219 protein-coding genes, 2 tRNA genes, 1 pseudogene and 2 riboswitches (2 of these 224 running past the window's edge) are annotated in these 226,172 nt (G+C 63.6%); of the genes and pseudogenes, 118 read left to right on the top strand and 104 right to left on the bottom strand.

The genetic code is table 11. The features are described 5' to 3' along the window. The 3 genes from J2X19_RS15350 to J2X19_RS15340 all read right to left on the bottom strand — a co-directional run. A protein-coding gene (locus tag J2X19_RS15350; protein WP_116608522.1) for a flavodoxin family protein crosses the window boundary here: on the bottom strand, positions 1–397 show its 5' portion. 158 nt of this gene lie to the left of the window's left edge; the window shows 397 of its 555 coding nt (coding positions 1–397); it begins with the start codon at positions 395–397; its stop codon lies off the left edge, out of view. Between the two features lie 64 nt (positions 398–461). Continuing rightward, a complete protein-coding gene (locus J2X19_RS15345; protein ID WP_116608523.1) occupies positions 462–866 on the bottom strand; it encodes a DoxX family protein in 405 nt (134 codons plus the stop codon). A 51-nt stretch (positions 867–917) separates the two neighbouring features. After that, positions 918–1,619 (bottom strand): pirin family protein, encoded by a 702-nt coding sequence (locus J2X19_RS15340; RefSeq protein WP_310374432.1) that lies wholly within the window; start codon positions 1,617–1,619, stop codon positions 918–920. A gap of 130 nt (positions 1,620–1,749) precedes the next feature. Between J2X19_RS15340 and J2X19_RS15335 the strand changes: the two genes are divergently transcribed. The 5 genes from J2X19_RS15335 (at position 1,750) to J2X19_RS15315 (ending at position 6,487) form a co-directional block, all read left to right on the top strand. Continuing rightward, positions 1,750–2,691, top strand: coding sequence for a LysR family transcriptional regulator (locus J2X19_RS15335; RefSeq protein WP_116608525.1), 942 nt, complete (start codon positions 1,750–1,752; stop codon positions 2,689–2,691). 118 nt (positions 2,692–2,809) lie between these two features. Beyond that, positions 2,810–3,880, top strand: a complete 1,071-nt coding sequence (locus J2X19_RS15330) for an NAD(P)/FAD-dependent oxidoreductase (protein WP_116608526.1) — start codon at positions 2,810–2,812, stop codon at positions 3,878–3,880. Between the two features lie 6 nt (positions 3,881–3,886). After that, positions 3,887–4,837 carry a tRNA glutamyl-Q(34) synthetase GluQRS gene (gene gluQRS, locus J2X19_RS15325; RefSeq protein ID WP_310374427.1) on the top strand — a complete coding sequence of 317 codons (951 nt, stop codon included), beginning with the start codon at positions 3,887–3,889 and terminating at the stop codon, positions 4,835–4,837. A 52-nt stretch (positions 4,838–4,889) separates the two neighbouring features. Further along, positions 4,890–5,615, top strand: a complete 726-nt coding sequence (gene trmB / locus J2X19_RS15320; protein WP_310374425.1) for a tRNA (guanosine(46)-N7)-methyltransferase TrmB — start codon at positions 4,890–4,892, stop codon at positions 5,613–5,615. Further along, positions 5,612–6,487 (top strand): RluA family pseudouridine synthase, encoded by an 876-nt coding sequence (locus tag J2X19_RS15315; RefSeq protein ID WP_310374423.1) that lies wholly within the window; start codon positions 5,612–5,614, stop codon positions 6,485–6,487. Before trmB ends, J2X19_RS15315 begins: the two co-directional genes overlap by 4 nt. On the opposite strand, the gene J2X19_RS15310 is transcribed toward J2X19_RS15315, so the two are convergent. The 3 genes from J2X19_RS15310 to J2X19_RS15300 all read right to left on the bottom strand — a co-directional run bounded on the left by J2X19_RS15310 (position 6,477) and on the right by J2X19_RS15300 (position 8,085). Further along, positions 6,477–6,773: a hypothetical protein gene (locus J2X19_RS15310; protein WP_310374421.1), complete on the bottom strand. Its 297-nt coding sequence runs from the start codon at positions 6,771–6,773 to the stop codon at positions 6,477–6,479. The two genes, J2X19_RS15315 and J2X19_RS15310, sit on opposite strands and share 11 nt — an antisense overlap. 77 nt (positions 6,774–6,850) lie before the next feature. Continuing rightward, positions 6,851–7,567, bottom strand: a complete 717-nt coding sequence (locus J2X19_RS15305) for a response regulator (protein ID WP_310374419.1) — start codon at positions 7,565–7,567, stop codon at positions 6,851–6,853. A gap of 173 nt (positions 7,568–7,740) precedes the next feature. Further along, positions 7,741–8,085: a hypothetical protein gene (locus tag J2X19_RS15300; protein ID WP_310374417.1), complete on the bottom strand. Its 345-nt coding sequence runs from the start codon at positions 8,083–8,085 to the stop codon at positions 7,741–7,743. Between the two features lie 239 nt (positions 8,086–8,324). On the opposite strand from J2X19_RS15300, the gene J2X19_RS15295 reads away from it, so the two are divergent. Continuing rightward, positions 8,325–10,859 (top strand): ATP-binding protein, encoded by a 2,535-nt coding sequence (locus J2X19_RS15295; RefSeq protein ID WP_310374415.1) that lies wholly within the window; start codon positions 8,325–8,327, stop codon positions 10,857–10,859. A 176-nt stretch (positions 10,860–11,035) separates the two neighbouring features. After that, positions 11,036–12,550, top strand: coding sequence for a methyl-accepting chemotaxis protein (locus J2X19_RS15290; protein ID WP_116608533.1), 1,515 nt, complete (start codon positions 11,036–11,038; stop codon positions 12,548–12,550). Positions 12,551–12,605: 55 nt separating this feature from the next. Here the strand turns inward: J2X19_RS15290 and J2X19_RS15285 are convergent, their stop codons facing one another. The 4 genes from J2X19_RS15285 to J2X19_RS15270 all read right to left on the bottom strand — a co-directional run bounded on the left by J2X19_RS15285 (position 12,606) and on the right by J2X19_RS15270 (position 19,612). Further along, complete coding sequence (locus J2X19_RS15285; RefSeq protein WP_116608534.1) at positions 12,606–13,853, bottom strand: GGDEF domain-containing protein; 1,248 nt, start codon at positions 13,851–13,853, stop codon at positions 12,606–12,608. 15 nt (positions 13,854–13,868) lie between these two features. Then, positions 13,869–14,972, bottom strand: a complete 1,104-nt coding sequence (locus J2X19_RS15280; protein ID WP_310374412.1) for an ABC transporter substrate-binding protein — start codon at positions 14,970–14,972, stop codon at positions 13,869–13,871. Positions 14,973–15,048: 76 nt separating this feature from the next. Then, positions 15,049–17,676 (bottom strand): alanine--tRNA ligase, encoded by a 2,628-nt coding sequence (gene alaS / locus J2X19_RS15275; protein WP_310374410.1) that lies wholly within the window; start codon positions 17,674–17,676, stop codon positions 15,049–15,051. 253 nt (positions 17,677–17,929) lie between these two features. After that, positions 17,930–19,612, bottom strand: a complete 1,683-nt coding sequence (locus J2X19_RS15270; protein WP_310374408.1) for a diguanylate cyclase — start codon at positions 19,610–19,612, stop codon at positions 17,930–17,932. A 230-nt stretch (positions 19,613–19,842) separates the two neighbouring features. Between J2X19_RS15270 and J2X19_RS15265 the strand changes: the two genes are divergently transcribed. Then, a tRNA-Gly gene (locus J2X19_RS15265) sits at positions 19,843–19,916 on the top strand. Positions 19,917–19,934: 18 nt separating this feature from the next. Here the strand turns inward: J2X19_RS15265 and J2X19_RS15260 are convergent. Beyond that, positions 19,935–20,093, bottom strand: coding sequence for a hypothetical protein (locus tag J2X19_RS15260; RefSeq protein ID WP_310374406.1), 159 nt, complete (start codon positions 20,091–20,093; stop codon positions 19,935–19,937). A gap of 552 nt (positions 20,094–20,645) precedes the next feature. Between J2X19_RS15260 and J2X19_RS15255 the strand changes: the two genes are divergently transcribed. Further along, entirely contained in the window at positions 20,646–21,821 is a 1,176-nt protein-coding gene (locus J2X19_RS15255) for a PQQ-dependent sugar dehydrogenase (RefSeq protein WP_310374404.1), read from the top strand. Positions 21,822–21,839: 18 nt separating this feature from the next. Here the strand turns inward: J2X19_RS15255 and J2X19_RS15250 are convergent, their stop codons facing one another. Next, the gene (locus tag J2X19_RS15250) at positions 21,840–22,478 is read right to left on the bottom strand and encodes a CoA transferase subunit B (RefSeq protein ID WP_092754520.1); all 639 of its coding nucleotides are present in this window, start codon (positions 22,476–22,478) and stop codon (positions 21,840–21,842) included. A gap of 1 nt (position 22,479) precedes the next feature. Continuing rightward, a complete protein-coding gene (locus J2X19_RS15245) occupies positions 22,480–23,310 on the bottom strand; it encodes a CoA transferase subunit A (protein WP_310374401.1) in 831 nt (276 codons plus the stop codon). Between the two features lie 77 nt (positions 23,311–23,387). Here J2X19_RS15245 and J2X19_RS15240 point away from each other — a divergent pair, with 77 nt between their 5' ends. Continuing rightward, a complete protein-coding gene (locus J2X19_RS15240; protein WP_116608541.1) occupies positions 23,388–23,954 on the top strand; it encodes a PAS and helix-turn-helix domain-containing protein in 567 nt (188 codons plus the stop codon). Positions 23,955–24,097: 143 nt separating this feature from the next. On the opposite strand, the gene ilvC is transcribed toward J2X19_RS15240, so the two are convergent. The 3 genes from ilvC to J2X19_RS15225 form a co-directional block, all read right to left on the bottom strand. Further along, positions 24,098–25,114 (bottom strand): ketol-acid reductoisomerase, encoded by a 1,017-nt coding sequence (gene ilvC / locus J2X19_RS15235; protein WP_116608542.1) that lies wholly within the window; start codon positions 25,112–25,114, stop codon positions 24,098–24,100. 130 nt (positions 25,115–25,244) lie between these two features. Further along, on the bottom strand, positions 25,245–25,736 hold the full coding sequence (gene ilvN, locus J2X19_RS15230) for an acetolactate synthase small subunit (protein ID WP_092754532.1): 492 nt from the start codon (positions 25,734–25,736) through the stop codon (positions 25,245–25,247). A 154-nt stretch (positions 25,737–25,890) separates the two neighbouring features. Beyond that, on the bottom strand, positions 25,891–27,687 hold the full coding sequence (locus J2X19_RS15225; protein ID WP_310374396.1) for an acetolactate synthase 3 catalytic subunit: 1,797 nt from the start codon (positions 27,685–27,687) through the stop codon (positions 25,891–25,893). 304 nt (positions 27,688–27,991) lie between these two features. Between J2X19_RS15225 and J2X19_RS15220 the strand changes: the two genes are divergently transcribed. The 5 genes from J2X19_RS15220 to J2X19_RS15200 are packed head-to-tail and all read left to right on the top strand — an operon-like array spanning position 27,992 to position 30,613. Beyond that, positions 27,992–28,555 (top strand): RNA polymerase sigma factor, encoded by a 564-nt coding sequence (locus J2X19_RS15220; protein WP_116608544.1) that lies wholly within the window; start codon positions 27,992–27,994, stop codon positions 28,553–28,555. Then, positions 28,552–28,989 carry a DUF3619 family protein gene (locus tag J2X19_RS15215; RefSeq protein ID WP_310374393.1) on the top strand — a complete coding sequence of 146 codons (438 nt, stop codon included), beginning with the start codon at positions 28,552–28,554 and terminating at the stop codon, positions 28,987–28,989. The genes J2X19_RS15220 and J2X19_RS15215 overlap by 4 nt, the downstream gene beginning before the upstream one ends. Positions 28,990–29,049: 60 nt before the next feature. Then, positions 29,050–29,691 (top strand): DUF3106 domain-containing protein, encoded by a 642-nt coding sequence (locus J2X19_RS15210; protein ID WP_310374391.1) that lies wholly within the window; start codon positions 29,050–29,052, stop codon positions 29,689–29,691. Then, positions 29,691–30,212: an RDD family protein gene (locus tag J2X19_RS15205; RefSeq protein WP_310374555.1), complete on the top strand. Its 522-nt coding sequence runs from the start codon at positions 29,691–29,693 to the stop codon at positions 30,210–30,212. Before J2X19_RS15210 ends, J2X19_RS15205 begins: the two co-directional genes overlap by 1 nt. Positions 30,213–30,220: 8 nt before the next feature. Further along, positions 30,221–30,613 carry a diacylglycerol kinase gene (locus tag J2X19_RS15200; protein WP_165830902.1) on the top strand — a complete coding sequence of 131 codons (393 nt, stop codon included), beginning with the start codon at positions 30,221–30,223 and terminating at the stop codon, positions 30,611–30,613. A gap of 1 nt (position 30,614) precedes the next feature. Here the strand turns inward: J2X19_RS15200 and J2X19_RS15195 are convergent, their stop codons facing one another. Together J2X19_RS15195 and J2X19_RS15190 are read right to left on the bottom strand one after the other, a co-directional pair. Further along, complete coding sequence (locus tag J2X19_RS15195; protein ID WP_116608549.1) at positions 30,615–30,953, bottom strand: P-II family nitrogen regulator; 339 nt, start codon at positions 30,951–30,953, stop codon at positions 30,615–30,617. Positions 30,954–30,971: 18 nt separating this feature from the next. Next, positions 30,972–32,636: an NAD+ synthase gene (locus J2X19_RS15190; RefSeq protein WP_310374387.1), complete on the bottom strand. Its 1,665-nt coding sequence runs from the start codon at positions 32,634–32,636 to the stop codon at positions 30,972–30,974. A gap of 48 nt (positions 32,637–32,684) precedes the next feature. Here J2X19_RS15190 and J2X19_RS15185 point away from each other — a divergent pair, with 48 nt between their 5' ends. Next, positions 32,685–33,905 (top strand): GNAT family N-acetyltransferase, encoded by a 1,221-nt coding sequence (locus J2X19_RS15185; protein ID WP_310374386.1) that lies wholly within the window; start codon positions 32,685–32,687, stop codon positions 33,903–33,905. Here the strand turns inward: J2X19_RS15185 and J2X19_RS15180 are convergent. Beyond that, complete coding sequence (locus J2X19_RS15180) at positions 33,883–34,266, bottom strand: cupin domain-containing protein (protein ID WP_310374385.1); 384 nt, start codon at positions 34,264–34,266, stop codon at positions 33,883–33,885. The two genes, J2X19_RS15185 and J2X19_RS15180, sit on opposite strands and share 23 nt — an antisense overlap. Before the next feature lie 70 nt (positions 34,267–34,336). Between J2X19_RS15180 and dapC the strand changes: the two genes are divergently transcribed. From dapC to prmB, 5 genes are read left to right on the top strand one after another with little or no spacing between them, the layout of a single operon-like run. Further along, positions 34,337–35,551 (top strand): succinyldiaminopimelate transaminase, encoded by a 1,215-nt coding sequence (dapC, locus tag J2X19_RS15175; protein ID WP_310374383.1) that lies wholly within the window; start codon positions 34,337–34,339, stop codon positions 35,549–35,551. Positions 35,552–35,564: 13 nt separating this feature from the next. Next, on the top strand, positions 35,565–36,389 hold the full coding sequence (gene dapD, locus J2X19_RS15170) for a 2,3,4,5-tetrahydropyridine-2,6-dicarboxylate N-succinyltransferase (protein ID WP_310374381.1): 825 nt from the start codon (positions 35,565–35,567) through the stop codon (positions 36,387–36,389). Between the two features lie 45 nt (positions 36,390–36,434). Beyond that, complete coding sequence (locus tag J2X19_RS15165) at positions 36,435–37,589, top strand: PilT/PilU family type 4a pilus ATPase (protein ID WP_116608555.1); 1,155 nt, start codon at positions 36,435–36,437, stop codon at positions 37,587–37,589. After that, positions 37,589–38,782, top strand: coding sequence for a succinyl-diaminopimelate desuccinylase (dapE, locus tag J2X19_RS15160; RefSeq protein WP_310374378.1), 1,194 nt, complete (start codon positions 37,589–37,591; stop codon positions 38,780–38,782). The genes J2X19_RS15165 and dapE overlap by 1 nt, the downstream gene beginning before the upstream one ends. Continuing rightward, a complete protein-coding gene (prmB, locus tag J2X19_RS15155) occupies positions 38,779–39,645 on the top strand; it encodes a 50S ribosomal protein L3 N(5)-glutamine methyltransferase (RefSeq protein WP_310374376.1) in 867 nt (288 codons plus the stop codon). Before dapE ends, prmB begins: the two co-directional genes overlap by 4 nt. 7 nt (positions 39,646–39,652) lie before the next feature. Here the strand turns inward: prmB and gnd are convergent, their stop codons facing one another. Beyond that, on the bottom strand, positions 39,653–41,077 hold the full coding sequence (gene gnd, locus J2X19_RS15150; protein ID WP_310374374.1) for a decarboxylating NADP(+)-dependent phosphogluconate dehydrogenase: 1,425 nt from the start codon (positions 41,075–41,077) through the stop codon (positions 39,653–39,655). Between the two features lie 337 nt (positions 41,078–41,414). Here gnd and J2X19_RS15145 point away from each other — a divergent pair, with 337 nt between their 5' ends. Together J2X19_RS15145 and J2X19_RS15140 are read left to right on the top strand one after the other, a co-directional pair. Then, positions 41,415–43,361 (top strand): ABC-F family ATP-binding cassette domain-containing protein, encoded by a 1,947-nt coding sequence (locus J2X19_RS15145; RefSeq protein WP_116608558.1) that lies wholly within the window; start codon positions 41,415–41,417, stop codon positions 43,359–43,361. Positions 43,362–43,412: 51 nt separating this feature from the next. Further along, positions 43,413–43,661, top strand: coding sequence for a GlsB/YeaQ/YmgE family stress response membrane protein (locus J2X19_RS15140; protein WP_116608559.1), 249 nt, complete (start codon positions 43,413–43,415; stop codon positions 43,659–43,661). A gap of 87 nt (positions 43,662–43,748) precedes the next feature. Here the strand turns inward: J2X19_RS15140 and J2X19_RS15135 are convergent, their stop codons facing one another. The 8 genes from J2X19_RS15135 to J2X19_RS15100 all read right to left on the bottom strand — a co-directional run bounded on the left by J2X19_RS15135 (position 43,749) and on the right by J2X19_RS15100 (position 49,978). Further along, on the bottom strand, positions 43,749–44,645 hold the full coding sequence (locus J2X19_RS15135) for a polysaccharide deacetylase family protein (RefSeq protein ID WP_310374369.1): 897 nt from the start codon (positions 44,643–44,645) through the stop codon (positions 43,749–43,751). A gap of 65 nt (positions 44,646–44,710) precedes the next feature. Then, positions 44,711–44,786 (bottom strand) — tRNA-Lys (locus J2X19_RS15130). Between the two features lie 36 nt (positions 44,787–44,822). Continuing rightward, complete coding sequence (locus J2X19_RS15125; RefSeq protein ID WP_310374368.1) at positions 44,823–45,629, bottom strand: tRNA threonylcarbamoyladenosine dehydratase; 807 nt, start codon at positions 45,627–45,629, stop codon at positions 44,823–44,825. 70 nt (positions 45,630–45,699) lie between these two features. Beyond that, the gene (ybgF, locus tag J2X19_RS15120; RefSeq protein WP_310374366.1) at positions 45,700–46,476 is read right to left on the bottom strand and encodes a tol-pal system protein YbgF; all 777 of its coding nucleotides are present in this window, start codon (positions 46,474–46,476) and stop codon (positions 45,700–45,702) included. Then, positions 46,473–47,015, bottom strand: coding sequence for a peptidoglycan-associated lipoprotein Pal (gene pal, locus J2X19_RS15115; RefSeq protein ID WP_116608571.1), 543 nt, complete (start codon positions 47,013–47,015; stop codon positions 46,473–46,475). The genes ybgF and pal overlap by 4 nt, the downstream gene beginning before the upstream one ends. 29 nt (positions 47,016–47,044) lie before the next feature. After that, a complete protein-coding gene (gene tolB / locus J2X19_RS15110) occupies positions 47,045–48,298 on the bottom strand; it encodes a Tol-Pal system beta propeller repeat protein TolB (protein WP_310374362.1) in 1,254 nt (417 codons plus the stop codon). Between the two features lie 67 nt (positions 48,299–48,365). After that, positions 48,366–49,214 (bottom strand): glycosyltransferase, encoded by an 849-nt coding sequence (locus tag J2X19_RS15105; protein WP_310374360.1) that lies wholly within the window; start codon positions 49,212–49,214, stop codon positions 48,366–48,368. After that, a complete protein-coding gene (locus J2X19_RS15100) occupies positions 49,214–49,978 on the bottom strand; it encodes a glycosyltransferase family 2 protein (protein WP_116608574.1) in 765 nt (254 codons plus the stop codon). Before J2X19_RS15100 ends, J2X19_RS15105 begins: the two co-directional genes overlap by 1 nt. A gap of 257 nt (positions 49,979–50,235) precedes the next feature. Between J2X19_RS15100 and msbA the strand changes: the two genes are divergently transcribed. Together msbA and J2X19_RS15090 are read left to right on the top strand one after the other, a co-directional pair. After that, positions 50,236–52,008: a lipid A export permease/ATP-binding protein MsbA gene (gene msbA, locus J2X19_RS15095; RefSeq protein ID WP_310374358.1), complete on the top strand. Its 1,773-nt coding sequence runs from the start codon at positions 50,236–50,238 to the stop codon at positions 52,006–52,008. Positions 52,009–52,050: 42 nt separating this feature from the next. After that, entirely contained in the window at positions 52,051–53,121 is a 1,071-nt protein-coding gene (locus J2X19_RS15090) for a glycosyltransferase family 9 protein (protein ID WP_310374356.1), read from the top strand. Here the strand turns inward: J2X19_RS15090 and J2X19_RS15085 are convergent. Next, positions 53,113–54,126: a hypothetical protein gene (locus J2X19_RS15085; protein ID WP_310374353.1), complete on the bottom strand. Its 1,014-nt coding sequence runs from the start codon at positions 54,124–54,126 to the stop codon at positions 53,113–53,115. The genes J2X19_RS15090 and J2X19_RS15085 overlap by 9 nt on opposite strands. A gap of 37 nt (positions 54,127–54,163) precedes the next feature. On the opposite strand from J2X19_RS15085, the gene J2X19_RS15080 reads away from it, so the two are divergent. Both J2X19_RS15080 and J2X19_RS15075 read left to right on the top strand, forming a co-directional pair. Then, complete coding sequence (locus J2X19_RS15080) at positions 54,164–55,465, top strand: O-antigen ligase family protein (protein ID WP_310374352.1); 1,302 nt, start codon at positions 54,164–54,166, stop codon at positions 55,463–55,465. A 1-nt stretch (position 55,466) separates the two neighbouring features. Further along, positions 55,467–56,291: a glycosyltransferase family 2 protein gene (locus J2X19_RS15075; RefSeq protein ID WP_310374350.1), complete on the top strand. Its 825-nt coding sequence runs from the start codon at positions 55,467–55,469 to the stop codon at positions 56,289–56,291. A gap of 7 nt (positions 56,292–56,298) precedes the next feature. Here J2X19_RS15075 and rng read toward each other — a convergent pair whose 3' ends face one another. From rng to J2X19_RS15015, 12 genes are all read right to left on the bottom strand, one after another. Next, the gene (rng, locus tag J2X19_RS15070; RefSeq protein WP_310374348.1) at positions 56,299–57,801 is read right to left on the bottom strand and encodes a ribonuclease G; all 1,503 of its coding nucleotides are present in this window, start codon (positions 57,799–57,801) and stop codon (positions 56,299–56,301) included. An 11-nt stretch (positions 57,802–57,812) separates the two neighbouring features. Then, entirely contained in the window at positions 57,813–58,415 is a 603-nt protein-coding gene (locus tag J2X19_RS15065; protein ID WP_310374346.1) for a Maf family protein, read from the bottom strand. Between the two features lie 86 nt (positions 58,416–58,501). Then, positions 58,502–59,077 carry a YceI family protein gene (locus J2X19_RS15060; protein WP_116608581.1) on the bottom strand — a complete coding sequence of 192 codons (576 nt, stop codon included), beginning with the start codon at positions 59,075–59,077 and terminating at the stop codon, positions 58,502–58,504. A gap of 61 nt (positions 59,078–59,138) precedes the next feature. Further along, positions 59,139–59,705: a YceI family protein gene (locus J2X19_RS15055; RefSeq protein ID WP_116608582.1), complete on the bottom strand. Its 567-nt coding sequence runs from the start codon at positions 59,703–59,705 to the stop codon at positions 59,139–59,141. Positions 59,706–59,734: 29 nt separating this feature from the next. After that, entirely contained in the window at positions 59,735–60,307 is a 573-nt protein-coding gene (locus J2X19_RS15050) for a cytochrome b (RefSeq protein ID WP_310374343.1), read from the bottom strand. A 144-nt stretch (positions 60,308–60,451) separates the two neighbouring features. Next, complete coding sequence (locus tag J2X19_RS15045; RefSeq protein WP_116608584.1) at positions 60,452–62,320, bottom strand: ABC transporter ATP-binding protein; 1,869 nt, start codon at positions 62,318–62,320, stop codon at positions 60,452–60,454. Positions 62,321–62,335: 15 nt separating this feature from the next. Further along, on the bottom strand, positions 62,336–62,815 hold the full coding sequence (gene rlmH, locus J2X19_RS15040; protein WP_092754661.1) for a 23S rRNA (pseudouridine(1915)-N(3))-methyltransferase RlmH: 480 nt from the start codon (positions 62,813–62,815) through the stop codon (positions 62,336–62,338). Then, on the bottom strand, positions 62,816–63,601 hold the full coding sequence (rsfS, locus tag J2X19_RS15035) for a ribosome silencing factor (protein ID WP_310374339.1): 786 nt from the start codon (positions 63,599–63,601) through the stop codon (positions 62,816–62,818). Further along, positions 63,598–64,215, bottom strand: coding sequence for a nicotinate (nicotinamide) nucleotide adenylyltransferase (nadD, locus tag J2X19_RS15030; RefSeq protein WP_310374337.1), 618 nt, complete (start codon positions 64,213–64,215; stop codon positions 63,598–63,600). Before nadD ends, rsfS begins: the two co-directional genes overlap by 4 nt. Continuing rightward, complete coding sequence (gene hemF / locus J2X19_RS15025) at positions 64,206–65,099, bottom strand: oxygen-dependent coproporphyrinogen oxidase (RefSeq protein ID WP_310374554.1); 894 nt, start codon at positions 65,097–65,099, stop codon at positions 64,206–64,208. Before hemF ends, nadD begins: the two co-directional genes overlap by 10 nt. A gap of 20 nt (positions 65,100–65,119) precedes the next feature. Beyond that, positions 65,120–66,412: a phosphoribosylamine--glycine ligase gene (gene purD / locus J2X19_RS15020; RefSeq protein WP_310374335.1), complete on the bottom strand. Its 1,293-nt coding sequence runs from the start codon at positions 66,410–66,412 to the stop codon at positions 65,120–65,122. After that, positions 66,409–67,128: a YebC/PmpR family DNA-binding transcriptional regulator gene (locus J2X19_RS15015; RefSeq protein ID WP_116608588.1), complete on the bottom strand. Its 720-nt coding sequence runs from the start codon at positions 67,126–67,128 to the stop codon at positions 66,409–66,411. The genes purD and J2X19_RS15015 overlap by 4 nt, the downstream gene beginning before the upstream one ends. A gap of 70 nt (positions 67,129–67,198) precedes the next feature. Here J2X19_RS15015 and J2X19_RS15010 point away from each other — a divergent pair, with 70 nt between their 5' ends. Both J2X19_RS15010 and J2X19_RS15005 read left to right on the top strand, forming a co-directional pair. Beyond that, complete coding sequence (locus J2X19_RS15010; RefSeq protein ID WP_310374332.1) at positions 67,199–68,731, top strand: helicase HerA-like domain-containing protein; 1,533 nt, start codon at positions 67,199–67,201, stop codon at positions 68,729–68,731. An 82-nt stretch (positions 68,732–68,813) separates the two neighbouring features. Next, entirely contained in the window at positions 68,814–69,782 is a 969-nt protein-coding gene (locus J2X19_RS15005; RefSeq protein WP_310374331.1) for a threo-3-hydroxy-L-aspartate ammonia-lyase, read from the top strand. Here the strand turns inward: J2X19_RS15005 and J2X19_RS15000 are convergent. After that, complete coding sequence (locus tag J2X19_RS15000) at positions 69,779–70,042, bottom strand: DUF2798 domain-containing protein (RefSeq protein ID WP_116608591.1); 264 nt, start codon at positions 70,040–70,042, stop codon at positions 69,779–69,781. The two genes, J2X19_RS15005 and J2X19_RS15000, sit on opposite strands and share 4 nt — an antisense overlap. 131 nt (positions 70,043–70,173) lie before the next feature. On the opposite strand from J2X19_RS15000, the gene J2X19_RS14995 reads away from it, so the two are divergent. The 12 genes from J2X19_RS14995 (at position 70,174) to J2X19_RS14940 (ending at position 87,083) form a co-directional block, all read left to right on the top strand. Beyond that, the gene (locus J2X19_RS14995; RefSeq protein WP_310374327.1) at positions 70,174–71,127 is read left to right on the top strand and encodes a LysR family transcriptional regulator; all 954 of its coding nucleotides are present in this window, start codon (positions 70,174–70,176) and stop codon (positions 71,125–71,127) included. A 92-nt stretch (positions 71,128–71,219) separates the two neighbouring features. Continuing rightward, a complete protein-coding gene (locus J2X19_RS14990) occupies positions 71,220–72,500 on the top strand; it encodes a GTP cyclohydrolase II (protein WP_310374326.1) in 1,281 nt (426 codons plus the stop codon). 50 nt (positions 72,501–72,550) lie between these two features. Next, positions 72,551–73,774, top strand: a complete 1,224-nt coding sequence (locus tag J2X19_RS14985) for a URC4/urg3 family protein (RefSeq protein WP_405048660.1) — start codon at positions 72,551–72,553, stop codon at positions 73,772–73,774. Between the two features lie 18 nt (positions 73,775–73,792). Next, positions 73,793–74,422, top strand: coding sequence for a uracil phosphoribosyltransferase (gene upp, locus J2X19_RS14980; protein WP_116608594.1), 630 nt, complete (start codon positions 73,793–73,795; stop codon positions 74,420–74,422). Between the two features lie 183 nt (positions 74,423–74,605). Continuing rightward, positions 74,606–79,054, top strand: coding sequence for an EAL domain-containing protein (locus J2X19_RS14975; protein ID WP_310374324.1), 4,449 nt, complete (start codon positions 74,606–74,608; stop codon positions 79,052–79,054). A 62-nt stretch (positions 79,055–79,116) separates the two neighbouring features. Further along, positions 79,117–80,406 carry an amidohydrolase family protein gene (locus J2X19_RS14970; protein ID WP_310374322.1) on the top strand — a complete coding sequence of 430 codons (1,290 nt, stop codon included), beginning with the start codon at positions 79,117–79,119 and terminating at the stop codon, positions 80,404–80,406. Between the two features lie 15 nt (positions 80,407–80,421). Then, positions 80,422–81,225 carry a Cof-type HAD-IIB family hydrolase gene (locus J2X19_RS14965; protein WP_310374320.1) on the top strand — a complete coding sequence of 268 codons (804 nt, stop codon included), beginning with the start codon at positions 80,422–80,424 and terminating at the stop codon, positions 81,223–81,225. Positions 81,226–81,413: 188 nt separating this feature from the next. Continuing rightward, positions 81,414–81,514, top strand: a riboswitch (glycine riboswitch). A gap of 7 nt (positions 81,515–81,521) precedes the next feature. After that, a riboswitch (glycine riboswitch) is annotated at positions 81,522–81,645 on the top strand. Positions 81,646–81,693: 48 nt separating this feature from the next. Further along, positions 81,694–82,815 (top strand): glycine cleavage system aminomethyltransferase GcvT, encoded by a 1,122-nt coding sequence (gcvT, locus tag J2X19_RS14960; RefSeq protein ID WP_310374318.1) that lies wholly within the window; start codon positions 81,694–81,696, stop codon positions 82,813–82,815. A 25-nt stretch (positions 82,816–82,840) separates the two neighbouring features. After that, positions 82,841–83,212 (top strand): glycine cleavage system protein GcvH, encoded by a 372-nt coding sequence (gene gcvH, locus J2X19_RS14955; protein WP_310374316.1) that lies wholly within the window; start codon positions 82,841–82,843, stop codon positions 83,210–83,212. 18 nt (positions 83,213–83,230) lie between these two features. Continuing rightward, entirely contained in the window at positions 83,231–86,110 is a 2,880-nt protein-coding gene (gene gcvP, locus J2X19_RS14950; RefSeq protein WP_310374314.1) for an aminomethyl-transferring glycine dehydrogenase, read from the top strand. Between the two features lie 115 nt (positions 86,111–86,225). Continuing rightward, positions 86,226–86,837: a DUF6198 family protein gene (locus tag J2X19_RS14945; RefSeq protein WP_092756957.1), complete on the top strand. Its 612-nt coding sequence runs from the start codon at positions 86,226–86,228 to the stop codon at positions 86,835–86,837. A 105-nt stretch (positions 86,838–86,942) separates the two neighbouring features. After that, positions 86,943–87,083 carry a hypothetical protein gene (locus J2X19_RS14940; RefSeq protein WP_165830905.1) on the top strand — a complete coding sequence of 47 codons (141 nt, stop codon included), beginning with the start codon at positions 86,943–86,945 and terminating at the stop codon, positions 87,081–87,083. 66 nt (positions 87,084–87,149) lie between these two features. On the opposite strand, the gene J2X19_RS14935 is transcribed toward J2X19_RS14940, so the two are convergent. Continuing rightward, complete coding sequence (locus J2X19_RS14935; RefSeq protein WP_310374312.1) at positions 87,150–89,444, bottom strand: putative bifunctional diguanylate cyclase/phosphodiesterase; 2,295 nt, start codon at positions 89,442–89,444, stop codon at positions 87,150–87,152. Positions 89,445–89,622: 178 nt separating this feature from the next. Between J2X19_RS14935 and J2X19_RS14930 the strand changes: the two genes are divergently transcribed. From J2X19_RS14930 to J2X19_RS14900, 7 genes are all read left to right on the top strand, one after another. Next, the gene (locus tag J2X19_RS14930) at positions 89,623–91,749 is read left to right on the top strand and encodes a PAS domain-containing hybrid sensor histidine kinase/response regulator (protein ID WP_116608603.1); all 2,127 of its coding nucleotides are present in this window, start codon (positions 89,623–89,625) and stop codon (positions 91,747–91,749) included. After that, positions 91,746–92,024, top strand: a complete 279-nt coding sequence (locus J2X19_RS14925) for a VF530 family protein (protein ID WP_310374309.1) — start codon at positions 91,746–91,748, stop codon at positions 92,022–92,024. The genes J2X19_RS14930 and J2X19_RS14925 overlap by 4 nt, the downstream gene beginning before the upstream one ends. After that, the gene (locus J2X19_RS14920; RefSeq protein ID WP_310374307.1) at positions 92,011–92,670 is read left to right on the top strand and encodes an RluA family pseudouridine synthase; all 660 of its coding nucleotides are present in this window, start codon (positions 92,011–92,013) and stop codon (positions 92,668–92,670) included. Before J2X19_RS14925 ends, J2X19_RS14920 begins: the two co-directional genes overlap by 14 nt. Positions 92,671–92,772: 102 nt before the next feature. Continuing rightward, positions 92,773–93,210, top strand: coding sequence for a RidA family protein (locus tag J2X19_RS14915; protein ID WP_310374305.1), 438 nt, complete (start codon positions 92,773–92,775; stop codon positions 93,208–93,210). Positions 93,211–93,336: 126 nt separating this feature from the next. Further along, positions 93,337–94,050, top strand: coding sequence for a YebC/PmpR family DNA-binding transcriptional regulator (locus tag J2X19_RS14910; protein ID WP_310374303.1), 714 nt, complete (start codon positions 93,337–93,339; stop codon positions 94,048–94,050). Between the two features lie 65 nt (positions 94,051–94,115). Continuing rightward, positions 94,116–95,366 (top strand): serine hydrolase domain-containing protein, encoded by a 1,251-nt coding sequence (locus tag J2X19_RS14905; RefSeq protein WP_310374301.1) that lies wholly within the window; start codon positions 94,116–94,118, stop codon positions 95,364–95,366. A gap of 67 nt (positions 95,367–95,433) precedes the next feature. Continuing rightward, on the top strand, positions 95,434–96,192 hold the full coding sequence (locus tag J2X19_RS14900) for an SDR family NAD(P)-dependent oxidoreductase (protein ID WP_310374299.1): 759 nt from the start codon (positions 95,434–95,436) through the stop codon (positions 96,190–96,192). A 189-nt stretch (positions 96,193–96,381) separates the two neighbouring features. On the opposite strand, the gene ppk2 is transcribed toward J2X19_RS14900, so the two are convergent. After that, positions 96,382–97,275 carry a polyphosphate kinase 2 gene (ppk2, locus tag J2X19_RS14895; protein WP_310374549.1) on the bottom strand — a complete coding sequence of 298 codons (894 nt, stop codon included), beginning with the start codon at positions 97,273–97,275 and terminating at the stop codon, positions 96,382–96,384. Between the two features lie 160 nt (positions 97,276–97,435). Here ppk2 and bktB point away from each other — a divergent pair, with 160 nt between their 5' ends. From bktB to J2X19_RS14860, 7 genes are all read left to right on the top strand, one after another. Beyond that, positions 97,436–98,620, top strand: coding sequence for a beta-ketothiolase BktB (gene bktB / locus J2X19_RS14890; protein WP_310374296.1), 1,185 nt, complete (start codon positions 97,436–97,438; stop codon positions 98,618–98,620). A gap of 150 nt (positions 98,621–98,770) precedes the next feature. After that, entirely contained in the window at positions 98,771–99,973 is a 1,203-nt protein-coding gene (locus J2X19_RS14885; protein WP_310374293.1) for an ROK family transcriptional regulator, read from the top strand. Then, positions 99,970–101,457, top strand: coding sequence for a sugar ABC transporter ATP-binding protein (locus J2X19_RS14880; protein WP_310374291.1), 1,488 nt, complete (start codon positions 99,970–99,972; stop codon positions 101,455–101,457). The genes J2X19_RS14885 and J2X19_RS14880 overlap by 4 nt, the downstream gene beginning before the upstream one ends. Then, positions 101,438–102,433 (top strand): ABC transporter permease, encoded by a 996-nt coding sequence (locus J2X19_RS14875; protein WP_310374290.1) that lies wholly within the window; start codon positions 101,438–101,440, stop codon positions 102,431–102,433. The genes J2X19_RS14880 and J2X19_RS14875 overlap by 20 nt, the downstream gene beginning before the upstream one ends. 56 nt (positions 102,434–102,489) lie before the next feature. Next, positions 102,490–103,449, top strand: a complete 960-nt coding sequence (locus J2X19_RS14870; protein ID WP_116606546.1) for a substrate-binding domain-containing protein — start codon at positions 102,490–102,492, stop codon at positions 103,447–103,449. An 81-nt stretch (positions 103,450–103,530) separates the two neighbouring features. Beyond that, a complete protein-coding gene (locus J2X19_RS14865; RefSeq protein ID WP_310374287.1) occupies positions 103,531–104,538 on the top strand; it encodes a sugar phosphate isomerase/epimerase family protein in 1,008 nt (335 codons plus the stop codon). Beyond that, positions 104,535–105,695 (top strand): Gfo/Idh/MocA family protein, encoded by a 1,161-nt coding sequence (locus tag J2X19_RS14860; protein ID WP_310374285.1) that lies wholly within the window; start codon positions 104,535–104,537, stop codon positions 105,693–105,695. Before J2X19_RS14865 ends, J2X19_RS14860 begins: the two co-directional genes overlap by 4 nt. A 106-nt stretch (positions 105,696–105,801) precedes the next feature. On the opposite strand, the gene J2X19_RS14855 is transcribed toward J2X19_RS14860, so the two are convergent. The 4 genes from J2X19_RS14855 to J2X19_RS14840 all read right to left on the bottom strand — a co-directional run bounded on the left by J2X19_RS14855 (position 105,802) and on the right by J2X19_RS14840 (position 107,583). Continuing rightward, a complete protein-coding gene (locus J2X19_RS14855) occupies positions 105,802–106,206 on the bottom strand; it encodes a hypothetical protein (RefSeq protein ID WP_310374282.1) in 405 nt (134 codons plus the stop codon). A 46-nt stretch (positions 106,207–106,252) separates the two neighbouring features. Continuing rightward, entirely contained in the window at positions 106,253–106,492 is a 240-nt protein-coding gene (locus J2X19_RS14850; protein WP_116606542.1) for an HP1242/YdcH family protein, read from the bottom strand. Positions 106,493–106,555: 63 nt separating this feature from the next. Beyond that, positions 106,556–107,305, bottom strand: coding sequence for a 2OG-Fe dioxygenase family protein (locus J2X19_RS14845; protein ID WP_310374280.1), 750 nt, complete (start codon positions 107,303–107,305; stop codon positions 106,556–106,558). Then, positions 107,302–107,583, bottom strand: coding sequence for a DUF427 domain-containing protein (locus tag J2X19_RS14840; protein WP_116606540.1), 282 nt, complete (start codon positions 107,581–107,583; stop codon positions 107,302–107,304). Before J2X19_RS14840 ends, J2X19_RS14845 begins: the two co-directional genes overlap by 4 nt. A gap of 127 nt (positions 107,584–107,710) precedes the next feature. On the opposite strand from J2X19_RS14840, the gene J2X19_RS14835 reads away from it, so the two are divergent. The 14 genes and pseudogenes from J2X19_RS14835 (at position 107,711) to J2X19_RS14765 (ending at position 116,560) form a co-directional block, all read left to right on the top strand. Next, a complete protein-coding gene (locus tag J2X19_RS14835; RefSeq protein ID WP_310374277.1) occupies positions 107,711–108,754 on the top strand; it encodes an NADP-dependent oxidoreductase in 1,044 nt (347 codons plus the stop codon). Between the two features lie 29 nt (positions 108,755–108,783). Then, positions 108,784–109,169 (top strand): annotated as a pseudogene (locus J2X19_RS14830) (DUF1801 domain-containing protein). A gap of 283 nt (positions 109,170–109,452) precedes the next feature. Next, complete coding sequence (locus J2X19_RS14825) at positions 109,453–110,031, top strand: dihydrofolate reductase family protein (RefSeq protein ID WP_310374275.1); 579 nt, start codon at positions 109,453–109,455, stop codon at positions 110,029–110,031. A gap of 230 nt (positions 110,032–110,261) precedes the next feature. Further along, positions 110,262–110,675, top strand: a complete 414-nt coding sequence (locus J2X19_RS14820) for a hypothetical protein (RefSeq protein ID WP_310374272.1) — start codon at positions 110,262–110,264, stop codon at positions 110,673–110,675. An 8-nt stretch (positions 110,676–110,683) separates the two neighbouring features. Further along, a complete protein-coding gene (locus tag J2X19_RS14815; protein ID WP_310374270.1) occupies positions 110,684–110,893 on the top strand; it encodes a hypothetical protein in 210 nt (69 codons plus the stop codon). 400 nt (positions 110,894–111,293) lie between these two features. Further along, positions 111,294–111,524 carry a hypothetical protein gene (locus J2X19_RS14805; RefSeq protein WP_310374268.1) on the top strand — a complete coding sequence of 77 codons (231 nt, stop codon included), beginning with the start codon at positions 111,294–111,296 and terminating at the stop codon, positions 111,522–111,524. Between the two features lie 196 nt (positions 111,525–111,720). Next, the gene (locus J2X19_RS14800; RefSeq protein WP_310370390.1) at positions 111,721–111,987 is read left to right on the top strand and encodes a hypothetical protein; all 267 of its coding nucleotides are present in this window, start codon (positions 111,721–111,723) and stop codon (positions 111,985–111,987) included. A 57-nt stretch (positions 111,988–112,044) separates the two neighbouring features. Beyond that, positions 112,045–112,314 carry a hypothetical protein gene (locus J2X19_RS14795; RefSeq protein ID WP_310374265.1) on the top strand — a complete coding sequence of 90 codons (270 nt, stop codon included), beginning with the start codon at positions 112,045–112,047 and terminating at the stop codon, positions 112,312–112,314. Between the two features lie 401 nt (positions 112,315–112,715). Next, positions 112,716–113,027, top strand: coding sequence for a hypothetical protein (locus J2X19_RS14790; protein WP_310374263.1), 312 nt, complete (start codon positions 112,716–112,718; stop codon positions 113,025–113,027). Positions 113,028–113,242: 215 nt separating this feature from the next. Then, positions 113,243–113,701 (top strand): hypothetical protein, encoded by a 459-nt coding sequence (locus J2X19_RS14785; protein ID WP_310374261.1) that lies wholly within the window; start codon positions 113,243–113,245, stop codon positions 113,699–113,701. Positions 113,702–114,118: 417 nt separating this feature from the next. Then, a complete protein-coding gene (locus J2X19_RS14780; protein WP_310374259.1) occupies positions 114,119–115,189 on the top strand; it encodes a serine hydrolase domain-containing protein in 1,071 nt (356 codons plus the stop codon). Positions 115,190–115,238: 49 nt separating this feature from the next. Further along, positions 115,239–115,613 carry an SCO4402 family protein gene (locus J2X19_RS14775; protein WP_310374257.1) on the top strand — a complete coding sequence of 125 codons (375 nt, stop codon included), beginning with the start codon at positions 115,239–115,241 and terminating at the stop codon, positions 115,611–115,613. A gap of 53 nt (positions 115,614–115,666) precedes the next feature. Beyond that, entirely contained in the window at positions 115,667–115,909 is a 243-nt protein-coding gene (locus tag J2X19_RS14770) for a hypothetical protein (RefSeq protein WP_310374254.1), read from the top strand. 225 nt (positions 115,910–116,134) lie between these two features. Next, positions 116,135–116,560, top strand: a complete 426-nt coding sequence (locus tag J2X19_RS14765) for a hypothetical protein (RefSeq protein WP_310374252.1) — start codon at positions 116,135–116,137, stop codon at positions 116,558–116,560. A 142-nt stretch (positions 116,561–116,702) separates the two neighbouring features. Here the strand turns inward: J2X19_RS14765 and J2X19_RS14760 are convergent, their stop codons facing one another. Further along, positions 116,703–116,843, bottom strand: coding sequence for a hypothetical protein (locus tag J2X19_RS14760; RefSeq protein WP_310374250.1), 141 nt, complete (start codon positions 116,841–116,843; stop codon positions 116,703–116,705). 1,127 nt (positions 116,844–117,970) lie between these two features. Between J2X19_RS14760 and J2X19_RS14755 the strand changes: the two genes are divergently transcribed. The 18 genes from J2X19_RS14755 to J2X19_RS14670 all read left to right on the top strand — a co-directional run bounded on the left by J2X19_RS14755 (position 117,971) and on the right by J2X19_RS14670 (position 136,490). Continuing rightward, positions 117,971–120,646, top strand: a complete 2,676-nt coding sequence (locus tag J2X19_RS14755) for a bifunctional acetate--CoA ligase family protein/GNAT family N-acetyltransferase (RefSeq protein ID WP_310374248.1) — start codon at positions 117,971–117,973, stop codon at positions 120,644–120,646. A 4-nt stretch (positions 120,647–120,650) separates the two neighbouring features. Beyond that, entirely contained in the window at positions 120,651–121,535 is an 885-nt protein-coding gene (locus J2X19_RS14750) for a LysR family transcriptional regulator (protein WP_310374246.1), read from the top strand. 205 nt (positions 121,536–121,740) lie between these two features. Further along, a complete protein-coding gene (locus tag J2X19_RS14745) occupies positions 121,741–122,019 on the top strand; it encodes a DnaJ domain-containing protein (protein WP_116606531.1) in 279 nt (92 codons plus the stop codon). Next, positions 122,016–122,552: a hypothetical protein gene (locus J2X19_RS14740; RefSeq protein ID WP_310374244.1), complete on the top strand. Its 537-nt coding sequence runs from the start codon at positions 122,016–122,018 to the stop codon at positions 122,550–122,552. The genes J2X19_RS14745 and J2X19_RS14740 overlap by 4 nt, the downstream gene beginning before the upstream one ends. Before the next feature lie 14 nt (positions 122,553–122,566). Continuing rightward, entirely contained in the window at positions 122,567–123,319 is a 753-nt protein-coding gene (locus J2X19_RS14735) for a hypothetical protein (RefSeq protein ID WP_310374241.1), read from the top strand. Positions 123,320–123,323: 4 nt separating this feature from the next. Further along, the gene (locus J2X19_RS14730) at positions 123,324–124,577 is read left to right on the top strand and encodes a hypothetical protein (RefSeq protein WP_310374240.1); all 1,254 of its coding nucleotides are present in this window, start codon (positions 123,324–123,326) and stop codon (positions 124,575–124,577) included. A gap of 63 nt (positions 124,578–124,640) precedes the next feature. Next, positions 124,641–126,266 (top strand): sensor domain-containing diguanylate cyclase, encoded by a 1,626-nt coding sequence (locus J2X19_RS14725; RefSeq protein WP_310374238.1) that lies wholly within the window; start codon positions 124,641–124,643, stop codon positions 126,264–126,266. A 2-nt stretch (positions 126,267–126,268) separates the two neighbouring features. After that, positions 126,269–127,555: a hypothetical protein gene (locus tag J2X19_RS14720; protein WP_310374236.1), complete on the top strand. Its 1,287-nt coding sequence runs from the start codon at positions 126,269–126,271 to the stop codon at positions 127,553–127,555. 257 nt (positions 127,556–127,812) lie between these two features. Continuing rightward, positions 127,813–128,196 carry a hypothetical protein gene (locus J2X19_RS14715; protein ID WP_310374235.1) on the top strand — a complete coding sequence of 128 codons (384 nt, stop codon included), beginning with the start codon at positions 127,813–127,815 and terminating at the stop codon, positions 128,194–128,196. A 5-nt stretch (positions 128,197–128,201) separates the two neighbouring features. Next, positions 128,202–129,446, top strand: coding sequence for a sigma-70 family RNA polymerase sigma factor (locus tag J2X19_RS14710; RefSeq protein ID WP_310374232.1), 1,245 nt, complete (start codon positions 128,202–128,204; stop codon positions 129,444–129,446). 79 nt (positions 129,447–129,525) lie between these two features. Then, positions 129,526–131,880: a TonB-dependent siderophore receptor gene (locus tag J2X19_RS14705; RefSeq protein WP_310374230.1), complete on the top strand. Its 2,355-nt coding sequence runs from the start codon at positions 129,526–129,528 to the stop codon at positions 131,878–131,880. 132 nt (positions 131,881–132,012) lie between these two features. Next, positions 132,013–132,330 carry an HNH endonuclease gene (locus J2X19_RS14700; RefSeq protein WP_310374228.1) on the top strand — a complete coding sequence of 106 codons (318 nt, stop codon included), beginning with the start codon at positions 132,013–132,015 and terminating at the stop codon, positions 132,328–132,330. Continuing rightward, entirely contained in the window at positions 132,320–132,682 is a 363-nt protein-coding gene (locus J2X19_RS14695; protein WP_116606521.1) for a PilZ domain-containing protein, read from the top strand. The genes J2X19_RS14700 and J2X19_RS14695 overlap by 11 nt, the downstream gene beginning before the upstream one ends. Before the next feature lie 116 nt (positions 132,683–132,798). Beyond that, positions 132,799–133,578: a GntR family transcriptional regulator gene (locus J2X19_RS14690; RefSeq protein ID WP_116606520.1), complete on the top strand. Its 780-nt coding sequence runs from the start codon at positions 132,799–132,801 to the stop codon at positions 133,576–133,578. Continuing rightward, positions 133,575–134,366: a transporter substrate-binding domain-containing protein gene (locus tag J2X19_RS14685; RefSeq protein WP_116606519.1), complete on the top strand. Its 792-nt coding sequence runs from the start codon at positions 133,575–133,577 to the stop codon at positions 134,364–134,366. Before J2X19_RS14690 ends, J2X19_RS14685 begins: the two co-directional genes overlap by 4 nt. Positions 134,367–134,408: 42 nt before the next feature. Next, on the top strand, positions 134,409–135,080 hold the full coding sequence (locus J2X19_RS14680) for an amino acid ABC transporter permease (protein WP_092754821.1): 672 nt from the start codon (positions 134,409–134,411) through the stop codon (positions 135,078–135,080). A gap of 11 nt (positions 135,081–135,091) precedes the next feature. Continuing rightward, the gene (locus J2X19_RS14675) at positions 135,092–135,745 is read left to right on the top strand and encodes an amino acid ABC transporter permease (protein ID WP_116606518.1); all 654 of its coding nucleotides are present in this window, start codon (positions 135,092–135,094) and stop codon (positions 135,743–135,745) included. Further along, positions 135,729–136,490 (top strand): amino acid ABC transporter ATP-binding protein, encoded by a 762-nt coding sequence (locus tag J2X19_RS14670; RefSeq protein WP_310374221.1) that lies wholly within the window; start codon positions 135,729–135,731, stop codon positions 136,488–136,490. The genes J2X19_RS14675 and J2X19_RS14670 overlap by 17 nt, the downstream gene beginning before the upstream one ends. Positions 136,491–136,560: 70 nt before the next feature. Here J2X19_RS14670 and J2X19_RS14665 read toward each other — a convergent pair whose 3' ends face one another. Continuing rightward, entirely contained in the window at positions 136,561–136,761 is a 201-nt protein-coding gene (locus J2X19_RS14665) for a hypothetical protein (protein WP_116606516.1), read from the bottom strand. 122 nt (positions 136,762–136,883) lie between these two features. On the opposite strand from J2X19_RS14665, the gene J2X19_RS14660 reads away from it, so the two are divergent. Next, complete coding sequence (locus tag J2X19_RS14660) at positions 136,884–138,281, top strand: phospholipase D-like domain-containing protein (protein ID WP_310374218.1); 1,398 nt, start codon at positions 136,884–136,886, stop codon at positions 138,279–138,281. Positions 138,282–138,341: 60 nt separating this feature from the next. On the opposite strand, the gene J2X19_RS14655 is transcribed toward J2X19_RS14660, so the two are convergent. From J2X19_RS14655 to cysS, 3 genes are all read right to left on the bottom strand, one after another. Further along, positions 138,342–139,319 (bottom strand): acetyl-CoA carboxylase carboxyltransferase subunit alpha, encoded by a 978-nt coding sequence (locus J2X19_RS14655; RefSeq protein WP_092754833.1) that lies wholly within the window; start codon positions 139,317–139,319, stop codon positions 138,342–138,344. Positions 139,320–139,352: 33 nt separating this feature from the next. Continuing rightward, positions 139,353–139,922: a DNA-3-methyladenine glycosylase family protein gene (locus J2X19_RS14650; protein WP_405048670.1), complete on the bottom strand. Its 570-nt coding sequence runs from the start codon at positions 139,920–139,922 to the stop codon at positions 139,353–139,355. 145 nt (positions 139,923–140,067) lie between these two features. Further along, the gene (gene cysS / locus J2X19_RS14645) at positions 140,068–141,444 is read right to left on the bottom strand and encodes a cysteine--tRNA ligase (RefSeq protein ID WP_310374215.1); all 1,377 of its coding nucleotides are present in this window, start codon (positions 141,442–141,444) and stop codon (positions 140,068–140,070) included. Between the two features lie 192 nt (positions 141,445–141,636). Here cysS and J2X19_RS14640 point away from each other — a divergent pair, with 192 nt between their 5' ends. The 5 genes from J2X19_RS14640 to J2X19_RS14620 all read left to right on the top strand — a co-directional run bounded on the left by J2X19_RS14640 (position 141,637) and on the right by J2X19_RS14620 (position 144,962). Then, positions 141,637–142,164, top strand: coding sequence for a tetratricopeptide repeat protein (locus J2X19_RS14640; protein ID WP_310374213.1), 528 nt, complete (start codon positions 141,637–141,639; stop codon positions 142,162–142,164). A gap of 71 nt (positions 142,165–142,235) precedes the next feature. Next, the gene (locus tag J2X19_RS14635; protein WP_116606512.1) at positions 142,236–142,811 is read left to right on the top strand and encodes a peptidylprolyl isomerase; all 576 of its coding nucleotides are present in this window, start codon (positions 142,236–142,238) and stop codon (positions 142,809–142,811) included. 12 nt (positions 142,812–142,823) lie between these two features. Then, complete coding sequence (locus tag J2X19_RS14630) at positions 142,824–143,330, top strand: peptidylprolyl isomerase (protein ID WP_310374210.1); 507 nt, start codon at positions 142,824–142,826, stop codon at positions 143,328–143,330. A gap of 13 nt (positions 143,331–143,343) precedes the next feature. Continuing rightward, the gene (locus J2X19_RS14625) at positions 143,344–144,120 is read left to right on the top strand and encodes a UDP-2,3-diacylglucosamine diphosphatase (RefSeq protein WP_310374209.1); all 777 of its coding nucleotides are present in this window, start codon (positions 143,344–143,346) and stop codon (positions 144,118–144,120) included. A gap of 5 nt (positions 144,121–144,125) precedes the next feature. Beyond that, a complete protein-coding gene (locus J2X19_RS14620; protein WP_310374208.1) occupies positions 144,126–144,962 on the top strand; it encodes a M90 family metallopeptidase in 837 nt (278 codons plus the stop codon). 3 nt (positions 144,963–144,965) lie between these two features. Here the strand turns inward: J2X19_RS14620 and J2X19_RS14615 are convergent, their stop codons facing one another. From J2X19_RS14615 to J2X19_RS14605, 3 genes are all read right to left on the bottom strand, one after another. After that, positions 144,966–145,919 carry a LysR family transcriptional regulator gene (locus J2X19_RS14615; RefSeq protein WP_310374206.1) on the bottom strand — a complete coding sequence of 318 codons (954 nt, stop codon included), beginning with the start codon at positions 145,917–145,919 and terminating at the stop codon, positions 144,966–144,968. Between the two features lie 186 nt (positions 145,920–146,105). After that, the gene (gene arfB, locus J2X19_RS14610) at positions 146,106–146,516 is read right to left on the bottom strand and encodes an alternative ribosome rescue aminoacyl-tRNA hydrolase ArfB (RefSeq protein WP_092754857.1); all 411 of its coding nucleotides are present in this window, start codon (positions 146,514–146,516) and stop codon (positions 146,106–146,108) included. After that, the gene (locus J2X19_RS14605) at positions 146,513–147,244 is read right to left on the bottom strand and encodes an SIMPL domain-containing protein (RefSeq protein ID WP_310374203.1); all 732 of its coding nucleotides are present in this window, start codon (positions 147,242–147,244) and stop codon (positions 146,513–146,515) included. Before J2X19_RS14605 ends, arfB begins: the two co-directional genes overlap by 4 nt. Before the next feature lie 239 nt (positions 147,245–147,483). On the opposite strand from J2X19_RS14605, the gene ompR reads away from it, so the two are divergent. Both ompR and J2X19_RS14595 read left to right on the top strand, forming a co-directional pair. Continuing rightward, entirely contained in the window at positions 147,484–148,215 is a 732-nt protein-coding gene (gene ompR, locus J2X19_RS14600) for an osmolarity response regulator transcription factor OmpR (RefSeq protein ID WP_116606507.1), read from the top strand. A gap of 87 nt (positions 148,216–148,302) precedes the next feature. Next, positions 148,303–149,661, top strand: a complete 1,359-nt coding sequence (locus J2X19_RS14595; RefSeq protein WP_116606506.1) for an ATP-binding protein — start codon at positions 148,303–148,305, stop codon at positions 149,659–149,661. Positions 149,662–149,672: 11 nt separating this feature from the next. On the opposite strand, the gene J2X19_RS14590 is transcribed toward J2X19_RS14595, so the two are convergent. From J2X19_RS14590 to ispD, 21 genes are all read right to left on the bottom strand, one after another. After that, a complete protein-coding gene (locus tag J2X19_RS14590; protein WP_310374200.1) occupies positions 149,673–150,332 on the bottom strand; it encodes a 4'-phosphopantetheinyl transferase family protein in 660 nt (219 codons plus the stop codon). A 14-nt stretch (positions 150,333–150,346) separates the two neighbouring features. Beyond that, positions 150,347–150,799, bottom strand: coding sequence for an excinuclease ATPase subunit (locus J2X19_RS14585; RefSeq protein WP_310374198.1), 453 nt, complete (start codon positions 150,797–150,799; stop codon positions 150,347–150,349). A 38-nt stretch (positions 150,800–150,837) separates the two neighbouring features. Continuing rightward, positions 150,838–152,070: a beta-ketoacyl-ACP synthase gene (locus J2X19_RS14580; protein WP_310374196.1), complete on the bottom strand. Its 1,233-nt coding sequence runs from the start codon at positions 152,068–152,070 to the stop codon at positions 150,838–150,840. Next, positions 152,067–152,798, bottom strand: coding sequence for a 3-ketoacyl-ACP reductase FabG2 (locus J2X19_RS14575; RefSeq protein ID WP_310374194.1), 732 nt, complete (start codon positions 152,796–152,798; stop codon positions 152,067–152,069). Before J2X19_RS14575 ends, J2X19_RS14580 begins: the two co-directional genes overlap by 4 nt. Next, a complete protein-coding gene (locus J2X19_RS14570; RefSeq protein WP_310374191.1) occupies positions 152,795–153,262 on the bottom strand; it encodes a hotdog family protein in 468 nt (155 codons plus the stop codon). The genes J2X19_RS14575 and J2X19_RS14570 overlap by 4 nt, the downstream gene beginning before the upstream one ends. 1 nt (position 153,263) lies before the next feature. Next, entirely contained in the window at positions 153,264–154,445 is a 1,182-nt protein-coding gene (locus J2X19_RS14565; RefSeq protein ID WP_310374190.1) for a beta-ketoacyl-ACP synthase, read from the bottom strand. Next, positions 154,442–154,987, bottom strand: coding sequence for a DUF3261 domain-containing protein (locus J2X19_RS14560; RefSeq protein ID WP_310374188.1), 546 nt, complete (start codon positions 154,985–154,987; stop codon positions 154,442–154,444). The genes J2X19_RS14565 and J2X19_RS14560 overlap by 4 nt, the downstream gene beginning before the upstream one ends. Beyond that, positions 154,984–157,311 carry an MMPL family transporter gene (locus J2X19_RS14555; RefSeq protein WP_310374186.1) on the bottom strand — a complete coding sequence of 776 codons (2,328 nt, stop codon included), beginning with the start codon at positions 157,309–157,311 and terminating at the stop codon, positions 154,984–154,986. Before J2X19_RS14555 ends, J2X19_RS14560 begins: the two co-directional genes overlap by 4 nt. After that, complete coding sequence (locus J2X19_RS14550; protein WP_310374183.1) at positions 157,304–157,924, bottom strand: outer membrane lipoprotein carrier protein LolA; 621 nt, start codon at positions 157,922–157,924, stop codon at positions 157,304–157,306. Before J2X19_RS14550 ends, J2X19_RS14555 begins: the two co-directional genes overlap by 8 nt. After that, complete coding sequence (locus tag J2X19_RS14545; RefSeq protein ID WP_310374181.1) at positions 157,918–158,334, bottom strand: acyl-CoA thioesterase; 417 nt, start codon at positions 158,332–158,334, stop codon at positions 157,918–157,920. Before J2X19_RS14545 ends, J2X19_RS14550 begins: the two co-directional genes overlap by 7 nt. Position 158,335: 1 nt before the next feature. Next, positions 158,336–159,889: an HAL/PAL/TAL family ammonia-lyase gene (locus J2X19_RS14540; RefSeq protein WP_310374179.1), complete on the bottom strand. Its 1,554-nt coding sequence runs from the start codon at positions 159,887–159,889 to the stop codon at positions 158,336–158,338. Between the two features lie 8 nt (positions 159,890–159,897). Then, positions 159,898–160,857, bottom strand: a complete 960-nt coding sequence (locus J2X19_RS14535) for an LpxL/LpxP family acyltransferase (protein WP_310374177.1) — start codon at positions 160,855–160,857, stop codon at positions 159,898–159,900. Beyond that, entirely contained in the window at positions 160,854–161,600 is a 747-nt protein-coding gene (locus J2X19_RS14530; protein ID WP_310374175.1) for a glycosyltransferase family 2 protein, read from the bottom strand. The genes J2X19_RS14535 and J2X19_RS14530 overlap by 4 nt, the downstream gene beginning before the upstream one ends. Further along, positions 161,593–163,281 carry an ApeI family dehydratase gene (locus J2X19_RS14525; RefSeq protein WP_310374173.1) on the bottom strand — a complete coding sequence of 563 codons (1,689 nt, stop codon included), beginning with the start codon at positions 163,279–163,281 and terminating at the stop codon, positions 161,593–161,595. Before J2X19_RS14525 ends, J2X19_RS14530 begins: the two co-directional genes overlap by 8 nt. Further along, a complete protein-coding gene (locus tag J2X19_RS14520; RefSeq protein WP_310374171.1) occupies positions 163,274–163,846 on the bottom strand; it encodes a COG4648 family protein in 573 nt (190 codons plus the stop codon). The genes J2X19_RS14525 and J2X19_RS14520 overlap by 8 nt, the downstream gene beginning before the upstream one ends. Further along, positions 163,827–164,084 (bottom strand): acyl carrier protein, encoded by a 258-nt coding sequence (locus J2X19_RS14515; protein ID WP_092754907.1) that lies wholly within the window; start codon positions 164,082–164,084, stop codon positions 163,827–163,829. The genes J2X19_RS14520 and J2X19_RS14515 overlap by 20 nt, the downstream gene beginning before the upstream one ends. Positions 164,085–164,098: 14 nt before the next feature. After that, on the bottom strand, positions 164,099–164,359 hold the full coding sequence (locus tag J2X19_RS14510) for a phosphopantetheine-binding protein (RefSeq protein ID WP_310374168.1): 261 nt from the start codon (positions 164,357–164,359) through the stop codon (positions 164,099–164,101). Then, positions 164,340–165,119 carry a lysophospholipid acyltransferase family protein gene (locus tag J2X19_RS14505; protein WP_310374166.1) on the bottom strand — a complete coding sequence of 260 codons (780 nt, stop codon included), beginning with the start codon at positions 165,117–165,119 and terminating at the stop codon, positions 164,340–164,342. Before J2X19_RS14505 ends, J2X19_RS14510 begins: the two co-directional genes overlap by 20 nt. After that, complete coding sequence (locus tag J2X19_RS14500) at positions 165,112–165,777, bottom strand: beta-ketoacyl synthase chain length factor (RefSeq protein ID WP_310374165.1); 666 nt, start codon at positions 165,775–165,777, stop codon at positions 165,112–165,114. The genes J2X19_RS14505 and J2X19_RS14500 overlap by 8 nt, the downstream gene beginning before the upstream one ends. 301 nt (positions 165,778–166,078) lie before the next feature. Continuing rightward, a complete protein-coding gene (gene ispF / locus J2X19_RS14495; protein WP_405048656.1) occupies positions 166,079–166,567 on the bottom strand; it encodes a 2-C-methyl-D-erythritol 2,4-cyclodiphosphate synthase in 489 nt (162 codons plus the stop codon). After that, positions 166,567–167,292: a 2-C-methyl-D-erythritol 4-phosphate cytidylyltransferase gene (ispD, locus tag J2X19_RS14490; protein WP_310374163.1), complete on the bottom strand. Its 726-nt coding sequence runs from the start codon at positions 167,290–167,292 to the stop codon at positions 166,567–166,569. The genes ispF and ispD overlap by 1 nt, the downstream gene beginning before the upstream one ends. 96 nt (positions 167,293–167,388) lie before the next feature. On the opposite strand from ispD, the gene mfd reads away from it, so the two are divergent. Then, on the top strand, positions 167,389–170,868 hold the full coding sequence (mfd, locus tag J2X19_RS14485) for a transcription-repair coupling factor (RefSeq protein WP_310374161.1): 3,480 nt from the start codon (positions 167,389–167,391) through the stop codon (positions 170,866–170,868). A 367-nt stretch (positions 170,869–171,235) separates the two neighbouring features. Next, the gene (locus J2X19_RS14480; protein ID WP_310374159.1) at positions 171,236–173,887 is read left to right on the top strand and encodes a chemotaxis protein CheW; all 2,652 of its coding nucleotides are present in this window, start codon (positions 171,236–171,238) and stop codon (positions 173,885–173,887) included. 90 nt (positions 173,888–173,977) lie between these two features. Here J2X19_RS14480 and J2X19_RS14475 read toward each other — a convergent pair whose 3' ends face one another. Then, positions 173,978–174,166 carry a hypothetical protein gene (locus J2X19_RS14475; protein WP_310374157.1) on the bottom strand — a complete coding sequence of 63 codons (189 nt, stop codon included), beginning with the start codon at positions 174,164–174,166 and terminating at the stop codon, positions 173,978–173,980. On the opposite strand from J2X19_RS14475, the gene J2X19_RS14470 reads away from it, so the two are divergent. Next, positions 174,153–175,262 carry an MFS transporter gene (locus J2X19_RS14470; RefSeq protein WP_310374155.1) on the top strand — a complete coding sequence of 370 codons (1,110 nt, stop codon included), beginning with the start codon at positions 174,153–174,155 and terminating at the stop codon, positions 175,260–175,262. The genes J2X19_RS14475 and J2X19_RS14470 overlap by 14 nt on opposite strands. Positions 175,263–175,346: 84 nt before the next feature. On the opposite strand, the gene J2X19_RS14465 is transcribed toward J2X19_RS14470, so the two are convergent. Then, positions 175,347–176,330 carry an alpha/beta fold hydrolase gene (locus J2X19_RS14465; protein WP_310374153.1) on the bottom strand — a complete coding sequence of 328 codons (984 nt, stop codon included), beginning with the start codon at positions 176,328–176,330 and terminating at the stop codon, positions 175,347–175,349. A gap of 245 nt (positions 176,331–176,575) precedes the next feature. On the opposite strand from J2X19_RS14465, the gene dnaG reads away from it, so the two are divergent. Together dnaG and rpoD are read left to right on the top strand one after the other, a co-directional pair. Further along, positions 176,576–178,444 (top strand): DNA primase, encoded by a 1,869-nt coding sequence (gene dnaG, locus J2X19_RS14460; RefSeq protein WP_310374151.1) that lies wholly within the window; start codon positions 176,576–176,578, stop codon positions 178,442–178,444. A gap of 283 nt (positions 178,445–178,727) precedes the next feature. Further along, the gene (gene rpoD / locus J2X19_RS14455) at positions 178,728–181,085 is read left to right on the top strand and encodes an RNA polymerase sigma factor RpoD (protein ID WP_116606485.1); all 2,358 of its coding nucleotides are present in this window, start codon (positions 178,728–178,730) and stop codon (positions 181,083–181,085) included. Between the two features lie 67 nt (positions 181,086–181,152). Here the strand turns inward: rpoD and J2X19_RS14450 are convergent, their stop codons facing one another. Together J2X19_RS14450 and J2X19_RS14445 are read right to left on the bottom strand one after the other, a co-directional pair. Then, a complete protein-coding gene (locus J2X19_RS14450) occupies positions 181,153–182,004 on the bottom strand; it encodes a class III extradiol dioxygenase family protein (RefSeq protein ID WP_310374149.1) in 852 nt (283 codons plus the stop codon). Positions 182,005–182,006: 2 nt separating this feature from the next. Then, the gene (locus J2X19_RS14445; protein WP_116606483.1) at positions 182,007–182,348 is read right to left on the bottom strand and encodes a protocatechuate 4,5-dioxygenase subunit alpha; all 342 of its coding nucleotides are present in this window, start codon (positions 182,346–182,348) and stop codon (positions 182,007–182,009) included. A gap of 79 nt (positions 182,349–182,427) precedes the next feature. Between J2X19_RS14445 and J2X19_RS14440 the strand changes: the two genes are divergently transcribed. Together J2X19_RS14440 and J2X19_RS14435 are read left to right on the top strand one after the other, a co-directional pair. After that, complete coding sequence (locus tag J2X19_RS14440; protein ID WP_405048655.1) at positions 182,428–183,366, top strand: LysR family transcriptional regulator; 939 nt, start codon at positions 182,428–182,430, stop codon at positions 183,364–183,366. Between the two features lie 40 nt (positions 183,367–183,406). Beyond that, positions 183,407–183,778: a thioredoxin family protein gene (locus tag J2X19_RS14435; RefSeq protein WP_310374147.1), complete on the top strand. Its 372-nt coding sequence runs from the start codon at positions 183,407–183,409 to the stop codon at positions 183,776–183,778. An 8-nt stretch (positions 183,779–183,786) separates the two neighbouring features. Here the strand turns inward: J2X19_RS14435 and J2X19_RS14430 are convergent, their stop codons facing one another. The 7 genes from J2X19_RS14430 to J2X19_RS14400 all read right to left on the bottom strand — a co-directional run bounded on the left by J2X19_RS14430 (position 183,787) and on the right by J2X19_RS14400 (position 187,828). Continuing rightward, positions 183,787–184,374, bottom strand: a complete 588-nt coding sequence (locus J2X19_RS14430; RefSeq protein ID WP_405048654.1) for a DUF2242 domain-containing protein — start codon at positions 184,372–184,374, stop codon at positions 183,787–183,789. Positions 184,375–184,376: 2 nt separating this feature from the next. Next, positions 184,377–184,745, bottom strand: coding sequence for a DOPA 4,5-dioxygenase family protein (locus J2X19_RS14425; RefSeq protein ID WP_310374145.1), 369 nt, complete (start codon positions 184,743–184,745; stop codon positions 184,377–184,379). Continuing rightward, complete coding sequence (locus tag J2X19_RS14420) at positions 184,742–184,981, bottom strand: hypothetical protein (RefSeq protein WP_092754959.1); 240 nt, start codon at positions 184,979–184,981, stop codon at positions 184,742–184,744. The genes J2X19_RS14425 and J2X19_RS14420 overlap by 4 nt, the downstream gene beginning before the upstream one ends. A 113-nt stretch (positions 184,982–185,094) precedes the next feature. Beyond that, complete coding sequence (locus J2X19_RS14415; RefSeq protein WP_165830827.1) at positions 185,095–185,262, bottom strand: hypothetical protein; 168 nt, start codon at positions 185,260–185,262, stop codon at positions 185,095–185,097. 78 nt (positions 185,263–185,340) lie between these two features. Beyond that, complete coding sequence (locus J2X19_RS14410; RefSeq protein ID WP_092754962.1) at positions 185,341–185,571, bottom strand: hypothetical protein; 231 nt, start codon at positions 185,569–185,571, stop codon at positions 185,341–185,343. Between the two features lie 194 nt (positions 185,572–185,765). Continuing rightward, a complete protein-coding gene (locus J2X19_RS14405; RefSeq protein ID WP_310374140.1) occupies positions 185,766–187,160 on the bottom strand; it encodes an MATE family efflux transporter in 1,395 nt (464 codons plus the stop codon). A gap of 14 nt (positions 187,161–187,174) precedes the next feature. Then, a complete protein-coding gene (locus tag J2X19_RS14400; protein ID WP_310374138.1) occupies positions 187,175–187,828 on the bottom strand; it encodes a DUF2239 family protein in 654 nt (217 codons plus the stop codon). Between the two features lie 133 nt (positions 187,829–187,961). Here J2X19_RS14400 and J2X19_RS14395 point away from each other — a divergent pair, with 133 nt between their 5' ends. The 4 genes from J2X19_RS14395 (at position 187,962) to pyk (ending at position 193,090) form a co-directional block, all read left to right on the top strand. Continuing rightward, complete coding sequence (locus J2X19_RS14395; protein WP_310374136.1) at positions 187,962–188,855, top strand: LysR family transcriptional regulator; 894 nt, start codon at positions 187,962–187,964, stop codon at positions 188,853–188,855. A 169-nt stretch (positions 188,856–189,024) separates the two neighbouring features. Further along, positions 189,025–190,347, top strand: coding sequence for an MFS transporter (locus J2X19_RS14390; RefSeq protein WP_310374134.1), 1,323 nt, complete (start codon positions 189,025–189,027; stop codon positions 190,345–190,347). A gap of 26 nt (positions 190,348–190,373) precedes the next feature. Next, positions 190,374–191,672, top strand: a complete 1,299-nt coding sequence (locus tag J2X19_RS14385; protein WP_310374132.1) for a glycerate kinase type-2 family protein — start codon at positions 190,374–190,376, stop codon at positions 191,670–191,672. Further along, on the top strand, positions 191,672–193,090 hold the full coding sequence (pyk, locus tag J2X19_RS14380; RefSeq protein ID WP_310374130.1) for a pyruvate kinase: 1,419 nt from the start codon (positions 191,672–191,674) through the stop codon (positions 193,088–193,090). The genes J2X19_RS14385 and pyk overlap by 1 nt, the downstream gene beginning before the upstream one ends. Before the next feature lie 13 nt (positions 193,091–193,103). Here the strand turns inward: pyk and hrpA are convergent, their stop codons facing one another. The 3 genes from hrpA to J2X19_RS14365 all read right to left on the bottom strand — a co-directional run bounded on the left by hrpA (position 193,104) and on the right by J2X19_RS14365 (position 200,105). Continuing rightward, a complete protein-coding gene (gene hrpA / locus J2X19_RS14375; protein ID WP_310374129.1) occupies positions 193,104–196,994 on the bottom strand; it encodes an ATP-dependent RNA helicase HrpA in 3,891 nt (1,296 codons plus the stop codon). A gap of 65 nt (positions 196,995–197,059) precedes the next feature. Next, entirely contained in the window at positions 197,060–198,211 is a 1,152-nt protein-coding gene (locus J2X19_RS14370) for an outer membrane beta-barrel protein (RefSeq protein WP_310374127.1), read from the bottom strand. Between the two features lie 34 nt (positions 198,212–198,245). Further along, positions 198,246–200,105 (bottom strand): Ig-like domain-containing protein, encoded by a 1,860-nt coding sequence (locus tag J2X19_RS14365; RefSeq protein ID WP_310374125.1) that lies wholly within the window; start codon positions 200,103–200,105, stop codon positions 198,246–198,248. A 453-nt stretch (positions 200,106–200,558) separates the two neighbouring features. On the opposite strand from J2X19_RS14365, the gene J2X19_RS14360 reads away from it, so the two are divergent. Both J2X19_RS14360 and J2X19_RS14355 read left to right on the top strand, forming a co-directional pair. Beyond that, entirely contained in the window at positions 200,559–201,134 is a 576-nt protein-coding gene (locus J2X19_RS14360; protein WP_310374123.1) for a hypothetical protein, read from the top strand. A 45-nt stretch (positions 201,135–201,179) separates the two neighbouring features. Next, positions 201,180–201,644, top strand: a complete 465-nt coding sequence (locus J2X19_RS14355) for a hypothetical protein (protein WP_310374120.1) — start codon at positions 201,180–201,182, stop codon at positions 201,642–201,644. Positions 201,645–201,694: 50 nt separating this feature from the next. Here the strand turns inward: J2X19_RS14355 and J2X19_RS14350 are convergent, their stop codons facing one another. Beyond that, positions 201,695–202,096 carry a nuclear transport factor 2 family protein gene (locus J2X19_RS14350; protein WP_310374118.1) on the bottom strand — a complete coding sequence of 134 codons (402 nt, stop codon included), beginning with the start codon at positions 202,094–202,096 and terminating at the stop codon, positions 201,695–201,697. Between the two features lie 89 nt (positions 202,097–202,185). After that, positions 202,186–203,436, bottom strand: coding sequence for a winged helix-turn-helix domain-containing protein (locus J2X19_RS14345; protein ID WP_310374116.1), 1,251 nt, complete (start codon positions 203,434–203,436; stop codon positions 202,186–202,188). A gap of 222 nt (positions 203,437–203,658) precedes the next feature. Here J2X19_RS14345 and J2X19_RS14340 point away from each other — a divergent pair, with 222 nt between their 5' ends. The 6 genes from J2X19_RS14340 (at position 203,659) to argA (ending at position 212,420) form a co-directional block, all read left to right on the top strand. Then, entirely contained in the window at positions 203,659–205,083 is a 1,425-nt protein-coding gene (locus J2X19_RS14340; RefSeq protein WP_116606468.1) for a sensor histidine kinase, read from the top strand. Further along, positions 205,076–205,675: a hypothetical protein gene (locus tag J2X19_RS14335; RefSeq protein WP_310374113.1), complete on the top strand. Its 600-nt coding sequence runs from the start codon at positions 205,076–205,078 to the stop codon at positions 205,673–205,675. The genes J2X19_RS14340 and J2X19_RS14335 overlap by 8 nt, the downstream gene beginning before the upstream one ends. Then, positions 205,672–207,114, top strand: a complete 1,443-nt coding sequence (locus J2X19_RS14330) for a sigma 54-interacting transcriptional regulator (protein WP_310374111.1) — start codon at positions 205,672–205,674, stop codon at positions 207,112–207,114. The genes J2X19_RS14335 and J2X19_RS14330 overlap by 4 nt, the downstream gene beginning before the upstream one ends. Positions 207,115–207,299: 185 nt before the next feature. Then, positions 207,300–208,835, top strand: a complete 1,536-nt coding sequence (locus tag J2X19_RS14325) for a glucan biosynthesis protein G (protein WP_310374109.1) — start codon at positions 207,300–207,302, stop codon at positions 208,833–208,835. Next, positions 208,832–210,976: a glucans biosynthesis glucosyltransferase MdoH gene (gene mdoH, locus J2X19_RS14320; RefSeq protein WP_310374107.1), complete on the top strand. Its 2,145-nt coding sequence runs from the start codon at positions 208,832–208,834 to the stop codon at positions 210,974–210,976. Before J2X19_RS14325 ends, mdoH begins: the two co-directional genes overlap by 4 nt. A gap of 94 nt (positions 210,977–211,070) precedes the next feature. Further along, a complete protein-coding gene (gene argA, locus J2X19_RS14315; protein WP_310374105.1) occupies positions 211,071–212,420 on the top strand; it encodes an amino-acid N-acetyltransferase in 1,350 nt (449 codons plus the stop codon). On the opposite strand, the gene J2X19_RS14310 is transcribed toward argA, so the two are convergent. Next, complete coding sequence (locus J2X19_RS14310) at positions 212,404–214,050, bottom strand: HD domain-containing phosphohydrolase (RefSeq protein ID WP_310374103.1); 1,647 nt, start codon at positions 214,048–214,050, stop codon at positions 212,404–212,406. The two genes, argA and J2X19_RS14310, sit on opposite strands and share 17 nt — an antisense overlap. Positions 214,051–214,329: 279 nt before the next feature. Between J2X19_RS14310 and J2X19_RS14305 the strand changes: the two genes are divergently transcribed. Further along, a complete protein-coding gene (locus J2X19_RS14305) occupies positions 214,330–215,226 on the top strand; it encodes an aldose 1-epimerase (protein WP_310374101.1) in 897 nt (298 codons plus the stop codon). A gap of 55 nt (positions 215,227–215,281) precedes the next feature. Here the strand turns inward: J2X19_RS14305 and J2X19_RS14300 are convergent, their stop codons facing one another. From J2X19_RS14300 to J2X19_RS14265, 8 genes are all read right to left on the bottom strand, one after another. Next, a complete protein-coding gene (locus tag J2X19_RS14300; protein WP_310374100.1) occupies positions 215,282–216,205 on the bottom strand; it encodes an SDR family oxidoreductase in 924 nt (307 codons plus the stop codon). A gap of 72 nt (positions 216,206–216,277) precedes the next feature. Beyond that, positions 216,278–216,856, bottom strand: coding sequence for a TetR/AcrR family transcriptional regulator (locus J2X19_RS14295; RefSeq protein ID WP_310374098.1), 579 nt, complete (start codon positions 216,854–216,856; stop codon positions 216,278–216,280). 44 nt (positions 216,857–216,900) lie between these two features. Next, a complete protein-coding gene (locus J2X19_RS14290) occupies positions 216,901–217,407 on the bottom strand; it encodes a disulfide bond formation protein B (protein ID WP_116606459.1) in 507 nt (168 codons plus the stop codon). Positions 217,408–217,457: 50 nt separating this feature from the next. After that, entirely contained in the window at positions 217,458–218,576 is a 1,119-nt protein-coding gene (locus J2X19_RS14285) for a sulfate/molybdate ABC transporter ATP-binding protein (protein WP_116606458.1), read from the bottom strand. 14 nt (positions 218,577–218,590) lie between these two features. Further along, a complete protein-coding gene (cysW, locus tag J2X19_RS14280; RefSeq protein ID WP_310374095.1) occupies positions 218,591–219,529 on the bottom strand; it encodes a sulfate ABC transporter permease subunit CysW in 939 nt (312 codons plus the stop codon). Next, positions 219,526–220,395, bottom strand: a complete 870-nt coding sequence (gene cysT / locus J2X19_RS14275) for a sulfate ABC transporter permease subunit CysT (RefSeq protein ID WP_092755017.1) — start codon at positions 220,393–220,395, stop codon at positions 219,526–219,528. The genes cysW and cysT overlap by 4 nt, the downstream gene beginning before the upstream one ends. Then, positions 220,392–221,432, bottom strand: coding sequence for a sulfate ABC transporter substrate-binding protein (locus J2X19_RS14270; RefSeq protein WP_310374093.1), 1,041 nt, complete (start codon positions 221,430–221,432; stop codon positions 220,392–220,394). The genes cysT and J2X19_RS14270 overlap by 4 nt, the downstream gene beginning before the upstream one ends. 116 nt (positions 221,433–221,548) lie before the next feature. Then, entirely contained in the window at positions 221,549–222,448 is a 900-nt protein-coding gene (locus J2X19_RS14265; RefSeq protein ID WP_310374091.1) for a LysR family transcriptional regulator, read from the bottom strand. Positions 222,449–222,563: 115 nt separating this feature from the next. On the opposite strand from J2X19_RS14265, the gene J2X19_RS14260 reads away from it, so the two are divergent. Next, positions 222,564–222,971, top strand: a complete 408-nt coding sequence (locus J2X19_RS14260; RefSeq protein WP_310374089.1) for a tautomerase family protein — start codon at positions 222,564–222,566, stop codon at positions 222,969–222,971. A gap of 172 nt (positions 222,972–223,143) precedes the next feature. On the opposite strand, the gene J2X19_RS14255 is transcribed toward J2X19_RS14260, so the two are convergent. Further along, the gene (locus J2X19_RS14255) at positions 223,144–223,356 is read right to left on the bottom strand and encodes a hypothetical protein (protein ID WP_310374086.1); all 213 of its coding nucleotides are present in this window, start codon (positions 223,354–223,356) and stop codon (positions 223,144–223,146) included. A 206-nt stretch (positions 223,357–223,562) separates the two neighbouring features. Here J2X19_RS14255 and J2X19_RS14250 point away from each other — a divergent pair, with 206 nt between their 5' ends. Together J2X19_RS14250 and mnmC2 are read left to right on the top strand one after the other, a co-directional pair. Beyond that, entirely contained in the window at positions 223,563–223,835 is a 273-nt protein-coding gene (locus J2X19_RS14250; protein ID WP_092755032.1) for an oxidative damage protection protein, read from the top strand. 2 nt (positions 223,836–223,837) lie between these two features. Further along, positions 223,838–225,571, top strand: a complete 1,734-nt coding sequence (gene mnmC2 / locus J2X19_RS14245) for a tRNA (5-methylaminomethyl-2-thiouridine)(34)-methyltransferase MnmC2 (RefSeq protein WP_310374085.1) — start codon at positions 223,838–223,840, stop codon at positions 225,569–225,571. Here mnmC2 and J2X19_RS14240 read toward each other — a convergent pair. After that, on the bottom strand, positions 225,568–226,172 hold the 3' portion of the coding sequence (locus J2X19_RS14240) for a DMT family transporter (protein WP_310374082.1). 286 nt of this gene lie beyond the right edge of the window; 605 of the gene's 891 nt are visible here — the last part of the coding sequence; its start codon lies off the right edge, out of view; its stop codon occupies positions 225,568–225,570. The genes mnmC2 and J2X19_RS14240 overlap by 4 nt on opposite strands.

Here is a 226,172-nt window from a genome sequence, read left to right as displayed (position 1 = left end):
CAGCCTTGGTGTTGGCCGGCATTTGCGCCGTGCCGACCCACACGCCACCGTGTTGCATGGCCAGGGTGATCAGGTACTGGATGGTCGACAGCTTGTCGCCGTTCATCGAGGCGCTGTTGGTAAAGCCGGCAAAGATCTTGTCCTTCCAGGCCTGGCCAAACCAGGGCTTGCTGGAGGCGTCGGCAAACTTTTTGAACTGCCAGCTGACCATGCCCATGTAGGTGGGCGAGCCCATGATGATGGCGTCGGCCGCGGCCAGGGTTTCCCAGGCGCCTTCGGCCAGGTTGCCGTCGGCATCGATGGGCACCAGGGTGGCGCCAGCGCCTTCGGCAACCGATTGCGCCATGCGCAGGGTGTGGCCGTAGCCAGAGTGGAATACAACAGCGATTTTTGCCATACAAACTTTCAAAAAAGTGGAGAAAAGTTAAACAAACGACACACGGGAAATACTGTAGCCAAACTTATTTACGGCCATCCAGGCTCCAGGCACCGGGGCCCCAGGCAGCCAGGGTCAGCAAGCCGCCGATGACGGCAATGTTCTTGATGAACAGCAGCTGGGTCACCATGGCAGCTTCGGCGGGCACAGCCCAGAACGCGTGGAAGAAGATGCTGGCTGCCAGGGTGAAGGCCGCCAGAACCAGCGCCGCCCAGCGGGTGCCCAGACCGAAGATCAATGCCAGGCCGCCGCCGACTTCGACCACGATGGCCAGCGCCGCGCCCAGCGTGGGAAACGGCAGTCCGACCGAGCCGATATAGCCCACGGTACCGGCAAAGCCGGTGATCTTGCTGATGCCCGCAGGCAGGAACAGCACGGCCAGCAACAGACGGCCCAGCAGGCTCAGAGGATTTTGGAGAGATGCAAACATGGAATTTCCTTCGGTTAAAAGTGGGTTAAGAGTTGAAACGGTTCAAAAAATTCAGGCAGCCAGGTCAAACACCAGAACCTCGGCTTGTTTGCCGTGGCGCAGTGTCAACGCAGACTCGTTTTCGATCAAGGCCGCATCGCCGGTAGATAGTGCCGTCCCATTGACTTCCAGCGCACCGCTGACCAGGTGCACATAGCTCTTGCGGGCCGGGTTCAGCGCCAGAGTCGCCGACTCGTCGCCATCCAGCAAACCCGCATATAGCGCCGCATCGGCGTGGATGGTCACCGAATCCTGGGCACCATCGGGTGATGCCACCAGCCGCAACGTGCCACGCTTTTCGCTCTCGGCAAAGCTCTTTTGCTCGTAGCTGGGCTGGATGCCTTTCACGTTTGGTTCGATCCAGATCTGCAGGAAATGCGTGGTCGCATTGTCGGCATGGTTGAACTCGCTGTGCTGCACACCGCGGCCGGCGCTCATGCGCTGCACGTCACCGGGCGGAATGGCTTTGACATTGCCCATGGTGTCGCGGTGCGCCAGCTCGCCTTGCAGCACATAGCTGATGATTTCCATGTCGCGGTGGCCATGGGTGCCGAAGCCGGCGCCAGGGGTGATGGTGTCTTCGTTGATCACCCGCAAATTGCCCCATCCCATGTGCTTGGGGTCCATGTAGCCGGCAAACGAAAAGCTGTGGTGTGACTTGAGCCAACCATGGTCAGCGTGGCCGCGGTCCTGGGATTTACGAATGGTCAACATAAAAGCTCCTTGGTTTGGTGAGGATCCGCTTGCCGAATCCATGGCCTGAACTTTAGGCCTGGGGTGCGCTCCTGCAGTCCACTGCATTTGATGGCATCATTCGAATAATTTCAACGGAAGTAGACTGACCATGCAAACAGCCCGCGATGTACTGACGCCCGACGCCCTCTCCATGCTGGTCACCATCCACACTCAGGGCAGCTTTGCCGCCGCCGCCCGCAGCCTGGGCATGGTGCCCAGCGCGCTCACCTACCGGGTGCGCAATATCGAAGACGCGCTGGACGTGCTGCTGTTCGACCGCAGCTCGCGCCAGGCCAAGCTCACCGTGGCCGGAGCCGAGCTGCTGCGCGAAGGCCAGCGCCTGCTGGAAGAAATCGACGCGGTGGCCAACCGGGTCAAGCGCGTGGCCACTGGCTGGGAGCCGCAGTTGACGATTGCAGTGGACAGCGTGATCTCGCGCTCCACGGTGATGGAGCTGTGCGAAGCCTTTTTTGCCATGAGCCCGCCGACCCGCGTCAAGCTGCGCGAAGAGGTGCTGCACGGCACGCTGGACGCGCTGGTCACCGGCCAGGCCGATCTGTCTATCGGGGTGGCGATGGAGATGAATTCAAACAGCAATATCCTGGGCGAGGTGCTGGGCACGATGCCCTTCATCTTCGCCGTGGCGCCGCACCACCCGCTGGCCAGCATGCCCGAGCCGCTGAGCGATACCTTGATCGAGAAACACCGGGCTGTAGCCGTGGCCGACTCAACCCAGCGCGGCAATGCGCTCACCTTCGGCCTGCTGGGTGGCCAGGATGTGCTGACCGTCCCCAGCATGCGCGCCAAACTGGAGGCCCAGCTGCGCGGCCTGGGCTGCGGCTTCTTGCCCGAGGGACTGGCGCGCCCTTACCTGGAGACCGGTCGCCTGGTCAGCCGCACGGTGGAGCGGCCGTCGCGCATCCTCAGCATCAGCTACGCCTGGCGTGCCGAAGCCGGCAGCACCCATGGCCGGGCCTTGCAATGGTGGTTGCAGCAGCTGAAAAGCCCGGCCACCCGCACCGCGCTGCTGGAGCGCCAGCAAAGCAATTAGGGATGTGCCATGCGCGCTAATTGGCTGCGTATGCGTGCCCGCCCCATTCCGGGTGCCGACTGCGTGTAGAGTGTGTCTGGTCGATTACCTGTAGCCACTTCATAGAAAACCAAAACATATGACATCCAAAACCAGTGCTACCGCTCCCCGCCAAATCGCCGTGATCGGTGCCGGCATGGCTGGCATCGCCTGCGCCCGCACGCTGGCACAGGCCGGGCACAACGTATCGGTGTTTGACAAGAGCCGCGGCGTGGCCGGGCGCATGGCCACCCGCAGCACCAGCTTTGGCACGTTTGACCACGGCGCCCAGTACTTCACCGTGCGCGATCCGCGCTTTGCGCTGGCCCTGGAAACCGCCAAAGGCGTGAGCAAGCCCTGGAGCGCCAACTCGGTCCGCGTGCTCGACACCTTTGGCCGCGTGGCCGCCGCCGCCCTGCCCTCGCGCGAACCGCACTGGGTGCCGGCACCCGGTATGAGCGCACTGGTCAAGCATTGGGCCAAGCCCTTGGTGGAGGACGGCCGGGTCGAACTGGAAACCCAGGTTACCCGCATCGAACGCGACCCCTTGAACAAAAAACAGTGGCAACTGCGCACCACCGGCATGCCCGGCGCCCCCGACGCGCAGCATGTGTTCTCCGGCTTTGACGCCGTGATCCTGGCCATGCCGCATCCACAGGTGCAAAACCTGCTGCAGAACTCGGCCCAGGCGGCCCGGTTGGTGCGCGACATCCACCACGTGCAGGTCGCCCCCTGCTGGACGCTGATGCTGGCGTTTCCGCAGGCCATCCAGCCCAACATGGCGCACCTGGGTCCGCAGTGGAACGCCGCCCGCAGCACCCACCACCGCATCTCCTGGCTGGCGCGCGAATCCAGCAAGCCCGGCCGCGGCGGGGTGGAGCGCTGGACGGTGCAGGCCGGCGTGGCCTGGTCACTGGAACACCTGGAAGACGATGCCGCCCGCGTGCAATCCAAGCTGCTGAAAGCCTTCACCGAAGTCACGGGCATCCGCGCTGAACCCGCCCATGCCGCAGTGCACCGCTGGCGCTATGCGCAGACCGTGCAGCCCCTGGGCCGTAGCCATCTGTGGGACGAAAAGTCCAACATCGGCGCCTGCGGCGACTGGTGCATAGGGCACCGGGTGGAAGATGCGTTCATCTCCGGCCTGGAGATGGCGCTGGCGATTGCCTGAGCGGACTTGGCGGTGCTCCCCGGGCGCTACATAGGCCGGTTCGCGCCCTCGCCCACCGGCCCCTTGCATGCCGGATCTTTGGTGGCTGCGCTGGCCAGCTGGCTGGACGCGCGTGCGCATGGCGGCCAATGGCTGGTGCGCATCGAAGACGTGGACACGCCACGCTGCGTACCGGGTGCCGATGCGCTGATCCTGCACCAGTTGGCCGCCTGCGGCCTGCTGCCCGATGCGCCGCCCACGGTCCAGTCGCAGCGCAGCGCCTTGTACCAGCAGGCGCTGGACCAGCTGGTCGTCGCGGGCTGGGCCTACCCCTGCGGCTGTTCGCGTAAAGACGTGGAAGCCGCCTGCGCCGCCCGCGGCCAGCTGCGCCAGCGCAATACCGAGCTGGTCTACCCCGGCACCTGCCGCAATGGCCTGCAGGGCCGGCCGGCCCGGGCCTGGCGTTTGCGTACCGATAAATTTATAAGAAACAAGGCGTTGGCGCATATTCCACCGGCGCAAGCTGCTATCAATTCAGTAGTGAGCGATGTACTGCACTGGAGCGACCGGCTGCTCGGCCCGCAGCAGCAGGACCTGGCGGCTGCGGTGGGCGACTTCGTGCTGCGCCGCGCCGACGGCCTGTGGGCCTACCAGTTGGCGGTGGTGGTGGACGATGCAGCCCAGGGTATCAGCCATGTGGTGCGCGGCCAGGACCTGGCCGACAACACGCCGCGCCAGATCCGCTTGCAGCAGGCGCTGGGCCTGCCCACACCGCAGTACCTGCATACGCCGCTGGTGCTGGGCGCCAATGGCGAAAAGCTGTCCAAGCAAAACGGTGCCCAGGCGCTGGACACGCGTGCGCCGCTGGCCACCCTGAACGCTGCAGCCCAGGTGCTGGGCCTGCCGCCGCAGAGCGACATCCCTGCCATGGCGCTGGCGCACTGGGTCAACATTTGGCGCAGCCGTTACGCAGCCTGAACCGGCCGGCTCTGTGCGGGGCGTGGCAGAAATGGAATATCCTCTGCCATCCATGCATAACGAACCCTCCCCCCTCAGCGTGGCGACCGACGGTGCTCCCGCTGCCGTGTCCCACCCCAAAACCATCAAGAGCTTTGTGCTGCGCGCCGGCCGTACCACCAGCGGGCAAGCCAAGGCCTTTGAAACCCTGGGTCCGCAATTCCTGCTGCCCTACCGCGCTGCGCCGCTGGACCTGGACGCCGCCTTCGGCCGCAGCGCGCCGAACATCCTGGAAATCGGTTTCGGCATGGGCGAAGCCACGGCCTCGATCGCCGCGCTGCTGCCCGAAAAGAACTTTCTGTGCTGCGAAGTGCACCAGCCCGGCGTGGGCGCACTGCTCAAACGCGTAGGCGAGCAAGGCCAGACGAATATCCGCATCTGCTCGCACGACGCCGTGGAGGTGATAGACCACATGCTGCCGCTGGCCAGCCTAGACGGCATCCACGTGTTCTTCCCCGACCCATGGCATAAAAAGAAACACAACAAACGCCGCCTGCTGCAAGCCCCGCTGGTGGCCAAGCTGGCGGCCCGCCTCAAGCCGGGCGGCTATCTGCACTGCGCCACCGACTGGCAGAACTATGCCGAGCAGATGCTGGAAGTGCTGGGCGCCGAGCCCTTGCTGAAGAACACCGCTGCCGACTATGCGCCCAAGCCCGACTACCGGCCACTGACCAAGTTCGAAAACCGCGGCATCAAGCTCGGCCACGGCGTGTGGGATCTGGTCTTCACACGGGTGTGATCCCCACGCGCGACGGCGTGGGCCCCAGCACCGTCGGCCTGCCCGGCGGCAGCTGGGCCACCGTCATCGATTTCTTTCTGCAGCGCTTCCCCACGGTAGACCGCGAAGTCTGGCTGCAGCGCATGCGTGACGGCCTGGTGCTGGACGAGCAGGCCCAGCCGGTGCCGCCGGACGCCGCCTACCGCCCCCATACCCGGCTCTACTACTACCGCCATCTGCCGCAGGAGCCGCGGATTCCCTTCGAAGCCCAAGTGCTGTTCCAGGACGCGCATCTGGTGGTGGTCGACAAGCCGCATTTCCTGCCCACCGTGCCCGCCGGCCGCTTTGTGCAGGAAAGCCTGCTGGTGCGGCTCAAGCAAAGCCTGGGCATAGACAGCCTCGCGCCCCTGCACCGGCTGGACCGCGAAACCGCCGGCGTCACCCTGTTTGCCATCCAGCCAGCCGAACGCGGGCTGTACCACGCGCTGTTCAAGCAGCGCGACGTGCACAAACACTACGAAGCAATTGCGCCCTGGCGCGACGGGCTGCCGGCGGTCTACCGCAGCCAGATCGTGCCGGGTGAGCCGTTTTTTCGCTACCGCGAGGCACCGGGCGAGCCGAATTCCGAAACCCATATTGCGCTGCTGGAGCGGCACGGCGACTGGGCGCGCTACCAGCTATCGCCGGTGACCGGCCGTACCCACCAGTTGCGGGTGCACATGGCGGCGCTGGGGGTACCGATATGTAACGACCGCTTCTACCCCGAGGTGGTGAACATTGCCGACGACGACTACAGCGCGCCGCTGCAGCTGCTGGCCCGCTCCATCGCCTTCGCCGACCCGATTTCCGGCCAGCCGCGCGCCTTCCAGAGTCGCTACACGCTCACGGTGTAGACGCCGCCGCGGGCGCATCCAGGCGCTCGTTGGGGTACAGCACGGTGGCCGCCATCGGCACGGCGGAGTCCACCATATCCGACACCAGGGTGGCGCCAGACGCATGGGCGGTGCTGGGGATGACCAGGTCTTCGGCCGCGTAGGCGGCGCCGATCTTGGGGGTCAAGAATATGCCCACCGCCACCATGGCAATGCAGAACACCAGCCAGGCCAGGGCCGACCACCAGGATTCTCGCCCGCTGCGGCGCCGGGGCATGGGTTTAGGGCGTACCGTTGTTGTGCGCATAAAGACTCCTGATTCCAAAATTTGCCTGGCCAGGGCGCCATGCCCCAGCGCATCAGATGCGATAGTTCCGTCTTGGTTCATTGAATTTGTGGCATATTGCCGGGTGCGGGTACGTAGGCGCCGGGGTCCAGTTCGCTGGTGTCGTAAACCATTTCGCCGCGCGCATGGGCCGCCAGCTTGCGGTAGATCTGCTTCACATGGACCAGCACCGAGGGCTGCGGACTGGCCGCCAGCTCGCCAATTTGCTCCAGAGTCATACCCCGGGCGATCCAGCGCAGGATGCCGGCCTCGCTGGCGGACAAGGGGTGGGTCGATTCGCGCAGCGGAAACGCCCAGGCCGAACCACTGCTGACGCCCGGCCGCAGCCGGAAGCGCCCCAGCACCCGGCGCGCCATGCCCGGGCTGATCGGCGCACAGCCTTCGCGCCAGGCGTGGATGTTGTCGGCCAGGCTGTCGGCCGCCGTTTCCTTGAACAAATAGGCGGTGGCACCGGCTTCGATGCAGGACAACACCTGTTCGTCATTGCCAAACTGGGTCATCACCACGATGTCCGACTCCGGAAAATGCCAGGCCGCATGGCGTATCACTTCGATTGCCGGCATGTCCTTGAGCTGCAGATCCACCAGCACCACATCGGGCGCGCACTGGTCCATCATGGCGATCGCGGCGGCGGCGGTGGATACGGCAGCCGCCAAGCTGAGTTCGGCATCCTGGTGCACGGCTTCGGCGCAGCGCAGCAAGCACTCGGACTGGCTTTCAGCGATCAGAACACTGGTGGATTTTTTGCGAAACATTGTTATTTTCCTGAACTCCCAAACACTGGCGGATGCCCACTGCAAAGGTTGCAGGAGCTGTGGCAAAAGACGTTGCAGGGCTGGCGGAGACGGATCTGCAGAGCTGCTTATCCGACGTATGGATCGGCGGGTTGATCGGTGCATCTTATGAAGGCTGTCCATTGCGCGCATCCTCAAAATTGACGAAGAACAATCGGGGGGTTGGGGGTTTCACCTTGCGAGTCGGAAACCGCTCGTGTAGGCTGCTGGCGCTGGCTTTTGGCCCCCTCCTGGGGTTGCTGCGGCAGGCTGGCAACCGCCGTTGAATGCTTGTCGAACAGGCCTATGGAAGCCAGGCTCTGGCGCACACCGTCGGGCTCGGCAAGCACCGGTATCAGGTGGCCGGCGACGGTGGCAAACAGCAGGCTGGCGGCGATCCACAGCAGCCCTGGGCGATCAAAATAATGTGGCTCGGCCTGGGCTGCCGGGGCGACCAACGGTTCGGATGGCTCGAAGGGTTCAAAAGGTTCGAAGTTCATAGGTTTTGTCCTTGACAATCGGTATGGCGGGGTGGCAGGTGCCAACAAACTGGACTTTCCTCTCATCGCGTTTCGCCGTCCTTAGGACACCTGAAGCCCGCCTGAAAACTTCTGAAACCGTGCGCTATCGCACATATCCGTCAAAATTCAGCATTTGCGCCAGATTGACAAAGCCGTTACGCAGCAGCAATGCGCCGCCTGCATAAACCATCATTTGCTATTGGGATAAGGGAGTTTTGTTGTTACACAGCTATCGTTTTGGCCGCTTTGAAGTGCGCCCCGCCCAGCGCGTGGTGCTGGTAGACGGCAAAAGCACCAACCCCGGCGCCCGGGCTTTCGATGTGCTGATGGCCTTGCTGCACCACCGCGACCGCGTGGTCTCCAAAGACGAGCTGCTGGACCTGGCCTGGCCCGGCCTGGTGGTCGAGGAAAACAACCTCCAGGCCCAGGTGTCGGCGCTGCGCAAGCTGCTCGGGCCGCAGGCCATCGTCACGATCCCCGGGCGTGGCTACCGGTTTGCGCTGGAAGCCAGCGACGCGGCGCCAGACATCGCCCAGCCGCCCTTGCCGCCACCGCCCAGCGCCCCCCAGCCCAACAACACCCACCTGCCCCTGGTGCTCACGCCGCTGATTGGCCGCACCCACGATGTATCCAACCTCGGCAACCTGATGGGCCAGCACCGCTTGCTGACCATCGTCGGAGCCGGTGGCATCGGCAAGTCGCTGCTGGCCCAGTGGCTGCTGCACGAGCGCCGCGGCGCCCACCAGCATGGCGTGGCCTGGGTTGATCTGGCATCGCAGACCTCGCCCGAGTTCGTCGCCAGCACGGTGGCCGGTGCTCTGGGCCTGCAGTCCGGCCACGGCGACCCGCTGAAGGGCCTGATGGAGGCCGTGCGCCCGCTGTCCATGCTGATCGCTATCGACAACGCCGAGCACCTGCTGGACGAGGTCGCGCGCATCCTGCAAGCCCTGCACCAGGCCGCTCCCCAGCTGCAGGTACTGGTGACCAGCCAGGCACCGCTGAAGCTGGCCAATGAATGGGTGTACCGGCTGGATGCGCTGGCCCTGCCCGAGCGCGCCACCACGCTGGACGAAGCACGCAACTTCGGCGCTGTCGCCCTGTTCGCCCAGCGCGCTCAGGCCGCCGACCGGCGCTTCGAACTGGGCCCGCAGAACCTGGCCACCGTGGTGGAGATCTGCCGCCGCCTGGACGGCCTGCCGCTGGCCATCGAGCTGGCCGCCGCCCGCGTGCCCTTGCTGGGCCTGGTGCCGCTGGCGAATTCGCTGAACGAGCGCCTGCGCCTGCTCAATGGCGGTGGCCGCGGTGCGCCGGCGCGGCAGAAGACCCTGCGCGCCGCGCTGGAGTGGAGCTATGGCCTGCTGGATGCCAGCGAGCAAACCGTGTTTCGCCGCCTGGGGGTGTTCGTAGGCGGCTTCTCGCTGGAAATGGCCCAGCAGGTGGTGGCCGACAAAGATCTCGACGCCTGGGCCGTGGTCGACGTACTGGGTGCCCTGGTCGATCGCTCCCTGGTGATTGCCGACGGTGGCGACACCCCGCGCTACCGCCTGCTCGACACGCCGCGCAGCTACGCACTGGAGCAGCTGGCGGCCGCCGGCGAAGATACTGCGCTGCGCCAGCGCCACGCCCAGGCCATGCGCCATTTGTTCGAACAGGCAGACCGCGATTTCTTCAGCGGCAAGCAGCGCATCGACGACTGGTATGTATCGCTGGCGCCGGACCTCAGCAATGGCCACGAGGCGCTGTCCTGGGCCATCCAGCACGATCCGCATACCGCCGTTGCCATCGCCCCCGGCCTGGCCGAGGCCCTGACCAGCGACCGCCGGCGCGAACGCCGCTTTGTCTGGCAAGCCACCGCCCTGCTGGTCACCGACCAGTTGCCGGCGGATTTACAAGCCCGCTGGTCGAGCCGGGCCGCATATTTCTGGGCCTACCGCCAGCCAGCGCTGGCCTGTCGCCTGGCGCGCCGCGCCGCCACGCTGTACCGGGCCCAGCCCGGCGAACAGCGCAACCTGTACCACGCGCTGGCGGCCCTGGTCTACGCACTGACCTACGGACCCGAACAGCGCCAGGAGCAGCGCGAGGTGCTGGCCGAGATGTGGGCATTGGAAGACCCGGCGTGGCCGCCCATCGTGCGCAGCTACGGCTTGTTTGCCTCGTTGACCTGCAACTTCATCGAAGGCCGGTTCGACCAGGCCATCGAGCAGCTGCTGCAAAAAGCCACGCTGGACGCGCTGGCCGGCTATTCCGAAGCCCTGCTGCGCGGCGAGGACATCATTGCCTACATGGAGCTGGCCGCGGGCCGCGTCGACGCCTCCATCAGCCGTTATTTGGCGCTGCAGGCGCGGCTGGCCGGCACCCGCCACATGGCCACCCTGCTGCTGGTGCAGCTGCACCTGACCGGCGCCTGGCTGGCCAAGGGCGATACCCAGCAGGCCCGCGCCCTGCTGGAAACCTGTTGGCCGCAGGTGCTGCACTTTGACGCCCAGGTCTACGCCGCCGACAACCTGGCCCTGCTGGCCGCGCTGGAGAGCCGGCCGCACACCGCCAGCCGCCTGCTCGGCTATGCCGACACGGTGCATGCCGCCCATGGCAAGTCGCGCGAGGTCAACGAAGCCCGCTGCGCCGAATGCGCCGAGCACCTGGTGCGCCAGCAGCTGGACGCCGCCAGCTTCGAGCGCCTGAAGACCCTGGGCACCGGCCTGCGGCATGACGATATTGCGGCCCTGGCCCTGGGCCGTGTCGACGCTGTCTGAATTTATAGAAAATCGGGCTCTGGCGCAGTAACAGTCTGCGCCAGACGCTACTTTATTGGTAGCAGATCATGCGCGCGACCCGGTACCGTGGCGTTGACAGTTTGCTGTAAGCACGTTCAGATACAAGCGCTGGGCGGCAAGACACCAGCAGTGCAATTACAAAGAGAGACAAACGCATGATTTTCGAAACCCTGTTTTCCCCGGGTCTGTGGCTGATGCGCAGCATGCGCCTGGGCGCCAAGCTGCTATTACTGGCGCTGGTGCTGCTGGCTACGCCGTTGGTGGTGCTGCTGCAGTACGTGTTCTCGGGCGGCGGCTCGACCGCTGTGGCCTGGCTCAGCGGCATCTGCGTGCTGCTGGCGCTGTACGGCCTGCTGGCATTCTTCATGAGCTTTACCCAGGACCTGGGCCAGGTGCGCCAGGCCATGGAGCAGCTGGTTAAGGGCGATCTGCGGCTGCGCCTGGTACTGCGCGGCAGTGACGAACTAGCCGGCCTGGCCGCCGCCACCCAGCACATGGGCGCCACCGTATCGGCCATGGTGGCCAATGTGCGCAGCAATGCGGCCTTCGTCGCCCATGCGGGCACCAGCCTGGCGAATGGCAACCGCGCCCTGTCCGACCGCACCGAGCAGCAGGCCGCCAACCTCGAACAAACCGCGGCCAGCGTGGAGCAGCTGTCCAGCACCGTGCAGGACACGGCCCAGACCGCCGGCCAGGCCAATACCCAGGCGGCCCGGGTGCGCGACGCGGCCAACCAGGGCGCGAGCAGCATGGCCGAAGCGATTGCCTCGGTCGAAGCCATCCAGAGCAGCGCCCAGCGCATGGACGAGATCGTCGGCGTGATCGACGGCCTAGCCTTCCAGACCAATATCCTGGCGCTGAACGCCGCGGTCGAGGCGGCCCGCGCGGGTGAATCGGGCCGCGGCTTCGCCGTGGTGGCCAGCGAGGTGCGTTCGCTGGCCCAGCGCTCGGCCGAAGCCGCCAAAGAGATCCGCCAGCTGATCGGCGCGTCCAGCAGCCAGGTGGGCTCCAGCGTGCAGAAGATCCGCACTGCCGGCAGCAATATGGACGCCATCGTCACCGGCATCCGCGACGTGGCCAGCAATATGGCGCAGATTTCCAACTCCAGCGCCGAGCAGAGCACCGGCCTGAGCGAGATCACCTCGGCCGTGCGCCAGCTCGACGAAATCACCCAGCAGAACGCCCAGATGGTCGACCACGCCGTCACCCAGGCCTCGACCCTGGAAAGCCGGGCCTCGACCCTGGTGGAAGCGGTGGCGCTGTTCAAGCTGCAGCAGGGCTCGGCCGAAGAAGCCCGCGCGCTGGTCGAAAAAGCCTTGGCGCACCGCCGGCGCGGCTCCCGCGACAGCTTTCTGCGCGAGCTGACGAATCCGGCCCAGGGCTTCCACGACCGCGACATGTATGTGTTCGTGCTGGACCGCAACGGCACCTATGTGGCGTTTGGCGGCAACCCGGCCAAGGTCGGTACCCGGGTGCAGGACATCGCCGGTATCGACGGCTCTGGCCTGCTGCAGTCCATCTACAACCAGGCCGAGCACGAACCGGGCTGGGTCGAATACGACATCACCAACCCGACCACCGGCCGGGTCCAGACCAAGATGTCGTTCGTACAGCTGGTGGACGATCTGGCCGTTGGCTGCGGGGTCTACAAGAACCTGGTGGTCAGCTAAGCCAATTTAAAGAAAATCGGGCTCTGGCGCTGATAGATATTGCGCCAGCAGCTATCTATTCAATAGCAGGCAGCTGCGGGAATATGCAGTTCCGGCCCGCGGCCTTGGCCTGGTAGAGCAGGCTATCGGCCAGTTGCACCAGCTCGGCCGATGCCTGGTCGTACTGCCACTGGGCCACGCCAAAACTGGCCGTCAGGTCGATGCGCTGGCCTTCGAACCACACAGGTTCGGCCTGCAGCAGTTGGCGCAGGCGTTCGGCGTTTTGCAGCGCGGTAGCCAGCACGGTTTCGGGCAGCACGATCAAAAACTCCTCGCCGCCCAGGCGCACCGTCCAGTCGAGCCGGAAGCGCGTGGCATTGCGCAGGTGGTCGGCGGTGGCACACAGCACGGCATCGCCGGCCGCATGGCCGTAGCTGTCGTTGATCTGCTTGAAGTGGTCCAGGTCCAGGCAGATCACCGAGAACGGCCGCTGGTAGCGGTGGGCGCGTTCGATTTCTTCCAGCAGCCGCGGCTCCAGCGTGCGGCGGTTGAAGCAGCCGGTCAGCGGGTCGGTGATGGACAGCACGTGGTTGGCCTCGGCCAGCGCTTCCAGCTGCTGGGTGCGCTCGGCCACCATCTTGTCCAGGTTGGCTATATGGGTGCGCAAGCCGTTCTGCAGCTTGGAAAAGCCGTGCGCCACCAGGTCGATCTCGTCGGTGTGGATGCGCCGCGGCCGGTCCAGCGCCAGGGGTTGCACCAGGGTTTGCGGCGTCAGCTCGCTGGCGAACTGGGCCAGGCGCTGCAGCGGTATCTGCAGCTCACGGCGCAGCAGGTAGGCGATCAGGCTGCAGATCAGCACGGTGAACACACCGTAGCCGGCCAGCACGGTCCAGGCGGTGTGCACCATTTCGTCGATAGCGAACTGCGGATTCGGCCACAGCCGCAGCTCGGCAATCACGCTCTTGCCTTGCGGCGCGGGAATAGCAATCCGTAGGCTGCTCGACTCGGGCTGTAGCGCCGCATTGCCCGCCTGGAACTGCTGGCCGGTGCCCACCGTGAGCATCACATAGCCAACCTCCGGGCGCTCGGCCATCATCGCCACCTGCTGCTGCACGGCCCGCAGCTCGATGTCCCACAGGCTGACCGATAGCAGCGGCACGCTGGTCTTGGCGATCTCGTCGGCCAGCCGTTCAAACTCTTTGCGCTGGTGCTGCAGCATGATGCCCACTTGCACCACAAACACCGCCACCATGCAGCACAGGGCCAGGCCCAGGGTGCGGCGTATCAAATGCCCGGCGAGCGATCGGAAAGGAAGGTTCGGCATGGGCGCAGTGTGCAATCAGCGCAGCAGTTGGGCAAACCCAAAGCTGTAGCGTGCCAGCTTGGGATTCAGCACCTTGCTGTAGCGGCGAAAGTCGATGCTGTCGTAGCGCTGGCCAAAGCGGGCTTCGAACTTGCGCGCCATGGCCGGGTCGAACAGCACGAACATCGAGGCTTCGAGCTGCAGGCCTTCGTCGGCAAAGTCGCGGCCGTGGTGGTAGTCGTAGAGCATCACCAGCGCCCAGGCGCCGGCGATGAAATGGCCACCGGCCAGCGCCGCCAGCCGGCCGGACTGGATGGCCTGCATACCGTCTGCCGAGGCGTTGATGCCGCTGAACCACATGTTCTTGCCCGGCGTGCCGCCGCGTTTTTCCAGCGCCTGCATCGCGCCAAAGGCCATCAGGTCGTTACCGGCCCAGACCAACCGGGCGGTGGGGTAGCGTTCGTACAGCCAGTCGGCTTGCTCGGCCGCCTTGTCGCGGGTCCAGCCCGCGTAAATGGTTTGCTCCAGCACCACGTCCTGGGCCTCGGCCACGGCGCGCTGCAGGCCTTCGTTGCGCCGCACCGAGCTGGGGGTGGAACGGTCGCCGGCGATCGCCAGCAGATGCAGCTTGCCGTCGGCCGCCTGGGCGCGGGCGCTACGCCCCTGCTGGATCAAGGCCTTGGCCGTCAGATAGCCGGCCTCCTCGGCCAAAGGCTCCAGCGAACCTATCCAGTCCTTGTGGCGCTGGCGTGGCCCGCCCAGTTGGGCTTCGTCGGCGGCAGACAGCCGGCTGAAGGCCATGAAGCATTTGATGCCCGAGCCGTCAAACAGCCGCAACAGCTCGGCACCGGTGGCGTTGTCGTTGGACAGGATCACGTAGTCGGGCCGCTGGGCCGGTGGCCGCGCCACCATGCTGCGGGCCAGGTCCAGCACCCGCAGGTGGTCGCGCTCGGCGTACTGCACCTCCAACTGCCAGTCCAGGCTGCGGGCTGCGACCTGCATGGCCTGCGTTGCGGCGACCCAGTAGGCTTCGTTCGATTTGCCGGGGTTGATGAAGGCCACCGTCACCGCATGGGCCGACCCGACCGCCAGCAGCGCCCAGCAAAGAAGCACGTAACGGATCAAGGTGTAGCGCTGCAAGCAAGGGCTCCCAGAAATTGAAAATGCGCAGCGGTCGGGCCGCCGCAGCGCCCGCCGGGTGCGCGGGCTGCCGGGCTCAGACCCGTTCTGCCACCCAGGCCTGCACGGATGCCAGCGCTGCTGGCAGCTTGGCCGGTTCGGTGCCGCCGGCCATGGCCATGTCAGGCTTGCCGCCGCCCTTGCCACCGAGCTGGCTGGCGACAAAGTTGGCCAGTGCGCCGGCCTGCACCTTGTCCACGCTGTCCTTGGTCACGCCGACAGCGATCTGCACCTTGTCGCCATCCACGGCGGCCAGCACGATCACGGCGGTTTTCAGCTTGTCCTTGAGCTTGTCCATGGTCTCGCGCAGGGTCTTGGTGTCGGCGCCTTCGAGCTTGGCGGCCAGCAGCTTGATGCCCTTGATGTCCAGCGCGCTGTTGACCAGCTCGTCGCCCTGGCTGGAGGCCAGCTTGCCCTTGAGCTGGGCGACTTCTTTTTCCAGCGCCTTGATGTTCTCCAAGGCCAGCGTGACGCGGGCTTGCAGCTCGGCCGGCTGCACCTTGAAGCTGCCTGCGGCTTGCGTCACGGTGCGCTCCAGGTCTTGCAGGTAGGCCAGGGCGCCCTCGCCGGTCACGGCTTCGATACGGCGCACGCCAGCGGCCACGCCGCCCTCGCCCACCACCTTGAACAGGCCGATGTCGCCGGTGCGCTGCACATGGGTGCCGCCGCAGAGTTCTTGGGTGCTGCCGATGCTCAGCACGCGCACGATTTCGCCGTACTTCTCGCCGAACAGCATCATGGCGCCGGTCTTCTGCGCCGATTCGATATCCATCAGCTCGGCCTTGGTGGGCGCGTTGGCCAGGATCTCGGCATTCACCAGGGCTTCGATCTGGACGATCTGCGCATCGGTGACCGGGGCGTTGTGGGTGAAGTCGAAGCGAGTCCGTTCGGCGTTCACCAGGCTGCCCTTTTGCTGTACATGGCCGCCCAGCACGGTGTGCAAGGCCTTGTGCATCAAATGGGTGACCGAGTGGTTGCGCTGGGTGGCAGCACGCAGTGCGGTGTTGACGCTGGCGGTGACGGTGTCGCCCACATTCAGCGTCCCGGCTTCCAAGGTGCCCTGGTGGCCAAACACATCGGCCTTGACCTTTTGCGTATCGCCCACGGCAAAGCGGGCCGAGCCGCTGGTGATCAGGCCTTCGTCGCCGACCTGGCCACCGCTTTCGGCGTAGAAAGGCGTGGTGTCCAGCACCACGGTGCCGGTTTGACCCACTTTTAATGCTGCAACGCTGGAACCATCTGCGTAGAGTGCTACGATTTTTGCAGTAGCCTCGAGCTTTTCATAACCCACGAATTGGTTGCCGGCGCCGGTGTATTCCAGGGCCCGGTCCATCTTGAACTTGCCAGCCGCGCGGCCCTTGGCTTTTTGCGCTTCCATGGCTGCGGTGAAGCCGGCTTCGTCTACCGACAGGCCGCGTTCGCGGCAGACATCGGCCGACAGATCGAGCGGGAAGCCGTAGGTGTCGTGCAGCTTGAAGGCCACGTCGCCGGGTAGCACCTGCACACCGCCTTCGAGGGCGGCGTTGAGGATTTCCATGCCCATTGCCAGGGTTTCGAAGAAGCGTTCTTCTTCGGCCTTCAGCACTTCGGCGATGCGCTCTTGCTGGGCGGCCATGGCTGGGTAGGCAGCACCCATCAGCGCCACCAGATCGGGCACCAGCTTGTGGAAGAAAGGCTTGGTCTGGCCCAGCAAGTAGCCGTGGCGGATGGCGCGGCGGATGATGCGGCGCTGCACATAGCCGCGGCCTTCGTTGCCGGGGATCACGCCGTCGCTGACCAGGAAGGAGGTGGCGCGGATGTGGTCGGCGATGACGCGCAGGCTCTTGTGGCCCAGGTCCTGTTCGCCGGTTTCACGGGCGGCGGCCTTGATCAGGGCGTCAAAAATATCGATTTCGTAGTTGCTGTGCACATGCTGCAGGATGGCGGCCAGGCGCTCCAGGCCCATGCCGGTATCGACGCAGGGCGCGGGCAGCGGCGTGACCGAGCCGTCTTCCGCCATGTTGAACTGCATGAACACGTTGTTCCAGATCTCGATGAAGCGGTCGCCGTCTTCACCGGGGCTGCCCGGGGGGCCGCCTTCGATGTGGTCGCCGTGGTCGTAGAAGATTTCCGAGCACGGGCCACAAGGACCTGTGTCGGCCATCATCCAGAAGTTGTCGGACTTGTAGCGGCCGCCCTTGTTGTCGCCGATGCGGATCACGCGCTCGGGCGGCAGACCGATTTCCTTGGTCCAGATGTCATAGGCTTCGTCGTCTTCTTCGTACACCGTGGCCAGCAGGCGGTCGGCGGGCAGCTTGTAGACCTCGGTCAGCAGCTCCCAGGCCCACTTTAGCGACTCGCGCTTGAAGTAGTCACCGAAACTCCAGTTGCCCAGCATTTCAAAGAAGGTGTGGTGGCGCGCGGTGTAGCCCACGTTTTCCAGATCGTTGTGCTTGCCGCCGGCACGCAGGCAAGCCTGCACCGAGGCCGCACGCACATAGGGGCGCTTGTCGGTGCCCAGGAACACGTCCTTGAACTGCACCATGCCGGAGTTGGTGAACATCAGCGTCGGGTCGTTGCCGGGCACAAGCGAGCTGCTGGCTACCACGGTATGGCCCTTGGAGGCAAAGAAGTCGAGGAAGGTCTTGCGGATGTCGGCAACGGTGATGGAGGCAGGGGTGCTCATAAGCGTGGGGTCTCGTTCAAATCGTTCTACGCCGCCAGCACAAAGCCAGGGCACACACAGGGGTGAATAGGGTCAATGGATTGAAATCAAGCCGGGAGCCGCGCAGGCCAACCCGAAGCGCGCAAATTTTAACAGCCGGGCGGCGCCGGCCATGGCGGCCAGGCCACCGCTGTTTGCTATGTTAAATATAGCTGCTTGCGCTGAAGGAATAAGCGCCAGCGGCCTGAATCTCTTATATCCCCGGCCCAGTCACTCAGGGCTTGGCCTCCACCACCCGGTTGCGCCCCGAATGTTTGGCCCGGTACAAGGCCTGGTCGGCGGCTTTCAACAAGGCGGTGGCGTCTGCACCGTGCAGCGGAAACTGCGACACGCCAAACGATGCAGTCGGCGCCGCCCGCCGCTGCCCAGCGTGCAACAGATCGATGGAAGCGATGGCGACGCGGATTCTTTCGGCCCGCTCCAATGCCGTGGCCAGATCGCACTCGGGCAGTATCAGCACCAGCTCTTCGCCGCCGAAGCGGCAGGCCAGGTCGCTCCCGCGGATGTTGTCGCGCACCTGGTTGGCCACGCTTTTCAGCAGCAGGTCGCCCGCATCATGCCCAAAAGTGTCGTTGACGCGCTTGAAGTGGTCCAGGTCCAGCACAATCAGCGACAAGGGCAAGCCCTTGCGCTCGGTTCGGCCCAACTCACGCTTCAGGGTCTCGTCCATATAACGCCGGTTGAACAGGCCGGTCAGCGGATCGATGATGGATTGCATGCGCAGCGTCTCGCGCAGCCGGACATTGCTCAACGCCAGCGCGATCTGCTCGGTCAGCCGATCCAGCATCTGCTGCTGGGCCTTCAGGCTGGCCTCGTCTTCCGCCAGGCCCTCGAAGTAGATCAGGCCGATCACCTCGCCCTGCGTGACCAGCGGAATGCACAGCCGGCCGACCGGAAACACCGCCTGCTGGGCGTAATGCGCGCAGCAGAGATCGCCGGCGTTGCGGGTCGCATGTGCCCTGCCCCGCTGCAGCGCCCAGCAGTCCTTGGGTTCGAGCTGCTCCACCGACGAGGAATTACCGCCCCAGGAGGCCTGGGCCTCCAGCAGGTCGCGCGAGCTGCGGTACAGGTAGACGGTGCCCGACATGCCTGGCAGCAGCTTCGCGCAGTAGCTGGCAATGATGCGCGAGGTCTCTGCAGCGGAGGAAATCGAGCCCAGCGCCTGCAGCATTTCTGCGCTGACCTCCATCTGCACATTGCGGCGCTCGGCTTCGGCCGCGCTACGCCCCAGGGTATTGGCGGTTTCCTGGACCAGGGCCGCGGTGGCCTGGCGCGCCTTCAACACCCGCGTCATCGCCACCATCAGCAGCGCCAGCAGCAGCAGGTTGGCCACGGTAGCACCGACTTCGACGGCAAAAGCATCCTGGGACTTGCGTTCCAGTTCTTGCCGCAACTCGCCGCGCCGGTTCGCCAGATGCGCTTGCTGCACGGCAATCAGCTGGCGCAAGGCGTCCATGTATTCCTTGCCGCGCTCGACGGCGATCACGGGTTCGGCCATAGCCAAGCCCTTGGCACGCCGCACCTCGATCATGTGCGCCATGTCTTTCAGCTTGAGGTCGACCATGCGGAAGATTTCTTCGAGAGCCGCCAATTCCTGCGGCTGTGCCTGGACCATCTGCAGCAGCGCTCCGCGCGCATCGGGAATCTCGCCCAGCGCCACGTGGTAGGGCTCCAGATAGCTGTCCTTGGCGGTAATCAAGAACCCGCGCTGGCCGGTTTCGGCATCGCGCAAGGCATCGATCAACTGCTCGAATTTCTCTTCTCGGTTTTGGATGCGGCCCAACTCGACCACCGTTGCCCGGGTCGACAGGCTGGCGCGGTACGGCACCACGGCGATCAGCAAAATCAAGACGAAAACCAGCCCGGCTGCGATGTTGAGCTTTTTTTCGGCGTCCATGGCTTTGCTTTTGGTGCGACCACTATGACCAGAAGAGAATGCCGGTCCATGGTGCTACAGCGCTGCCGCAGCCGCCAGCGCAATAACCAGTTACACCCGTTGCGAAGCCTGCCCCATCCGCCCTGCACCTCCCCATAGGCTGGCGACGCTACCGGGGCTCGGGTACACTGCTTTCAGCTTGGTGGTGGCACTGCTGACCGATGCCAGTCCAGCCGCCCACCAAACGCCAAGCGGGTGTAGTTCAATGGTAGAACGCTAGCTTCCCAAGCTCGATACGTGGGTTCGATTCCCATCACCCGCTCCATTGAGGGAGCTGCGCAATCTAGCTCGTTCTGAGGGCATCCCCGCCGCTACGGCGCCGAGCGCTGACCCTGCGCTCCCGGAACTCGGGAAACACATGGCTGTCGTAATGCAGCCGCTCGCGCATTTGCTGCAACTCTGTCAGCCCGGCCATCAGGTCGTCGTTTTCATCGATCCCCATGGGCAAATGGGAACGGGTCAAACGCTCGCAAACTAATTGAAACCGTGTCAGACATTCCTGCACCTGACTGTCGTGGCAAGCGCCGCGTAGCACCAGGCATATACGCACCATCTTCGGTAGTTCCAGCTTCCGGCCCAGCCGCGTACGCTCTATGAAGCGGGAATACGCACTCTCCAACTGTCTAAAGGTGCGCTCTAGTTCTTGGTGTGGCATAAAAAACTGCTCCTCCATCAAATCCAGCCTGACTCTGCATGCTTCTTATCAAGCAAATAGTGGTGCTGCAGCATGGATTCTCAAGCCGGAAAAACATTAAAGGAATAGGTATAAGCATTGCCCCGCATCCGTGCAGACCAGCATTGCAAATCCTAAGCGCCGACTCCAGCGACCGGCTGTGAGCATCTGTATTTTGCGTAACACATGCTCACAACGCCTAGTGGCGCCGCTGCGTAGCATGTCTCTCCATTCCATGGCCACAAACGGCGGCCAAACAAGCTATGGTTGAGCCCGGAAACCATCTCTTCCTGGCTTCTCGCTCATCCTTGGAGTACGCACATGCAACCGGCCCCCTCTTTGCACACCTTGCTATCCCGCACCCGCGTGCTCCACTCCGTGCTGGCCGCGGCGCTGTGCTGGGGTCTGCTGGGCTGTGGCGGCGGCGCAGGCCAGGCCGAAGCCCAGGTGCTGCAGCCCAAGATCAGCGTGCTGCGCAGTGGCTTGGCATCGCCCTGGGGGCTGGTGTTTCTGCCCTCGGGTGAGATGCTGGTGACCGAGCGCGGCGGGCGCCTGCTGCGGCTCAGCGCCGACGCGCAAACCAGTACCGAAATAAGCGGCATCCTGCCGGTCAATGCCGCAGGCCAGGGTGGCCTGCTGGGCCTGGCGCTGGACCCCGATTTTGCGACCACACCCTGGGTCTACTGGGCATTTTCCGAGCCCGGCACGGGCAGTGCAGCGGGCCTGACTGGCACCGCGGTGGCGCGCGGCCGTCTGGTGGACAATAGCTTGCAGAATGTGGCGGTGCTGTTCCGCCAGAGCCCCAAGACCTCGGGCAACGGCCACTACGGTTCTCGGCTGGTATTTGCCCGGGACAAAACCCTGTTCATCACCCTGGGCGAACGCCAGCTGGGCAGCCCGTCGCAAGACCTGGGGCAAACTTTGGGCAAGGTGGTGCGCATCCAGCGCGATGGCAGCATTCCCGCCGACAACCCGGCGCTGGGCGCTGGCGCCCTGCCCGGCATCTGGAGCCTGGGCCACCGCAATGTGCAGGGCGCGGCGCTGCACCCGGATACCGGCGAGCTGTGGACCAGCGAGCACGGCCCGCAGGGTGGCGACGAAATCAACATCACCCGCGCCGGCGCCAACTACGGCTGGCCGGTCAAAAGCTATGGTTGCAATTACGGATCACCGGTGGGTGACGCCTGCCGCATCGGCGGTGGCGTGCATACGCCAACCTTCGTCGAGCCGCTGACCTACTGGGTGCCGACCTCGGTGGCGCCGGCCGGCCTGCTGTTCTATACCGGCAGCCTGATTCCGCAGTGGAAAGGCAATCTGTTCTCTGGTTCGCTGGCCGGCCAGACCCTGTGGCGCATGGCTGTCAGCAACAGCGCGGTGCTGAGCCGCGAAGCGCTCCTCAGCGATTTGAAGGAGCGCATCCGCGATGTGGTGCAAGCACCCGACGGGGCCATCCTGCTGCTGACCGACAGCGGCAAGCTACTGCGACTGGCCCCTTGAATTAGCCCGCCCTCCAGGTCAGACCAGCTTGACGCCGGTTTTGGCCTGCAGCGATTCCAGCGTCACATCCGGCGCCAGCTCCACCACTTTCAGGCCGGCGGGGGTCACGTCCATCACGGCCAGGTCGGTGATGATGCGGTTCACCACGCCCACGCCGGTCAGCGGCAAGGTGCAGGCGGGCAGAATCTTCAGGTCTTCGCTGCCGTCCTTCTTCTTGGCCACGTGCTCCATCAGCACGATCACGCGCTTCACGCCGGCCACCAGGTCCATCGCGCCGCCCATGCCCTTGACCATCTTGCCGGGGATCATCCAGTTGGCCAGATCGCCCTTTTCGCTGACCTGCATCGCGCCCAGGATGCTCAGATTGACCTTGCCGCCGCGGATCATCGCAAAGCTGTCGTGGCTGCCGAAGATCGACGAGCCAGGCAAGGTGGTAACGGTCTGCTTGCCGGCGTTGATCAGGTCGGCATCCACCTGGTCTTCGGTGGGGAACGGGCCGATACCCAGCATGCCGTTCTCGCTCTGCAGCCAGACTTCCTTGTCGGCGGGCACATGGTTGGCCACCAGGGTCGGGATGCCGATGCCCAGGTTGACGTAAAAGCCATCTTCCAGCTCCAGGGCCGCGCGGGCTGCCATTTGGTCTTGGTTCCAAGCCATCTCAGGCTCCTTTCACGGGGTTGGTTGGGGCCGCGGCATCCACCTTGGGCACGGCGACTTCGTCGCTGCCGATCACGGCAGCATGGGCGATAACCGCCTGGGCTTCGGCTTTGGCGGCAGCCGGGTCTACCGCGGCGGCGGCCGACAGCGTGCGCTTCTCAATCCGCTTCTCGGGGTTGGCGTTCAGCACGATGCGGTGTACGTAAATGCCGGGCAGGTGCACCTGGTCGGGGTCCATGGCGCCGGTTTCGACGATTTCCTCGACTTCCACAATGCAGACCTTGCCGGCCATGGCGGCCGCCGGGTTGAAGTTGCGCGCCGTCAGGCGGAACTGCAGATTGCCGGATTTGTCGGCGCGGAAAGCCTTGACTAGGGCGACTTCGGGCACCAGGGAGCGCTCCATCACATAGGTTTCGCCATTGAATTCGCGCAGCTCCTTGCCCTCGGCCACCAGGGTGCCGACGCCGGTCTTGGTGAAGAAGGCCGGTATACCGGCGCCGCCGGCACGCAGCTTTTCGGCCAGCGTGCCCTGGGGGGTGAATTCCAGCTGCAGTTCGCCCGCCAGGTACTGGCGCTCGAATTCCTTGTTCTCGCCCACGTAGCTGGAGATCATTTTCTTGATCTGCCGGGTTTCCAGCAGCTTGCCCAGGCCGAAACCATCGACACCGGCGTTGTTGGAGATGACGGTCAGATCCTTCACGCCGGAATCGCGCAGCGCGTCGATCAAGGCCTCGGGGATGCCGCACAGGCCGAAACCGCCCACGGCCATCAGCTGGCCGTCCTTCACAACGCCTTTGAGCGCGTCGGCGGCAGAGGGGAAAATTTTGTTCACACAGGTCTCCGGTTAAAAGATCAAGGCGTACGATACTACCTATTCAATTACGTAGTTTTTCGTAAAGGGTTTGCCCGATGGAGCTGGCTGCAGCAGTGGATTACCAGCTGGCTTTCGCGCTGGCGCCGGTCGGGCTGGTGGTATCGCGCAATCGCGCCATTGTGGACTGCAACCAGCATCTGTGCGAGATGTTCGGCGCCGACCGGGAGCAGCTGCTCGGCCAGTCGTTCCAGGTGCTCTACCCCAGCGCGGTCGAGTTCGAGCGCACCGGTACCCGCATTGCGCTGACCATGGACGCCAAAGGCCATTACGCCGACGACCGCATCATGCAGCGGGTGGACGGGCGGCTCAAAGGCGAGGTGTTCTGGTGCCATGTGATCGGCCGGGCCTTTGACCGCAATGCGCCGCATGCGGCCGGCATCTGGAGCTTTGAAGACCTGTCGTCGCGCCGCCCGGTGCAGGCCGCCCTGACGCCGCGCGAACGCGAGGTGGCCGCCCATGTGATGACCGGGCTCACGTCCAAGGAAATCGCCAAGCTGCTGGGCATCAGCCACCGCACGGTGGAGATCTACCGCGCCACCTTGATGCGCAAATACAAGGCTTCGACCACAGCCGACCTGACGCAGAAGCTGATGGGCGGCTGAATTTATAGAAAGTCGGCCTCTGGTGCATATAGCTCCCGCGCTAGCAGCTATTAAATATGTAGCATGCAAATGCGGGCCCCAAAAGCACTTCGGGCCTGCTAACCGAAGCTAGCAGGCCCGAAGTAGTTACCAGCGGCTAGCGCTTAGTTACGGGTTTGGTCGACGAGCTTGTTCTTGGCGATCCAAGGCATCATGGCGCGCAGCTGGGCACCGACCTTTTCGATCGAGTGCTCGGCCGTCAGACGGCGGCGGGCGGTCATGCTGGGGTAGCCGGTACGGCCTTCCAGGATGAACATCTTGGCATATTCGCCGGTCTGGATGCGCTTCAGGGCGTTGCGCATGGCTTCGCGGGATTCGGCGTTGATCACTTCAGGGCCGGTCACGTACTCGCCGTATTCGGCGTTGTTCGAGATCGAGTAGTTCATGTTGGAAATGCCGCCTTCGTAGATCAGATCCACGATCAGCTTCAGTTCGTGCAAGCACTCGAAGTAGGCCATTTCAGGAGCGTAGCCGGCTTCGACCAGGGTCTCATAACCCATCTTGATCAGTTCGACAGCGCCGCCGCACAGCACGGCTTGTTCGCCGAACAGGTCGGTCTCGGTTTCTTCCTTGAAGTTGGTTTCGATGATGCCGGCCTTGCCGCCACCATTGGCCATGGCGTACGACAGGGCCAGATCACGGGCCTTGCCGGTCTTGTCCTGGTGCACGGCCACCAGGTGGGGCACGCCGCCACCCTGGGTGTAGGTATTGCGCACGGTGTGGCCAGGGGCCTTGGGAGCAACCATCCACACGTCCAGGTCAGCACGTGGCACGACCTGGTTGTAATGCACGTTGAAGCCGTGGGCGAAGGCCAGCGAAGCGCCTTGCTTGATGTTGGGTTCGACGTTGTTCTTGTAGACGGAAGCGATGTCTTCGTCAGGCAACAGGATCATGACCACATCAGCGGCCTTGACTGCGTCGTTGACTTCCAGCACGTTCAGGCCGGCCTTGCCAACCTTGTCCCAGGAAGCGCCGCCCTTGCGCAGACCGACCACGACCTTGACGCCGCTGTCGTTCAGGTTTTGCGCGTGCGCATGGCCTTGGCTGCCGTAACCAATGATGGCGACCGTCTTGCCCTTGATCAGGCTGAGGTCACAGTCTTTGTCGTAAAAAACTTTCATGTTCTGCTTTCAAAAATTAAAGGTTTGGCGAAATGCCCATCGACAGGCCCAGGGCGAACGTAATACGCAATCGCCAAAAATAGTCCGTTCGCGTTGAGCCCGTCGAAACGCGCGTACGGACAACTCAAAACTAAACCCGCAGGATGCGCTCGCCACGGCCGATACCGCTGGCACCGGTACGCACGGTTTCCAGGATCGCGCTGCGGTCCAACGCCTCCAGAAACGCGTCGTTCTTGCCTTGGTCACCGGTGAGTTCAATGGTGTAGCTCTTCTCGGTCACATCGATGATGCGGCCGCGGAAGATGTCGGCCATGCGCTTCATTTCTTCGCGCTCCTTGCCGACGGCCCGTACCTTGACCATCATCAGTTCGCGTTCGGTGTAGGAGCCTTCGGTCAGATCGACCACTTTGACCACTTCGATCAGGCGGTTCAGGTGCTTGGTGATCTGTTCGATCACGTCGTCCGAGCCGGAGGTCTGGATAGTCATGCGCGACAAGGTGGCGTCTTCGGTCGGAGCCACCGTCAGCGACTCGATGTTGTAACCACGGGCGGAAAACAGGCCGACCACGCGCGACAGCGCACCGGGTTCGTTTTCCAGCAAGACAGCAATGATGTGTTTCATAAGACTAGATTCCTCTTTTCGCCGCCCTCCCCCGTGCACGGTAATGCGCGGGCTTGGCGGGCAATAGATTCGTCAGAAAGTTAATACTATCGAATGGATAGCTGCCAGCGCAGGCAGTACCTGCGCCAGAGCCGTATTTGGCTTGAAGACCTGGTTACAGATCCTCGCTGCCCAGCAGCATCTCGGTGATGCCCTTGCCGGCCTGCACCATCGGGAACACGTTCTCGGTGGGGTCGGTACGGAAGTCCATGAACACCGTGCGGTCCTTGAGCTTGCGGGCTTCGCGCAGTGCGGGCTCCACATCTTCCGGGCGTTCGATCAGCATGCCGACATGGCCATAGGCCTCGGCCAGCTTGACGAAGTTCGGCAGCGCGTCCATGTAGCTGCTGCTGTAGCGGCCGGCGTATTCCACCTCTTGCCACTGGCGCACCATGCCCAGGTAGCGATTGTTCAGCGACACAATCTTGATTGGAGTGTTGTACTGCAGGCAGGTCGACAGTTCCTGGATACACATCTGCACCGAGCCTTCGCCGGTGATGCAGAACACTTCGCTGTCGGGCTTGGCCAGCTTGACGCCCATGGCATAGGGAATGCCCACGCCCATGGTGCCCAGGCCGCCGGAATTGATCCAGCGACGGGGCTCGTCAAAACGGTAGTACTGCGCGGCCCACATCTGGTGCTGGCCCACATCAGAAGTGATGTAGGTGTCGGCGTCCTTGGTCATGTTCCACAGGGTTTCGACCACGTACTGGGGCTTGATCACATCGCTGGAGCCCATGCTGTACTTCAGACAGTTGCGGCTGCGCCAGCCTTCGATGGTGCTCCACCAGCTGCCCAAGGCATCGGCGTCAGGCTTGGTGCCGGCTTCCTTGATCATAGCGATCAGCTCGGTCAGCACTTCCTTCACGTCGCCGACGATGGGTACATCGACCTTGACGCGCTTGGAGATGCTCGACGGGTCGATGTCGATGTGGATGATCTTGCGTTCGTTCTGGGCGAAATGCTTGGTATTGCCGATCACGCGGTCGTCAAACCGGGCGCCAACGGCCAAGAGCACGTCGCAATGCTGCATCGCGTTATTGGCTTCGATGGTGCCGTGCATACCCAGCATGCCCAGGAATTTCTTGTCGCTGGCCGGGTAGGCACCCAGGCCCATCAAGGTATTGGTGCAGGGATAGCCCAGCATGTCCACCAGGGTGCGCAGCTCTTGCGAGGCATTGCTCAGCAGCACGCCGCCGCCGGTATAGATATACGGGCGCTTGGCCGCCAACAGCAGCTGCAAGGCCTTGCGGATCTGGCCGCCGTGGCCTTTGCGCACCGGGTTGTACGAGCGCATGGCGACGGTTTCGGGGTAGCCGTGGTAAGGCGTCTTCTTGAAGGACACGTCTTTCGGAATGTCCACCACCACCGGGCCGGGGCGGCCGGTGCGGGCGATGTGGAAGGCCTTCTTCATGGTTTCCGCCAGATCGCGCACATCCTTCACCAGGAAGTTGTGCTTGACGATGGGGCGGGTGATGCCGACGGTATCGCATTCCTGGAACGCATCCAGACCGATGGCGTGGGTCGGCACCTGGCCGCTGATGATCACCATGGGAATGCTGTCCATGTACGCCGTGGCGATACCGGTGACCGCATTCGTCAGGCCGGGGCCGGAGGTGACCAGCGCCACACCCACATCACCGGTAGCGCGCGCATAGCCATCGGCAGCGTGCACGGCGGCCTGCTCGTGGCGCACCAGCACGTGCTGGATGGTGTCTTGCTTGTAGAACGCGTCGTAGATGTACAGAACGGCGCCACCGGGGTAACCCCAGATGTGCTTGACGTTCTCGGCCTGGAGACATTTCACCAGAACCTCTGCACCCATGAGCTCTTGGGCGGTAGAACGCGGGGTATTGTGTGCGGCGGTAGACGCAGCGGCCGCCGAAGCGATTTCGGCTTTTGACATTTCCATGATGAACCTTTGTGAATTTCTCTAACGAAATACCTTGGGTGCTTCTTCACGCACTCTTTTGGAGTTGTGTCGAAACTTAAGACCAAAGCCATGGGCGAGCTGCTTGCATCGCCGAACCATGATCCGTTTGCTTTTTGACTAGCAACGTGGATTATGGCACTCCCGGGCATGAAAACTGGCGCACGACCCAAGAAAATCAGCCGGCGGTGCCATAATCCGCCCGCAAACGCCCCAAATCCGGGCGCAGGCTTTCCAAAAACAACGCGTATTCCTTTACCGACCCGCCCCCACAGGCCCCACCCTCTTGGCTACTGAACGCGAACTTTCTGATTTCCTCAAGAACGTCGAGAAGCGGGCGTTCAAACGCTCGGTCTACCACGTGCGCAATGAGGAGTCGGCGCTCGATATCGTGCAAGACAGCATGATGAAGCTGGCCGAGCACTATGGCGACAAGCCGGTGGAAGAGCTGCCCATGCTGTTCCAGCGCATTCTGTCGAACTGCACGCTGGATTGGTTCCGGCGCCAAAAAACCCGTAACGCTTTGTTCTCCAATATGAGCGATTTCGAGTCTGGCGATGATGGAGATTTCGACTTATTGGAAACCTTTCAGCTTGCAGATGACTCTGAGCGCACGGAAAGTGCGGAAGACACCACGCGGCGGGCACAAGTTTTGCGTGAAATTGACACCCAGATACAAGAGTTACCGACACGTCAACGAGAAGCGTTCTTGATGCGTTACTGGGAGGAGATGGACGTTGCTGAAACTGCCAGCGCGATGGGCTGCTCGGAAGGCAGCGTCAAAACGCACTGTTCGCGCGCGGTCCAGTCACTTAGCAAAGCGCTCAAAGCCAGGGGAATATTTCTATGACAAAGCTGCACACACTCCAAATTCTGTCGCCCGAAGACCAGTTTGCGCGCCGCGTCACGGCCCGGCTTTCCGAAGGCGCGGCCGATCTGCCGCACGATATTTCCGAGCGGCTGCGCATCGCCCGCATGCAGGCTTTGGCGCACCGCAAAGCGGTCGTCATGCGCACTGCTACCGTGGTAGCCAGCCAGGGCGGTGCCGCCGCGCTGACTTTTGGCAATGACAGCCCGAGCTGGTGGAACCGGTTTGCGTCCGCTCTGCCGCTGGTGGCCCTGGTGGCCGGACTGCTGACCATTTATGTAGTGCAGGATGACAACCGCGCCGACGAACTGGCCGAGGTGGATTCCGCCCTGCTGTCCGACGATTTGCCAACCGCAGCGTATACCGACCCAGGCTTTGTCGAATTTCTCAAGTCCAACCGGGACAACAACCAATAATCGAGCCCCTTACGGATGCAGCCATCGCACACGCGCTTTTTTTCTCTGTCGCCCTCTTCCGTGGCAGGCCTGGTCTGGGTAGGCCTGGCTTTGGCCGGATCACCGGCGTGGGCGCAAACGGCGGCACCAGCATCGATTCCCCTGGCCAAAGCCAGCGCGGCCGACCAGAAGCCACTGTGGAAAGAGCTCACCCCTGCGCAGCAGGTCGCGCTGCAGCCACTAGCCAGCCATTGGAATGACATCAGCGCCGGCCAAAAGCGCAAATGGCTGGCCTTGTCACTGAACTTTGCCAAGATGTCGCCCGACGAGCAAACCAAGCTGCATGAGCGCATGCTGGACTGGGGCTCGCTGAGCCCCACCCAGCGCAGCCAGGCACGCTTGAACTTCGCCGAAACCAAGCGCCTGGCGCCCACGGAAAAGCAGGCCAAATGGGAGGCCTACCAGACCCTGGACCCCGAAGAGAAGGAAAAGCTGGCCAAAAACGTGCGCAACAAACTGCCCGGTGCGGCTACCGCCGTCAAGCTGGTTCCACAACAGAAGCTGGCTACGGTGCCGCCCGCACGCAAGGACGAGCCCAAGGGCCCGTCGATCGCCACGGCGCCGCACCAGATCAACCCCAAAACCCTGCTGCCGCTGCCAGTACAGCGCATGGATGCCGCACGGCCGCAGGCGTCCAATCCTCCCGCTACCAACGCACCATGATGGTATCGACTGCAGCGGCGGGTCCAGACCCACTGGCACCCACCGCGCCCAGCCTGCGCCGCCGCATGGCCTGCTGGCTGTACGAAGGCATGCTGATGTTCGGCGTGGTGTTCATAGCCGGCTACCTGTTTGGCACGCTGAGCCAAACCCGCAACGCCATGGACAACCGCCTGGGCCTGCAGGCTTTCCTGTTCGTCATCTTCGGCATCTACTTCACCTGGTTTTGGTCCAAAGGCCAGACTCTGGCCATGAAGACCTGGAATATCCGCGTGGTGGGCCTGGATGGGCAGGCCATTTCCCAGCCGCGTGCCCTGCTGCGCTATGTCTGCAGCTGGATCTGGTTCTTGCCGCCGCTGGCGGCCGTAGCACCGTTCGCGCTACCCGTGGGCGAAACCATGGTCATTCTGCTGGGCTGGGTAGCGGTCTGGGCCTTGTTGAGCCGCTTTCACCCGCAGCGCCAGTTCTGGCATGACGCGCTGGCCGGCACCCGCCTGGTCGGCTCCTTGCCGCTGAGCCGGTGATGCGGCCCATGGAAGCACCCGCGGCGCAAAAATCCCGTAAAGGCCTGCAGCGCATCTGGCATGCGGCCGGCTACTCCCTGGCCGGGCTGCGCGCCGGCTGGGGCGAAACCGCCTTTCGCCAGGAAGCCATGGCGGCCATCGTGCTGGTGCCGCTGGCGTTCTGGTTGGCGAACAACTGGGTGGAGTTTGCCTTGCTGGCGGGTTCTGTGGTGCTGGTGCTGGTGGTCGAACTGCTGAACACCGGCATCGAGACCGCCATCGACCGCATCGGCCCCGAGTGGCATGCGCTGTCGAAACGCGCCAAAGACATGGGCAGCGCGGCCGTGCTGCTGAGTCTGCTGATGGCTGCGGCCATCTGGGCCATGCCCCTGCTGGGGCTGGCGAAACGACTGCTTACCTAAGTTACACCGCGGCTTCGTCCTGCTCGCCGGTACGGATGCGCAGCACGCGTTCCACGCTGGTGACGAAGATCTTGCCGTCGCCGATCTTGCCGGTGCGCGCAGCCCGGACGATGGAGTCGATGCAGCGCTCCACATCATCGTCCTTGACCACCACTTCGACCTTCACCTTGGGCAGAAAGTCGACCACGTATTCGGCACCGCGGTACAGCTCGGTATGGCCTTTCTGGCGGCCAAAGCCCTTGACTTCGGTGACGGTCAGGCCGGTGACGCCGCATTCGGCCAGTGCCTGGCGCACTTCTTCGAGTTTGAACGGTTTGAGGATGGCGGTAATTTGTTTCATGGTGCTAAATAGCCTCGGTTAAGCGCGAAAATGACTGGTTATAGGATAGCGCCAATCCTTGCCAAAACTGCGGTGGGTCACGCGAATTCCCACAGGCGACTGGCGGCGCTTGTATTCGTTGATTTTGATCAGGCGGGTCACGCGCTCCACGTCGGCTCGGTCGAAGCCGGCGGCGACGATGGCCTCCAGGCTTTCATCGTTCTCCATGTAGCGCTCCAGAATCGCATCCAGCACCTCGTAGGGTGGCAGGCTGTCCTGGTCGGTCTGGTCGGCGCGCAGCTCGGCGCTGGGCGGCCGGGTGATGATGCGCTCGGGGATCGGGTTACTGCCGGTACCGTACGGGTCGTTGGCATTGCGCCAGCGCGCCAACGCGAACACCAGGGTCTTGGCCACGTCTTTGATCACCGCAAAGCCGCCGGCCATATCGCCGTACAGCGTGCAGTAGCCGGTGGCCATTTCGCTCTTGTTGCCGGTGGTGACCACGATGCTGCCGAACTTGTTGCTCAAAGCCATCAGCAGGGTGCCACGGATGCGGGCCTGGATGTTTTCTTCGGTGGTGTCCTCGGCGCGGCCCACAAAATGCGGCGCCAGCGACGCCTTGAAGGCGTCGAATTCCGGCAGGATGGAGATTTCGTTGTAGACCACGCCCAGCCGGTTCGCCATATCGCGGGCGTCGATCCAGGAAATATCGGCGGTATAGGGCGACGGCATCATAACCGTGCGGACGCGGTCCTTGCCCAGCGCGTCCACCGCAATCGCCAGCACCAAGGCCGAGTCGATGCCACCCGACAGCCCCAGCAGCACGCCGGGGAAGCGGTTCTTGCCCACGTAGTCGCGCAGGCCCAGCACCAGCGCGTCCCACAAGTCGGCCTGCAGGCTGCGCTCGGGGACGATGTTTGCTTCCAATTTGATAGCTTCTTGCGCAGGTACTGCCTGCACATAGAACAGATTTTCCTTGAATGCCGGGGCATGGCCGCTGAGCGTGCCGTCGGCATCCACGCAGAAGGAATTGCCGTCGAACACCACCTCGTCCTGCCCGCCCACGATGTGTGCGTAGACCAGGGGCAGGGCGGTAGCACGGGCCCGGTCGGCCATGCGCAGCACCCGCTCGCCGCCCTTGCCCACATGGAAGGGGGAGGCGTTGATGACCGCCAGCAGCTCGGCCCCGGCCTGCTTGGCCAGCGCGGCGGGCTCGTCGAACCAGGCGTCTTCGCAGATCAGCAGGCCGACCTTCACGCCTTCCACCTCGAACACGCAGACGCCATGCCCGGGCGTGAAGTAGCGGCGTTCGTCGAACACCTGGTAATTTGGCAGCTCGCGCTTGGCATAGGTAGCCAGCACCTGGCCTTCGCGCAGCACGCTGGCCGCATTGAAGCGGCGCTGCACAGCCACGGATTTGGTGCGGTCGTCGCCGCCGCTGGGGTGGCCGACCACGACGCACAGGCCGTTTAACCCGGCGAGTTCGCGGGCCACTGTTTTCACGGCATCATCGCAAGCAGCGGTGAAGGCCGGACGCAGGAACAGGTCTTCGGCCGCATAGCCGCAAATCGACAGCTCGGGTGTCAACACCAGGCGCGCGCCCTCGGCATAGGCGGTGCGGGCCGCATCGATGATTTTTTGCGCATTGCCGGCCAGGTCGCCGACGACAAAATTAAGCTGGGCAACACAGAGTTTGAGAGTCATGGAAACAAAAAATACGAGGGCAGCCGGCTGCTGCCTGCAGGGTGGGATATGAGTGCGTCAGATTATGTCATCCGGGTGCTGGATTCGCCGCTGCAGCTGAGCGCAGAGGCCTGGAACGGCCTGCTGGCCCAGCAGCCCGACGCCAGTCCCTTCATGCGCCACGAATACCTGGCCGCGATGCAGCTCAGCGGCAGCGCCACGCCGGCCACCGGCTGGACCCTGCGCCTGGTCACGCTGTGGCAAGGCGATGCCTTGCACGCGGCCTGCGCGCTGTACCTCAAAGCCCATTCCTACGGCGAATACGTGTTCGACTGGGCCTGGGCCAATGCCTACCAGCAGCACGGCGTGCCCTACTACCCCAAGGCCATCATCGCCGCACCCTTCACCCCCGTGCCCGGCGCGCGGTTGCTGGCCCGCGATGCTACGGCGCGCCAACTGCTGGTGCAGGCGGTGGTGGCCTGGTGCAACGAGCAAGAGCTGTCGTCGCTGCACGTGCTGTTTGCCAACCAGCAGGATGTGGACGCGTGCGCCCAAGCCGGCCTGATGCTGCGCCACACGGTGCAATTCCATTGGACGAATACAGCCTCTGGCTACCAGGACTTCGACGACTTCCTGGCCTCCATGGCCCAGGACAAGCGCAAGAAGATCCGCCAGGAGCGCCGTAAGGTGCATGACGCCGGCATCCGCTTCCGCTGGGCCCGGGGCCGCGATATCACGCCGCAGGACTGGGATTTCTTCTACCGCTGCTACGAGCGCACCTACCTGGAACACGGCAACGCACCGTACCTGAGCCGCGACTTCTTCCAGCGCATGGCCGACACCATGCCCGAGCACTGGCTGCTGTTTGTGGCTGAACGGGAAAGTGCGGGCGTCACCCAACCGATTGCTACCAGTTTGATAGCTATCAGTGCAGATGATACAAGCGCCAACGGCCTAAATGGTGCCCAACCTTTGGTGGCTTACGGCCGCTACTGGGGCGCGATCGAGCGCGTCGACTGCCTGCATTTCGAGGCCTGCTACTACCAGCCGCTGGCCTGGTGCATAGAACACGGCGTGGCCCGCTTCGAAGGCGGCGCCCAGGGCGAACACAAGATGGCCCGCGCCCTGCTGCCGGTCAAGACCACCAGCGCCCACTGGCTGGCGCATCCGGCGTTTGCCGATGCGGTGGAGCGCTTTCTGGAGCGCGAAGGCGCGGGGATTGCGGGCTACATGGACGATCTAGCCCAGCGCAGCCCGCTGAAACACCCTAGCCCCGTACAAACATCGTGACCAGCGGCTCGGAACCCACTTGCCGGCTCCAGTGGCCGTGCACATTCGGGTCGAAGCTGGCGCCGGCTGGCAGCACATCGGCCGAATAGAAATGCTCGCCGGCCTTGAAGATGCGCGACACGCCGCCCTGCAAGCCAATCTCCATCTGCCCGCCCAGAATCACCACCCACTGCGGGTCGGTGGTGCAATGGAAGTTGCTCTGGAAGCCCACGGGGCTGTGGCGCAGCTGGTAGCCGCCGCTGGGCTCCAGCGTGGACAGCTGGGAGGTGGGCGTGCCGCCGAGCAACTCCACGGCCTCGTCACGGAACTGGGCGCGGCCATCGGCCCCGGTGTAGAGCACGACTTTGGTGAATACGGTCATATCAGGTCCCACAAAATTGGAAAAAACGTCTGGCCGGAATCATAAGTGGCTGCGCTGATAATCTCCCCCCATGAATCCCCTGCTCACCAAACTCCAGCCCTACCCGTTTGAGCGGCTCAAGCAACTCTTTGCCAGCGTCACCCCCAACCCCGCCTACCGCCCCATCAGTCTGGGCATTGGCGAGCCCAAGCATGCGACACCTGCCTTCATTGAAACGGCCATGCTGGCCGGCATCAAAGGCCTGTCCGGCTACCCGGCCACCGGCGGCGACCCGGCTTTGCGCAGCGCGATGGCCCAGTGGATCCAGCGCCGCTACGGCCTGGCGCTGAACCCGGCCACCCAGGTGCTGCCGGTGAACGGCTCGCGTGAAGCGCTGTTTGCCTTTGCCCAGACCGTGATCGACCCGACCCAGCCGCAAGCCACCGTGGTCTGCCCGAACCCGTTCTACCAAATCTACGAAGGCGCGGCCCTGCTGGGCGGCGCCACGCCCTACTACGCGCCCAGCGACCCAGCGCGCAACTTTGCTGTCGACTGGGACAGCGTGCCCACTGAGGTCTGGGCGCGCACCCAGCTGCTGTTCGTCTGCTCGCCCGGCAACCCCACGGGCGCGGTGATGCCGCTGAGCGAATGGCAAAAGCTGTTTGACCTGAGCGACCAGCACGGTTTTGTCATCGCCTCCGACGAGTGCTATAGCGAAATCTACTTCCGCGACGAAGCTCCGCTGGGCGGCCTGGAGGCCGCGGCCAAGCTGGGCCGCGCAGATTTCAAGAACCTGATCGCCTTCACCAGCCTGTCCAAGCGCAGCAATGTGCCGGGCTTGCGCAGCGGCTTTGTGGCCGGCGACGCGGCGCTGATCAAGCCGTTTTTGCTCTACCGCACCTACCACGGTAGCGCCATGAGCCCGGTGGTGCAAAGCGCCAGCATCGCCGCCTGGAACGACGAAGCCCATGTGGTGGAAAACCGCGCGCTGTATCGCAGCAAGTTCGCCCAGGTCACACCTATCTTGGCCGAGGTGATGGACGTGGCCCTGCCCGACGCCGGCTTTTACCTCTGGGCCCAGGTGCCCGGCCCCGCCGTGGTCGACGGCCTGGACAGCGATGTGGCCTTCGCCCGCGACCTGCTGGCTGCCTACAATGTGACGGTGCTGCCTGGCAGCTACCTGGCACGCGAAGCCAACGGCCAGAACCCCGGCCGCCAGCGTATCCGCATGGCCCTGGTAGCCGAGACCGCCGAGTGCGCCGAGGCCGCCCAACGCATCCGACAATTCATCCAATCCAAAACCTGAAGCAGAGAACAACATGACACAACAACTCCAAGCCACCATCGACGCCGCCTGGGAAGACCGCGCGAATCTGTCGCCCACCGCCGCCTCGGCCGAAGTGCGTGACGCCGTCGCCCATGTCGTCAACGAGCTGAACAACGGCCACCTGCGCGTCGCCACCCGCGAAGCCGTCGGCCAATGGACGGTGCACCAGTGGATCAAGAAGGCCGTGCTGCTGTCGTTCCGCCTGAAGGACAACGAAATCATCAAGGCCGGCGACCTGGGCTTCTACGACAAGGTGCCGACCAAGTTCGCCCACCTGAGCGCGGATGAGATGAAGGCCACCGGCGTGCGCGTCGTGCCACCGGCCGTGGCCCGCCATGGCAGCTACATCGCCAAGGGCGCAGTGCTGATGCCGTCCTACGTGAACATCGGCGCCTACGTGGGCGAGAACACCATGGTCGACACCTGGGCCACCGTCGGTTCCTGCGCGCAGATCGGCAAGAACGTGCACCTGAGCGGCGGCGTCGGCATCGGCGGCGTGCTGGAGCCCCTGCAGGCCGGCCCGACCATCATCGAAGACAACTGCTTTGTCGGCGCACGCTCCGAAGTGGTCGAAGGCGTGGTCGTGGAAGAAAACTCGGTCATCTCCATGGGCGTGTACATCGGCCAAAGCACTCCGATCTACGACCGTGCCACCGATACCGTGACCTATGGCCGCATCCCTTCGGGCTCGGTGGTCATCAGCGGCACCCTGCCCAAAGACGGCGGCAAGTACAGCCTGTACGCGGCCATCATCGTCAAGCGCGTCGATGCGCAAACCCGCTCCAAGACCAGCCTGAACGACCTGTTGCGCGACTGATCCCTACCGCGCGGCGTTTTGGCAAACACGACACAAAGGTAATCGATGAGCACCATGGAACGCATCCTGCGCTTGATGCAGGAAAAACACGCCTCCGATGTCTACCTGTCGGCCAATTCGCCCGCGCTGATACGCATCAACGGCCAGTGCGTGCCGATCAACAGCCAGATGCTGCAGGCCGACGCGCCACGCAGCCTGCTGGCCGAGGTGGTGACGCCGGACCGCATCCAGGAGCTGGAAAAAACCGGCGAACTGAACATGGCCGTGTCCCTGGCCGGCGTCGGCCGGTTCCGGGTCAGCGCCATGCGCCAGCGCGGCAGCTACTCTGTGGTGCTGCGCTACATCAATGTGGAAGTGCCGCTGCTGGCCAACCTGCGGGTGCCCGAGGTGCTGGGCGAGCTGGTGCTGCAAAAGCGCGGCCTGATCCTGATGGTGGGTTCGACCGGCGCCGGCAAGACCACCACCCAGGCAGCGATGATCGACCACCGCAACCAGCGCATGGGCGGCCACATCCTGACCATCGAAGACCCGATCGAGTACCTGTACAAGAACAAGCGCTCGGTGATCAACCAGCGCGAGATCGGCTCCGACACCGTGTCGCTGGAAGTGGCGCTGAAGAACGCGCTGCGCCAGGCACCCGACGTGATCCTGATCGGCGAAATCCGCGACCGCGAAACCATGTCGGCCGCGATTGCCTACGCCCAGACCGGCCATTTGTGCATGGCCACCTTGCACGCCAACAACAGCTACCAGGCGCTGAACCGCATCGTCAACTTCTACCCGGTGGAAGTGCGTGCCACCATGCTGGCCGATTTATCGGTGGCGCTGAACGCCATCGTCTCGCAGCGCCTGCTGCGCACACCGGCCGGCGAACGTGTGCCGGCCGTGGAGATCATGCTGAACACCTTGCTGGTGGCCGACATGATAGAGAAGGGCGACATCGGCGGCGTCAAGGAGGCCATGGAGAAATCCATCGCCGATGGCTCGCAGACCTTTGAAGGCGATATTGCCCGCCTGATCACCGAAGGCATCATCGACCGCAAGGAAGGCCTGGCCCATGCCGACTCGTCCACCAATCTGATGTGGCGGCTGCAGAACGACTTTGCCCGGGCTGGCCAGAAGAACGACGGCGAAATCCAGCAAGCCGCGGCCGACGACGAGCCCTCCTTTACCGAAATCACCCTGGACGTACGTACCTGATGTCCCACACCCTGTACCTGGCTGAGCAACTGATTGCCCAGCCGTCCGTCACGCCCGATGACGCGCAATGCCAGGCCCTGGTCCAGGCCCGCCTGGCGCCGCTGGGCTTTGAGTTTGAAACCATCGCCAGCGGCCCGGACAACTTCCGCGTCACCAACCTGTGGGCTGTGCGCCGCAGCACTTTCAAGGGTTTTAGGCCGGTAGCGCAGGCAGAATCTGCACCAGCAGCTAGCAAACTCATAGCATTCGCCGGCCACACCGATGTGGTGCCGACTGGCCCGCTGGCGCAATGGACCAGCGACCCGTTCACCCCCACGCACCGCGACGGCAAACTGTTCGGCCGCGGCGCCAGCGACATGAAGACCTCGATCGCAGCCTTTGTGGTGGCGGTGGAAGAGTATGTTGCGGCCCAGCCCGACACCCCGCTGTCCATCGCCCTGCTGCTGACCAGCGACGAAGAAGGCCCGTCGGTCGACGGCACGGTGGTGGTCTGCAAGCTGCTGCAGGAACGCGGCGAACGCATCGACTACTGCATCGTCGGCGAGCCCACCTCGGTGGAACGCACTGGCGACATGGTGAAGAACGGCCGCCGTGGCAGCATGAGCGGCAAGCTGACCATCCGCGGTGTGCAAGGCCACATCGCCTACCCGCAGTTGGCCAAGAACCCCATCCACATGGCCATGCCGGCGCTGGCCGAGCTGGTGGCCATAGAGTGGGATGCGGGCAATGCCTTCTTCCAGCCGACCAGCTGGCAGATGAGCAATATCCACGCTGGCACCGGCGCCAACAATGTGATCCCGGGCACCGTGGTGGTGGACTTCAACTTCCGCTTCTGTACCGAATCCACGCCCGACGGTCTGCAAAAACGCGTCCACGAAGTGCTGGACCGCCACGGCCTGGGCTACGACATCCAATGGACCGTCGGCGGCCTGCCGTTCCTGACCACGCCCGGTACCCTGGTCGAAGCAGTGCGCAAAGCGATCCATGCCGAAACCGGGCTGGACACCGAGCTGTCCACCACCGGCGGCACCAGCGACGCGCGCTTCATCGCCCAGATCTGCCCGCAGGTCATCGAATGCGGCCCGCCCAATGCCAGCATCCACAAGATCGACGAACACATTGCCGTGGCCGACATCGAGCCACTGAAGAACATCTACCGCCGTACGCTGGAAAACCTGGCCAGCCATCCATGACCATTCTCGAACTGATAGAACAATCCGCCGCTCGGCTGGAGGCCGCCGGCGTGTCCTACGGCCACGGCACGACCAATGCCTTTGACGAAGCCGCCTGGCTGGTACTGTGGCGCCTGGGCCTGCCGGTGGACGACCTGGATTCTGTAGAGAATCAGCCTGTAGCGCAGGAAAAACAAGCGCTGGTAGCTACACTTTTGGAAGCACGCATCGCCAGCCGCAAACCGGCGGCTTACCTCACGCAAGAGGCCTGGCTGCAAGGCGTGCCGTTTTACGTGGACGAGCGCGCCATCGTGCCGCGCAGCTTCATCGCCGAGCTGCTGGTCGACGGTGGCATCGACTACTGGCTACGCGAGGAAACCAGCACCGTACTCGACCTGTGCACCGGCAACGGCAGCCTGGCCGTGCTGGCCGCCATGGTCTATCCCGACGTGCAGGTGACTGGCGCCGACATCAGCCCCGACGCGCTGGCCGTGGCCCGCATCAATGTGGACAAGCACGGCTTGCAGCAACGCATCCAGCTGGTCGAGTCCGATGGCCTGGCCCAGTTGGCCGGTCCGTTCGACCTGATCCTGTGCAACCCGCCCTACGTCAACAGCCAGAGCATGGCGGCCCTGCCGGCCGAGTACCAGGCGGAGCCGGTGCTGGCTCTGGCCGGCGGCACAGATGGCATGGACTTCATCCGCAAGCTGCTGCAAGACGCCGCCGCCAAGATGTCGGCCGACGCCGTGCTGGTGCTGGAGATCGGCAACGAGCGCGCATACTTCGAAGCCGCGTTCCCGGCACTCGAAGTGGTGTGGCTGGAAACCAGCGCCGGCGAAGACCAGGTGTTGCTGGTGACGCGCGAGGCGCTGGACGCCCTCTAAGCCGGACTTAGCCGATCACTTCCGGCCACTCTGTGTGGAAGAACTGGCCTTCCGGTTTGTCGGTGCGCTCGTAGGTGTGGGCGCCAAAGAAGTCCCGCTGCGCCTGCAGCAGATTCGCCGACAGACGGTGCGAGCGGTAGCTGTCGTAGTACGACAGTGAGGAACTGAAGGCCGGCACCGGGATGCCGTGGCCGACCGCCAAGGCCACCACTTCGCGCCAGTTCTGCTGTGCGTTGTTCAACACGTCCTTGAAGAACGGTGCCAGCATCAGGTTCACCAGCGCCGGGTCGGTGCGGTAGGCATCGGTGATGTGGTTCAGGAAACGCGCGCGGATGATGCAGCCGCCGCGCCAGATCGAAGCGATGCCGCCAAAGTCCAGGTTCCATTGTTTCTTCTCGCCCATAGTCTTGATCAGGTCGAAACCTTGGGTATAGCTGATCACCTTGGAGGCATACAGCGCGTCGTGCACCTTGGCGACCAGGTTCTTCTTGGCGGCGCTCAGGTCGGCCACGGGGCCTTGCAGATGCTCGCTGGCCGCCACGCGCTGCTTCTTCTGCGACGACAGCACACGGGCTTCCACGGCGGCGTTGATGGTGCCGATGACCACCGCGTTCTCGGCCGCGTTGAGCTGCGTCCACTGGCCCGTGCCTTTCTGGCCGGCCTTGTCGAGGATCAGGTCCACCAGCGGCTGGCCGGTTTCCGGGTCTCTTTGCTCCAGCGCTTTGCCGGTGATCTGGATCAGGTAACTTTGCAGCGCGCCTTCGTTCCACTCGTTGAAGATGGCGGCCATCTCATCGGTTGTGAAGCCAGCCGCCTTGAACAGGCTATAGGCCTCGCAGATCAGCTGCATATCGCCGTATTCGATGCCGTTGTGGATCATCTTCACATAATGGCCCGCGCCGCCGGGGCCGATATGGACCACGCAGGGCTGGCCGTCGACCTTGGCGGCGATGCTCTCGAAAATCGGCTTCATCACCTCCCAGGTAGAGGCCGGGCCGCCGGGCATGATAGCCGGGCCCTTGCGTGCGCCCTCCTCGCCGCCCGACACGCCGGCGCCGATGAAGCGTAGGCCCTTGTCGGCCAGGTAGGCGTCGCGGCGCTCGGTATCGGTGTACAGGCTGTTGCCGCCGTCGATGATGATGTCGTCCTGGTCCAGCAAGGGAATCAGCTGTTCGATCACCTGGTCCACCGGCGCGCCGGCCTTGACCATGATCTGGATCTTGCGCGGCGAAGCCAGGCTTTGCACAAAGGCTTCCAGCGTGTCGCAGCCAACCAGCTGTTTGCCGGGGTTGGCGGCAATGAACTCGTTGGTCTTGTCCACGGTGCGGTTGTACACGCTGACCTGGAAGCCGCGGCTTTCCACGTTCAGCACCAGGTTCTGGCCCATCACGGCCAGGCCAATCAATCCGAAATCGCTTTTCTTGCTGTTCATGAGCATGCTCTGTTGGGAGTAGGAGCGCTCGAAGCGCCCAGATGGAATTCAGAACTGCATTTTTACAGGGCTACGGGTTGGACGCACGGACGATAGAAAATACACACCAAATAGGCCTCCCGCGTATATTTCAATTGCGCAAGTAGCTATAAATTAAATAGCAAACATGCAGCCTGACCACCACACTGCATGGTCAAGCCGTTACGGGTTTTCCCAGGTACAGGCCCAAGCCACTTAAAATCAACGCCATGCCGTCCCCGCACCCTGCGGCGGCTCAGGCCTTGTCCTCGCGGATTTCCTCTTATCTTCTCCGGCTGCCTTGGGCAGCCACCTTGCCATGATCACCCTTAAAAACGTCGTTCTTCGCCGTAGCGCCAAAGTATTGCTCGACAGCGCCAACGTCACCATCAACCCCGGCGAAAAGGTCGGCCTGGTGGGCCGCAACGGTGCAGGCAAGTCCACCTTGTTCGCACTGCTGAACGGCACGCTGCACGAGGACGGCGGCGACTTCTACGTACCGCCGCAATGGCGTCTGGCCCAGGTGGCACAGGACATGCCGGAAACCGACCAAAGCGCCACCGACTTCGTGATCGAGGGCGACACCAATCTGCTGGCCGCCCAGCAAGAAGTCAATGCCGCCGAGGCCACCGACGACGGCGAACGCATGGCGAATGCCTATATGGCGCTGTTCGATGCGGGTTCGGGCGACGCCCAGGCCCGTGCCCAGGCGCTGATCCTCGGGCTGGGCTTCAAGACCACCGAACTCGACAACCCGGTGAACAGCTTCTCCGGCGGCTGGCGCATGCGTCTGCAGCTGGCGCGCGCGCTGATGTGCCCGTCGGACCTGATGCTGCTGGACGAGCCGACCAACCACTTGGACTTGGACGCCTTGGTCTGGCTGGAAGCCTGGCTGAAACGCTACACCGGCACCATGCTGGTCATCAGCCATGACCGCGAATTCCTGGACGCCATCACCGACGTGACCGTGCATATCGAAACCGCCAAGCTGAACCGCTATGGCGGCAACTACAGCAAGTTCGAAGACATGCGCGCCGAGAAGATGGAGCAGCAATCGGCCTCCTTTGCCAAGCAGCAGGACAAGATCGCCCATCTGCAGAAGTTCATCTCGCGCTTCAAGGCCCAGGCCAGCAAGGCCAAGCAGGCGCAGAGCCGGGTCAAGGCGCTGGACCGCATGGAAAAGATCGCGCCGTTGCTGGCCGAGGCCGAATTCACCTTCGAATTCAAGGAGCCAGCGAATCTGCCCAACCCTATGCTGTCGATGTCCGATGCCACCTTTGGCTACCCGCCGCCCGAAGGCGCGCCCGAAGGAACCGGCCCGACAGTCATCGTGCAAAAGGTCAATAAATCGGTGCTGGCCGGCCAGCGCATCGGCATTCTGGGCGCCAACGGCCAGGGCAAATCGACATTGGTGAAAACCGTGGCCCGTGCGCTCACCCCGATCCACGGCGAAATCCTCGAAGGCAAGGGCCTGAACATCGGCTACTTCGCCCAGCAGGAACTCGACGTGCTGCGCCCGGCCGACACCCCGCTGGAGCACATGATCCACCTGGTGAAGGAAACCACGGCCGCCGGCAAACTGGCCGGCCAGGGCACGCGCGAGCAGGATCTGCGTAGCTTCCTAGGTACCTTCAATTTCAGCGGCGACATGGTCAAGCAGGCCGTGGGCAGCATGAGTGGCGGCGAAAAAGCCCGCCTGGTTTTGTGCATGATCGTCTGGCAGCGCCCGAATCTGCTGCTGCTGGATGAGCCGACCAACCATTTGGATTTGGCGACCCGCGAAGCGCTGGCCATGGCACTGAACGAGTTTGAAGGCACGGTGATGCTGGTCAGCCACGACCGGGCCTTGCTGCGCTCGGTCTGCGACGAGTTCTGGATGGTCTCGCGCGGCGGCGTCGAGCCGTTCGACGGCGACCTGGACGACTACCAGCGTTACCTGCTGGACGAAGCCAAGCGCATGCGTGAAGCCGCCAAAGAGGCCGGCAAAACCGCCGCTGCAGCACCGGCGCCCGTGGTGGTGGCGGCTGCCCCCGTCATCAACACCAAAGCTATTCAGCGCGACCTGGACAAGATCGACACCGAGATGGCGGCCATGCAGCTGGAAAAAGACGGGCTGGAGCAAAAACTGGCCGACGCCAAGAACCCCCACGAAATCGGCCAAGCGGGCAAGCGACTGAAGAAGGTCAACGCCGACATGGCGGCGCTGGAAGAGCGCTGGATGGCTTTGTCCGAACAGCTGGAATCCGCCGGCGCCATGGCCAGTTAAGCCAAGCCGGGTACATTGGAGCCTCGGCTTTATTTTGTATAGGGAGTTTCTATGTTCTCTTTGATCGGTACGGTGATTGTGGGCTTGGTTGTGGGTTTGATTGCCCGCGCCATCAAACCGGGTGACGACAAGCTGGGTCTCATCATGACGTCCATTCTCGGCATTGCCGGCTCGTTCATTGCCAGCTTCGTCGGCGAAAAAATGGGCTGGTACCCACCCGGCGCACCGGCTGGATGGATTGCCTCCGTCGTTGGCGCCATCGTGCTGCTGGTGATCTACGGCATGGTCAGCAAAAAGTAATAGCACTTCCGGGAGCAATGTACAAAGGGCTTGCGCCACACGACGTAAGCCCTTTTCTTTTGCCCCCGTTTGTATCAAATGCAGCGGCTAAGCCTGCGGCAAGCCATCCATCGCGCCGGCAATCGCACCCGGTGTGGTGAACCAGATATCGCTGCGGTGGTTCGCAATATGCTGCAGCGCCCGGCGCAGATGCCGCAAGCGGTACGGCTGGCCAACGATGTAGGGGTGCAGCGCGATACCCATCACCAGCGACTGGCTCTGCGACTGCAGCAGCATCTCGTCGAAATTGTCGATGAGCATCTGGGCGAAGTCTTTGGCATCGAGCTGGCGGCCCATGATCATCGGAATGTCGTTCAACTCTTGCGGGTACGGGATGGACCAGATCGGGCCGCTGCGCGTCTGCATCGCCACCGGCTGGTCGTCATGGCACCAGTTCAAGCTGTAGCGGTAGCCGGCTTCGCGCAGCAGGTCCGGGGTCAGCGCGGTCTCCGCAATCCAGGGTGATAGCCAGCCGGTAGGTGCCACACCGCTGTGTTGCAGCATCAACGCCCGACAGGACTGCAGTAAATCCCGTTCGGTCGCCTCGTCCATGCCGTTCTGGCGCTCGGCATTGGTGTGGCCATGGCCAATCAGCTCGTCACCACGGGCCACGCAGGCGGCAATTACCTCGGGGCAATGTTCGTATAAAGCCGTGTTGATCAAGGTGCCGGCCGGCAGATTCAACGCATCAAACAGTTCCAGGCAGCGCCATACGCCGACCCGGTTGCCGTATTCACGCCAGGCATAGTTCAGCACATCTGGCTGGGGCGACACCGGCCCCAGGTTCGCCCCCAGGCCTTCGCCAAACGCGAAATGCTCGATGTTGAAACCCAGGTACACCGCCAGCCGCGCACCATTCGGCCAGCGGAAATCGGACCGCTGGTGGATGGCCGAATATGGGAAGCGGTCGTGGTGGGGAAGCGTGGTGTAGCGTTGGACGGGCATGCGTACTCCCTGGGCTAAAAACCAAAAAGCCCGCTATCTTTTGAATAGCGGGCTTTTCTTAATTTTGGTGGGACGTGCGGGGGTCGAACCCACGACAAACGGATTAAAAGTCCGCTGCTCTACCAACTGAGCTAACGTCCCGGCTTTTGTGTTTTCACACTGCAGCGCAGCCTTAAATTATAGCGTGGTTTTCAAGCTCTTTTCAACCGCCGACGCCAATTTATCCAAAACCCACCCGGCTGCGCACTGGCCGAAAGTGGCCGTCACGCTGACCACCGAGCCGTAGCCATGGCAGTTCAGGCTGCCGTCACCCTCCACCGCACACGAGGCGTCGGGCGGCATCACGGCTTCGCGGCTGAAGACACAGGCCACGCTGATTTTTTTACCTTCGCGCGGTGCGCCGTGCTCCTTGCGCAAGCGGTAGCGCAACTGGGCCAGCAGCGGATCATGGGTCGTGAGTGACAGGTCGTCGATATCGACTTTGTGGGCATGGCGCTTGCCGCCGGCTGCACCCACGGTAATGAAGCAACTACGGGTCTGGCGGGCCCAGGCGGCCATGGCGGTTTTGGCTGGCACCTGGTCGCAGGCATCCACCACCGCATCGGCATCCGCAGGCAACAGCTGCAGCCAGTTGCCGGGCTCGACAAATTCGTCGATGCAATCGACGACACAAGCAGGATTGATCTGCGCGATGCGCTCGCGCATGGCCACAATCTTGGCCTGGCCGACGGTGGACTCCAGCGCGTGGATCTGGCGGTTGATGTTGGACTCAGACACGTGGTCCATATCGATCAGCGTCAAGCGCCCCACCCCGCTGCGGGCCAGGGCTTCGACCGTCCACGAGCCGACGCCGCCGATACCCACAACCACCACGTGCGCTGCACGGATGCGCGCGGCGCCGGCCACACCATACAGGCGCTCCAGCCCGCCAAAGCGCCGCGCCAGATCGGCTGGCGCGGCTGTGTCTACAGTTGGATTATGCACAAAATAGCCTTCTAGCGCTTATATAATCAGCGTAAGCAGCTACGATAAAAATAGCAAATATAGTATCTGCTTACTTGAGCTTGCTCAGGCGGTCCTTGGCTGCGGATGCGGCTTCAGACTGCGGATAGGCCTTGACCAGGTCTTCCAAGGTCTTGCGGGCCGCCTTGCTGTCCTTCAGCTCCATCTGGCAATTGGCAATCGACAAGGCAGCCTCTGGCGCCCGCGGATGGTCTGCCGCCGACGTCAGCATGGTGCGGAAGTTGGTCACCGCGCCCTTGTAGTCTTTGTTGGCGTATTGGGCATTGCCCAGCCAGAACAAGGCCGAAGGACCATAGCCACTTTGCGGGTAGCGCTTGGTGAAGGCCGTAAACGCGTTTTGCGCAGCCACAAAGTCGCCGCTACGGAACACCGCCAAAGCCGCATCGAATTCGCGCACTTCCGCGGGGTCGGCGGTGAACTCTTTGCCGTCTACCGAGACTTTGCTGGGTTCAAATTTGCGCAAGCGCTCATCCACCCCTTGCGCCTGGTCCTTCAGGCGGCGCTGCACCTCGGCGACATCGCGGGCCAACTGTTCGTCCTGGCCGCGTTGCCGGGCCATGTCATTGCGCAGGTTTTCAATCTGGCTTTGCAGATCGAGCAGGCTGCGGCGCAGCTGGCTGTTTTCCTCAGATGCTCTCCTGGCATCCTCCGCCGCCTTTTGGGAAATCATGTCGACTTTGGCGCGCAAATCCAAAATGGCTTTGCGGGCTTCGTCGTCCTCGAACAAAGCGGCGTGGGCACTGCCGGCAAGCAGCATCCAGCAGCCCAACGCCACGGCGGCCAGACGCGGTGCAGGGCTGCGGCTCATCGGTAGCTGATCTCGGCGCGGCGGTTCTTGGCCATGGCCGCCTCATCGCTGCCTTGCACGGCCGGCTTTTCCTTGCCGAAGCTGACGGCTTCGAGCTGGCTATCGGCAACACCCAACAGACCCAAGGCGCGGCGCACCGACTCGGAACGCTTTTGGCCCAGCGCCAGGTTGTATTCACGGCCACCGCGCTCGTCGGTATGACCTTCGACCACGGCACGGCGGGTCTTGTCGGCTTTCAGGTAGCGGGCATTGGTTTCGATGATGGCCTGGTCGCTAGGCATTACGGCATAGCTGTCGAAATCGAAGTACACGATACGGCCGCTGGCAGGGCCGGTGGCTACCGAGCTGGAACCCGACAAATCTACCGGCGTCACGCCGCTTTGGGTGGCACCCGATGCATTGCCACTTTGGGCGCCTGCGCCCGATGGGGTTACGCCGGCGCCGCTCTTGTCTACAACTGGCACATCGTCCAGCTTGACTCCCGACGCACAACCCGCCAACACGGCGGTCAACGACAGCGCCCAGATCATATTTTTCATGTTCAAACTCCTGGTTAATGAATAAGGATTTATGGTTTCTGAAACGGACCCCAGTCCGGTTCACGTATATCGCCGGCCTGCCCTGCGAGGCGGGCCTTGATCTTGCCGTCCAACGTGGTGGTCATCAAAGCCTCGCGGCCTTGTTGCTGGGTCGCATAAACCAACAAGCGGCTGTTTGGGGCAAAGCTGGGACTCTCGTCGGCGCTGGTATCGGTGATGCTGGTCACGGTGGAGGTGCTGAGTTCCATCACCTGCAACTTGAACGCGCCGCCGATGCGGGAAATGTAGGCTAGCCAGCGGCCATCCGGGCTGATGCTGGGCGAGATGTTGTAACTGCCGGTAAAGGTAACGCGCTCTGGATTGCCGCCGCTGCTGGGCATGCGGTAGATCTGCGGTGCACCGCCACGGTCGCTGACGAAGTAAATGTATTTGCCGTCGGCCGAATACCGGGGCTCGGTGTCGATACCGCTCGACTGTGTGAGCCGTCGCGGCTCACCGCCGTTGGTGGCGTCAATCGTGTAGAGCTGAGAACCGCCGTCGCGGCTCAAGGTCATGGCCAAGGTGCGGCCATCTGGCGACCAGGCGGGGGCACTGTTGGAGCCCTTGAAGTTGGCGATCAAGCGGCGCTTGCCGCTGGATACGTCGTGCACGTAGATCACCGGTTTGCGCGCTTCGAAGGACACGTAGGCCAGCTGTGCACCGTTGGGCGACCAGGCCGGGGAAATGATGGACTCGGGGCTGGCCAGCGCAGTCTGGCTGTTCTCGCCATCGGCATCGGCAACCCACAGCGTATGGCGGGTACCTGCCTTGGTGACGTAGGCGATGCGGGTCGAAAAAATGCCTTTGTCGCCCGTCAGCTTTTCATAAATGAAGTCGGCGATGCGATGGGCCGCCAGGCGCAAATCCCCTTGAGGAACGGTAAAGCTCTGGCCGCCCAGGTCTTGTACGCGCACCACGTCCCAAAGGCGAAAACGCACGTCGTAGCGGCCATCCGCCAGCCGGGTCACGCTGCCAGTCACCAGGGAGTCGGCGGTTTTTTGCCGCCACAAGGCCACGTCGGGCCGAGCCGTTTCGTCCAGCGCCACACCGCTGGCATCGATGGCCCGGAACTGCCCGCTGCGCTCCAGATCGGCCTGCACAATCGCGCCAATCTTTTGCGGCGATTGCTCGTCGCCACGGAAGCTGGCCACGGCAATCGGCAGCTGGGTCAGGCCGATGCCCGAAACCTCCACCCGAAACTGGGCCAAGGCAGGCGCTGCGGCCACCGCAGCCACAAGCCCCATCACACCCATTACCTGGCGTCTGTGCCAATGCAAACCCAAATTCTTCACAAATCTTCTCCCATGCTATTTAGTTGATACGGGTGACCTGCACCCCTTGGCGGTCTGCCAGTTGGTCCAGCCCCACATCGGCCTTTACCTGTGCGCCCTGCATGCGCGCCAGCACACGCTGGCGGTTGATACTCTCCTGGTCTCTGGCGTTCTCCCGGTGCCACAAGTGGTAGACCTCGGTGCCCCAGAAACCATTTTTTCGTTGCATGCCATGGTGGTGCAAACGCAGCACCAGGTCGGCATCCTCATGGCCCCAGCCATTGAAGCTTTCATCGAAACCGTTGACAGCCCGGAAGTCCTTGCTCCACACAGCGAAATTACAGCTGCGGATGCCCTTCCAGCGGAACTCGGTCGAGGTCCTGAACGGAGCCGAAGGCCAGTGCAGCAGGTGCAGCAACTTATTGCTTTCACCGCTCCAGCGCATGCGCACCCAGTCTACCGCGCCGAGTTGGAGCAGATCCAAGGCGTTTTGTTCCACAAGGCGGGTCACATTTTCATTCAGCAGCACCCGGCTGCCATTCACGAATGCCCCGGTTTGGGCCAGCAGCAGATGCTGGGCGATGAATGCAGCATTGGGTACGCAGTCACCATCCAGAAAAATCAGATAGTCGGCATCGCTCTGCGCTGCAGCCAGATTGCGCGCGCGCGCCGCGGTAAAGCCGACATCAGGATGCCATACGTGGTGCACCGGGCAGGCAAAGCTGGGCATGCCTAGTCGCATGGCGTCCACTTGCTCGGGGCGGGAACCATCGTCGGCGATCCACACCGAATGGCCTGGTCCGCACTGGCTTGCCAAGGAACGCAGCACGGCCAGCAGTGCATTCGCACGGTTGTAGGTCAGCACGACCAGCGCTATCTTTAATGCCATCAGGCAGGCTCTTTCTCATCCACCGGACGCTGCAGCAACCACAGCTTCAAATAGCGGTAATAGGTGCCTTCGGCATTCGAAATCGCCAATACCAAGCCCATGCGTCCATCCAGAAAGCCACGGCGGACGACGTAGGTACGGAAGAATGCCCAGAAGCCATGCAGCAAAGCCTTACCCAGCGAGGCTGACTTACCCTTGTTGGCCAAAGCCTGTGCGCCGGCTGTGGAGTAGCGGTTGACCTTGTCGAGTACCGACTCCAGGTTGCGAAAGCTCAGGTGCGCCATCGGGCCTTGCAACGCCCCAATCGGCAAGCTGGTGCGCAGCGACTCGTGCACCAGGTCGTCAGAAAACCGTGCTGCGCCACGCTGAAACAAGCGCACGACGGGGTCCGGATACCAGCCTGAGTGGTTCATGGTCTGGCCGCAGTAACTGGAGCGCCGGTTCAGCGCATACACCTTATGGGTGGGGGACGCCATAGTGGCCATGATTTCATCCCGCAAAACAGGCCCAATGCGCTCATCGGCATCAATCGACAAAATCCAGTCCTGCGTCGCCATATCCACCGCGCGGTTCTTCTGCCGCCCAAAACCAGGCCAATCTGGTGTCTGCAGAATTTTGGCCCCAAACGACTGGGCGATCTGCAAGGTGCCATCGGTGCTACCGCTGTCCACCACGACCAGCTCATCGGCGAAGGCGACCGACTCCAGGCAGGGTGCCAAATTCAGGGCTTCGTTCTTGGTAATGATGACAACAGACAAACCCATCAGAGAGCGCCGCCTGCAAGTGGAGTGAGCGAATGAAGTTCAAACATAGGCTGGCGATTATGAAGGCAAGCGCAAGCAGTCAGCGCCCAGCCCAGCCCCACCGCGGGACGGCTTGTGAAAAGCTGGATAATCCCGACTCTTTGAAAAGTTCCGAAGCCTTCGTTGAAAACCGTGTGGTCTGTTTGCGTTAACGCCCACCGCCTTTGTTACTTGCAACTGCCGCTCCAGCCATCACCTATTACCCAGGCAGTCACACCATGAACACCGAGACTCACCCCAGCCTGGTTAACCTGCTGCGGAAAAGCGTTAGCCGGCTATCGCCTTATTTCTTCAAAGGCCGTCGCTCGGCGTGGCTGGTTGTCATCCTGGCCACCATCATCGGCGCCGCTACCGAGCCCTTGGTACCCGCCATGCTCAAGCCCTTGCTCGACAATGGCTTTCAAAAGGGCGCTCTGAATCCCTGGCTCGTCCCCATCGCATTGATTGCCGTGTTCGGCCTGCGGGGCCTGAGCAGCTTCTTGGGGGATGTGGCCATGGCCAAAATTACCCAGGATGGCCTCGATACGCTGCGCACCGCCATGTTTGGCCGTTTGTTGGACGCGCAAAGTGCGCTGTTCTCCCAGAGAAATGCCAGTTCGCTGTCCAACACCATCGTCTATGAAGTGCAGAACGGCGCCATTTTGCTCGTCACCTCGGTGATGGGCTTTGCCAAAGACGCCATGGTTCTGGTCGCTCTGGTGGCCTATCTGCTGTATCTGAACTGGCAGTTGACGCTGATTCTGGTGGTCCTATTCCCGTCTGTGGCATTTGTGACGCGTACGCTGTCGCGCCGGCTGTACCAGATTGCCAAAAGCAGCCAAGGGGCAACCGATGGGCTCGCCTATGTGGTGGAAGAGAACGTGTTGGCCTACCGGGTAGTGCGATTGCATGCCGCGCAGGGCGCGCAGGCCAAGCGCTTCGGCCAGCTCAGCCAGGGCTTGCGCCGGCTGGCCATGAAGTCGGCCACAGCCTCGGCGGCGGTAACGCCCATGACCCACATGATGTCGGCGATTGCATTGTCCAGTGTGATTTGCGTAGCGCTGCTGCAAGGCTCCAGCGAAGTCAGCGCGGGGGAATTCGCGTCGTATATCACCGCCATGCTGATGCTGATCGCCCCGGTCAAACGGCTTTCAGACATCGCCAGCCCGGTGACCCGCGGACTCGCGGCCATGGAACGGGCCCTCGACCTGATTGAAAAAACGCCCATGGAGCCGAGTGGCAACTTCGTCCTCGCACGGGCGAAGGGACGGATCGAATTCCAAGCCGTGACCGTACGTTACCGAGACGACGAAACCCGTTCAGCCTTGAACCAGGTCTCACTGAACGTTGCGCCGGGTGAAGTGGTGGCATTGGTAGGGCCTTCAGGCTCCGGCAAGACATCGCTGGTCAATTTGCTACCGCGGTTTGTATCTGCCCAAACGGGCAACGTATTGGTCGATGGCCACAACATCAACGACTGGCAGCTCAAGGCTTTGCGCAACCAGTTTGCCATCGTCAACCAGGATGTGGTGATGTTCAACGACACCCTGGCCGCCAACGTTGCGCTAGGTGACACACCCGACCGGGCGCGGGTCGAAGCCTGCTTGCGGGCTGCGAACCTGGGCGGGTTTCTGGACGATGCGCCGCAAGGCATTGACACCATGACGGGCCACAATGCGGCCGAGCTATCGGGCGGCCAGCGCCAACGCCTGGCCATCGCCCGTGCGCTGTACAAAGATGCGCCGATACTGATTCTGGATGAAGCCACCTCAGCCCTCGACACGGAGTCAGAACGCCTGGTACAGGAAGCCTTGCAACGCCTGATGACGGGTCGTACCACACTGATCATTGCGCACCGCCTATCCACCATCGAACATGCGGATCGGGTAGCCGTGCTCGACCAGGGCGAAATCATCGAGATCGGCACCCACGCCGAGCTGATTACCCGAGCCGGACTTTACGCGCGCTTACATGCGCTGCAATTTGGCACACAGCCCGCATTGGCGGCCTGACGCGAAACGCCGTCTCATCCATCGCAGAAGACGCACCTTTTTGTGAAAAAAATACTGGTGATTGCCACCCGGCAAATTGGTGATGTGCTGCTAACCACGCCGCTGATCCGGGCAGCACGCCAACAATGGCCTGAAGCGCAGATCGACGTTATCGGCCTGGCCGGTACCTTGGGCATGCTGAAAGGCAACCCGGACATCCACTCGCTCATCACAACCCACCCTACCAAAGGTTGGCGCGATACGCTGGAAGTGCTGCGCACCATATGGAAGCGTTACGACCTGGCACTCGTCACCCAGCCTAGCGACCGGGCGCATCTGATTGGCTGGGCCGCAAGCCGGCATCACCGCAGCGGCATCATCCCCGCCAAAAACTCCAGCAACTGGTGGAAGAAGCGCATCCTGAGCCACGTGGTCGTCAGTGATGGAGACGAAGGCGCACAGCACGTCGTCATGGAAAAAATGGCTTTGCTGGCCCCCTGGCACACTGCTGCAGTCAAAGATACCAGGGTGCAGGCCCCGCCAGTCCAAGCACTCCCACCCCAACTCGATACATTGGTTACACCCCAAGCCATCGTCGTCCACGCTCCGTCGATGTGGCCGTATAAGCAGTGGCCGATAGCGCATTTTCGACAACTGCTGGAGCAGTTGATCGAGGCAGGCCACCAGGTGGTACTGACCGGCAGCGCCAGTTCCGTGGACCAGGACTGCATCCAACAACTACGTGATGTCGCGCCCTCACCGCGGCTGATTGACTCCAGTGGTCAGCTCAACTTCAACCAGTTGGTCTGCTTGTTTCAGAGGGCACAGCTGTATATCGGCCCCGACACTTCCGTGACGCACCTGGCCGCCGCCAGTGGTATCCGCGTACTCACGCTGTTTGGCCCCACCAATCCGGTCCGCTGGGGCCCATGGCCCAGCACACCCGATACTCGCCAATCTTATATCCCGCAAGCTCCAGAGCAGAAGGTGCACAACATCACGCTATTGCAAGGAACGATGGCCTGCGTGCCGTGCAGCAAAGCTGGATGCGAAAACCATACCCAAAGCCGCAGCGACTGTCTCAGCGAAATGCTGCCTGGCCGGGTGTATCAAATGGTGCAGAACCTACTCTAAAAATGCAGCCACTATCTGCTTATCGAAATTGGCTGGCTCCTGCATGATTGCGGTGCGGTAGGCCAGAAAATCATTCTGGCTTTCGACTGTTGCATCGAAAATGCGCTGCACCTCGCGCCCAAAGTTCGCCACAAAATCAGGCGCCAATGGATCAAGCTTGTAGCGTATATCCATAGGTATATCCACACTATTAGCAGCCGAACCATATAGTCCCGTTATCGCGCAACAGCCATGCAACACAGCCTCGCGCGGGAGACGGTCTTTGCCAGGATGGTGGCCAAAATCCATATAGATTTTTCCACTCAGAAAGTGGTCCGCCAGTTGCTGTCGGTTGTAACCCGTTAACGGCATGAAATCCCAGGCAGGAAAAGCGGCCCGGAGCTGGGCTGTAATCGCCGCCCCCTTGTGGGGGTTGTAAAAAATACGGTTGATACGTTGCGCTTGTGCCAAGCGTTCAGGAAGCGATGCCAAGTACGCAGCTTCGGTATAGACGGGTATCGGATCCGACAACGACAAAGCCTCAATGCCATGCTCCTGTAGGAACAAGCTGGCGTAGTGGCTTTGCGCAAAATGCGGCAAGCCACGAAGAGCATCCAGTCCCCGCCACGGAATGCGCCCTTTGATCTGATTCTTGAGATAGCGTAATTTGTCGCGCAAAGGGTTCTGGTAACGCACGCACGTAAAATTGTTCACGGACATCCACCAGATGGCGGCTTGGGCAGCACAGGTCTTCAGCGCCAATTTGGTAAATATCTCAGGGAATAAAATCAGGTTACCAGGCTGGTCTTGGTATTGTTGTACGGGTGCGTTGTACTTTTTATAAGCCTGAGGAGTGGTAAAAGTTTGATCAAACGGGTGATATACCATCGCGGCGGGTTGACCTAACGCGTTCATGCGCTCGACCAGCTGGTGCAGCGCCTCCGGGCCTGCTGTCATTGCGTTACCTGGGCATACCACAAGCACTTTTTGATACCGATTTTTTTGCATATATTTTTGTTTGTTCATGCCCACTAGTGCCCTTCGCCTGCCCCAGGCAACCCAATTGACGCGCATCTTGGCTAGAAGGGAGATTTACCAAACCTCGGCCGAAAACAGCCCGCTGAGTATCCCCGATTTACTATTCATCGCATGTCTGGCGCTGGCACCTTTGTGCCTTCTCAGCGTGCGCAGTTGGACGATTTTTTTTGTATTTTGTCTGGTGGGTATTGCGACCTGGCAATTGGCGCGTACCGAAACTGGATTTGCAGTATTGCGTGGCGAATCCGCCAGACTGTGGATCGTCGGCGCCTTGGCATCGCCCTTGATTGCCGTGCTGGCTGGGCAATTGATCCGGGGACATTGGCAACCTGGGTTGATGGACGGACCAAGCCGGACGCTGCTCGCGATCGCACTCTTTACATATCTTTTGCACAAGCAGATTGATTTTGTGCGCTTGCTGGAGTGGTCCGCACCGCTTTCATTGCTCATACTATGCGGCGTTTTGCTGGTGCACCCCTATGGGTATGCCTCCATGACGAGCGAGCGCTTTGGCACGTTTGCAGTAGACCCACTATCTTTGGGCCAGTATGCGACGCTATTGGGCTTTATTTGCCTGATCACACTGAACCTCTACGGACCTGATCGCATCCTGCTCAAGAGTCTCAAAATCATGGGTATAGCCATCGCTGCCTGGATCAGCATTGGCACAGGTTCACGCAGCGGATGGATTGCTTTTCCGTTTTTGATACTGCTGTGGCTTATTCTGGTACACCAGGTACGCCAGATCAAAACACTCATTCCTGTACTCCTAAGCTTGGGTTTTCTCGGGGTGATGGTGTACGAAACAAATGCCATGGTGCATGAACGCATAGGCTTGGCCATCAACGAATTCTTGGCGTATACGCATGGCTACGGCCACGACACGTCCACCGGGTTACGCATGTCGCTGCTCAAAATGGCGGGCTTGCTTTTTTTAGAGCAGCCACTGGCTGGCTACGGAGATTCGCACTATCCCGCACTATCCGGCATTCCGTCTATTGCCCCCTTTAATACAGAAGCCTTGGAGTTCGCCCTCATCCATAACGGCGTGCATAACGAGATCATGCAGAACGCCCTGCGCTCTGGGGTGTTCGGCCTTGTGTCCAGTCTGTTGATGTTTATCGTGCCAGCGGTGGTTTTCTACCGAGGTACGCGCTCACAGATACCTAGCGTACGCGCCGCCGGCCTGGTTGGCCTTTGCTATATCGTGGCGGTGTTTTGCTTCGGCTTGAGCACCGAAACTTTCAACCTCAAATACACCATCTCGTTTTACGCGCTAATGGTGTCCACTCTGGCCGCGCAAGTGTTGCGGCCACAAACTACCTGATATGAATCCCGCACGCTACGCCCTCACTTTCGCCTGCTACAACCAGGTCGAATACACCCGCCAATGCATAGACAGCATGGTTCGGCACGGCATGGATTTGTCACGACTCATCGTTGTGGACAACGGCTCCAAAGACGACACCCGCAACTACCTACTCACTGTACCTGTCGGTGGGCGCATATACAACCAGGACAACCTCGGCTGCGGAGTAGCCTGGAACCAGGGTGCCCTGGCCTTGCAGGCCGAATGGACTATCGTGATGAACAACGATGTACTGGTCAGTCCACAATGGATCGAATCGCTGATAGGTGCCGCAGAACAACACGGTTTAAAGGTCGTTTCACCCGCCCTGGTCGAGGGGCCGCTGGATTACGACTTTGAACAGTTCGCCCCGATGGCATCGAAAAAAATGGCGGGCACTGTACGGGTCAGTGGGCGCCATGCCGTGTGCCTGGCAGTGCACCAATCGGTATGGATGGACATTGGTTACTTCCAACCTGTACCCAAACTGCTGGGCTATGAAGACACCCTGTTCTTCCACGAGCTGGAGAAAGCCCGCATTCCCATTGGCATGACGGGTGCATCTTGGTTGCACCACTACGGTTCGGTTACGCAATCAGCGATGAAGCAAGAGCGCGGCCTGGCGGAACACGATGGCCTGGGTTACCGCTACAACTACAAATTGCTGAACCAAAGCTGGCTGACCCGCAAACTCGCCAAGTCACGCCGGCTTGCACAGCAGAAAGTCTGGCAGAAAGAAGAACTGGCAGCCCACGCTATGACTATCCATGGACTGCGCGAGAACGGCCAGTTTCGCTGGATTTAAACCAGCCTCACAGCAGCACAATGTCGTACTGCTCCTGGCCCATGGCACCCTCGCTTTGCAACGAGATCGGCTTGCCGATGAAGTCGCTCAGGCCCGCCAAATGCTGGCTTTCTTCATCCAGAAACAGCTCAATCACCTTGGGTGAGGCCACGATGCGGAACTCGCGCGGGTTGAATTGGCGAGCTTCGCGCAGGATTTCGCGCAGGATGTCGTAGGTCACGCTGCGCGCAGTTTTGACCGTGCCTTTGCCGCTGCACACAGCGCAAGGTTCACACAGCATATGGGCCAGCGATTCGCGGGTACGCTTGCGTGTCATCTCCACCAGCCCTAGCGCCGAAAACGCACCTGCCGTGGTTTTGACCCGGTCCCGTCCCAGTTGCTTGCGGAACTCCGCCAGCACCGTCTCACGGTGGTCTTCGCGCGCCATATCGATAAAGTCCACAATCACAATACCCCCCAGATTACGTAGACGCAATTGGCGGGCGATGGCCTGGGTGGCTTCCAGATTCGTCTTGAAAATCGTGTCGTCAAAGTTGCGCGCACCGACAAACGCGCCGGTGTTCACATCCACCGTGGTCAGTGCCTCGGTCTGGTCGACTATCAGGTAACCACCCGACTTCAGATCAACCCGCCGCCCCAGCGCCTTCGCGACTTCCTCGTCGATGGAAAACAAATCAAAAATAGGGCGTTCGCCCTTGTAGTGCTGCAGCTTCTCAACCGCCGCCGGCATGAACTCCTTGCCAAACACCTGCAGTTTTTCAAACTGCTCGCGGGAATCCAGCCGGATGGTCTGGGTTTGCTCACACACCAGATCACGCAGTACGCGCTGCAACAAGTTCAGGTCCTGGTGCAGCAAGGACGTGGGCGGCAAGCGCACCGAGGCGCTTTTGATGCGCGCCCAAGCCTTGCGCAGATAGGCAATATCGTCCGCCAGTTCGGCATCGGTGGCATCCTCACCATTGGTGCGCAGAATAAAGCCGCCACCGCCGCCAGTGCTGGCATCACCCACCAGGGTCTGCAAACGCCGCCGCAAGTCCTCGCGCTGAGCCAGGGGGATTTTTTGCGACACCCCGACATGGTCGTCCTGCGGCAAGAACACCAGCAATCGGCCGGCGATGCTGATCTGGGCGGACAGTCGTGCACCCTTGGTGCCGATCGGGTCCTTGATGACTTGCACCATCAAGGCCTGGCCCTCGAAAACCTGTCGCTCGATGGGTACGCTGGGTGCGGCTGGGCGCGGTACGCCGTTGGCGTCCAGCTCGGCAGCCTTGTGTCCCACAAAGCCGTTTGCCAGGTCGGCCACGTGCAAGAACGCGGCCCGCTCCAGTCCGATATCGATAAACGTGGATTGCATGCCCGGCAAGACCCGCACCACCTTGCCCAGGTAGACGTTGCCCACCATGCCGCGCTCCAGTGTGCGCTCCACATGCAGCTCTTGCACAGAGCCGTGCTCGACCACGGCAACACGGGTTTCCTGGGGCGACCAATTGATGAGGATGTCTTGTTGCATGGCAGGTGTAGTCACAGCTTGAAGCCTACAGCGCGCAGTAGCTGCGCTGTCTCGAACATGGGTAAGCCCATGATGCCTGAATAGCTGCCGCTGATCTGCGAGATAAACCCTGCCGCCCTGCCCTGTACCGCATAGGCTCCGGCCTTGCCCAGCGGCTCGCCCGAGGCCACGTAACTTTTGATCTGCGCCGGGGTCAAAGCAGCAAAGGTCACGCGTGAATCGCTCAGCGCCTCCTGGCGCTTGTGCCGGTGCTGCACGGCTACCGCCGTCAGTACGCGGTGCCGGGTACCGCCCAGCTCGGCCAGCATGCGGGCGGCATCCGCAGCATCGTCCGGCTTACCGAATATTTTGCGGCCCAGAGCCACCGTGGTGTCGGAACAGAGTATCGGAGCCACGGGCAGGCGCCGACGCTTCAGGCGGGCCAAAGCAGCATCAAGTTTTAGGCCTGTAACGCGCTTTACATAAGCGGCAGGCGCTTCGTTTTTGATAGCAACCTCCAAACCTTCACTGTCTTCATCGGCATCCGGCAACAGCAGTTCGTGGCGTACCCCCAGTTGGTCCAACAGTTGGCTGCGGCGTGGGCTTTGCGAGGCGAGGTAAATGAAATCGATCATGGCGCGATTATCGGGTGTGGCTACCCGCAAAAAGAACAGCCCGCCCATCGTTGCGATGGGCGGGCTGACCAGAGAGCTGATGCAGATTACTGTTTGACGGCTTCGACCTGGACCACCAGGCGAACCGCGTCGGGGAAGCCGTAGTTCGCGCCCCAAGTCATGCCCCATTGGCTGCGTTGGATGGTGGTGTCAAAATCACCGCCGCAGACCTCACGTTTGAGCATGGGGTTCTGGTAGCAATTGAACTGGCTGGCCTTCAAAGTGACAGGGTTGGTCTTGCCCAGCAAGGTCAGGTTGCCGACCACTTCCGACACCTTGTCGCCGTTGAAGACAAATTTTTCAGCGGTGAAACCGATGGTAGGAAACTGGGCGACGTTGAAGAAATCCGCGCTTTGCAGATGCTTGTCAAATGCAGCCGTGCCGGTGGACAAAGAGGTTGCGTCGATCTTCAGATCCACTTTACCGGTCTTGCCAGCGCGGTCCAGCTGTACCGAACCTTCTTTTTTGTCGAAGCGGCCACGGTTCGTGGAAGCACCCATGTGGCCGATCTCGAAAGTCACGAAAGTATGGGTTGGATCAACTGCATAGGTTGCAGACTCTGCCTGCGCAGTACCCACGGACAAAGTGGCGATAGCGGCAAGGGCGAGCAAGGTGTGGCGCATGGGTTTCTCTTTCAAGAATGGTTAAGGGAAAAGGGAACTGGTAACACAGACGCTGCAGGGCTTAGAGCTTGCCTACACCGGTCAGGTTGAACTTGAATTTGACCTGCACGTCATCGGCCACCATGGAGGTATCGGCCCACTCGTTTTCGCCGATCTTGAACGCCAGGCGCTTGATAGGCAAAACGCCGCTAGCGACAGTGGAGGGCCCAGTTTGCACCATGCTCACAGGCACCACCACATCGCGGACCTGGCCCTTGATGTTGAGCTTGCCGGCCACGTCAAACTTGCCGCCGCCCAAAGCCTTGATGCTGCTGGAAACAAAAGTCGCTTGGGGAAACTTGCCCAGATTGAACCAGGTGGGCTTGGGCAATTCGGCATCGGTTTCTGGCACACCCAGGGTCGCACTGGCCATGTCCACCGTGAAGCTCACCTTGCTGGTGTCCAGCTTGGCCGGATCAAAATTCAGCTGGGCATCAAACTTCTTGAAGCGGCCTTCGACGGACACACCCATCTGCTTGCTGACAAACACGATTTCGCTCTGGGCCGGCACCAGCTTTTGCTGCGCATAGGCGCCAACGGCAACACTGGAAACAAGCACCGCTACAGACAATTTCAACAAAGAGGACATGGACTACTTTCGCGAGAATAAAAACAGAATCAGGGCAGCATGCGGCCGATCAGGCCGTCACGGTCAATCCACTGGTGCTTGAACGCCGCCGCCACATGCACCACCACCAGGGCGCACAAGGACCAGGCGGCGAGCCTGTGCAGGGGCTTGAGTGTTTCAGCCAGCTCCTTGCTGGCAGACACCAGGTCCGGCAACGGAAGTTGCCCAAACAACACGATCTGGAAGCCGGTTGCCGAGCTATAGGCCCAGCCAAGCAAAGGAACAATGAAGAACAAGGCGTACATCGCGTAGTGCGTGCCTTCATGGGCCCAGTGCTGCCACTTCGGCATGCTTTGCGCCATGGCGGCTGGCAGGGCCGGCGGACGGTGGGTAAAGCGCCACAGCAAACGCAGCGCCGACAGCGCCAGAATCGTCACGCCCGCCCATTTATGCCAGTTGTAGAGCTTGAGCCGCAGCGGAGAGAACGACAAGTCCACCATGTAGGTGCCTGCGGCAAACAGGCCGATCAAGGCCAGCGCAAGTACCCAGTGCAAGGCCATTGCTACACCGGTATAGGCCTTGGGTTTTGCAGACTCTGCAGCGGAAGACGGGGGCAATGCCATATGTACAACACAGGGCGGCTAGGCCCCAATCAGTGAACTCGATGGCTAGTGTAGAAACGGCCTCGGCCGAAAAGTTCACGCAATTCGTCGGAATACTTCGAATTTTTTGAACCCTTGCCCCCCAACCTGGGTGCGCGCTGCGATCTAGACCATCGCAACAGGCTCCGCCTCGTCGTCCTCTTCACCCAGAAAGCCTCCGCTCTGGTGCGCCCACAAGCGCGCGTACAAGCCTCCCGATGCCAGCAAGCTGCGGTGGTCGCCCATCTCCACGATGCGCCCCTTGTCCAGCACCACCAAACGGTCCATCGCGGCAATCGTCGACAGCCGATGCGCAATGGCCACCACGGTCTTGCCCTCCATCAGCCGGTACAGGCTGGACTGGATGGCCGCCTCGACTTCTGAGTCCAGCGCGCTGGTTGCCTCGTCGAGCAGCAGAATCGGCGCGTCTTTCAGCATCACCCGCGCAATTGCAATCCGCTGGCGTTGGCCTCCCGACAGCTTCACACCGCGCTCGCCTACATGGGCATCAAAGCCTTTGCGGCCGCTGGGGTCGCTCAGGGTCTGGATGAAATCAAAGGCTTCGGCACGCCGCGCTGCCGCCTCCATATGGGCATCGGTGGCATCCGGCCGGCCATACAGGATGTTGTCGCGCACCGAGCGGTGCAGCAAAGAGGTGTCCTGCGTGACCATGCCGATCTGCGCGCGCAGGCTCTCCTGCGACACTTTGGCGATGTCCTGGCCGTCAACCAGAATGCGGCCGTGCTCCACGTCGTAGAAGCGCAGCAGCAGATTCACGATGGTCGACTTGCCGGCACCCGAGCGGCCCACCAGACCGATCTTCTCGCCCGCACGGATATGCAGCGACATGCGGTCGATCACCTTGCGCGCATCCGGGCCGGTGGCGCCATAGGCAAAGTCGACGTTCTCGAATTGCACCTCCCCCTTGGGCACGCGCAGTGGCGGAGCCTGGGGAATATCCTGCACCGCCTGCGGACGGGTCAAGGTGTTGAGCCCGTCTTGCACCGTCCCCACATGTTCGAACAGCGAGGCCATTTCCCACATCACCCAGTGCGAGATGCCGTTCAGGCGCAGCGACATGGCGGTCGCTGCCGCTACCGCGCCCACGCCGACCCGCCCCTGCGTCCACAGCCACAGCGCCAGACCAGCCGTCGCCAGTATCAGCAGCATGCCCAGTACGTGGTTGACTACCTCAAAACCGCTGACCAGGCGCATCTGCCGCTGCACGGTCTTCAGGAAATCCTGCATCGCCGAACGGGCGAAACCCGCTTCGCGCCCAGCGTGGGAAAACAGCTTCACGGTCGCAATATTGGTGTAGGCGTCGGTGATACGGCCGGTCATCAGCGAGCGCGCATCGGCCTGCTTCTTGGCCACACCCGACAGGCGCGGCACAAAGTAGCGGATGGCAATCGCGTACAGAATCACCCAGCCCAGAAACGGCAGCAGCATCCAGGCGTTGAAGTTGCCCACCACCGCCACCATGGTGACGAAATAGATGGTCACGAAGACCAGAATATCGCCGAGGATCATGCACACATCGCGCACTGCCAGCGCGGTCTGCATCACCTTGGTGGCAACCCGGCCGGCGAACTCGTCCTGGTAAAAGCCCATGCTCTGGCCCAGCATCAGGCGGTGGAACTTCCAGCGCAGCAGCATTGGAAAATTGGCCGCCAGGGTCTGGTGCTTGAACAGAGTCTGCAATGCAATCAATAGCGGGCTGCCTAGCAGCAGAGCACCCAGCAGCAGCAAACTGCTGCGCTCCTGGGTCCACAGCAAAGCCGGCGGCACCTGGCCCAGCCAGTCCACCACGCGCCCCATCATGGCAAACAGCAAGGCCTCGAACACGCCCACGCAGGCGGTCAGCAAGGTCATCGCCAGGATGTACTTGCGCACGCCCTTGCTGCACGCCCATACAAAATGAAAAAAGCCGCGCGGTGGCGGCTGGGGGGTGTCGTCCGGGTAAGGACTCACCAGGTTTTCAAACCATTTCAGCATGCCTATGTCTCTGGTTCACTCTCGGTGGTAGGGGTGGTTGGCATTCACCGACCACGCCCGGTACAACTGCTCCACCAGCAGCACGCGGGCAAACGCGTGCGGCAGAGTCAGGTCCGATAGCCGGATGCGCTCGTGGGCGGCCTGGCGAAATGCCGGGTCCAGCCCATCGGGACCGCCGATCACCAGCGCCACGTCATCGCTCTCCAACTGCCAGGCTTTGAGCTTACCCGCCAATGCCTTGGTGGTGAGTGCGGTGCCGCGTTCATCCAGGGCGACGATACGGGCATTGCGCCCTATGCTGGACTGGATGGCGGTTTCTATGCGCTCACGCTCGGCCGCGTAAATCGTCTCCAGGGTCTTGGAACCCCGGGGCTCGGTTTTTACGGCCTTGAGCTCGATCTTGAGCTCGGGTGGGAAGCGCTTGGCGTAGTCGTCGTAAGCGGTTTGCGCCCAATCGGGCATGCGCTGGCCTACGGCAACAATCACCAACTTCATTTACTTGCGGCCAGGTGCTCGCTTGGCAGGTGCCTTGGGCGTTTTGGGCGCAGCGCGTTTGGCGGCAGCCGCCTTCTTGACCGTCTCGATCGGGGCCTTAATAACCACGGTCTTCATGGCGGTTTTCACCGCAGTCTTGGCAGGCGTCTTGGCCGCAACGGCCTTCTTGGCGGGCACGGCTTTCTTGGCCGGCGCAGCCACGGCTGCTACCGTCTTGCGGGCCGCCTTCTTGGGCACATCCAACACTGGGCGTTCTGGCGCCAGCAGGCTTTCGGCGTGTTCGCGGGCAGCGATCTTGCTGGCGCGCTTGGCCGCTGCGGGCGACAGCTTCTTGGCCGGGGTCTTCTTGGCGGCAACCTTCTTCACCGGTGCAGCAGGCTCTTCGGCCTTGGGCAGCGGCTTGGCCGCGCCCAGCTTCAGGCGGATCGGCTTTTCGCCCCACAGCTCTTCCAGGTGGTAGTACTGGCGGATCGCGGGTTGCATGATGTGCACCACGGCGCGACCGCAGTCCACAATGATCCACTCGCCATTGGATTCGCCTTCGGTACGGGGCTTGGCAAAACCTGCGTCGCGCACGGCATCGCGCACGCTGGCGGCCAAGGCCTTGGTCTGGCGGTTCGAGGTGCCCGAGGCGATGATCACGCGCTCGAACAGGGCCGACAAGCCTTCGGTGTCGAACACCACGATGTCAACGGCTTTGACATCTTCCAGTCCATCAACGATGGCCCGTTGGAGTTTTTGGGTGTCTTTTTTCGCAACGGTTTCGTTTTGGGCAGAGGTGGTCATCGGTCAGTTCGGTAGAGATGGTGTTGGTCAATATAACGTGCTACGCCCTCTGGGACCAGATGGGCTATCCCTTGCGAGGTGGCGGCGCGGTTACGGATGTCGGTAGCACTGAGCGCCATGGGGGGCAAATGCAGCGCCTGGAAACGTTCCGGCGGCAAGAATTCAGGCATAAATGGGCTGCTGGCGCTGGTTGGATCAGCACGTGAAGCTACGGAAATTATAGCAGTCTGCACAATCTCCTCCCAACCATGCCAACTGGGCAGCCGGCGCGCCTGGTCTTCGCCCATCAGCAGGAACAGCTGGGCCTGCGCATGTTCGGCGCGCAACTCATGCAAAGTGTCGATGGTGTAGGTCGGGCCATCGCGCAGGATTTCCCGTGGATCGACCCGCACGCCAGCGATGCCCGCAAAGGCCAACTGGGCCATCGCCAGCCGGTGCAATGGCGGGCTGAGAGTCCGGCTTTTGTGCCAGGCATGGCCAGTGGGAAACACATACAAGGCGTCCAGCTGCAGCTGCTGCAATGCAGACTGCGCCAGGGCCACGTGCATATTGTGCGGCGGGTCGAAAGCGCCGCCGAACACGCCGATGCGGCGCAAAACCGGGGTCACAGCCATGCACGCGGGACCAGAAACTCGCGCGTCAATGCGTCCTCGGCCGAGCCCGGTTCCGGCTGGTGCTGGTAGGACCAGCTGGCCAGCGGCGGCATCGACAGCAGGATAGATTCGGTTCGTCCGCCCGACTGCAGACCGAAGTGCGTACCCCGGTCCCAGACCAAATTGAACTCCACATAGCGGCCGCGCCGGTACAGCTGGAAAGCCCGCTCGCGCTCGCCGTACGGCGTGTCTTTGCGGCGCAGCAGAATCGGCTCGTAGGCGTCCAGGAATGCGGAGCCCACGGCCTGCACCATGGCCAGGTTTTCCTGCGGACCCAGCTCGGAGAAATCGTCAAAAAACACGCCGCCAATGCCGCGCGGCTCCTGGCGGTGCTTCAGATAAAAATACTCGTCGCACCATTGCTTGAAGCGCGGATATTTGTCGGCACCAAAAGGTGCGAGAGCGCTGTGGCAAGCACGGTGAAAATGCACCGCGTCTTCTTCAAAGCCGTAGATCGGCGTCAAATCCATGCCGCCGCCGAACCAGCAGACCGGCTCACCATCTTGCGGCGTGGCAACAATCATGCGCACGTTCATGTGCACCGTGGGCGCATACGGATTGCGCGGATGGAACACCAGCGACACGCCCATGGCTTCAAACGGCGCACCCGCCAGCTGCGGCCGGTGCTGGGTGGCCGATGGTGGCAACTGCGGCCCGCGCACATGCGAAAAGCCGCAGCCCGCGCGCTCCAGCACCACACCGTTTTCCAAAATCTGGGTAATGCCCTGCCCTTGCAGCTTCTCGCCGGGCGGCTTTTCCCAGGCATCGCTCAGGAAGCTGCCGCCGTCCAGTGCAGCCATGCGGGTGGTAATCCGCGACTGCAGGCCCAGCAAATAGGCCCGCATCAGCTCAGCGGTGTCCAAGCTCAACCTTTGACGGCTCTGAATCCAATATCGCGGCGGTACTGCATGCCGTCGAAATGGATGCCGCGCGTCACCTCGTAGGCGTGCTGCTGCGCCAGCTTGACGTTGTCGGCCAGCACCGTCACGCACAAGACCCGGCCGCCCGAGGTCGACACCACATCGCCCTCCTTGACGGTGCCCGCGTGGAACACCACGGCATCGTCCGTGGCCTTGGGCAAGCCGGTAATCGCATCGCCCTTGCGCGGCGCCATCGGATAGCCATGGGCGGCCACCACCACGCCCAGCGCGATGCGGCGGTCCCAGTCCAGGCTGATCTGGTCGAGCTTGCCATGCGGGCCGGGCTCGGTAGCCGCCCACAGCACCTCGAACAGGTCGGACTTCAGCCGCATCATCAGCGGCTGGGTTTCCGGGTCGCCGAGGCGGCAGTTGAATTCCAGCGTCTTGGGCTTGCCCTTGGCGTCGATCATCAGGCCGGCGTACAAAAAGCCTGTGTAGGTGATGCCGTCTTTTTCCATGCCCTTGATAGTCGGCAGAATGATTTCGCGCATCGCCCGCGCATGCACATCGGCGGTCACCACAGGCGCGGGCGAATACGCGCCCATGCCACCGGTGTTCGGGCCCTGGTCGCCGTCCAGCAGGCGTTTGTGGTCCTGGCTGGTGGCCAGGGGGATCACGTTCTTGCCGTCGCACAGGACGATGAAACTGGCTTCTTCGCCGGCCAGGAATTCCTCGATCACCACCCGCGCCCCACCCTCGTTGTGGCTCACGCCCAAGGTGTTGTCGAGCAGCATGAAGTCGATGGCTTCGTGGGCTTCGGCCAGGGTTTGGGCCACGACCACGCCTTTGCCGGCGGCCAGGCCGTCGGCCTTGACGACAATGGGCGCGCCCATTTTCTCGACGTAGGCATGGGCTGCGACCGGGTCGCTGAAGGTATCAAACTCGGCCGTAGGAATCCCGTGCCGCTGCATGAAGGCCTTGGAGAAAGCCTTGGAGCTTTCTAGCTGCGCCGCCGCCTTGGTAGCGCCAAAGATGCGCATGCCATGGCTGCGGAATTCGTCCACCACGCCAGCCGCCAGCGGGCCTTCGGGGCCTACCACCGTCAGCGAGATGCCTTCGGTCTGCGCCCACTGGCGCAGGGCCTGCACATCAGTGATCGGTACGTTGATGAATTGCTCGTCCAGCGCCGTGCCGCCGTTGCCGGGGGCCACGTAGACCCGGGTGACGCGGGCGCAACCGTTGAGCTTCCAGGCGAGTGCATGTTCGCGGCCGCCACCGCCAATAACCAGGACTTTCATAGGCCAGCGTTGTGAAAGACTTCTTGGACATCGTCCAGGTCTTCGAGCACATCCAGTAGTTTTTGCATTTTTTCGGCGTCAGCGCCTTCCAGTTCTATGGTGTTCTCAGCCCGCATGGTGACTTCGGCCACCTCGGGTTTCAGGCCGGCGGTTTCCAGAGCCAGCTTGATCTTTTCAAAATCGGGGTAGGCCGTCAGTACCTCGATGGCGCCGTCTTCGTCGGTAATTACGTCTTCGGCGCCGGCCTCCAGCGCCACTTCCATCACCTTGTCTTCGTCCGTGCCCGGGGCAAAAACGAATTGGCCGCAATGCTTGAACTGGAACGAGACCGAGCCCTCGGTGCCCATATTGCCGCCGTATTTGCTGAAGGCGTGGCGCACTTCGGCCACGGTACGCACACGGTTGTCGGTCATGGTGTCGACGATGATGGCCGCGCCACCGATGCCGTAGCCTTCGTAGCGGATTTCTTCGTAGGTCACGCCTTCCAGCGTGCCGGTGGCTTTTTCGATGTTGCGTTTGACGGTTTCGGCCGCCAAATTCGAGGCCTTGGCCTTCTCAACAGCCAGGCGCAAACGCGGGTTAATACTAAGATCCCCGCCACCCAAACGGGCTGCCACCATGATTTCGCGGATCACACGGGTCCAGACCTTGCCCCGTTTTTCATCCTGGCGGCCCTTTCGGTGCTGAATATTCGCCCATTTACTGTGACCGGCCACAAGAATTCCTTATCAATTGATTTAATCTACCGGCAGATTTTACTGACCCCCAAACCTCCAGGACACCGCCATGGCCGAACCCATCTTAATCGCCAAAAACGCCACCACCGTCTGCGAGTTGCTGCCCGCCCTGGCGAACCGCCACGGCCTGATCACCGGCGCCACCGGCACCGGCAAAACCGTCACTCTGCAAACCCTGGCGGAAAACTTCTCCAAGATCGGCGTGCCGGTGTTCATGGCCGACGTCAAAGGCGACTTGACCGGCATCAGCCAGGCCGGCCGCATCGGCGACAAACTGGCCAGCGTGCTGAAGGAACGTGGCATCGATCTACCCGAATCCCTGGCCTGCCCCGCCACCCTGTGGGACGTATTTGGCGAGCAAGGCCACCCGGTGCGCGCCACCGTGTCCGACATGGGCCCGCTGCTGCTGGGTCGCATGCTGAACCTGAACGACACCCAGAGCGGCGTGCTGAACATGGTGTTCAAGATCGCCGACGACAACGGCCTGCTGCTGCTCGATTTGAAAGACCTGCGCGCCATGCTGCAGTACGTGGGCGACAACAGCAGCGAATTCACCACCCAGTACGGCAATGTGTCGGCCGCCAGCGTGGGAGCGATCCAGCGCGGCCTGCTGCAGATCGAGTCCCAGGGCGGCGACAAGTTCTTTGGCGAGCCCATGCTGAACATCAGCGACTTCATGCAGACCGTGGACGGCAAGGGCGTGGTCAACATCCTGGCCGCCGACAAGCTGATGAACGCACCGCGCCTGTACGCCACCTTTTTGCTGTGGATGCTGTCCGAGCTGTTCGAGCAACTGCCCGAAATCGGCGACCCCGAGCAGCCCAAGCTGGTGTTCTTCTTCGACGAAGCGCACCTGCTGTTCAACGAGGCGCCCAAGGCCCTGGTCGAGCGCATCGAACTGGTGGTGCGCCTGGTGCGCTCCAAGGGCGTGGGCGTGTACTTCGTGACGCAGAACCCACTGGACATTCCCGACTCGGTGCTGGCCCAGCTGGGCAACCGGGTCCAGCACGCGCTGCGCGCCTTCACCCCGCGCGACCAGAAGGCCGTCAAGGCCACGGCCCAGACCATGCGGCAAAAGCCCGGCCTGGACATCGAAGCCGCCATCACCGAGCTGGCCGTGGGCGAGGCCCTGGTCAGCCTGCTGGACGCCAAGGGCCGGCCCAGCATCACCGAACGCGTGTTCGTGCTGCCACCCGGCAGCCAGCTTGGCCCCATCAGCCCGGAGCAACGCAAAGTGCTGCTGCAGAGCTCACTGGTCGCCGGCGTCTACGAGAAGCTGGTGGACCGCGAATCGGCCGCCGAAAAGCTGCAAGGCCGCACCCAGGCCACCGTCGCCAACGCGTCCAACAACGCCCCGGCAGGCAACCTGCCCGGCCAGGCGGCGCCCGCCTCGGGTGGTGCCCTGGGCGGCGTGATGGGCGGGCTGAACGACATCCTGTTCGGCACCACCGGCCCGCGCGGCGCCAAGCACGACGGCCTGGCCCAGACCATGATGAAGTCCGCCGTGCGCACCATGGGCACCAAGGTCGGCCAGGAAATCCTGCGCGGCGTGCTCGGCGGCATCTTCGGCGGCAAAAGATAAATTTATAAGAAATCGGTCTCTGGCGCAGGTATTATCTGCGCAAGCAGCTACACATTCAATAGCAAACACGGTACCCAGCGCCATGGCAGAACTCCCGCTCCCCAGCTTCGACGACGTGGCCGCAGCCGCCGACCGCATCCAGGGCCAGGCCCATGCCACGCCGGTGCTGCGTTCGCGCACCATCGACGCCCAACTCGGCGCCCAGCTGTTCTTCAAGGCCGAGAACTTCCAGCGCATGGGCGCGTTCAAGTTCCGTGGCGGCTTCAATGCGCTGTCGCGCTTCACGCCGGAACAAAAAAAGCGCGGCGTGCTGGCGTTCTCCTCTGGCAACCACGCGCAGGCGATTGCGCTGTCGGCCCAGCTGCTGGGCATGCCGGCCACCATCGTGATGCCGCAGGACGCGCCCGCTGCCAAGCTGGCCGCCACCCGCGGCTACGGCGCCGAGGTGGTGACCTACGACCGCTTCAGCCAGGACCGCGAGGCCATCAGCCAGCAGATCGCGCAAGAGCGTGGCATGACCTTGATCCCGCCGTATGACCATGCCGACGTGATCGCCGGCCAAGGCACGGCAGCCAAAGAGCTGTTCGAAGAAGTCGGCGAACTGGACTACTTGTTCGTCTGCCTGGGCGGCGGCGGGCTGCTCAGCGGCTCGGCACTGTCGGCCAGGGCCTTGTCACCGCAATGCCGGATCTACGGCGTCGAACCCGAGGCCGGCAACGACGGCCAGCAGTCGCTGGCCCAGGGCCGCATCGTGCATATCGACACCCCGCGCACCATCGCCGACGGTGCACAAACCCAGCACCTGGGCCAGCTGACCTTTCCCATCATCCGCCGCGATGTGGCCGGCATCGTCACCGCCAGCGATGCGCAGTTGGTGCAGGCCATGCGCTTCTATGCCGAGCGCATGAAGATGGTCGTCGAGCCCACCGGCTGCCTGAGCCTGGCTGGCGCCGAACACGGCGGCATGGACATCCGCGGCGCGCGCGTCGGCATCCTCGTCAGCGGCGGCAACGTTGACATGGCGCGCTTCGCGGAGTTACTCGGCAGCTAGGCCTGCACGGTCGCCGCTGTCAGCCGCAGCACCACCGGCCGCACGCCCAGCACGCAGACAAAGGCCACCGGCATGGCCAGCGCATAGGCGCTCAGCACCCGCCACAGGTAGCCGTTGGCCAGGCCGGTGCCGGCGGCCACGATCACCGCGCACATCAAAAAAGCCATGATGCCGGCCATGTAGAAGGCAAACACCACGGGCGTGAAGCGCTTGGGTATCTTCCAGAAGGTCGGGCGTGGCGAAGAGGGGAATGGGGACATGGTGTAGACCTGGTAGTTGCAATCGGATGGCGCAACTTTAAGAGCCATTGCCGCTGCGCACTAGACCGCTGCAGGCACTTTCATTACCAAGCTAAACTTATGAATATACAAATCCATTCCTAAGCGAATCCATGTCCAACCTGCGTGGCATAGAAACCTTTGTGCGTGCCGTCGAAGGCGGCAGCATCGCTGCGGCGGCGCGCCAGCTGGGCATCAGCGCCGCAGCCGCCAGCCAGAACCTGGGCCGGCTGGAGAAAGAACTCGGCACCCGGCTGCTGACGCGCACCACCCGCTCGCAGGCACTGACCGCGGCCGGCGAGGTCTACTTTGCCCAGGTCGGCCCGCTGCTCGACGGCCTGGCGCAAGCCCAATCCGAACTCTCGGCGCTGCAGGACGCGGTGCAGGGCCGGCTCAAGCTGTCCTGCGCGGTCGCCTTTGGCCGGCACATGGTGGCGCCGCTGATGCCGGCCTTCATGGCCCGCTACCCGCGGGTGCACCTGGAGATGCTGATGGTCGACCGCAATGTCGACCACCTGAAGGAAGACGTGGACGCCAGCATCCGCTTCCGCCATGTGCTGGAGCCCGGCCTGGTGGCGCGGCGCATCGCCACGGCGCCCATGGTGTTCTGCGCGGCACCCGCCTATCTGCAGCAGCATGGCCGCCCGACCACGCCCGAAGACCTGGCCCACCACCCTTGCCTGGCGTTTCGCCTACCGCTGGACGGGCGACTCATGCAATGGCCGTTTCTGCGCGACGGGGTCCGCTTCGCCCCGGCCATCCAGACCGCCGCAGTGTGCAACGACATCGACACCCTGGCCGCCCTGGCCGTGGCCGGTGCCGGCGTGGCCCGGCTCGGCAGCTTCATCGCCAACCCCTTGATCGCCGCCGGCAAGCTGGAGCCGCTGTTTCTGGGTTCCGGCGGACGCGGACGCACCCGCGCCGACCCCGAGCCGCTGGAGTACTTCGCCTGCTTCCGCGACCGCCAGCACCTGCCGGTGCCAGTGCGTGTCTTCGTGGATTTCATCGCCGAAGCCTTGCAGGACCACCCGCTGCTGCGCGCGCCGGTGTGGCCGCAAACGGCATGAAACACAAGCCCGCGGCACGCAAAATGCATAGCGTGTACCCTGCTTGCCAGACCGCCCGCCCATCGCTACATTGGATTTTTTGAGGACTCCCCATGCCTGCTGACGTAGCCACCAGCTCCCCCGCGCCCGCCGCTCCGGGCCCCAGCCACATCCGTTTGACCTCCCACGCCAGCGGCTACGGCGCGCTGCCGATACGTTGGGCTGCGGCCACCGCCGCCGAGCGTGGCCCGGTGGTCGGCACCACCACCAAGCGCAGCCACCGCAATGTGATCGGCACGCACAGCGGCAGCTACAGCATTTACCGCGCGCTGGCCATCGCCTCCGGCGGCCTGTCGCCCAAGCACAAGGCCGACCTGACCAACACCATGCCGACCGACGTGATCGGCCCCTACCCGCAGTGGAGCGAGCCGGGCCGCATCGTCGCCATGGACCCCTGGGGTGCCACCATCGCCACCGAATTCGCGGCCGAGCTGGCGGCGGGCTACGACATACGCCCCACCATCGCCGTGACGCAAGCGCATGTGATCCTGCCCGAGGTCATTGAGGCGCTGCAATCCGGCCGCCTCAAGGCTGACGGTAAATATCTCACCGCAGGCGGCGCGGCCATGGTCACCAAGGTGGCGGTGGAGCCGGTCTGGTACCTGCCCGAAGTCGCCAAGCGCTTCAACTGCACCGAGGCCGAACTGCGCCGCGTGCTGTTCGAAGAAACCGGCGGCATGTACCCCGAGCTGGTGACGCGCAGCGACCTGGAAGTCTTTCTGCCGCCCATCGGCGGCTTGACCGCCTACATCTTCGGCAACCCGCGCGACCTGGCGAACCCCGAGGTCGAACTCACCGCCCGCGTCCACGACGAATGCAATGGCTCGGACGTGTTCGGCTCCGACATCTGCACCTGCCGCCCCTATCTGACCCACGCCATTGAGGAATGCATACAGGGCGCGCAGCGCGGCGGCGTCGGCCTGGTGTCGTACTTCCGCAAGGAAGGCCGGGCCCTGGGCGAAGTCACCAAATTTTTGGTCTACAACGCGCGCAAGCGCCAGGTCGGTGGCGACACCGCCGACCAGTATTTCAACCGCACCGAATGCGTGGCCGGCGTGCAGGACATGCGCTTTCAGGAACTGATGCCCGACGTGCTGAACTGGCTGGGCATCCGCAAGATCCACCGCCTGGTGTCCATGAGCAATATGAAGTACGACGCCATCACCCGTGCCGGCATCGAAGTGGTGCAACGCGTGAATATTCCCGAACACATGATCCCCGCCGACGCCCAGGTCGAAATGGACGCGAAAATGGCAGCCGGCTACTTCACCCCCGGTGCGGTGCCAACTGCCGAAGAATTGAAAAAGGCCAAAGGCCGTGGATTGACTGAATGACTATGGATTTGATAGCTGCTGACGCAGATATAACCAGCGCTGCAGCCCTGTTGCGCTCAACAAAAGCGATACGCAGCCGGGCCCAGGGCCTGCTGGCGCGGGCCCGCGCGGGCGGCTCGGCCTACTTCACGGTGGACGATGCGGCACTGCAACCCACCGCCGCCCTGGTGGCCCAGGTGACGCGCGAGCGCTATCCCAGCCTGAAGATCCCGTACCACAGCCGCTGGCGGCATTTCGAAGCCGGCGGCGTGAACCGCACCGCGCTGCTGAACGAAGAACTGGGCAAGGTGTCGGTGGCCAAGCGCGCCCGCGCCCACATCGACCTGGCCATCGTCAGCGTGCTGCTGGATGCCGGCTCCGGCCCCGACTGGAGCTACACCGACCCGCGCACCGGCCAGAAGCTCAGCCGCTCCGAAGGTCTGGGCGTGGCCAGCTACAACGCCTTTACCAAGGGCCTGTTTTCCAGCAAGCCGACCCAGCCCTGCCAGGCCGATGCGCTGGGCCTGCAGAACCTGACGGCACGCCAACTCGGCGACGCCTTCCAGGTCGGCGTGGAAAACCCGCTGGTCGGACTCGAAGGCCGCGCGGCCCTGCTACGACGCCTGGGTGAAGTCATCGCCGCCCAGCCCGAGGTGTTTGGCGGCGCCGGCGGCCTGTGCCGGCCGGGGCGGCTGTTCGACCATCTGGTACCAGCAGATACCGACACGCCGACGGTGGCCGCACACGACATTCTTGTAGCGCTGTTGGGCACACTATCGCCCATCTGGCCTGCGCAGAACGCTATCAAAACCGAAGCCGGCGACGAAATCTCGCTGGGCGATTGCTGGCGCCACAGCGCCGTGCCCGGCGAGGGTGCGAGCGCCGGCTGGATGCCGTTCCACAAGCTGTCGCAGTGGCTGTCGTATTCGCTGCTGGAGCCGCTGGAATGGGCCGATGTGAGCGTCACCGGCCTGGATGCACTGACGGGCCTGCCCGAATACCGCAACGGCGGCCTGCTGCTGGACGGTGGCGTGCTGGCTTTGAAAAACCCGGCGCTGGCCCACACAGCACAGACCGCCGGCGATGAGTGCATCGTCGAATGGCGCGCGCTGACCGTGGCCCTGCTGGACGAACTGGCGCCGCTGGTGCGCACCGAACTGGGCTTGACGGCCGAGCAGATGCCGCTGGCCTGCGTGCTCGAAGGCGGCACCTGGGCGGCCGGCCGCGTACTGGCCCAGCGTCTGCGCGGTGGCACGCCGCCCCTGAATATCGCCAGCGATGGCACCGTGTTTTAACTTGGAATCGAAGACACCATGAGCAACGTACACCTGATCAACCACCCGCTGGTGCAACACAAGCTGACGCTGATGCGCCGCAAGGACGCGAGCACCAACACCTTCCGCCGCCTGCTCAACGAGCTGTCGTCGCTGATGGCCTACGAGGTCACGCGCGACATGCCCATGCAGGACATCGAGATCGAAACCCCGCTGGAGAAGATGACCGCCAAGGTCATCGACGGCAAGAAGCTGGTGTTCGTCTCCATCCTGCGCGCCGGCAACGGCATTCTGGAGGGCATGCTCAGCGTGGTGCCCGGTGCCCGCGTCGGCCATGTGGGCCTGTACCGTGACCCGAAGACGCTGACCGCGGTGGAGTACTACTTCAAGATGCCGCACGACATGCACGAGCGCGACATCGTCATCGTCGACCCGATGCTGGCCACTGGCAACTCGGCGATTGCCGCGGTCGAGCGGCTGAAGGAGCTGAACCCGAAATCCATCAAGTTCGTCTGCCTGCTGACCTGCCCCGAAGGCGTGGCCGCACTGCAGGCGGCCCACCCGGATGTGGACATCTACACCGCCGCCATCGACCGCCAGCTCAGCGACCACGGCTACATCCTGCCAGGTCTGGGCGATGCGGGTGACCGCATATTTGGCACCAAATAAGGCATTGGCGCTTATTCCACAAGCGCCACCAGCTATTTAAAACATAGCGCACCTCGGCCGTGCAGGGCGCGGCCGGGCAGCCTGATTGCGGAAAACGCTGACCCGGCAGAAAACAAAATCACCGACAATTTCCAGCAGAGAAGTGGAGTGGCCGCAGTGCCCGATCTACAGCAGGAAAACCAAGTGAAAGACCCCGAAGTCCCTTTCTGGCGGATTTTCCAGAGCAACCCCAGGCCGATGTGCGTGTATGGCCTGGATTCCGGCCGTTTTCTTGCCGTCAACCCCGCCATGCTGGCGTTCTATGGCTACACCGAACCCGAGCTGCTGGGCCTGCCGGCAGGCGATCTCTGGCCCGCCGGTCCGGAACCGGCGGCCTCCCTACCCCAGACCGCGCAGCCGCCCCGCACCTACTGCCATCGCCGCAAGGATGGCGCCCTGGTGGACGTGGAGATCACCGCCGACGATGTGGGCTTCCTGGGCCAGCCTGCGCATATGTGGGTGGTGGTGGACGTAACCCTGCGGGTCCAGGCCGAACGCGAGTGGGCGCGCCTGAGCCGGGCGCAGACCATGCTCAGCAGCTGCAACGAGGCGCTGATCCGCACCGACACGCAAGACCTGCTTCTGCAAAAGATCTGCCGCATCGCGGTAGACATTGGCGGTTATTTCGGCGCCTGGGTGGGACTGGCGCGGGACGACGACTTGCGCAGCATCGAATCCGTGGCCTTTGCGGGTATCCGGCCGATCTCGGTGTTCCCACACGGCGCATCCTCGTCGGAATCCCTGCCGGGGGGGCGGGGCGCGGCCGGGCGCACGGTTCGCAGCGGCCAGGTGGTCATCATGGATGACATCCGGCGGCCAGAAAACCAGCTGCCCTCCAGCCTTGTGCTAGCGGAGGCTGGCGTACGCGGCCTGATCAGCCTGCCGCTGTCCGATGCCGAACGCAGCTTCGGCGTGCTGTTTTTGTACTCCGCCGAGGCCATCCAGGCCAGCGCCGAAGAAATCAAGCTGCTGCAGGAACTGGCCAACGACCTGGCTTTCGGCATCCGCAACCTGCAAGCCCAGCACGAAGCCCGGCGCGATGTGCAGACGCGCCGCGAGATCCTGGACATCCAGCAGGAGCTGGCCTCGCTGGAGACCGACCTGGTGCAGGCCATGACCGCGATGGTGGGCCGGGTGCGCACCCTGACCGGTGCCGATGGCTGCGCGGTGGACTTCGTGGAGGGCGATGAACTGGTGACCCGGGCGCGGGCCGGTCTGGAGCCCCTGCTGCCGCTCGGCTTCCGGCTGCCGCTGAACAACAGCCTGGCCGGCATTGCAGTGGCCACCCGCCGCACCATGGTCAGCGAAGACTGCCGCAACGATCCACGGGTGAACCAGGCCATCAACACCCAGCGGCAAAACGTGCGATCGCTGGTCATCCTGCCGCTGCTGGTGCACGGCGAGGCCATCGGCGTGCTCAAGGCCGCCTGGGCCCAACCGCGCGGCTTTGCAGAGCGTGATGTAGCCAATCTGCAAATCCTGGTGCAGACCCTGGGCGCCACCATCCAGCAGCACCGCATGGCCGACCAGCTGCGCGCCTCCGAGAACCAGTACCGCCTGCTGTTTGCCCAAAACCCCCAGCCCATCTGGGTGGCCGAGAACATCACCCTGAAGCTGCTGGCCGTCAACCAGGCCATGGTCGACCACTACGGCTATACCGAGCAGGAATTGCTGGGCATGTCGATCCGCGAGCTGTGGGCCGAAGACCCCGCAGAAAGCGAAGCCATCGTGCAGCGCCATATGCGGGAGAACAGCCCCTACAGCGGCACCCGGCGCCACCGCCGCAAGAACGGTTCGGTGATCGACGTGGTCATCACCTCCAACCCCATCGTCTTCAACGGCACGGCGGCGCGGCTGATACTGGCCACCGACGTGACCCAGCGCCTGCAGGCCGAACGTGACCTGGCGCGGCTCAGCCGGGCGCAGCGCATGCTCAGCACCTGCAACGAGGCCTTGATACGCGCCAGCTCGCAGGAGAAGCTGCTGTCCGACATCTGCCGCATCACCATCGACATCGGCGGCTACCTGGGCGCCTGGGTGGGCTTTGCCTGCGACGATGCCGCCAAGTCGATAGAGTGCGTCGCCGTGGCCGGCGTCACCCCGCCCACCTCCTGTCTTGGCGACATGTCCTGGTCAGAAGACTCGCCCCAGGGCCAGGGCCCGGTGGGCCGCACCATGCGCAGCGGAGAGGTCTGCGTCGTCAACAACCTGGACGCCGAAAGCAGCGCACTGAAGGGCCGCCAGGAGGAATTCCGCAACGCGGGCTTCCAGGGCGTGGTCTTGCTGCCGCTGCGCAACGCCCAGCGCACCTTTGGCGTGATGTACCTGATTGCCGGCGTGCAGCAGATCAGCCAGGACGAGATATCCCTGCTGCAAGAGCTGGCCAATGACCTGGCGTTTGGCATTGGCAATCTGCGGGCCCAGGAAAAGCAGCGCCGCGTACAAGCAGCCGTACTCAAGGTGGCGGCCGCCGTCTCGGCCAGCTACGGCCTGGAGTTTCTGACCCAACTGGCGCGCAACATGGCCCAGGCGCTGGACGCCCAGGCGGCTTTTGTCACCCGCTTGCTGCCGGGCTCGCCGCCCCAGGGCCGCACGCTGGCCGCCGTGTTCAACGACCAGCTGCTGGACAACTTCGACTACGCGATCCAGGGCACGCCTTGCGAGGCCCTGGCGGAACACGGCCACTGGGTGGTGCCGGCCAATGTGATGGGCCGCTACCCACATGCCACCAAATTGCCCCAGCTGAATGCCCAGGCCTATGTGGGGCAACGGCTGGACGACGCCGAGGGGCGCGCCATCGGGCAGATCTTCGTGCTGTTCAGCGCGCCGCTGGAAGAGCACGAATTCATCCTGTCCACGCTGCAGATTTTTGCCGCCCGCGTGGCCGCAGAAATGCAGCGGCAAAAGGCCGACGCCCACATCCGCGACCAGGCCGCCCTGCTGGACAAGGCCCATGACGCCATCGTGCTGCGCAGCCTGAGCGACGGCGTGGTGTACTGGAACCATGGCGCCGAACGCCTGTACGGCTGGACCGCCGAGGAGGTCCACGGCCAGTTCATGGCCGACAAGCTCTACCGGGACACCACCGAATTCCACGACAACCTCAAAAAGCTGTTGGCCACCGGTACCTGGAAGGGCGAGGTAGAGCACTTGCGCAAGGACGGCAGCACCGTGGCGGTGGAATCGCACTGGACTCTGGTGCACGACGACCAGGGCCGGCCGCAGTCGGTACTGTCCATCAACACCGACATCACCCTGCGCAAAGCCGCCGAGCGCGAAATCCAGCAACTGGCCTTCTACGACCAGCTGACCCGGCTGCCGAACCGCCAGCTGCTGATGGACCGGCTGCAGCAGGCGCTGTCGGCCAGCGCGCGCAGTGGACGCTGTGGCGCCCTGCTGTTCATCGACCTGGACAACTTCAAGACCCTGAACGACACCCTGGGCCATGAAAGCGGCGACATGCTGTTGCAGCAGGTAGGCATGCGCCTGAGCACCTGCGTGCGCGAAATGGACACCGTGGCCCGGTTTGGCGGCGACGAGTTTGTGGTGATGCTGGAAGATCTGGGCCACAACGACGCCGAAGCTGCAGTGATCGCGCGTAGCACCGGCGAGAAGATTCTGCAGGCGCTGGCCGTGTCCTATGTGCTGAACGGCAACGAGCACCGCACCACCTCCAGCATCGGCGTGGCCCCGTTTGGCCGCCGCCACAGTGGCGCCAGCGAACTGCTCAAGCAGGCGGACCTGGCCATGTACCAGGCAAAAACCTCGGGCCGCAACGCGATCCGCTTCTTCGACCCCAGCATGCAGGCCGTAGTGAATGCCCGGGTGCAGCTGGAATTCGAGATGCGGCTGGCGTTGACCCAGCAGGAATACCTGCTGCACTACCAGCCGCAGTTCTGCGCGGCCGGCCACATCATCGGCGTGGAAGCGCTGGTGCGCTGGCTGCATCCGCAGCGCGGCCTGATCTCGCCGGCCGAATTCATACCCGCCGCCGAAGACACCGGCATCATCATCCCGCTAGGCCAGTGGGTGCTGGGCCAAGCCTGCAAGCAGCTCAGCATCTGGCAGACCAAGGCCCACACCGCCCACCTGAGCATGGCGGTCAATGTGAGCGCGCGGCAGTTCCGCAACCCCGACTTTGTGGACCAGATCACGCAGATACTGCGCAGCACCGGCATTGATGCGCGCGGGCTCAAACTGGAGCTGACCGAAAGCCTGCTGGTCGAAGACCTGGAACAGACGATTGCCAAGATGAGCGCACTGAAAGCCCTGGGCCTGTGCTTTTCGCTGGACGACTTCGGCACCGGCTATTCCTCCCTGTCCTACCTCAAGCGCCTGCCGCTGGACCAGCTGAAGATCGACCAGTCGTTTGTGCGCGACATTGCCACCGATGCGAACGACGCCTCCATCGTGCAAACCATCATCGCCCTGGGCAAGAGCCTGGGCCTGGCGGTGATTGCCGAGGGCGTGGAAACCGTGGCCCAGCGCGACTTTCTGGCCCAGCACGGCTGCGTCAACTACCAGGGCTATTTGTTCAGCCGCCCGCTGCCGATCCGTGAACTCGAAGCCATTCTGCCTGCCATGGCAACCTAGCCGAGCGCCAGCAGCTGCAATTTTGATAGCATGCAGCTTGCAAGAATTTTGAGAGGACGATGATGCTGGATCTCTTGGTCACCAACGCCACCCTGCCCGACGGCCGCACCCAGATGTCGCTGGCCGTGCAGGACGGCAAGTTTGTCGACGTCGCCCCCGGCCTGGCCGCCGCCGCGCAGCAGACCATCGACGCCCAGGGCCTGCTGGTCAGCCCGCCGTTTGTCGACGCGCATTTCCACATGGACGCCACCCTCAGCTACGGCCTGCCGCGGGTCAACCAAAGCGGTACCCTGCTGGAAGGCATCGCCCTGTGGGGCGAACTCAAGCCGCAGCTGACCCAGGAAGCCCTGGTGCAGCGGGCGCTGGCCTACTGCGACTGGGCGGTGGGCAAGGGCTTGCTGGCGATCCGCAGCCACGTCGACATCTGCGACCCGCGCCTGTTGGCCGTGGAAGCGCTGCTAGAGGTGAAACGCCAGGTCGCGCCCTACCTCGATCTGCAGCTGGTGGCCTTTCCGCAAGACGGCGTGCTGCGCGACCCGAACGGCATGGACAAGCTGAAGCGCGCGCTGGAGATGGGCGTGGACGTGGTCGGCGGCATCCCGCACTTCGAGCGCACCATGGCCGACGGTGCCTTGAGCGTCAAGCTGCTCTGCGAGCTGGCCGCCGAGCAAGGCAAGCTGGTCGACATGCACTGCGACGAGTCCGACGACCCGCTGTCGCGGCACATCGAAACCCTCACCTATGAGACCCAGCGCCTGGGCCTGCACGGCCGGGTCACCGGCTCGCACCTCACGTCCATGCACTCCATGGACAACTACTACGTGAGCAAGCTGCTGCCGCTGATGGCCGAGGCGCAGATCCATGTCATCAGCAACCCGCTGATCAACATCACCCTGCAAGGCCGGCACGACACCTACCCCAAGCGCCGCGGCATGACCCGCGTGCCCGAGATGATGGCCCAGGGCCTGACCGTTGCCCTGGGCCAGGACTGCGTGATGGATCCCTGGTACAGCCAAGGCAGCGGCGACATGCTGGAAGTCGCCAGCATGGGCTTGCACGTGGCCCAGATGACCAGCCAGGCCGCGATGCGCCAGTGCTTCCAGGCCGTCACCGCCAACCCCGCCAAGATCATGCAACTGGAAGGCTACGGCCTGGAGCCGGGCTGCCACGCCGACTTCGTGCTGCTGCAAGCCCAAGACCCGGTGGAAGCCATCCGCCTGCGCGCCACCCGCCTGCAGGTATACCGGCGCGGCAAACTGCTGGCCCAGACGCCAGCGAACACCGCCCGGCTGCAACTGCCGGGGCGGCCTGACAGTGTGGACTGGATGCTGCGACAGCACGTCCAGGCCTGATGAACCGTTCTGAACATGAAAAAAGCATTCTTCTTCGATATCGACAACACCTTGCTGGACCACCAAACCAAGCAAATCCCCCCATCGGCACTGCAGGCCATTGAGGCACTGAAAGCCGACGGCCATATGGTGGTGATTGCGACGGGGCGCGCCTATGGGCACGCGCTGGAATTCATCGACCTGATCCAGCCCGCTTATGCAATTACACAAAACGGCGCCCGGATCATGCGCGGCGACAAAGAGGTGGACAAACACCCCCTGCCTGGCGCCAGCTTGGCCAAGCTGTTCCAGCTGCTTGAATCCAAAGGTTTTTATTACGGCGCCACCGACGGCTACGCGGCCCACGTGAGTGCCATGGTGGACGAGGTGCTGCTGCCGATGGAATCGGTGGACTTGAGTTCGCAGGCCGATTTGCAAGCCACCCAGCCGTTTGAGATCTTCCAGGGCTGGATGTTCTTCCATGAGCAGCATGACGCCACGCTGATGCCCGAACTGGTCAGCGCTTTCCCAGAATTTGACTACATCCGCTGGCATACCACGGCTCTCGACGTGCTGCCCAAAGGCGTGAACAAAATGACCGGCTGCGCCTGGGTGCTGGCCGACGCCGGCATGGACGCCACGCACGCCTATGCCTTTGGCGACGGCCTGAACGACATCGAAATGCTGCAAGGCGTAGGCACCGGCATCGCCATGGGCAATGCACATCCGCGCCTCAAGGCCGTGGCAGACCGGGTGGCCGAGGCGATCCACCACGATGGCCTGGCCAAGATGGTGGCGCAACTGCGGCAGGAGTGGCTCGGTTTGGCATATGCACCGTAACAGCACCATTGGTCAGCCAAGACCGCTATCATTTAAAGAGCTGCTTGCGCAGGTGCAATCAGCGCCGGTGGCCTAGAAGGTCTACACAGGGTTCGCCTGGAGAAGCCCTGACGGCTCTGTCCGATCGACCGCTTATTTTGGCTGCCCGGCGGCATTTTGCAGAAACAGGCGATGCGCGTGGTTAGAATCCCACCCCGTCAGGAGAGAGTTCTCTGCAAGAGAGCCGCCGAAGGCGCAGAGCCCCGCTACGTGGGCTTGAACGCTCAGGCAAAAGGACTGACAAGCGCTTTTTACAAGCGTCTCCCCCTGGAGAGAAACCCGCCCTGAGCGGGTTCACCGAAGGCGCAACCCGCAGTCGGCCTGCACCACCGCAAGGCCCGCCCGGCGAATCGCTCAGGTAAAGCGGACAGCGGGGGCCACACATGATTCTTCGGAGTCGTGATTCCATTGTGTCCCCGGAGAACCGCCATGCCAGACCTGCACCTTACCCCCCTCAATGCCTTGCACCTGGAGCTGGGCGCGCGCATGGTGCCGTTTGCCGGCTACAGCATGCCGGTGCAGTACCCGGCCGGCCTGATGGCCGAACACCACCACACCCGCAACGCCGCCGGCCTGTTCGACGTGTCCCACATGGGCCAGCTGCGCCTGGTCGGACCCGACGCCGCCGCCGCGTTTGAAACCCTGGTGCCGGTGGACGTGATCGACCTGGCCGTGGGCAAGCAGCGCTACGGCCTGCTGCTGAACGAGGACGGCGGCATCATCGACGACCTGATGTTCTTCAAACGCGAAGCCGACATCTTTGTGATCGTCAACGGTGCCTGCAAGGTCGAGGACATCGCCCACATCCAGGCCAAGATCGGCCAGCGCTGCGAAGTCATCCCCATGCCGGAAATGGCGCTGCTGGCGCTGCAAGGCCCGCAGGCCGTGGATGCGCTGTCGCGCCTGGCGCCGGGCGTGGAAAAGCTGGTCTTCATGACCGGCGGCAGCTTCGATGTGGCCGGCATCCCCTGCTTCCTGACCCGCAGCGGCTATACCGGCGAAGACGGTTTTGAAATCTCGGTGCATGCCGAGCAGGCCGAGGCCCTGGCCCGCGCGCTCCTGGCCCAGCCCGAAGTCAAACCCATCGGCCTGGGCGCACGCAATTCGCTGCGCCTGGAAGCCGGCCTGTGCCTGTACGGCAACGATCTGGACCCGACCACCACGCCCATCGAAGCCGGCCTGAACTGGGCCATACAAAAAGTACGACGCAGCGGTGGTGCCCGCGAAGGCGGCTTCCCTGGTGCTAGCAAAATACTAGCACAACTCGCAGATACTACGGGCGCCATCACCAGAAAGCGCGTAGGCCTGGTCGCCCTGGAGCGGATTCCGGTGCGCGAGCACACTGCGCTGCAGGACGCGGCCGGCAACCCCATCGGCGAAGTCACCAGCGGCCTGCTCGGCCCCACCGTCGACAAGCCCATTGCCATGGCCTACGTGGCACCCGCGTTCGCCGCCATCGGCAGCCAGATCAACGCCGTCGTGCGAGGCAAAATCGTGCCGATGGAAGTCGTCACCATGCCTTTCACGCCCAACCGCTATTTCCGCGGCTGATTCCATTTTTTACAGGAGCAACCCCATGAGCATCAAATACACCGAAGACCACGAATGGCTGAACATCGAGGGCGACACCGCCACCGTCGGCATCACCCACCATGCGCAGGACGCGCTGGGTGACGTGGTGTTTGTCGACCTGCCCGCAGTCGGTGCGACCTTCGCCCAGAAGGATGTGGCCGGCGTGGTCGAGTCGGTCAAAGCCGCTGCCGACGTCTACATGCCCGTCTCCGGCGAAATCACCGAAGTCAACGAAGCCCTGCGCGCCGACCCGGCCCTGGCCAACACCGACCCGCTGGGCGCCGGCTGGTTCTTCAAGGTCAAGCTGTCGGATGCATCGCAAACCGCTGCCCTGCTCGACGAAACCGCCTACAACGCCTTTAGCCAAAACGCCTGATCTCCCTGGAATAGCCCCATGACCTCCCTGCTCGAACTCGAAAACTCCGGCGAATTCATCGCCCGCCACATTGGCATTAATGCCGCTGACGAAACCCTGATGCTGGACGTCATTGGCTCGAGTTCGCGCCGGGATCTGATTGACGGCATCGTGCCGCGCGCCATCGCCCGCAGCACGCCCATGGACTTGCCGGCACCGGTCACCGAAGCCGCGGCCTTGGCCGAGCTGCGGGCCATCGCCAACAAGAACCAGGTGTTCAAGAGCTTCATCGGCCAGGGCTATTACGGCACCCACACGCCGGGCGTGATCCTGCGCAACATCCTGGAAAACCCCGCCTGGTACACCGCCTACACGCCCTACCAGGCCGAAATTTCACAGGGCCGGATGGAAGCGCTGATCAACTTCCAGACCATGGTCTGCGACCTGACCGGCATGCCCATCGCCAATGCTTCCATGCTGGACGAAGCCACGGCCGCCGCCGAAGCCATGACCCTGGCCAAGCGCAGCGTCAAAAGCAAGAGCCATGTCTTCATCGTCGCCGGCGACTGCCATCCGCAGACCATAGAAGTGATCCAGACCCGCGCCAAGCCGCTGGGCATCGAGGTCAAGGTCAGCACCGCGCTGGAAACCCTGCCGCAGCTGATGGCCAGCGGCGACTTCTTCGGCGTGCTGGCCCAGTACCCGGCCACCAACGGCGCAGTACATGACCTGCGCCCGCTGGTCGGCGTAGCCCATGCCAGCGGCGCGGCTGTCTGCGTGGCGGCCGACCTGCTGGCCCTGACCCTGCTGGTGCCGCCCGGCGAATGGGACGCCGACATCGTCATCGGTACCACCCAGCGCTTCGGCGTGGCCATGGGCAATGGCGGCCCGCACGCCGCCTACATGGCCTGCCGCGATGCCTTCAAGCGCTCCCTGCCCGGCCGCCTGGTCGGCGTCAGCGTCGATGCGCATGGCAACCCGGCCTACCGCCTGGCGCTGCAGACCCGCGAGCAGCACATCCGCCGCGAGAAAGCCACCTCCAACATCTGTACAGCCCAGGTGCTGCCGGCTGTGCTGGCCAGCATGTACGCGGTCTACCACGGCCCGCAGGGCCTGACCCGCATCGCCCAGCGCGTGGCCCGCTTCACCGCCATCCTGGCGCGCGGCCTGCAGCAGATGGGCTATACGCTGACCAACGAGCATGCGTTCGACTCCATCACCGTCAAAACCGACGATGCTAGCGATTTGATAGCTACCCGCGCCCGTAAAGCCAGCGCCAACCTGCGTTTCCGCTTGGTAAACCACCTGGGCATCTCGCTGGACGAAACCACGACCCGTGGCGACATCGAGATGCTCTGGTCGTTCTTCGTCAAGCCCGGCGAACCCATGCCGCGCCTGGGCGAGCTGGAAGACAGCGTGGATTCGCTGATCCCAGCCGAGCTGCGCCGCAACAGCGCCTTCCTGACGCATCCGGTGTTCAACACCCACCATTCCGAGACCGGCATGCTGCGCTACATCCGCGCGCTCAGCGACAAGGACCTGGCACTGGACCGCAGCATGATCCCGCTGGGCAGCTGCACCATGAAGCTCAACGCCACCAGCGAAATGGCGCCCGTGACCTGGCCCGAGTTCGCCAACATCCACCCGTTCAGCCCGCCCGAACAGCGCCTGGGCTACGCCGAGCTCGACGTGCAGCTGCGCGAATGGCTGTGCCAGGCCACTGGCTATGCCGGCATCAGCCTGCAGCCGAATGCCGGCAGCCAGGGCGAATACGCGGGCCTGCTGGCCATCAAGGCCTATTTTGACGACCACGGCCAGGGCCAGCGCAATGTCTGCCTGATCCCGTCCAGCGCCCACGGCACCAATCCGGCGAGCGCCCAGATGGCCGGGCTGAAGGTGGTGGTCACCGCCTGCGACGCCAACGGCAACGTCGACATGGCCGATCTGCACGCCAAGTGCGAAGAGCACAGCCAGGACCTGGCGGTGGTGATGATCACCTACCCCAGCACCCACGGTGTGTTCGAAACCCAGGTGAAAGAACTCTGCGCCATGGTGCACAGCCATGGCGGCCGCGTCTATGTGGACGGCGCCAACATGAACGCACTGGTCGGCGTGGCCGCGCCCGGCGAGTTCGGCGGCGATGTCAGCCACCTGAATCTGCACAAGACCTTCTGCATCCCGCACGGCGGCGGCGGCCCCGGCGTCGGCCCGGTCTGCGTGGTCGAGGACCTGATCCCCTACCTGCCCGGCCACGCCACCGTGGGCGATACCCACCACGGCATCGGCGCCATCAGCGCTGCGCCGCTGGGCAACGCCTCCGTGCTGCCAATCAGCTGGATGTACTGCCGCATGATGGGCGCCGAAGGCCTGAAGCACGCCACCGAAGCCGCCATCCTGGCAGCCAACTACATCAGCACCAAGCTGGCCCCGCACTACCCGACGCTGTACGCCAGCGCCAACGGCCATGTGGCGCATGAGTGCATCCTGGACCTGCGCCCGATCAAGGACAGCTGCGGCGTGACCGCCGAAGACGTGGCCAAGCGCCTGGCCGACTACGGTTTCCACGCCCCGACCCTGAGCTTCCCGGTGCCCGGCACCTTGATGGTTGAGCCGACCGAGAGCGAAACCCTGGCCGAGCTGGACCGCTTCATCTTCGCCATGGTCGCCATCCGCGACGAGATCCGCCAAATCGAAAGCGGCGCCTGGCCGCAGGACAACAACCCGCTGAAGCACGCGCCCCACACGGCCGCCAGCCTGATGGCCGCCGAATGGGACCGTCCCTATGCGCGCGAAGTCGGCGCCTTCCCGCTGGCATCGCTCAAGCAGGCCAAGTACTGGCCGCCCGTGGGCCGGGTCGACAATGTGTTCGGCGACCGCAACCTGTTCTGCAGCTGCGTGCCGGTGGCCGACTACGCCTGAGCTGCGTGACGCACATGCCTGAAGCCGCCACACGGCAGACGATGCGCCTGCCGACATGGCGGTAAACCGAGAGGCCGAAAACGGCCTCGGCACGGTTCCTGCAATCGGCGAGGAAATGTCCACCAGCTCGCCCGTCCATGTCCACACGCTGTTTGAAGACGCCCAGGCGATCTTCACCGGCACGCTGTTTGTATCGCTGGCGCTGATCCTGTTTGCCCAGGTCGGCATGCTGACCGGCGGCACCGCGGGGGCGGCGTTCGTGTTGCACTACGCCACAGGCATCACGCTGGGCAAGCTGTTCTTCCTGATCAACCTGCCGTTCTATTGGTTCGCCTGGACCCGCATGGGCCGCGAGTTCACCTTCAAGACCTTTATCGCCATCAGCATGCTGTCGGCCATGATGGAGTGGTCGCCCAAGCTGTTTGCCATCGAGCGTCTGCACCCCGCCTATGCGGCGGTACTGGGTGGCCTGCTGCTGGGCTCGGGCTGCCTGTTCCTGGCGCGCCACCGTGCCAGCCTGGGCGGCGCCACCATCGTCACCCTGTACCTGCAGAAGGCCTATGGCTGGCGCGCGGGCAAGGTGCAGATGGGCATAGACTGCACGATCGTGCTGCTGGCGCTGACGGTGATCGAGCCCGCCCGGGTCGGCTATTCGGTGCTGGCCGCGGTGGTGATGAATCTGTTCATCTGGATCAACCACAAGCCCGGGCGCTACGCGGTGCTCTAGAACGTGTTCAAGGTCGGCAGCTTTCTGTCGCCCTGGGCTCAAAATGTAGCCTTGAACTGATAAGCTCAGAGCTGCAAGAAACTTCTTAAACGACTGGAGAAAATCATGGCCAAAGGTGAGCAAAAAAGCAACAAGGAATCGAAGAAACCCAAGAAGGACACTTCGCCTCCCAAGCCAATTTCTACCGAAGCGGTGCGCCCCACCATCACCACCGTGGTGCCCGTGCGCGGCAAGCTGAAGAAGTAAATACCGCTCCCCGCCCAGCCGCACTCGATGCGGCTTTTTTACGCCTGCGGGCAGCCGACTTGGACTTCAGGCGTAGACGTTGGCCTGGATCCCGGCCAACCAGCGTTCGGCATCGGCAGGCGCCAGCGGCATGGCAAACAGCTCGCCCTGCAGCTCGTGGCAGCCGGCCGCCCGCGCCGCCTGGGCCTGGGCCTGGGTTTCAATGCCTTCTGCCACCACCTCCAGCCGCAGCGCCCCGGCCAGCTGGCAAATCGCCCGTACCACCGCCGCCGCATCGGCCACGGGCAGCGGCTCGATCAGGCCGCGGTCGATCTTGACCGACTGCAGCGGCAGGCTGCGCAACATGTTCAGCGACGAAAAGCCGGTACCAAAATCGTCCAGCCCCACCGCAATGCCCATTGCGCGCAGCTGCTGGATCTGCTCGCGCGCCTGCTCCAGGTTGGCCACAGCCGCGCTCTCGGTGATCTCCAGGGTGATGGCTTCGGCCGGCAGGTCGCAGCTGTACAGCAGTTGCTCGACCAGGGCCGGAAAGCCCCCGTCCAGCATCTGCAGTGGCGACACATTCACAGCCACCGGCACCAAGCGGGCGAAGCGGTTGCGCCAGTCGACCACCTGCTTGCAGGCCAGGGTCAGCAGCAGCAGGCCCAGCTCTTCGATCAGGCCGGTGCGCTCGGCCACTGCAATGAACTCCACCGGGCTGATGGCACCCACACCCGGCCGGTCCCAGCGCGCCAGGGCTTCAAAGCTGGTCAAGCGCCCGGTATGCGCGTCCACCTTGGGCTGGTAGTGCAGGCTGAACTCACGCAGCTCGATGCCGGTGCGCAGCGCCTGCTCCTGCGCCAGCAGCTCGCTGGAGCCGCGCTCGAAGCGGGCCTCGGCCAAGGCCATCGAGGTGCCCGGCGTGCGCTTGGCCGCATGCATGGCGGCATTGGCAGCGCGCAGCAAGGCCTCGGCGTCCTGCGCGTGCTCGGGGTAGAGCGCAATGCCCATGGATACATCGATGAAGAACCGGTGTTGTGGCAAGACCAGGGGTTGCAGCAGCAGCTTCTGCACCCGCCGCGCCATCGCCGCCGCGCTGTCGCCGTCCTGGTAAGGCCGGGCCAAAAAGGCAAACTCGTCGGCCCCCAGGCGCATCAGGTCACAGCCCTGGCCCAGCTCGCGCACGACGGCGGCCGCCAGGGCCTTGAGCACCTCGTCACCCATCGAATGGCCATGGGCCTCGTTGAACAGCTTGAAACGGTCCACCCCCAGCAGCACCAGGCCAAACTCGGGGCGCTCGGGCAAGGGCACACAGCATTGGCGCAGGCGCTGCAACAGCGCGCTGCGGTTGGGCAAGCCGGTCAGCTCGTCGTGCGTGGCCTGGTACAGCAGGGCCTGGGTGGCGTCATGGTCTGCCGTCTGGTCGGTCACCAATACCTGGGTGGCCTCTTCTTCGCCCCACAGCGTGCGCCAGGCCGAAAAGCGCAGCCACACCGACGATCCATTCTGGCGCTGGCGCAGGCCCTCCCAGTGCACCTCGTCCACCATGCCGCTGTCGAGCTGGCGGAAATGGACTGCCACCTCGTCGATCTCTTCGCGCCGCAGGCCGCGCAACAAACCGGTGGCGCTGAGCTCGGCCAGCCGCGTCACGCCGTAGATCGACAGCAGCGCCGGGTTCGCATACCGCACCTGCTGACCGACCAGCACAAAAATACCCTGGTGCGAACGCTCGACCAGTTGCTGGAAGCGCATGCGCAAATGCCGCGACGCGGTGCTGGCCCGGGCCAGGGCCGCATACATCAGCACCAGGCCCAGCACCAGGCGCAAACCGGTACCGATGTTGAACTGCAGCACCAGGGCCGCCTGGCCCCAGAGCGCAAACTGCACCTGGTTCAGGCCCAGCAATACCAGCAGCGGCCCCACCAGGCGGTCGGCCGGCGTGCTGCGGCGCAAGCCGCGCGTTACCGCCACACCGGCTACCGTGATGAACAGCGGAGACGCCCAAGCCATCAAGGACGGATCGTTGAACACCACCACCCACAGGCCGGCCACCGACAGCAGGCCCAGGAACAGCGCCCACTCGGTGCGCGACACCGTCCAGCCGGACAGCCGGCAGCTGCCGCGCAGGATCAGGGCCACACTCCCGATCTGGGCGAACACCGCCACCGACAAGCCCAGCGCGGCGACACGGTGGTCGGCCATCTGGCTGGCCCAGTAGCCCAGTGGCACCACGGCCTGCAGCAGCTGCGAGAACGCCAGATCGCGGGTCAGCAGCAGTTCACGGTGGCTGCGCCACACCCATAGCAAGGCCATGCCGACGGCCAGGCCAGTCGCAGCGTTGACCGCAAGGGAGTAGACAATCAGAGGGTTGAGCGCAGACACAATGGGTTTGTAAACAAGCGCGCAAGTGTTTGCGCATCAAGGAGCGCTATCGTAACCCCCTCGAATGGCGCTACAGCCGCGTAAAGCTATGTACCCGCGGGGCGACAGACCGGCGGCGAACCCGTAAACTGTTACGTCTGATAACCAAACCCATTTTTCTACCCGGTCACTGGAAACCATGCGCCAGCCTCCTCCTCCCGCGTTGGTGCAAGACGCCGCATCCCCCGCCACCCCGGACAGCCCGCTCGCTGCCAGCACCGTACCGCAGCTGATCCAGGATCTGCGCACCTACCAGGCCGAGCTGGAGAGCCAGAACAAGGTGCTGCGCTACAGCCAGGCCGCTTCCGAGGCCGCCTCGGAACGCTTTGAAACCCTGTTCTCCGGCGTGCCCCTGGCCCTGATGGTGATCGACGACCACGACATGGTGGTGCAAAGCAATGCCATGGCGCAGCGCCTGTTCCAGCCCACCGAAAGCGACCGGCCGCTGCACTTTCTGATGCCCTTCGTCAGCCCCGGCTGCACCGAGCAGGTGCGCCAGGCCTTCCGCGAAGCCCGGGTCGACGGCCACTGCGAAGCCACCGAGGTGGTGTTCACCATCGGCCAGGACGGCGCCATGTCCGGCGACCTGCACATCGCCCGGCTGGAGAGCGCCCAGGAGTCGGTCGCCCAGTACATCTGCGCGGTGGTCGACCAGGGCCCGCTGCTGGCCGAGCGCCGCGCGCTGCAGCTCAGTGCCGCCGCGCTGCGCCAGCGCAACGAGCAGCTGCGTTCCAGCGAAAGCCGGCTTGAGGCCATCATCAACTCGGCGCTGGACGCCATCATCTGCATCGACAAAGACCAGCGCATCACCGTCTTCAACCCGACGGCGGCAGCGCTGTTCCAGTGCCCGTCCTCGCAGGCGCTGGGCAGCCTGCTGACGCGCTTCTTCCCCGATGCCGCGCACGCGCTGGCGCTGAACCAGATCTCCACCCAGGCCTTTCTGGGCGAAATGCTGGCGTTGACAGCCAGCGGCAAGACCCTGTCGGTCGAGGTCAGCGTGTCGTTCGAGCGCCACCCCACGGGCGAAACCACCACCGTCTTCGCCCGCGACCTGACCAGCCGCAAGCGGGCCGAGGTGCAGCGCAGCGTGCTCGAAGCCCAGCTGCGCGAGTCGCAAAAAATGCAGGCCGTGGGCACCATGGCCGGCGGCATTGCGCACGATTTCAACAACATCCTCAGCGCCATCCTGGGCAATGTGGAGCTGGCCAAAGAAGACGCGGGCCCGAATTCGCCGGCCCAGGTCAGCCTGCACGAGATCGAAAAAGCCGGCCGGCGCGCGCGCGACCTGGTGCGCCAGATCCTTACCTTCAGCCGCAACGAGGCGCCGCGGCGCAGCCCGGTGGCGCTGGCCGAGCTGGTCAGCGAAACCGAGCGCCTGCTGCGCGTCACCCTGCCGCCGGCGGTCGAGCTGCACCTGCACATCGACCCGAACACCCCGGTGGTGATGGCCGATGCGGTGCAGGTCCAGCAGGCCGTGCTGAACCTGTGTACCAACGCCATCCAGGCCAATGGCGACGAGCGCGGCGCCGTCACCATCGAGCTGTCGGGCGTGGAACCCGACCTGCGCCTGTGTACCCGCCTGGGCCTGGCGCCCGGCCGTTACGCCATGCTGAGCGTGCTGGACAGCGGCAAGGGCATGGACGACGACACCTTGTTGCGCATCTTCGAGCCCTTCTTCACCACCAAGGAAGTCGGCCAGGGCACGGGCCTGGGCCTGGCCGTGGTGCACGGCGTGATGCGCAGCCATGCGGGCGCCGTCGATGTGCAAAGCGCTCCCGGCCTGGGCAGCCGCTTCACCCTGTACTTCCCGGCCACCGAAACCGGCACCGCCGCCACCCCCAGCACCCCGGCCCCGCCGGCGCCGCACACGGCCAGCGAACAGGTGCAGGGCAAGCATGTGATGTACGTGGACGACGACCACGCGCTGGTGTTCCTGGTCGAGCGCCTGCTGCGGCGCCGCGGCTTCCGTGTCAGCGGCTTTTCCGACCCGAACAAGGCCGCCGCCGAGCTGCGCGCCAACGCCGAGGCCTACGACCTGCTGGTCACCGACTTCAACATGCCGGGCTACTGCGGCGTCGACCTGGTACGCGAAGCCCAGCGCATCCGGCCCGACCTGCCGGTGGCACTGGCCTCGGGCTACATCACCGCCGAGATCGAGCAAAGCGCGATCCAGGAAGGTGTGAAGGCGCTGATCCACAAGCCGAATGACGTGGAAGAACTGTGTGCTACCGTGCAGCGCCTGATTTTGGACAACGCCACCGTATGACACCCGATATTCCGCCCACCCCTCCGCCAGCGGCCCCGCCCGAAAAGCAGGCCCGCAACCCGCTGCACGGGCTGACGCTGGAGGCCATCCTGACCGCGCTGGTCGACGCCTACGGCTGGGAAGGCCTGGGCCAGCAGATCAACATCCGCTGCTTCACCAGCGACCCCAGCATCAATTCCAGCCTGAAGTTCCTGCGCAAAACCCCCTGGGCCCGCGAGAAGGTCGAAAGCCTCTTTCTTTTCATGCAGCGCGAACAACGCCGTGGCCGTCTCTGAGCCCGCCGGCCTGGAAACACTCTACGCCGACGAGCACCTCCTGGTCTTCAACAAACCCAGCGGCCTGCTCTCGGTGCCCGGCCGGGGTGAGGACAAGCAAGACTGCCTGAGCACCCGCGCCCAGCAGGCCTACCCCGATGCGCTGGTCGTGCACCGCCTGGACATGTCCACCTCGGGCCTGCTGCTGATGGCGCGCGGCATAGCCATGCAGCGCACCCTCAACGCCGCCTTCGCCGGCCGCACGGTCGCCAAGCGCTACACCGCCGTGGTGGCCGGCCGGCTGCTGCCGCCGACCGACAGTACCGACGGCTGGGGCCAGATCGACCTGGCGATCCGCGTGGACTGGCCGAACCGGCCGCTGCGCATGGTCGACCCCGACGGCGGTAAACCCAGCTGCACCCGCTGGCAGGCCCTCGCCAGCACCGATCACAGTACCCGGCTGCTGCTGGAGCCGGTCACCGGCCGCTCCCACCAGCTGCGCGTGCACCTGGCCGCCATTGGCCACCCCATCCTGGGCGATGCGCTGTATGCGCCCAGCGCAGTGCAGGCCCTGGCCCCGCGCCTGCTGCTGCATGCGAGCCGGCTGGAGCTGCTGCACCCGGCCACCGGCCTGCAGCTGTGCTTCGAGAATGCGGCGCCGTTTTAGCCCAATGCTACTTTTTCAATAGCTGCTCGCGCAGTGGGGATAAGCGCCAGCGGCCTGTTTTACGTAAACTTCGGCACCCTCTTCAACCCATCGCCAAGCTCCATGCCCGTCGCACCTCCAAGCTCTCCGCACCGCTTCATCAACCCCCCAGGCCTGTACGACCCGCAGCCCAACGGCTATTCGCACGTGGTCGTCGCCGCAGCGCCAGCACGACTTGTGTATGTGGCCGGCCAGGGCGGGGAAGACATCCACGGCGCGCTGAGCGAGGACTTCGCCACCCAGGTGCAGCAGGCGTTGCGCAATCTGCAGACCGCGCTGGCGGCCGCCCAGGCCGGGCTCGCCGATGTGGTGAAAATCAGCGTGCTCATCGTCGACCATTCGGAACAGCGGCTGGCCGTGCTCAGCCAGGAAGTGCGCGCCGCCTGGGGCGACTTGCCCACGCCGGCCTGTACCCTGATCCCGGTGCCGCGCCTGGCACTCGACCGCATGCTGTTCGAAATCGAGGCCACGGCCGTAGTGCCACTGGCGACCGCGGCTTAGCCCGCACAGATGGGTGTATAACCAAGCCCCTCCCGGTCATGCGGCCCGGCTTCTGAAGCCGCGCGCATACCCCAATTAGCAGCACACCCCGCGCAATCAATGCGCAAACAGCAAGGAATAGCAAACATGGGCGCACAGTGGAAAGCAAAAGGCAAGGAACTGGCGGCGAATGCCCGCGGCCGCGCCTTCGGAAAATTGTCCAAGGACATCATGGTGGCGGCCCGCAGCGGTGCCGACCCGGCAGCCAACGCCCGCTTGCGCCTGCTGGTGGAACAGGCGCGCAAGGTCTCCATGCCCAAGGACACGCTGGACCGCGCGATCAAGAAAGGCGCCGGCCTGACCGGTGAAGCCGTCAACTTCGAACACGTGATCTACGAAGGCTTCGCGCCGCACCGCGTGCCGCTGATGGTCGAATGCCTGACCGACAACGTGAACCGCACCGCGCCCGAAATGCGCGTGCTGTTCCGCAAAGGCCAGCTGGGCACCTCGGGCTCCGTCGCCTGGGATTTCGACCACGTGGGCATGATCGAAGCCGAGCCCGCCAACAAGGATGCCGACCCCGAGCTGGCCGCCATCGAAGCCGGCGCGCAGGACTTCGAGCCCGGCGAGGACGAAGGCAGCACCTTGTTCCTGACCGACCCGGCCGACCTGGACCTGGTGAGCCGTGCGCTGCCGGCCCAGGGCTTTACCGTCTTGTCGGCCAAGCTCGGCTACAAGGCCAAGAACCCCATCGACCCGGCCAGCCTGAGCGCCGAGCAGCTGGAAGAAGTCGAAGCCTTCCTGGCCGCTATCGACGCCAACGACGATGTGCAAAACATCTTCGCCGGCCTGGGTGGCTGACACCTTTTTTGCTGCAGTATTGATAGCTCCTGGCGCAGGCAGTATCTGCGCTAGAGCCTATTTTCATGCCTAAAAAAGTGCATCCACAAGCACTGCTGCTGGCCGTACTGCTGGCCAGCCTAGGTGTCCGGGCCGCGCCGGATGAAGACCTGCTAGGCCAGGCCGCCGGCTACCCCGCAGGCCGGAACCTGGCCCAGGCCTACCGCGAGCCATATATGGTGGGGTCCTTCAGCGCCATGGACGGCCTGCACCCCTCCTGCACCCTGGCGCCGGCAACGCAGCCTGTGCCGCTGCCGCAGGCCGCTACAGAAACCGACTTCCGCTACCGTTTTGCTGGGCGTAGCTGGGCGCTGGACGACTATCTGCAGCACCAGCGCGCCACCGCGCTGCTGGTGCTCAAAGATGGCGCCATCATGGCCGAACGCTACAGCTATGGGCGCGACGCCGGCATGCGCATGCTGTCCAACTCCATGGCCAAGACCGTGGTGGCGCTGGCCATCGGCAAGGCCCTGGAGGAAGGCTTGATACGCTCGCTCAACGACAGCGCCGCCACCTATGCCCCGGCCCTGGCCGGCACGCTGTATGGCGACACCCGCATCGTCCATCTGCTGCGCATGGCCTCTGGCGCCCGCTACGTGGAGGACTACACCCCGAGCGACGACCGGGCCCGCTTCAATGCTGCCGTTCGGCGCGTCGGCACGGCCCAGGCGGCGCGCACCATCGCCGAGCGCGCCGACCCCGAGGGCCAGCGCTTCAACTACGCCGGCGCCCAGACCGACATGCTGGGCCTGGTGCTGCGCGGCGCCACCGGCCGCAGCCTGTGCGACTACGTGGCCGAAAAAATCTGGCAGCCGCTGGGCGCCGAAACCTCGGCCAAATGGCTGCTGAACCCGGCCGATGGCCTGGAGCTGGCCGCCGGCGGCTTCAACGCCACGGTGCGCGACTACGCCCGCCTGGGCTGGATGCTGGCCAACGACGGCCAGGCCCAGGGCCGGGCCGTGCTGCCGCGCGACTACCTGCTGGACATGACCGAGGCGGCCCGCCAGCCCGAAGCCTTTCGCCCCGGCCGCATGCAGAACAAGGGCAGCAGCTATTTCGGCTACGGCTTCCAGGTCTGGCTGGTGCCGGGCAGCCACCGCCGCTTTGTCCTGCTGGGCATCCATGGCCAGGCGATCCTGGTCGACCCCGATCTGAAGCTGGTGGTGGTGCACACCGCCGTCGGCAAGGACGCGGCCGGCGACGCCAGCGGCAGCCATCTGGGCGCCGAACGCGACGCCTTGTTCCGCGGCATCGTGGCGCACTACGGCGCTTGGTGAGGCCAGCCGATCACTACATTAATGCTAGCTAGCAGCGCAGATACAACCTACACCAGAGCCACTTTTTATGCCTAATACCACGCCCCAACACCTGAGCATACTGACCGGCGCCTCGCGCGGCATGGGCCTGGCCATGGCCGAGCAGCTGCTGCAGGCCGGCCATAGGCTGGTGTGTATTTCGCGCCAGACCAACCAGCAGCTCGCTGCCAACTATGGCGCGCTGCTGGAGCAGTGGCAGCACGACCTGGGCGACGCCGCCCCGGTCGCCACACGGCTGGGGCAATGGCTGCGGCAGCAGGACGCGGCGCAGTGGGCCAGCGTCACCCTGATCAACAACGCAGGCATCCTGGCCCGGCTCACGCCCTTGCGCGATGCCGAGGCGGTCGACCTGGCGCAGGCGCTGCGGGTCGGGCTGGAGGCGCCGATGCAGCTAACCGCCGCCTTTCTGGACGCCACTCGCCGCTGGCCGGGGCAGCGCCGGGTGCTGAATATTTCGTCCGGCCTGGGGCGCCGGGCCATGGCCGCATCGGCTGCCTACTGCGCGGCCAAGGCCGGCATGGACCACTTCAGCCGCTGCGTGGCACTGGACGAAGCCCCGCAGCCGAACGGCGCCAAGATCTGCTCGCTGGCCCCCGGCGTGATCGACACCGACATGCAGGCCCAGCTGCGCGGCGCAGACAGTGCCGCGTTTGCCGACCAGGAAGCCTTTGCCAACCTGCACCGCAGCGGCCAGCTCACCTCGCCCAGCGACGCCGCAGCCCGCGTACTCGCCTACCTGGCGCAGCCAGATTTCGGCAGCCAGCCGGTGGCAGATGTGCGTGGCTAAGCCGTGACGCTATAGATTCAATAGCTGCTAGCGCAGGCGAAATAAGCGCTAACGGCCTAAAAAGCACCTACCCCACCAAACAGACACCCCTTCCAGAGATTCCGCGGAACTGGCTACGCCAGGCCGCTGGAATCGCCCCCTGCAAGGGGGTTGGCGTAGCGACACGCAGTGCGCGCAGCCTGGGGGTGTTCAATAAACTTCCGGTACTACGATCTCGTTGGGCACAGGCTGGCGGATGTAGTCGTCATGCCGCTCGCGCTCGGGCAGCTGGATCACCGGGTGCGGCACTTCCTGGTAGGGCATTTGCTGCAGCAGGTGGTGGATGCAGTTGAGCCGGGCCTTCTTCTTGTCCACGGCCTGCACCACCCACCAGGGTGCCTCGGGGATGTGGGTACGGTCCAGCATCACTTCCTTGGCCTTGGTGTATTCCTCCCAGCGGCGGCGCGACTCCAGGTCCATGGGGCTGAGCTTCCACTGCTTCAGCGGGTCGTGGATACGGCCCAGGAAGCGCAGATGCTGCTCCTGGTCGGAGATGGAAAACCAGTATTTGATCAGCTGGATGCCGGAGCGCACCAGCATGCGCTCGAACTCGGGCACGGTGCGGAAGAATTCTTCGTACTGGTCGTCGGTGCAAAAGCCCATCACCCGCTCGACCCCCGCGCGGTTGTACCAGCTGCGGTCGAACAGCACGATCTCGCCGGCCGCCGGCAGGTGCGACACATAGCGCTGGAAGTACCACTGCGTGCGCTCGCGGTCGTTCGGTGCGGGCAAGGCGGCGACCCGGCAGACCCGCGGATTCAGCCGCTGGGTGATGCGCTTGATCACGCCGCCCTTGCCGGCGGCGTCGCGGCCTTCGAACAAAATCACCACCTTGTGGCCGGTGGCCACCACCCAGTCCTGCAGCTTGACCAGCTCGGCCTGCAGGCGGAACAGCTCGCGGAAGTACTGGCGGCGCGCCTCCTTCTGGCTGGGGCTGTCTTCCTCCACCGGCATGCCGTCCAGGCCGACCAGGGTGCGGTCTTCGATCTCCATTTCCAGCTCTTCGTCGTAGCTGTCGAGCAGGTCGCGGTGCACGCGCTGCATCATCTCGTCGGTATATGCGTTCACAAAATTCTCCTGGGGCGGGGCCATTGACTGCCGCCACAGTACAGAGCATTCATGTCAGATATGTGACAGATCCGTGTAAGCCCCTTGCAGGAATCACGGCCCATACTCTGGGTTTCGTTCAAAACAGGAGACTCCCATGCGCCGTGAAGTTGTTGTGGTCAGCGGTGTGCGCACCGCCATTGGTACGTTTGGCGGCAGCCTGAAAGACCAGGCGCCCAGCGCGCTGGCAGCCCAGGTGGTGCGCGCAGCGCTGTCGCGTGCCGAAGTCGCGGGCGCCGACGTCGGCCACGTGGTGTTCGGCCACGTGGTCAACACCGAGCCCAAGGACATGTATTTGTCGCGCCTGGCGGCCGTCAACGGCGGCTGCAGCCAAGAAACCCCGGCCTTCAACGTGAACCGCCTGTGCGGCTCGGGCCTGCAGGCCATCGTGTCGGCCGCCCAGTCAATTCTGCTCGGCGATACCGACATCGCCATAGCCGGCGGTGCCGAGAGCATGAGCCGCGCGCCCTATGCATCGCTGAACACCCGCTGGGGCGCACGCATGGGCGACACCCAGATGGTGGACATGATGGTCGGTGCGCTGCACGACCCGTTCCACACCATCCACATGGGCGTGACCGCCGAAAACATTGCTCAAAAATGGGGCATCAGCCGCGAAACCCAGGATGCGCTGGCAGTCGAGAGCCATAACCGGGCCGAGCGCGCCACCCAGGCCGGTTATTTCACCGAGCAGATCCTGCCCATTACCCTGAAAAGCAAGAAAGGCGATGTGGCCTTTGCCGCCGACGAGCACTTCCGCCCCAACTGCACCCTGGCGGACATGGCCAAGCTCAAACCCGTCTTCGTGAAAGAAAACGGCACCGTCACCGCCGGCAATGCATCGGGACTGAACGACGCCGCCGCGGCCCTGCTGCTGATGGAGAAAAGCCAGGCCGACATCCGCGGCCTGAAGCCCATGGCCCGCCTGGTGGCCTATGCGCATGCCGGCGTCGACCCGCAGTACATGGGCATAGGCCCGGTACCGGCCAGCCAGAAAGCGCTGAAGCTGGCCGGGCTGACGGTGCAGGACCTGGACGTGATCGAGGCCAACGAAGCCTTTGCCGCCCAAGCCTGCGCCGTGACCCAGGACCTGGGGCTGGATCCGGCCAAGGTGAACCCCAACGGCTCAGGCATCTCGCTGGGCCATCCGATAGGCGCCACCGGCGCGGTGATCACCGTCAAGGCCTTGTACGAGCTGCAGCGCATCCAGGGCCGGTATGCGCTGGTGACCATGTGCATAGGCGGGGGTCAGGGCATCGCGGCGATCTTTGAACGGATGTGAGGCCAGCCACCGCGGCATTCGCCATTACTTAGGCCTAAATTTGGTCGAAGTTAGAACTTGATGGGCTGAAGTGTCCGTCCTACCATGCGCTACCGCCTGCCGCACACCCCCGTGTGGCCGGACAGGCGGACGCATAAAAGGAGACACGCTTTGGCACTTTGGGACCGCTTGTCCTCGGTGGAAACCGCCCTGCTGCACACCATCTTCTGGTCGGCGGGAGCTTCACGCTGGGACCTGGCCGAACGCCTGGGCTACTCCAAGAGCAAGACCAATAGCCTGGTCGCGTCCCTGCTCGACGTAGGCCTGCTGGAAGAAACCGGCCTGGCCGGCTCCACCGGCGGCCGCCGGCCCGAAACCGTGCAGCTCAGCCAGCGCCTGGGCGTGCTGATCGGCGCCGACCTGGGCGCCACCAGCCTGGATCTGGCGATTCTGCGCCCCGACCTCAGCGTACTGGCCCGCCGCACCGAAGCCGCCGACGTGCGTGCCGGCCCCGGCGTGGTGATGGCCCGGGTCCGGGTGCTGATGCGCGAATTGCTGGCCGAATGCGGCGCGACTGCCCAGCAGGTCATCGGCATCGGCATGGGCGTGCCCGGCCCGGTGGACTTTGAAAGCGGCCAGCTGGTGAACCCGCCGCTGATGCCGCACTGGGACAGTTTCTCGATCCGCGACTACCTGCGCGAGGAATACGCGGCCCCGGTGTTCGTCGACAACGATGTGAACCTGATGGCGCTGGGCGAACTCTGGCGGCTGCAGCGCAGCCTGCAGAACTTTTTGGTCATCAAGGTGGGCACCGGCATTGGCTGCGGCATCGTCTGCCATGGCGAGGTCTACCGCGGCGCCAATGGCTCGGCCGGTGACGTCGGCCACATCTGCGTCGACACCGCCGGCCCGCGCTGCCACTGCGGCAACCTGGGCTGCGTGGAAACCATGGCCGCCGGCCCGGCCATCACCCGCATGGCCCTTGAGGCCGCCGAATCCGGCGAAAGCGCCCTGCTGGCTGCCGTGCTGGCCGACAAGGGCGCGATCAGCCCCGAAGACGTAGGCCAGGCCAGCCGCCATGGCGACGCCGCCGCCAACCGCATCATCCAGCACACCGGCAATCTGATCGGCCAGATGCTGGCCTCGGTGGTCAATTTCTTCAACCCCTCGCATGTGTTCATCGGCGGCGGCATCACCCGCATCGGGCCGCTGTTCCTGGCCTCGGTACGGCAAAGCATTTACCAGCGCTCGCTGGCGCTGTCGACCCGGCACCTGGAGATCCATTACACGCCGCTGGCCGAGCAGGCCGGCCTGGTCGGCGCGGGCGTGCTCGCCATGCAGGAAACGCTGAAAAGCAAGGGAAGCACACGATGAGCGTGAACGTCGCATTTGACAATGTGGTCAAGGAATTTGGCCCTGTGCGTGTGCTGCACGGCGTCAGCTTTGCGCTGCAGGCCGGCCGCACCGTAGGACTGCTGGGCGAGAACGGCGCGGGCAAGTCCACGCTGATGAAGATACTGGCCGGCTTCGAGACCGCCACCGGCGGTGGCTTGCGCATCAACGGCCAGCCCATGCAGTTCAGCACCTCGCGCCAGGCCGAGGCCCAGGGCATTGTGCTGATCCACCAGGAATTCAGCCTAGCCGAAGACCTGACCATCGCGCAAAACCTGTTCCTCGGCCACGAGAAGAAAAAGGGCTGGCTGCTCGACGACGCGACCATGCAGGCCGAGGCCGCCAAGGCCATCGCCCAGGTCGGACTCAAAGCCGACGTCAACACCCGGGTCAAGCAACTGATCGTGGCCGAAAAACAGCTGGTCGAAATCGCCCGCGCGCTGTTGCGCAAAGCCCGGCTGCTGATCATGGACGAGCCCACCGCGACCCTGACCCCCGGCGAAACCAAGCGCCTGTTCGCGCTGATGGCCCAGCTGAAGGCCGACGGCGTGACCCTGGTTTACATCTCGCACAAGCTCGACGAGGTGGAACAGGTGACGGACGAGGTGGTGGTCATGCGCGACGGCCGCTTTGTGGCCCGCGAAGACACGCAGAACCTGAGCCGCCAACAAATGGCCAGCCTGATGGTGGGCCGCGAACTCACTGACCTGTACCCGCCGAAAGCGCCCCACGCGGACGCCGCGATGCCGATGCTGAAGGTCACCGGCCTGACCGTGCCCGGCTGGGCCGAAGACGTGGGCTTCGAAGTCCGCGCCGGCGAAATTTTGGGCTTTGCCGGCCTGGTCGGCGCGGGCCGCACCGAGCTGTTCGAAGGCCTGCTCGGCCTGCGCCCGCGCAGCGCCGGCCAGGTCGAATTGCAAGGCAAGCTGGTCGACTTGAAGAGTCCGCGCGCCGCCGCCCAGCAAGGCCTGACCTACCTCAGCGAAGACCGCAAGGGCAAGGGCTTGCACGTGCACTTCGGCCTGCGCGAAAACCTGACCCTGATGGCGCTGGAGCGCTACACCCACCCGCTGCTCGACCCGCAGGCCGAGATGGTGGCGCTGGCCACCGCGGTGAACGACTACGGCATCCGCACCGGCGACCTGCAGAGCAAGGCCTCGTCGCTGTCCGGCGGCAACCAGCAAAAGCTGGCCCTGGCCAAGGTGCTGCACCCTCGCCCCAAGGTAGTGGTGCTGGACGAACCGACCCGCGGTGTCGACGTGGGCGCCAAACGCGACATCTATTTTCTGGTGCAGCGCCTGGCCCGCGAAGGCCTGGCCGTGGTCGTGATCTCCAGCGAGCTGATGGAGCTGATCGGCCTGTGCCACCGGGTCGCGGTGATGCGCGGCGGCAGGCTGCAAACGGTACTAGAAGAACAGCAACTCACGGAACAGGAACTCATACGCCATGCAACAGGAAGCCATTAAATCCCCCCGCAGCGCCGCCCACTGGATGGGCCGCCTGCACGGCATGGGGCCGGTCATCGGCCTGGTGCTGCTGCTGATTGCCGGCACCTTGCTGAACAGCAATTTCGCCACGCTGGACAACGCGATGAATGTGCTGACCCGCACCGCCTTCATCGGCATCATTGCGGTCGGCATGTGCTTTGTGATCGTCTCTGGCGGCATCGATTTGTCGGTAGGTTCGATGGCGGCGCTGATCGCCGGCAGCGTCATCATGTTCATGAACATGCTCGGACCCATGATGGGTTCGCAGGTGATGGTGGTAGTCCTCGGCATGGGCCTGGCACTGGTGCTGGGCGCAGCCTTCGGCCTGGCGCACGGCCTGCTGATCACCAAGGGCCGGATCGAGCCCTTCATCGTGACCCTGGGCACCTTGGGCATCTTCCGCGCCTACCTGACCTACTTCGCTAACGGCGGCGCGATCACCTTGGACAACGACCTGAGCGATGTCTACAGCCCGGTCTACTACGCGAGCCTGGCCGGCATCCCTATCCCGGTGTGGGTGTTCCTGGTCGTCGCCCTGCTCGGCGGCGTGATCCTGAACCGTACCGCCTTCGGCCGCTATGTGCAGGCCATAGGCTCGAACGAACAGGTGGCGCGCTACGCCGCTGTCGATGTGGACCGCATCAAGATCCTGACCTATGTGCTGCTCGGCGTCTGCGTCGGCATCGCCACCCTGCTCTACGTGCCACGCCTGGGTTCGGCCTCGCCGACCACCGGCCTGCTGTGGGAGCTGGAGGCCATCGCCGCGGTGATCGTCGGCGGCACGGCGCTGAAGGGCGGCGCGGGCAGCATCACCGGCACCGTGGTCGGCGCCATCCTGCTGTCCGTCATCAGCAACATCCTGAATCTGACCAGCATCATCAGCGTCTACCTGAACGCTGCCGTGCAGGGCTTCGTGATCATCGGCGTGGCATTCATGCAGCGCAGCAAGAGATAGCTTTCCAACCCGGTAGCCACAAGCTACTTTTTATCCACCTGTAGGAGACATCTGAAATGAAAAAAATCACCCGTAGATTGGCCCTCACCGCCGTCGCTGTTGCGGCACTGGCGAGCGCCCCCAGCTTTGCGCAGGAGAAGGTCGTTTTGGGCGTCGCCATTCCGGCCGCCACCCACGGCTTTACCGGCGGCATCGTGTTCTGGGCCAACCAGGCCAAGAAGGATCTGGAAAAGGCCCACCCCGGCCTGCAGGTCATCGTCAAGACCGCCTCCGGTGCGCCCGAGCAGGCCAACCAGCTGCAGGACTTGCAGACGGTGAACAAGATCAACGCCCTGGTGATCTTCCCGTTTGAATCGGCATCACTGACCAAGCCTGTGGCCCAGGTCAAAAGCAAAGGCGTGTACGTCACCGTGGTCGACCGCGGCCTGACCGACACCAGCGCGCAAGACGCGTATATCTCGGGCGACAACACCGCGTTTGGCAAGATCCCCGGCGAATACCTGGTCAAGGCCATGGGCGGCAAGGGCAATATCGTCGCAATGCGCGGCATCGCCACCACCCTGGACAACGAGCGCATGGACGCCTTTAACGCGGCGATCAAGGGCAGCGACATCAAGCTGCTGGACGCCAAATACGCCAACTGGAACCGCGACGACGCCTTCAAGGTGATGCAGGACTACCTGACCCGCTTCAAGCAGATCGACGCCGTCTGGGCCGCCGACGACGACATGGCCGTGGGCGTGCTCAAGGCCATCGACCAGGCCAAGCGCACCGACATCAAGATCGTCTTCGGCGGCGCCGGTGCCAAGGGCATGATCAAGACCCTGATGGACGGCAAGGACCCGCGCATCCAGGCCAATGTGTCCTACTCGCCCAAGTTCATCTACGACGCGATCAAGCTGACCGCCGAGGCGCGGCTCAAGGGTGAAAAGCTGCCGGCTACCTACATCATCCCGTCGGTGCTGATCACCAAGGACAACGCGAAGCAGTTCTACTTCCCGGATTCTCCTTTCTGAAATTTATAAAAAATAGGGGCTCTGGCGCAGGTAATACCTGCGCCAGCAGCTATGCAAACCATAGCATCCGGGAGTTAAGCCATGGCAAGACCCGTTACCTTGTTTACTGGCCAGTGGGCCGATATTCCGCTCAAAGAGCTCGCGCCGCTGGCCAAAAGCATGGGCTACGACGGCCTGGAACTGGCCTGCTGGGGCGACCACTTCAACGTGCAGGAGGCGCTGGCTTCCAGCAGCTACGTCCAAGACAAAAACGCCCTGCTCGCCAGCCACGGCCTGCGCTGCTATGCCATCGGCAACCACCTGGTGGGCCAGGCGGTGTGCGACCTGATCGACGAGCGGCACCAGTCGATTCTGCCCAGCCACGTCTGGGGCGACGGCGACCCCGAGGGCGTGCGCCAGCGCGCGGCGGCAGACCTGCAAGACACGGCGCGCGCCGCGGCGAAGTTCGGCGTAAAGACGGTGACCGGCTTCACCGGCTCTTCAATCTGGCATGCCACCTATGCGTTTCCGCCGACCTCGCAGGCCTTCTGGGACAAGGGCTTTGCCGACTTCGGCCGGCGCTTCATCCCCATCCTCGACACCTTCGAGCGCGAGGACGTGAACTTCGCACTGGAAGTGCATCCCACCGAGATCGCCTTCGACACCGCCACCAGCCAGCGCGCGATCCAGGCGGTCTACGGGCATCGCCGTTTCGGCTTCAATTTCGACCCCAGCCACCTGGCCTACCAGGGCGTGGACTACGTGAAGTTTCTGCGCACCTTCCCCGACCGCATCTACAACGCCCACATGAAGGACGTGTGGTGGGGCAAGGGCGACGGCACGGTGGGCACATTCGGCGGCCATACCAGCTTTGGCGATGCCCGGCGCAACTGGGACTTCCGCAGCGTCGGCCGCGGCATGGTCGACTTCGAATCCATCATCGTGGCGCTGAACGACATCGGCTACGCCGGCCCGCTGAGCGTGGAATGGGAAGACAGCCGCATGGACCGCATCCACGGCGCTACCGAGAGCGCGGCCTTCTGCAAACGGCTGGATTTCAAACCGGCGGCGGGCGCCTTCGACGCCGTATTTGCCAAAGACAAACAATGAACTCTTCTAGAAAACTCCGCTACGCCATGGTCGGCGGCGGCCGCGACGCCTTCATCGGCGCGGTACACCGCAAAGCCGCGGCGCTGGACGGCCAGATCGAACTGGTCGCCGGTGCCCTCTCCGCCAACCCCGACAAGGCCCGCGCTTCAGGCCGCGACCTGTTCCTGGCCGACGACCGGAACCACGGCAGCTGGCAGGAACTGCTGGCCGACGAGCTGAAGCGCCCTGCGCACGAGCGCATCGATTTCGTCAGCATCGTCACCCCGAACCACCTGCACTTCCCGGTCGCCCAGGCCTTTGTCGATGCCGGCTTCCACGTGGTCTGCGACAAGCCGCTGGTGCACACCAGCGCCCAGGCATTGGCGCTGGTGGCCGCGGTGCAGCGCCAGGGCACGGTGTTCGGTGTTACCCACAACTACACCGGCTACCCGCTGGTGCGGCAGATGCGCGAGATGGTGCGCAGCGGCGCCATCGGCACCATCCGCAAGGTCATCGTCGAATACCACCAAGGCTGGCTGGCCACCGCGGTGGAGGCGACCAACAACAAGCAGGCCGCCTGGCGCATGGACCCGGCGCAAAGCGGCATGGCTGGCGCCATGGGCGACATCGGCTCGCACGCCGAGAATCTGCTGACCACCGTCACCGGCCTGGAAATCGAAGCCATCTGCGCCGACCTCAGCGCCATGGGGGCCGGCCGCACGCTGGACGATGACGCGAACATGCTGCTGCACCTCAAAGGTGGTGTGCGGGGGGTCTTGGTCGCATCGCAGATCTGCGTGGGCTGCGAAAACGATTTGCGCCTGCGCGTGTTCGGCACCGAGGGCACGCTGGACTGGAGCCAGGAGAACCCGAACCGGTTGCTCCACACGCCCCTGAACGAAGCGCCACGCACCCTGACCCGCGGCGGCCCCGGCCTGTGCGAGGCGGCCATCCGCGCATCGCGCCTACCATCCGGCCACCCCGAGGGCTTCATCGAGGCCTTTGCCAACATCTACCTGGGCGTGGCCGCCGATATCCGTGCCCGGCTGGCGGGTGTGGCGCCCGATGCGATAGCCGCCGACTACCCGCGTGTGGCAGACGGTGCGCGCGGCGTGCGCTTCATCGAGAAAGTGCTGGAGTCGTCGCGCAGTGGGCAGAAGTGGACGGCGCTAGACTGATTTTGCTATATTTTCAATAGCTTCTTGCGCACATACCGATTGCGCTGCAGGCATATTTGGTATGTATTGAATAAGCAAAAGAATCCTGAAACAGCCCGCCGGCGCCTCACAACTTCTTCCACACCTCTCCATCCTTGGTGCGGTAGGTGCCACCGGTGGCGCAGCAGCCTCCCGCACCAAAGGCGATGCGCCCCAGGGTGACGGTGACTGCGCCTTTTTCTGCAAGCAGCGTCTGCCGGTCGCACGAGGTGAAGAACGGATACAGCTCGGGCTCGAGCACCATCTGCCAGCCTCCCCCCTCGGGCAGGGCGCGATAAACCTTGCATCCCTGCACCGCCAAGTGCACGGGCTTGCCAGCCAGCACGCCCTTGAACACCCGCTCCGGCGGCACCTCTGCCATCGGATCGACGTCGACAGGCGGCGGTTCCGGCGGCGCCGGCTCGCTACAGCCGGCCCACAAGACCGCCAGCACAAGCAGGCTCCACTGCGCGCGCCACTTGGACCCGGTCACAGCGGAATCACCTGCCGTGCCAGCACAGCACGGGTACGCGGGCGGCTCAGGGCGCTATCAACATCTGGTAGATGTCGTCCTTGACCTTCAAGCGCTTCTTCTTCATCTCTTCCAGCGCTTCGTCGGAGATGACACTGCCGTCCTGCTCGATCTTGGTGATCGCGTTGTTCACCTCGTCGTAGGCATTGAACAGGTGCAGAAAGCGCGAGCTCGACAGCTTGAGGCTGCGGATCTTGCCGATCAGCTGCGGGAATTCATGGGCCAGGTCGTGGTTGAGTAATTCCATGTTGTCTCCTTGCGGTTGTAAAAATTCCGGCCCACGCGGCCCAAGCCGCGCGCACCGGTCTGCTCAGCTACTTTGGAACTGACTGGACCGGAAGGTCAGCACCAGCGTATCCCGGTAACCGCCCGCCTCTACGGGCTGGATCGGTGTGGACTCGTGCACCACCCGCGCGTCGTCGAGCAACAGCATAGTCCAAGGCTCGGTCATGGTGAAACGCTGGCCGTGCGGGCCATCGGCCTCGAAGACCCGGGTTTCGCCGCCCTTGATGCCTTCGCGGCCCACCAGCAGTACCGCGACAAAGTCCACACCGTCACGGTGCGCACCCTCAGGCGTGGGCCGGCCAATGCCGTCGGTGGTGTCGATGCGGAACTGGTGCGCCTCCACATACCAGGGCGCGGGCCGGGCGGCATCGCCCTTCAGCGCGCTGCAGATAAGCCCCAGGCCCAGCAGCAAACGGCTCCAGGCCGGCTGCGCCACGGTTTCGTCCAGCATGGGGGCGAACCAGCGCTCCATGCCGCCGTGCAAGGCGTTGTATTCCACCGGCTGCCAGTGCGGGCGGTGCGGCACCTGGGTCAGGCTGTCGCCCTGCAGCACAAAGCAGGAATGGCGGCGACGCCGGTAGCGGCCGCCGTCTTTCAGGTATTCGTCGGGCGGCAGATCGGCCCAGCTGGGCTGCAGAGCATCCAGGTCGGCCAGACTGCAGCCGGCGAGCTGGGCCACGCCGGCCGGGCTGAGCGCCGCATAGGCCTGCTGGCGCAATACCGCGACCACCTGGGCGGGCGGCGTGATGGGAGGTGAAAGAAGACGCGTGCTCATGCCTCGATCTTTACGCCTTTCCAGAAAGCCACGCGGTCGGTGACTTCTTCAGCGCCCATTTTCGGGTTGGCGTAGTACCAGGCGGCGTCGGTGTTCATCTCGCCGTCCACCATCAGCGAGTAATAGCTGGCCTGGCCCTTCCAGGCGCAGGTGGTTTTGTGGTTGCTAAAGCTTACAAATTCGCGGTTCAGCGAGCTCAGCGGGAAATAGTGGTTGCCTTCCACCACGGCGATGTCGGAGCTTTCGGCGATCACGGCGCCGTTCCAAATGGCTTTCATGGGAACTCCTCAAATTGGTGCAGCCCACAGGATATACCAGCGCGCCGCCCTGTCGCGCCCGCGGTGTACGGGGCTGCGGCTTGTGGCTACTATCGCGGTCTAACCCTTAGAGAAGACAGGAGACACCATGGCCGACACCACCCAGCTCAGCAACCACCAGATCCGCCTGGCCAGCCGCCCCGTCGGCCTGCCCACCCACGCCAACTGGCGCAGCACGACCGAGCCGGTACAGCAGCCGGGCGCCGGCGGCCTGCTGGTCAAAACCCTGGCCCTGTCGCTGGACCCGGCGATGCGCGGCTGGATGAACGAGGGCAAAAGCTACATCCCGCCGGTGGGCATAGGCGAAGTCATGCGCGCTGGTGGCGTAGGCGTGGTGGTGGCGTCCGAGAACCCGCAGTTCGCCGTGGGCGACCATGTGTCGGGCTCGCTGGGGGTGCAGGAATACCTGCTGCTGTCGCAGGACCAGATCAAGCGCAACGGCCTGGCCAAGATCGACCTGCGCCTGGGCAGCCTGACCCAGTGGCTGAACGTGCTGGGCATGCCCGGCATGACCGGCTATTTCGGCCTGATGGACGTGGGCCACCCCCAGGTGGGCGAAACCCTGGTGGTATCGGGTGCGGCCGGCGCCGTGGGCCAGACCGTCGGCCAGCTGGCCAAGATCAAAGGCTGCCGGGTGATCGGCATTGCCGGCGGCGCCGCCAAGTGCGACTGGGTGGTCAACACCCTGGGCTTTGACGCCTGCATCGACTACAAGGCCGGGCCGGACGCGGTGCGCGACGGCCTGAAGGAGCATTGCCCGAACGGCGTGGATATTTATTTCGACAATGTGGGCGGCGACATCCTCGACCAGGTGCTGGCCCGGCTGGCACGCGGTGCGCGCATCATCATCTGCGGCGCCATCAGCCAGTACAACAACACCTCCGCCGTGCAGGGCCCGAAGAACTACCTGAGCCTGCTGGTGAACCGCGCCCGCATGCAGGGCATCGTGGTGTTCGACTACGCCGACCGCTACCACCTGGCGGTGGCCGAACTGGCCGGCTATCTGAGGGACGGCCGCATGCACAGCAAGGAAGACGTGGTACACGGGCTGGACACCTTCCCCGACACCCTGCTCAAGCTGTTTGCCGGCGAAAACTTCGGCAAGCTGGTGCTGCAGGTGGCCGATGCCTAAATACCGCGGGAACAGAGCCGAGGATGGATATGAAAAACAGCGCAACGCCCGAGGGTGAATCTGCGACACAACGCATCGACTTGCGGATCCAGGAGCTGGATGGCTGGCGCGGCGAGACCCTCGCCCATGTGCGCGCGCTGATCCACCAAGCCGACCCAGGGGTGGTAGAGGAATGGAAATGGAGCGTCCCGGTCTGGTCGCACGGCGGCATCCTCTGCACCGGCGAGGCCTATAAAAGCGCAGTGAAACTGACCTTCCCCAAGGGCGTTGCGCTGCCGGACCCTGCGGGGCTATTCAACGCCAGCCTGGAAGGCAAGGTCCGGCGGGCAATTGACATCCATGAAAAGGGGATGCGATGGACGAAGAAGCGTTCAAAGCGCTGGTACGCGCGGCTGTAGCGCTGAACCGGCCCTAGGCGCAGTAGTTGCGGTCATACAAAATGAGCGGTTGGATTGCCTGCCTCATCACCGCGTTCGGATTATTTTTGGCCGGATTTTCCAAAATTGCAGGTCTCCCGTCCTTGGGTTGACAAGCGTGGCGGAAATTTTGGGTTCTGCCATCGCGGGGAAGCAGAAAAATGAAAGCACCCGTTCAAGACAGAGTTAGGGCAAAAAGCGGAGCTACGTCACCGGCCTTTAGTTTTCCTCCCGAGGTTCCTGCCAGACGTTGAAAAACCAATAGAACTTCCGAGGCAAAAAATGAAAACCCAGTACTACACCGCCACAAGCCTTGACGGATTTCTGGCAACCGAGGACGACTCGCTGGACTGGCTGTTCCCTCTCGGAAGCTTGAAGGATTCCAGCTATCCAGAGTTCATATCCAAAGTGGGCGCTTTGGCTATGGGCTCTGCGACCTATGAATGGATGGTGCGCAATGCCGAAACGGTTGCTGCCGAGACCGGCTCACCGTGGCCCTACATGCAGCCAACATGGGTGTTTTCCAGCCGCAATCTTCCAACCATTGACGGCGCAGCCATTCGGTTCGTCAAAGGCGACGTGCGAACTGTTCATTCGGAGATGCGGGCAGCTGCGGGTGACATGAACATTTGGGTCGTTGGAGGTGGCGACCTCGCCGGTCAATTCCATGATGCCGGCCTATTGGATGAACTCATCGTCCAGATTGGCTCGGCTACCCTTGGCAAAGGTAAGCCCCTGTTCCCCCGAAGAGTGCTAAGCCCAAGCCTGCGCTTGGTATCCGTTCACCAGATGGGTGCCGGCATGGCGGAGCTGCGTTATACAGTGGATATAGGGCGTGCGGCTGGTGTCGGCACGGTATGACAGGATGCGCCACCACAAGCAGCCCTTCGTTTCGTTGCCACAATTCGTAATATGCGAACCATAAAGTCCCTTCCCGCAGGGTAAGCGTTGCCAATGTCGAACACTTCGTATCTCAAGAGGCACCGGCTCTCCTGCGGCCTGGTTTGAAAATCGCGAACGGGAACTTTGGGGGGTGATGGAGGCCAATGTGGCTGGACCAGCCGTGGCTTATTGAATCACAAGGAAACAACATGCTGTTAACTGATATCGCCGTCGAGCACACGCTGGCGCCCCCAAAGGGAGGACTTCGTGGGACGTTTTTTGTGCATCCCTTTACGAATACACAACGAGATACCCTTGGTAAATTTGAGATCGTTCGTAGCATCCGCGAGCCAGGTGTTAAAGAAGTGAAATGCTCGACATTCGTGTCGTTTCAGCATTTGGCGGAGTTGTACGCGAAAGGTGTACTCGACGAATTCGGGTTTTCCGTTCGCATGTGTCCTGCTGATGGCAAGTACCCCACCACGAATCCCGTAAAAAAAATACTCCCAACCAGCATCAGACCTGGCTCGCCGTTCGACCTGGCGGTTCAAGGTGTAGATGTTTCAAAACCAGCAAACCGCGAATTGAGAACAGCCTTGCTTCGCACTCACATAAGACTCTAAGGGCGCCTGTGAATCCATCTGTTGCCCATGCCGAAATCATCGCCACGTTCAAGCGGGCGGAGTCAGATGCCGCTCACAAGTTCGAATTGATCAAAGCTGCTGCGAAAAAGGGACCCAAGGCCATCCAAGCCGCCGTTGACGCAGCGGCAAAGGCGGCAAAACGCAGGGACTCATACGCAAAGAAGCTGGATGCCTTAGGTGTGAGTCTCAATGATTGAGGAGTAATCCGCCTATTTCCCTACACTGGTCATTGGCGACTACCCCAACTGGACCCAACCCAAAGGACAAGATGCTGACCCTGCAGCGCCAGGCCCAGGCGGGCAGTACTGCCGCACCGGTGGAGTCGGGCCTGTGCTGGAGAAAATCCGTTTTTGTCACGCGGTCATTGACAGCAACCCGCCGTGGAACCCGCTAACAAATTGGCTATGTCTCAAACTGTTTGCCAGAAAATCTGAGCTACTGGAACCTATCGGTCAATACCGGAACTTGGTCGGGCGGATTTTCTTGACAGCTACCTGAGGGCATGGTTTGAACAAAAAATGAAGTTGCTGAAGCAGCGTTTTAAGGTGCTGCTCCTCACGATAGATAGTGTCAAGTAATAGCCTGGAACTACCCAAAATGATGGATTGGATCCCTATAGCCTTAGTTACATTCAAGGTTCTCGTGCTCGGCACGGGCATGTTCTTCGCCATCAAGTGGCATTACGATCAAGGTAAGAAAGACAAGGAGAAGCGCGCGGTGCGACGCGCGGTCGGCAAGGTGACTGCAGTCTTCGTGCTATCGCTACTGGGCCTGGTGCTCGTCACCTTCGCCCTTGCCAGGATGCTCGGTTTGGACTTGACCTACTAATGGTGTCAAAGAATAGTCGGCCGATATCCAGTGATGCGGCAGCAATTCCTCGATGCGGCTTGGAAAATTCAGGGTCTGCTTTGGAGAAAACTGAACTTCGGCTTCGGGCCCGAGACAGCCATGCACGCTACGGCAGAATACGGCCAGAACCGGACTTACGATTGCTCCATCCAACCAAGTGACCTTGAGGAACATTTTGAGAGTTACTCTCGCCGACGGGCGTTTCGCGGAAATCGATACCGAGGGCCAATCCTTAAACGTCTTCGAACCGGACGGTTCGAAGCTCTTCATGGTGGCCCCGCCCGAGCATGCAGGGTTTTATCAGTTCGCGCGCCATGCTGTGCACGGCGAATGCCCAATCGTGTCGTTTGAACCCGGCCATGCCATCAATGGCTGGACGGACTGGTACTACAGAGTCGATGTCAGCGGTCAGTTCGTCGAAAGGCTCAATCCTTGGCGATAACCTTGAACAACGACTGGACCCGGCCAAGAGCAGACTTCCAGCACAAACTCCAAAGCTATGGGACTACGGCAGCATTTTCAATTTTCAAGCGCATCTCAGGACGCTGTGCTTCAGGTGCTGAGAGGATTCTCGGAAGTCGCTAATCTCGATGAGCGCGGCGAGTTTGTTGTCTTCACCCAGCGAGATGGTGTCGAATTTTCGTTCGACTGCGAACTGGTTAAAGATGGCATCGTTTCCGAGCGTGCCGGTGGATATTTCGCGTCTCTCGGAATGTTCCTCGAAGCCCTTACCGACGCATTCGGTGCGGTCACCGTTGAAGACGTTTGACGGCTATTAGTAGACATTTCAGAGCATGACTAGAACAGAGTTCGCAATCCTTGTCCTTTGGCTCATGCTGCCGCCTTTGCTTGTTGGTGGTGCCTTGGTATACAGGCTAAAGCGTGGAATTCGTCCGCAGATTGCCTTTGCGTTGGTATCGATGACATTGGCGGTTACTCTCTTCCTATTTGGTCCCAGCTGGCTTGGCCGCTATCTAGGGTTGCATGACGCGGAAATTCTGGGAACACGTGTGATGTGGTCACCACTTGGCTGGATTTGTGCGGCGGCAGCGGTGCTTCTCTCGTTTCGGCTAAAGCGTTCATGACGAAGGGCTATCCGGCGCCCTTCGATGCTTCGACGCCTAAGGCAGAATGCGGCCATAAGCAAACAACGTTATATGCCAAAGCGCGATGAAGCAATTTGAGACTTTTGATATGGCAAATGGAGGATTGGCGCTAGTCTTGGAGCCAGTCGCTGAATGGGTGCAATTTCCCGAGCTCGCAAGGAAGTGGGCTGCGATTTTGAATGCGGAGACTGTATCTGCGCCAGTCGTCACAATAGACGAGTGCCTGCTAGATGTGACAATTGATTGCGGCGAGTTTTGGATAACTTATGACAATTGGCAGCACGGTATTCAACTTGAGCCAAAGGAAAAAGAGTCCAATCACATCGTACTTTCATTACAAAAGCGGCTGCAAATGGCCTATACGCGACCAGCTTGACGAGGTGGCTGTCGCAGAGCTAGTCGAGGCGGTAGGCATCGTTCAATCGGTCGTTTTTGGCTAGCCAACGCAGTGGCACCGAAGGCAGAATGCGGCCAGAAGCAGTCGTTCATGCCCACCTCCCAGTTGTCCATATTTTTGAGTATGGCTTGAGGGTCTGAGACTCCAAGCTGCGGCAAGATGCTGCTGGACGCTACAAAACAGCGCACCCCACTATGTACATTGACCAAGACTCCCGGAAAGATTTGCCTTGCCTGACTTTTTTATTGCTGGTGCCGGGTGACGATGACGGAGTGGCGCTCTTCAAGGCAAAGGCTCAGAATGGTTCATTTGGCTTTTCTGTTGAGTTTTATGGATACGCGGGACAGTTCGGCGAGCTGGCTTCTTGCATAAGGGGCTTTCCGAGCGAATCCAAAAGCGTAGTCGAGTTCACTGTCGGGGCTACGGGCATAGGTACATGCATGTTGAAATTCATGTGCATCGATGCCTTGGGGCACATGGGACTATGGGTGACAGGTGAATCCCGTCGCACTCCCTTTCCCGAGAAAAAGTATCAGCACGCGACAGTTGCCCTTCGCATTGAGGCGGCTGCTATCGATAGATTTCATGCGGAACTACTGGCGCTCGCATCCGGAATATCAGAGAAGGCCGTTCTATACGCGGTCGAGCCCTGATGTCAGCTACAGAAATCGGCCAGAACCCGACATTCACTGATGTCCTTTCCGTCCACGCCGTACTTGATGAAGTAGCAACCTTGGTAGCCACGTAAATGTTTTTCTACACTTGGTTGCTAATTGGCTTGTTATTTCTTATCCTTTTCAACTGTCTCCCAGCTCTCAAAGGGCAACCATTTATTCGAGTTGGCTTATCTCTCATCATCGTCGGATTTGCCATAGTTCCTCTCTCAATTTGGCTGTTTTTTCTTCCGAGCTTTGCCCTCTTTGCCATCGGCATTGTTCTGCTTTTTATTCCACCTTTAAAGTAAAGGCATCGCAATATTAGATTTGGCCCCTTCCGGTCGCGAGCCAACTTCGAATTCGGGACCATTTCGACCGTCGGCCGTGCGGCAGAATACGGCCAGGAGCGGACACTTGCAAAAACTCGCCATTTGTAAGCGGTCAACAAGTTCCACTGCCAAAATGCGGTCCAAGATGAACGACTTTCGTGCTTTCGAATCCTCAATACATAGTCTGATGGCCGCATCCTCCATACCGGGGGTTTCTCTGGCCACGGTGGAAAATGGCGAGGTGAAAGTCATGCCAATGGGGGTTGCGGAACTTGACGCTATGCGACCGGTCGTCGAAACGACGGTTTTCGACGCCGCGTCGCTAAGCAAGCCTGTCACCGCGTACATTGCACTTCAACTTGTGGATAGCGGGGCCATCGAACTCGACCAACCACTGTCGAGAATTGTCCCGAAAGGTGTCCCGCCGCAACTCGCTTCGTCGCCCATCACGGTGCGCCACGTTCTTACGCACACCTCAGGGCTACCAAACCTTCGCAGCAAAGAGCCCCTGCGGACGTACTTCCCACCAGGAAGTTGGTTCAGCTATTCCAGCGTCGGCTTCACCTATCTGCAGATGGCACTCGAGGCGGTCACGACCGAGTCATTGGAGGCGCTTGCGAAGCGCCTAGTGTTCGACCCGTTGGAAATGCAATCGTCTAGTTTTCAATGGCATGAGCGCTTCAACGAGGACTATGCGACGCCCCACGAGGACGAAAAACCGCTCGAGAAGCATCGTCCCGCTGCGGCCCAGGCCTCTTATTCGCTTCAGACGACGGCTGGTGACTACGCCAAATTCATAGGCGCTGTTCTTGACGGTACGTCATTGACAGAAGCAACTCGCCGCCAATGGCTGGCCCCCGCTGTTCGGGTACCACGCGAGGATGCTATCCACCTGGCGGACAGTGCTCCCGAGACAGAGCGAGACGTTGGCTGGGGCCTAGGGTGGGGATTTGAAACCACTGATGGCACGTTTTTCCAATGGGGAAAAATGGATGGCGTCAGGGCGTTCGCAATGGGGAATCCGCACACGCAGTCCGCCATTGTTTTGCTGACCAACAGTAATCGCGGCTTACGCTTGATGGAAGCGGCTGCCAAGGCTGTCTTGCCTGGCCACCATCCGGCGTTCTCGTGGCTGCAAGCGAGCGTGACGGAGTGACCACCTTAGGTGCTGCAGTCGGCCAGAAACGGACCCACAGATTGCCTTCATGAATCAATTGACCTCCCTCGAAATGCGCAAGGAACTCGTCAGCTATCTGCAGGGCCTAGCCGACCCAGAGTACCAACGGCGCGTGTGGATTGGAGGCCAATCCGAGGGAGACGTTCAGCACGATGAATTCGACTACGTAGTGCATTTCTTGTATGACGATACTGCGCTCGCAACTGACTCTCGTTCCACTATCGGGTGGATTCTCAAGGATGCAGCGGAGGCAGATTCAATCGCTGCGGTGGTCACATCCATCGAAGACATCTTTGTGAAGCACGGAACGAAGCTCTCCGATGCGCAGTACATAGAACTTCCCGAGTGGACAGCTGTAGTAGCCAACGCCGCCGCGGCGGCCGCGCGCCTGTCGGAGCGATAAGCGCTTCACTTGACCTGCAGCTTGGGGCCTGGAGCGGACATCGGGAGTAGCTTTTGAACAACTCAAAGAACGATTACAAAAGAATCAAACGCGGCAAACTCCCTGGCCAAATCGGTGATGATGCCATTCACCGCCTGCTGGAAGGCAAGGACATCGCGCTTCGTCTTACTCCAGCGGAGTTGGACGTCCGAACGGCTGTGCGGGATGGCAAGATGATTCGCGAACCGACAATTAAGAAAACCCGGGCTGTGCTGAAAGAGCGCACACGAAACGCGGTCAAAAAAGAACTGGAGTGACAGTCCGCTTTGGGCCCAGGTCAGCCGCACCCAGTACGGCAGAATGCGGCCAGAAGCGGTCCTTCCCTTGCACGCGACGTTATCGGCAAAAGCGATTCATGGAGATAAACGATGCGCATACCTTCCCGCAGCATGTCGCAGCCGAAATCTTCCTCACGCCTGGCGCTGACGGCATGGTGCGCTGTGCTTGGTTGCGCATTCGTTGCGTTTTTCCGGTTCGCATCCTTGAGCACGATACTAGTGGCTGCCGGCCTAGTTACAGTGGCCTTCATTTTTGGATTTGGCGCCATGCGGAAGCGGCGTCTACACATCGCTGCTTTAGCGAAGGGGAGAGAAGGAGATTCGATTTGCCAGTTCGCAAGGAGTTTCGACACTAGAAACGTGGATACCTGGGTAATTCGTGCGGTCTATGAGGTGTTACAGCAAGAACTCAATGATGCGACCCCAGCGTTTCCAGTGAAAGCAACCGACTTACTAGCGGGTCTGCTCATTGACCCAGACGACTTAGATATGGCCGTTGCTCCGGAAGTGAGCAGGCGTTCTGGGCGTTCGCTTGAGAATAGTGACGTTAACCCACTCTACGGGAAGGTTCTGTCTGTTGCTGACCTTGTGATGTTCTTCAATAGCCAACCGAAAATACGTGCTTCGTGAAGAGCGGCGACTAGTATTCGTCAATAATCGGCCAGGAGCAGACGTCAGCCCACGATGTCCAGAGAGTGTTGCAATGAATCGAGATGTGTCCGTAGGAGACCGTGTCAAGCTGATTGATATGCCCGAGTGGCTGGTGCATGATTTACCAGCGGTCGAGCAGGCGGAAATGCGAGCGTGTATCGACCAAGTCTTCGTGGTCCGAGAAATCGACCCGCACGGCTACTTGTGGGTTGGCTTTGGGGGGACCTCGGACCATGCCGACGCCGCGCGCTACAGCGGGCATTCCTTTGGCATTCCTCGCGGTTGCGTTCAACCGGCTCAAGAGGAATGACCATCCTTCAACCGCCGGTGTGCCGGTTTCATCGAGTTTGGCGTGCTGCATGCGGCCAACAATAGACGTCGATTTAAAGCATGAAATCACAACTTCGCTTTAGGGTGAGCACCATGCTGATAGCCGTCGGGTTGCTGCTGCTTCCGTGGTCATCCACGCTGCTTTTCGTCCCTAGGTTACCTATGCAATGGGGCGGGTTTCAGCACTTTTTAGACGTCATGGTTCTCGATGTTGGGCCGCAACTGTTTTTCGTGGCCTTTCTAATAGCCACCGTCTTCCTAATCGGGTCAGTCTGGCGTCGCCAATGGGTCTGTGCCGGCCAATCACTGGGGGAGATTGCAGCTTGCGTTCTGGCTGTTATGGCAGTTCCAGCGTACTGACCCGACGTCACCACTGTAAATGGAAGGACTGCTTTGGAGCTTTCGCAAGGTCGGCTCAGGGCCCTAAGCGGACTTTACAGCAGCCCCCAACGCCATCATTGCCCAGCGGCAAAGCCTCAATGTGTAGGCTTGTTCTTCGACAAAATGAAATTGACGATGAATATTACAGGCCAACCAAACATTAACGCGAAAAGTGCCCCGATAAATCCGCCGAACATGCAAAACGACATCAGATCATTGAGGCCGCATCCGTGACAACCTCTACCTTCGTCGCATCGGCAACCAGGCAGAAGTTGTGCGATCAATATGGCCCCAATACATGCGACCACCGGCAACCCCACCATTAAAAGCCAGACTTTTAATCCAGCGGATGCCTTTCGTGATGAAGTGAGTTCATCCTCTGACTTTATTACCTGCACATCCGTCCTTCAGCATCTTTAATGAGTCTTAGGTTCAATTTGACAGACCGCTTCTGGCCGACTGTAGCCGAAAGGCTGGCTGGTTCATTCGGGTCCAAAGCCGAAGTCCACTTTCCACTTAAGCCGCGGTTTTCCCGCAAGCACACCAGCACACCGTGCTACAACCCGTGTTTGCGACCTGCCAACTTCGCAGTCCTGCAAAAACCACTACAAATAAGATAGCTACCCGCGCACATTCCTCCTGCGCTAGCAGCCATTTTTATGTAAATATCGGACGGATATGCATTACCTCCACTCGCTGTTCTCTCCCGACGCCATCGTGGTCTTTGCCGGGCAGGAGGGCGAGCGCACGCCTGTGGCGCAGGCGCTGGTGGCTGCGCTGCAGGCCCAGCCTTTCAGCGGTAGCCTGAATTTTCTGGACATCCACACCACCGGCACCCTGGCCGATCTGGCCCAGGTGCGGGCCGACCTGGCGGTCATCGCGCTGCCGCCGGCCGATGTGGCCGCCGCGCTGGAGGTGGCGGGGCGCATCAAATGCCGCTCGGCGGTGGTCATCTCCAGCGGCATCCACGCTGCGCTGGCGGCCGACCTGCACCAGGTGGCGCGGCGCCACGGCATGCATTTGCTGGGGCCCAACTGCCTGGGCTTCCAACGGCCCAGCATGGGCCTGAACGCCAGCGTGGCCGGCAGGCTGGCCGCGCCCGGGCATCTGGCGCTGGTATCGCAGTCGGGCGCCCTCACCGCCTCCATCCTCGACTGGGCGCAGCAGAACGCGGTGGGCTTCTCGGCCGTGGTGTCGCTGGGGCCGAACACAGCGGTCGACCTGGCCCAGGTGCTGGACTTTCTAGCCGCCGACGCGCAAACCCACAGCATCGTGGTCTACATGGAAGGCATCTCGGACGCGCGCCGCTTCATGAGCGCGCTGCGCGCCGCCGCCAATGCCAAGCCGGTGGTGGTGCTGAAGGCCGGGCGCAAGGCGGCGGGCAATGCGGCGGCCCACACCCATTCGGGCACCATCGTGGGCAGCGACGATGTGTTTGATGCCGCGCTGCGCCGCGCCGGCGCGGTGCGGGTGCGCTCGTTTGTGCAGCTGTTCTCGGCGGCCAAATGCCTGGCATCCCGCTACCGGGCCGTGGGCAAGCGCCTGGCCATCATCACCAACGGCGGCGGCCCGGGTGTGCTGGCCGCAGACTGGATCAGCGAGATCGAACTGCAGCTGGGCACACTCAGCGCCGACTCGGTGGCGGCATTGCGCCCCCAGCTGCCGCCGCTGGCCACGCTGACCGATCTGGTAGATCTGTCCGAAGACGCCACGGCCGCGCATTACCGCGCCGCGGTGGAAGCCGCCAGCAACGACAGCCAGGTCGACGGCGTGCTGGTGATCCATTCACCCAAGGGCGGCTGCCAGGCGGCCGACATCGCCGCCGCGCTGGCCGACTACATGCCGCACATGGCCAAGCCGCTGCTGACCTGCTGGATGGGCGACGCCTCGGTGGGCGACGCGCGGCTGCTGCTGAACAACGCCGCCATCCCCACCTTCCGCACGCCCGAGGCAGCGGTCGGTGCGTTTGGCAATATTGCCTCCTTCTACCAAAACCAGCAGCTGCTGCAGCAAACGCCGACGCCGCTGTCGGCCCTGGCCAAACCCGATGTGGAAGGCGCGCGCCTGCTGATCGAGAGCGTGCTGGCCGAGCGCCGCAAGGTGCTGACCGAGATGGAGTCCAAGGCCTTGCTGGCCGCCTTCCACATCCCGGTGACGCAGACCGTGCTGGCCCGCAGCGCCAACGAGGCCATGATGATCGCCACCCAGCTCGGCTACCCGGTGGCGCTGAAGATAGCCTCGCCCGACATCAGCCACAAGTCCGACGTCAGCGGCGTGGCGCTGAATGTGATGAACGCGGTCGGCGTGCGCGACACCTACAACGACATGGTGCAGCTGGTGGCGCGCCAGTTGCCGAGCGCCCGCATCCACGGCGTGACGGTGCAGAACATGGCGCGCCACAAGCGCGGCCGCGAGATCTACATCGGCCTGGTGACCGACGACCCGTTTGGCCCGGTGATCGCCTTCGGCGCCGGCGGCACCATGATCGAACTGATCAACGACCGCGCCATGGAGTTGCCGCCGCTGAACCAGTTCCTGGCGCGCAGCCTGATAGCCCGCTCCCGCGTGGCCGAAACCCTGGGCGACTGGCGCGGCGCCAGTGCGGTCGACATGGACGCGCTGGAGCACGTGCTGATGCGGGTGTCCGAGATGGTTTGCGAGCTGCCCCAGCTGCGCGAGATGGACATCAACCCCGTCATCGTCGACGCATCCGGCGCGGTGGCGGTGGATGCGCGCATCGTCATCGACAGCGCAGCCCCGGCCAGTGGCGGCCGCAACCACGACTACCAGCACCTGGCCATCCTGCCCTACCCCGCACGCTACGAGCAGGTCTGGCCGCTGCGCGGCGGCGGCGAATGCACGCTGCGGCCGATCCGCCCCGACGACGCCCAGATGCTGCAGGCGCTGGTGCGCAGTCTGTCGGCCGAGAGTCGTTACTTCCGCTATGTGTCCATGCTGTCCGAGCTGCCGCCCAGCATGCTGTCGCGCTTCGCCTTGATCGACTACGACCGTGAAATGGCCCTGGTGGCGGTGTTCAAGGAGCGCCAGGCCACCGACACCGGCGAGATGCAGGAAACCGAGCGCATCGTCGGCGTGTCGCGCTATATCACCAACCCCGACAGCGCCAGCTGCGAGTTCTCGCTGGTGGTGGCCGACGACTTTGGCGGCCGCGGCCTGGGGACGCGCCTGATGCTGAGCATCATGGACGTGGCCCGCGAAAAGGGCTTGAGCGAGATCGAAGGCCTGGTGCTGGCCAGCAACCCCGGCATGCTCAAGCTGATGAGAAGCCTGGGATTTTCCATCAAACCGTTTGCCGAAGATCCGGACTTCCGGCAGGTGGTGCACACTTTATAAGAGCATGAACCTAAATCAACTCGAGACGTTCGTGCGCGTGGTAGAGCACGGAAGCTTCAGCAAGGCCGCCTTGGTGCTCGGCGCGGCACAGCCGGCCCTGAGCCGGCAGGTGCGTGCGCTGGAGATTGAATTGCGCGAAGCCTTGCTGCTGCGCCACGGCCGGGGGGTAGAAGTCACCGAAGCTGGCCGCCGGCTGCTCGACCACTGCTACAACATCCTCCATCTGGTCGAGCAAGCCAAAGAGAACGCGGTCACACAGCGCGACGAGCCCACCGGTAGCATCGTGATCGCGATGCCGCCCACGCTGGCGCGCCTGCACACGCTGCCCTTAATCCAAGCCTTCCGCGAGGAGATGCCCAAGGCCCGTCTGGCGATCATCGAGGGCTTCTCGACACATATCACCGAATGGCTGGTTTCAGGGCGCTGCGACCTGGGCCTGGTCCACAGCCCGGAGCCCATGCCTTCGCTCGAAATCCAGCCCTTGCGCGAAGAACGGCTGTGCCTTGTCAGTCCGGCAAACCGGGCTCCCACCGGCCCGGTCACCTTGCAGGACCTGTCCAAGTACGCTTTGATCATGCCGGAGAGGGGGCAAACCTATCGCCGATTGATGGAGTCTGCAGCGGCGATGGCGGGCGTGCCCATGCATGTCGAGTGGGAGGTTTCCAGCGTGTCGGTGATCCTCGATCTCGTGAGTGCCGGCATTGGTCACGCCACCCTGAGCGAGGACGCCACCCGCGTGTTCGCCTATCCCGAGCGGCTGGTCGTGTCACCGTTCGAACAACCCGAAATCAAAACCACGCTCTGCCTTGTCACGCCCGCGCAGAGACGGGAAACCCCGCTGAGGCGGCGGACTGCAGCGCTGATGGCGAGGCTGATTCGGGGCCTTTAATGCAGGTCTTTGGCAGGAAACCGCTGCGCAGCCAGATGCTATTCAAAACATAGCTGCCAACGCTGGCAAAATAAGCGCCAGAGCCCGATTTTTCATATAAAAACAGGCCGTACAGCTAGCCCAGGTAAAATCCGCCACCGACGCCGCCGCGTCGTGATACAAGCACAGCCCCGACGCGGGCTGTCTTTTTTTGCGAAAACACACCATGCAAGACCACTATGCCGCGCTAGGGCTGTCCCCTGCCGCCACGCTGGCCGAAATCAAAAAAGCTTTTCGGCTGCGGGCCTCGCAATACCACCCGGACCGCAACACCTCGCCCGACGCGCCCCAGCTGTTCCGTGCGGTGCAAACCGCCTACGAAGTGCTGGCCGACGACGAGCGCCGCAAGACCTACGACGACAACCGCCGCCGCGGCCTATTGGACAGCCCCATCGACACCGCCCGCGAAATCTGGCACAACTACCTCCTTGAGGCCCTGAAATGAAACTATCCCGCTATTTCTCCAACCACGCACGCGCGTACGACGCCGAGATGGACGACCTGGTGTCCGACTCGGAAGGCAAGAACGTCCTGGAAAAGCGCCTCAAAGAAAAGCGCAGCCAGCTCGACTTCCTGGTCGTGATGATGGACGACAGCCCCGAGATGCTGGCCGCCGCCTTCCACCAGGGCTTCCGCTTCCCCAGCCCCAAGGCCATGGACCTGCTGGTCGCGCTGGAGCCCGAGGAGTTCCCCGACTGGGACAAGCTGGCCCGCACCATCACCCTCACACCCTGGGCGCAGGCCATGGCCGACCGCGTGCTGCGCGAGCCCACGGGCGAACAATTCATGGTGGTTGCCGCCTGCCTGGAATACCTGTACACCCGTGCCGATGACCGCGGTGCCGCCTTGGAAGACGAGAACGAAGACGAAGAAGACCACGACCTCGACCCCGAAGAACAGGAAGCCCGCGACCGCGAGGACGCGGGTGCGGCCTGGATGGAAGAACAAGGCTTCGACCCCAAGCCACCCAAAGCTTAATGAAGAGTTAATTGATGCACTACCCTGCCATTGTTAAAGCCCAAAACCTGATCCTGGCCGGCGACATCGTCGGCGCCGAATCGGCCCTGGTGGAGCTGGCCGACGAAGAAGGCGACCACGCCCTGGTGCTGGCGCTCGACCAGCTGCCGCCCAAAGACTTGCTGGCGGTGATCCGCGAGTACGACCCATCCAAGGACTCGGTGATCAACCTGCTGGTCACGCCCGAGCAGTTCTCGCGCGCCGTGGTCATCGAGAAGCAGTACAAGGACCTGACCCATGCCCATCTGCGCGGCATGATGAATTCGGTGATCTTCCGCGACGACAACGATCCCGTAGAGTTCCTGCGTGCGATTGGCGAGCGCGAAGGCGGCTGCGACGCCCTGGCCGACTATCTGGCCGACCACTGGGGCCGGGTCGAGAGCTTTTTGCGCACCGGCACGTTCGAGGCCTCGGAAGACACGGGCGCCGTGCTGTCCGAAGCCGAGCTGGTGGTGCAGATGTACCACGATGCCAAGGTGGACCAGGACGAAATCGCCGACCACGACTGGATGGAATTCACCTGGCTGCTGCGCGCCCACTGCCCCGACATCCTGATCGAGGTGATGGTGATCCTGCGCGCCCGGGTCAAGGCCTACGAGCAAGAAGCCGAGGGAGAGGAAGAAGACGGCCACCACCAAGGCGGCCATACGCCCTTCCGCGAAACCCATGGCGAAGGCGAAGGCTCGCAGAAAAAAGCCGTCGACCCCGACGAAGAATCGGCGATCTAACCCTATGCAAGACACCAGCGCCAGTATTTCGGTTTACGACCAACGGCCCTTCTTCGAGAAGGCGCTGCGCTTTGGCCTGCACAACGGGCTGATCGACGACGCCAAGCTGGAGGCCATCCGCACCGATGCGCCCAAGGGCATGGTGCAGATTGCGCGCTACTTTGGCACCGAGTTCCTGCGGCCCGAGCTGGAGAAGTCGCGCGAGCGCATCGTCAACCTGGTCAGCCTGCACCTGGAGCAGGACACGGGCGGCGACCTGCACGCCGCCGCCGAGCTGCTGCGCGAGAACTCGTTCCTGTCGCGCTCCAAGGCCGGCTCCGAGATGCTCAAGGCCTTGCTGTCCATGCCCGACAACACCCACTTCAGCATGCAGGAAAGCGGCGAGTTCCGCGACGAGCTGATCCCGGTGCTGGCCCGCTGGACCCTGAAGACCCTGCCCGAATACCAGCAGGAGCTGGCCAAGCGCAGCGAGATCCAGACCCGCATCGAAGCCGCCTTCTGGTGCGCGCAAAAGCTGGGTGTGGCCCGGCGCGAGCTGCAGACCGCCGACACCGACAGCGAGGCCGTGATCCGCACCGCCCTGCTGGCCCAGGCCGCCGGCCGCAGTCTGATGCCCAACTGGGCGCAGTTTGAAACCGCCGTGACCTTGCTGCGCAAGCGCGCCGAAGCCGGCAAGCCGGTGCAACTGGCGCTGCCCAAGGGCGTGCCCGCCGAATTCCAGCCGGTGCTGCAGGCCACCCTGGAGGTGATGCAGGAGCACGACTTGCCGAAAATCCTGGACGCCACTGTCAAGCCGCGCAAGCTGTTCATCCAGTCGCTGGCCTTCATGGGCCGCTACTTCTGGCTCGACGAAGGCGTGGACGACATCAGCGAACTCGATCGGGCGATTTCCGACCAGTGGTTGAAAGTGACCCAAAGGCATACCGACGACAGCTCGCTGATCACCCTGTTCCTGTGCATCGCCACCGGCGCCGCGCGCAAGACCACGCTGACCGAAGCCGCCGCCGCCAGCATCGTGCGCAAGATCCGCAAGGGCGGCTTCCACCCACAGCAGGCCAGCGACTTCATCCGCGAATATGCGCCGCACGAGCACCACGCCGACTACCAGACCCTGTGGCAGAACTTTGTGGAAGAAACCCAGCGCGACCTGCTGGACGAGCGCGACACCCGGTTGGTCGAAGCCATGGGCGCACTCAAGCTGCACTGCAACCTGGTCAAGGCCCCACCCAAGACCGCCAAACCCAAGGCTAGTCCATGACCCGACCCGGCCACAGTATCTTTCTGACGGACCAACGCAGCTAGGCCATCCACCTCACCCACCATGGCGCCCCCCCAGCCCCAGGATCCCGCACAGCAGCAGCCGCAACCCCGGCGACGCGGCCAGCGCCTGATCCTGATTGCCTGGCTGTTCATGGCGCTGGTGGGCGGTACCCTGGGCTTTGCCTACTACAGCATGGGCGTGCTGTCGGCGGCGCGGGCCTTTGTGGGCGGCGAAGGCCTGTGGTCCAAGGCACAGAAGGAGGCCATCTACGCGCTGTCGCGCTATGCCAGCACCCGCGACATCCACGACTACGAGGCCTACACCACTGCCCTGGCCGTGATCCTGGGCGACCGCCAGACCCGCCTGGAGCTGGACAAAGCCCAGCCCGATACCGAGGTCGCACGCCAGGGCCTGCTGCAGGGCCGCAACCACCCGGACGATCTGGACGGCATGGTCAGCCTGTTCCGCAACTTCCGCAATGTGCCGGAAATCTCCAAAGCCATCAGCCTCTGGGCCACGGCCGACATGGACATCGACCACCTGCGCCAGGTTGGCACCAGGCTGCACACCGCAGTGCAGAACAATATGCTGGATGAAGCCACGGCCAAGAACATCCAGGAAGAGCTGCACCAGATCAACCTGACGCTGGCGCCGCTGGCCGACGCGTTTTCGTATTCGCTGGGCGAGGCCTCGCGGCGCGCCAAGAGCGTGCTGCTATGGACAATGTTCATCGCTGCCACCTTGCTGGCCGCTGCGGCCCTGGTGTTCTCACGGCGCCTGGTCAGCGACAGCGAGCGCCTGCAAGCCATGCTGCAGGACGGCGAGGAGCAGGTGCAAAAGCTGCTGAAGGCGGCGCCCTTTCCGATGACGATTACGCTGGCCAACGGCACCGTGCTGTACGCCAACGAGCGGGCGCTGGCGCAGTTCAAGACCAGCATGCAGGATCTGCAGCATGCCAAGTCCAAGGACTTCTACGTGCGGCCCCAGGAGCGCGAGCAATGGCTGCAGCGCTTCAAGGGCCAGGACAGCCTGCAGGACTGGGAGGTGGAAATGAAGGACGCGCAGGGCGGCACCTTCTGGGCGCTGGTGTCCAGCCAGCGCATCCATTACCAGGGCCGGGACTGCCTGCTCAACGGGCTGAACGACATCGAACTGCGCAAACGCGCCGAGGATGCGCTGCACCACCGCGCCTACCACGACGAGCTGACCGGCCTGCCCAACCGCGCCATGTGCATGGACGCGCTGCGCCGCATTCTGTCCAAGAGCGAGCGCAAGAGTGCGATGTTCTCCATCCTGTTCATCGACCTGGACCACTTCAAGGACATCAACGACAACCTGGGCCATGAGGCCGGCGACCACTTGCTGCAGCAGGTCGCCCAGCGCATCCAAGCTTGCATGCGCAGCGGCGACCTGGTGGCACGGCTGGGAGGCGATGAATTCATCGTCGCCATCGAAGAACACCACGACGTGGTCGAGCCGCACCGTATCGGCAGTAAAATATTGCATACACTGGAACCCGCTTATCTGCTCTGCGGCCAGCGTGTACACGTTACCGCCAGCATCGGCATCAGCACCTATCCGCAAGACGGCACCGATCTACAGCAGCTCCTGACCCACGCCGACAACGCCATGTACCAGTCCAAAAGCGGCGGGCGCAACCATGTGAGCTCCTTCACCCCCTTGTAAAAATGCATTCCTTCTGGCGCCGTGTTCGATACCTTCTGCTCTGCCTGCTTGCCCTCTGTCTGCTCTGTATTCCCCTCGCCCTGGCCTGGGCCGCCTACCAGGCGATTGACGACCAAGCCCTGCTGACCGCGGCCCCCAACGTCAGCCCCGCACGGGTGGCCAGCGCCCAGCGCCTGATCGCCCGCAACGACCCGCGCAAGCAGCCGGCCGGCGTGCTGCGCAGCGTGCAGCTGGGCGAGGACGAGCTCAACCTGGCCCTGGTCTACCTGGCCAGCCGCTACCCGCACACCCGCGCCCAGATCAGCCTGCAAGAAGGTGCGGTGCAGGTACGCAGCAGCAGCTTTCTGCCACCGAATCCGTTCGGCAACTACCTGAATGTCCAAGCCGTGCTGCGCGAAACCGCGGGCCTGCCCGAAGTCGAGCAACTGCTGCTGGGCCGCCTGGTGGTGCCGCCACGCCTGGCCAACCCGCTGCTGCGCTGGGGCCTGACCCGGCTGCAGACACACCAGAACATGGAAGGCGCTGCAGCGGCGCTGGACAGCATCCAGCACGTGGGCATGCGCAACGGCGTGCTGCGCGTGGTGTTCACCTGGGACGACACCCTGCCCGCCCAGCTGCAAGCCGCCCTGGTGCCCAGCGCCGAGCAAGACCGCCTCCAGGCCTACCAGGCCCGGCTGGTCACCCTGGCCGCCGCGCCCGGCCCGCGCAGCCTGCCGCTGAGCAAGCTGCTGCAAGACCTGCTGGCCTACGCCGCCGAGCGCAGTGGCACCGGCAACAGCGCCGATGAAAACCGCGCAGCCCTGGTGGCGCTGGCCTTCTACGTGAATGGCAAAGGCCTGGGCGCGGTGCTGCCCAGCGCCCGGCACTGGCCGGTACCGGCGCCACGCCAGATCACCCTGGGCGGCCGCGGCGACACGGCCCAGCACTTCAGCATCTCGGCCGCGCTGGCCGCGGCCGCCGGCACCCCGCTGGCCGACGCCGTAGGCCTGTACAAAGAACTGGACGATGCCGAAGGCGGCAGCGGCTTCTCGTTCAACGACCTGGCCGCCGACCGCGCCGGCACCCGTCTCGGCGCCCTACTGCTGACCAGCGCCGGCCAGCAGCGGCTGCAAAAACGCCTGGACGCCGGCCTGCGCGACACCGACCTGCTGCCCAAGGTGCAAGACCTGCCCGAGCTGCTGCAGGCGGCTGAATTCCAGCGCCGCTTTGGCGGTGTCGACGGCGCAGGCTACAAGAAGATGGCCAACGACATTGAGCAGCGCATCGCTGCGCTGGCGCTGTACCGCTAGCCGCAGATTTACAAGATTTTTAGGCCTCTGGCGCATATAAAACCTGCGCTAGCAGCTATCAAATATATAGTGGGCACGGCGCCAGCGTGTCGCCCATTCAAATGCAAGTAATTCGCATCTTGCGCTATCATTCCTGTCTTTACAGCACGGCCCCTGGCCGCGCTGCCCCAACCCGCCAGCCACCGCCAGCCTGTTGCCACCGTTTCCGCCTCTAGATCCCCCTGGATCTGGGCGGAGCCTTACTGCACACAGACCGCATGGCCCGCTCCGTACCGACCCCACCCCCACCGCACGCCCTGCTGGCCCGCTGGCGCTGGCTGGGCTGCAAGGTCCGCTGGGCGCTGGACCCGGACGAACCCCGGCTGCTGCGGCATTACCTGGACGCCGGCCAGCAGGCCCAGCAAGGCGGCCAGATCGATGCCTGGAACTGCCACGGCCAATGCGTCAAGCTGCTGCACGCCACGGCCCGCGACCTGGTGCTGCCCTGGCATTGGCGGGTGCAATGCCTGGACATCCTGGTCTGGCCGATGGCCGACCTGGAGCGGCTGGCCGGCAGCGATGCCGCCCGGCAGTTCGCCCTGCGCGTGCTGCGCTCCCAGCTGGCGCTGACCGACATGGCGCCCAGCCTGCCCCTGGACTGAGCGGCATGCCACCGGTCCACGCCTCTACCGCCAGCAGCGCATTCGAAGCCAGCTACCCCGCGCTGGTGCGCTTTCTGGCGCGCCGTACCGGCAACGCTGAAGATGCGCGCGACCTGGCCCACGACACCTGGCTGCGGCTGGCCACCGGCCGCGCGCCGGACGACGGCGTGCGCCATGCGCCGGCCTATGTGTTTGGCGCTGCCCAGAACCTGGCCATAGACCACCAGCGGCGCGGCCAGCACCGGGCCGAGCTGGTCGATGCCGCCGCCCTGCTGGTACCCACACACACCCAGGACATTGCCGACCAGCTGGCGCACCGCCAGGCCCTGCAGGCCGTGGAGCGCGCGCTGCAGGCCTTGCCCGAGCGCACCCGCAGCGTGTTTCTGGCGCACCGGCTGGAAGGCACAGGGCACGATGCGCTGGCCGCCCAGTTCGGCGTGTCGCGCAGCGCCATCGAACGCGATGTGCAGCGCGCCCACACCCAGGTGCAGCTGGCCATGGAACGCTGGCACGGCACACCGCATGCGCCCCAGCGCCGCCGCGGCCTGGGTGCGCTGCTCGGCGTGCTCGGCCTGGCCAGCGCCGGCCCGTTGCTCTGGGGCGTCTGGCAGCAGCAGGTGCTGCAGTGGCAGCAGGCCTTGGCCACCCGGCGCGGCCAGCAGCTACAGCAGACCTGGCCCGACGGCAGCACGCTGGCGCTGGACGCCGACACCGCCGTGCAGGCCCGCTTCTACGGTGCCCGGCGCCAGGTCGCGCTGCTGCGCGGTGCGGTGTTTTTTGCCGTCGCCCACGATGCCCAGCGGCCGTTTACCGTGCAGGCGGGCGACACCCTGGTCACCGTACTGGGCACACGCTTCAGCGTGGAGCGCGATGGCGCGACCGTCCGGGTGGCGGTGGAATCCGGCCGGGTACAGGTAGAGCCACACCCCGGCGCCACCGCCATCCTGCTGGGGGCCGGCGAATCGCTGAGCCTGGGCCCGCAGGGGCTGCAACGCGGCACGGCCAAGCAGGTTGCACCCTGGCGCAACGGCTGGCTGAGCTTCGAACGCACGCCGCTGAGCCAGGTGGCCGAGCGCCTGAACCGCTACCGCAACCAGGCCATCCAGGTCGATGGTGCGGTGGCCGCCTTGCCCGTCAGCGGCGAAATCCGTATCGCCCAGGCCGACGAATGGCTGCGCCTGCTGCCGCGCGTGCTACCGGTACAGGTGCTGCGCCACGAACCAGGGACGGTGCAATTGGTAGCCCGTTGAAAAATAGCTGCGGGATTTTTGCGCGGCGTGCGTCTTATGCAGGGAAGACCTTTAACCCTGACCCTGAAAGACGCTGACCGTGACCTCTGCCTTCCGTTTGAAACCCACCTCCGTCGCCGCCCTCCTGCTGGGCCTGGCCCTGCATGCCCAGGCCGCGCCGCTGCAGCTCGATCTGCCGGCCCAGCCGCTGGACCGGGCCCTGGCCCAGCTGGCGCGCCAGGCCGGGTTGCAGCTGCTGCTGGCCCCCGACATGCTGCAAGTCCGGCAGACCGCCGCCTTGCGCGGCGCGCACGAACTGCCCGAGGCCCTGGCCGAACTGCTGCGCGGCACCGGCCTGCGCGGACGTATCGACGCCGGCACCCTGGTGATCGAACGGCTGGCCTCCGGCGCCAGCCTGCCCGAGGTGCGGGTGACGGCCCAGGGCGAGCAGGAATCGGCCACCGGCCCGGTGACCGGCTATGTGGCCAAGCGCAGCGCGACCGGCACCAAGACCGACACGCCCATCCTGGAGACGCCGCAGTCCATCACCGTGGTCGGTGCGGACCAGATCGACACCCTGGGCGCCCAGAGCATCACCGATGCCATCGCCTATTCGGTAGGCGCGCTACGGGCGCCCTACATGGAGCGCACCGGGGATGTGGTCGTCTTGCGAGGGTTCTCGGTCAACAGCAGCTACCGCGACGGCACGCGCTACCAGGCGAACCGCTTCGACGGGCAGCAGGAGCCCTACGGCCTGGAACGCATCGAAGTGCTGAAGGGCGCGGCCTCCATCCTGTATGGTGCGGCCGAGCCGGGCGGGGTGCTGAACACCGTCAGCAAGCGGCCCACCACCGACCCGCTGCATGAACTCAATGTCACGGCCGGCTCGTTCAACCGCAAACAGGTGTCGGGCGACTTCGCCGGCGCCCTGTCTGCCGATGGCGCCTGGTCCTACCGCCTCACCGGCTTGTTGCGCGACAGCGGCACCTCCATAGACTACGTGCCGGACAACCGGACCTACCTGGCGCCCGCGCTCAAGTGGCAGCCGAACGCATCGACCTCGCTGACCCTGCTGTCCGAATACCAGCGCGACCGTACGGCCTACGGCGGCGACGGCCTGCCCACGGTTGGCACCGCGCTGCCCAACCCGAACGGGCAGATTCCGCGCAACCGCTTCGTCGGCGAGCCCGGCTACGACCGTTACGACATAGCGCGTTATTCGGTCGGCTACCTGTTGGAACATGCATTCAGCGACAAGCTGAAGCTGCGCCATAGCCTGCGCAACTACCGCATGCACCAGGACTGGTCGTCGGTGTACATCGCCCTGGACCTGGATACCGACCAGAGAACCTCGCTGGGCCGGGGGGCGGAAGACCGCCAGGAGAAAAATTCGGTGCGGGGCTCGGACACTTCGCTGCAGTACGACTGGCAGGCGGGCGGCATCGCCCACACATCGCTGGTCGGCATCGACTACTCGCAGAGCAAGGTGGCCAGTGGCCGCTACGACCGGACCGCCGGCCCGCTGGATCTGTATGCACCGGTATACGGTGGCGGCGTGGGCGACGCCGTACCCAGTTATGGCTGGCGGTCCGACACCCAGCGGCTCGGCATCTACGCGCAGGACCAGATGAAGATCGCCAACCAATGGGTGCTGCTGCTGGGGGGCCGGCGCGACGCGGTGCGGCAGGACGAATGCGACTACTTTGACCCGTCCAACTGCTATATCGACAAGCAGAAAAGCAGCGCCTTCACCGGCCGCGCCGGCCTGGTCTACCTGGCCGACAACGGCTTGGCCCCGTTTGCCAGCGTCAGCCAGTCGTTCGAGCCCGCCACCGGCGTGGACCACAGCGGTGCGCGCTTCAAGCCAACGCGCGGCGAACAGCTGGAGGTCGGCGTGCGCTACCAGCCCGCAGGCGTCGACCTGATGCTGTCGGCAGCGCTCTACCAGCTCACCCAAAAAAATGTGCTGGTCGACGACCCGGTGCACAGCGGCTTCCAGATGCAGCAAGGAGAGGCGCGCTCGCGGGGCCTGGAACTCGAAGCCAAGGGCCGCGCAACCCGCAATCTCCAGCTGATCGCCGCCTACACCTACACCGATGCGCGCACCACCCAGGCCAGCCCGCTCTACCCCGAGGCGGCCGGCAAGCGCAGCAGCGGCGTGCCGTACAACCAGCTCTCGCTGTGGGGCGACTACAACCTGGGCGCGTTCGGCCTGCCAGAGCTGCGGCTGGGCGCGGGCATGCGCTATGTGGATGCCACCACCAGCCAGTGGCACGACGTCCGAGCGCCCGCCTACAGCGTGTTCGATGCCATGGTCGGCTACGCCACCGGCCCCTGGAAGTTCGCCTTGAACATCAGCAACCTGGGTGACAAGACCTATGTTGCGTCCTGCCCTTACCGCTGCTTCTATGGCGAGCCGCGCAAAGCCATGGGGACGCTGACCTACCGCTGGTAGCAAAAAACGGCAGGTCTGTTGATGGGGCCGGAGCCCATGCGCTGGCTCCACAAGCTTTTCAGGCCTCTGGCGCATATTCCACCAGCGCCAGCAGCTATACAATGCATAGCAAATCCATTCCCGAGACCTGCCATGAGCCGCCTTGGCCACACCCGCGACAAGATCTACAAAACCGTGGCCCGCCAGCTGCACGGCAAAGTGCCCTGCTGGATCTGCGGCGAACACGTGCTACCCGAAGCCGCCACGCTGGAGCACATCCAGCCCCTGAGCGAAGGCGGCAACAGCCACCAGGAAAACCTGGCCATCAGCCACGATGTCTGCAACAACCAACGGCATGCCAGCGGCGTCGTACCCACATCCCCGGCAATGCCCGGACAAGTTGCCCGCGCAATATCGGCAAAACGGGTGCAGAATTCTGCTACCCAACAAGGAGCCTCCCATGCCGACTGAACGCCGCCACTTTGTGCGGGTTGCCTTTGATGCACCGGCATTCCTGGCCACACCCTCGGCCCTGATCGAGGTCGAGGTGGTCGACCTGTCCTTCAAAGGCGCGCTGGTACGCATTGCCTCGCCCAGCGCGCTGCGCGTGGGCATGCACACCCAGCTGAGCATCACCCTGGCGGTGATGGAGGTCGGCATCATCATGACCACCGAAGTCGCCCACATCGACGGCAACCAGGTCGGCCTGCTGTGCCGCAGCATCGACCTGGACAGCATGACCCACCTGCGCCGCCTGATCGAGCTGCAGCTGAACGACCCGACGCTGCTGGAGCGCGAATTCAAGGCATTGGTGTCGAATTAGTGCGCGCGCAGGCACCAAGATAGTTCCTGGCCGGCCCCGCAGGGGCGGTTGAAAGCCCAGTTTCGGTGCACGTATCTTGCATACCAGTTGGCACGCATTCTGCATGCTGACGCTGTATGACAACCGCCGCCGAGATCAGTACCCGCATCATGGAAGCCGTGATGGCGCAAAAACTCGCGCCCGGCGCCCGCCTGGGCGAGCAGCCGCTGGCCATGCTGTTCGACTGCAGTCGCACCATCGTGCGCGAGGCCCTGACCCGGCTGGCCGCACGCGGCATCGTTACCGTCAGCGCGCGCCGTGGCTGGTATGTGATCGAGCCCTCGCAAGACGAAGCCCGCGAGGCGTTCGAAGCCCGCCGGGTCATCGAAACCGGCCTGATCCGCAGCCTGCAAAGCGTAGGCAAACCTGCATTGAAGCGGCTGAGACAGCATCTGAAGGAGGAACAGGCGGCAGTCAACGGCAGCGACGTGGGCGCGCGCAGCTTTCTGCTGGGCGACTTCCACGTCTGCCTGGCCGAGTGCCTGGGCAATAGCCTGCTGGCCGATACCCTGCGCGACTTCACCGCCCGCACCACCTTGATCGCCATGCTGTACCAGTCGTCGCACAACGCCGCCCAGTCCTGTGAAGACCATGTACAGATCGTCAACGCGCTGGAACAAGGCGATCTGCCGCTGGCCGAAGCGCTGATGGCCGCCCATATCGGCACGGTACAGCATGCGCTGCGCCTGCCGGTCAGCGTCGATCCGCTGGCCCAGCTGCGCGATGCGCTGGCGCCGGTGGGCAAGGCTGCACCGCAGACTGCGGCACAAGTCTTGCATACAAGATCACGCAAAACAAAACCCCTTGCCTCAACACCACCCGACGAACCCTCTACTTACCTAGGAGCTTTGCTATGACATCCACCCGCCGCCAGTTTCAATCCGGCTTCGCCGCCATCGCCCTGCTCGCCAGCCTGGGCGTGCATGCCCAGACCGCCCTCGACGACGTGCTGAAGGCCAAGAAGATCACCATCGCCATCCCCACCGACTTCCCGCCCTACGGCTTCGTCGGCACCGACCTCAAGCCCCAGGGTCTGGACATCGACATGGCCAACTACATTGGCGCCAAGCTCGGCGTTGCGGTGGAACTGGCCCCAGTGACCAGCGCCAACCGCGTCGCCTATCTGCAGTCCAAGAAGGCCGACCTGGTGATCTCGTCGCTGGGCAAGAACGCCGAGCGCGAGAAGGTCATCGACTTCACTTTCGCCTACTCGCCCTTCTTCCAGGCGGTGTTCGCGCCCAAGAGCCTGAGCATCAAGAGCTTTGCCGATCTGGCCGGCAAGTCGGTGGGTGTCACCCGCGGCGCCATCGAAGACCAGGAGCTGACAAAACTGGCACCGGCCGGCGCCGACATCAAGCGTTTTGAAGACAACAACGTCACCGTCTCGTCCTTCGTTTCCGGCCAGGTGCAGGTGATTGCCACCGGCGCGTCGGTGGCCGGCAACCTGATGGCCAAGAACCCGCAGCTGGGCGCCGAATACAAGCTGCTGCTGAAAGATTCGCCCAACTTCATCGGTGTGGCCAAGGGCGAGGACAAGCTGCGCACCAAGGTCAACGAAATCATCACCGAAGCCAAGAAGAACGGCGATATCGACAAGATGGCCGTGCGCTGGCTGGGCCGCCCTGCCGGCACCCTCCCGGAATAAACCTCGCCACCTCCGTCCGACCACTCCCCTTGGAGCCCTTCCATGCGCATTGAATTTGATTTTCTGGCCGTGCTGGCCCAATGGCCGCTGTTGGTCAAGGGCGTGGTCTGGACCCTGGCGCTGACGCTGATCGCCACCCTGATCGGCGCGGCGCTGGGCATCTGCTGCGCCTGGGTGCGCAGCCAGAATTCGCGTGCGCCGCTGGCGCTGAAATGGGTGGTGGGCGCGTATGTGGAGCTGATCCGCAACACGCCGTTCATCGTCCAATTGTTCTTCATCTTCTTCGGGCTGCCGGCCCTGGGCTTCAAGCTGTCGCCCGAGGTCGCATCCATCCTGGCGATGGTGATCAACCTCGGCGCCTACGCCACCGAGATCATCCGCGCCGGCATCGACGCCACGCCGCGCGGCCAGATCGAGGCCGCGTCCAGCCTGGCGCTGTCGCAGCTGCAGATCTTCACCCGGGTGGTGCTGCCGCCGGCCTTGAAGAAGGTCTGGCCGGCGCTGGTCAGCCAGATCATCATCGTGATGCTGGGCTCGGCGGTCTGCGGCCAGATTTCGACCCAGGAACTCAGCTATGCCTCGAACCTGATCCAGAGCCGTAACTTCCGGGCGTTCGAGGCCTTCATCATCGGTACCGGCATCTACCTGGCGCTGTCCATCTCGGTGCGCAAGCTGCTGAACTGGCTCGGTCCCCGCTTCGTCTACGGCAGATAAGGACACACACCATGGTTGACTTTGCCCTTTGGGATATTTTCCGCAACCTGCTGCTGGCCGCGCGCTGGACCATCAGCCTGTCGCTGATCGCCTTCATCGGCGGCGGCCTGGTCGGCGTGCTGCTGCTGGTGGCACGGCTCAGCCAGGTGCGCGGTGCTGATAGCTTCGTCGGTGCCTATGTGCAGGTGTTCCAGGGCACACCGCTGCTGATGCAGCTGTTCCTGGCCTACTTCGGCATTGCGCTGTTCGGCGTCAACACCAGCGCCTGGGTGGCTGCAGCGGTAGCCTTGACGCTGTACACCAGCGCCTTCCTGACCGAAATCTGGCGCGGCTGCGTGGCCTCGATTCCCAAAGGCCAGTGGGAGGCCTCGGAGAGCCTGGCACTGAGCTTTGGCGAACGGCTGCGCTATGTGGTGCTGCCCCAGGCCATCAAGATCGCGATTGCGCCCACCGTGGGCTTTCTGGTCCAGGTGATCAAGGGCACGGCCCTGGCCTCGGTGATCGGCTTCATCGAGCTGACCAAGGCCGGCACCATGATCGCCAACGCCACTTTCAAGCCCTTCGTGGTCTACAGCTGCGTGGCCTTGATGTATTTCGCCCTGTGTTTCCCGGTCAGTTTCTACGCCAAATTGTTAGAGAGGAAGATACATGCAGCCCGCCGCTAAAACCAGTTCATCCGCCATCGTCGAAATCAAGGGCTTGCGCAAGTCCTTTGGTACGAACGAGGTGCTCAAAGGCATCGACCTGGAAGTCCAGGCCGGCGAGGTGATCGCCATCATCGGCAAAAGCGGCTCGGGCAAGAGCACCTTGCTGCGCTGCATCAACGGCCTGGAAGTGTTCCAGAGCGGCACGCTGACGGTGGACAACAAGCCCCTGCTGCACGACAACGCCCTGGCGATGCGTGCGCTGCGCCAGCGTGTCGGCATGATCTTCCAGAGCTTCAACCTGTTCCCGCACCTGACGGTGGGCAAGAACGTGATGCTGGCGCCGCGCCTGGTCAAACAGCAGGCCGAAGAACCCGGCACCGCCCAAGCCAAAAAGCTGCTGGCCCGCGTCGGTCTGGCGGAGAAGTTCGATGCCTGGCCCGACCAGCTGTCGGGGGGCCAACAGCAGCGCGTGGCGATTGCCCGGGCCCTGGCGATGGAGCCGGCGGTACTGTTGTGCGATGAAATTACCTCGGCGCTCGACCCAGAGCTGGTCGGCGAAGTGCTGCGTGTGGTGGAAGGCCTGGCCGACGAGGGCATGACCCTGCTGATGGTCACGCACGAGATGAGTTTTGCGCGCAAGGTCAGCAACCGCGTGATCTTCATGCACCAGGGCCGGGTGCATGAAATGGGGCCGCCCGACCAGTTGTTCGGCAACCCGCAAACGCCCGAGCTCAAGCAGTTCCTGTCGTCGCTGCACGACTAGCCAGGTGCTATTGATTCAATAGCTGCTGGCGCATATTAAATAAGCGCCAGCAGCTTTTTTTATTTCAATTTCAAGCGCGCCGCAGCTCGGGCTGTGCGCGCTGTGCTGCGTCTTCTTCCTCGATCTGCAGCACCGCTGCTTCCAGCTTGCGGTAGGTGGCCACAAACAGCTCCTGGCAGGCAATCCGGTGCCCGCTGGACAGCCGGTCCACATCCTTGGCCACCAATGCCGCCACAATCAAGGCAGTGGGTTCTATGAGTTCGGTTTTCATAGCAAGTCCTTTCAAAGGGCAAAGTACGTACGGACATTGCACGCCCATTTGTTCGACATGGCAACCGGGTACACACTAGGCCCTCACACCAACTCGGCATCTTTACCTGGGTCCCCCACTGCGTGCTGCACGAACTCTTCACCCGCAACTCCATCACCCTGCACAGCGCGCTGGTGGTGCTGGGCCTGGTCATTTACACCACCGCCTCGCACACCTTGCGGCAACGCCGCCACCCTTCGGCCGCCATCGCCTGGATCATTTCACTGGTCTTGCTGCCCTACTTTGCGCTGCCGCTGTACCTGGTGTTCGGCCGGCGCAAGGTGGTCCGCCGGGCGCTGAAGCCCGGGCCAGCCATACATGCGAACGCCAGCGCCCATGAGCAGCTGGCAGTCGCCGTCGGACTCGGTCCGCCGGCCAGCTTTGAGCAGCTGCAGCTGCACCGGGACGGTAGCCACGCACTGCACGCCTTGCGCGACATGCTGGGCAGCGCCCGCCAGGCTATCGACGTCTGCACCTTCATCCTGGGCCACGATGTGCTGGGCGACGAGATCACCGCGCTGCTGATGCGCCGGGCCCGCGACGGCCTGCAGGTGCGCCTGTTACTGGACGGCATAGGCATCTACCTGGGCGGCCACGCCAACCTGCGCCAGCTGCGGGCCGCCGGGGTGCAGGTGCTGCTATTTGTGCCGCCGCTGCATTCGCCCTTGCGGGGGCGCACCAACCTGCGCAACCACCGCAAGATGGTGCTGGTCGACGGCCACTGGCTGTGGTGCGGCGGACGCAATCTGGCCGCCGAATACTTTGAAGGCGACACCTTGTCGGTGCGGAAGAAGCCGGTCTGGTTCGACCTGAGCTTTGACCTGCACGGCGCCCTGGCCCAGCAAGCCCAGCAGCGCTTTGACAACGACTGGAGCTTCGCCAACACCGGCAAGACGGTGCGCACGCCACTGCTGGCCCACCTTCCCACCGTGCCCGCCAGCGCCGGCCCGCAAGCCCGCCTGGTGCCCAGCGGCCCCGACCAGGCCGAGGACACGGTCTACACCCTGCTGGTCTCGGGCTGCTTCACCGCGCAGACGCGCATCCTGGCCGTCACGCCCTACTTCGTACCCGACCAGACCCTGTTGATGGCGCTGGCGCTGGCCGCGCGCCGCGGCGTGGCGGTGGACCTGCTGCTGCCGGCCCGCTCCAACCACCGGCTGGCCGACATCGCCCGGCATGCGGCCCTGCGCGAACTGGTGAGCGCCGGCGCCCGCGTCTGGCTGCTGCCGCAGATGGTGCACGCCAAAGCCGTGCTGATCGACCAGGACCTGGCCCTGGTCGGCTCGGCCAACCTGGACGAACGCAGCCTGTTCCTCAACTACGAGCTGATGGTGGCCTTTTATGACCCGCCGGTAGTGCAGCGCTATGCCGACTGGATCAGCGGCCACCAAGCCCAGGCCACGCCCTACCAGCCGCGCCCGCCCGGACTGTTACGCGAGCTGGTCGAGGGCCTGGTGCGTTGGGTGGCGTTCCAGCTCTAAATGACAAAACCCCGGCAGCCGCGAGGCTTGCCGGGGTTTGGCATCGGTGCGACCGAAGGCCTATTTGCTCTCGGCCTTGGTGTCGGTAAAACGACCGTAGCTCTGCAGGCGCTCGTAGCGGCGGTCCAGCAGCTCCTTGGTCTTCAGATCGCTGATCTGGCGGTAGGCGTCGTTCAACGCGCGCTTCAGGAAGGCTGCCATCTGCTTGTGGTCGCGGTGCGCACCGCCCACGGGTTCGTTGACGATCTTGTCGATCAGGCCCAGCGCCTTCAGGCGGTGCGCGGTGATACCCAGGGCTTCGGCCGCGTCGGGCGCCTTCTCGGACGTCTTCCACAGAATCGAGGCGCAGCCTTCGGGGCTGATGACCGAGTAGATCGCGTACTGCAGCATCACCAGCTGGTCGGCCACCGAGATCGCCAGCGCGCCGCCGGAGCCGCCTTCGCCGATGATGGTGGTGATGATGGGCACTTCCAGCTGCGCCATTTCGTAGATGTTGCGGCCAATGGCTTCCGACTGGCCGCGCTCTTCGGCGTCGATACCGGGGTAGGCACCAGGGGTGTCGACAAAGGTGAATACCGGCAGCTTGAACTTCTCGGCCGTTTTCATCAGGCGCAAGGCCTTGCGGTAACCCTCGGGCTTGGTCATGCCGAAGTTGCGCAGGCCGCGTTCCTTGGTGTCACGGCCTTTTTGGTGGCCCAGCACCATGCACGCCGTGCCGTTGAAGCGGGCCAGGCCGCCGACGATGCTCAGGTCATCGGCAAAGTGGCGGTCGCCGTGCAGTTCGACAAAATCGGTGAAGATTTCGTTCACATAGTCCAAGGTGTACGGACGCTCGGCATGGCGGGCGATCTTGGTGATCTGCCAGGGCGTGAGCACGCTGTAGATGTCCTTGGTGAGCTGCAGGCTCTTTTTGCTCAGCTGGTCGATTTCTTCGGAAATGTCGACAGCCGACTCGGTCTGCACATAGCGCAGCTCTTCAATTTTGGTTTCCAGGTCCGAAATCGGCTGTTCGAAGTCAAGAAAGGTTTTTTTCGCCAAAGTCGTTCTCCTATGGGATAGGTTTATTGGGGCTTATTTCGGCGGATTGACCGCGGGTACGGCGGCCAAAGAGCGCCAAATATACCAAGTTGCCACGCTGCAATAGGGTGCCCAGGCGGCAGCGACTTCACGTGCGTCGCTGCGGCTGACCGGATCACCCGAAAAATAGTTCTGGCTGATGCCGTTGATCAAGCCTACATCGTCCAGCGGCAGCACATTCGGCCGCATCATATGGAAGATCAGGAACATCTCGGCCGTCCAGCGGCCAATGCCGCGGATCGCCACCAGCTCGGCTATGATGGCCTCGTCGTCCATCTCTTCCCAGGCCTGCACATGCAGTTTGCCGGCGTCGAAATGCAGGGCCAGGTCGACCAGGTATTCGACCTTGCGGGCACTCAAACCAGCGGCGCGCATGTCGTCGACCTTGAGCTTGAGCACATTCATCGGCGCCATCTGCTCGGGCAGCAGCACGAACTTGCCCCACACCGTCTGCGCCGCCTTAACCGAGATCTGCTGGCCGACGATGCTGCGCGCCAGCGTAGTGAAGGCATCGCCACGGGTTTCCAGGCAGACGTCGCCAAACTGCGGGATCAGCCGCTTCATCACCCGGTCTTTTTTCACCAGATGCTTGCGCGCTTCGGCCCAGTAATCGGGGGTGAACACCGTGGGCTCAATCGCTATCTTTTTAAGAGCTACCACCGCACGCCCCAATTACGCTGGAGGCATAAATTACCCAAACAACAAGGCACTACGCTGCCTCCCAGGTCGTGCCACCGGCAGCGTCTTTGAGCGCGATGCCATTGGCCAGCAGGTGTTGGCGGATGCGGTCGGCTTCGGCAAAGTTGCGCGCGGCCTTGGCCTCGGCACGCTGGGCGATCAGGGCCAGAATGGCCGCGTCGTCGAGCGCGGCACCCGCCTGCAGAAAGGCCTTGGCGCTGCCTTGCAGCAAACCCAAAGTGCCGCCCAGGGCTTGCAACAGCCCGGCCAACTCCGCCGACTGGCTGCGGTTGACTTCCGATGCCAGGTCGAACAGCACGGCAATCGCCTCGGGCGTACCAAAATCTTCGTTCATCGCCGCCTGGAAGCGGGCCGCGAACGGCTGGCTCCAGCCGATGCTCGCGGGCACAACCGGCGTCACCAGGCTCAGCGCGGTGTACAGGCGCTTGAGCGCAGTGCGGGCGTCATCCAGATGCGCGTCGCTGTAGTTCAGCGGGCTGCGGTAATGCGTGCGCACCAGGAAGAAACGCAGGGTTTCGGCGTCGAACTTCTGCAGCACGTCGCGGATGGTGAAGAAGTTGCCCAGGCTTTTGGACATCTTCTCGTTGTCTACCCGCACAAAGCCGTTGTGCACCCAGAAGTTTGCCAGCCGCTTGCCGGATGCGCCTTCGCTCTGGGCGATTTCGTTCTCGTGGTGCGGGAACTGCAGATCGGCGCCGCCGCCGTGGATGTCAAAGCTCTCGCCCAGGGTCTGGCAAGACATGGCCGAGCACTCGATGTGCCAGCCGGGACGGCCCGGGCCGAACGCGCTGTCCCATTTGGCATCGGCGGGTTCGGTGGGTTTGGCGGCCTTCCAGAGCACGAAGTCCAGCGGGTCGTCCTTGCCGTCCAGCACCGCCACGCGCTCGCCGGCATGCAGCTCGTCCAGCGACTTGCCCGATAGCTGGCCGTAGCCGGGGAATTTGCGCACCGCAAAGTTCACATCGCCTTGCGGCGTGCGATAGGCCAGGCCTTTGTGCTCCAGGGTGCTGATCAGGCTCAGCATCTGCGGCACGTATTCGGTGGCGCGCGGTTCGATGGTCGGTGATTCGATGTTTAGCGCGCCGATGTCCTGGTGCATGGCCAGGGTCATTTCGTCGGTCAGCGCGCGGATGCTGATGCCGCGCTGCACCGCGCGGGCAATGATCTTGTCGTCGATGTCGGTGATGTTGCGCACATAGGTGACGCGCAGGCCACTGACCTTGAGCCAGCGCTGCACCACGTCGAACGCCATCATCATGCGGGCGTGGCCGATGTGGCACAGGTCGTAGATCGTCATGCCGCACACATACATGCGCACATGGCCAGGTTCGATCGGAGAAAACTCTTCCAGAGCACGCGACAGCGTGTTGTAAATGCGCAAACTCATGAAATATAGCAATTGGGCAGGACGCTCAGGCGTACTGCGGACGTGGTCAGTGGGTTGGCGAACAGGGTCTCCCGCTCAGGCCGTAGGGGTGGAGAAGGCGGCGTCAGACCCCTGGGCTACAATCCTTCGCAGTATATCGCCCCCTCGTTTGGGCATGGCTTTGCATCCTGTTTAAGAGGCTTTATGGCGCACATGACATCCCGTTTTTCCGCAGGTTTACGCGTGCTGGCGGCCACCGCACTGGTTGCCTGCGCGGCTACCGCCTACGCCGATGAGTACGCCGATGTCAGCCAGCTGCTGCGCACCGGCAAGCTGGCCGAAGCCCAGGCCAAGGCCGACCTGTACCTGGCCGTCAAACCCCGCGATCCGCAAATGCGCTTCCTGAAGTCGGCCGTGCAATCGGCCAATGGCCAGGCGGGCGAGGCCATCGCCACCCTGAATGCCTTGACCCAGGAATTCCCAGAGCTGCCCGAGCCGTACAACAACCTGGCTGTGCTGTACGCCAGCCAGAACGACCTGGACAAAGCCCGCACCGCACTGGAAATGGCGGTACGCATCAACCCCGCCTACGCCACCGCCTACGAGAACCTGGGCGACGTATACGCCAAGCTGGCCAGCCAGTCGTACAGCAAATCGCTGCAATTGAATGCCAGCAATCCGCAGGCATCGCAAAAAGTGACCTTGTTGAAAAGCGTTTTGGCTCCAGCTAAAACCAAGTAAACCGGCTATCCGGGATTACTAGGGCCGCTGCTGGCGGCAGCCTTTCCGTCCTTTTTATCTATCTAGCATCCATGAATATCACCTCCATTTCCAAGCGCGCCTTGCTGCTGGGCTGCGCCCTGTGGGCGGCGGGCAGCGCCTTTGCCGCCGATGCACCCCGCGTCAAGTTCAGCACCTCGATGGGTGAATTTGTAGTCGAGGTCTACCCCGACAAAGCACCCAAAACGGTGGAGAACTTCCTGCAGTACGCCAAAGACAAGTTCTATGACGGCACCATCTTCCACCGCGTGATGGACGGCTTCATGGTGCAAGGCGGCGGCTTCACCGCCGACATGCAGCAAAAGCCGACCCGCCCACCCGTGCCGCTGGAAGCCAGCAACGGCCTGAAGAACGACCGCGGCACCATTGCCATGGCGCGCACCGGCAACCCGAATTCGGCCACCGCCCAGTTCTTCATCAACGTGCAGAACAACGCCAGCCTGAATGCGCCCTCGCCCGACGGCTATGGCTACACCGTGTTCGGCAAAGTGGTGTCGGGCATGGAGGTGATCGACAAGATCCGTGTCGCCCCTACCGGCAACAAAGGCCCGTTCCAAAACGTCCCGCTGACCACCATCAGCATCCAATCTGCTACCTCTGTTAACTAAGGAAACCTTGCCATGAGCAACCCTAAAGTCGAACTCCATATCGCCAACCGTGGCGTCATCACCCTCGAACTCGACGCTGAAAAAGCCCCCAAGTCGGTCGCCAACTTCCTGGCCTACGTGGCCAAGGGCCACTACGACAACACCATCTTCCACCGCGTAATCCCCGGCTTCATGGTGCAAGGCGGCGGTTTCGAACCCGGCATGAAGCAAAAAGGCACGGACAAGCCTATCGACAACGAAGCCAACAACGGTCTGAAGAACGACAACTACACGGTAGCCATGGCGCGTACCAACGACCCGCACTCGGCCACCGCCCAGTTCTTCATCAACGTGGCCAACAACGGCTTCCTGAACCACACCGCCATCTCGGCTTCGGGCTGGGGCTATGCCGTGTTCGGCAAAGTCGTCTCTGGCGCTGAAGTGGTCGACGCCATCAAGGCCGTGAAGACCGGCAACAAGGGCGGCCACGGCGACGTGCCTGTTGAAGACGTGATCATCGAAAAAGCCGTCGCCATCTAAGCCGGTTTTTTTCGTGACTTCGACCGTGCCCCCGGTGGCGGAGCTGATCGCTCCCAGCCACTGGCGCACGGTCGATTGCATTTCAGACCTGCACTTGGTCGCCAGCGAGCCCGCCACCTTTGCGGCCTGGCAGCGCTACATGGCCGATACCCCAGCCGACGCGGTCTGCATCCTCGGCGACCTGTTTGAAGTCTGGGTGGGCGACGACGCAGTGGCGGCCGACCCCGGCGGCTTCGACGCCGCCTGCATGGAGGTGCTGCGCGCCGCCGCCGGCCAGCGCCCGGTGTTCTTCATGCACGGCAACCGCGACTTCCTGGTCGGCCGCGCCGGCCTGGCGGCCTGCGGCGTGGCGCTGCTGGACGACCCCACGGTATTGCAGTTCGCCGACCAGCGCTGGCTGCTCAGCCATGGCGACGCGCTGTGCCTGGACGATACCGATTACCTGCAGTTCCGCGCCCTGGTGCGCAGCCCGCAGTGGCAGGCCGAATTTCTGGCCAAGCCGCTGGCCGAGCGCCAGCAGATCGCGCGCGGTATCCGCAGCCAGAGCGAACAGCGCAAGCGCAGCGGCGCCATCTATGCCGACGTGGACACCGCTGCCGCCCGCGACTGGCTGCAGGCCGCGCAAGCCCCGGTGCTCATCCACGGCCACACCCACCGCCCGGCCCGGCACGATCTGGGCGATGGCCTGCAACGCTGGGTGCTCAGCGACTGGGACCTGGCTGCCATGCCGCCGCGCGGCGAGGCCTTGCGCCTGTCGGCGGCCGGTGTGCAGCGCCTACCGCTGGCCTGAACCGCATGTGGGATTGGCTGCGGGCGAAACGGCAGACGCCGATTCCCGATGCGCTGTGGCTGCCGCTGCTGGCCCGGCACCGTTTCCTGGCCGAACTACCAGCACCCGACCAGCTGTACCTGCGCGAACTCAGCCGCCAGTTCCTGGCGCAAAAAGAATTCCACGGTGCGCACGGCCTGCAGATCAGCGACAGCATGGCGCTGGCGATTGCCGCCCAGGCCTGCCTGCCGCTGCTCTACCTGCCGCGCAAGGCGACGCGCTGGCAGCCGGGCGGACTCGGCTGGTATGGTGACTTTGTCGGCATCAACGTCTACCCTGGCGAGGTGCTGGCCGGGCGCGAAAGCGTGGACGATGCCGGCGTGGTGCATCGCTACCGCGAAGCCCTGCTGGGCGAAGCCATGGAGGGCGGGCCAGTGGTGCTGAGCTGGGTCGATGTGGCCCACGCCGACGCCAGCGCCGCGCAGGGCACCAACCTGGTGATCCACGAGTTCGCCCACAAGATCGCCATGCAGGGCGGCCTGGCGGACGATGCAGAGCTGGGCTACTGCCCGCCCCTGCCACCGGGCTTTCTGGGCAGCCGATCGGCGCGCGCCGCGGTGGCGGCCTGGTATGCGCTGCTGCAGCCCGCGTACGAAGGCTTTCGCGAGCAGGTCATCATCGCAGAGCGCTTCAGCGGCGCGCCAACCTGGCTGGACCCGTATGCGGCGGAGGCTATGGACGAATTCTTTGCCGTGGCCTGCGAGGCCTACTGGGTGCAGCGCGCCCGCTTTGCCCAAGAATTCCCGGCGCTGATGCCGCTGATGGATGGCTTCTTTCGCCCGGGCAGCGCTGTAAATTTATAAAAATCAGGCTCCGACGTATATTCCATTTGCGCTGGAAGCTATCTTTTCAATAGCACGCAGTCTATCCCACACCGGTTCGTCCCCAAAGCGTTCGGCCAGAAAGTCCAGCAAGCTGCGGATGCTGGCCGGCTGGTGGCGGCGCGGCAGATAGACGGCGTAAATGCCCAGGCGCGCAGGCTGCCATTCGGGCAGCACAATCTCCAGTTCGCCGGACTGCAGCAACGGCGCCACCGCATAGGTGGGCTGCAGCGACAGGCCGGCGCCGGCGCGCACCGCCTGTACCAGGGCCGTGGTGTCGTTGGCGCTAAGGTTGCCGCCGACCTGCACCGAAGCCTCTACACCATTGCGGTAGAACGTCCATTGGCTGGTGTCCAGCCGTGATGCCGTCAGGCAGTTGTGCTGCGCCAGGTCTTCCAGCACCTGTGGCACCCCTTTGCGCCGCAAATAGACCGGTGCCGCGCACAGCACCGAGCGGCATACCGACAGCTTGCGGGTCTGCAGGCTGGCGTCGAGCGCGTTGGTTATGCGCACGGCCACGTCGACCCGGTCTTCGACCAGATGCACCGGGCCATCTTCCAACCACAGATCGACCCGGGCCCGCGGATGACGGGCCAGGTAATCGGCCAGGGCCGCCGCCAGATGCGACTGCCCGAACGCACAGCAGCAGGCCACACGGATCTGTCCATAAGGTTCGGTGTCGCGCTGGCCCACCACCTGCTCTACATCGTGCACCAGCTCCAGCAGCAGATGGCTGCGCGCCACGCAGGCCTCGCCGGCTTCGGTCAGCGACAAACGGCGGGTAGTGCGCTGCAGCAAGGGCTCGCCCAGCCAGTGCTCCAGCTCGGCAATATGGCGCGTCACCATGGCCCGGGACATGCCCAATGTGCCGGCAGCCGCGGTAAAACTACCGGCCGCCACCACTTCGCCAAAAACCCGCATGGCAGAAATTCGGTCCATCAGATGTCTCCTCGCTGCCCACGCTGGTCGCCCAAACCTGCTGGAGATCACCGAGAAGCGCGTGCGACCAAATTTTTTACTATTTTTTGAATACAAGCAATATTTTTCATAAAATATTGCATACAAATATTCTTAGATAATTAGCCAAAAAAAATACTTGCTGCTCGCGCAACGACGAAGCCGGCTTTAGTCGAAGACCTTGGCGCGCAAGGCCTTGGTACTAGAACGCTGGGTTTTGCCTTCCAGCCGGCGCTGCTTGGAGCCGTAGGTGGGCTGGGTGGCGCGGCGCACCCGCGGCGGCAGGGCCACGCTGTTGACCAGCGCCTGTAGCCGCTCCAGGGCGTCGGCCCGGTTCTGGTCCTGGCTGCGGGTCTGCTGGGCCTTGATGACCAGCACGCCCTGCTGGGTGATGCGGCTGTCGCGCAAGGCCAGCAGCCGCTCTTTCACATCCTCGGGCAGGGACGACGCCGGGATGTCAAAGCGCAGATGGACGGCGCTGGAGACCTTGTTGACGTTCTGCCCGCCCGCGCCCTGGGCCCGTATCGCGGTGATCTCGACTTCGGCCGGATCGATGGGCAGCGGGCGGAAATGGATCATGGGCTGGTCAATTGCACCGCGCCGGATACCGTCACCTGCACCGTGCTGCGCCCGGCTTCCACCGGCACCGCCATGTCGGCCGAGGCCATCTTGGCTTCCATGGCCATGGCGCGCGGCCGGGGCATACCGCCCACATCGTTGGCGTTCACCGAGATTTCGCGCAGGCTGTAGCCGGCAAAGCCGAAGCCCTTGGCGATGTCGCTGGCTTTGGCCTTGAACTGTTCAATGGCGATGGCCTGGGCTTGGCCTTCCACCTGGGCGCGCTGGGCCCGGCTCAGGCTGAAGCTGACGTTGCCCAAGGTCAGGCTGGGGATCTTGCCGGCGGTGCTGGCGATGCGGGCGAAGTCGCGGCCTTCGAGCACCAGCTCGGTCGTACCCTGCCAGCCCTGGATCTTGCCGTCCTTGTTGTAGCGCGGGTAGAGGCTGAAATTACCGGTGCGCACGTCCAGCTGACCAGTTTGCGCGGCCTTGCGGGCTTCGGTCAATGCGGCATCCAAGGCCAGCTTGAGCTGGGTTTGCACCACGCCGGCATCGTTGCCGTCACGGCTGGTGGCCAGCACCACGGTCAGCAAATCCTGCTGCACCTCGACCGCGCCGCTGGCCGCCAGCTGCACCACATTGCGCAGTGGCTGTAGGGTTGAAGACTCTTGGGAAAAACCACTGCTAGCGCATACCAACAGTGCGCTGGAAGCTATTACTTTGGTAGCAAATCGGGAAAAAATGGGCATGCAGAACTTTCTGGTGTTGGGACGGAACAGAGCTGTTCCAGGGAGGTAGAGCGGCAGCTTGCCACAGGGGTTCCGTGGTTCGCCGAAGCCTGGTATTTTCAGCGCGGCAGCCCCTCAAAAAGCACACAAGACAGTATGCAAAAGTTGTAACATTCTGTCATAACACCTCCATCGCCGCGGCTTTGGGCTGTTACACACTGCAGAATCCCTCCTTGTTACATATTACCGGCCTACAGACTATGAACCAGACTGCCAACCGTCCCGACAAAATCCTGGTGGTCGATGATGACTCCCGGATCCGCGACTTGCTGCGCCGCTACCTCATGCAAGAAGGCTTTGAAGTGATGCTGGCCGAAGACGGCAAAGCCCTGAGCCGCATCATGCTGCGCGACACGGCCGATCTGATCGTGCTCGACCTGATGATGCCCGGCGAAGACGGCCTGAGCATCTGCCGCCGCCTGCGCGCCAACAACGACCGCACCCCCATCATCATGCTGACCGCCAAGGGCGAGGACATTGACCGCATTGTCGGCCTGGAAGTCGGCGCCGACGATTACCTGGGCAAACCCTTCAACCCACGCGAACTGCTGGCCCGCATCCACGCCGTGCTGCGCCGCCGTCCGGCCAAGGAGGCACCGGGTGCGCCGTCCATTGACAACGAGATCATCAACTTTGGGCCGTTTGCCTTCGACCTCGGCTCGCGCACCCTGAACCGCAATGGCGAAGAGCTGCCGCTGACCACCGGCGAATTCGCCATGCTGAAAGCACTGGTGCGCCATCCGCGCCAGCCGCTGTCGCGCGAAAAGCTGGCCCTGCTGGCCCGGGGCCGCGAGTTCGAACCGTTTGACCGCAGCCTGGACGTGCAAGTCTCCCGCCTGCGCAAGCTGGTCGAAGTCGACGCTGCCGCGCCGCGCTACATCCAGACGGTATGGGGCGTAGGCTATGTATTCGTTCCAGACGGAGCAGGTTGATCCGTTTTGAGCAAGTCGCAGACCACCCACATCCGCCGGGGCCGTCTATCCGACCCGTCTGACGCCACCAGTCCAGCACCGCTGGAGATGCTGCCAAGCAAGTCGCATCTGTCCCGCCAGATGGTGGTGGTGAGCCTGTTCTGGCGCACATTCTTTCTGCTCGCAGCCCTGCTGATGGGCAGCATGCTGGCCTGGTTGATGACCTTGCGGGCGCTGGACTTCACACCGCGCGCTATCCAGACCGCCCAGCAAATCGCCTCGCAGGTCAACCTGAGCCGGGCCGCCCTGGTGCATGCGGACCCGATCGCCCGGGTCTCGCTGATCAAGGCCATGGCCGAACAGGAGCGCATGCGCATCCTGCCGCGCGAGCCCTCCGACCAACACCTGCCGTTTGACCGCGACAGCCTGAGCCAGAGCATTGCCGAAGAGCTGACCAAGATTCTGGGCCCCAGCACCGTGGTGGCCCGCAGCGTCAATGGGGTCGATGGACTGTGGGTCGGTTTCGAAATCAATGGCGACGCCAACTGGCTGCAGCTGGACCACGAGCGCTTCAACCCGGCCAGCAACAAGACCTGGCTGATCTGGCTGTGCACCATAGGCGCGCTGTCCCTGGCCGGCGCAGCGCTGATTGCGCGGCTGATCAACCGACCGCTGAAACAGCTGTCGTTTGCCACCAGCCGGGTGCGCGAAGGCGATTTCGATGCCAGCCACCTGGACGAACGCGGCGTGACCGGCGAGGTGCGTGAAGTCAACATCGGCTTCAACCGCATGGCGCAAAAGCTGGCCAAGATCGAACAGGACCGCGTCATCATGCTGGCCGGCATTTCGCACGACCTGCGCACGCCACTGGCCCGGCTGCGGCTGGAAACCGAAATGAGCGTGGCCGACAACGACGCCCGCGAACACATGGTGGCCGACATCGGCCAGCTGGACGCCATCATTGACAAGTTTCTGGACTATGCCCGCCCTGGCCATGCCAAGCTCAACACCGTGTCACTGAACGACGTGCTGGAATCCAGCCTCTACGCCGTGCTCGACTACGAAGACATGCGCATCAACCTGACGGTGGAAGAACCGCTGAAGGTGCTGGCTGACGAGGTCGAGCTAGGCCGCGTCATCTCCAACCTGCTGGAAAACGCCCGCCGTTACGGCAAGTCGCCCGATACCGGCATCGCCGTGGTGGACATCGCCGCCAAGTCGCGTGAAGACTGGGTGCTGCTGAAGGTGCGCGACCACGGCCGCGGCGTAGACCCCGAGCAGCTGGCCAGCCTGTCCAAGCCCTTTTTCCGCGGCGACGCTGCCCGCACCGCCGCTACCGGCGCCGGTCTGGGCCTGTCCATCGTGGACAAGGCCATCCAGCGCATGGGGGGCGAATTTGAGCTGACCAATACTGCATCCGGCGGGCTGGCTGCGCACATCAAGCTGCAACGGGCACCCAAGAGCTGAGTTTTCAGCCCCTAAGCAGCTGCCACCTGCCACCATGAAGGCGCTGCTGCAACCCATCCTCCGCCAACGATCTGGGCATCGGCAGACACAACCAAGGCCAGCGTGACACCCTCTGGCTGCCAGACGCGGGCATTACCCTGCCCCGCGGGCATCGCTTGCGTGTGCAAAGCGGCCAGTTGCGCCAAAGCCAAAGCTTCACCCTGTGACTTGAACCAGGCTTCTTTCAAAGTCCAGATGCGGTAGAACTGCTGCAACGCATCCGCGGGGTCCAGGCCTTCGGCGTCTTTCAGTTCAACCTCAGAAAACACGGTGGCCGCCATACCTGTCCAATCGCGCGCACGTGCCGGGGCTTCGATATCCACCCCGATGGGCGCATCCGATACCGCACACACCACCCAATCGGCGCTGTGGCTCAACGACAGATGGAGATGCGGATGGCCCAGCACGGCCGGTGCCCCCACCGCATTGGCGGACAGCCCCCAAAGCCGCGGCGCAGCTGCTCCAGCGAAGGCCGACAAGGCCTGCCTAGCCAACCAATGCCCGGCCAAAAACTGACGGCGCCGCAGCGGGGCGCTGATCTGCGCAAGCCTATGGGCTTCATGGGCGGACAGCCATTGCAGGTCCGTTTGTGCAACCTCAGCAGCGCATTGGGCTACCGAGGCAACACACACACGGATCTGCTGAATCACTGGGCTGCGACTTTGGCGTAGCTGGCTTTGAGCACCACATGGATACGGAAAGTGCCCGCATGGCATTCGACCGTCGTCGGACTCTTGGTGACCTCATTTTTAAAGAAGCTGTGTATGTCTACCACCGCATTGGCACCGAGCTTTTTGGCCTTGGCCTGAAAGGCCAGCAATGACGACAGCGCCGCCGCGTGGCAACCCGCGAGTTCTTCCTTGACGGAACCATTCGCCGTGCCATGCGACCTGTCTTCGCCAAGGGTTTGTTCAATTGCCGGGGTGTTTGAGCCCGAAAGGTAAAACTTCACCGAGCCGTCCAGCTTGGCCTGGGCTTCGGGCATCTTCAGTACATCTTCGAGAGGGATCTGGTACTCGACATCGCGGGCGAACGCTGGTGCGGTAAAGACCGCACTCAAAGCCAACACAGCAGCAGACAGGGCAATGGTTTTTTTCATAAGGTGGTTAGTGCAAGGTATCTAGAAACAGCGCTGTGTCAAACACCGCGCCAGCGGCCAAAAATCAAGGAGGTGTTGATGCCTCCAAACGCAAAGTTGTTGCTCATCACATGGTCGGTCTGCAAGCGGAGGCCATCGCCCATCACGTATTGCAGCGGTGCGCAGCGCGGATCCACCTGGCGCAGATTGACGGTCGGCGCGAACCAGCCTTCGCGCATCATCTCGATGGTCATCCAGGCCTCCAGCGCACCGCAGGCCCCGAGGGTGTGGCCCATATAGCTCTTCAACGAACTCAGGGGCACTCGCTCGCCAAAAATGGCGTGGGTGGCAATCGACTCGGCCACGTCGCCATGGTCGGTAGCCGTGCCATGGGCATTCACGTAGCCAATCGCCTCGGGCGCCAGGCCGGCACTCTCCAGCGCCAGCCGTATCGCCTCGGCCATGGTTTCAGATTGAGGCTGGGTGACATGGGCGCCGTCGCTGTTAGTCCCATAGCCCAGCACTTCGGCATGGATGCGCGCACCACGGGCCAAGGCATGCTCCAGCTCTTCCAACACCAAGGTCCCTGCGCCTTCTCCGAGTACCAGGCCATCGCGCTCTGCATCGAAAGGCCGGGGGGTCGATCCAGGCTCGTCATTGCGCACGCTGGTGGCAAACAAGGTGTCAAACACCGCGGCTTCGGTCGCATCCAGCTCTTCGGCACCACCAGCGAGCATGGCAATTTGCTTGCCTGACTGGATGGCCTCAAACGCCGAACCAATCCCCTGGCTGCCCGAGGTGCAAGCGCTAGACGTGGTGATGATGCGCCCCGTCATGCCAAAGAAAACGCCGATATTGACGGCCGCGGTATGCGACATCATCTTGATATAGGTGGTGGCGTTGATGCCCTCGGTGCTCTTCTCCGACATCATGCGACCAAAGTCGCCAATCGCCGACGGTGTGCCCGCGGACGAGCCATAGGACACACCCATGCGGCCGCTCTTGACCAAAGGGTCCCCCAGCAAACCCGCATCGATCAGGGCCAGCTCGCTGGCCCGCGTGGCTAGCACCGCCACACGGCCCATGCTGCGCATCGATTTGCGGTTGTAGTGTGCGGGTAGCTCGAAAGGCTGGGCGGGAGCGCCCAAACGCGTGTGCAACCCCTCGAACACGGCCCAGTCGTGCATGGTGACCACGGCATTGCGCTTGTCTTGCAACTGCTGGCGCACGCTGGGCCAATCGTGGCCTAGCGGGCTCAAGGCGCCAAATCCGGTAACGACTACCCGCTTCATCCGACCATCCCTCCATTCACCGAGATCACCTGGCGGGTGATGTAGGCGGCGTCCTGGGTCATCAAGAAAGCCACCACAGCGGCCACTTCCTGCGGCGTACCCATGCGCCGCAACGGGATGATTTTCAAAGCCTCTTCCAGTACGTGGGGTTCAACCATTTCTGTATCAATCAGGCCAGGGGCCACGCAGTTCACCGTGATGGCCCGTTTGGCCAGTTCGATGGCCAAGGACTTGGTGGCAGCAATCACACCGGCCTTGGCCGCGCTGTAATTGGTTTGGCCGCGGTTGCCCATCAGCGCGGACACCGATGCCAGGGTCACGATACGCCCGGGCTGGCGTCGCTGCACCATGGGCATCACCACCGGATGGAGTACGTTGTAGAAGGCATCAAGGTTGGTATGCACTACCATGTCCCATTCCTCGCCGGTCATGGCCGGAAAAGCGTTGTCACGCGCCAAACCCGCATTGCAGACCACACCGTAGTACGCACCGTGCTGGTCCATATCCGCCTGCAGCGCAGCGGCACAGGCCTGCCGGTCGGCCACGTCAAAAGCCAGTACCCGGGCTTGCCGTCCGAGCGCAAGAATCTCTTGCGCTACCGCCTGCGCCTGGCTGAGCTGGGTACGGCAATGCACCACGATGTCAAAGCCGTCGGCCGCCAAGCGCAGGGCAATGGCTTTGCCTATGCCCCGGCTCGCGCCGGTCACCAAAATGCTGGAAGATTTCATCCCGGGGTTCCCTCTGATTCTTTTAAGTAGGCCATGCCGTCCTTGGGTTCGAACACCGAGACATGCGCGCGGGCCAGCTCTTTCTCTTCTGCATAAATTCGACAATCGAACATGCCCAGCCCATTGTCGGCAACCAACTCAGCATGCGCCTCGATACGCAACACGCTGCCCACGGCAAACCCCGCGCAGTCGGCTACATAGCGCCGGGTTCCCAGTAAAAAACCTATGCTGACGGGCTCACCCCGGTCCATAGCCCGTGCACCGGCCCAGGCGGCAATCGCCTGCGCCATCAGCTCCACCCCCACCCATGCGGGCAAGTACGCGCCCTGGACAAACAGCCGGTCGGCCCGCACATCGGCCTCCACCGCCACCAGGTCGGGGCCGACGGAAACCAGGCGGTCGATCAAACGCATCGCACCGCGGTGCGGAATATAGGTTTCAATAGAAGATGCCACTGCCGACATATCAGCCCTGCGCAAATAAAAGTGCGGCATTGCTGCCACCAAACGCAAACGAGTTGCTCATGACATACTGCGGCGATCGCCCCAACGACTCGCCCGCATGCACCAGGTGAAGCGGCGGCAACTGAGGGTCCCGTACACCGTCAAACCAATGCGGCGGCAGGTAACCTAGGGGATTGTCCACCAGCGTCGCCCAGGCCAATGCGGCTTCGATGGAGCCGGCGGCGGCCAATGCGTGCCCCGTCATGGGCTTGGTAGAGCTTACGGGTACCTCGCAGCCCAGCAGATCAGCCACCGCCCGGCTCTCCATCGCATCGTTCTGTACCGTGGCCGTGCCATGCAGGTTCAAATAGTCCACCAGGTCAGCCGCTACACCGGCCCGCATCAGTGCCTGGCGCATGGCATCGGCCGCACCTTGGCCGCTGGGCTCTGGCGCAGACATATGGTGCGCATCCGATGTCTCACCCCAGCCCGCCAAGCGCACCGGGCCCGCATCACGCCCCATCAGAAACAAGGCGGCCCCTTCCCCCAGGTTGATGCCACTGCGGTGCAGAGACATCGGATTGCAGCGTTCGGCCGACACCGACTCCAGCGATGAAAAGCCGGCAATCGTAAAAGTACTCAGCGCATCTGCACCACCCGCCACTACCGCATCAACCAAGCCGGCACACAACAAGCGGGCACCACTGGCCAGGGCCTTGGCGCCCGACGAGCAAGCGGTAGAGATGGTGTAGATCGGCCCTGTTGCACCGATTTCCCGGGCTACAGACGCAGCGCCCGAGCCCAGGGTCTGCTGGGCATAGTCGTAACCCGCCGGCCAAACCCCATGTGCGCGGTGATAGCGCACAGCCTGCTCACCCTCCTCCAAACCCGGTGCGCTGCCACCTAGGATCACAGCAACCCGCGATGGGCCATGGCGAGCCACTGCAGCCTGCACCGGGCCGCGGATCTGTTGCAGTGCCTGGGCCAGCAAGGCGTTATGGCGGCTACGCTGCGCTATGGGCACCTGGCCCAAGTCTGGCAAGCCCGTCTCAACCCGGCCCATGTGCAGCAAGCGCCCAGGCGTGTACTGGTCGCTGGGGGCCACACTATCGGGCATCTCGTGCGCCCACAACTTGGCCCGGATAGCGGCCAGGTCGGAGCCCAAAGAGCAGACCACGCCAAGCGACTGCAGGTATATGTTCATGGCGTTTGCTCCACCGATTCAATCTGCAGTTGGTAACCCGCACGGTGGTTGAATACATCCACATGCTGATCCTCGCCGTACTGCACTTGCATCGCTTCTTCGCCCCTCCACAGCAAGCGCCGTTGGTTGGCACTGCTCTCCAAGGTCCAACCCTCGGGCAGCGCAGCGCGCACCACTTCGGCCGGCCACCAGACCAGTTGCAGGTCGCTCAGAATGCGCTCGCCACGCACAACATCCGGCAGCCAACTGGCGCGGGTTTGCTGCAGCGTTTGACCATCCCAGCTCATCCGCACCATGGTTTGGTTCATGCCCAGCACGGCCAGGCGCAACTCCTGCGGATCGACCTCCAGTGCCACATCTACCGCCTGGCTACGCCCTGCAGCCGTCACCACCAGGTGCTGCTGCAGCGATATGGAGCGCCCCAAGCTGGCGGGCGCCAAGCGCAGCAGCAGTTCATGGTCTGGCGCAGCTCCCAAGCGACCAGCGCAGGCGCCCAACAGCAGCAGCAAAAACAGCGCACAGAAACGTAGCAACAGCATCATTGCGGTGGCCCTCCAGACGGACGAAAGAAGGGGGACAGGGCCCACACCAAGCTCACGCCGCAGGCCATGGTGAAACCAAAAGCCTGCAGCGCTGGCGTGGAAGACAAAGCCAGCAAGCCAAACGACAGCAGCGTACTGGCAGCACCCAAGGCGATAGCCAGCCAAGCAGAGCGGTCGCCCCGGTGTTCCAGCAAGAATATGCCGTAGTCCACCCCCATGCCCAGCAATAAAACCAGCGCCAGCACATTGAATAGCTGAAACGAGATACCGCAGACCCCTTGAATTGCCAGACTCAAGCCACTGGCCAGCAAAGTAGGTACCCAGGCCCGCCAGGCATCACCGCGGTAGCGCCAGAACAAGGCCAGGAACACCACCACATACCCGCCAGCCAACAGGCCGAGCATGGACATGCGGTAACGCCCGAGCAGCGACGACACATTGGCCGTGGTATCGACCCAGCGCACCCCATCCAGGCCTTCGGCCAGCTGGGCTAGACGCGGCAAGGATGCGGAGTCCGCCACTCCTTGCAACATCACCACACTGCTCATCTGCCCGTTCACCTCGCCCAGCCACAGCGGCCGCGCGATTGCGGAAACCGGGTGCGCCAGCCAGGATGCCAGGTCCAGCGCCTGCGGCGCAAAAACGGGACGCGTAAAAGTCTCACCCAATTGCTGCGCCACGGCAGCTAGGACTTCGCGTTCGGCCCGCGCCGTCAACGTCGCATCCGCTTGTTGCCGGGTTTGCGACGGCAGCCAATCCGACACCGCGCGCCAGCCGTCGATCAGGCCTTGTTCAGCCAATGGCGCCAAAACCTGCTTCAACGCTTCCTCCCGCGCCAGCACCTGCTCGGCATCCTGCCCCCGCACCAGGTAGAACTGGGCCGGACTGGGCAGTGCGAGCAGCGCGCCAACCTCCCGCTGTGCATCCATCAAGGCCTTGGGTGAACCTTGCAGCTGGCGTACATCGTCGTTGGCCTGCAGACGGCTGATACCGAAGACCAGAAACACCGCCATCACCAGTGCTGTGGCAAATAGCGCTGGCCGCATGCGCAACACCGGCACATGGTCAAGACTGAAGGAGATACGCTGGGCAAAGCCGCTCATAGGCACCTGCCCCCGGTCCAGCCAGGGAAACCAACAGACTACCGTCAAAAATGCCGCTACCAACCCGACGGAGGAAAACACCGCCATTTGGCGCAGGCCCGGAAATGGCGCCAAACCCAGCACCAGATAGGCCAGCACGCTGGTGGTCAGGGCCAACGCCAGGCCCGGCAGCAGGTCGCCCATCACCGCCCAGCGCGCTTGCCCCAGCCGCGATTGGCGGGTCGCAAAATAATGGATGCCAAAGTCTTCGGCAACCCCGACCAAGCTGGCGCCAAACACCAGCGTCAAGAGATGCACTTTGCCAAACAGCAGTGCAGTCACCGTCAGTGCCGTCGCACACCCCACGAGCAAAGACAGCGACACCAAGGCAATCGGCCGCAAAGAACGAAACGCCAGCCAGACCAGCAGCAGCACCGCCGCCAAGGAGCCCCAACCAATCGTATTCACTTCCCGGTTGGCCTGGGCCGCAGCAGCTTCCGCATGCAGGGCAATGCCTATCGACACAATGCGCAGATCCGGCGTCTGGACTGCGGCCGCCGCCTGCACCAGGGTGTCGGTGACCGGCGTGCTGCCATCCATGGCAAATGCCGGCCCCGACAGCTCATAGGCCAGCACCACCCAGTCCTTGCCGTCTGCCGCCACCCAGGGCCAGCCATCGCGCAGCCGCGCCCGGCTCTCGCCGGCCCGCTGGGCCCACCACTGCGGCCACAAAGCCAAGGGGTCCGTCACCCAGTCGGATAACTTCAAGCCGACTCCAGGCTGGTAAAGCCCGGCCAGCGCCGACTGCACCAGCGCAGCGGAGGGGCTGTCCGTCAGTTGCACGCGCTGCGCCGGTGTCAAAAGGCGGTCACGGTAAGGGCGGTAGAAATCCAGCACCTGCGCCAAGCCTGCTGCGTCCATACCCACCAAAGGCTTAAGCCCACCAGGGCTGGCAGCAACTGCAGCGCGGTGTGCCAGGGCCGCCTGGCGCACCTGGTCCCAATTTTTTCCGCCCAGCACCACCACAACCTGGCGCGAGGTCTGTTCCGCCAAGCGCCGCGTCGCAGCCGACACCTCGGGCGCATGCTCATCCTGCGGCAACAGCGCCAGCACATCACTGTCCAGATTCGCAGCACGCCAGAAATGCCATTGGTGTGCCGCCACCAGCACCACCATCAGCAACCATACCAGCGCCAGTACATGCCATAGGCGCGGCATCCTGGCGTTGAGCGCCCTATTCAAACCGAACTTCCTCGTCACGGCTCAGCGCCACACCTGGCACCATGGCGGTGAATCGAATCACCGTGCTGTCGCCCTGGACCTCGGCCATTTTGATGCTGCGGACAAACTGGTCGCCATCGATATCCACCTGGGTAAACACTTGCAAAAGCGCCGCTTCCCGCGGTACCAGTCGCAAGCGCCAGGCGTCTTTGCCCAGTAGCTCGCCGTCCACGCTGAAGCGCACAGACAATGCCGCCACATCGCCACGCAGCAAGGCAAACATGACGCTATTGACCACGCGCAAGCCCGGCTCGTCCCGGGTATTGAGCTGCGCGCTGATGCGGCCATCGGCCTGGCGCGCAACCAGCCGCTCCTCTGTTACCACCAAGGTCGAAGCAAAAGGTTCGCGGGTCAGCCATTGCACGCCCTTGCCGCGCGCCACCAGGAACTGGCCGCGCGAAACCAAGGGCTTCTTGAATCCCTTGAGCGTCTTGGACTGCTCGAACTCGCCGCGTAGCAGCTCGGTATCCTGCAAGCGCTGGCGCACCTGGGCCGCAATGTCGGCCGCAACTGCCGCAGGAGCCCAGGGCAAGGCACCCAAACCGGCCAATGCCAGTAGCTGCCGCCTCAACATGGAGGAACTCCCAGCCGCTCCCAAAGCACCGGAGGGCACACGTACTGCATTTGCTGGCTGGCCATATCCACCGCCACCTGGATGGTGTAGGCCGAGGTGAGCTTGCTGCCAGTCTGTACATCGCGGATCAGGTAATTGATCTTCAAGCGGCTCTCCCACTCCACAATTTCACAACGCACGGCAATCCGCTGGCCAAAGGAGGCCGGCCGCACGTACTTCAAACGCATATCGACGATGGGCCAGGCATACCCAGAAGCCCGCATTTGTGGAAAGTCGTAGTCCAGGCATGCCAACAAGGCACAACGGGCAATTTCCATGTACTTGACATAGTGGCCATGCCAGACGATTTCCATGACATCCATGTCATGGAATGCCGGCACCAATTCAATCTCGTGTACCCATTCCGCCATTTCAGATCTCCCACACCTGGGCGCGCAGGGCCTGCAGCAAGGTCTGCAGGTCATGGTCCAGCGCACGGTCTTCGTCCACAAAAGCAATACGGCTTTCCAAATCCGCCGCGAACGCCGCCAGACCTGGGCTCAGGCTTTGCTGTGGGTCCACGCGCCCGCGCAGTGCCAGCCCTTGGCGGGCGGCAATCAGCAGGCCGGCGCAGACCTGCTCGGTCAATTCCAGCACCCGCATGCAATCGCGAGCGGCAATCGTGCCCATGCTGACCTTGTCCTGGTTATGGCACTCGGTCGAACGCGAGAACACCGAAGCCGGCATGGTCTGCTTCAACGCTTCCGCCGTCCAGGCCGAAACACTGATCTGCAATGCTTTGAGCCCATGGTTGATGGCTGCACGCGGGCCGGTCGCCCCCGACAGATTGGACGGCAAACCATGGTTGAACCGGGTATCGACCAGCAGGGCCAGTTGCCGGTCCAGCAGGTCGGCCACATTGGCCACAGCGGTTTTCAGGCTGTCCATCGCAAATGCGATGTGGCCGCCATAGAAATGGCCGCCGTGCAACACGCGTTCACCATCCGGGTCGATCAGCGGGTTGTCGTTGGCGCTATTCAGCTCGTTCTCGATCAGCGTGCGCATAAAAGGCAGGGCGTCTTCGAGCACGCCGATCACGTGCGGCGCGCAACGCAGGGAATAGCGGTCTTGCAAACGCTGGTCGTTGCGTGACGGGCGCTCACTGGCCAAATCGGCGCGCAGGCGTGCCGCCACGGCCTGCTGTCCGGGGTGGGGCTTGAGCGAAAACAGGGTTTCGTCGAAATGATGAGCATTGCCGGCGCTGGCCACCACATTGCAAGCCGTCAACCGCGTGGCCAAACGCGACAGATAGCTGGCACGTTCAAACGCCAGGCAGGCCAGACCGGTCATGACGGCCGTGCCGTTCATGATGGCCAGTCCTTCTTTGGGGCGCAGGCGCAAAGGGGTGTGGCCTACCGCTAGCAAAGCCTCTGCAGCCGGCCGGCGCGCGCCATCAAACCATACCTCCCGCTCGCCGCACAGCACTGCGGCCACATAAGACAAAGGCGTGAGATCGCCACTGGCGCCTACCGATCCTTCGGCCGGAATCATGGGCAGCACGTCGTGGATCAGCAAAGCCTCCAGCTGCACCAGCAAGTCCACGCTGACTGCCGAGTAACCCTGCGACAAAGACGCCAGCCGCGCAGCCAGCACCGCCCGCACCTCTTCAGGCGCCAGCATGCGACCGGCCCCTATGCCATGGTAGGTGTACAGGTGGTGCGGCAATTCCGCCACAAGATCCAGCGGTATATGCACCGTGCAGGAGTCGCCATAACCGGTGGTCACGCCGTACACCACCCCGTCTTCGCGCAACAGCCGATCCAGAAAATCAGCGCCTTTGGCAATCCGAGCACGAAAAGCCGGGGCGGCCGACAACACAGCCGGCCGCTCACGCCGGGCTAACGCAGCAATGTCCTCGATGCGCAAGCGCGTACCATCAAAACAAACCGGCTCTGGCGCCGCTACAGAAATGGGGGATGACAACATAAGTAACTTTAGAAGCGCCGGGAAGCCAGAGACGCGTCACCACGCCCCTGCGCCCAAAATGGGAAAAAATTGAACCAGTCGTAAGGGGCCTGCTGCAGCAAACGCTCGAGCTGCTGGACGAATCCCTCCGCATATTCGGCCAAAGCCGCCTCGCGCCGCGCCCTCGGCAAAACGACCTGCTGCGCCAGACTGGCAAACCGCAGTGTGTGACCCGCGCCTTCTCGGACACAGCCCATGAAATACAAAGGGCATTTGAGCAGAGCCGACAGCACATAAGGCCCCACGGGCAACCGCGCGCCATGGCCAAGAAACAGCGCCTCCACCGTGCGGCCGGCCCCGAGGGGCACGCGATCACCGGCAATCGCCACGAACTCTCCCCGTCCCACCCGCTCAGACAACCAGACTGCCGTGCCCGCAGACACCTCGCTGACCTGCAGCAGCTGTACCGCGCTGTGCGGATGCAGGCGCTTGAGCAGGCGGTTGAAGCGCTCGGCATGGGCCGTGTGTACCAGAATATTCATCCGCAAACCGGGTAGGCGCTCAGCCAGGACCTGGCACAGCTCCAGGCAGCCTACATGGCCGGTCACGATCACGCCGCCCTGCCCTGCGGCCAAAGCCTGCAACAGCGGGGCCTGGCCTTCGATGCAAACGCTGTCAAACGGATAGCGCCCGCCCATGGCCAGCATCTTGTCCAGCAAGGTATCGGCAAAAGACACGAAATGGCGCAAGCTGTGCCAGCGGCCTGGCTCACGCCCGAAGCTGCCATGGGCCGCCTGCAGCCGCTGCAAATATTCCAGAGAGGAGCGCCGTGCCAATGCACCTGTGGCCCAGTACACCAGAACCACCGGATACAGGCACAGCAGAAACGGCAGCCGCCCCAGCCAGCGGTGTATCCAGGCCAGCAGCAGCATGCCGAACACGCAAGTGTTTTCGCCTACGCTCGCCCAATGGGGCGCCGGTGTGCTCATGGCTTGCTTCCCAGCTTGCGCCACAGCAGTTGCGGAGAACGCAGCAGCATGCCGAAGAACAGCCGCGTATGCATGCGCGTGATCAGCACGTTGTCCAGCCAGAGCCGGAAGTGCGAAATCCCATCCAGCGGATAGGTCACCCGGGTCGGCTGGTTCACCACCGCCACACCCCGCCAATGCAAGCGCACCAGCACATCGGTATCAAAGTCCATGCGGCGGCCAATATCCACCTCGTCCATCAGCTGCACGACAGCCGCCAATGGATAAATGCGAAAGCCGCACATCGAGTCACGGATATCCAGCGACAAGGTGTTGATCCAGACCCAGATGTGTGTGGCATAGCGCGCAACCAAGCGGGTCCGCGGCACCGACGCATCGAACAGCGGGCAGCCGGTAACCACCGCCAGAGGCTGCCGGGCACTGCGCGCCAGAAATACCGGAATGTCCGAGGGCTGGTGCTGCCCATCCGCATCGATCTGCAAGGCATGGGTGTAGCCCAGCACATGGGCTCGGCGAAAGCCCGCCACCATCGCCGCACCTTTGCCCTGGTTATGCGGCAAACGCAGCAGCACCACCGTGTCGGCATGGCGCAGGGCCAACGCCTGCAGTACCGCCGCGCACTCCAGCCCGCTGCCGTCGTCCACCAGGATGCAGACCAGGCCCTGCGCATGCACGGCTGCCACCACCGTGCCTATGGCGTCGCCATGGTTGTAGACAGGAATCACCACCACCGGCTTAAACATGCTCAGGCCCTGCAAACACAATACGGCCACTGGAATGCATCTGCCCGCCAGAGCTGTACGCAAACACCAAAGTCGATGTCGCGGCGCGCCAGGTCAGCGCAAGAGCGATACGGTCGCCCGGCCGCACCGGGCGCTGAAACTTAAGCGCCTCCACCCGCAAAAAATCGCCGGCTATCGGAAAGCACTCGCGGCCAAACGACACCGCCCAATCCAGCTGGGCCACCCCCGGCAGCACCGGAGCCACTGGGAAATGTCCGTCGAAAACCCGCAAATCCGCCTCTATCTCCAGTTCGGCTCGGGCTTCGGCCAGATCGCGCTGCAACCAATGCGCGAGTGGCCGGGTGGGACGCAACAAATCCAGGAGCAAGGCCTCGGTGGTCTTGCTTTGCGCGTTCACGGGCATCTGCGCAGGGTAGCGCCAGCGTTTCGGCAAGGCCACCGGCTCTACCACCGAAACCAGTAGTTGCCGCAGTCCTTGGTTGACGGCCTGTTTACCCAGCCGAGCCAAGGCCTCGTTGCCTTCGGGCGTGAGAACGGCCACTACCGCCAGTCGCCCCTGGTAGACCAGGGCACGCACCTCTTGCACCCAGGGCGACTGGGCCAGATGCCGCTCTATGGCCGTCAAAGAGACACGTTTTTCCTCGATCTTGACGATACGGTCCTCGCGCCCCAGCAACACAAACCCGCCCGAGGCAGTGGGTGCAATCCTGTCGGTGCTACGCCACCAACCGCTGTCGGCCAGGTTCGGGGAGCGCAGCTCCAGCACCTCTTGCGCCACCCGCCATTGCACACCGGCAAAGACCTGCCAGGTATCGCCATGCTCGCTGCGCTGGCGCCAGGCGATGCCACCGGTTTCCGAGCTGCCAAAGACTTCTACCGGAGAGCATCCCCACAGCCGCAGCGTGTCGTCCGCCGCCTGCGGAGGCAAGGGGCCGCCCGACGAAAACACCATGCGCACACCTTGGCGCGCCGCGGCCCAGTCCAGTGTCTCGGGCAAGCGGCGTAAATGGGCCGGGCTGGCAATCAGCACACTGGGCTCGGGCCCCAAGGCCTGCGCCATCTGTTCAGGGTAGACCAAACGTTCGGCCACAAAGCGGATACCGCTGGCCAGCGGCCACAGAATGGCGAACAGCAGTCCGTAAATATGCTGGTGCGACACCGTGGTCCAAATATGGGCCTGCGGCGCAGAGGGCATGCGCGCGGCAAAGCTCTGGTGCAAAGTGCCAATCTCGGCCTCCAGCTGGCGCAGAGACTTGGCAATCGCCTCCGGCTCGCCGCTGGAACCCGAGGTGTACAGCACCAGCCGGGTGTTTTCCAAATCCAACGCCTGCCGCGCTTGTGCCATATCCACGCTTGCCGCGCACAGACCTTGCGGTACATCGCCAGCCCAGCCATCGACCTCGGCATCCAAACGCGCAACGCTGCCGGGCTGCACATCGCCGGGCAGGAACACCGTCTTGCCCGCATGCCATGCTCCGTACAGGGCACAGGCAAACTGGTAGCCGTCTTCAAAATACAGCGCCCAGCGCAAGCCCGTGGTCTGCGCAAAAGCGGTTTGCCAACGCCCCACATCGGCAACGAAATCGGCATGGCTGCGGGCTTGCCCGGCTTGCCGTGCCACGGCCCGCCCATGGCGGCCGGCCCCGCAAGCGACTTCGGTCAAGGAAATGAACTCAAACATGCGCATCCTGCAAGTTGAACCAGTGCGCCTTGACCCGGCGGCGCACCAGCCATTCACCGGCATACAGCAAGCCCATCAGGCCATAAGCGATCAAACCGTTGTACAGCGCCCAGACCGCAGGGCTGGCCCATAGCGCGGTCAGCAACGCAACCGTACCGTTAAAGACAAAAAATCCGCACCAAAGCTTGGTCACCTGGCGCGTATAACCTATGGCTTGGGGCGGCAACCCAGGCTCGGTCAACCGGGCCAGCCGCTCAATGGCCGAAGGGGGATAGGCCAAGCTGGCGACAAACACGGTGCACAGCACTGCATTCACCAGCACCGGATACAGCTTGAGCGGCAACAACGCATTGCCCCAGATGCTGAACAAGGCCAGGCACAATGCGCCGGCCACAACCACCAGCCAGAATCGCTGCCGCGTCACCAGCAGGCGCACCAACGCCAGCCCCAGCAGCAGCAGCGCCAGCCAGCGCGGTTCGAAATGACCGATACCGAAGTACACAGCCAGCGGATAGGCCAGAGTCAACGCCCCCAGCAGCAGCGTTTTAGGCTGGGGCAGCGTCATTCACAAGGCCGTGCAAGGCATCGACGATGTCTTGTACGGTCCGCACCGATTTGAATGCCTCGGGCTGCAGGCGTTTGCCCACCAAAGGTTTCAGTTGGACGATCAGATCCACTGCGTCAATGCTGTCGATGTCCAGGTCGTCATAGAGCCGGGAAGTGGGCGTCACACGGTCCGGTTCTATGTCAAAAGCGTCTTTCAGGATGCTCCGGATGCGTTCAAAAATTTCGTCTTTGGTCATAACGTTCTTCAATTTCAAGCCGCGCGTTGGCCGTTCACAAAAGCCACCAAGGCGTCAACACTGGCAAAGTGGCTGCGTGTCAGCTCCGAATCGGTACCCATGCTGACGCCGTAGCGTTTTTGCAAGGCCATGCCCAGCTCCAATGCATCGATAGAGTCCAGGCCCAAGCCTTCTACAAACAAGGGCTCGGACGAAACAATGTCCTGTGGCGCGATGTCTTCCAGCGCCAGCGCGGAAATAATGAGTTCTTTGATCTCAAGCTCTAAGGTGGACACCTTGGGTCTCCCATGAAAAATAATCGGTCAGGTGCGTCGTCAAGCGGCGCGCCGCCACCCCTTCGGCCACCCCATCCAGAAAGGGCGCCACCACAATATCGTCGCGCACCTCAATCACAAAGTGCATGCGGCGTGTCGGAATCTGGTACCACTTTTCACCCTTGCTCAGGGTCGGCGGATCGCAGCGTATCGATACCGGCGTGATGTTCACGCGCCCGCGCACGGCCACATTGGCCGCACCGCGCTGCAGATGCATGCCGCCGCTGCGCGCCGTGCGCGTGCCTTCGGGAAAGATGATCAGGTTATTGCCCGCATGCAGCGAGTCTATGCAGCCCTGCACCAGGTCGGCACCCGAGTCATTGCAGACAAAGCCGGCGGCCGTCACTGGCCCACGCATGAACGGGTTGTCGCGCAGCGCCGCCTTGACCACGCAGTCGGCACGCTGCGTCAGCGACATCAGAAACACTACGTCCAGCAAGGTAGGATGGTTAGCCAACACCAGCAAACCGTGGCGCTGCAGCTTTTCGATGCCGCGCAGCTCGCAACTCATGACGCCCAGGCCACGCATCATGCCCAGGAACATCCGGAATGCGCCGCGAATCACCTGCTTGACCAGCAGCGCCCGGCGCACCGGATCGCGCACCAGCGTGGCCAGTACCGGGAACAGCAGCACCCGCATCAGCAGCCCGCCCAGGCCAAACACCACGAAGCAAAAGCCGGTGGTCAATACGCGCACAGCACGCTCGATCCGGCTAAACATGGCGCTGCCACTCCCAGCCGCTATCCGCCAACGGGCGAGCAAACTGTGTATCGCCTGACAAGGCGAAGCGCAGCACATCCAGGCCGTACGGCAACAACGCCGGTGCCGGCGGCACGCTAGCAGCCACACCAGGGCACAGACGCAGCCGTGGAGCCCCGGCCTCAGCCCGTGCCATGCGCCAGGCCCAGGCATAGGTGGCCGCAGGCTCGTCGCGGAAAACACTGTAGTGGCCGGGCAGCGGGGTGTCGTAGCACAGCAGCAGTACTTCGGGCGCACCGTCAGCCAGCAGGCCCACGGCCTCGACCACGCCCAGGGCCACGGTATCGGCACCGGCTGCCACGGCCAGGTAATTGGAACGGTCGCCGCGCGCAATCGAATACATGGCACCGATGGCGTTGTGCACCGACAGGCCAAAACCCGTGGGCGACATGGGCTCTTGCGCCGCCAGATCGGCCAGCAAGGCCAGCGAACGCTCCAGATCGCCGTGGCGCGACGCCAGCACCACCGGCACGCCGGATTGCTCGCCCTGCGCCCAGTAGGCTACCTGCAGAGCCGTGCGGCCCAAGGTATTGGCGCGGCGGCGCGCCATGGGCGCCAGCTCGGGCAAAGCCGGCGCCTCTTCGCCCTGGGGCAGAAACGGCTGCGCAGCCCAGGCCATCCATGCTTCTGGAGAGTGCAGCCCGGACGCAAACGCGGCCCATCCACGAAGACAGAAATCAAACGCCAAAATAGTGAATATTCAAGAAGAAAGCAGGAGCGATGCAGACTCGCCAATGCGCAGGCAGAACGCGGCACCAGGATAAGCCCGCTACATGAACGGGAAATGCAACCGTGTTAGGGGATTTGATTCTACCCCGCAGAGGGCTGCCGCCAGCCTGGGGCCCATGCCGGGTCCACGGCCAGCCAACTTATACACAAAAATAGCCTCCAGCGCATATTCAATCAGCGCCAGCAGCTATTTATTCAATAGCAAAAAGCAGCACCACTGCCCGCGCCTCTATGCTCTGCCCCAGGCCTACCGGCCCCATCCTCTCGGCCGTCTTGGCCTTGATGTTGATCTGCTCCAGCGCCAGGCCCAGCGCATTGGCGATGCGCTCGCGCATGGCCGGGATGTGCGGCATCATCTTGGGCGCCTGGGCGATGATGGTGCTGTCGATATTGCCGATCTGGTAGCCCTTGGCCGCAACCCGGCGCATGGCTTCGACCAGCAGCACCATCGAATCTGCACCCTTGAATTGGGGGTCGGTGTCAGAAAAATGCGTGCCGATATCGCCCAGCGCCGCGGCGCCCAGCAGCGCATCGGTGATGGCGTGCAGCAAGGCGTCGGCATCCGAATGACCCAACAGGCCCATGGTGTGGGGAATCTCCACGCCGCCCAAAATCAGCTTGCGGCCCGCCACCAGGGCGTGCACGTCCCAACCTTCTCCCATCCGAAACGGCAACTGCATCAATCAATCCTCTGTGAATAGCGGCTTTGCAAAATGGCCTCGGCCAGCGCAAAGTCTTCGGGGTAGGTTACTTTGAAATTCTGGGCGCTGCCGGGCACCAGCTTGGGCGCCAGGCCCAGGGCTTCGATGGCGCTGGATTCGTCGGTCACCTCGGCGCCGGCAGCCTGCAGCGCCTGCGACAGCATGCCGATACGGAACATCTGCGGCGTCTGTGCCAGCCATTTGTCGGCGCGCGGCACGGTAGCGGCCACCCGGCCCTGGTCTTCACTCTTCAGCGTATCGGCCAACCGGTGGGCCAGCAGGCCGCCCACCGCATCGGCCTCGCAGGCGTCGATCAGCGCATTGATCTGCGCGGGCGTGACCAGGCAGCGCGCCGCATCGTGCACCAGCACCCAGTCGTGGCCTTGCGCGCCTTGCTCGAACAGGTCGTGCAGCCCATTGGCCACGGTTTCGGCACGCGTCGCACCGCCGCAGTCGGACACCACGCAGGTGGAGCTCTGGTGTTCAAAAAAATCATCGCCGGCGGAGACCACCACCAGCACATCGGCGATCCGCGGCACGCTGGCGAAAGCCGCCAGGGTGTGCATCACCATAGGCTGGCCGGCAATCGGCTGGTATTGCTTGGGGATGGGGGCTGCGCCCGCAGCCAGCGCGCGGCTGCCCACGCCGGCACAGGGAATTAGCGCAAAAAAACGGGATAACGGGGGCTGGGCAGCGGTAGACATGGGCCGCATTCTAGAATCAGCCCCATCCACACCCCCCGCCCTCGCGCCGGGGGGTGTTTTTGCATTCCTGAACCCGCCCAACCGCAGCCACCGCCCATGGACCTCCCCAAACTCACCCCCGGCAAACGCTATACCCTGCCCCGCCCCCAAGGCTCGGCCGACGCGGTGCTGCTGGCCCAGCTGGCCCTGCGGGAAAAGGCCAAGGGTTCGCTGACGGCGATCTTTACCTCCGACGCCAGCGACGCCCAGCGGCTGATGGAAGAAATCGTGTTTTTTGCGCCGAGTCTGCGCTGCGCGATGTTCCCCGACTGGGAAACCCTGCCTTACGACACGTTTTCGCCGCACCAGGACCTGATCAGCGAACGCCTGGCGACGCTATGGCGCATCAGCCAGCGCGACAAGGACACCGGCGCCGATGTGGTCATCGTGCCAGCCACCACCGCGCTGTACCGGCTCGCGCCGCCCAGCTTCATGGCTGGCTACACCTTCCAGTTCAAGACCAAGCAGAAGCTGAACGAAGCCAAGTTGAAGGCCCAGCTGACCCTGGCCGGCTACAGCCACGTGACCCAGGTGGTCAGCCCCGGCGAATACGCAGTGCGCGGCGGCCTGATCGACTTGTTCCCCATGGGCAGCCAGGTGCCTTACCGGGTGGACTTGTTTGACGACGAGATCGACAGCATCCGCACCTTCGACCCCGACAGCCAGCGCAGCCTGTACCCGGTGCCCGAAGTGCGCCTGCTGCCGGGCCGCGAGTTCCCCATGGACGACGACGCCCGCGCCAAGTTCCGCAGCCGCTGGCGTGAACTGTTGGACGGCGACCCGACCAAGAGCCGCATCTACAAGGACATGGGCAATGGCGTGGCCACCGCCGGCATCGAGTACTACCTGCCACTGTTCTTTGAAGACACGGCCACGGTGTTCGACTACATCGGTGCCGACGCCACCGTGGTGCTGCACGGCGACCTGGAGCCGTCCATCCTGCGCTTCTGGCAAGACACCAAAGAGCGCTACCGCCTGGTGCAAGGCGATATCGACCGCCCGGCGCTGCCGCCCGAAGCGCTGTTCCTGGGCACCGAGCAGTTCTACGCGCTGACCAACCAGCACGCGCAGCTGGCGCTGCGCACGGTGGAAAGCAGCAGCGATACCGGTTTCGAAGCCCTGCCGGTGCTGTCGGTGGCGCGCGGCGCCGAAGACCCGCTGACCCAGTTGAAGATGCACATCCAGCGCACGCCGCACCGCGTGCTGCTGCTGGCCGAAAGCAATGGCCGGCGCGAAAGCCTGCTGGACCTGCTGCGCGCCAGCCAGGTGAATCCACCGGCCTTTGACTCGCTGGAAGACTTCCAGACCAGCAGCGAAAAAGTCGGCATCGCCACCGCCGCACTAAATACCGGTTTCAGCTGGCTGGCCGAGGCCATCGACTTCGTCACCGAGACCGAGCTGTTCGCCGCCGGCCCGACCACGCGCCGCCGCAAGAAGCAGGAACAGGTCAGCGACGTCGAAGCGCTGATCAAGGACCTGAGCGAGCTGAGCCTGGGCGACCCGGTGGTCCACTCGGCCCACGGTATTGGCCGCTACAAAGGCCTGGTCCACTTGGACCTGGGCCAGGGCAAGAACGCCGATGGCACCCCGGTTTTGCAAGAATTTCTATTCCTGGAATACGCCGACAAGGCTACGCTGTATGTGCCGGTCAGCCAGCTGCAGCACATCAGCCGCTACACCGGCGTCAGCGCCGACGAAGCGCCCCTGCATCGCCTCGGCTCGGGCCAGTGGGAAAAAGCCAAGCGCAAGGCCGCCGAACAGGTACGCGACTCGGCCGCCGAGCTGCTGAACATCTACGCCCGCCGCGCAGCCCGCGAAGGCCATGCTTTCCGCTATTCGCCAAACGACTACGAGGTGTTTGCCAACGACTTCGGCTTTGAGGAAACACCCGACCAGAAGGCCGCGATCCATGCCGTCATCCAGGACATGATCAGCCCACGCCCCATGGACCGCCTGGTCTGCGGCGATGTCGGCTTCGGCAAGACCGAGGTGGCCTTGCGCGCCGCCTTCATCGCCATCACCGGCGGCAAGCAGGTAGCGCTGCTGGCGCCCACCACCCTGCTGGCCGAGCAGCACTACCAGACCCTGGTGGACCGCTTCGCCAAATGGCCGGTCAAGGTGGCCGAGGTGTCGCGCTTCCGCTCGGGCAAGGAAATCACCGCCGCTCTCAAAGGCATAGCAGAAGGTGGCGTAGATATTGTGGTGGGAACCCATAAGCTATTGAGTGAATCGACCAAGTTCGCGAACCTGGGCCTGCTGATCATCGACGAGGAGCACCGCTTTGGTGTGCGCCACAAAGAGCAGATGAAAGCGCTGCGAGCCGAAATCGACGTGCTGACCCTGACCGCCACGCCAATCCCGCGCACCCTGGGCATGGCGCTCGAAGGCCTGCGTGACCTGAGCGTGATCGCCACCGCGCCCCAGCGCCGGCTGGCCATCAAGACCTTTGTGCGCTCCGAGAGCAATGGCGTGATCCGCGAGGCGGTGCTGCGCGAGCTGAAGCGCGGCGGTCAGGTCTACTTTCTGCACAACGAAGTCGAGACCATTGAGAACCGCCGGCAAAAGCTCGAAGAGCTGCTGCCCGAGGCCCGCATCGCCGTGGCCCACGGCCAGATGCCCGAGCGCCAGCTGGAATCCGTGATGCGCGACTTCGTGGCCCAGCGCTTCAATCTGCTGCTGTGCTCGACGATTATTGAAACCGGCATCGACGTGCCCAGCGCCAACACCATCGTCATGGCCCGGGCCGACAAGTTTGGCCTTGCCCAGCTGCACCAGTTGCGCGGCCGCGTGGGCCGCAGCCACCACCAGGCCTATGCCTATCTGATGGTGCCGGACCTGGAAGGCCTGACCAAGCAGGCCAGCCAGCGCCTGGACGCGATCCAGAAGATGGAAGAGTTGGGCTCTGGCTTCTACCTGGCGATGCACGATCTGGAAATCCGCGGCGCCGGCGAGGTGCTGGGCGAAAACCAGAGCGGCAATATGCTGGAAGTCGGCTTCCAGCTGTACAACGAGATGCTGAACGAAGCCGTACGCTGCCTGAAGGCCGGCATCGAACCCGATCTGCTGAGCCCACTCAGCGTCACGACGGAAATCAACCTGCACGCCCCGGCCCTACTGCCGAACGACTACTGCGGCGATGTGCACCTGCGGCTCAGCTTCTACAAAAAGCTGGCCACGGCCAAGACCACCGACCAGATCGACGCACTGCTGGAAGAAATCGTCGACCGCTTCGGCAAGCTGCCCGCCCAGGCGCAGACCCTGATCGACGGCCACCGCCTGCGGGTGCTGGCGCGGCCCTATGGCGTAGTCAAGGTGGATGCGGCGCCCGGCGTGATCAACATCACCTTCAAGACCAATCCGCCGATCGAGCCGATGCGCATCATCGAGCTGATCCAGAAGAACAAGCACATCAAGCTGGCCGGCAACGAAAAGCTGCGCATTGAACGCGAACTGCCGGAACCCAAAGACCGCGCGCAGATGGTGCGAGATGTGTTGCGCAGCCTGGGGCAGCCGCGGGTGGAAGCGGTGCCCGCCTAAACCGCACCCTATTCAGGTGCGGCGACGCACCAAACAGGGCAGCAACATGCGCCAAACAGCCCAGAAACGCGGTTGCATGCGGTTTTGCGCCCCAAAATACGGCATGGATTTTGCTTAATTTCGTAACATATTGTTAAGAATCCAAGGACGTGTTCATGCCAGGCTTTCTCCGAAGCACCCCGCGCCCGCCGCATCCTGACGGCCCCGTCGCCATCGCCCCGGTCCATTGCCACAGCCGCATGCACGTGCTGGCACCACGCTAGCACCCACCTGCCCCCCGCCCAGCCACGGCCGGGCCTACCGCCTTGCACCGGACACATTGCCACCCTACAGTGGCGAGCGCCGGCAGCGATACGCAACAAAGACAATGCACACACCCGCAAGCAACCTACTTCTCCAGCCCGAGCAACTGCTGCGCTACATGCCTGGCGTGCAGCACCAGCGCCAGGAACTGCGCCTGATTGAGGCCGCCTGGGACAACCTCTCCCTGCTGTCGTCGCTGTCCAGCTTGTCCAGCAAAGCCTCTGCGGGCGGCGACCTGGCCCAGGCACGGCACGACTTCGCCGCCTTGTCCGAGGAAATGATGCGCGGCCTGGCCACCGAGGCCCTGAAAACCGCGCTCGACGACCTGGGCTCGCGCGCCCAGGTGTGCATCGACATCCTGGTGCGCAACCTGTTTGAGCGCACCGCCGATATCGGCTTTTTTGCCACCGATGGCGCCATTGCCGACTACCTGGCCCAGCCCGACGCCGCGCTGCGCCCAGCCATGGAAAGCCGCTTGCGCGACTACGCCAGCAAATACACGGTGTACGACAACATCTACTTGTTCGACACCCAGATCCAGCTGCAGGCCTGCCTGGCTGCGCAGCCTGCACACAGTCTGCCGACCAGCACCGGTGATGCCGCCTTCCTGGCCGAAGTCCAGGCCAGCCATGCCGCCTACACCGAGCACTACGCGGCGCACGATTTCTGCGGCACGGCCAGCCCCAGCCTGCTCTATGCCCAGCCGGTTGCGGCGGACGGCCACACCCAAGGGGTGCTGTGCCTGCAGTTCAAACTGGCCGACGAAGCCCGCGCCATCTTTGCCCAGGTGCAAGGCGACAACCCGCAGGGGCAGGACGTGGTACTCGCTCTGGTTGACGCCCAGGGCGCAGTCATCCATTCCAGCGACGCACTGCAATTGCCCCTGGGCTGGCACCTGCCGCAAGCGGCGACTGCGGGCACGTTTACCCTGCGCCACCTGGGCCGCAAATACCTGACCGTGGTGCGCAACACGCTGGGTTTCCAGGGCTATGCCGGCCCGGGTTGGCGCGGGCTGGCCATGCTGCCGCTGGACAGCGCTTTCGAGTCCGATGGCGATGAGGCCCGCTCCGCCCTGATGGACGAAGTCGCCGCCCACCCGGACTTTCTGGCTGGCGAGCTGAGCCACATCCCCAAACGCTCGGCCGCCATCCAGTCGGCGCTGGAGCGTTCGGTATGGAACGGCCTGCTGGAACTGAACCGCACCGCCGCCGACCACAGCGAGTCCGCGCGCGACACCTTGTTCGCCAAGACCCTGCTGTCCGAGATTGGTGCCACCGCCCAAAAGACCGCCGCCGCCTTTGCCAGCGCATTGCACGACCTGCAAAAAGTGGTGATGCGCTCCATGCTGCGCGACGCCCACAGCCGCGCCGAGCTGGCAATGCAGATCCTGGACCGCAACCTCTATGAACGCGCCAACGACTGCCGCTGGTGGGCGCTGACACCCCAATTCGCTACAACATTAATAGCTGGTAGCGCAGCTTGTAAAAGCGCTACAGCCGTTTTAGAGCAGATAAACGCGCTGTACACCGTCTACGCCTGCCTGGTGCTGTTCGACCGCCAGGGGCGCGTCATCGCGGTGTCGCAACCCAACCAGGCCGAGCAGGTCGGCCAAATTCTGGACGAGCCCTGGGTTGCCCACACCCTGCGCCAGGGCCATGGCCAGGACTACAGCGTCAGCAGCTACGGCCCCAGCCGCTTTTATGCCGATGGCCCGACCTTCGTCTACAGCGCCGCGGTGCGCGACCCGCAAAGCCGGCAAGGCGCGACACTGGGCGGCATCGCCATCGTCTGGGACGCCACCGGCCAGATGCAGTCCATCCTGGGCGACTGCGCCGCCGGACTGGATGCGCAAGACATGCTGGCATTTGTCGACGCCAACGGCCAGGTACTGCACGCCAGTGGCCCCGATGGCTTGCGCCAGCATCTGCCCGCACTGCGCACGGCCCAGGCAGGCCAGCCGGTGATCGACTTGCAAGGCCAGTTGTACGGCCTGGGCGATGCACCCGGCCGTGGCTACCGCGAGTTCGGCACCAGCGACAGCTACCGGCACGGCCTGCGCTGCCTGTCGCTGCGCCACCTGTGTGTGCGCCAAGACACCCGCCTGGCCACGCCTACCCTGCCAGCTGCGCAAACAGGGCCACGCACGGCTACCGAATACCACCTGCAACTGGCCACCTTCACGATTGCCGGCCACTGGCTGGGCATAGACGCGCGCCACATCCTCAAAGCTGCGCCCGACAGCACGGTGATGAGCGCCGGCAGCGCCCGGCCTCCGCTACTGGGCTTTACACAGATCGGCCAGCAGGTCTACCCGGTGGTCGAGCTGCGCAGCGTGATCACCGACTACACCGGCCCGTTGTCGCGCGACGCCGACCCGACCCGCCAGATGCTGGTGCTGCGCCTGCCGCCCGATAACGGCAACGGCAAGAGCCGTGAATTCGCCCTGCGCGTGGACACGCTGGGCAGCATGCTCGACATCGACAGCCGCCAGCTGCAGGCCTTGCACGCATCGGCCGACCCGGGCGCTGCTCCGATGGTGGACGCCGTGGTATCGGTCGGCAACGGCACATCCAGCAAGCAACCCCTGCTGTGCCGCATGTCCCTGGCCTGGTTGCAGCAATGCACCAACGGCGAACTGGTGCCACAAGACCTGGATGCCTTGACCGCGCCCCGCCCCACGCCGCCCCTGGCGGCAGCGCGGAGCGCACGGGAATAGCGCACACGCCACGCACAACCCGCACACACTTTGTGCGGCGCACCCCAAAACACAGCTACAGCTGCCAAAACCAGATAAATAGCCGTATTTTTACGCCCCAAAATCTGGCGCGCAACTTGCTTTGGTGCATGGGATTGTTTTTAATTTCAGGATCTGCACCATGTCGGGATTTCGTAGTTTTCTCAAGAGCGGGCATTCGCCCACGCTATTCGCCGCATTTTTGTATTTCTCCTTCTCCTGCTGCATCTGGGTACTCAATGGTGCGATGGCACCGTTCATTTCAGAAACCTTCAACCTCAGCCCCGCGCAAAAGGGTTTGATGCTGTCCATCCCCATCATGGCCGGCGCCCTGATGCGCTTCCCGCTGGGCCTGTTGTCGCAGTACATAGGCCGCAAGAAAGCCACGCTGGTGGAGATGGGCCTGATCATGGTGGCCATGCTGTTTGGCTTTTTCTTCGTGAAGAGCTTCAACGACCTGCTGGCCATGGGCGTGCTGCTGGGCATTGCCGGCGCCAGCTTCGGCGTGGCCTTGTCGCTGGGCTCGGGCTCGTTCCCACCCAAGCACAAAGGCCTGGCCATGGGCTTGGTGGGTGCGGGCAATGTCGGCACCGCGGTTTGCGTGCTGGTAGCACCGCCACTGGCCCAGGCCTATGGCTGGGTTACGGTGTACGGCTTTGCAGCCGCGGCGATCATGATCCCGATGGTAGTGATGATCGTCTACGCGCAAGAGCCGCCGGACCTAGACCCGCATGCGAGCTTCAAGGAACACATCGCCTGCCTGTTTGAAAAAGACGGCTGGGCCTTCAGCCTGATCTACGCCGTGACCTTCGGCGGCTTCATCGGCCTGATCACCTTCCTGCCTACCTACTATTACGACCAGTTTGGCGTGAGCAAGGTGCAAGCCGGCCAGCTGACCATGCTGGCGGCCTTCATGGGCGCTGCGCTGCGGGTGTTTGGCGGCTGGATCTCCGACCGCTGGGGCGGCGTCAACACGCTGAACCTGGTGCTGGTCACCGTCGCCGCCACGCTGGTGGCCTGCGGCCTGGCCGGCAACTCGCTGACCCTGACCACGCTGCTGATGATTCTGTGTTTTGCCGCGCTGGGTGCCGGCAATGGCGCACTGTTCCAGCTGGTGCCGCTGCGCTGGCCCCTGGCCACCGCCGTTGCCGGATCAATGATCGGCGAAATCGGCGCCCTGGGCGGCGGTCTGGTGCCGAACGCCATGGGCTTGTCCAAGCAATACGGCGGCAGCTATATGTGGGGCTTCATGCTCTTCGCCGGCCTGGCCATGGTGATGCTGGTGATGCTGCGCGTAATGCAAATCCGCTGGACCCGCACCTGGGCAGAGAAAGGTGGGCGGGCGCGCAGCGCTTGAGAGCCCACCCTACAGACAGTTTTTATATAAAAACTGTCTGTGGCGCAGAATCCACCTGCACCATCAGCTACCAAATCAATACAACTAGCCACGTATCCGGGCTTGTGCCTGCGCATAGCGGGCGGCAGCCACTACGCTGAGGATGGCGGTGATCACCATATCGGGCTGGTCCTGGTGGATGTTGTGGCCGCTGTCTTCGCAGACCTTGATGCGGCCCAGGCGCGACATCTTGGCCATGTTGCGCTGGCTAGCCGCCCAGACCTTGCCCAGCCGCTCCGGCCATTTGCCGGTGTCTTTGGACTGGGTCAACACAATCAGCGGCACGGCCGGGAATGGCCCGGCCTGGCGGGCCTGGCGCATGGTCAAAGATGCAGCCGCCAGCTCGGCCCGCATGGCACTGGGAGACAGCGCAAACAGTACCGACGGCGGCTCGTACCAGAGCCGGCTCACGCCCAGCTGGCGGCAGCGCTTGGCGAATTCGGCCGCGCGCGCGTCCACCAGCACCACGCCCACCACTTCGTCGGGGTAGGTTCTGGCAAACAGCTTCATGATGGTGCCACCCAGCGAGTGCCCAACCAGCACGTAGGGTGGTTTGATTTCCTCGGCCTGCAGCATGGCGCGCAGCTCGCGCAGTATCTGCAAACCATCGCGCGGCTGGCTCGATGGTTCACTCTGGCCATAGCCGGCCCGGTCGTAGGCCACCGCATGGGTTACGGCGCTGACCTCGTTGAAGATGCTGCTCCAGGCCTCTTTGCCGCTACCCAGGCCGGACTCGAACAGCACCGTGGGCGAGCCACTGCCTGCACTGATGAAAGAGCGGGTGCCAAACTCGGTGTAGCTGGTCAGCGCCGGAGGCAAGGCTTTATGGCGCACCGCCGGGTCGATACCTGCACGGATGGCTTCGGCCGACAGGGTCGGCAGCGGTGGCACAGGCGCCTTGGGCGGCTTGGGTGCCTTGCCGACGGTGACCCGGCCCATGGGCTTGAGGAAGGGCAAGGCATTGGCCATGGCGGCACTGAGCACGGTGGTGCGGCGCCGCACCGGGGGCGCATCAAAATGCTCGGACAACTCAGATGCGGATGGCTCTGTGGAACTCTGGGGTGGAATGGTAAAGGCTCGGACCATTTCAAAAACAGGCAATAACGGATGCAACGGCTGCGCAAGCCCACTGACGGAGCCTAGGCGCAAGGCAAAAGTTGTACATGTCCATTCTTCCATTATCCGATAGAGCGTGACAATCCCTAGACAGGCATATACACCCCATAGCCCCGGCATTTCCTGCCGACCTCGTTCAAGCAGAGACAATAGCCCCTGTGACTATCCCCCATACCTTCATCCAGGAACTGATTGCCCGCGCCGACGTGGTCGAAATCGTCGGTCGCTACGTGCAGCTGAAAAAGGGCGGCGCCAACTTCATGGGCCTGTGCCCGTTCCACTCCGAGAAATCGCCTTCCTTCTCGGTCAGCCCGACCAAGCAGTTCTACCACTGCTTTGGCTGCGGCAAGAGCGGTGACGCCCTGCGCTTCCTGATGGACCACGCGGGCATGACCTTCATCGAGGCGGTGAACGACCTGGCCCAGCAGTTCGGCATGCAGGTGCCCGAAGACGACGCTTCGCCACAAGACCGCGCACGCGCCGCCGAGCAAAAACAAAAGCAGGCCACCCTGACCGATGTGCTGGAACAGGCCTGCACCGCCTACAAGAAGCACTTACGGGATTCGCCGCGCGCCATCGACTACTTCAAGGGCCGCGGCCTGTCGGGCGAAATCGCCAAGCAATTCGACCTGGGCTACGCGCCCGAGGGCTGGCGCAGCCTGGCGGGCGTGTTCCCGCGCTACGACGACCCGCTGCTGGCAGAGAGCGGCCTGGTCATCACCAGCGAAGACGATCCAGAAAAGCGCTATGACCGCTTCCGCGACCGGGTCATGTTCCCGATCCGCAACGTCAAAGGCGAATGCATAGGCTTTGGCGGCCGGGTGCTGGGCGACGACAAGCCCAAATACCTGAATTCGCCCGAAACCCCGGTGTTCAGCAAGGGCCGAGAACTCTACGGCCTGTTCGAAGCCCGCAACGCCCTGCGCGACGCCGGCTATGCGCTGGTCACCGAAGGCTATATGGACGTGGTTGCGCTAGCGCAGCTGGGCTTTCCGAATGCCGTGGCCACCCTGGGCACGGCCTGCACGGCCGACCATCTGCAAAAGCTGTTCCGGTTCACCGACTCCGTCGTCTTCAGCTTTGACGGCGACGCCGCTGGCCGCCGCGCCGCCCGCAAGGCGCTGGACGGTGCCCTGCCGCTGGCCACCGATGTGCGCAGCTGCAAGTTCTTGTTCCTGCCCGCCGAGCACGACCCGGACAGCTACATCCGCGCCTACGGCCGCGACGCGTTCGCCCGCTACATCTCCGAAGCCACGCCACTCAGCCGGTTTCTGATCGAATCGGTGCGCGAAGGCTGTGACCTGAACAGCGCCGAGGGCCGGGCCCACCTGGCCAGCAACGCCAAACCGCTGTGGAGCCAGCTGCCCGAGGGCGCGTTGAAGCGCCAGCTGCTGGGCGAGATCGCCGACCTGGTACAGCTCAACAGCAACGAGCTGACCGACGTCTGGGCCGGCAAAGCCATAGGCCAGCGCTCCGAAGCCAAAAGCACCAAAAAATATAGCACCCCGTACACGCCCGGTAAGCGCTACACCCCTAAAGAACCTCCCATCGGATCCGACAGCGCAGGCCGGCGCCAGCCCGCCAGCCGGGCCGACCACGCGACCCGCTTGCTGCTGGCCAACAGCAGCGGCTGGGACAGCCTGACCCACGAAGACCACGCCCTGCTCTGCGAGCTGCCCGCGCCGCACGGCCCCTTGTTCGTCTGGCTGGAGAGCCAGCAGCACGAGCACGGCCCGCAGGACTGGGAGGCGCTGCGCGGCCGTTTGCAGGCGCAGGCCTTCGAAAGCCTGGCACTCAAGCTGATGTCCAGTCCGGTGGCCGCGGGCGCACCCAACGCCGCAGATGCAGCACTTGACCGGGAAGCCCTGCAAGAGCTACGTGCCCTGCTAAACCTGATGTTGGTGGACCGCATCAAGCAGCAACAGACCGAGGCACTGGAAAAGGCCAAAACCGATCCCACCTATCTGGAAATCTACCGTGAACTAAGCCGCCGCCTGCTGGAGCTGATGGCGGTCAAAGTAGGTTGAAAACCTTAATTTATCCCTTGAATTTCAGCCAACAAGCTATAATCTAAGGCTAACTGCTCGGCAAGAGCGACAGCAACACCTCCGGATACGGCCAACAGCCGCCACAGCGCGCACCGGCCACCCCACCGCAAGGACTGCCTGCATGGATGTCAACAACCATGCAAATGATCGCCCTCCCATCTTGCCAACAAGAAATTCTCTCTCTTACGTTTACGTACCCGCGCCGGTAGCCTGTGGCTTCCGGGTTTATTTCGTTTTTTTGTTGTCCTGAGGTTCTTCGCCCATGCCCGCTCCAAAGTCCGAGAAGCCCGTTAAGCCCGCAGCCAAAACCAGCACCAAAGGGGCAGCGAAAGCCGCTCCCGAGGCCGTGGTCAAGCCCGCTTTGAAAGTCAAATCAGTGCCCGCATCGAAGTCCCCCGCCGCCAAAGAAGTCGCATCCGCAGCCGATGATGCCAAGAAGAAACCCGGCCGCCCGCCCAAGGTCGTGACCCTGCCCGCTGCCAAGGCCGGCACCAAAGCAGCCGCTGCTGCGGCAGCGGCGCCGGTGAAGGCCAAGCCCGCGGGCGCCAAACGCGGCCCCAAGCCCAAAGGTTCGATCTCCACCGAGATCAACCTGGACGACCTGATCGAGATCGAGGAAGACCCGGTCGAAGAAACCCCGGTCCAGCTCAGCCCCACCGGCGAGAAGATCAAGCCACTGCGCATGAAGATCAGCAAGGCCAAGGAGCGCGCGCTGATGAAGGAATTCGGCCTGGACGAAACCGTCCTGTCCGAAGAAGACATGGCCAAGCGCCGCATGCGCCTGAAGGCGCTGATCAAGCTGGGCAAGACCCGCGGCTACCTGACCCACGGCGAAATCTCCGACCACTTGCCCGACAAGCTGGTCGATGCGGAAACGCTGGAAGTCGTGGTCAACATGCTGAACGACATGGGTGTGGCGGTGTACGAGCAAACGCCCGACGCAGAAACCCTGTTGCTGAACAACACCGCACCCACCGCAGCGACCGAAGAAGAAGCCGAAGAAGAAGCCGAGGCCGCTTTGTCCACCGTGGACAGCGAGTTCGGCCGCACCACCGACCCGGTGCGCATGTACATGCGTGAAATGGGCACGGTCGAACTGCTGACCCGCGAAGGCGAAATTGAAATCGCCAAGCGCATTGAAGGCGGCCTGATGCGCATGATGGAAGCCATCAGCGCCAGCCCCGCCACCTTGGCCGAAGTGTTCGCCATGGGCGAGCAGATCCGCGAAGGCAAGGTCGTGATTTCGACCATCGTCGACGGCTTCTCGAACCCCAACGAAGCCGACGATTACGTGGCCGAAGAAGACTTCGACGAATTCGACGCGGCCGACGACGACGACGGCAAGGGCGGCTCCAAGGCGCTGACCAAGAAGCTCGAAGAGCTGAAGAACGAAGCCCTGACCCGCTTCGACCGCCTGCGCGAGCTGTTCGAAAAGGTCCACAAGATCTACGACAAGGAAGGCTACGGCACGCCGCACTACGTCAAGGCCCAGGCGGCCCTGAGCGAAGAGCTGATGACCATCCGCTTCACCGCCAAGACCATTGAAAAGCTCTGCGATCTGCTGCGCAGCCAGGTGGACGATGTGCGCAAGAAAGAGCGCGAGCTGCGCCGCATCATCGTCGACAAATGCGGCTACCCGCAGGAAAACTTCATCGCCGACTTCAGCGGCCGCGACAAGATGGGCAACAAAGTGCCATCGCATTTGCTGGACCTGAAGTGGATCGAAAAGCAGACCGCGGCCAACAAGCCCTGGAGCGCGATCATGGGCCGCAACATCCCGCCGGTGCAGGATCTGCAGCAAAAGCTGACCGACCTGCAAGCCCGCGTGGTCGTACCGCTGGACGAGCTGAAGGGCATCAACAAGCGCATGAACGAAGGCGAAGCCTCGTCGCGCGATGCCAAGAAGGAAATGATCGAGGCCAATTTGCGCCTGGTGATCTCCATCGCCAAGAAGTACACCAACCGTGGCCTGCAGTTCCTGGACTTGATCCAGGAAGGCAATATCGGCTTGATGAAGGCAGTGGACAAATTCGAATACCGCCGCGGCTACAAGTTCTCGACCTACGCCACCTGGTGGATTCGCCAGGCGATCACCCGGTCCATCGCCGACCAGGCGCGCACCATCCGGATTCCGGTGCACATGATCGAAACCATCAACAAGATGAACCGCATCAGCCGCCAGCACTTGCAAGAGTTTGGTTTCGAGCCCGATGCGTCCATCCTGGCTGAAAAGATGGAGATCCCGGAAGACAAGATCCGCAAGATCATGAAGATCGCCAAGGAGCCGATCTCCATGGAAACGCCGATCGGTGACGATGACGACAGCCATTTGGGCGATTTCATCGAAGACGGTGCCAACACCGCACCTATCGAAGCCGCCATGCAAGCCGGCCTGCGCGACGTGGTGAAGGACATCCTGGACAGCCTGACGCCGCGCGAAGCCAAGGTGCTGCGCATGCGCTTCGGCATCGAAATGAGCACCGACCACACGCTGGAAGAAGTCGGCAAGCAGTTCGACGTGACCCGCGAGCGCATCCGCCAAATAGAAGCCAAGGCGCTGCGCAAGCTCAAGCACCCCAGCCGTTCCGACAAGCTGCGTAGCTTTATCGACACGCTGTAAGCCAGCCGACACAAAAAGCCCCCGCCGGTGTTGCACCCGCGGGGGCTTTTTTTATGCGTAGCTGGATTCAGGCCGCGGGCTCCATCAGCATCAGGCCGGCCGCGGTGTTGGAAATCGGGATGTGGTAGTTCGAATGCAGCAGCCGGGCCGGGCCGGGCATGGCGGCCCGGGTGGTCAGCCACATCAGCAATTCAATGCCCTGGGTACCGACTTTCTCCACCAGTTCATGGATGCTGAAGCGCGTGGGCCAGGCCGGGTCGCGGACCAGGCTGTCCATGAACTGCAGGTCGAACTGCTTGTTGATGAAGCCAGCGCGCTGGCCGTCCAGCTGGTGGCTCAGACCGCCCGTGCCGATGATGACCACCCGGGCGTCGCTGTCCCAGGATGCCACGGCTCGGCCTATGGCTTCGCCCAGCTTGTAGCAGCGCACGGCTGTGGGCAACGGGAACTGCACCGTATTCAGGCACACCGGCACCGTGGTGACCGGCCAACTACCCCGGGCATCCGCATCCGGCCACAGCAGCGCCATGGGCAGGCAGAAGGCGTGGTCGACCAGCATTTCCTGGCAGGTCGTAATGTCGAACTCATCGTTGACCAGACTGTTGATCAGATGCCAGGACAGATCCTGGTTGCCCTGGAACGGTGCCATGTCGGCCAGACCCCAGCCCTCGTCGGCATTGCGGTACGAGGGCGCGGCTCCTACCGAGAAGGTCGGCATCTTGTCGAGAAAGAAGTTGAGGCCATGGTCGTTGTAGATGACCACCGCAACATCGGGTTTGACCTCGCTCAACCATTGGCGCACAGGCGGAAAACCATCGAAAAACGGTTTCCAGTAAGAATCGTTCTGCAGGTCCTTGGCGATCGCGCGGCCGATGGCCGGCACGTGGGAGGTGGTGATAGCGCCTACGATGTGTGCCATGTTCAGGCTCCTGCGGCCAGCAGGCGGGCCTTGAATGCGTCTTTGCTCATACCGGTCTGCTGGGCACCGATGTCCTGCATATCCAGCCCAAAAATCCCCGCAAACTTAGCCAGGTAATAGGCATTGCCACCCGCCGCGATCAGCGCCAGCACATTGCGCTGGCGAATCGCCTCGGCCTGCTCGGCATTCAGCCCGAACTGGCGCATGTACGCCTCTTCGTCGCGCTGGAACTCCGCCCGCGCCTGGGCGGCATTGAATGAAAAACACATCTTGTTCAAGGCGTAGCCTTTACGGGCCTGGGTGCCGTCGAACAAGGTGGTGCCGGGAATCTCGGCATGGGCCATGGTGATCTCCTGTGAAGTGGGTGAACGTAGTATTCCCAGAACCATCACCCGAATAAACCAGATAATCCAGATCGAACCCATGAGCAAATTCGATTACTCCCACCTGGATGGCCAATTGCTGCAGCTGCTGCTAGCGGTACTGGAGGAAGGCTCGGTCACCCGGGCCGCCCAGCGCCTGGGAGTCACGCAGTCGGCCGTCAGCCATTTGCTGGACAAGCTGCGCGGCATAACCGGCGACCCGCTGTTTGTGAAATCGGGCCGTGGCATCGTCCCCACGGCGCGTGCCGAAGCCCTGGCCCAGCCCGCGCGCCTGCTGCTGGAGGACATGCAACGCCTGGCCACGCCAGAACAATTTGACCCGGCGTCCCTGCAAGCCTGCTTCACCATCGCGGCCAACGACATGCAGCGCGACCTGCTGCTACCGGCACTGCTGCGGCGACTGCGTCTGCAAGCCCCTCTGGTGCGGCTGCACACCATCCCCTCGGGCGTACCCAGTGCCGAGATGCTGCGTGACGGCAGTTGCCAACTGGTGCTGTCTCCACGTCCGCCAGACGCCACCGACATCGTGCAGAAGCGCTTGTTTGAAACACCGTACCGTGTGTTTTATGACGCCAGAGTGCGCGCCGCACCCGATACGCTGGCCGACTACCTGGCAAGCGAGCATGTCAGCGTGTTGTACCACCCGCGCCGCATGCTCGACATCGACCAATGGCTGCAAGCACAAGGCGTACTGCGCCGTATGGCCGCCACCGTGCCCGGCTTTGCCGGCATTGCCGCGTTCCTGCAGGGCAGCCCCTGGCTGGCCAGCGTGCCCGGCCTGCTGGGCCAGGGCATGCTGCAGGGCTTCGCCAGCTGCGCGCTCCCCCTGCCCTGCCCCAGTCTGCCGATGTATATGCTCTGGCATTTACGGCACCAGCACGACCCGGTGCAGCGCTGGCTGCGCCAATCGCTGGAAGCCACGGCGGCGGAAGTATTGCCGCCAAGCGCTCAGGCAGTGCAGCCTGCGGCCCAGACCTGAATTTCATACATAAAATAGCCCGCTAGCGCAATCAGAACATATGCCACAAGCTATTAAATCTATAGTAAACAGCCCCACTTTATGGGTTGCCTGCCTGTGTGCCGACTGGTGCGGCAGCTGCCGCGACTACCAGGAACGGTTTGAACAGGTCGGGCGCAGCTTTCCTGGCGCCGAATTTGTGTGGGTCGATATCGAAGACCAGGCCGATCTGGTGGACCCGATCGAGGTAGACAACTTCCCGACACTGTTGGTACTGGTAGACCAGCAGGTGCGCTTCTTCGGTAGCATCACGCCGCAGACGGAGACACTGCAGCGCCTGGTGCAGGCCCAGCTGGAATCGGCTGCCCCCACTACGCCTGCGAACCCCGGGCTCACGGCGCTGGCGCAGCGGCTGCAGGCACAGCAGGCCTGAGCCAAGGCTCAGCGCGCAGGCTTGGGCTTGTCTGGCTGGACGACGTCGGTATCAACGTCTTCCAGGTCTTGCACCAGGTAATGCTGGACCAGGGCAAAAAACCGGTCGTAGAACGACTCGGAGACCACGGTTTCGCTGCCCACCTTGACCATGGCATCGCTGCTGGAGCTGAGCGGCAGCGATACCGAGCCCAACGCCCCCACGCCCAGGCTGGCCGAGGTGTTCGACTTCTTCAGCGCATAGCGGTCCTGCAACGCCGTCACAAAGCCCAGGCTGACGCGCCCGTCCTTGCTCTCGGGGGCACAGACCACGCGGATGCCGACCTGCACATGGGTTTCGCTCTCGGGCTGGAAGCTTTTTTGCCCTTGCACCAGCTCCTTGTCCGCGGTGGAAATCACATAGCCCTGGCTCATCAAGGCACGCCGGGCCGCCTCGCAGGTTTGCGCAGCAGACGCATCGAACATGCGCGAAAACTTGCCGGCGGAGTTGAAATCTTCTTGCTGCGGAATGGCTTTCATGGGCAGCGAGCAAGCCACCAACACACCCGCACCGCATACCACCGCCAACCGCTGGAAACCACGCAATAAAGTCTGCATCGTCAATCTTCGGGAAGCTCGTAAGCAGTGTCGACACCCGACAGCACCGACAAGTTCAGCGGCCGCACCGCCCCCATCCACATGGCGTAGTCACGGTGGTCTATGAGGTCGTTGCCGGTGATCGGGTGGATGAACACCACCAGGCCGCGGCGGTGCATGGCCAGCCACGGCACCAGATCGGCGAACACAGCCGGCCCAAAGGCCAACTGGCAGCTCCAGTCCGGATGCGGACCTACCGGCTGCTGGTGGACGCGGCCCATGGCCAGCTTGAAATGGCTGGCAGCGTCCAGGCACAGTGCGCGCGCCTGCTCCAGCGTGGTCGCATCGAAATAGACGTGGGCATGAAAACCCCGGATGCGTGGCTCGGTCATGGAGCGCGGTGCAAGCGCGGGCTGGCTAGCGCCACCACCTGCTCGTTGAGGGCAGTATCCACATTCGGATGGCGGGCGGGCGCGTTGGGCAGTTGCAACATCACGCGCAGCTGGGCCACATCTTTGGCGCTGGGCGCAGCCTTGATCTGGGCAATCGCGGCCGTGGCGTTGCCGCTACGGATCAATGCCAGCATTTTGGTCACCCATTCACTGGGGCCGGATTTGTGTTTGACCATAGGCTCGATTCTGCTTGAATTTGGAACTGCACAAATGACAACGCCGCGTAGGGTGCCTGTTGAAGGCAACCTACGCGGCGCAGTGCTCGCAAAAGAGAGGGCTTAGCCGCCTCTTAACCGCCTTTATGGGGACGCTTGCCAGGGTTCTTCTTGCTGCGGGTTGCAACGCCACGTTCCAGGCTGCGCTTTTGGCCGCGGCTCACGGGGTTGGTGTAACCAGGCAGGGGCGTAGGACGGGGAGTCGCGCGACGCTCTGCTTCGGTACGGGGTTCTTGTGCCATTTAATTACTCCATTGAAAATTGGTCAACCCGCAATTAGGCCACAACCGCAGGGCCAGTTTGCAGGAGGACGGTGAAATTTAGCTTGCTGCTTCGTCCATCGCTTGGCACGATGGGGCGCAAACCGCCTGGGATTTGCCCAATACCTTGCGCGTGCCCATCAGCGAACGGGTACGGTGCTTGCCACACAGGAAGCACGACATGGTGGCGCCGCCAAATGATGCAGCAGCCGCAAAGGGCGAGCCAGAAGCCTTGGATTTATAACGCAATCCGTCAGCAAGCATGGCAGTTTTGGAATCAGCTTTCGCCATCGATAGAACCTTTGTTGGGATGCCTTTAAGGCATATAGAATGCGGCGCGAAGCCGGATCGAAGCCCGTATTATCCTCTTGATCGAAATGCCCTCTGTGCGCTAGCGCGCACACCACGGCGGTATACAGGGTTATTTATCCTCAATTTTCAGGAGATTCGTGAATTTTTTGGCTTCCACGGCCGCCCCCATCTGCCTATAAGCGGCGCACTGGCTTCTTGCGCCACACCAGTCGGTAGTAGGCAGTCTGCATCGCCAGCATGGCCGAAAAGGCAATCGGATAAGCCGCCCATATGCCATTCAGGCCGTAGTAGTGGCTCAGCACCCAGGCCACCGGTATCTCCACCCCGGCAATGGCCAGCATCGTCAGCACCGTGGGCACCAGCACCGCACCGCTGGCGCGCATCAGGCCCGACAAGACCATGGACATGCCCATGACCACACTGCTCCACAGCATGATGTGCAACAGGGTTTGCGCCAGATCGACCACCGCCACATCGGTAATGAACAGGCCCAGAATGCTGCGCGAGAACACATAGCCCAGCAGCACCAGCGCACCGGTCAGCAGCAGATTCATCCAGATGCCGGTACGGGCAATCTGCCCCAGGGTATGGCCGCGCCCCGCGCCAATTGCCTGCGCACCCAGAATCGACGCGGTAATTGCAATCGAAATCGCCGGAAACTGCACGTAGGAAACGATCTGGTTCACTGCACCATACGCGGCCGTGGCCTGCGAGCCATAGCGGTTCACCAGGAACAGCACGGCGATTTCAGCAATCGAGATGGTGATCATCGACAACGCCGTCGGCAGGCCGATGCGCAGCACCTTACCCAGGATCGCCCGGTCGATGCGCAGATGCGGTATGAAGCCCGCATTCGGCGCCAGCACGTGGTTCTTGCGCCGCAGCGACCAGGCCGTCCAGCCCATGGACAGCACAAAGCCGACGCCCGCCGCGTACGCGCCGCTGGCCACGCCCATCTGCGGCAAGCCAGCCCAGCCGCGGATCAGCGCCGGGGTCACGACCAAGCCCACCGCGGTAGAAATCAGCAGCGTTTTCAGCGGTGTGGTGGTGTCGCCCACACCGCGCAGCATGGAAGTCACCAGCAAAAAGATAAACACCGCCGGCGCTGCCAGCAGCATCACCCGCGCATAGGCCGTAGCCCCCGGCAGGATGTCGGCCGGCGTGCCCAGGGCGCGCAACATGCTCTGCGTGAATGCGCCGCCAAACACCGCCACCACCAGGCCCGCGCACAGACCCACCATCAAGGTGGTGCCGGCAATCGCCTTGACCCGCTCCAGCTCCTTTGCTCCCCAGGCCTGGCCGATCAACACCGCAGCACCGGCGCCCAGGCCGATCATGAAGGAGATCAGGAAAAACAGCACCGGGAAGAAGGCCGACACCGAGGCCATCGCCCCCACGCCCAGCATCTGGCCCAGGTAGATATTGTTGATGGTGCCCGACAGCGCCTGCAGGAAGTTGCTGGCGATCATCGGCACCAAGAACGCCAGATACACCTTCCACAACACCTTGGGCTGCGGCGCGCCCGCAGCGGCAGTAGAAGATGGAGACGGCAAGGTATTCGTGTCCATAGGATTCTCACGGTTCATGACTGGAAGGCGTCTGCCAGGATTTTTTTCAAATGGTTTTGTACATCCGCCGGCCAGCCGGCGATACGTGCCTCGAAGCCGACCCGGTCGCCCGCAAACAGCGCGCGGCTGGCTTCTTCGAAGGCCGGTTCATGGCCGGCCATGGTGGCCATGAACTTGTAGCCGGCGGCACTGCAGCGCCGCACCCGGTCCGTCGCCACCGAGTCCCGGCGCGCGACTTCGACCAGCTTGCGCAAGGCCACCGAGGCACCACCCGGTTGGCCGGCCAGCCATTCCCAATGCCGGGGCAACAAGGTGACCTCCCGCGCCACCACGCCCAGCTTGGGCCGACCAGGGCCACGCGGCGCCTCGGCGTCCGCCGGCACGGCATCGGCCCAGCCATCGCTGGTGTTGGTATCAGGCTCCGCCACCGCATCCAGTGCAGCGGCCAGCTGTGCGAGCCGGGCGCTGAACACCTCGGGTGTGCCACGCCAATCCAGCTCTATGGTTTCGCTGCTCGCATCGCTGAACACCAGCACCGGCAGCGGCGCCGTGCTGCTGGCCGCCAGATCAACCACCGCCTTGGCGCGCGGCGCAACATCTTTCAGCGCGCCACTGGCGATGCAGTGACCGCCTTCAAATGCCGTGCACGGGGTATCTAACCAAGCCATATTTTTACCCGGGTGAAATTTAGAATGAATGAATTCTACCCGGATATAAAACCCAACACATTTCACCCGGGTAAATAAACATCGACAACGCGAATCCTCAATCCCCTTGCGCCGAACCAGAGACAATGCCGCGATGGAATTCAACCAACTGAGGGCCTTTCTGGCCGTGGCGCGCAGCGGCCAGCTGGTGCGGGCATCCGAGCAGCTGCACCTCACCCAATCCGCCCTCTCCAAGCAGATCAAGGGCTTGGAAGACGAGCTGGGCGTCTTGCTTTTCGCCCGCACGCCCAGCGGCATGGTGCTGACCGGAGAAGGCCGACGCCTGCTGCCACTGGCCACCAAGACCCTAGACGCCGTGCAGGACATCAGCGCACAGGCGGCCTTGATGCGCGGCACCGTCTCGGGCGAACTGCGGCTCGGCACCATCATCGATCCCGAGTCGATCCGCCTGGGCCTCTTGCTCACCGCCTTGCTGCAGTTCTACCCCCATGTGGACGTGACGCTGTTGCACGGCATCTCCGGCAGCGCGCTGCAGATGTTGCGCGACGGGCAGGTCGACGCCTGCTTCTACCTGGGAACACTCAAAGACGCGGATATCGCGGTACGCCAGTTGTCACTAGAACACTATGTGGTGGTGGGGCCTGCGGCTTGGGAAGAACGGCTGCGCCATGCGGGCTGGAACGAGCTGGCGGCCATGCCCTGGCTCGCCACAGCCGTCGGCAGCTCGCAATACGGCCTGGTGGGCCAGATGTTTGCCGAGCGCGGCCTGACCTACCGCACCGTGGTGCAGGCCGACCAGGAGGCCACCATGCTGGAACTGGTGCAGACCGGGGTCGCACTCGGACTGATGCGCGAACAGATCGCCGCGCCGGTGGTGCAGAGCGGCCAGGCGGTTACCTGGCACGGCGTGCGCCTGCCCTGCCCCTTGTCCCTGCTCTACCGGCGCTCTAGCGAAGACTCCGCCACCCTGCAGGCGCTGCTGGCCATGCTGGATGTGGTGTGGCAAGCCGAGCCAGACGTAGGCTGAGCGGAAGCTCTGGCCGCCTAGGGGTTTTCACCCAGCCCACCGACGGCACAGCGCGCAAGTCCTTGTCGCACAAGGCTATTCCAGCTGGTTGAGGCCGGCTTGACGAGATGTCACTCGGCATCCGCGGCGCGCCTCCCTAGACTGCGGGCACCATCCACCGGAGACAAAAATGCCCAGTCCATCCCCCTCCAGCGCCGCGCTGGAAAAAGCCGCGTACAGCAAAGTCACCTGGCGACTCATTCCCTTTCTGTTTCTTTGCTACGTCGTCGCCTACCTCGACCGGGTCAACGTCGGTTTCGCCAAGCTGCAGATGCTGGCCGATCTGAAGTTCAGCGAAACCGTCTATGGCCTGGGTGCCGGCATCTTCTTCATAGGCTACTTTCTGTTCGAAGTGCCGAGCAACATGATCCTGCACCGCACCGGCGCACGGGTCTGGATCGCCCGCATCATGGTGACCTGGGGCGTCATCTCCTCGGCCATGATGTTCGTGTCAACGCCAACGACTTTCTACGTGTTGCGCTTCTTCCTCGGGGTTGCCGAAGCCGGCTTCTTTCCCGGCATCATCCTGTACCTGACCTACTGGTTCCCATCGGCCCGGCGCGCCCGTGTCGTCGCGCTGTTCATGACGGCAATTGCTTTGTCTGGCGTCATCGGCGGGCCACTGTCGGGCTGGATCATGCAGGCCTTCGCCGGTGTACACGGCTGGGCTGGCTGGCAATGGCTGTTCCTGCTCGAAGGCATTCCTTCGATCCTCGTGGGCATCTGCGTGTTCTTCTACCTCGACGACTCGATAGCCAAGGCCACCTGGCTGACCGATGCCGAAAAGCAGCTGTTGATCGCCAACATCAGCCGCGACGAAGGATCGCGCGCCGACCACAGCCTGAAACAAGTCTTCAGCAATGGCCGGGTCTGGCTGATGGCCAGCATCTATTTCTGCTTCATCATGGGCCTCTACGGCATCAGCTTCTGGCTGCCACAGCTGATCAAGACCGCAGGCGTCAAAGACGTGCTGAACGTCGGCCTGCTGACCATGGTTCCCTACGGCCTGGCCGCCGTCGCCATGGTGCTGGCCAGCCGCAGTTCCGACCGCAGCGGTGAGCGCCGCTTCCACACCGCCGGGGCCGGCTTCGTGGGCGGCGTGGGCCTGGTGCTGAGTGGTCTGTTTGGTGGCGATGTCACCTGGGCCATGGCCGCGCTGAGCCTGGCCACCATGGGCATCCTCACGGGCTTGCCGCTGTTCTGGACCTTGCCGACCAGCATGTTGCGCGGCACCGCCGCCGCCGCCGGCATAGCCCTGATCAACTCGGTCGGCAATCTGGCCGGCTTCGTCAGCCCGTTCATGGTCGGCAGTATCAAGGACGCGACCGGCAGCACCACCGCCGGCCTGTATGTGCTGGCGGCCAGCCTGTTCCTCGGCGGCATCCTGGTGCTGCTGGCGACACGTGGGCAGGGCCGGGTATCGCCCCTGGCTGCCAGCGCGTCACGCACCTAGCCGGCACCTGCTTGATAGGACGCAATATGACTACCGAACCATCGCCCGACCGCAGACCCCTGCTGCGCAGCCTGTTCGATGCGGCCGTCGCCGCGGCCCAGCCCGCGCTCTGCCTGCCGCGCCACCTGCCACCACCACCCAAGGGGCGAACCATCGTCATCGGCGCCGGCAAGGCCTCGGCGGCCATGGCCCGTTCGCTGGAACAGCACTGGGAAGGCCCGCTCGAAGGCCTGGTGGTCACCCGCTACGGCTATGCCGTGCCGTGTGAGCGCATCGAGATCGCCGAAGCCGCCCATCCGGTGCCGGATGCGGCCGGCCTGCACGCCACCGAGCGCATCCGCCAGCTGGTCAGCGGCCTGAGTGCCGACGACCTGGTGATCGCGCTCATCTCCGGCGGTGGCTCCTCGCTGCTGGTCGCGCCGGCCGAAGGCCTGACCCTGGCCGACAAGCAGGCCGTCAACACCGCGCTGCTCGAATCCGGCGCCAGCATCTCGGAGATGAATTGCGTGCGCCGCCATCTCTCCCAGGTCAAGGGCGGGCGGCTGGCCGCGGCTTGCCACCCGGCCCGCCTGGTCACGCTGCTGATCTCCGACGTACCCGGCGACGCGCCTATCGACATCGCCTCCGGCCCCACCGTGGCCGACCCGACGACCTGCGCGGACGCGCTGGCCATCATCGAACGCTACCGCATCCCGGTGCCCGCCGCCGTGCGCGCGCTGCTGGAAAGCGGCCAGGGTGAAAGCATCCAACCCGGCGATCCACGGCTGGCTACCAGCAGCACGCACACCATCACCGCGCCGCAAATCGCGCTCGAAGCCGCGGCCGCAGTGGCACGCGCCGCCGGCTACACGCCCTACATCCTGGGCGACAGCCTGGAAGGCGAGGCCCGCGATCTGGGCAAAGCGCTGGCCGGCATCGCCCGGCAGGTCGTGCTGCACAGCCAGCCGTTCCAGCCGCCCTGCGTGCTGCTGTCCGGCGGCGAAACCACGGTGACCCTCAAGGGCCAGGGCCGCGGCGGCCGGAATGTAGAGTTCCTGCTCTCGCTGGCCGTCGCACTCGATGGCCTGCCCAACGTGCATGCCATCGCTGGCGACACCGACGGCGTGGACGGCGCCGAGGAAATCGCCGGCGCCACCCTGGCCCCCGACACCCTGGCCCGCGCCTGGGCCCAGGGCATACGCCCGCGCCACAGCCTGGACGACAACGACGGCCACGGCTTCTTCCTGGCGCTGGGCGACTCGGTCATCACCGGCCCCACCCTCACCAATGTCAACGACTTCCGCGCCATCCTGATTGACGCGCCCATCCTCCAACAAGGTTACTGATGCCACATTCCCACCACGCCAAAATCGTCGCCACCCTCGGCCCGGCCAGCGCCGACCGCGCCACCATCACCGCCCTGGTACGCGCCGGCGCCAATGTGTTCCGGCTGAACTTCAGCCACGGCACGCACGCCGACCACCGCCAGCGTTTCGAGCTGATACGCGCCATCGAAGCCGAGCTCGGCCGCCCCATCGGCATCCTGCTCGACCTGCAAGGCCCCAAGCTGCGCATAGGCAGCTTCGCCCAGGGTCCGGTCCAGCTGCTGGATGGCGCCGCCTTCCGCCTGGACCTGGATGCAGCCCGGCCCGGCGACGCGACCCGCGCCTCCATGCCCCACCCGCAGATCTTCGCCGCCCTGAAGCCCGGCGCCGAGCTGCTGCTGGACGACGGCAAGCTCAAACTGGAGGTGCAGAGTTGCGGTGCCGACCATGCGGACACCCGGGTCGTCAACGGCGGCCTGCTGTCCGACCGCAAAGGCGTGAACGTGCCCGGCGTGGTGCTGCCCCTGTCGGCCCTGACCGAGAAGGACCGCGCCGACCTGGACTTCGGCCTCAGCCTCGGTGTCGACTGGGTCGCGCTGTCCTTTGTGCAGCGCGCAGCCGACATCACCGAGGTTAAGCAGATCGTGCAAGGCCGGGCCGGCATCGTCGCCAAGCTGGAGAAGCCGGCCGCCATCGACAGCCTGGAAGCCATACTCGCCGAGACCGATGCGGTGATGGTGGCGCGCGGCGACCTGGGCGTGGAGATGCCGGCCGAACAGGTGCCGGCGATCCAGAAGCGCATCGTCCGCGCCTGCCGCCGGCTCGGCAAGCCGGTGATCGTGGCCACGCAGATGCTCGAATCCATGATTGCCGCGCCCGTGCCGACGCGGGCCGAGGCATCGGATGTGGCCACCGCCATCTACGACGGCGCCGATGCGGTGATGCTGTCGGCCGAATCGGCCTCGGGCCGCTTCCCGGTCGAGTCGGTGGCCATGATGGCGCGCATCATCGCCCAGACCGAGGCCGACCCGCATTACCGCGACGCGCTAGACGCCTCGCACACCCCGCCCAGCGCCAATACCGCGGATGCGATCGGCCACGCGGCCCACGCGGTTGCCGGGCTGCTGGACGTAGCGGCCATGGTGGCCTACACCAGCTCGGGCGCATCGGCGCTGCGCATGGCGCGCGAGCGGCCGCGCGCCCGCATCCTCGGCATGACGCCGAACCCCGCCACGGCACGCCGACTGGCGCTGGTCTGGGGCGTACATCCGGTGCTGTGCCAGGACGTGACCAACGTCAGCGAAATGACCGAAGTGGCCATCCAAACCGCTGTCACCCAGCAATTCGCCGCATCCGGCCAGACCATCGTTATCGCAGCCGGCATGCCGTTTGGCGCGTCCGGTAGCACCAACCTGCTGCGCATTGCGCAGGTCGGCTGAATAGCCTAGCCGGCTAGCCCAGCTGGGCCCAGGCCTTGTCCAGCCGCTTGGCGCTCACCGGCTGCGGGGTCTTCAGCTCTTGCGCGAAGAAGCTGACCCGCAGTTCCTCCAGCAGCCAGCGGAACTCCTGCATGCGCGCATCGGCCACACCTTTGCGCTCGGCCACCAGGCGCCAGTAGCGCTGCTCTTGCGGGCGCAGCTCGGCCAGCTTGGTGGCGTCGCGGGCCGGGTCGGCGCGGTATTTGTCCAGCCGCGCGGTGATGGCTTTCAGGTAACGCGCGTAGTGCTGCAGCGGGCCCCAGGGCGTGTTGGCCAGGAAGCGCTTGGGCATCAGCCGCGCCAGCTGCTGGGCCGCGTCGGCGGTGGCTTCGGGCGCGTTCTTGGTGTCCTTGATCTTGCGAGCTGCCGTGGCGTATTCGGTCAGGATGGTCAATGACAGCCGCGCCACCTCGTTGGCGATCAGGGTCAGACGGCCGCGGCCTTCGTCGATGCGGCGCTTGAAGGCGAACTCGTCGGTCGGCAGCGGGTCGAGCAGAAAGGCGCGGTCCAGCGCCACGTCGATGATCTGCGCACGCAGCTCCTCGATGGTGCCGCCGCCTGAGCCGTCGGCGTTCTTGCCGACCTGCATAAAGGTCACGGCCATTTTCTGCAGGTCGGGGATGTTCTTTTCCAGGTACTTCAGCGCGTCCTTGATCTGCAGCGAGAACAAACGGCGCAGGCCGGCGCGGTGCTTGGCCGCGGCGACTTCGGGCTCGTCGAAGACCTCAATCGTCACCGCATCGCCAGCGTCGATCAGGCCCGGGTAGCCGATCAGCGTCTGGCCGCCCTTCTGGATTTCCAGCAGCTCGGGCAGCTCGCCGAAGGTCCAGGCGGTGTAGCGCTGGTTGGCTGGCGTGGCCGGCTTTGCTGCAGTTTTGATAGCTGCTTGCGCAGTTACTACCTGCGCCAGAGGCTGATTTTCCTTAGAAACCGGTTTGGCCGCAGCATTGCTGGCCATCTTCAAACCCGCCAGCGCCTGGAAGGCCCCGCGCGCCTGCGCGCCCAGCTCGGACTTGAGTGCACCCAGGTTCCGCCCCGTGCCCAGCTGGCGGCCATGCTCGTCGACCACGCGGAAGTTCATGAACATGTGGGCCTGAAGCATGTCGGCCTTGATGTCGGCGCGAACGATGTCCAGCGAGGTGGCGGCGCGCACCAGCTTCAGCACCGCGTCCACCAGCGTGCCGTGGCCGAACAGCTCGGGCGCGTTCAGCGTCTCGGCCATCTTGCTGGCGGTATCGGGCAGCGGCACCAGGCGCGAGCGCGGGCGCTGGTGCAGGGTTTTGATCAGCGCCTGGATCTTGTCCTTCAGCATGCCGGGCACCAGCCATTCGCAGCGCTCGTCGTTCACCTGGTTCAGCACGAACAGCGGCACCGTCACCGTCAGTCCGTCTTTGGCATCGCCGGGTTCGTGCAGATAGGTGGCCAGGCAGTCCACGCCGCCGAGGCGTATGGTCTTGGGGAAGGACTGGGTGGTGATGCCGGCGGCCTCGTGGCGCATCAGCTCCTCGCGGGTCAGCATCAGCAGTTTGGGGTTCTGTTGCAACGCCTCGCGGTACCAGCGTTCGAAGCTGACGCCGCCATACACGTCAGCGGGCAGCTGCTGGTCGTAGAAGGCGTAGATCAGCTCGTCGTCCACCAGCACGTCCTGCCGGCGCGCCTTGTGCTCCAGGTCTTCCACCTGCTTGATCAGCTTGAGGTTGGCCTCCAAGAACGGGAACTTGCTGTCCCACTGCCCGCCGACCAGGGCTTCGCGGATGAAGATTTCGCGCGCCCCCACCGGGTCGACCCGGCCGAAGTTGGCGCGGCGCCCGCTGTAGATGACGATGCCATACAGCGTGGCGCGCTCCAGCGCGGTGACCTCGCTGGCCTTCTTTTCCCAATGCGGGTCGAGCAGTTGCTTCTTCAGCAAATGGCCGGCCACCTGCTCGACCCACTGCGGCTCGATGTTCGCAATGCCGCGCCCGAACAGGCGCGTGGTTTCCACCAACTCGGCCACCACGATCCAGCGGCCCGGCTTCTTGCGCAGATGCGCGCCCGGATGGCGGTGGAACTTGATGCCGCGCGCGCCCAGGTATTCCGTCTGCGCGACTTCGTCGCCCTCGGTCTTCCAGCCGATATTGCCCAGCAGGCCGGACAGCATAGACAGATGGATTTGCTCGTAGCTGGCCGGCGCGGCATTGAGGCGCCATTTGTGCTCGGCCACCACGGTGTGCAGCTGGCTGTAGATGTCGCGCCACTCGCGGACGCGGCGGATGTTGACGAAGTTTTGCCGCAGCAGCTGCTCGTACTGGCGGTTGCTGAGCTTGTGCGCGCCCTCGCCGCCCCGGGCGTCGTTGATCCATTTCCACAGATTCAGGTAACCGCTGAACTCGCTCTTGTCGTCGTCAAACTTGGCGTGCGCCTGGTCGGCCTGGGCCTGCAGGTCCATGGGGCGGTCGCGCACGTCCTGCACGCTCAGGGCCGATGCAATCACCAGCACTTCGTCGAGCGCGCTGCGGTCACGGGCTTCCAGAATCATGCGGCCGACGCGTGGGTCGAGTGGCAGCTTGGCGAGCTCTTTACCGGTGCCGGTCAGCTCGTTCGCGTCGTCCACCGCGCCCAGTTCGGCCAGCAGCTGGTAGCCATCGGCAATCGCGCGGCCCTGGGGTTTCTCCAGGAACGGAAAGTCCTCCACGATCCCTAAGTGCAGCGACTTCATGCGCAAGATCACCCCGGCCAGCGAACTGCGCAGGATTTCGGGGTCGGTAAAGCGCGGCCGGCCATTGAAGTCCTGTTCGTCGTACAGGCGTATGCAGATGCCGTTGGCGACCCGGCCGCAGCGGCCAGCGCGCTGGTTCGCGGATGACTGGCTGATAGGCTCCACCAGCAGCTGCTCCACCTTGCTACGGAAAGAATAGCGCTTCACGCGCGCCGTACCTGCGTCAATCACGTATCTAATGCCTGGTACCGTGAGCGAGGTTTCGGCCACGTTGGTGGCCAGCACGATGCGCCGGCCGCCGGCGTGGTTGTCGAAAATCCGGTCCTGCTCGGCCGGGCTCAGGCGCGCGAACAGCGGCAGCACCTCGGCGCTGCGGAACACCGGCTGGTGGCTCACGTGCTTGCGCAAGTGGTCGGCCGCCTCGCGGATTTCGCGCTCGCCTGGCAGGAAGATTAGGATGTCGCCGGCGTTGTGCGGGTCGCGCCAGAGCTCGTCCACGCCGTCGGCGATGGCCTCGTTCAGCCCGTAGTCGCGGCTTTCCTCGAACGGCCGGTAGCGCTGCTCCACTGGGAACATACGCCCCGAGACCATGATCACCGGCGCCGGGCCCTTGGCGGATTCAAAGTGTTTAGCAAAGCGGTCCGCATCAATCGTGGCCGAGGTGACGATAATCTTCAGGTCCGGCCGGCGCGGCAGGATCTGGCGCAGGTAGCCGAGCAGGAAGTCGATGTTCAGGCTGCGCTCGTGCGCCTCGTCGATGATGATGGTGTCGTAGGCGTTCAGCAGCGGGTCGGTCTGCGTCTCGGCCAGCAAGATGCCATCGGTCATCAACTTCACCGAGGCATCACGCCCCAGGCGGTCCTGGAAGCGCACCTTGAAGCCGACCACATCGCCTAGCGTGGTCTTCAACTCTTCGGCAATCCGCTTGGCCACGCTGCTGGCGGCGATGCGCCGCGGCTGGGTGTGGCCGATCAGCTTGCCGCGCTGGCCTTCGGGGTAGTTCAGTTTGCCCCGGCCCATGGCCAGGGCGATCTTGGGCAGCTGGGTGGTTTTGCCGGAGCCGGTTTCGCCGCAGATGATGACCACCTGGTGGGCGGCAATGGCGGCTTCTATCTCTTCGCGCCGTTCTGAGACGGGTAGCGAAGCGGGGAATTCAATTTTCAACATATCCGGCGATTATCCGGGTGCGCGGCAAAGAGCTTGCCGCGCACGCTTGCGCCGGTACCGTTTCTTTAACGGGTGCCGACGACTTCCAGCTCGACCCGGCGATCCGGTTGCAGGCAGGCGATCAAGGCTTTGCTCACCTTGCTGCCCTTGCAGTCCCCGGGCTTGGTCACGGGATCGGCCCCATCCACGCCTTTGGACAGCATCTTGGCGGCGGGAATGCCCGCAGACTGCACCAGATAGGCAGACACCGCCTCGGCGCGGCGCGTGGACAGCTTCATGTTGTAGGCATGGGAGCCGATGCGGTCGCTGTGCCCGGTGACCATGATGGTGTCGAACTGCAGGTTCTTCACGTCGGCAGCGAACGCATCCAGCGCCTGCCGCCCCGCAGGTGTGACCGTGGCCTTGTCAAAGGCGAACAGGGAATCCGCAGCAATCGTCACCTTCATGGGCGGCGGCGGGGGTGGCGCAGGCGCCGGGGGCGGCATGGGCGCAGGCGCGGCTACCACCTGCGGCTGGGGCGCTAGCGCCGCAGGTTCGGGCATCGCCGCCCTCGCCACCGATGTCGACACGGGGCCGCCAAAGCGGTACACCAGACCGACCGACACCATGTCGACATCGCCCTTGTTGCCCACGGCATCGTTGACGCGGTAGCGCTCGACCTCGGCGCGCATCGCCAAGGAATCGCTGAACGCATATTGCACGCCCAGGCCCAGCTTGAGGTTGGTGTCGCGCTTGCGGGGATTGGGGTTATTCACCGCCACAGCGCCGGTGCCTGAGAAAGTGTCAGATGCCCGGGCGTAGTTGGCACCTACGCGGGCCAGCGCAGAGAACTTGTCGGTGATCGGCAGCGTGCCGACCAGGTCCAGGTTCAGCCCGCGCAGCTTGATGTCACCCTGCAGGCGGCCGGCGGGCACGGTGGTGGCGGCAAAGCCAAACTTACCCAGGTCGAAATACCCGCCTTCCAGCGCAAAATTACGGTTGAACTGGTAGCCGCCAAAGATCTTGTAGCCGGTGCTGCGGCCATCCTCGTCTATCGCAACGGCGCTAAAGCCGTTGCCCAGCAGGCTGCTGCTGATCCTCTCGTTGTCGATATTGGCCCGGGTCGGGCCCACACTGACCCCGCCGTACCAGCCGGTGCTGTCGGCTAAGGCCATCGGGCTGGCCACTGCGGTCAGCGCAGCGCAGGCCAGCGCAGCCGAGGTTTTTTTAAAGTTCATGTAGTTCTCCAGAAGGGTGTGGGGGCTGGCGCACTTAAGGAGCGGGCACGTTGATGAACGTGTCCACCAGCGTCACCGACGCACCCAGCGACAAGATGCGGCCGTTCAGCGTCACCGGCACGGTATTGCCCACGGTGGAGAATGCGGCTCCGGTCTGCGTGATGATGGTGCCCGACATGCTGCCACCACCCGCCGCGTTGATGGTGGCAAACGAGCCCACCTGCCAATAGATGTTCTTGGCCTGCGCACCGCCGGCCAACACGATGCGCTGGGGAAAGGCCGCACCAGGGCCGCCCACCGTCAAGGTCGTGGCCATCTGGAACACCCACACCGCATTCGCGTTGCCCTGGGCGTCCAGCGTGAGGTCACCGCCTTCCACCATGAATGAACCGCTGGGCGCGGTGTAGACGCCGGGCGCCAGCGTCAGGTTCGCCAGGTTGGCACCGGGGTTGGCACCGGGCGGCATCGCCACCAAGGCCAGGTAGGCGGTTTGGGCATCCAGCCGGGCCTGGGTGGCCACGGCGCAGGCCGCCGCATTTGGGCCGGCGGCGGTGGGGCCGGTGACCGAATTGGTGCAGGTGAAGATGGTGCCGTTAACCGCGCCAATGTTGGCCAGCGTCTCGGTGTAGATGTCGCCATTCTTGTCATGGAAGCCTTGGATCGACGAGGTGCCGGTGGCAATGGTGCCGATGTCGCCATTTATCTGCGTTGCGATCCCGGTATTGGTCATGCCGGCGCTGCCGCCAAACGTACCAAAGGGTGCGGCCGAACCCAGGTTGATGCTGGGCTGCAGCGCCGTCACTGCGGCGGTGGTAAAGCGCCACACCTTGTCAATGGCCAGCGGGTTGCCCGCAATGTCCTGCACTCCGCCGGTACCACCTTTGAGGGTGGCGGTGTACGTCGTGTTGTTGGCCAACGGGCTGGAAGGGGTGAAGGTGGCCACCTGGCTCTGGGCGTTGAAGCCCACCTGGCCGGACACGCCCGCCACTGTGAAGTTCGCGGCGTTGATACTGGTCGCATCCATGGCCTCGCTGAAGGTGGCGCTAGGTGCGCTGCTGGTCGCCACCTGGGTAGCGTTGTCTGCGGGATACACCAGGCTGACCGTGGGGGCCGTCGTGTCTGCGGTGCCGCCGGTGGTCCAGCTCCACACATAGGGGTTGGCCAGGGCATTGCCCGCCAAGTCCATCGCACCCGTGGTCAAGGTGGCGGTGTAGGTGGTGTTGGCTGTCAACGCGGTGGTGGGTATGAAGACCGCGTTGGCACCGGATGACGATACCGTGCCCGCCACCACCGTCACCCCCTGTTGCACGCCGAAGGTCGCGGCGTTGATGCTGGACGGGTCTACCGCCTCGCTGAAGGTCGCTCCTACGCGGGCATTGGTCGGCACGCCGGTGGCGCCATTGGCGTGGATGGTGCCCGTGACCGTGGGCGCTGTCAGGTCGCTGGTCACGCCGGTGGTGAAGGTCCACACATAGTTGCTGGCCAGTGCAAAACCTAAGCTGTCCTTGGCTGCCGTGCTGACCGTGGCGGTACACAACACGCTGGGCGGCAAATTGGATGTGGACGGCAGGGTGAGCGTGGCCAGCCGGGCCGTAGCGTCATAGCCCACTACACCACTGACAGGCGTGCCCGTCGGGCAGGCCAGCGTGAAGGAGCTGGCGGTCAGCGTACTGCCGTCCATCGCCTTGCTGAAGCCCGCGATGAGCTTCTTGGTGTTGAGCGGCACCAGGCTGGCCCCCGGCAACGGGCTGGCACTCGTCACTGCCGGCGCCATGCCTACGTTGCTGCCGGTGCCTAGAACCGGATCGCGTCCCCCGCCACATGCGGACAAGGTACCCACCGCCAACGCCACAGCCCACGGAAGAACCCGCGGGTAGCTTTTGAATATATGCATTTGATTTACTTTGTAATGTGCTGACGCTGAGGGCGAGCAAGGTAAGCAAACCAGCTTTGGGGTACCCGGGCCGACATCCTGCATCCACGCTGTAGTGCGCCGATGCAAGATGGCCCGAGTGTTTCGATTGCCGACGGTGCCGTATGTGCGTTGGCACACAGTGGGGCAAATGAAGTAGCGGAAAGAGCGGCCCCATCGTTTTGCTCCGGTGGGTTGAACGGCGACAAGCAGCCGGGAGTCATAGCGAACGGGCGTCTGCCCAGAACCTGATTGCTGCATTATTCATAGCTGCTTGTGCAGATGGAATATGCGCTGCGGGGCCAAACCGTTTAAATCTGCCTGCCCCTGCCCCACACCAGTTCCACCCCGCTTGCGGGGATGACACCAGCAGCCCGGCCATGCGGGCCGCACCCTGTGGCGGCGGCGATACTTGTCTGAACAACCGTCTACACGATGACCTTAATCGACCAACTCCTGCCCCGCTATCAGTTCTGCGAAAAGCACCAGCTGTTGACCCGCGCCGCGCCTGCCGCCCTGCTGGACGCCGCACTCCGGCCCGAGATCAGCGAAGACCCGTGGACCCGCCGCTTCATCCAACTGCGCGAGTTGCCCGACCGCGTGTGGGGCGCCTTGGGTGGCCGCAGCGGGCTGCAGCGACAGCCAGCCTTTGGCATCCACAACTTTACGCCGCTGGGCCGCAACGGAGATCAGGAAGTCGCCATCGGCCTGGTGGGCAGGTTCTGGCAGGCCGACTACGGCCAGGCCCGGATCGCCAACGCCGACGCATTCACCCAATTCACCGAGCCTGGCGTGTCCAAGCTGGTGCTGAACTTCAGCACCGCAGCCGCGGGCGACGGGCGCACCTGGCTGCGCACCGAAACCCGGGTGTTTTGCAACGACCGGGCTTCTTTGCGACGGTTTACGCCGTACTGGTGGTTGATTCGGCCGGTGAGTGGGTTGATACGCAGGAGGCTGCTGGGGCGGATTCGGGATGCGGCGCAACTTAACCATGAAAGCCGGCCGCTATAGTCCCTAGAAATGTCTTAACCTCGATCCAACCTTTGCCCCCCACGCATGTTGAAACTACCGTTCCTTGTCACCGTCTCGCTGCTTTTCTCGCTTGGAACAATCCATGCGCAAACATCCAAAGCACCCAAGCTTTCAACCCGGGACGAATACCGCGCCTGTCAAAAAGAAGACGACGAACTCAAGAAAAAGCGAAGCCTTCTGACGGATGAGTCAGAAACGCATAGCGCCAACCTCAAACGCATCCAAGATGAGATGCAGGCCCATGTGGCCACTCAAGCTATGGTCAATGCATCCGACGAAGCGGCAGTTGTCGCCTTCAACGAGAAGATCCAGGCACTGAATACGCAAGTCGGCACGTCAAACAAAGAGGCCGAGAGGCTGAACCAGGAACAACACAGGTTCAATGCCTGGACGGCTGCCCTGAACCAACGATGCGCGGGTATGGTGGTGAGTTACGCCGACCATGAGGCGATCCGAAGAGAGCGCGCGGAAACCGGCAAGAAGAAGTGAGATGAAACCATCCATTGGCTGACCTGCCCCGGAAAACCGGGGCAGGTCAGTCAATGCACCTTCCGCCCCGCCTCCACCGGCGTCTCCGTATGCATCACGCATTGCCAACTCTTGCCCTTCTGCACCCAGGTTGAGGTGTCATGCATTTCCTGTTCGGTGCTCTCGCCCTTGCCCCGGGGGGCCACAGCCTGCTTGACGCGGTAGCTGAGGATGGCGGTGGCGTCGTTGGGAAACACCACTTCCACGTCGTTAAGCTCAAAGGACTTGACCACCATGGACCCTTGCTCGGCCATCTTGCGGTAACCCGCGTGGTCGAACTTCATCGCCCCATGGGTGCTGACCATCAGCGCGGGTTCGCTGAGCATGTCCAGGGCCGTGTCGGTGTCCTGGTCGACCATGGACTGCCAGAACTTCTTTTCCAGGTCGATGAGTGTTTGGTTGCGTGCCGGCATGTGAGACTCCTTTCGTAGAAAGTTGTCATCCTGCTACTGCGGGCAGCAGGCACTATCGGACGGGGCTTCGCAAAAATGTAGGCCCAGTCCTACAGCCCGGCGCTACGCAGCCGCTCGCCCATTGCCTGGGGCTCGGTCCGCCCCAGCAGCACCTCCGGCGTGCCATGCCAATCCGCGCAGCGCGTGATCGCCTCGGCCACCGCCTGCACCGCCGCGTCACTCAACTTCACGCCGTCTTCCAGAAACAGCGCCTTCACCTCGAATGCGCCCTGCGCGCGGTGGGCCTTGGCATCCAGCCGGCCGACCAGCGCGCCCTTGTGCAGGATGGGCAGCACGAAGTAGCCGTAGGTGCGCTTGTCCTCCGGCGTATAGCACTCGATGCGGTAGTCGAAGCCCCACATGGCGGACGCGCGTTCGCGGTCCCAGACCAGCGGGTCGAAGGGCGACAGCAGCGCGGTGTGGGTGGCACGCAGCTTGCCGGCCTGGGCGGTTTGCAGCAGCTCGGCGTGCTGCTGGTGCACATAGCCGGGCAGCGTCCAGCCCTGGACTTGCACGCGCTGCACCACGCCCTGCTCCACCAGTACATCCAGGTCGGCATCTTTTAAACGCGGCTTCTGGCGGAAATAGTCGTGCACCCAGCGGGCCTGGGTGATGCCCAGGGCCAGGATGGCTTTCTCGGTGAAATGGCGGTGCACGGCAGCGGCTTCGGGCAGCACGGCGTCGGCCAGGCGCGGGTGCACGCGGTGTGCCAGGTCGTAGACGCGCTGGAAGCTGTCGCGCCGCTTGACCATCAGCTCGCCGCTGGCGAACAAGGCCTCCAGCCAGCGCTTTTCGTCCTTGCGGTCCCACCAGCCGTTGCCGGTCTTGCCGTCTTGCCGGGCGAACTCGGAGGACTTGACCGGGCCCTTGCTGCCGATGTGCGCAAGCAGGCTGTCCAGGTGGGCACGCTGGCTGGCCTGCACCGCCTGGCCGTTCAGCAGGCTCCAGTGCCGGCGCGCGTGCTGGTTGTAGCTACGGTGCAGCAGCACATCGTCGGTGGGCGCAAAGCAGGCCTCGTGGGCCCAGGTTTCGAACAAATGGCCATCGGCCAGCGCAGTGTCCAGCCAGGCCTGCGGATAGGCGCCCAGCCGTGAGAACAGCACCAGGTAGGGGCTGCGCGCGACCACGCTGATGGTGTCGATCTGCAGCAGCTGCATGCGGGCGATGCAGTCGCGCAGCGCCAGCGGGGTGGCGGCACGGCGCGGCGTGGTCAGCAAGCCCTGGGCGGCCAGCTGCAGCAATCGGGCCTGGGCCAGGGTGAGAGGCGCGTTGGCCGGAGTGTCTTCTGAGGGCAAGTTCATTTCACTATTCAATTGATAGCTGCCAGCGCTGGTGGAATATGCGCTAGAGGCCTAAACATCTTATAAACCACCGGCAAGACTGCGGGGTTCAATCTTGCACAGCATAGCCCGCACGTGAACGTAAGGATGGCCTTGCATATGCTGCAGCGCAGCACACCCTTTTATACTGGGCCGACAGCAGCGCCATCCGCCGCGCTGCCCGATTGGACCACCCTCCCCTTGATGTTACGTGCCTCTTTTCGCCAACTGCTGTTGCTGGCTTTTGTGCTGATGTCCGTGCTGCTGGGCGCGGTGTCGCTGAGCGGCCTGCAGGCGCTGCAAGGCCTGCTGGCCAAGAGCCGCGAGGCCGGGCAGCAAAGCATCCAGCTCAATTTGTCGACCCGCGGCCTGGCCGAACGCAGCACCGACATGGAACGTGCAGCCCGCCAGTACCTGGTGCTGGGCGACGACGCGCTGCGCCAGCGTTTTGATGACGCGGCCAACCAGGCGCAGGCCCTGCTGCTGCCCCTGGGCCAGTACCCACCGACCCAGGTGCTGACCCAGCAATGGCTGGCCGGGGCGGTGCGTGTGCGCAGCCAGCTGGCCGACCAGCGGCTGGACCTGGCCGCCCGCGAGCAGGCCGTGGCCACCGAATTCCGTGCGCTGGAAAACATCTTGCGCAGCCTGACCCAGCAGGTGCAGCAAAGCATCAGCCAGCGCAACCAGGAGGTGCAGGACGCCCTGGAAACCCAGCGCAACCGGCAGGTGCAGCAGGTGCTGGTGGCCATCGTGGCGGCCGCAGTGGCGGCCCTGGCCTTTGGCCTGTGGCTGACCCGGCCGCTGCGGCGCCTGGGCCTGGCCATCGTGGCGCTGGGCGAAGGCCGGCTCGCCGAGCCGGTGAACATCCGCGGCCCGGCCGACCTGTCCAGCCTGGGCCGCCAGCTCGACTGGCTGCGCCTGCGCCTGACCGAACTGGACGAAGACAAGGCCCGCTTTCTACGCCACACCTCGCATGAGCTGAAGACCCCGCTGGCCGCGGTGAGCGAAGCCGTGTCGCTGCTGCAAGAGGGCGTGGGCGGCACGCTGGGCGCCGAGCAGGCCGAGATCGTGGGCATCCTGCAGCACAACACCAGCGTGCTGCAGCAGCAGATCGAAGACCTGCTGCGCTACAACGCCGCCGCCTTTGACGCGCGCCGGCTGCAGCGCCGCCCGACCCCGCTGCGCAGCCTGGTGGAACAGGTGGTGCAGGCCCAGCGCCTGAGCTGGCAGGCGCGCAGCCTGTCGGTGGCGGTGGAAGGCGATGTGGCGCTGGTCCAGCCGGTGGACCCGGAACGCCTGGGCGCGGCGCTGGGCAATTTGCTGTCCAACGCCATCCGCTTCAGCCCGTCGGGCGGCCGCATCCGCTGGTGGGTGGGCACGCTGGGCGACAAAGCGGTGCTGCAAATCAGCGACAACGGCCCGGGCGTTCCGGCGGCCGACCGCGAACATATCTTCGATCCGTTTTACCGCGGCAGCCTGCAACCCCAGGGCCAGGCCCGGGGCAGCGGTATCGGCCTGTCCATCGTGCGCGAGCAAGTCAGCGCCCACGGGGGCCAGGTCCGGCTCGCCGCCGATGCGGCGGGCGCCTGTTTTCAAATCCTTTTGCCGTTGGAAAATTCCCATGCATGAGCCAATGCTTCGCCGACTCGGCCTATTGAGTCTGGTCACCCTGGCCGCCTGCAGCTCGGTGGTACTGCCGCCGCCAGCGCCTCCGCCCCCTGCGCAACCCGCAGCGGTATCTGTGCCGCCGCCAGCGCCCGCAGTGCAGATCGTGACCCCACCCAAGCCACCGCAGCCCGAACCTGCCGACGAAGCCGGGCGCCAGTTGCTGCGCTGGCAAGAAGCTTTGCGCGTGGCCGCCCCCGACACCCTGCCCGCCCTGGCCGCGCGCCTGGCCGCCGAGCCCACCACCCCCGCCGGCACGGTGCATCTGGCCCTGGTCTGGATGAACACCCGTACTCCAGGCGACGTCAACCGCGCCCTGCCCTTGCTAGAACAGCTGCAGCAGTCGGCCGACCCCGCCGCCCAGCCCTGGGTTGACTGGGCGCGGCTGCTGGCGACTCGGGCCGGTGAGCAAAAGCGGCTGGAAGAGCTGGTCGCGCGCCAGTCGCAGCAGCTGCGCGACAGCCAGCGCCGCATCGACCAGCTGAACGAACAACTGGAGGCGCTGAAGGCCATCGAACGCTCGCTGGCGCCGCGCCGCCTGGACAAAGCGCCATGAACCAGAAGCCCCCGACCAGCCCGGACCGCAAGACAAACGGTAGCAATGGCAAGAGCCTGACCAAGATCCTGGTGGTGGACGACGACGCCGACATGCTGCGGCTGCTGTCGCTGCGCCTGGGCGCTGCCGGCTACGGCGTGACCGCAGTGGACAGCGCCGAGGCCGCCCTGGCCCGGCTGGAGGTGCTGCGGCCGCAGCTGGTGCTGAGCGACGTGCGCCTGCCCGGCATGGACGGCCTGGCCTTGTTCGACGCGGTGCAGGCCCGGCTGCCCGGGCTGCCGGTGATCCTGCTGACCGCCCACGGCAGCATCCCTGACGCGGTGGATGCCACGCTGCGCGGCGTCTTCAGCTACCTGACCAAGCCGTTCGACGGCAAGGAGCTGATGGCGGCGGTGGAGCGCGCGCTGGCCTTGTCGGCCGCGGCCCGGCCAGTGGCCGGCTCGGCCGGCGAGGCCTGGCGGGCCGAGATCGTCAGCCGATCCGCGGTGATGGACGAGGTGCTGTCCGAAGCCCGGTTGGTGGCGCCCAGCGATGCGTCCGTGCTGATCCGCGGCGAGAGCGGCAGCGGCAAGGAGCTGCTGGCCCAGGCCATCCACCGCGCCAGCCCGCGCGCCCACGGCCCGTTCGTGGCAGTGAACTGCAGCGCCATCCCCGAGGCGCTGCTGGAATCCGAGCTGTTTGGCCACGTCAAGGGCGCTTTCACCGGCGCGGTGGCGCACCACCGCGGCCTGTTCCAGAGCGCCGACGGCGGCAGCCTGTTTCTGGACGAAATCGGCGACATGCCACCGGCGCTGCAGGTCAAGCTGCTGCGCGTGCTGCAGGAGCGCCAGGTGCGGCCGGTGGGTGCCCAGCAGTCGATTGTGGTGGACGTGCGGATCTTGTCGGCCACCCACCGCGACCTGGATGCAGCACTGGCCCAGGGCGACTTCCGCGAAGACCTGTACTACCGGCTGAACGTGGTGACGCTGACGCTGCCGCCGCTGGCGGAGCGGCGCGAAGACATTGCGCTGCTGGCCCAGCATTTTCTGCAGCGCCTGGCCACCAAGTACAGCAAGCCGCTGAAGGGCTTTGCACCGGACGCGCTGAGCCTGCTGTCCACCGCGGCCTGGCCGGGCAATGTACGGCAGCTGCACAACGTGGTCGAACAGGTCTGCGCGCTGGCCACTACGCCATTGGTGCCGCTGGCCCTGGTACAGCGGGCCTTGCGTGTGCCCACGGTCGAGGTGCTGGGCTTTACCGAGGCGCGCAACCGCTTTGAACGCAGCTACCTGGTGGGCCTGCTCAAGCTGACCGACGGCCAGGTGGCCGATGCGGCCCGGCTGGCCGAGCGCAACCGCACCGAGTTCTACCGACTGCTGCAAAAACACGGGCTGACGCCAGGCCTGTACCGCGGCGAGTCGCCGGACGGCGACAACGCAGAACCGCCTGTCGCCGACTAGCGACAGGCTATTTGTCTTTACAAATCAGCTACTTAGGGCCCAAGCGTAGGCCAGGCCCGGCAGCCTGTCGCCAATCGGCGACGGTTTTGACCGGGCAGCTTGTAGGAATACGCTCACAAGACGCGCCAAGCTATTGATTTAAATAGGTATTTTTGCGTGGCACAGGGTTTGCACTAATACGTGCAATGAACTCTCCACTACACGCTCAACGACACCATCTTCCGCTGGCTGCACTGCTACTGGCCGCCCCCCTGGCTGTGCTCGCCGCCCCCGGGCGCACCGAATTTGACACCGTAGGCGAGCGCGCCAAGGCACTGGCAGCCCAGCCCTACCGCCCCGCACCCAGCCGTACCCCCGATGTGCTGCGCAAGCTGAGCTACGACCAGATGCGTGACATCCGCTTCAAACCCGAGCGGGCCGCCTGGCGCAGCGATCAATTGCCGTATGAACTGATGTTCTTCCATCTCGGCAAGTACCAGACCGAGCCTGTGCGCATGCATGAAATCACGGCCGAGGGCGACCGCCCGTTCCGCTTCAACCCATCGGACTTCACCTACGGCGCCAACACATTGAAGCCCGAAACCTGGGGCGATATTGGCCACGCCGGTTTCCGGGTGCATTACCCGCTGAACAACCCAGCCTACAAGGACGAACTGGTGGTGTTCCAGGGCGCCAGCTACTTCCGCGCACTCAGCACCGGGCTGCACTACGGCCTGTCGGCCCGCGGCTTGGCGGTAGACACCGCAGGCGGCGGCCCAGAAGAGTTTCCTCGCTTTACCGACTTCTGGATCGAAAAGCCCACGGCCGGCTCTACCGCGCTGAACGTGCTGGCACTGCTGGACTCGCCCCGGGTCAGCGGTGCCTACCGCTTTGAAATCCAGCCCGGCAGCACCACCACCATGAAGGTGCAGGCCCGCCTGTACCTGCGCGACGCGGGCAAGAACCCGATCAAGACCCTGGGCATTGCGCCGCTGACCAGCATGTTCACCTTTGGTGAAAACCAGCCGAGCCGGGATGACTTTCGCCCCGAGGTGCATGACTCCGATGGTCTGATGGTCGCCAGCGGCGAAGGTGAATGGCTGTGGCGCCCGCTGCAGAATCCACGCAAGCCGCTGGTCACCTCGTTCACCACCCAGTCGCCCAAAGGCTTTGGCCTGATGCAACGCGACCGCAACTTCAGCAGCTACGAAGACAGCGAGGCCAGCTACGAACGCCGCCCTTCCGCCTGGGTCACCCCCACTGGCGACTGGGGTGCGGGCCGGGTGGAACTGGTGCAGTTGCACACGCCCGACGAAACCCACGACAACATCGTTGCCTACTGGGTGCCCGCCAAATTGCCCATGCCCGGCCAGCCGCTGGACATAGGCTGGCAGGTGGCCTGGCAGGGCGATGCCCAGCAGCGCCCACCGGCCGCCTGGGTGGCCCAGACCCGCGTGGGCCGCAGCTTTGCCACACTGGCGCCCAACGAGCAGCAGCTGATTGTCGACTTCGCCGGACCCGACCTGCCCAAAGCCGGTGAGGTCCGTGCCATCGCCAGCGCCGACAGCAACGGCCAGATCACCGAACAAAACGTCTACCGCGTAGAGGCCACCGGTGCCTGGCGCCTGGCATTGCGCGTGAAGCCCGTGGACGCCAGCCGCCCCGTGGAACTGCGTGCCTACCTCACCTCCGGCCCCAACACCATCAGCGAAACATGGACCCACATCCTGGTACCCCTATGACTACACGCTCCTACTCCCGCACCACGCCGCCCGGCATGCCGCCCATCCAACGCGGCTCCATGCTCGCCCAACCCTGGCTGGGCTTTGTACGCCGCCTGCAGGGCGAGCAAGCCCCAGCCGATGCCCCCTGGCGTGCCAGCGCGGCGCGGCTGCAAACCCAGGCTCCGGCCTGGGAGGCCGCAGCCCAGCAACGCCGGCGTTGGCTGATGTTCTGGATTTTGGCGGCCACCGTATTCGCCACCGCCCTACTGTGGCGCGCGCAACCGGGGGCTGGCAGCGATCTGATGCTGGCTGCCCAGTTGGGCCTGTTTGCACTGCTGTTTGCCTGGGTGTCAGCGGGCACCGTGACGGCGGTGATGGGATTTATCGTCACACTGCGCGGCGACCGCCATGCGCTGTCGGCGCGCAGCGCCGAGGGGGTAACCCTGCCGGCCGATGCGCGCACCGCCGTCATCATGCCGATCTGTAACGAAGACGTGACCACGGTGTTTGCCGGTCTCCGTGCGACCTGCGAGTCGCTGGTGGCATCGGGAGCCGAGCGCCTGTTCGATGTGTTTGTGCTGTCGGACAGCAACGACCCGGCCCTGCGTGCCGCCGAGCTCACCGCCTGGCAAGACCTGCGTGACCAGCTGCAAGCCGGTGGCAGCACGATACGCGTGCACTACCGCTGGCGCCAGCACCGGACCCGCCGCAAGGCCGGCAATGTGGCGGACTTTTGCCGCCGCTGGGGCCGTGGCTACCGCTATATGGTGGTGATGGATGCCGACAGCGTGATGAGCGGCGACACCCTGGTGACCCTGGCCCGCCTGATGGAAGCCCATCCGCGTGCCGGCATCTTGCAGACCGCCCCCCGCGCCTGCGGCCATGCCACTTTGCATGCGCGGGCGCAGCAGTTCGGCAGCCGGGTGACCGGTCGATTGTTTACCGCCGGCATGCAGTTCTGGCAGTTGGGCGAAGCCCATTACTGGGGCCACAACGCCATCATCCGCATTGCCCCGTTCATGGAGCATTGCGCCTTGGCCACCCTGCCTGGCAAGGGCGCGCTGGCCGGCGAAATCCTGTCGCACGACTTTGTCGAAGCCGCCCTGATGCGCCGCGCCGGCTACGAAGTCTGGCTGGTCAACGACCTGGATGGCAGCTACGAACAGCAACCGCCGCATCTGCTGGCCGAACTGCAGCGCGACCGCCGCTGGTGCCAGGGCAATCTGCAGAATGCACGCCTGCTGGCCGAACCCGGCCTGCAGGCCGTACACCGCGCCATGCTGGCCACCGGCGCCATGGCCTATGTGTCGGCGCCGCTGTGGCTGCTGTATGTGGTGCTGGGCGCCGCACTGTGGCTGCACGACAGCGAAATAAATGTGTGGTCCAACCACAGCGTGGTGACGCTCTGGGCCTCTACCGCCCTGATGCTGGCCCTGCCGCGGGTGCTGGGCCTGGCAGCGGTCTTGTTGCGCGGCGAGCAGCGCGCCTTTGGCGGCACGGTTGCGCTGATTGGCAGCACCCTGCTGGAGGCCGCCCTGTCCATGCTGCAAGCCCCACTGCGCATGGCCGCACACAGCCTGTTTGTGATAGGTGCACTGACCGGCTGGCGGCTGGAATGGACCTCGCCCCCGCGGGAAGCCAGCGACCTGGCCTGGGGCGATGCCGCTCGGCGCTTCGGTCCGCTGGGCCTGGGCGTGCTGGTGCTGCTGGGCGCCGTGGCCTGGTTCTCGCCTGCCACCACGCTATGGTTGCTGCCCATGGGCTTGCCCCTGCTGCTGGCCGTGCCGTTCACGGTGCTGAGCAGCCAGGGCGCGCTGGGCAAGCGTCTGCAGGCCCACGGCTGGCTGCTGATTCCGGAAGAAACCTATTCGCCCTCGGTGCTGCGCCAGGCCTGGGGTTATGCCAAGCATCCTGCAGCCCGCAACAATGCCACCAGTTGGTTGAGCGACCTGCCGCGTCTGGCGACCCTGGCGCTGCAAGCACTGGGCCCGCGCCATACGGGCCGCGGCCTGCGCGGTGAACAGCGCCGCCAGCGCGTGCTGCAACTGAGCCGCATGCACAGTGCCGCGCCAAGTTCGGCAGAGCAAATGCGTTTTCTGAGCGAACCGCACAGTCTGCGCCTGCTGCACGCCGCCATTGCCGGCCAGCCCATGCGCTGACACAGCGTCGACATTGCGCCCACTGAAAGGACAAGGTTGAACTTCGTAGAGAATCGCGCAATAACTTTGCCCTGCCACCTTTTTTGCGCGTGCCATGACCTCTGTCTTCAATTTCACCTTTGTGCCCTGGTTCCGCTCGGTGGCACCGTATATCCACAAGTTCCGTAACCAGACCTTTGTGGTTGGCTTGGCGGGCGAAGCCATTGCCGCGGGCAAGCTGCCCAACCTGGCACAAGACCTGGCGATGATCCAGAGCATGGGCGTAAAGATCGTGCTGGTGCATGGCTTTCGCCCCCAGGTCAACGAGCAGCTGAAGGCCAAGGGCCACGCCCCCAAGTATTCGCACGGCATCCGCATCACCGACGAAGTCGCGCTGGACTGCGCCCAGGAGGCCGCGGGCCAGCTGCGTTACGAAATCGAGGCCGCATTCAGCCAGGGCCTACCGAATACACCGATGGCCGGCTCTACCGTGCGGGTGATTTCAGGCAACTTCATCACTGCCAGGCCGGTCGGCATTGTGGACGGGGTGGACTTTCAGCACTCGGGCCTGGTGCGCAAGGTGGATACGGGGGGCATCACCCGTGTGCTCGACATGGGGGCGATGCTGCTGCTGTCGCCGTTTGGCTTCTCGCCCACCGGCGAAGCCTTCAACCTGACCATGGAAGAGGTAGCCACCTCGGTGGCCAGCGCGCTGCAGGCCGACAAGCTGATCTTCCTGACCGAGGTACCCGGCATCCGCACCCGCCCCGACGAACCGGAAAGCGAAGACAACCCCATCGATACCGAGCTGCCGCTGGCGGTGGCCGAGAAACTGCTGGCCGAGCTGCCCGCCGCCAACCGGCCCAGCGACACCGCGTTCTACCTGCAGCACTGCGTGAAGGCCTGCAAGTCGGGCGTGGAGCGCAGCCACATCATCCCGTTTGCGGTGGACGGCGCAATCTTGCTGGAGGTCTATGTGCATGACGGCATAGGCACCATGGTGGTCGACGAAAAGCTGGAAAGCCTGCGCGAAGCCCTGGTGGACGATGTGGGCGGCATCTTGCAGCTGATCGAGCCGTTCGAAAAAGATGGCACCCTGGTCAAACGCAGCCGTACCGAGATCGAACGCGATGCCAACCTGTACACCGTGGTGGAGCACGATGGCGTGATCTTCGCCTGCGCGGCGCTCTACCCCTACCCCGAAGCCCAGACCGGCGAAATGGCCGCGCTGACGGTGTCGCCCCAGGTGCAAGGCCAGGGCGACGGTGAAAAGGTGCTCAAACGCATCGAGCAGCGGGCCCGCGCCGCCGGTCTGCAAAGCATTTTTGTGCTCACCACCCGCACCATGCACTGGTTTATCAAGCGTGGCTTTATGCAAGTCGATCCCGAGTGGCTACCCGAGGCCCGCAAGCGCAAGTACAACTGGGATCGGAAAAGCCAGGTGCTGGTTAAAAAGCTGGGCTAGGCGCCACGTGCGGCAGTGTGTCCGTGGGTAAATCCAGCTGCTCGGGGTTCATGAACTGCTCGGCGTAGCGGCGGTACACACCCTGGCGCATGAACACGTCAAACAGGTCAGGGTCAATATGGCCGTTCTTGCTGAAGCGCACCATCATCTCCAGCGCCTTGGACAGCTTCATGCGCGGCCGGTAAGGGCGCTTGGCGCTGGTCAGCGCCTCGAACACATCGGACAGCGCGAGCATCCGTGCCTGCAAGGACATCTGGTGCCGGGTCAGCCCCTTGGGATAGCCTGTGCCGTCCATGCGCTCGTGGTGGGCACCTGCATACTCGGGCACATTCTTCAGGTGCTTGGGCCAGGGTACCTGCTCCAGCATCTGGTTGGTGGCAACAATGTGGTGGTTGACGATTTCGCGCTCCTGCGGATTCAGCGTGCCACGGCGGATGGACAGATTTTCCAGCTCGTCGCCCGACAGGAACGGGCTTTGCAGCCCTTCGGGATTGGTCCATCGGCGCTGGGTGCCAATCTCGCGCAGCCGCTGCAGCTGGGCGTCCGTCATGGCGGTCTGGCCAGGGTTGACCTCACGCAGGAATGCCCGGTCGGCCTCGATGCGGGCAACGGCAATCTGCTTTTGCTCTGCCAGTGCAGCCTCGGCGGCGGGATCGGTACAGGTGCGCAAGGCCAGTTGCTGCCGCAGCATGGCAATTTCGGCATCACGCTTGAGCACTTCAAAGCGGGTGTCGATCAGCCCGATGCGGTCGTACAAGGTCTGCAACTTGGTGGCTTTGTCGACCACATGGACGGGCGTGGCGATCTTGCCGCAGTCGTGCAGCATGCCGGCGATCTTCAGCTCATAGCGGTCCCGCTCGGTCATGCTGAAACTTGCGTACGGCCCTTCGGTCACCGCATCCACCGCCTCGGCCAGCATCATGGTCAGCGCAGGCACCCGCAGAAAGCGGCCGCGCGCATACGGCGACTTTTCGTCAATCGCGGTATTGATCAGCTTGATGAAGGCCTCGAACAAGGTTTCCAGCTGGTTCACCAGCAGCCGGTTGCTCAGGGCGATCGCGGCCTGTGAAGCCAACGACTCGACCAGGCGCTGGTCGGCCTCCGAGAAGGTGACCACCCGGCCCGTGTCGGGCTCCATGGCGTTGATCAGCTGCAGCACCCCGATGACCTCGCCTTCGAAGTTCTTCAGCGGCACCGCCAGGAATGACTGCGAGCGGTAGCCGGTTTGGGTGTCGAACTTGCGGGTGCCCGAGAAATCGAACTCCGGCTCGGTATAGGCATCGGCCACATTCACCGTGCGGTCGTGGATCGCCACATAGGTGGCCACCATGGTGTCGTTGAAGCCGCCCTCGGCGTTGATCAGCTGCAGCGGCGCAAATGCAATCGACCGGCCGGTGGTGCCGCCCAGAAAGATGTCTAACGAATTGGTGCGCATGATCTCGAAACGCAGCGCACTGCCGTCCTCGGTCATGCGGTAGAGGGTGCCGCCATCGGCCTGGGTGATGTTCTTGGCGGCAATCAAAATGCCTTCCAGCAAACCGTTGATGTCCCGTTCTTTGGACAATGCCGCACCGATAGCATTGAGTTGATCGAGTCGGCCGAGCAAGTCGCCGACGAGGTCCATCGTCATAGTGTCATCATCCCGAATGAATCTGGCTAAAAGTCTTACAAATGGATCAGATTACCACCAAATCACGTTTTGATACAGATTGCTTCCCCAGCCTTGATGAGGCCGATTCCAGGGCTTGAAAAAAGCGCCGTCCAACCGGTAACTCCACAGCTACGCCAGCCCAGCGCTGGCATTGCCAGTAACATTCGGCACGCAGAATATGCGACGAAGATCCGGTAGCGCCGACCCCAAAGTGCCCTGCCATTGCAAAGCCCTCCCTCACCAATAATCAGACAAAACATGACCTCCTCTATCGAACTCCGCGCTGGCGAACTCCATCTGACCCTGGCCCCGCAGGTCGGTGGCTCGATTGCCCGCTTCTACAGCCAGCGCGGCACCCAGCAACAGCAATGGCTGCGCGCAGCCGATACGCTGGACCCGGCCAAGCCTTGGACCATGGGCAGCTTCCCGCTGGTGCCTTATGCCAACCGCATCCGCGACGGCCGCAGCAGCTTCGGGCCGCGGGCCTTGAACCTGGCCGCCAATTACCCGGACTCCAAGCACGCCATCCATGGCACGGCCTGGCAGCAGCCCTGGCAGGTGGTGGCACAGGGCACGGACCATGCCACCCTGGCCTTGGACTACACACCCGGCGACTGGCCCTATGCGTTCCGTGCCGTGCAAGAGTTCAAGCTGGATGCACAGACTGGTCTAAGCCTGGTGTTGTCGGTCACCAACCTGGACAGTGTGGACATGCCAGTCGGCGTGGGCCACCACCCCTACCTGCCGCACCGCCCCGGTACGCGCCTGACCACCGATGTAAAAGCCATGTGGGGCGGCGATGCCGAAGTCATGCCCACCAACCTGCAAACCCCGGCCTTCCTGGAAACCCTGCGCAGCGGCATCGCGCTGGATACGCTGGACCTGGACAACAATTTCATCGGCTGGAACCGCAACGCCCGCGTCGATTGGCCCGACACCGGCACCGCGCTGGTGATGACCGCCGAGGCGCCTTTCGATTACTTCGTGCTGTACTGCCCCAAGGGAGGTGAAGCCTTCTGCATTGAGCCCGTCAGCAACTGCACCGACTGGATGAACCTGGCCCAGCAAGGCCAGGGCGACGTGGGCGGTCAGTTGCTGGCCCCCGGGGCCACGCTACGCACCACCATGGTGTTGCAGCCGGTCTGGCCGGTTTAAGCCGCCAGCGCTAGGCATTCGCCCCCCGCCGGCCCATCATGCCGGTAGCACCCAACTATCGTGTGGGCAGCCAATGCGCGCCGGTCAAATCCTCCGACACCGCCCACAGACGGGCCGCTGCCGCCGCATCCTGGGCCTGGGCTGCCACCAGGGCCGGCGCAGGCGGCCCTTTGAGCTCATAGAATCCGCGCGGTCCGTAGTAAGCGCCGGACTGGGCCTGCGGGCCGACAGCCGCCAATAAGGTGGGTAACGCACCCTGCGCGGCCGAATGGCTGACCAAGGGCTGCAGACAGCGGTTGAGCGCAGTCAACAGCCCGCCCAGCCCGGGCCCGTTGGCGATCAGGTCGGTACGCGCGTAGCCGGGATGGGCGGCATAGCTGCTCAGACCCCAGCCCTCGGCCGCACTGCGGCGCTGCAGTTCCAGGCTGAACATCAACATGGCCAGCTTGGACTGGCCATAGGCCACCCAGGGCCTGTAGCCGCGCTCCCACTGCAAGTCGTCAAACCGGATGGCTGCGCCCCGGTGGGCCAGGCTGCTGAGATTGACCACCCGCGCCGCCGGGCTGCGGCACAGCAGCGGCAACAAGCGCGCGGTCAAGGCGAAGTGGCCGAGGTAGTTGGTGCCGAGTTGCAGCTCGAATCCATCGGCCGTACTATGGCGCCGCGGTGGTGCCATCACGCCCGCGTTGTTGACCAGGATATCGATGGGCTGGGCCTCGGCCAACAAGCGGTCGGCAAAAGCATAGACCGAGGCCAGGCTCGCCAGGTCCAGCTGCCCAAAGCGCAGCTGCGCATGCGGATGGATGCGCAGAATGTGTATGACGGCATCCTGGCCTTTCTTGGCGTCGCGCCCCGCCAGCACCACATCGGCCCCGGCGCCGGCCAAGGCCAGCGCGGTTTCAAAGCCCAGGCCGCCTACCCCCGTCACCACCACCCGCTTGCCGGTTTGGGGCGGAATGTCTTTCACAGTCCAGTCCATGCGGTTTTCTCCATGCATGCAGTCACAAGAACACTTTATGCGTGAGTAATCACGCATCTAAAAATCAAAAAATTACGCATTGAAAGCGATGCCGTTCCACAGCACTTCAAAACCCGCACGCTGGTAGCTGGCCGCTGCCTGCGGGTCTTGCACCATGCAGCCTATCGTGGCCTCGGCCAGGCTGGACATGCAGGCCCAGATAAAAGGCACGGGATAGTCGCGCAGCACCTGGCTGGCGATGCTGGCCTTGCACACCTGCTCGATCTCGGCAAACGGTGCCGAAGCCACGGCACGGGACTCTGCCGTGATATAGGCAGAGGTATGCAGCTGGGCCATGACCTGTTTCTTGGCGGGCTGCGCAACGCCCCACTCCACGTAGTGGTCCCACACGTGCTGTAGCTGCTGGCGAATCGCCGCGTGGCGCGGAAAACCGGCCATCATGGTTCCGGCCATCTCGCGCTTGATGTCCAGGTACAGCGCATTCACCAGCGCGTCCTTGGTTTTGAAGTACGTGAACAGCGTGCCCTCGGCCACGCCGGCGGCCTTGGAGATCGCCGAAGTCGGCGTAGCCGAGAGTCCGCGCTCGGCGACCACCCGCACCGCAGCATCCAGGATGGCGGCGTGTTTGTCTTCGCTACGGGGTCGGGCCATGGAGATTCAATATAACTGAGTATTCACTCAATTATAAGCCATACTCAACGGCGGCTGAGCTTGCGCACCAGGAACACCAGCGCCAGCAGCGTAATCAGCGCAAAACAGATGAACGACCAGTTGGCGATGGAACCGCCCAGAAAGGTCCAGTCGATCACCGTGCAATCGCCACCGCCCTTGAAGATCATGGGAATCGCGCGCTTGAGGGGGAATGTTTCAATCATGCCGTAGAGGTCGCGGCCGCAAGTCGCTACCTCGGGCGGATACCACTGCAGGAAGCTCTGGCGGGCCGCCACAAAGGCGCCAAAACCGGCCACCAGCAGCACCAGAAACACACCGCCAACTTGCAAGCTTTTCTTGCCGCTAGCGCTTACAACACCTGCGATGATAGCTACCAAAACGAGAGCATAGCGCTGCACGATGCACATCGGGCACGGCTCCAGCCCCACCACGTGCTGCAGGTACAAACCAAAAGCCAACAGGCCAATGCAGCCCAGGCACACCAGCAACCATACGCGGCGCGGCGCGCCATCTATCCAGTTCAACAACATCCCATGCTTTCAAAAAATGCGCCCACCGGACGCACTTTTGAGCAAGAGCATCAAGCCGACACGGACTCCACAAACACCTTGGCGCGGCGCGGTGTCACCACCAGCGTATCGCCCTCGTTCAAACCCAGGTCCCGGAACTGCTGCGCAGGCAACTGCGCTTCGACCAGGTTGTCCAGAGTATTGTCCACGGCTTGGTTCGTCTCGATGGGCGTTAGTTCCAAACGGGCGATCGGGCCGATCACCAACGCCCGGCTCAACGTCACCACCATGCCCACGGGCTTGCCGGCGGCGTCCAGGCCCTCGCCCTTCACATAGCGCCGCACTTCGATGTCGTGTGGGCGCACATAGGCAAAGGCCTTGGCATCTTGCGCGTCCGGGTGCTCAGGTGCCTGGATCTTGATGCCTTCTAGCTGCACCTCGCCCTCATGGGCGCGGCCATGGAACAGATTCACATCACCCAGGAAGCCATAGACAAAGGGGCTGGCCGGGTGGTCCCAGACCTGCTGCGGCGAACCGATCTGCTCGACCTTGCCCTTGTTCATCACCACTACGCGGTCCGCCACCTCCAGAGCTTCTTCCTGGTCATGGGTGACGAAGATGCTGGTCACGTTCAGGTCGTCGTGCAGGCGGCGCAGCCAGCGGCGCAGCTCTTTGCGCACCTTGGCATCGAGAGCGCCAAACGGCTCGTCCAGCAGCAAGACCTTGGGCTCGACCGCCAGCGCCCGTGCCAACGCAATCCGCTGGCGCTGGCCGCCCGACAGCTGCGACGGGTAGCGGTTGGCGAGCCAGTCCAGCTGCACCAGGCCCAGCAGCTCATGCACCTTGGCCTTGATCACCGCCTCGCTGGGACGCAGGCCGCGTGGCTTGACGCGCAGGCCGAAGGCCACGTTCTCGAACACCGTCATGTGGCGGAACAGCGCGTAATGCTGGAACACAAAGCCGACCTGGCGCTCGCGCACATGCACATCGGTGGTGTCTTCACCGGCGAAATGGATGCTGCCGGCGTCTGGTGTTTCCAGCCCGGCGATGATGCGCAGCAGCGTGGTCTTGCCGCAGCCGGAAGGGCCCAGCAAGGCCACCAGCTCGCCGGATTCGATGTCCAGGCTGACGTCGCCCAAAGCGGTGAAGTCGCCAAACTGCTTGTGGATATTGCGGATTTCGATACTCATGGGAGGTACTTTCTTTAACTGGCAGTCACGGCAACCCGCGCACTCAGCGAGGCCGACACATTGGCAAGCACGGGCTGCTCGGGCGGCGTTTCGGCGATGGCTTTGAGTTCGCGCTCGATGCGCCATTCGGCCACCGACTTGATCACCAGGGTCACCAGCGCCAGGATGGCCAGCAGCGAGGCCACGGCAAACGCGGCCACCGACTGGTATTCGTTGTACAAAATCTCGACGTGCAGCGGCAAGGTGTTGGTCTGGCCACGGATATGGCCAGACACCACCGACACCGCGCCGAACTCGCCCATGGCCCGGGCATTGGTCAGGATCACGCCGTACAAAAGGCCCCACTTGATGTTCGGAAGGGTCACATGCCAAAAGGTCTGCCAGCCGGTCGCACCGAGCACGATGGCTGCCTGCTCTTCGTCATTGCCCTGGGCCTGCATCAGCGGAATCAGCTCGCGGGCAATGAACGGAAAGGTCACGAAAATCGTCGCCAGCACGATGCCGGGCACGCCAAAGATGATCTTCAGGTCGTGCGCCTGCAGCCAGGGGCCGAACCAGCCATGGGCGCCAAACAGCAGCACGTAGACCAGGCCCGCTACCACCGGCGACACCGAGAACGGCAGGTCCACCAGCGTGGTCAGGAACGACTTGCCCCAGAACTCGTACTTGGCAATTGCCCAGGCCGCCGCTACGCCAAACACCAGGTTCAGCGGCACGGCGATCGAGGTGGCCAGCAGCGTCAGCTTGATCGCGTCCCAGGCGTCCGGCTCGCGCAGCGCTTCGAAATAGGCGCCAGCGCCTTTGCGGAAGGCCTCGGTAAACACCGCCGCCAGTGGCAGCACCAGAAACAGGAACAGGAACACCAGGGCTACGCTCAGCAGCGTGGTGCGGACCCAGGCGGCTTCGGTGGTGCCGGCCTGGGCGCGGCGCACGGGTTTGGATGCGGCGCTCATGCCGGTGCTCCTGTGTGGCGGCGCTGCCAGGCCTGCAAGGCATTGATCAGCAGCAGCAAGATGAAAGAAATGACCAGCATCACCAGCGCCACCGCGGTCGCGCCCGCGTAGTCGTACTGCTCCAGCTTGCCGACGATGATCAGCGGCGTGATCTCGGACACCAGGGGCATATTGCCGGCGATGAAGATCACCGAGCCGTATTCGCCAATGGCGCGGGCGAAGGCCATGGCAAAGCCGGTCAGCAACGCCGGGGTGATGTGCGGCAGGATCACGCGGGTGAAGATCTGCAAGCGGGTCGCGCCCAGCGAGGTAGCGGCCTCTTCCAGCTCTTTCTCGGCGTCTTCCAGCACCGGCTGCACCGTGCGCACCACGAAAGGCAGGCCGATGAAGATCAGCGCAATCACGATACCGGCCGGCGTGAATGCCAGCTTGATGCCCATGGGCTCCAGGTACTGGCCGATCCAGCCGTTGCCGGCCAGCAGCGCCGTCAGCGAAATACCGGCCACGGCCGTGGGCAGGGCGAACGGCAGGTCCACCAGCGCGTCCACGATCTTCTTGCCGGGAAAGTTATAGCGCACCAGTACCCAGGCCACCAGCAGGCCGAACACCAGGTTCACCAGCGCGGCAAACAGCGAGGCGCCGAAAGTCAGCCGGTATGAGGCCATCACCCGCTCACCGGTGACCGCCGTGACGAACTGGTCCCAGGTCAGGTTGAGGGTATTGAACACCAGGGCCGACAGCGGCACCAGCACGATCACGCACAGGTAGAACAGCGTGTAGCCCAGGGTCAGGCCGAAACCGGGCAACACCCGTTTGGCCTTGCCGGTTTTGGCGCGGGCCAGGGGATTAAAAACCGCAGCTGTCATTTAGCGCCCAGCGTGTAGATCTTGTCGAACTGGCCGCCGTCGTTGAAGTGCACCTTCTGCGCTTCGCCCAGGCTGCCGAACAGCTCGTTCACGGTGAACAACTGGATCGGTTTGAACACCGCCACGTATTTCTTCAGGATGGCTTCGTTGCGCGGACGCAGTGCGTGCTGGGCGGCGATTTCCTGCGCCTCGTCGGAGTACAGGTAATCCAGGTATTCCTTGGCCAGCGCGGCCGTGCCCTTCTTGGCCACCGTGCGCTCCACCACCGCCACCGGGTTCTCGGCTACGACGCTGATGCTGGGGTGTACCGCATCGACCTTGCCGGCGCCGAATTCACGGTCGATCGACACCACTTCGGACTCGAAGGTCACCAGCACGTCGCCGATATTGCGTTGCAGGAAGGTGGTTGTCGCTGCGCGCCCACCCTGGGCCAGCACCGGCACGTTCTTGTACAGCTTGGCCACGAACTCAGCGGCCTGGGCATCGCTACCGCCCTTCTTCTTGGCGTAGCCCCAGGCGGCCAGATAGGCGTAACGGCCGTTGCCACCGGTCTTGGGGTTCACCACCACTACCTGGATGCCGGGCTTGACCAGGTCATCCCAGTCCTTGATGCCCTTGGGGTTGCCATTGCGCACCAGGAACAGCATGGTCGAGGTGGTGGGCGAGGCATTACCCGGGAACTTCTTGTTCCAGTCCTTGGCGACCACGCCCTTGTCGGCCAGGAAGTCGATGTCGGTCGAGGTATTCATGGTCACCACGTCGGCATCCAGGCCCTCGGCCACCGAACGGGCAATAGCGCTGGAGCCCGCATGCGACTGGTCGATCTTCACATCCTTGCCGCTGGTCTTCTTGATGTGGGCTACAAAAGCCGCGTTGTAGTCCTTGTAGAACTCGCGTGCCACGTCGTAGGAGCCGTTGAGCAGCGTGGTTTGCTGCGCCGATGCCAGGCCGCTGGCGGCGATCACTGCGCCCGCAAACAGGCTGCGGAGCGTGACGGAAGAGCGGAGAAAGCCGGTACCACGGGGAAGATTGCGCATGCTTGAACCTGACCAATAAAGTTGTAAGCAATATTGTCCCGGCAAACCCATAGGCGGCTAACAACTGATTTTTTGTTTACATAGCCGAATTTGGAATATAGAAATACGCAAACGGGTTACGTCGCGGTATCGCCACCCGCCAACCATTCCTTCCAGTAGTCCACGCAAGCGCGGATCTTGGGTAGCCGGTGCCGCTCCTGCAGCATCACTGCATAGATCGGGCTGGGCGGGCTGGGGAAGTGGTCTTGCAACAGCGGAACCAGTGCACCACTGCGCACCAGCGGCCGGGCCATCAGATCGGTCAGCCGGGCAATGCCCACGCCATGCTGCACCAGCGCAGTCATCACCGCAGAATTATCGGCCCGGGTATGGCTTTTGGCCACCCAGTCCTGCGGGCTGTCCGCGGGCCCCCATTGGTTCATGGCGACACTGGCACTGCTGGTGATGATGCGGTGCTGCTTCAAATCATCCGGATGCTGCGGCGTGCCAAACGCAGCCAGATACGCGGGGGCGGCGTACAAGGTGCGGCTATGGATGCCGATCTGCCGTGCCACCAGGGTGTCGCTGGCCGGGCTGCCGGTGCGGATGGCCACGTCTATGCCGTCGCGTGCCATATCCACCACCCGGTCGTCGGCGGCAATGTCCAGATGCAGCTGGGGATGGCGCTGGTACAAGCCGGCCAGACCCGGAGCAATCACCGACTCGGCCATCAGCGCACTGGCGCCGACCCGCACCCAACCACTAGGGCCGCTGATCTTGCCGCGCAGCTCGCTGTCCAGCTCGGCAGTGGCGTCCAGCATGCGCCGGGCATAGGCCAGGAAGGTGTCGCCCTCGTCGGTCAGGCTCAGGCCGTGGGTTGTGCGGTGCACCAGGCGCACGCCGCAGCCGGCCTCCAGCCGCACCAAGGCACGGGTCACCTGGCTGACCGGCACACCACGCTCGCGGGCCGCGGCAGACAGCGTGCGCAGCTCGGCAATGCGGGCGAACAAGGCGATGTCGTCAAGCTGGATCTGCATGGCTGGATTGTGGCCTGTTTTGCGGATACTGCAAAACCAAAATGCTTTTTATGCGGTTTCGACAAGTTTCTTGACTGCCTACAGTGCAAACCACATCCACTACACAGTCGACTCCATGCCCTACCTGCACATCCAACTCAGCCTGCCCGCTTCCGCTGCCGTGGCCTCCGAGGTCGGCGCGCTGCTCACCGACCTGACGGCGAGCATCCTTCAGAAAAAGCACGAACTCACCGCGGTATCGGTCGAATTTGTAGATCCGCACTATTGGTTCATTGGCGGTGCGTCCCTGGCCAGCCAGCAGCTGCGCAGTTTTTACCTGCAAATCCAGGTGACGACGGGCACCAATACCAAGGATGAAAAAGCCCGCTACGTGGCCCAGGTGTTTGCCGGGCTGGAGTCGCTGCTCGGCCCATTGGCGCCGGCCAGCTATGTCGTGGTGCAGGAAGTGCCCGCGGACGCCTGGGGCTACCAGGGCCGCACGCAGGAATACCGCTATGTCCAGGCCCTGCCTGCTAGCCGGTGAGGTCACCTATGGCTACGCCACAACCGAACGACCAAGAGCTGCATAAGCGGGCCTTGCGCCGGGCCCAGGTATTGCGCCGGGAAGCGATTGGCGATTTGGGGTGCGGAATCGCAGCTGCGTTGCGCCGTATCGGCTCAGCGATAGCCCGCATTTCCCTTCGTGGCCAGCGGATTCAGCGTCGACCGCCGCCACCGCGCCAGTAGTGGCCCGGCCGCCCGTAGTAGTACGGCGAGTAGTACGGTCGCGGCGCCACATAGACCTGCGGCTGCACGACGACCTCGGGCTGCTCGTACACCGCAGGGCCATAGGCGCGGTGCCCATAGGGCGCCACCACGCAGCCGCTGACGGTACAGGCTAGCAACACAACAGAAATGGCAGCTCGCATAGAGAATCTCCTGAAATACAGTCATTCCACAACGTGGTAGCCGTGTAACAAGCCGACGTGCTAGGGGTTAAGTTCTGTAAAGCCCGGGCGGGCCGCGAGTTCCCGGGTCGCCTCAGGGGCGTTGCAAACATTGCTAAAGTCGCACCCTACATCGCAAGACCCAAGAGGGCTTTGGCGCTTATTCCACATACATAAAAGGTTCCCACATGGCACGCATGGTCCATTGCATCAAACTCGACAAAGAAGCCGAAGGCCTGGACTTTCCCCCGTATCCCGGCGATCTGGGCAAGCGCCTCTGGGAAAACGTCAGCAAGGAAGCCTGGGCCGCATGGCTCAAGCACCAAACCATGCTGGTGAATGAAAACCGCCTGAACCTGGCCGACCTGCGGGCTCGCCAATACCTGGCCCGCCAGATGGAAAACCACTTCTTCGGCAGCGGCGCCGATGCCGCCCAGGGCTACGTTCCACCCACACCCTGATCTTGGCCGAACCGATTGAATGGCTGCCCGATGGGACGCCGTTCAGCCCGCGCTTCAATGACCGTTACCGCAGTGAATCCGGCGGGCTGACGCAGGCAAACGAGGTGTTTTTCAAAGGCTGCGGCCTGCCCGCCGCGTGGGCCGACCAGCCGCAGTGGCGGATCCTGGAGACCGGTTTTGGCCTGGGCCTGAACTTTCTGGTCACCTGGGCCGCCTGGAAGGCCGACCCGCAACGCCCGCAGCTGCTGCATTTCGTCTCCATCGAAGCCTGGCCCGCCAGCGCCGACGACCTGCTGCGCAGCTTTGCCGCCCACCCCGAACTCCTGCCGCTGGCCGCGCAATTGCACGCCCAGTGGTGGGAGCTGTCGCCCGGCTTCCACCGCCTGGTGTTTGAAGGCGGCCGGGTGATGCTGACGCTGTGCATAGGCGAGGCCCAGCCCATGCTGCGTGAGATGGTGTTCGAGGCCGACAGCGTGTACCTGGACGGCTTCAGCCCGCAGCGCAACCCGGAAATCTGGAGCCTGCACACGCTGAAAGCCGTGACCCGGCATTGCCGGCGCGGCACCCGTGTCGCCACCTGGACCATTGCCCGCGCCGTGCGCGACGGCCTGGCCCAGTGCGGCTTCGAGGTGCAAAAAACCCCGGGCGTGCCACCCAAGCGCGACAACCTGCAAGGTAGCTTCAACCCGCAATGGGAGCCGCGCAAACCGCCGCTGGCCGCGCCCATGCAGCCCAGCCACTGCGTGGTCATCGGGTCGGGTGTGGCCGGCGCGGCCGCGGCCGCCAGCCTGGCGCGGCGCGGCTGGAAAGTCACGGTACTGGACGCCGCTGCGGCGCCCGCTGCCGGCGCCTCCGGTCTGCCCGGCGGGGTGCTGGCGCCGCTGGTGTCCAAGGACGACAACCTGCTGTCACGCCTGTCGCGCAGCGGCGTGCGCGCCACCTTGCAGCAGGCTGCGGCCCTGCTGCAAGCGGGCGAAGACTGGCAGCCCTCGGGCGTGCAGGAGATGCGCGCTGAAGACGGCCCGCTGTGGCACGCACATGCAGGCTGGATCAAGCCGGCCCGGCTGGTGCAGGCCTGGCTGGACCAGCCCAACATCACATGGCAAGGCAATGCCCGGGCCGAACGTCTGCAACAGACGGGCAGCAACTGGCAGGTATGGGACGCCGACGGCGAACTGCTGGCGCAAGCCCCGTTAGTGGTGGTCGCCGCTGCCCTGGGCAGCGCCGCACTGGCCGGGGTGGCGCTGCCGCTGCAGCCTATCCGCGGCCAGGTCAGCATGGGCCCACGCGGGGCCGAGGCGCTGCCGCCCTACCCCGTCAACGGCCACGGCAGCTTTATCCCCGATCTGCCGACGGCCGAGGGCCGGCGCTGGGTCATGGGCGCGAGCTTCGAGCGCGACAACGCCCAAGCCAACATCACCGCCGCCGACCACCAAGCCAACCTGGAACGCCTGCAGGTGCTGCTGCCGGACGCCGCCCACGCCCTGCAAGCGCAGTTCGGCAATGGCGTACAGGCCTGGGCCGGCGTGCGCTGTGCGGCGCCGGACCGCATGCCCATGGTCGGCTGCGTCGCACCTGGCCTGTGGGTCAGCACGGCCATGGGCTCGCGCGGACTGAGTTTTGCGCACCTGTGCGCCGAGCTGCTGGCCGCGCAGCTGCACGGCGAGCCCTGGGCTGTGGAGAAAAAACTGGGGGCTGCGCTGGACGTGCAGCGCATGCTGAAGCCGCGCGCCTAACGGTGTACGCGAATCGAGGCGACGATGCCCAGGGTGAATAAAACGACCGCCAGCCACTGCAGGCCGCTAGGCCACTGACCGTCCCAGACAAACGAATACAGCAAGCCGAACAGGGTTTCGCTGACGATCAGCTGGCCGCACAGGCTGGCACCCAAACGCTGCGACGCCATGCTCCAGCAGACGGTGGCCAGCCAGCCAGAGCCCACCCCTATCGCTACAAATACAATAGCTGCCAGCGCTTTATCTTCCTGCGCCAGCAGCACTTTTGGCTCTGAACCCACCAGCAACCACAAGCCCATGGCGCCGACACCTGTGGCGATACCCAGCCAGTTGGTCCAGTCGCTGGCCCGCACCTCGGGGTGGCGCTTCAGCCAGGCCGAGTTCCACACTGCAAACGCTGTCCAGCTGGCCATGGCCGCCAATGCCAAACCGATGCCGCGCCAGGTATGTGGATAGGCCGTGGTGTCACCCGCCTGCTGCACGCCCAGCATCAACGCCAGGCCGGCCATGGTCAGCGCCAGGCCCGGCAGCAAGGCCGACCAGCGCAAATGCCCGGGCTTGCCCAGCAGCATCACCCAGACCGGAATCGTGCCGATGATCA

Source organism: Rhodoferax ferrireducens, assembly GCF_031458075.1.
Taxonomy (GTDB): Bacteria; Pseudomonadota; Gammaproteobacteria; order Burkholderiales; family Burkholderiaceae_C; genus Rhodoferax_B; species Rhodoferax_B ferrireducens_A.
Note: the sequence above shows the minus strand (reverse complement) of the source record. Positions and strands in the feature narration are given on the sequence as shown.

Excerpts from the sequence above, each read along its gene's own strand:
- J2X19_RS15345 (WP_116608523.1), bottom strand. The coding sequence starts at position 866 with ATGTTTGCATCTCTCCAAAATCCTCTGAGCCTGCTGGGCCGTCTGTTG.
- J2X19_RS15340 (WP_310374432.1), bottom strand. The coding sequence starts at position 1,619 with ATGTTGACCATTCGTAAATCCCAGGACCGCGGCCACGCTGACCATGGT.
- J2X19_RS15335 (WP_116608525.1), top strand. The coding sequence starts at position 1,750 with ATGCAAACAGCCCGCGATGTACTGACGCCCGACGCCCTCTCCATGCTG.
- J2X19_RS15330 (WP_116608526.1), top strand. The coding sequence starts at position 2,810 with ATGACATCCAAAACCAGTGCTACCGCTCCCCGCCAAATCGCCGTGATC.
- trmB (WP_310374425.1), top strand. The coding sequence starts at position 4,890 with ATGCATAACGAACCCTCCCCCCTCAGCGTGGCGACCGACGGTGCTCCC.
- J2X19_RS15310 (WP_310374421.1), bottom strand. The coding sequence starts at position 6,773 with ATGCGCACAACAACGGTACGCCCTAAACCCATGCCCCGGCGCCGCAGC.
- J2X19_RS15305 (WP_310374419.1), bottom strand. The coding sequence starts at position 7,567 with ATGTTTCGCAAAAAATCCACCAGTGTTCTGATCGCTGAAAGCCAGTCC.
- J2X19_RS15300 (WP_310374417.1), bottom strand. The coding sequence starts at position 8,085 with ATGAACTTCGAACCTTTTGAACCCTTCGAGCCATCCGAACCGTTGGTC.
- J2X19_RS15290 (WP_116608533.1), top strand. The coding sequence starts at position 11,036 with ATGATTTTCGAAACCCTGTTTTCCCCGGGTCTGTGGCTGATGCGCAGC.
- J2X19_RS15285 (WP_116608534.1), bottom strand. The coding sequence starts at position 13,853 with ATGCCGAACCTTCCTTTCCGATCGCTCGCCGGGCATTTGATACGCCGC.
- alaS (WP_310374410.1), bottom strand. The coding sequence starts at position 17,676 with ATGAGCACCCCTGCCTCCATCACCGTTGCCGACATCCGCAAGACCTTC.
- J2X19_RS15270 (WP_310374408.1), bottom strand. The coding sequence starts at position 19,612 with ATGGACGCCGAAAAAAAGCTCAACATCGCAGCCGGGCTGGTTTTCGTC.
- J2X19_RS15260 (WP_310374406.1), bottom strand. The coding sequence starts at position 20,093 with ATGGGGATCGATGAAAACGACGACCTGATGGCCGGGCTGACAGAGTTG.
- J2X19_RS15255 (WP_310374404.1), top strand. The coding sequence starts at position 20,646 with ATGCAACCGGCCCCCTCTTTGCACACCTTGCTATCCCGCACCCGCGTG.
- J2X19_RS15250 (WP_092754520.1), bottom strand. The coding sequence starts at position 22,478 with ATGGCTTGGAACCAAGACCAAATGGCAGCCCGCGCGGCCCTGGAGCTG.
- J2X19_RS15240 (WP_116608541.1), top strand. The coding sequence starts at position 23,388 with ATGGAGCTGGCTGCAGCAGTGGATTACCAGCTGGCTTTCGCGCTGGCG.
- ilvC (WP_116608542.1), bottom strand. The coding sequence starts at position 25,114 with ATGAAAGTTTTTTACGACAAAGACTGTGACCTCAGCCTGATCAAGGGC.
- ilvN (WP_092754532.1), bottom strand. The coding sequence starts at position 25,736 with ATGAAACACATCATTGCTGTCTTGCTGGAAAACGAACCCGGTGCGCTG.
- J2X19_RS15225 (WP_310374396.1), bottom strand. The coding sequence starts at position 27,687 with ATGGAAATGTCAAAAGCCGAAATCGCTTCGGCGGCCGCTGCGTCTACC.
- J2X19_RS15215 (WP_310374393.1), top strand. The coding sequence starts at position 28,552 with ATGACAAAGCTGCACACACTCCAAATTCTGTCGCCCGAAGACCAGTTT.
- J2X19_RS15205 (WP_310374555.1), top strand. The coding sequence starts at position 29,691 with ATGGTATCGACTGCAGCGGCGGGTCCAGACCCACTGGCACCCACCGCG.
- J2X19_RS15200 (WP_165830902.1), top strand. The coding sequence starts at position 30,221 with ATGGAAGCACCCGCGGCGCAAAAATCCCGTAAAGGCCTGCAGCGCATC.
- J2X19_RS15195 (WP_116608549.1), bottom strand. The coding sequence starts at position 30,953 with ATGAAACAAATTACCGCCATCCTCAAACCGTTCAAACTCGAAGAAGTG.
- J2X19_RS15190 (WP_310374387.1), bottom strand. The coding sequence starts at position 32,636 with ATGACTCTCAAACTCTGTGTTGCCCAGCTTAATTTTGTCGTCGGCGAC.
- J2X19_RS15185 (WP_310374386.1), top strand. The coding sequence starts at position 32,685 with ATGAGTGCGTCAGATTATGTCATCCGGGTGCTGGATTCGCCGCTGCAG.
- J2X19_RS15180 (WP_310374385.1), bottom strand. The coding sequence starts at position 34,266 with ATGACCGTATTCACCAAAGTCGTGCTCTACACCGGGGCCGATGGCCGC.
- dapC (WP_310374383.1), top strand. The coding sequence starts at position 34,337 with ATGAATCCCCTGCTCACCAAACTCCAGCCCTACCCGTTTGAGCGGCTC.
- dapD (WP_310374381.1), top strand. The coding sequence starts at position 35,565 with ATGACACAACAACTCCAAGCCACCATCGACGCCGCCTGGGAAGACCGC.
- J2X19_RS15165 (WP_116608555.1), top strand. The coding sequence starts at position 36,435 with ATGAGCACCATGGAACGCATCCTGCGCTTGATGCAGGAAAAACACGCC.
- dapE (WP_310374378.1), top strand. The coding sequence starts at position 37,589 with ATGTCCCACACCCTGTACCTGGCTGAGCAACTGATTGCCCAGCCGTCC.
- prmB (WP_310374376.1), top strand. The coding sequence starts at position 38,779 with ATGACCATTCTCGAACTGATAGAACAATCCGCCGCTCGGCTGGAGGCC.
- gnd (WP_310374374.1), bottom strand. The coding sequence starts at position 41,077 with ATGAACAGCAAGAAAAGCGATTTCGGATTGATTGGCCTGGCCGTGATG.
- J2X19_RS15145 (WP_116608558.1), top strand. The coding sequence starts at position 41,415 with ATGATCACCCTTAAAAACGTCGTTCTTCGCCGTAGCGCCAAAGTATTG.
- J2X19_RS15140 (WP_116608559.1), top strand. The coding sequence starts at position 43,413 with ATGTTCTCTTTGATCGGTACGGTGATTGTGGGCTTGGTTGTGGGTTTG.
- J2X19_RS15135 (WP_310374369.1), bottom strand. The coding sequence starts at position 44,645 with ATGCCCGTCCAACGCTACACCACGCTTCCCCACCACGACCGCTTCCCA.
- ybgF (WP_310374366.1), bottom strand. The coding sequence starts at position 46,476 with ATGAGCCGCAGCCCTGCACCGCGTCTGGCCGCCGTGGCGTTGGGCTGC.
- pal (WP_116608571.1), bottom strand. The coding sequence starts at position 47,015 with ATGAAAAATATGATCTGGGCGCTGTCGTTGACCGCCGTGTTGGCGGGT.
- tolB (WP_310374362.1), bottom strand. The coding sequence starts at position 48,298 with ATGGGGCTTGTGGCTGCGGTGGCCGCAGCGCCTGCCTTGGCCCAGTTT.
- J2X19_RS15105 (WP_310374360.1), bottom strand. The coding sequence starts at position 49,214 with ATGGCATTAAAGATAGCGCTGGTCGTGCTGACCTACAACCGTGCGAAT.
- J2X19_RS15100 (WP_116608574.1), bottom strand. The coding sequence starts at position 49,978 with ATGGGTTTGTCTGTTGTCATCATTACCAAGAACGAAGCCCTGAATTTG.
- msbA (WP_310374358.1), top strand. The coding sequence starts at position 50,236 with ATGAACACCGAGACTCACCCCAGCCTGGTTAACCTGCTGCGGAAAAGC.
- J2X19_RS15085 (WP_310374353.1), bottom strand. The coding sequence starts at position 54,126 with ATGAACAAACAAAAATATATGCAAAAAAATCGGTATCAAAAAGTGCTT.
- J2X19_RS15075 (WP_310374350.1), top strand. The coding sequence starts at position 55,467 with ATGAATCCCGCACGCTACGCCCTCACTTTCGCCTGCTACAACCAGGTC.
- rng (WP_310374348.1), bottom strand. The coding sequence starts at position 57,801 with ATGCAACAAGACATCCTCATCAATTGGTCGCCCCAGGAAACCCGTGTT.
- J2X19_RS15065 (WP_310374346.1), bottom strand. The coding sequence starts at position 58,415 with ATGATCGATTTCATTTACCTCGCCTCGCAAAGCCCACGCCGCAGCCAA.
- J2X19_RS15060 (WP_116608581.1), bottom strand. The coding sequence starts at position 59,077 with ATGCGCCACACCTTGCTCGCCCTTGCCGCTATCGCCACTTTGTCCGTG.
- J2X19_RS15055 (WP_116608582.1), bottom strand. The coding sequence starts at position 59,705 with ATGTCCTCTTTGTTGAAATTGTCTGTAGCGGTGCTTGTTTCCAGTGTT.
- J2X19_RS15050 (WP_310374343.1), bottom strand. The coding sequence starts at position 60,307 with ATGGCATTGCCCCCGTCTTCCGCTGCAGAGTCTGCAAAACCCAAGGCC.
- J2X19_RS15045 (WP_116608584.1), bottom strand. The coding sequence starts at position 62,320 with ATGCTGAAATGGTTTGAAAACCTGGTGAGTCCTTACCCGGACGACACC.
- rlmH (WP_092754661.1), bottom strand. The coding sequence starts at position 62,815 with ATGAAGTTGGTGATTGTTGCCGTAGGCCAGCGCATGCCCGATTGGGCG.
- rsfS (WP_310374339.1), bottom strand. The coding sequence starts at position 63,601 with ATGACCACCTCTGCCCAAAACGAAACCGTTGCGAAAAAAGACACCCAA.
- nadD (WP_310374337.1), bottom strand. The coding sequence starts at position 64,215 with ATGGCTGTGACCCCGGTTTTGCGCCGCATCGGCGTGTTCGGCGGCGCT.
- hemF (WP_310374554.1), bottom strand. The coding sequence starts at position 65,099 with ATGCGGGCCTATTTGCTGGGCCTGCAGTCGCGGATTACCACCCGCATG.
- purD (WP_310374335.1), bottom strand. The coding sequence starts at position 66,412 with ATGAAAGTCCTGGTTATTGGCGGTGGCGGCCGCGAACATGCACTCGCC.
- J2X19_RS15010 (WP_310374332.1), top strand. The coding sequence starts at position 67,199 with ATGGCCGAACCCATCTTAATCGCCAAAAACGCCACCACCGTCTGCGAG.
- J2X19_RS15005 (WP_310374331.1), top strand. The coding sequence starts at position 68,814 with ATGGCAGAACTCCCGCTCCCCAGCTTCGACGACGTGGCCGCAGCCGCC.
- J2X19_RS15000 (WP_116608591.1), bottom strand. The coding sequence starts at position 70,042 with ATGTCCCCATTCCCCTCTTCGCCACGCCCGACCTTCTGGAAGATACCC.
- J2X19_RS14995 (WP_310374327.1), top strand. The coding sequence starts at position 70,174 with ATGTCCAACCTGCGTGGCATAGAAACCTTTGTGCGTGCCGTCGAAGGC.
- J2X19_RS14990 (WP_310374326.1), top strand. The coding sequence starts at position 71,220 with ATGCCTGCTGACGTAGCCACCAGCTCCCCCGCGCCCGCCGCTCCGGGC.
- upp (WP_116608594.1), top strand. The coding sequence starts at position 73,793 with ATGAGCAACGTACACCTGATCAACCACCCGCTGGTGCAACACAAGCTG.
- J2X19_RS14970 (WP_310374322.1), top strand. The coding sequence starts at position 79,117 with ATGCTGGATCTCTTGGTCACCAACGCCACCCTGCCCGACGGCCGCACC.
- J2X19_RS14965 (WP_310374320.1), top strand. The coding sequence starts at position 80,422 with ATGAAAAAAGCATTCTTCTTCGATATCGACAACACCTTGCTGGACCAC.
- gcvT (WP_310374318.1), top strand. The coding sequence starts at position 81,694 with ATGCCAGACCTGCACCTTACCCCCCTCAATGCCTTGCACCTGGAGCTG.
- gcvH (WP_310374316.1), top strand. The coding sequence starts at position 82,841 with ATGAGCATCAAATACACCGAAGACCACGAATGGCTGAACATCGAGGGC.
- gcvP (WP_310374314.1), top strand. The coding sequence starts at position 83,231 with ATGACCTCCCTGCTCGAACTCGAAAACTCCGGCGAATTCATCGCCCGC.
- J2X19_RS14945 (WP_092756957.1), top strand. The coding sequence starts at position 86,226 with ATGTCCACCAGCTCGCCCGTCCATGTCCACACGCTGTTTGAAGACGCC.
- J2X19_RS14940 (WP_165830905.1), top strand. The coding sequence starts at position 86,943 with ATGGCCAAAGGTGAGCAAAAAAGCAACAAGGAATCGAAGAAACCCAAG.
- J2X19_RS14930 (WP_116608603.1), top strand. The coding sequence starts at position 89,623 with ATGCGCCAGCCTCCTCCTCCCGCGTTGGTGCAAGACGCCGCATCCCCC.
- J2X19_RS14925 (WP_310374309.1), top strand. The coding sequence starts at position 91,746 with ATGACACCCGATATTCCGCCCACCCCTCCGCCAGCGGCCCCGCCCGAA.
- J2X19_RS14915 (WP_310374305.1), top strand. The coding sequence starts at position 92,773 with ATGCCCGTCGCACCTCCAAGCTCTCCGCACCGCTTCATCAACCCCCCA.
- J2X19_RS14910 (WP_310374303.1), top strand. The coding sequence starts at position 93,337 with ATGGGCGCACAGTGGAAAGCAAAAGGCAAGGAACTGGCGGCGAATGCC.
- J2X19_RS14905 (WP_310374301.1), top strand. The coding sequence starts at position 94,116 with ATGCCTAAAAAAGTGCATCCACAAGCACTGCTGCTGGCCGTACTGCTG.
- J2X19_RS14900 (WP_310374299.1), top strand. The coding sequence starts at position 95,434 with ATGCCTAATACCACGCCCCAACACCTGAGCATACTGACCGGCGCCTCG.
- ppk2 (WP_310374549.1), bottom strand. The coding sequence starts at position 97,275 with ATGCAGCGCGTGCACCGCGACCTGCTCGACAGCTACGACGAAGAGCTG.
- bktB (WP_310374296.1), top strand. The coding sequence starts at position 97,436 with ATGCGCCGTGAAGTTGTTGTGGTCAGCGGTGTGCGCACCGCCATTGGT.
- J2X19_RS14880 (WP_310374291.1), top strand. The coding sequence starts at position 99,970 with ATGAGCGTGAACGTCGCATTTGACAATGTGGTCAAGGAATTTGGCCCT.
- J2X19_RS14875 (WP_310374290.1), top strand. The coding sequence starts at position 101,438 with ATGCAACAGGAAGCCATTAAATCCCCCCGCAGCGCCGCCCACTGGATG.
- J2X19_RS14870 (WP_116606546.1), top strand. The coding sequence starts at position 102,490 with ATGAAAAAAATCACCCGTAGATTGGCCCTCACCGCCGTCGCTGTTGCG.
- J2X19_RS14865 (WP_310374287.1), top strand. The coding sequence starts at position 103,531 with ATGGCAAGACCCGTTACCTTGTTTACTGGCCAGTGGGCCGATATTCCG.
- J2X19_RS14860 (WP_310374285.1), top strand. The coding sequence starts at position 104,535 with ATGAACTCTTCTAGAAAACTCCGCTACGCCATGGTCGGCGGCGGCCGC.
- J2X19_RS14850 (WP_116606542.1), bottom strand. The coding sequence starts at position 106,492 with ATGGAATTACTCAACCACGACCTGGCCCATGAATTCCCGCAGCTGATC.
- J2X19_RS14845 (WP_310374280.1), bottom strand. The coding sequence starts at position 107,305 with ATGAGCACGCGTCTTCTTTCACCTCCCATCACGCCGCCCGCCCAGGTG.
- J2X19_RS14840 (WP_116606540.1), bottom strand. The coding sequence starts at position 107,583 with ATGAAAGCCATTTGGAACGGCGCCGTGATCGCCGAAAGCTCCGACATC.
- J2X19_RS14835 (WP_310374277.1), top strand. The coding sequence starts at position 107,711 with ATGGCCGACACCACCCAGCTCAGCAACCACCAGATCCGCCTGGCCAGC.
- J2X19_RS14825 (WP_310374275.1), top strand. The coding sequence starts at position 109,453 with ATGAAAACCCAGTACTACACCGCCACAAGCCTTGACGGATTTCTGGCA.
- J2X19_RS14820 (WP_310374272.1), top strand. The coding sequence starts at position 110,262 with ATGCTGTTAACTGATATCGCCGTCGAGCACACGCTGGCGCCCCCAAAG.
- J2X19_RS14805 (WP_310374268.1), top strand. The coding sequence starts at position 111,294 with ATGATGGATTGGATCCCTATAGCCTTAGTTACATTCAAGGTTCTCGTG.
- J2X19_RS14795 (WP_310374265.1), top strand. The coding sequence starts at position 112,045 with ATGGGACTACGGCAGCATTTTCAATTTTCAAGCGCATCTCAGGACGCT.
- J2X19_RS14790 (WP_310374263.1), top strand. The coding sequence starts at position 112,716 with ATGAAGCAATTTGAGACTTTTGATATGGCAAATGGAGGATTGGCGCTA.
- J2X19_RS14785 (WP_310374261.1), top strand. The coding sequence starts at position 113,243 with ATGTACATTGACCAAGACTCCCGGAAAGATTTGCCTTGCCTGACTTTT.
- J2X19_RS14775 (WP_310374257.1), top strand. The coding sequence starts at position 115,239 with ATGAATCAATTGACCTCCCTCGAAATGCGCAAGGAACTCGTCAGCTAT.
- J2X19_RS14760 (WP_310374250.1), bottom strand. The coding sequence starts at position 116,843 with ATGCCCGCTGTAGCGCGCGGCGTCGGCATGGTCCGAGGTCCCCCCAAA.
- J2X19_RS14755 (WP_310374248.1), top strand. The coding sequence starts at position 117,971 with ATGCATTACCTCCACTCGCTGTTCTCTCCCGACGCCATCGTGGTCTTT.
- J2X19_RS14750 (WP_310374246.1), top strand. The coding sequence starts at position 120,651 with ATGAACCTAAATCAACTCGAGACGTTCGTGCGCGTGGTAGAGCACGGA.
- J2X19_RS14745 (WP_116606531.1), top strand. The coding sequence starts at position 121,741 with ATGCAAGACCACTATGCCGCGCTAGGGCTGTCCCCTGCCGCCACGCTG.
- J2X19_RS14740 (WP_310374244.1), top strand. The coding sequence starts at position 122,016 with ATGAAACTATCCCGCTATTTCTCCAACCACGCACGCGCGTACGACGCC.
- J2X19_RS14735 (WP_310374241.1), top strand. The coding sequence starts at position 122,567 with ATGCACTACCCTGCCATTGTTAAAGCCCAAAACCTGATCCTGGCCGGC.
- J2X19_RS14730 (WP_310374240.1), top strand. The coding sequence starts at position 123,324 with ATGCAAGACACCAGCGCCAGTATTTCGGTTTACGACCAACGGCCCTTC.
- J2X19_RS14725 (WP_310374238.1), top strand. The coding sequence starts at position 124,641 with ATGGCGCCCCCCCAGCCCCAGGATCCCGCACAGCAGCAGCCGCAACCC.
- J2X19_RS14720 (WP_310374236.1), top strand. The coding sequence starts at position 126,269 with ATGCATTCCTTCTGGCGCCGTGTTCGATACCTTCTGCTCTGCCTGCTT.
- J2X19_RS14715 (WP_310374235.1), top strand. The coding sequence starts at position 127,813 with ATGGCCCGCTCCGTACCGACCCCACCCCCACCGCACGCCCTGCTGGCC.
- J2X19_RS14710 (WP_310374232.1), top strand. The coding sequence starts at position 128,202 with ATGCCACCGGTCCACGCCTCTACCGCCAGCAGCGCATTCGAAGCCAGC.
- J2X19_RS14700 (WP_310374228.1), top strand. The coding sequence starts at position 132,013 with ATGAGCCGCCTTGGCCACACCCGCGACAAGATCTACAAAACCGTGGCC.
- J2X19_RS14695 (WP_116606521.1), top strand. The coding sequence starts at position 132,320 with ATGCCGACTGAACGCCGCCACTTTGTGCGGGTTGCCTTTGATGCACCG.
- J2X19_RS14690 (WP_116606520.1), top strand. The coding sequence starts at position 132,799 with ATGACAACCGCCGCCGAGATCAGTACCCGCATCATGGAAGCCGTGATG.
- J2X19_RS14685 (WP_116606519.1), top strand. The coding sequence starts at position 133,575 with ATGACATCCACCCGCCGCCAGTTTCAATCCGGCTTCGCCGCCATCGCC.
- J2X19_RS14680 (WP_092754821.1), top strand. The coding sequence starts at position 134,409 with ATGCGCATTGAATTTGATTTTCTGGCCGTGCTGGCCCAATGGCCGCTG.
- J2X19_RS14675 (WP_116606518.1), top strand. The coding sequence starts at position 135,092 with ATGGTTGACTTTGCCCTTTGGGATATTTTCCGCAACCTGCTGCTGGCC.
- J2X19_RS14670 (WP_310374221.1), top strand. The coding sequence starts at position 135,729 with ATGCAGCCCGCCGCTAAAACCAGTTCATCCGCCATCGTCGAAATCAAG.
- J2X19_RS14665 (WP_116606516.1), bottom strand. The coding sequence starts at position 136,761 with ATGAAAACCGAACTCATAGAACCCACTGCCTTGATTGTGGCGGCATTG.
- J2X19_RS14650 (WP_405048670.1), bottom strand. The coding sequence starts at position 139,922 with ATGAAGCGGCTGATCCCGCAGTTTGGCGACGTCTGCCTGGAAACCCGT.
- cysS (WP_310374215.1), bottom strand. The coding sequence starts at position 141,444 with ATGAGTTTGCGCATTTACAACACGCTGTCGCGTGCTCTGGAAGAGTTT.
- J2X19_RS14640 (WP_310374213.1), top strand. The coding sequence starts at position 141,637 with ATGACATCCCGTTTTTCCGCAGGTTTACGCGTGCTGGCGGCCACCGCA.
- J2X19_RS14635 (WP_116606512.1), top strand. The coding sequence starts at position 142,236 with ATGAATATCACCTCCATTTCCAAGCGCGCCTTGCTGCTGGGCTGCGCC.
- J2X19_RS14630 (WP_310374210.1), top strand. The coding sequence starts at position 142,824 with ATGAGCAACCCTAAAGTCGAACTCCATATCGCCAACCGTGGCGTCATC.
- J2X19_RS14620 (WP_310374208.1), top strand. The coding sequence starts at position 144,126 with ATGTGGGATTGGCTGCGGGCGAAACGGCAGACGCCGATTCCCGATGCG.
- J2X19_RS14615 (WP_310374206.1), bottom strand. The coding sequence starts at position 145,919 with ATGGACCGAATTTCTGCCATGCGGGTTTTTGGCGAAGTGGTGGCGGCC.
- arfB (WP_092754857.1), bottom strand. The coding sequence starts at position 146,516 with ATGATCCATTTCCGCCCGCTGCCCATCGATCCGGCCGAAGTCGAGATC.
- J2X19_RS14605 (WP_310374203.1), bottom strand. The coding sequence starts at position 147,244 with ATGCCCATTTTTTCCCGATTTGCTACCAAAGTAATAGCTTCCAGCGCA.
- ompR (WP_116606507.1), top strand. The coding sequence starts at position 147,484 with ATGAACCAGACTGCCAACCGTCCCGACAAAATCCTGGTGGTCGATGAT.
- J2X19_RS14595 (WP_116606506.1), top strand. The coding sequence starts at position 148,303 with ATGCTGCCAAGCAAGTCGCATCTGTCCCGCCAGATGGTGGTGGTGAGC.
- J2X19_RS14585 (WP_310374198.1), bottom strand. The coding sequence starts at position 150,799 with ATGAAAAAAACCATTGCCCTGTCTGCTGCTGTGTTGGCTTTGAGTGCG.
- J2X19_RS14580 (WP_310374196.1), bottom strand. The coding sequence starts at position 152,070 with ATGAAGCGGGTAGTCGTTACCGGATTTGGCGCCTTGAGCCCGCTAGGC.
- J2X19_RS14575 (WP_310374194.1), bottom strand. The coding sequence starts at position 152,798 with ATGAAATCTTCCAGCATTTTGGTGACCGGCGCGAGCCGGGGCATAGGC.
- J2X19_RS14570 (WP_310374191.1), bottom strand. The coding sequence starts at position 153,262 with ATGTCGGCAGTGGCATCTTCTATTGAAACCTATATTCCGCACCGCGGT.
- J2X19_RS14565 (WP_310374190.1), bottom strand. The coding sequence starts at position 154,445 with ATGAACATATACCTGCAGTCGCTTGGCGTGGTCTGCTCTTTGGGCTCC.
- J2X19_RS14560 (WP_310374188.1), bottom strand. The coding sequence starts at position 154,987 with ATGATGCTGTTGCTACGTTTCTGTGCGCTGTTTTTGCTGCTGCTGTTG.
- J2X19_RS14550 (WP_310374183.1), bottom strand. The coding sequence starts at position 157,924 with ATGTTGAGGCGGCAGCTACTGGCATTGGCCGGTTTGGGTGCCTTGCCC.
- J2X19_RS14545 (WP_310374181.1), bottom strand. The coding sequence starts at position 158,334 with ATGGCGGAATGGGTACACGAGATTGAATTGGTGCCGGCATTCCATGAC.
- J2X19_RS14540 (WP_310374179.1), bottom strand. The coding sequence starts at position 159,889 with ATGTTGTCATCCCCCATTTCTGTAGCGGCGCCAGAGCCGGTTTGTTTT.
- J2X19_RS14535 (WP_310374177.1), bottom strand. The coding sequence starts at position 160,857 with ATGAGCACACCGGCGCCCCATTGGGCGAGCGTAGGCGAAAACACTTGC.
- J2X19_RS14530 (WP_310374175.1), bottom strand. The coding sequence starts at position 161,600 with ATGTTTAAGCCGGTGGTGGTGATTCCTGTCTACAACCATGGCGACGCC.
- J2X19_RS14525 (WP_310374173.1), bottom strand. The coding sequence starts at position 163,281 with ATGTTTGAGTTCATTTCCTTGACCGAAGTCGCTTGCGGGGCCGGCCGC.
- J2X19_RS14520 (WP_310374171.1), bottom strand. The coding sequence starts at position 163,846 with ATGACGCTGCCCCAGCCTAAAACGCTGCTGCTGGGGGCGTTGACTCTG.
- J2X19_RS14515 (WP_092754907.1), bottom strand. The coding sequence starts at position 164,084 with ATGACCAAAGACGAAATTTTTGAACGCATCCGGAGCATCCTGAAAGAC.
- J2X19_RS14505 (WP_310374166.1), bottom strand. The coding sequence starts at position 165,119 with ATGTTTAGCCGGATCGAGCGTGCTGTGCGCGTATTGACCACCGGCTTT.
- J2X19_RS14500 (WP_310374165.1), bottom strand. The coding sequence starts at position 165,777 with ATGGCCTGGGCTGCGCAGCCGTTTCTGCCCCAGGGCGAAGAGGCGCCG.
- ispF (WP_405048656.1), bottom strand. The coding sequence starts at position 166,567 with ATGCAGTTGCCGTTTCGGATGGGAGAAGGTTGGGACGTGCACGCCCTG.
- ispD (WP_310374163.1), bottom strand. The coding sequence starts at position 167,292 with ATGTCTACCGCTGCCCAGCCCCCGTTATCCCGTTTTTTTGCGCTAATT.
- mfd (WP_310374161.1), top strand. The coding sequence starts at position 167,389 with ATGGACCTCCCCAAACTCACCCCCGGCAAACGCTATACCCTGCCCCGC.
- J2X19_RS14480 (WP_310374159.1), top strand. The coding sequence starts at position 171,236 with ATGCACACACCCGCAAGCAACCTACTTCTCCAGCCCGAGCAACTGCTG.
- J2X19_RS14470 (WP_310374155.1), top strand. The coding sequence starts at position 174,153 with ATGGCACCGTTCATTTCAGAAACCTTCAACCTCAGCCCCGCGCAAAAG.
- J2X19_RS14475 (WP_310374157.1), bottom strand. The coding sequence starts at position 174,166 with ATGAACGGTGCCATCGCACCATTGAGTACCCAGATGCAGCAGGAGAAG.
- rpoD (WP_116606485.1), top strand. The coding sequence starts at position 178,728 with ATGCCCGCTCCAAAGTCCGAGAAGCCCGTTAAGCCCGCAGCCAAAACC.
- J2X19_RS14450 (WP_310374149.1), bottom strand. The coding sequence starts at position 182,004 with ATGGCACACATCGTAGGCGCTATCACCACCTCCCACGTGCCGGCCATC.
- J2X19_RS14445 (WP_116606483.1), bottom strand. The coding sequence starts at position 182,348 with ATGGCCCATGCCGAGATTCCCGGCACCACCTTGTTCGACGGCACCCAG.
- J2X19_RS14440 (WP_405048655.1), top strand. The coding sequence starts at position 182,428 with ATGAGCAAATTCGATTACTCCCACCTGGATGGCCAATTGCTGCAGCTG.
- J2X19_RS14435 (WP_310374147.1), top strand. The coding sequence starts at position 183,407 with ATGCCACAAGCTATTAAATCTATAGTAAACAGCCCCACTTTATGGGTT.
- J2X19_RS14430 (WP_405048654.1), bottom strand. The coding sequence starts at position 184,374 with ATGCAGACTTTATTGCGTGGTTTCCAGCGGTTGGCGGTGGTATGCGGT.
- J2X19_RS14425 (WP_310374145.1), bottom strand. The coding sequence starts at position 184,745 with ATGACCGAGCCACGCATCCGGGGTTTTCATGCCCACGTCTATTTCGAT.
- J2X19_RS14420 (WP_092754959.1), bottom strand. The coding sequence starts at position 184,981 with ATGGTCAAACACAAATCCGGCCCCAGTGAATGGGTGACCAAAATGCTG.
- J2X19_RS14415 (WP_165830827.1), bottom strand. The coding sequence starts at position 185,262 with ATGGCACAAGAACCCCGTACCGAAGCAGAGCGTCGCGCGACTCCCCGT.
- J2X19_RS14410 (WP_092754962.1), bottom strand. The coding sequence starts at position 185,571 with ATGGCGAAAGCTGATTCCAAAACTGCCATGCTTGCTGACGGATTGCGT.
- J2X19_RS14405 (WP_310374140.1), bottom strand. The coding sequence starts at position 187,160 with ATGGACACGAATACCTTGCCGTCTCCATCTTCTACTGCCGCTGCGGGC.
- J2X19_RS14400 (WP_310374138.1), bottom strand. The coding sequence starts at position 187,828 with ATGGCTTGGTTAGATACCCCGTGCACGGCATTTGAAGGCGGTCACTGC.
- J2X19_RS14395 (WP_310374136.1), top strand. The coding sequence starts at position 187,962 with ATGGAATTCAACCAACTGAGGGCCTTTCTGGCCGTGGCGCGCAGCGGC.
- J2X19_RS14390 (WP_310374134.1), top strand. The coding sequence starts at position 189,025 with ATGCCCAGTCCATCCCCCTCCAGCGCCGCGCTGGAAAAAGCCGCGTAC.
- J2X19_RS14385 (WP_310374132.1), top strand. The coding sequence starts at position 190,374 with ATGACTACCGAACCATCGCCCGACCGCAGACCCCTGCTGCGCAGCCTG.
- pyk (WP_310374130.1), top strand. The coding sequence starts at position 191,672 with ATGCCACATTCCCACCACGCCAAAATCGTCGCCACCCTCGGCCCGGCC.
- hrpA (WP_310374129.1), bottom strand. The coding sequence starts at position 196,994 with ATGTTGAAAATTGAATTCCCCGCTTCGCTACCCGTCTCAGAACGGCGC.
- J2X19_RS14370 (WP_310374127.1), bottom strand. The coding sequence starts at position 198,211 with ATGAACTTTAAAAAAACCTCGGCTGCGCTGGCCTGCGCTGCGCTGACC.
- J2X19_RS14365 (WP_310374125.1), bottom strand. The coding sequence starts at position 200,105 with ATGCATATATTCAAAAGCTACCCGCGGGTTCTTCCGTGGGCTGTGGCG.
- J2X19_RS14360 (WP_310374123.1), top strand. The coding sequence starts at position 200,559 with ATGACCTTAATCGACCAACTCCTGCCCCGCTATCAGTTCTGCGAAAAG.
- J2X19_RS14355 (WP_310374120.1), top strand. The coding sequence starts at position 201,180 with ATGTTGAAACTACCGTTCCTTGTCACCGTCTCGCTGCTTTTCTCGCTT.
- J2X19_RS14350 (WP_310374118.1), bottom strand. The coding sequence starts at position 202,096 with ATGCCGGCACGCAACCAAACACTCATCGACCTGGAAAAGAAGTTCTGG.
- J2X19_RS14345 (WP_310374116.1), bottom strand. The coding sequence starts at position 203,436 with ATGAACTTGCCCTCAGAAGACACTCCGGCCAACGCGCCTCTCACCCTG.
- J2X19_RS14340 (WP_116606468.1), top strand. The coding sequence starts at position 203,659 with ATGTTACGTGCCTCTTTTCGCCAACTGCTGTTGCTGGCTTTTGTGCTG.
- J2X19_RS14335 (WP_310374113.1), top strand. The coding sequence starts at position 205,076 with ATGCATGAGCCAATGCTTCGCCGACTCGGCCTATTGAGTCTGGTCACC.
- J2X19_RS14330 (WP_310374111.1), top strand. The coding sequence starts at position 205,672 with ATGAACCAGAAGCCCCCGACCAGCCCGGACCGCAAGACAAACGGTAGC.
- J2X19_RS14325 (WP_310374109.1), top strand. The coding sequence starts at position 207,300 with ATGAACTCTCCACTACACGCTCAACGACACCATCTTCCGCTGGCTGCA.
- mdoH (WP_310374107.1), top strand. The coding sequence starts at position 208,832 with ATGACTACACGCTCCTACTCCCGCACCACGCCGCCCGGCATGCCGCCC.
- argA (WP_310374105.1), top strand. The coding sequence starts at position 211,071 with ATGACCTCTGTCTTCAATTTCACCTTTGTGCCCTGGTTCCGCTCGGTG.
- J2X19_RS14310 (WP_310374103.1), bottom strand. The coding sequence starts at position 214,050 with ATGACGATGGACCTCGTCGGCGACTTGCTCGGCCGACTCGATCAACTC.
- J2X19_RS14305 (WP_310374101.1), top strand. The coding sequence starts at position 214,330 with ATGACCTCCTCTATCGAACTCCGCGCTGGCGAACTCCATCTGACCCTG.
- J2X19_RS14300 (WP_310374100.1), bottom strand. The coding sequence starts at position 216,205 with ATGGACTGGACTGTGAAAGACATTCCGCCCCAAACCGGCAAGCGGGTG.
- J2X19_RS14295 (WP_310374098.1), bottom strand. The coding sequence starts at position 216,856 with ATGGCCCGACCCCGTAGCGAAGACAAACACGCCGCCATCCTGGATGCT.
- J2X19_RS14290 (WP_116606459.1), bottom strand. The coding sequence starts at position 217,407 with ATGTTGTTGAACTGGATAGATGGCGCGCCGCGCCGCGTATGGTTGCTG.
- J2X19_RS14285 (WP_116606458.1), bottom strand. The coding sequence starts at position 218,576 with ATGAGTATCGAAATCCGCAATATCCACAAGCAGTTTGGCGACTTCACC.
- cysW (WP_310374095.1), bottom strand. The coding sequence starts at position 219,529 with ATGAGCGCCGCATCCAAACCCGTGCGCCGCGCCCAGGCCGGCACCACC.
- cysT (WP_092755017.1), bottom strand. The coding sequence starts at position 220,395 with ATGACAGCTGCGGTTTTTAATCCCCTGGCCCGCGCCAAAACCGGCAAG.
- J2X19_RS14270 (WP_310374093.1), bottom strand. The coding sequence starts at position 221,432 with ATGCGCAATCTTCCCCGTGGTACCGGCTTTCTCCGCTCTTCCGTCACG.
- J2X19_RS14265 (WP_310374091.1), bottom strand. The coding sequence starts at position 222,448 with ATGCAGATCCAGCTTGACGACATCGCCTTGTTCGCCCGCATTGCCGAG.
- J2X19_RS14260 (WP_310374089.1), top strand. The coding sequence starts at position 222,564 with ATGCCCTACCTGCACATCCAACTCAGCCTGCCCGCTTCCGCTGCCGTG.
- J2X19_RS14255 (WP_310374086.1), bottom strand. The coding sequence starts at position 223,356 with ATGCGAGCTGCCATTTCTGTTGTGTTGCTAGCCTGTACCGTCAGCGGC.
- J2X19_RS14250 (WP_092755032.1), top strand. The coding sequence starts at position 223,563 with ATGGCACGCATGGTCCATTGCATCAAACTCGACAAAGAAGCCGAAGGC.